Annotated in this window: 202 protein-coding genes and 4 tRNA genes (2 of these 206 running past the window's edge); 149 read left to right on the forward strand and 57 right to left on the reverse strand. The window is 62.9% G+C overall.

The genetic code is table 11. The features are described 5' to 3' along the window. The 11 genes from hisS to Q8L25_RS13460 all read left to right on the forward strand — a co-directional run. Positions 1-405, forward strand: the end of a protein-coding gene (gene hisS / locus Q8L25_RS13410) for a histidine--tRNA ligase (protein WP_308925295.1). Its footprint begins 957 nt before the window's first position; 405 of the gene's 1,362 nt are visible here — the last part of the coding sequence; its start codon lies beyond the left edge, outside the window; its stop codon occupies positions 403-405. Positions 406-474: 69 nt separating this feature from the next. Beyond that, positions 475-1,143: a tetratricopeptide repeat protein gene (locus Q8L25_RS13415; protein ID WP_308925296.1), complete on the forward strand. Its 669-nt coding sequence runs from the start codon at positions 475-477 to the stop codon at positions 1,141-1,143. Between the two features lie 39 nt (positions 1,144-1,182). Then, positions 1,183-2,328: an outer membrane protein assembly factor BamB gene (gene bamB, locus Q8L25_RS13420; RefSeq protein ID WP_308925297.1), complete on the forward strand. Its 1,146-nt coding sequence runs from the start codon at positions 1,183-1,185 to the stop codon at positions 2,326-2,328. A 5-nt stretch (positions 2,329-2,333) separates the two neighbouring features. After that, positions 2,334-3,680, forward strand: coding sequence for a ribosome biogenesis GTPase Der (gene der, locus Q8L25_RS13425; protein WP_034752028.1), 1,347 nt, complete (start codon positions 2,334-2,336; stop codon positions 3,678-3,680). 250 nt (positions 3,681-3,930) lie between these two features. Further along, positions 3,931-4,167, forward strand: a complete 237-nt coding sequence (gene hfq / locus Q8L25_RS13430; protein ID WP_008450615.1) for an RNA chaperone Hfq — start codon at positions 3,931-3,933, stop codon at positions 4,165-4,167. 108 nt (positions 4,168-4,275) lie between these two features. Beyond that, positions 4,276-5,508 carry a GTPase HflX gene (hflX, locus tag Q8L25_RS13435; RefSeq protein WP_308925298.1) on the forward strand — a complete coding sequence of 411 codons (1,233 nt, stop codon included), beginning with the start codon at positions 4,276-4,278 and terminating at the stop codon, positions 5,506-5,508. Positions 5,509-5,510: 2 nt separating this feature from the next. Continuing rightward, complete coding sequence (hflK, locus tag Q8L25_RS13440; protein ID WP_308925299.1) at positions 5,511-6,800, forward strand: FtsH protease activity modulator HflK; 1,290 nt, start codon at positions 5,511-5,513, stop codon at positions 6,798-6,800. Next, a complete protein-coding gene (gene hflC / locus Q8L25_RS13445) occupies positions 6,800-7,696 on the forward strand; it encodes a protease modulator HflC (protein WP_308925300.1) in 897 nt (298 codons plus the stop codon). Before hflK ends, hflC begins: the two co-directional genes overlap by 1 nt. A gap of 241 nt (positions 7,697-7,937) precedes the next feature. After that, positions 7,938-9,098, forward strand: a complete 1,161-nt coding sequence (locus tag Q8L25_RS13450; RefSeq protein WP_308925301.1) for an ATP phosphoribosyltransferase regulatory subunit — start codon at positions 7,938-7,940, stop codon at positions 9,096-9,098. A 3-nt stretch (positions 9,099-9,101) separates the two neighbouring features. Next, the gene (locus Q8L25_RS13455) at positions 9,102-10,415 is read left to right on the forward strand and encodes an adenylosuccinate synthase (protein ID WP_308925302.1); all 1,314 of its coding nucleotides are present in this window, start codon (positions 9,102-9,104) and stop codon (positions 10,413-10,415) included. Positions 10,416-10,479: 64 nt separating this feature from the next. Then, entirely contained in the window at positions 10,480-11,025 is a 546-nt protein-coding gene (locus Q8L25_RS13460) for a phosphoribosyltransferase family protein (protein ID WP_308925303.1), read from the forward strand. A gap of 50 nt (positions 11,026-11,075) precedes the next feature. On the opposite strand, the gene Q8L25_RS13465 is transcribed toward Q8L25_RS13460, so the two are convergent. After that, positions 11,076-12,595, reverse strand: a protein-coding gene (locus tag Q8L25_RS13465) for an ISNCY family transposase (protein WP_308925715.1) whose coding sequence is annotated in 2 segments (ribosomal slippage) — positions 11,076-11,704 and positions 11,704-12,595 — 1,521 coding nt in all. Because the reading frame shifts where the segments join, the coding sequence is not laid out codon by codon here. Between the two features lie 208 nt (positions 12,596-12,803). Here Q8L25_RS13465 and Q8L25_RS13470 point away from each other — a divergent pair. The 5 genes from Q8L25_RS13470 (at position 12,804) to Q8L25_RS13490 (ending at position 20,264) form a co-directional block, all read left to right on the forward strand. Then, positions 12,804-13,313, forward strand: a complete 510-nt coding sequence (locus Q8L25_RS13470) for a GNAT family N-acetyltransferase (RefSeq protein WP_308925304.1) — start codon at positions 12,804-12,806, stop codon at positions 13,311-13,313. Next, entirely contained in the window at positions 13,310-14,233 is a 924-nt protein-coding gene (locus Q8L25_RS13475; RefSeq protein WP_308925305.1) for a WD40 repeat domain-containing protein, read from the forward strand. The genes Q8L25_RS13470 and Q8L25_RS13475 overlap by 4 nt, the downstream gene beginning before the upstream one ends. 123 nt (positions 14,234-14,356) lie before the next feature. Then, the gene (locus tag Q8L25_RS13480) at positions 14,357-16,741 is read left to right on the forward strand and encodes a TerB N-terminal domain-containing protein (RefSeq protein ID WP_308925306.1); all 2,385 of its coding nucleotides are present in this window, start codon (positions 14,357-14,359) and stop codon (positions 16,739-16,741) included. After that, the gene (locus tag Q8L25_RS13485) at positions 16,738-18,039 is read left to right on the forward strand and encodes an ATP-binding protein (protein WP_374694270.1); all 1,302 of its coding nucleotides are present in this window, start codon (positions 16,738-16,740) and stop codon (positions 18,037-18,039) included. Before Q8L25_RS13480 ends, Q8L25_RS13485 begins: the two co-directional genes overlap by 4 nt. 2 nt (positions 18,040-18,041) lie before the next feature. Continuing rightward, positions 18,042-20,264 carry a DEAD/DEAH box helicase gene (locus Q8L25_RS13490; protein ID WP_308925307.1) on the forward strand — a complete coding sequence of 741 codons (2,223 nt, stop codon included), beginning with the start codon at positions 18,042-18,044 and terminating at the stop codon, positions 20,262-20,264. On the opposite strand, the gene Q8L25_RS13495 is transcribed toward Q8L25_RS13490, so the two are convergent. Beyond that, positions 20,261-20,962, reverse strand: coding sequence for a hypothetical protein (locus Q8L25_RS13495; protein WP_308925308.1), 702 nt, complete (start codon positions 20,960-20,962; stop codon positions 20,261-20,263). The genes Q8L25_RS13490 and Q8L25_RS13495 overlap by 4 nt on opposite strands. A 173-nt stretch (positions 20,963-21,135) precedes the next feature. Between Q8L25_RS13495 and Q8L25_RS13500 the strand changes: the two genes are divergently transcribed. Together Q8L25_RS13500 and Q8L25_RS13505 are read left to right on the forward strand one after the other, a co-directional pair. Further along, on the forward strand, positions 21,136-21,762 hold the full coding sequence (locus Q8L25_RS13500; protein WP_308925309.1) for a flavin reductase family protein: 627 nt from the start codon (positions 21,136-21,138) through the stop codon (positions 21,760-21,762). A 71-nt stretch (positions 21,763-21,833) separates the two neighbouring features. Then, the gene (locus Q8L25_RS13505) at positions 21,834-23,615 is read left to right on the forward strand and encodes an ATP-binding protein (protein WP_308925310.1); all 1,782 of its coding nucleotides are present in this window, start codon (positions 21,834-21,836) and stop codon (positions 23,613-23,615) included. On the opposite strand, the gene Q8L25_RS13510 is transcribed toward Q8L25_RS13505, so the two are convergent. From Q8L25_RS13510 to Q8L25_RS13520, 3 genes are all read right to left on the reverse strand, one after another. Further along, the gene (locus tag Q8L25_RS13510; protein WP_308925311.1) at positions 23,546-23,785 is read right to left on the reverse strand and encodes a hypothetical protein; all 240 of its coding nucleotides are present in this window, start codon (positions 23,783-23,785) and stop codon (positions 23,546-23,548) included. The genes Q8L25_RS13505 and Q8L25_RS13510 overlap by 70 nt on opposite strands. Before the next feature lie 66 nt (positions 23,786-23,851). Further along, complete coding sequence (locus Q8L25_RS13515) at positions 23,852-25,186, reverse strand: MFS transporter (RefSeq protein WP_308925312.1); 1,335 nt, start codon at positions 25,184-25,186, stop codon at positions 23,852-23,854. Between the two features lie 34 nt (positions 25,187-25,220). After that, complete coding sequence (locus Q8L25_RS13520; RefSeq protein WP_308925313.1) at positions 25,221-26,027, reverse strand: substrate-binding domain-containing protein; 807 nt, start codon at positions 26,025-26,027, stop codon at positions 25,221-25,223. Positions 26,028-26,108: 81 nt separating this feature from the next. On the opposite strand from Q8L25_RS13520, the gene Q8L25_RS13525 reads away from it, so the two are divergent. Further along, positions 26,109-27,023, forward strand: a complete 915-nt coding sequence (locus Q8L25_RS13525; protein WP_308925314.1) for a LysR family transcriptional regulator — start codon at positions 26,109-26,111, stop codon at positions 27,021-27,023. A gap of 13 nt (positions 27,024-27,036) precedes the next feature. On the opposite strand, the gene Q8L25_RS13530 is transcribed toward Q8L25_RS13525, so the two are convergent. Next, on the reverse strand, positions 27,037-27,849 hold the full coding sequence (locus Q8L25_RS13530) for a FadR/GntR family transcriptional regulator (protein WP_308925315.1): 813 nt from the start codon (positions 27,847-27,849) through the stop codon (positions 27,037-27,039). Between the two features lie 196 nt (positions 27,850-28,045). On the opposite strand from Q8L25_RS13530, the gene Q8L25_RS13535 reads away from it, so the two are divergent. From Q8L25_RS13535 to denD, 6 genes are read left to right on the forward strand one after another with little or no spacing between them, the layout of a single operon-like run. Beyond that, the gene (locus tag Q8L25_RS13535; protein ID WP_308925316.1) at positions 28,046-29,374 is read left to right on the forward strand and encodes an MFS transporter; all 1,329 of its coding nucleotides are present in this window, start codon (positions 28,046-28,048) and stop codon (positions 29,372-29,374) included. Between the two features lie 15 nt (positions 29,375-29,389). Continuing rightward, a complete protein-coding gene (gene ltnD / locus Q8L25_RS13540) occupies positions 29,390-30,298 on the forward strand; it encodes an L-threonate dehydrogenase (RefSeq protein ID WP_308925317.1) in 909 nt (302 codons plus the stop codon). A gap of 12 nt (positions 30,299-30,310) precedes the next feature. Next, complete coding sequence (otnK, locus tag Q8L25_RS13545; RefSeq protein ID WP_308925318.1) at positions 30,311-31,612, forward strand: 3-oxo-tetronate kinase; 1,302 nt, start codon at positions 30,311-30,313, stop codon at positions 31,610-31,612. Next, positions 31,609-32,253 (forward strand): 3-oxo-tetronate 4-phosphate decarboxylase, encoded by a 645-nt coding sequence (otnC, locus tag Q8L25_RS13550; protein WP_308925319.1) that lies wholly within the window; start codon positions 31,609-31,611, stop codon positions 32,251-32,253. The genes otnK and otnC overlap by 4 nt, the downstream gene beginning before the upstream one ends. Positions 32,254-32,270: 17 nt before the next feature. Next, positions 32,271-33,062 (forward strand): 2-oxo-tetronate isomerase, encoded by a 792-nt coding sequence (gene otnI / locus Q8L25_RS13555; protein WP_308925320.1) that lies wholly within the window; start codon positions 32,271-32,273, stop codon positions 33,060-33,062. Between the two features lie 2 nt (positions 33,063-33,064). Beyond that, complete coding sequence (gene denD / locus Q8L25_RS13560; RefSeq protein ID WP_308925321.1) at positions 33,065-34,036, forward strand: D-erythronate dehydrogenase; 972 nt, start codon at positions 33,065-33,067, stop codon at positions 34,034-34,036. Here denD and Q8L25_RS13565 read toward each other — a convergent pair. Beyond that, positions 34,033-34,881: a helix-turn-helix domain-containing protein gene (locus Q8L25_RS13565; RefSeq protein ID WP_308925322.1), complete on the reverse strand. Its 849-nt coding sequence runs from the start codon at positions 34,879-34,881 to the stop codon at positions 34,033-34,035. The two genes, denD and Q8L25_RS13565, sit on opposite strands and share 4 nt — an antisense overlap. Positions 34,882-35,044: 163 nt before the next feature. Here Q8L25_RS13565 and Q8L25_RS13570 point away from each other — a divergent pair, with 163 nt between their 5' ends. The 4 genes from Q8L25_RS13570 to Q8L25_RS13585 all read left to right on the forward strand — a co-directional run bounded on the left by Q8L25_RS13570 (position 35,045) and on the right by Q8L25_RS13585 (position 37,401). Continuing rightward, positions 35,045-35,449 (forward strand): DUF3224 domain-containing protein, encoded by a 405-nt coding sequence (locus tag Q8L25_RS13570; RefSeq protein WP_308925323.1) that lies wholly within the window; start codon positions 35,045-35,047, stop codon positions 35,447-35,449. A gap of 67 nt (positions 35,450-35,516) precedes the next feature. Then, positions 35,517-35,801, forward strand: a complete 285-nt coding sequence (locus Q8L25_RS13575) for an autorepressor SdpR family transcription factor (RefSeq protein ID WP_308925324.1) — start codon at positions 35,517-35,519, stop codon at positions 35,799-35,801. Beyond that, complete coding sequence (locus Q8L25_RS13580; RefSeq protein WP_308925325.1) at positions 35,798-36,457, forward strand: SdpI family protein; 660 nt, start codon at positions 35,798-35,800, stop codon at positions 36,455-36,457. Before Q8L25_RS13575 ends, Q8L25_RS13580 begins: the two co-directional genes overlap by 4 nt. After that, positions 36,454-37,401 (forward strand): alpha/beta fold hydrolase, encoded by a 948-nt coding sequence (locus Q8L25_RS13585; RefSeq protein ID WP_308925326.1) that lies wholly within the window; start codon positions 36,454-36,456, stop codon positions 37,399-37,401. Before Q8L25_RS13580 ends, Q8L25_RS13585 begins: the two co-directional genes overlap by 4 nt. A gap of 124 nt (positions 37,402-37,525) precedes the next feature. On the opposite strand, the gene uvrB is transcribed toward Q8L25_RS13585, so the two are convergent. Then, positions 37,526-39,613: an excinuclease ABC subunit UvrB gene (gene uvrB, locus Q8L25_RS13590; RefSeq protein WP_308925327.1), complete on the reverse strand. Its 2,088-nt coding sequence runs from the start codon at positions 39,611-39,613 to the stop codon at positions 37,526-37,528. A 119-nt stretch (positions 39,614-39,732) separates the two neighbouring features. On the opposite strand from uvrB, the gene Q8L25_RS13595 reads away from it, so the two are divergent. The 5 genes from Q8L25_RS13595 (at position 39,733) to Q8L25_RS13615 (ending at position 42,156) form a co-directional block, all read left to right on the forward strand. Continuing rightward, positions 39,733-40,947: an amino acid aminotransferase gene (locus Q8L25_RS13595; RefSeq protein ID WP_308925328.1), complete on the forward strand. Its 1,215-nt coding sequence runs from the start codon at positions 39,733-39,735 to the stop codon at positions 40,945-40,947. A gap of 130 nt (positions 40,948-41,077) precedes the next feature. Beyond that, positions 41,078-41,153: transfer RNA gene (locus tag Q8L25_RS13600), tRNA-Asn, on the forward strand. Between the two features lie 69 nt (positions 41,154-41,222). After that, a complete protein-coding gene (locus Q8L25_RS13605; RefSeq protein ID WP_308925329.1) occupies positions 41,223-41,618 on the forward strand; it encodes a hypothetical protein in 396 nt (131 codons plus the stop codon). 42 nt (positions 41,619-41,660) lie between these two features. Next, on the forward strand, positions 41,661-41,987 hold the full coding sequence (locus Q8L25_RS13610; protein ID WP_308925330.1) for a Dabb family protein: 327 nt from the start codon (positions 41,661-41,663) through the stop codon (positions 41,985-41,987). 93 nt (positions 41,988-42,080) lie between these two features. After that, a tRNA-Asn gene (locus Q8L25_RS13615) sits at positions 42,081-42,156 on the forward strand. 111 nt (positions 42,157-42,267) lie between these two features. Here the strand turns inward: Q8L25_RS13615 and Q8L25_RS13620 are convergent. The 4 genes from Q8L25_RS13620 to Q8L25_RS13635 form a co-directional block, all read right to left on the reverse strand. After that, complete coding sequence (locus Q8L25_RS13620; protein WP_308925331.1) at positions 42,268-43,308, reverse strand: PIN domain-containing protein; 1,041 nt, start codon at positions 43,306-43,308, stop codon at positions 42,268-42,270. 638 nt (positions 43,309-43,946) lie between these two features. Continuing rightward, positions 43,947-45,017, reverse strand: coding sequence for an AAA family ATPase (locus Q8L25_RS13625; RefSeq protein WP_308925332.1), 1,071 nt, complete (start codon positions 45,015-45,017; stop codon positions 43,947-43,949). Continuing rightward, complete coding sequence (locus tag Q8L25_RS13630) at positions 45,002-46,576, reverse strand: AAA family ATPase (protein WP_308925333.1); 1,575 nt, start codon at positions 46,574-46,576, stop codon at positions 45,002-45,004. Before Q8L25_RS13630 ends, Q8L25_RS13625 begins: the two co-directional genes overlap by 16 nt. A 120-nt stretch (positions 46,577-46,696) precedes the next feature. Next, positions 46,697-48,106 carry a DUF6035 family protein gene (locus Q8L25_RS13635; protein WP_308925334.1) on the reverse strand — a complete coding sequence of 470 codons (1,410 nt, stop codon included), beginning with the start codon at positions 48,104-48,106 and terminating at the stop codon, positions 46,697-46,699. A gap of 492 nt (positions 48,107-48,598) precedes the next feature. Here Q8L25_RS13635 and nhaA point away from each other — a divergent pair, with 492 nt between their 5' ends. From nhaA to Q8L25_RS13675, 8 genes are all read left to right on the forward strand, one after another. After that, positions 48,599-49,831: a Na+/H+ antiporter NhaA gene (nhaA, locus tag Q8L25_RS13640; protein WP_308925335.1), complete on the forward strand. Its 1,233-nt coding sequence runs from the start codon at positions 48,599-48,601 to the stop codon at positions 49,829-49,831. Positions 49,832-50,082: 251 nt separating this feature from the next. Further along, positions 50,083-50,382, forward strand: a complete 300-nt coding sequence (locus Q8L25_RS13645; RefSeq protein ID WP_308925336.1) for a hypothetical protein — start codon at positions 50,083-50,085, stop codon at positions 50,380-50,382. 223 nt (positions 50,383-50,605) lie between these two features. Beyond that, positions 50,606-51,253 carry a sugar dehydrogenase complex small subunit gene (locus Q8L25_RS13650; RefSeq protein ID WP_308925337.1) on the forward strand — a complete coding sequence of 216 codons (648 nt, stop codon included), beginning with the start codon at positions 50,606-50,608 and terminating at the stop codon, positions 51,251-51,253. After that, positions 51,250-52,908 (forward strand): GMC family oxidoreductase, encoded by a 1,659-nt coding sequence (locus Q8L25_RS13655; RefSeq protein WP_308925338.1) that lies wholly within the window; start codon positions 51,250-51,252, stop codon positions 52,906-52,908. Before Q8L25_RS13650 ends, Q8L25_RS13655 begins: the two co-directional genes overlap by 4 nt. Then, the gene (locus tag Q8L25_RS13660; protein WP_308925339.1) at positions 52,905-54,374 is read left to right on the forward strand and encodes a c-type cytochrome; all 1,470 of its coding nucleotides are present in this window, start codon (positions 52,905-52,907) and stop codon (positions 54,372-54,374) included. Before Q8L25_RS13655 ends, Q8L25_RS13660 begins: the two co-directional genes overlap by 4 nt. A gap of 128 nt (positions 54,375-54,502) precedes the next feature. Beyond that, positions 54,503-54,904, forward strand: coding sequence for a GtrA family protein (locus Q8L25_RS13665; protein WP_308925340.1), 402 nt, complete (start codon positions 54,503-54,505; stop codon positions 54,902-54,904). A 71-nt stretch (positions 54,905-54,975) separates the two neighbouring features. After that, positions 54,976-56,277, forward strand: a complete 1,302-nt coding sequence (locus Q8L25_RS13670; RefSeq protein ID WP_308925341.1) for an NCS2 family permease — start codon at positions 54,976-54,978, stop codon at positions 56,275-56,277. A 73-nt stretch (positions 56,278-56,350) separates the two neighbouring features. Then, positions 56,351-56,426: transfer RNA gene (locus Q8L25_RS13675), tRNA-Asn, on the forward strand. A gap of 51 nt (positions 56,427-56,477) precedes the next feature. On the opposite strand, the gene Q8L25_RS13680 is transcribed toward Q8L25_RS13675, so the two are convergent. Then, the gene (locus Q8L25_RS13680; RefSeq protein WP_308925342.1) at positions 56,478-57,467 is read right to left on the reverse strand and encodes an alpha/beta hydrolase; all 990 of its coding nucleotides are present in this window, start codon (positions 57,465-57,467) and stop codon (positions 56,478-56,480) included. Between the two features lie 68 nt (positions 57,468-57,535). Then, the gene (locus tag Q8L25_RS13685; protein ID WP_308925343.1) at positions 57,536-57,919 is read right to left on the reverse strand and encodes a hypothetical protein; all 384 of its coding nucleotides are present in this window, start codon (positions 57,917-57,919) and stop codon (positions 57,536-57,538) included. Between the two features lie 231 nt (positions 57,920-58,150). On the opposite strand from Q8L25_RS13685, the gene Q8L25_RS13690 reads away from it, so the two are divergent. Continuing rightward, the gene (locus tag Q8L25_RS13690) at positions 58,151-58,927 is read left to right on the forward strand and encodes an alpha/beta hydrolase (RefSeq protein ID WP_308925717.1); all 777 of its coding nucleotides are present in this window, start codon (positions 58,151-58,153) and stop codon (positions 58,925-58,927) included. Positions 58,928-58,940: 13 nt separating this feature from the next. Here Q8L25_RS13690 and Q8L25_RS13695 read toward each other — a convergent pair whose 3' ends face one another. Further along, a complete protein-coding gene (locus Q8L25_RS13695) occupies positions 58,941-59,606 on the reverse strand; it encodes a hypothetical protein (RefSeq protein WP_308925344.1) in 666 nt (221 codons plus the stop codon). A gap of 115 nt (positions 59,607-59,721) precedes the next feature. Here Q8L25_RS13695 and Q8L25_RS13700 point away from each other — a divergent pair, with 115 nt between their 5' ends. The 4 genes from Q8L25_RS13700 to Q8L25_RS13715 all read left to right on the forward strand — a co-directional run bounded on the left by Q8L25_RS13700 (position 59,722) and on the right by Q8L25_RS13715 (position 66,346). After that, positions 59,722-60,570, forward strand: coding sequence for a M15 family metallopeptidase (locus Q8L25_RS13700; RefSeq protein WP_308925345.1), 849 nt, complete (start codon positions 59,722-59,724; stop codon positions 60,568-60,570). A 219-nt stretch (positions 60,571-60,789) separates the two neighbouring features. After that, the gene (gene tssM / locus Q8L25_RS13705) at positions 60,790-64,560 is read left to right on the forward strand and encodes a type VI secretion system membrane subunit TssM (RefSeq protein ID WP_308925346.1); all 3,771 of its coding nucleotides are present in this window, start codon (positions 60,790-60,792) and stop codon (positions 64,558-64,560) included. Beyond that, entirely contained in the window at positions 64,557-65,546 is a 990-nt protein-coding gene (gene tagF, locus Q8L25_RS13710; protein WP_308925347.1) for a type VI secretion system-associated protein TagF, read from the forward strand. The genes tssM and tagF overlap by 4 nt, the downstream gene beginning before the upstream one ends. 20 nt (positions 65,547-65,566) lie before the next feature. Continuing rightward, the gene (locus tag Q8L25_RS13715; RefSeq protein ID WP_308925348.1) at positions 65,567-66,346 is read left to right on the forward strand and encodes an OmpA family protein; all 780 of its coding nucleotides are present in this window, start codon (positions 65,567-65,569) and stop codon (positions 66,344-66,346) included. A gap of 1 nt (position 66,347) precedes the next feature. On the opposite strand, the gene icmH is transcribed toward Q8L25_RS13715, so the two are convergent. The 3 genes from icmH to tssJ are packed head-to-tail and all read right to left on the reverse strand — an operon-like array spanning position 66,348 to position 69,117. Continuing rightward, positions 66,348-67,139 (reverse strand): type IVB secretion system protein IcmH/DotU, encoded by a 792-nt coding sequence (icmH, locus tag Q8L25_RS13720; protein WP_308925349.1) that lies wholly within the window; start codon positions 67,137-67,139, stop codon positions 66,348-66,350. Continuing rightward, positions 67,136-68,503: a type VI secretion system baseplate subunit TssK gene (tssK, locus tag Q8L25_RS13725; protein ID WP_308925350.1), complete on the reverse strand. Its 1,368-nt coding sequence runs from the start codon at positions 68,501-68,503 to the stop codon at positions 67,136-67,138. Before tssK ends, icmH begins: the two co-directional genes overlap by 4 nt. A 41-nt stretch (positions 68,504-68,544) precedes the next feature. Further along, positions 68,545-69,117 (reverse strand): type VI secretion system lipoprotein TssJ, encoded by a 573-nt coding sequence (tssJ, locus tag Q8L25_RS13730; protein WP_308925351.1) that lies wholly within the window; start codon positions 69,115-69,117, stop codon positions 68,545-68,547. Between the two features lie 289 nt (positions 69,118-69,406). Between tssJ and Q8L25_RS13735 the strand changes: the two genes are divergently transcribed. From Q8L25_RS13735 to Q8L25_RS13790, 12 genes are all read left to right on the forward strand, one after another. After that, positions 69,407-69,991: a tetratricopeptide repeat protein gene (locus tag Q8L25_RS13735; RefSeq protein ID WP_308925352.1), complete on the forward strand. Its 585-nt coding sequence runs from the start codon at positions 69,407-69,409 to the stop codon at positions 69,989-69,991. A 60-nt stretch (positions 69,992-70,051) separates the two neighbouring features. Continuing rightward, a complete protein-coding gene (tssB, locus tag Q8L25_RS13740; protein ID WP_308925353.1) occupies positions 70,052-70,561 on the forward strand; it encodes a type VI secretion system contractile sheath small subunit in 510 nt (169 codons plus the stop codon). A gap of 1 nt (position 70,562) precedes the next feature. Continuing rightward, positions 70,563-72,053, forward strand: coding sequence for a type VI secretion system contractile sheath large subunit (gene tssC, locus Q8L25_RS13745; RefSeq protein ID WP_308925354.1), 1,491 nt, complete (start codon positions 70,563-70,565; stop codon positions 72,051-72,053). A 32-nt stretch (positions 72,054-72,085) separates the two neighbouring features. Next, positions 72,086-72,577 (forward strand): type VI secretion system tube protein Hcp, encoded by a 492-nt coding sequence (locus tag Q8L25_RS13750; RefSeq protein ID WP_065310606.1) that lies wholly within the window; start codon positions 72,086-72,088, stop codon positions 72,575-72,577. Positions 72,578-72,648: 71 nt separating this feature from the next. After that, positions 72,649-73,140, forward strand: coding sequence for a type VI secretion system baseplate subunit TssE (gene tssE / locus Q8L25_RS13755; RefSeq protein WP_308925355.1), 492 nt, complete (start codon positions 72,649-72,651; stop codon positions 73,138-73,140). Beyond that, complete coding sequence (gene tssH / locus Q8L25_RS13760) at positions 73,137-75,776, forward strand: type VI secretion system ATPase TssH (protein WP_308925356.1); 2,640 nt, start codon at positions 73,137-73,139, stop codon at positions 75,774-75,776. Before tssE ends, tssH begins: the two co-directional genes overlap by 4 nt. 12 nt (positions 75,777-75,788) lie before the next feature. Then, a complete protein-coding gene (tssA, locus tag Q8L25_RS13765; protein WP_308925357.1) occupies positions 75,789-76,817 on the forward strand; it encodes a type VI secretion system protein TssA in 1,029 nt (342 codons plus the stop codon). A gap of 57 nt (positions 76,818-76,874) precedes the next feature. After that, the gene (locus tag Q8L25_RS13770) at positions 76,875-77,393 is read left to right on the forward strand and encodes a lipocalin family protein (protein WP_308925358.1); all 519 of its coding nucleotides are present in this window, start codon (positions 76,875-76,877) and stop codon (positions 77,391-77,393) included. 130 nt (positions 77,394-77,523) lie between these two features. Continuing rightward, the gene (locus Q8L25_RS13775; RefSeq protein ID WP_308925359.1) at positions 77,524-79,185 is read left to right on the forward strand and encodes a methyl-accepting chemotaxis protein; all 1,662 of its coding nucleotides are present in this window, start codon (positions 77,524-77,526) and stop codon (positions 79,183-79,185) included. A 56-nt stretch (positions 79,186-79,241) separates the two neighbouring features. Then, positions 79,242-79,889 carry a tRNA-uridine aminocarboxypropyltransferase gene (locus Q8L25_RS13780; protein WP_308925360.1) on the forward strand — a complete coding sequence of 216 codons (648 nt, stop codon included), beginning with the start codon at positions 79,242-79,244 and terminating at the stop codon, positions 79,887-79,889. Between the two features lie 123 nt (positions 79,890-80,012). Beyond that, positions 80,013-81,146, forward strand: coding sequence for a PA0069 family radical SAM protein (locus Q8L25_RS13785; RefSeq protein WP_308925718.1), 1,134 nt, complete (start codon positions 80,013-80,015; stop codon positions 81,144-81,146). 221 nt (positions 81,147-81,367) lie between these two features. Continuing rightward, positions 81,368-86,377, forward strand: a complete 5,010-nt coding sequence (locus tag Q8L25_RS13790; protein WP_308925361.1) for a diguanylate cyclase — start codon at positions 81,368-81,370, stop codon at positions 86,375-86,377. A 28-nt stretch (positions 86,378-86,405) separates the two neighbouring features. Here Q8L25_RS13790 and Q8L25_RS13795 read toward each other — a convergent pair whose 3' ends face one another. Further along, positions 86,406-87,296, reverse strand: coding sequence for a LysR family transcriptional regulator (locus Q8L25_RS13795; protein WP_308925362.1), 891 nt, complete (start codon positions 87,294-87,296; stop codon positions 86,406-86,408). 140 nt (positions 87,297-87,436) lie between these two features. On the opposite strand from Q8L25_RS13795, the gene Q8L25_RS13800 reads away from it, so the two are divergent. From Q8L25_RS13800 to Q8L25_RS13825, 6 genes are all read left to right on the forward strand, one after another. Then, entirely contained in the window at positions 87,437-88,321 is an 885-nt protein-coding gene (locus tag Q8L25_RS13800; protein ID WP_308925363.1) for an MBL fold metallo-hydrolase, read from the forward strand. 2 nt (positions 88,322-88,323) lie between these two features. After that, complete coding sequence (locus Q8L25_RS13805; protein WP_374694305.1) at positions 88,324-89,025, forward strand: DsbA family protein; 702 nt, start codon at positions 88,324-88,326, stop codon at positions 89,023-89,025. 115 nt (positions 89,026-89,140) lie between these two features. Then, a complete protein-coding gene (locus Q8L25_RS13810) occupies positions 89,141-90,202 on the forward strand; it encodes a porin (RefSeq protein ID WP_308925365.1) in 1,062 nt (353 codons plus the stop codon). A gap of 15 nt (positions 90,203-90,217) precedes the next feature. Next, positions 90,218-91,282, forward strand: a complete 1,065-nt coding sequence (locus Q8L25_RS13815) for an enolase C-terminal domain-like protein (protein WP_308925366.1) — start codon at positions 90,218-90,220, stop codon at positions 91,280-91,282. Between the two features lie 25 nt (positions 91,283-91,307). Then, entirely contained in the window at positions 91,308-92,132 is an 825-nt protein-coding gene (locus Q8L25_RS13820; protein WP_308925367.1) for an alpha/beta hydrolase, read from the forward strand. 323 nt (positions 92,133-92,455) lie between these two features. Further along, on the forward strand, positions 92,456-93,415 hold the full coding sequence (locus Q8L25_RS13825) for an IS110 family transposase (RefSeq protein ID WP_308921843.1): 960 nt from the start codon (positions 92,456-92,458) through the stop codon (positions 93,413-93,415). 22 nt (positions 93,416-93,437) lie between these two features. Here Q8L25_RS13825 and Q8L25_RS13830 read toward each other — a convergent pair whose 3' ends face one another. The 11 genes from Q8L25_RS13830 to Q8L25_RS13880 all read right to left on the reverse strand — a co-directional run bounded on the left by Q8L25_RS13830 (position 93,438) and on the right by Q8L25_RS13880 (position 103,959). Then, positions 93,438-94,214, reverse strand: a complete 777-nt coding sequence (locus Q8L25_RS13830) for an enoyl-CoA hydratase/isomerase family protein (RefSeq protein WP_308925719.1) — start codon at positions 94,212-94,214, stop codon at positions 93,438-93,440. Positions 94,215-94,238: 24 nt separating this feature from the next. Continuing rightward, complete coding sequence (locus Q8L25_RS13835; protein ID WP_308925368.1) at positions 94,239-95,126, reverse strand: amidohydrolase family protein; 888 nt, start codon at positions 95,124-95,126, stop codon at positions 94,239-94,241. Further along, positions 95,123-95,728 carry a carboxymuconolactone decarboxylase family protein gene (locus Q8L25_RS13840; RefSeq protein WP_308925369.1) on the reverse strand — a complete coding sequence of 202 codons (606 nt, stop codon included), beginning with the start codon at positions 95,726-95,728 and terminating at the stop codon, positions 95,123-95,125. The genes Q8L25_RS13835 and Q8L25_RS13840 overlap by 4 nt, the downstream gene beginning before the upstream one ends. 30 nt (positions 95,729-95,758) lie before the next feature. Further along, entirely contained in the window at positions 95,759-96,979 is a 1,221-nt protein-coding gene (locus Q8L25_RS13845; protein WP_308925370.1) for a CaiB/BaiF CoA-transferase family protein, read from the reverse strand. 55 nt (positions 96,980-97,034) lie between these two features. Continuing rightward, the gene (locus tag Q8L25_RS13850) at positions 97,035-97,655 is read right to left on the reverse strand and encodes a glutathione S-transferase N-terminal domain-containing protein (protein WP_308925371.1); all 621 of its coding nucleotides are present in this window, start codon (positions 97,653-97,655) and stop codon (positions 97,035-97,037) included. A 40-nt stretch (positions 97,656-97,695) separates the two neighbouring features. Beyond that, positions 97,696-98,460, reverse strand: coding sequence for a GntR family transcriptional regulator (locus Q8L25_RS13855; RefSeq protein ID WP_308925372.1), 765 nt, complete (start codon positions 98,458-98,460; stop codon positions 97,696-97,698). 91 nt (positions 98,461-98,551) lie between these two features. After that, entirely contained in the window at positions 98,552-99,328 is a 777-nt protein-coding gene (locus tag Q8L25_RS13860; RefSeq protein WP_308925373.1) for an enoyl-CoA hydratase-related protein, read from the reverse strand. After that, positions 99,325-100,851, reverse strand: coding sequence for a 3-hydroxyacyl-CoA dehydrogenase (locus Q8L25_RS13865; RefSeq protein ID WP_308925374.1), 1,527 nt, complete (start codon positions 100,849-100,851; stop codon positions 99,325-99,327). The genes Q8L25_RS13860 and Q8L25_RS13865 overlap by 4 nt, the downstream gene beginning before the upstream one ends. Before the next feature lie 25 nt (positions 100,852-100,876). Further along, a complete protein-coding gene (locus Q8L25_RS13870) occupies positions 100,877-102,235 on the reverse strand; it encodes an MFS transporter (RefSeq protein ID WP_308925375.1) in 1,359 nt (452 codons plus the stop codon). 151 nt (positions 102,236-102,386) lie between these two features. Beyond that, complete coding sequence (locus Q8L25_RS13875; RefSeq protein ID WP_308925720.1) at positions 102,387-102,959, reverse strand: gamma-glutamylcyclotransferase; 573 nt, start codon at positions 102,957-102,959, stop codon at positions 102,387-102,389. A 67-nt stretch (positions 102,960-103,026) separates the two neighbouring features. Beyond that, positions 103,027-103,959 (reverse strand): LysR family transcriptional regulator, encoded by a 933-nt coding sequence (locus Q8L25_RS13880; protein ID WP_308925376.1) that lies wholly within the window; start codon positions 103,957-103,959, stop codon positions 103,027-103,029. 92 nt (positions 103,960-104,051) lie between these two features. Between Q8L25_RS13880 and Q8L25_RS13885 the strand changes: the two genes are divergently transcribed. Both Q8L25_RS13885 and maiA read left to right on the forward strand, forming a co-directional pair. Continuing rightward, positions 104,052-105,086, forward strand: a complete 1,035-nt coding sequence (locus Q8L25_RS13885) for a fumarylacetoacetate hydrolase family protein (protein ID WP_308925377.1) — start codon at positions 104,052-104,054, stop codon at positions 105,084-105,086. 14 nt (positions 105,087-105,100) lie between these two features. Further along, a complete protein-coding gene (gene maiA / locus Q8L25_RS13890; RefSeq protein ID WP_308925378.1) occupies positions 105,101-105,748 on the forward strand; it encodes a maleylacetoacetate isomerase in 648 nt (215 codons plus the stop codon). On the opposite strand, the gene Q8L25_RS13895 is transcribed toward maiA, so the two are convergent. Then, entirely contained in the window at positions 105,749-107,491 is a 1,743-nt protein-coding gene (locus Q8L25_RS13895) for a GGDEF domain-containing protein (RefSeq protein WP_308925379.1), read from the reverse strand. Between the two features lie 262 nt (positions 107,492-107,753). Between Q8L25_RS13895 and Q8L25_RS13900 the strand changes: the two genes are divergently transcribed. The 11 genes from Q8L25_RS13900 to Q8L25_RS13950 all read left to right on the forward strand — a co-directional run bounded on the left by Q8L25_RS13900 (position 107,754) and on the right by Q8L25_RS13950 (position 116,175). Then, complete coding sequence (locus Q8L25_RS13900; protein ID WP_308925380.1) at positions 107,754-108,305, forward strand: NADAR family protein; 552 nt, start codon at positions 107,754-107,756, stop codon at positions 108,303-108,305. A gap of 365 nt (positions 108,306-108,670) precedes the next feature. Then, on the forward strand, positions 108,671-109,147 hold the full coding sequence (iscR, locus tag Q8L25_RS13905; RefSeq protein ID WP_308925381.1) for a Fe-S cluster assembly transcriptional regulator IscR: 477 nt from the start codon (positions 108,671-108,673) through the stop codon (positions 109,145-109,147). 41 nt (positions 109,148-109,188) lie between these two features. Beyond that, entirely contained in the window at positions 109,189-110,445 is a 1,257-nt protein-coding gene (locus Q8L25_RS13910) for an IscS subfamily cysteine desulfurase (protein ID WP_374694271.1), read from the forward strand. 57 nt (positions 110,446-110,502) lie between these two features. Beyond that, complete coding sequence (gene iscU / locus Q8L25_RS13915; protein ID WP_038493869.1) at positions 110,503-110,892, forward strand: Fe-S cluster assembly scaffold IscU; 390 nt, start codon at positions 110,503-110,505, stop codon at positions 110,890-110,892. A 53-nt stretch (positions 110,893-110,945) separates the two neighbouring features. Next, a complete protein-coding gene (gene iscA, locus Q8L25_RS13920) occupies positions 110,946-111,266 on the forward strand; it encodes an iron-sulfur cluster assembly protein IscA (protein ID WP_308925382.1) in 321 nt (106 codons plus the stop codon). Positions 111,267-111,334: 68 nt separating this feature from the next. Continuing rightward, positions 111,335-111,850, forward strand: a complete 516-nt coding sequence (hscB, locus tag Q8L25_RS13925; RefSeq protein ID WP_308925383.1) for a Fe-S protein assembly co-chaperone HscB — start codon at positions 111,335-111,337, stop codon at positions 111,848-111,850. 83 nt (positions 111,851-111,933) lie between these two features. Next, positions 111,934-113,814 carry a Fe-S protein assembly chaperone HscA gene (gene hscA / locus Q8L25_RS13930; RefSeq protein WP_308925384.1) on the forward strand — a complete coding sequence of 627 codons (1,881 nt, stop codon included), beginning with the start codon at positions 111,934-111,936 and terminating at the stop codon, positions 113,812-113,814. 61 nt (positions 113,815-113,875) lie between these two features. Next, the gene (fdx, locus tag Q8L25_RS13935; protein WP_034750070.1) at positions 113,876-114,217 is read left to right on the forward strand and encodes an ISC system 2Fe-2S type ferredoxin; all 342 of its coding nucleotides are present in this window, start codon (positions 113,876-113,878) and stop codon (positions 114,215-114,217) included. Beyond that, a complete protein-coding gene (gene iscX, locus Q8L25_RS13940) occupies positions 114,218-114,412 on the forward strand; it encodes a Fe-S cluster assembly protein IscX (protein WP_308925385.1) in 195 nt (64 codons plus the stop codon). Beyond that, complete coding sequence (locus Q8L25_RS13945; protein ID WP_308925386.1) at positions 114,399-115,325, forward strand: SAM-dependent methyltransferase; 927 nt, start codon at positions 114,399-114,401, stop codon at positions 115,323-115,325. Before iscX ends, Q8L25_RS13945 begins: the two co-directional genes overlap by 14 nt. Positions 115,326-115,416: 91 nt before the next feature. Continuing rightward, the gene (locus tag Q8L25_RS13950) at positions 115,417-116,175 is read left to right on the forward strand and encodes an rRNA pseudouridine synthase (protein ID WP_308925387.1); all 759 of its coding nucleotides are present in this window, start codon (positions 115,417-115,419) and stop codon (positions 116,173-116,175) included. A 127-nt stretch (positions 116,176-116,302) separates the two neighbouring features. Here Q8L25_RS13950 and Q8L25_RS13955 read toward each other — a convergent pair whose 3' ends face one another. From Q8L25_RS13955 to Q8L25_RS13975, 5 genes are all read right to left on the reverse strand, one after another. Continuing rightward, a complete protein-coding gene (locus Q8L25_RS13955) occupies positions 116,303-116,740 on the reverse strand; it encodes a group III truncated hemoglobin (RefSeq protein WP_308925388.1) in 438 nt (145 codons plus the stop codon). A gap of 69 nt (positions 116,741-116,809) precedes the next feature. Then, positions 116,810-117,340: an RDD family protein gene (locus Q8L25_RS13960; RefSeq protein WP_308925389.1), complete on the reverse strand. Its 531-nt coding sequence runs from the start codon at positions 117,338-117,340 to the stop codon at positions 116,810-116,812. Continuing rightward, positions 117,330-118,007, reverse strand: coding sequence for a DUF3106 domain-containing protein (locus Q8L25_RS13965; protein ID WP_308925390.1), 678 nt, complete (start codon positions 118,005-118,007; stop codon positions 117,330-117,332). The genes Q8L25_RS13960 and Q8L25_RS13965 overlap by 11 nt, the downstream gene beginning before the upstream one ends. Then, entirely contained in the window at positions 118,007-118,411 is a 405-nt protein-coding gene (locus Q8L25_RS13970; protein ID WP_308925391.1) for a DUF3619 family protein, read from the reverse strand. Before Q8L25_RS13970 ends, Q8L25_RS13965 begins: the two co-directional genes overlap by 1 nt. Beyond that, positions 118,408-118,977 (reverse strand): RNA polymerase sigma factor, encoded by a 570-nt coding sequence (locus tag Q8L25_RS13975; RefSeq protein WP_308925722.1) that lies wholly within the window; start codon positions 118,975-118,977, stop codon positions 118,408-118,410. The genes Q8L25_RS13970 and Q8L25_RS13975 overlap by 4 nt, the downstream gene beginning before the upstream one ends. A gap of 492 nt (positions 118,978-119,469) precedes the next feature. Here Q8L25_RS13975 and Q8L25_RS13980 point away from each other — a divergent pair, with 492 nt between their 5' ends. The 9 genes from Q8L25_RS13980 (at position 119,470) to pssA (ending at position 128,644) form a co-directional block, all read left to right on the forward strand. Next, a complete protein-coding gene (locus Q8L25_RS13980) occupies positions 119,470-121,221 on the forward strand; it encodes an acetolactate synthase 3 catalytic subunit (protein ID WP_308925392.1) in 1,752 nt (583 codons plus the stop codon). 2 nt (positions 121,222-121,223) lie between these two features. After that, positions 121,224-121,715, forward strand: coding sequence for an acetolactate synthase small subunit (ilvN, locus tag Q8L25_RS13985; protein WP_065310638.1), 492 nt, complete (start codon positions 121,224-121,226; stop codon positions 121,713-121,715). Positions 121,716-121,784: 69 nt separating this feature from the next. Continuing rightward, positions 121,785-122,801, forward strand: a complete 1,017-nt coding sequence (gene ilvC / locus Q8L25_RS13990) for a ketol-acid reductoisomerase (RefSeq protein ID WP_308925393.1) — start codon at positions 121,785-121,787, stop codon at positions 122,799-122,801. A gap of 294 nt (positions 122,802-123,095) precedes the next feature. Next, positions 123,096-123,917 carry an alpha/beta hydrolase gene (locus Q8L25_RS13995; RefSeq protein ID WP_308925723.1) on the forward strand — a complete coding sequence of 274 codons (822 nt, stop codon included), beginning with the start codon at positions 123,096-123,098 and terminating at the stop codon, positions 123,915-123,917. Positions 123,918-124,035: 118 nt separating this feature from the next. Then, the gene (locus Q8L25_RS14000; protein ID WP_308925394.1) at positions 124,036-124,452 is read left to right on the forward strand and encodes a hypothetical protein; all 417 of its coding nucleotides are present in this window, start codon (positions 124,036-124,038) and stop codon (positions 124,450-124,452) included. A gap of 178 nt (positions 124,453-124,630) precedes the next feature. Further along, a complete protein-coding gene (locus Q8L25_RS14005) occupies positions 124,631-125,866 on the forward strand; it encodes an MFS transporter (RefSeq protein ID WP_308925395.1) in 1,236 nt (411 codons plus the stop codon). Positions 125,867-126,025: 159 nt separating this feature from the next. Then, a complete protein-coding gene (locus tag Q8L25_RS14010; protein ID WP_308925396.1) occupies positions 126,026-126,775 on the forward strand; it encodes an SIMPL domain-containing protein in 750 nt (249 codons plus the stop codon). A gap of 120 nt (positions 126,776-126,895) precedes the next feature. Next, positions 126,896-127,648 (forward strand): SIMPL domain-containing protein, encoded by a 753-nt coding sequence (locus tag Q8L25_RS14015; protein WP_308925397.1) that lies wholly within the window; start codon positions 126,896-126,898, stop codon positions 127,646-127,648. Positions 127,649-127,792: 144 nt separating this feature from the next. Continuing rightward, the gene (gene pssA / locus Q8L25_RS14020; protein ID WP_308925398.1) at positions 127,793-128,644 is read left to right on the forward strand and encodes a CDP-diacylglycerol--serine O-phosphatidyltransferase; all 852 of its coding nucleotides are present in this window, start codon (positions 127,793-127,795) and stop codon (positions 128,642-128,644) included. 45 nt (positions 128,645-128,689) lie between these two features. Here the strand turns inward: pssA and bamE are convergent, their stop codons facing one another. Further along, positions 128,690-129,196: an outer membrane protein assembly factor BamE gene (gene bamE / locus Q8L25_RS14025; RefSeq protein WP_308925399.1), complete on the reverse strand. Its 507-nt coding sequence runs from the start codon at positions 129,194-129,196 to the stop codon at positions 128,690-128,692. A 182-nt stretch (positions 129,197-129,378) separates the two neighbouring features. Here bamE and rpsO point away from each other — a divergent pair, with 182 nt between their 5' ends. The 32 genes from rpsO to Q8L25_RS14185 all read left to right on the forward strand — a co-directional run bounded on the left by rpsO (position 129,379) and on the right by Q8L25_RS14185 (position 158,864). Next, positions 129,379-129,648 (forward strand): 30S ribosomal protein S15, encoded by a 270-nt coding sequence (gene rpsO, locus Q8L25_RS14030; protein WP_010399743.1) that lies wholly within the window; start codon positions 129,379-129,381, stop codon positions 129,646-129,648. Between the two features lie 223 nt (positions 129,649-129,871). After that, a complete protein-coding gene (gene pnp, locus Q8L25_RS14035) occupies positions 129,872-131,986 on the forward strand; it encodes a polyribonucleotide nucleotidyltransferase (protein ID WP_308925400.1) in 2,115 nt (704 codons plus the stop codon). Between the two features lie 160 nt (positions 131,987-132,146). Further along, positions 132,147-132,689, forward strand: coding sequence for a hypothetical protein (locus tag Q8L25_RS14040; RefSeq protein ID WP_308925401.1), 543 nt, complete (start codon positions 132,147-132,149; stop codon positions 132,687-132,689). 9 nt (positions 132,690-132,698) lie between these two features. Beyond that, positions 132,699-133,004: a hypothetical protein gene (locus tag Q8L25_RS14045; RefSeq protein ID WP_308925402.1), complete on the forward strand. Its 306-nt coding sequence runs from the start codon at positions 132,699-132,701 to the stop codon at positions 133,002-133,004. A gap of 124 nt (positions 133,005-133,128) precedes the next feature. Then, positions 133,129-135,084 carry a methyl-accepting chemotaxis protein gene (locus Q8L25_RS14050; protein ID WP_308925403.1) on the forward strand — a complete coding sequence of 652 codons (1,956 nt, stop codon included), beginning with the start codon at positions 133,129-133,131 and terminating at the stop codon, positions 135,082-135,084. 144 nt (positions 135,085-135,228) lie between these two features. Beyond that, a complete protein-coding gene (locus Q8L25_RS14055; protein WP_308925404.1) occupies positions 135,229-135,429 on the forward strand; it encodes a hypothetical protein in 201 nt (66 codons plus the stop codon). 77 nt (positions 135,430-135,506) lie between these two features. Beyond that, positions 135,507-136,268 (forward strand): GIN domain-containing protein, encoded by a 762-nt coding sequence (locus Q8L25_RS14060; protein ID WP_308925405.1) that lies wholly within the window; start codon positions 135,507-135,509, stop codon positions 136,266-136,268. A gap of 66 nt (positions 136,269-136,334) precedes the next feature. Beyond that, on the forward strand, positions 136,335-136,943 hold the full coding sequence (locus tag Q8L25_RS14065) for a tetratricopeptide repeat protein (protein WP_308925406.1): 609 nt from the start codon (positions 136,335-136,337) through the stop codon (positions 136,941-136,943). A gap of 61 nt (positions 136,944-137,004) precedes the next feature. After that, on the forward strand, positions 137,005-137,985 hold the full coding sequence (locus Q8L25_RS14070; RefSeq protein ID WP_308925407.1) for an NAD(P)H-quinone oxidoreductase: 981 nt from the start codon (positions 137,005-137,007) through the stop codon (positions 137,983-137,985). 72 nt (positions 137,986-138,057) lie between these two features. Further along, on the forward strand, positions 138,058-138,807 hold the full coding sequence (gene tpiA / locus Q8L25_RS14075; RefSeq protein WP_308925408.1) for a triose-phosphate isomerase: 750 nt from the start codon (positions 138,058-138,060) through the stop codon (positions 138,805-138,807). Between the two features lie 28 nt (positions 138,808-138,835). Then, complete coding sequence (gene secG, locus Q8L25_RS14080) at positions 138,836-139,267, forward strand: preprotein translocase subunit SecG (protein WP_308925409.1); 432 nt, start codon at positions 138,836-138,838, stop codon at positions 139,265-139,267. A 181-nt stretch (positions 139,268-139,448) separates the two neighbouring features. Beyond that, positions 139,449-139,533: transfer RNA gene (locus Q8L25_RS14085), tRNA-Leu, on the forward strand. A gap of 178 nt (positions 139,534-139,711) precedes the next feature. Continuing rightward, the gene (locus tag Q8L25_RS14090) at positions 139,712-140,071 is read left to right on the forward strand and encodes an NADH-quinone oxidoreductase subunit A (RefSeq protein ID WP_065310653.1); all 360 of its coding nucleotides are present in this window, start codon (positions 139,712-139,714) and stop codon (positions 140,069-140,071) included. 3 nt (positions 140,072-140,074) lie between these two features. Continuing rightward, on the forward strand, positions 140,075-140,551 hold the full coding sequence (locus Q8L25_RS14095; RefSeq protein ID WP_010399733.1) for an NADH-quinone oxidoreductase subunit B family protein: 477 nt from the start codon (positions 140,075-140,077) through the stop codon (positions 140,549-140,551). Positions 140,552-140,568: 17 nt separating this feature from the next. Further along, a complete protein-coding gene (locus Q8L25_RS14100; RefSeq protein ID WP_308925410.1) occupies positions 140,569-141,162 on the forward strand; it encodes an NADH-quinone oxidoreductase subunit C in 594 nt (197 codons plus the stop codon). Further along, positions 141,162-142,415, forward strand: a complete 1,254-nt coding sequence (locus Q8L25_RS14105; protein ID WP_065310655.1) for an NADH-quinone oxidoreductase subunit D — start codon at positions 141,162-141,164, stop codon at positions 142,413-142,415. The genes Q8L25_RS14100 and Q8L25_RS14105 overlap by 1 nt, the downstream gene beginning before the upstream one ends. 12 nt (positions 142,416-142,427) lie before the next feature. After that, entirely contained in the window at positions 142,428-142,907 is a 480-nt protein-coding gene (gene nuoE / locus Q8L25_RS14110) for an NADH-quinone oxidoreductase subunit NuoE (protein WP_308925411.1), read from the forward strand. Beyond that, positions 142,904-144,199 (forward strand): NADH-quinone oxidoreductase subunit NuoF, encoded by a 1,296-nt coding sequence (nuoF, locus tag Q8L25_RS14115; protein ID WP_308925412.1) that lies wholly within the window; start codon positions 142,904-142,906, stop codon positions 144,197-144,199. The genes nuoE and nuoF overlap by 4 nt, the downstream gene beginning before the upstream one ends. A 22-nt stretch (positions 144,200-144,221) precedes the next feature. Beyond that, positions 144,222-146,555 (forward strand): NADH-quinone oxidoreductase subunit NuoG, encoded by a 2,334-nt coding sequence (gene nuoG / locus Q8L25_RS14120; protein ID WP_308925413.1) that lies wholly within the window; start codon positions 144,222-144,224, stop codon positions 146,553-146,555. After that, complete coding sequence (gene nuoH, locus Q8L25_RS14125; protein WP_308925414.1) at positions 146,555-147,637, forward strand: NADH-quinone oxidoreductase subunit NuoH; 1,083 nt, start codon at positions 146,555-146,557, stop codon at positions 147,635-147,637. The genes nuoG and nuoH overlap by 1 nt, the downstream gene beginning before the upstream one ends. 14 nt (positions 147,638-147,651) lie before the next feature. Next, positions 147,652-148,140, forward strand: coding sequence for an NADH-quinone oxidoreductase subunit NuoI (nuoI, locus tag Q8L25_RS14130; protein WP_065310660.1), 489 nt, complete (start codon positions 147,652-147,654; stop codon positions 148,138-148,140). A gap of 65 nt (positions 148,141-148,205) precedes the next feature. Continuing rightward, on the forward strand, positions 148,206-148,835 hold the full coding sequence (locus tag Q8L25_RS14135) for an NADH-quinone oxidoreductase subunit J (protein WP_308925415.1): 630 nt from the start codon (positions 148,206-148,208) through the stop codon (positions 148,833-148,835). Further along, positions 148,832-149,140 (forward strand): NADH-quinone oxidoreductase subunit NuoK, encoded by a 309-nt coding sequence (gene nuoK, locus Q8L25_RS14140; protein ID WP_065310662.1) that lies wholly within the window; start codon positions 148,832-148,834, stop codon positions 149,138-149,140. Before Q8L25_RS14135 ends, nuoK begins: the two co-directional genes overlap by 4 nt. A gap of 46 nt (positions 149,141-149,186) precedes the next feature. Further along, complete coding sequence (gene nuoL / locus Q8L25_RS14145; RefSeq protein WP_308925416.1) at positions 149,187-151,286, forward strand: NADH-quinone oxidoreductase subunit L; 2,100 nt, start codon at positions 149,187-149,189, stop codon at positions 151,284-151,286. Positions 151,287-151,315: 29 nt separating this feature from the next. Then, the gene (locus Q8L25_RS14150) at positions 151,316-152,818 is read left to right on the forward strand and encodes an NADH-quinone oxidoreductase subunit M (protein WP_308925417.1); all 1,503 of its coding nucleotides are present in this window, start codon (positions 151,316-151,318) and stop codon (positions 152,816-152,818) included. 16 nt (positions 152,819-152,834) lie between these two features. Next, complete coding sequence (nuoN, locus tag Q8L25_RS14155) at positions 152,835-154,337, forward strand: NADH-quinone oxidoreductase subunit NuoN (RefSeq protein ID WP_308925418.1); 1,503 nt, start codon at positions 152,835-152,837, stop codon at positions 154,335-154,337. 1 nt (position 154,338) lies between these two features. Continuing rightward, a complete protein-coding gene (locus tag Q8L25_RS14160; protein ID WP_308925419.1) occupies positions 154,339-154,665 on the forward strand; it encodes a DUF2818 family protein in 327 nt (108 codons plus the stop codon). A 57-nt stretch (positions 154,666-154,722) separates the two neighbouring features. Further along, on the forward strand, positions 154,723-155,280 hold the full coding sequence (locus Q8L25_RS14165; RefSeq protein WP_308925420.1) for an NUDIX hydrolase: 558 nt from the start codon (positions 154,723-154,725) through the stop codon (positions 155,278-155,280). Between the two features lie 8 nt (positions 155,281-155,288). Further along, positions 155,289-155,996, forward strand: a complete 708-nt coding sequence (locus tag Q8L25_RS14170) for a hypothetical protein (protein ID WP_308925421.1) — start codon at positions 155,289-155,291, stop codon at positions 155,994-155,996. Positions 155,997-156,007: 11 nt separating this feature from the next. After that, positions 156,008-156,709 (forward strand): 2-C-methyl-D-erythritol 4-phosphate cytidylyltransferase, encoded by a 702-nt coding sequence (ispD, locus tag Q8L25_RS14175; RefSeq protein ID WP_308925422.1) that lies wholly within the window; start codon positions 156,008-156,010, stop codon positions 156,707-156,709. 20 nt (positions 156,710-156,729) lie between these two features. Next, complete coding sequence (gene ispF / locus Q8L25_RS14180; protein WP_308925423.1) at positions 156,730-157,233, forward strand: 2-C-methyl-D-erythritol 2,4-cyclodiphosphate synthase; 504 nt, start codon at positions 156,730-156,732, stop codon at positions 157,231-157,233. Between the two features lie 83 nt (positions 157,234-157,316). Then, the gene (locus Q8L25_RS14185; RefSeq protein WP_308925424.1) at positions 157,317-158,864 is read left to right on the forward strand and encodes a Fic family protein; all 1,548 of its coding nucleotides are present in this window, start codon (positions 157,317-157,319) and stop codon (positions 158,862-158,864) included. Between the two features lie 31 nt (positions 158,865-158,895). Here the strand turns inward: Q8L25_RS14185 and Q8L25_RS14190 are convergent, their stop codons facing one another. Genes Q8L25_RS14190 through Q8L25_RS14210 form a run of 5 tightly spaced genes read right to left on the reverse strand, consistent with a single transcriptional unit; the run spans position 158,896 to position 166,704 of the window. Further along, positions 158,896-160,287 carry an ATP-binding protein gene (locus tag Q8L25_RS14190; protein ID WP_308925425.1) on the reverse strand — a complete coding sequence of 464 codons (1,392 nt, stop codon included), beginning with the start codon at positions 160,285-160,287 and terminating at the stop codon, positions 158,896-158,898. Then, a complete protein-coding gene (locus Q8L25_RS14195; protein WP_308925426.1) occupies positions 160,280-160,960 on the reverse strand; it encodes a response regulator transcription factor in 681 nt (226 codons plus the stop codon). The genes Q8L25_RS14190 and Q8L25_RS14195 overlap by 8 nt, the downstream gene beginning before the upstream one ends. A gap of 17 nt (positions 160,961-160,977) precedes the next feature. After that, positions 160,978-162,405: an efflux transporter outer membrane subunit gene (locus Q8L25_RS14200; RefSeq protein ID WP_308925427.1), complete on the reverse strand. Its 1,428-nt coding sequence runs from the start codon at positions 162,403-162,405 to the stop codon at positions 160,978-160,980. Then, entirely contained in the window at positions 162,405-165,542 is a 3,138-nt protein-coding gene (locus tag Q8L25_RS14205; protein WP_308925428.1) for an efflux RND transporter permease subunit, read from the reverse strand. Before Q8L25_RS14205 ends, Q8L25_RS14200 begins: the two co-directional genes overlap by 1 nt. A gap of 10 nt (positions 165,543-165,552) precedes the next feature. Then, the gene (locus Q8L25_RS14210) at positions 165,553-166,704 is read right to left on the reverse strand and encodes an efflux RND transporter periplasmic adaptor subunit (RefSeq protein ID WP_308925429.1); all 1,152 of its coding nucleotides are present in this window, start codon (positions 166,702-166,704) and stop codon (positions 165,553-165,555) included. 168 nt (positions 166,705-166,872) lie between these two features. Between Q8L25_RS14210 and Q8L25_RS14215 the strand changes: the two genes are divergently transcribed. Together Q8L25_RS14215 and Q8L25_RS14220 are read left to right on the forward strand one after the other, a co-directional pair. Continuing rightward, on the forward strand, positions 166,873-168,042 hold the full coding sequence (locus Q8L25_RS14215) for a PQQ-dependent sugar dehydrogenase (RefSeq protein WP_308925430.1): 1,170 nt from the start codon (positions 166,873-166,875) through the stop codon (positions 168,040-168,042). A 59-nt stretch (positions 168,043-168,101) separates the two neighbouring features. Next, complete coding sequence (locus tag Q8L25_RS14220) at positions 168,102-168,404, forward strand: hypothetical protein (RefSeq protein ID WP_308925431.1); 303 nt, start codon at positions 168,102-168,104, stop codon at positions 168,402-168,404. A 12-nt stretch (positions 168,405-168,416) separates the two neighbouring features. On the opposite strand, the gene Q8L25_RS14225 is transcribed toward Q8L25_RS14220, so the two are convergent. Continuing rightward, positions 168,417-168,755: an MmcQ/YjbR family DNA-binding protein gene (locus tag Q8L25_RS14225; protein ID WP_308925432.1), complete on the reverse strand. Its 339-nt coding sequence runs from the start codon at positions 168,753-168,755 to the stop codon at positions 168,417-168,419. A gap of 506 nt (positions 168,756-169,261) precedes the next feature. Here Q8L25_RS14225 and Q8L25_RS14230 point away from each other — a divergent pair. Continuing rightward, positions 169,262-169,933: a CCXG family PEP-CTERM protein gene (locus tag Q8L25_RS14230; RefSeq protein WP_308925433.1), complete on the forward strand. Its 672-nt coding sequence runs from the start codon at positions 169,262-169,264 to the stop codon at positions 169,931-169,933. A gap of 73 nt (positions 169,934-170,006) precedes the next feature. Here Q8L25_RS14230 and Q8L25_RS14235 read toward each other — a convergent pair whose 3' ends face one another. The 6 genes from Q8L25_RS14235 to Q8L25_RS14260 form a co-directional block, all read right to left on the reverse strand. Further along, positions 170,007-170,990, reverse strand: coding sequence for an FHA domain-containing protein (locus Q8L25_RS14235; RefSeq protein WP_308925434.1), 984 nt, complete (start codon positions 170,988-170,990; stop codon positions 170,007-170,009). Further along, on the reverse strand, positions 170,987-172,399 hold the full coding sequence (locus tag Q8L25_RS14240; RefSeq protein WP_308925435.1) for a serine protease: 1,413 nt from the start codon (positions 172,397-172,399) through the stop codon (positions 170,987-170,989). The genes Q8L25_RS14235 and Q8L25_RS14240 overlap by 4 nt, the downstream gene beginning before the upstream one ends. Before the next feature lie 68 nt (positions 172,400-172,467). Beyond that, positions 172,468-173,121 (reverse strand): GTP cyclohydrolase II, encoded by a 654-nt coding sequence (ribA, locus tag Q8L25_RS14245; protein ID WP_374694306.1) that lies wholly within the window; start codon positions 173,119-173,121, stop codon positions 172,468-172,470. Positions 173,122-173,297: 176 nt separating this feature from the next. Continuing rightward, complete coding sequence (locus Q8L25_RS14250) at positions 173,298-175,538, reverse strand: PhoX family phosphatase (RefSeq protein WP_308925437.1); 2,241 nt, start codon at positions 175,536-175,538, stop codon at positions 173,298-173,300. A gap of 120 nt (positions 175,539-175,658) precedes the next feature. After that, positions 175,659-176,045 carry a DoxX family protein gene (locus Q8L25_RS14255; protein WP_308925438.1) on the reverse strand — a complete coding sequence of 129 codons (387 nt, stop codon included), beginning with the start codon at positions 176,043-176,045 and terminating at the stop codon, positions 175,659-175,661. Positions 176,046-176,290: 245 nt separating this feature from the next. Further along, entirely contained in the window at positions 176,291-176,992 is a 702-nt protein-coding gene (locus Q8L25_RS14260) for a pirin family protein (RefSeq protein ID WP_308925439.1), read from the reverse strand. A 174-nt stretch (positions 176,993-177,166) separates the two neighbouring features. On the opposite strand from Q8L25_RS14260, the gene Q8L25_RS14265 reads away from it, so the two are divergent. Together Q8L25_RS14265 and Q8L25_RS14270 are read left to right on the forward strand one after the other, a co-directional pair. Beyond that, a complete protein-coding gene (locus Q8L25_RS14265; RefSeq protein WP_308925440.1) occupies positions 177,167-178,105 on the forward strand; it encodes a LysR substrate-binding domain-containing protein in 939 nt (312 codons plus the stop codon). Between the two features lie 188 nt (positions 178,106-178,293). Then, positions 178,294-180,450, forward strand: a complete 2,157-nt coding sequence (locus tag Q8L25_RS14270; protein WP_308925441.1) for an EAL domain-containing protein — start codon at positions 178,294-178,296, stop codon at positions 180,448-180,450. A gap of 8 nt (positions 180,451-180,458) precedes the next feature. On the opposite strand, the gene Q8L25_RS14275 is transcribed toward Q8L25_RS14270, so the two are convergent. Beyond that, positions 180,459-181,010, reverse strand: a complete 552-nt coding sequence (locus Q8L25_RS14275; protein WP_308925442.1) for a DUF4256 domain-containing protein — start codon at positions 181,008-181,010, stop codon at positions 180,459-180,461. A 26-nt stretch (positions 181,011-181,036) separates the two neighbouring features. Next, positions 181,037-181,957 (reverse strand): LysR family transcriptional regulator, encoded by a 921-nt coding sequence (locus tag Q8L25_RS14280; RefSeq protein ID WP_308925443.1) that lies wholly within the window; start codon positions 181,955-181,957, stop codon positions 181,037-181,039. A gap of 87 nt (positions 181,958-182,044) precedes the next feature. Here Q8L25_RS14280 and Q8L25_RS14285 point away from each other — a divergent pair, with 87 nt between their 5' ends. After that, complete coding sequence (locus Q8L25_RS14285; protein ID WP_308925444.1) at positions 182,045-183,265, forward strand: MFS transporter; 1,221 nt, start codon at positions 182,045-182,047, stop codon at positions 183,263-183,265. A 4-nt stretch (positions 183,266-183,269) separates the two neighbouring features. Here the strand turns inward: Q8L25_RS14285 and Q8L25_RS14290 are convergent, their stop codons facing one another. The 3 genes from Q8L25_RS14290 to Q8L25_RS14300 all read right to left on the reverse strand — a co-directional run bounded on the left by Q8L25_RS14290 (position 183,270) and on the right by Q8L25_RS14300 (position 187,275). Beyond that, positions 183,270-185,711, reverse strand: coding sequence for a TonB-dependent siderophore receptor (locus Q8L25_RS14290; protein WP_308925445.1), 2,442 nt, complete (start codon positions 185,709-185,711; stop codon positions 183,270-183,272). A 79-nt stretch (positions 185,712-185,790) separates the two neighbouring features. Further along, positions 185,791-186,768, reverse strand: coding sequence for a FecR domain-containing protein (locus Q8L25_RS14295; protein ID WP_308925446.1), 978 nt, complete (start codon positions 186,766-186,768; stop codon positions 185,791-185,793). After that, positions 186,769-187,275, reverse strand: a complete 507-nt coding sequence (locus Q8L25_RS14300; protein ID WP_308925447.1) for a sigma-70 family RNA polymerase sigma factor — start codon at positions 187,273-187,275, stop codon at positions 186,769-186,771. Positions 187,276-187,398: 123 nt separating this feature from the next. On the opposite strand from Q8L25_RS14300, the gene Q8L25_RS14305 reads away from it, so the two are divergent. Continuing rightward, positions 187,399-187,782, forward strand: a complete 384-nt coding sequence (locus Q8L25_RS14305) for a glutaredoxin domain-containing protein (RefSeq protein ID WP_308925448.1) — start codon at positions 187,399-187,401, stop codon at positions 187,780-187,782. A gap of 92 nt (positions 187,783-187,874) precedes the next feature. Next, entirely contained in the window at positions 187,875-188,615 is a 741-nt protein-coding gene (locus Q8L25_RS14310) for a hypothetical protein (RefSeq protein WP_308925449.1), read from the forward strand. On the opposite strand, the gene Q8L25_RS14315 is transcribed toward Q8L25_RS14310, so the two are convergent. Beyond that, on the reverse strand, positions 188,612-188,845 hold the full coding sequence (locus Q8L25_RS14315) for a DUF3820 family protein (protein WP_308925450.1): 234 nt from the start codon (positions 188,843-188,845) through the stop codon (positions 188,612-188,614). The two genes, Q8L25_RS14310 and Q8L25_RS14315, sit on opposite strands and share 4 nt — an antisense overlap. Before the next feature lie 132 nt (positions 188,846-188,977). Between Q8L25_RS14315 and Q8L25_RS14320 the strand changes: the two genes are divergently transcribed. From Q8L25_RS14320 to Q8L25_RS14410, 19 genes are all read left to right on the forward strand, one after another. Then, positions 188,978-190,186 carry an MFS transporter gene (locus Q8L25_RS14320; protein WP_308925724.1) on the forward strand — a complete coding sequence of 403 codons (1,209 nt, stop codon included), beginning with the start codon at positions 188,978-188,980 and terminating at the stop codon, positions 190,184-190,186. Positions 190,187-190,339: 153 nt separating this feature from the next. Then, positions 190,340-192,340, forward strand: coding sequence for an alkaline phosphatase PhoX (locus Q8L25_RS14325; protein WP_308925451.1), 2,001 nt, complete (start codon positions 190,340-190,342; stop codon positions 192,338-192,340). Between the two features lie 202 nt (positions 192,341-192,542). Next, on the forward strand, positions 192,543-194,285 hold the full coding sequence (locus tag Q8L25_RS14330) for a S8 family serine peptidase (protein ID WP_308925452.1): 1,743 nt from the start codon (positions 192,543-192,545) through the stop codon (positions 194,283-194,285). A 3-nt stretch (positions 194,286-194,288) separates the two neighbouring features. Beyond that, positions 194,289-194,570 (forward strand): hypothetical protein, encoded by a 282-nt coding sequence (locus Q8L25_RS14335; RefSeq protein ID WP_308925453.1) that lies wholly within the window; start codon positions 194,289-194,291, stop codon positions 194,568-194,570. Between the two features lie 141 nt (positions 194,571-194,711). After that, on the forward strand, positions 194,712-196,190 hold the full coding sequence (locus Q8L25_RS14340) for a sodium:solute symporter (RefSeq protein WP_308925454.1): 1,479 nt from the start codon (positions 194,712-194,714) through the stop codon (positions 196,188-196,190). A gap of 55 nt (positions 196,191-196,245) precedes the next feature. Next, on the forward strand, positions 196,246-198,120 hold the full coding sequence (gene sppA / locus Q8L25_RS14345) for a signal peptide peptidase SppA (protein WP_308925455.1): 1,875 nt from the start codon (positions 196,246-196,248) through the stop codon (positions 198,118-198,120). A 571-nt stretch (positions 198,121-198,691) separates the two neighbouring features. Further along, on the forward strand, positions 198,692-200,071 hold the full coding sequence (locus Q8L25_RS14350) for an efflux RND transporter periplasmic adaptor subunit (protein ID WP_374694272.1): 1,380 nt from the start codon (positions 198,692-198,694) through the stop codon (positions 200,069-200,071). Continuing rightward, on the forward strand, positions 200,068-203,208 hold the full coding sequence (locus Q8L25_RS14355; RefSeq protein WP_308925457.1) for an efflux RND transporter permease subunit: 3,141 nt from the start codon (positions 200,068-200,070) through the stop codon (positions 203,206-203,208). Before Q8L25_RS14350 ends, Q8L25_RS14355 begins: the two co-directional genes overlap by 4 nt. Next, positions 203,205-206,441, forward strand: coding sequence for an efflux RND transporter permease subunit (locus Q8L25_RS14360; protein WP_308925458.1), 3,237 nt, complete (start codon positions 203,205-203,207; stop codon positions 206,439-206,441). The genes Q8L25_RS14355 and Q8L25_RS14360 overlap by 4 nt, the downstream gene beginning before the upstream one ends. Then, positions 206,438-207,868, forward strand: a complete 1,431-nt coding sequence (locus Q8L25_RS14365; RefSeq protein WP_308925459.1) for an efflux transporter outer membrane subunit — start codon at positions 206,438-206,440, stop codon at positions 207,866-207,868. The genes Q8L25_RS14360 and Q8L25_RS14365 overlap by 4 nt, the downstream gene beginning before the upstream one ends. A gap of 126 nt (positions 207,869-207,994) precedes the next feature. After that, the gene (locus tag Q8L25_RS14370) at positions 207,995-210,544 is read left to right on the forward strand and encodes a chemotaxis protein CheB (protein WP_308925460.1); all 2,550 of its coding nucleotides are present in this window, start codon (positions 207,995-207,997) and stop codon (positions 210,542-210,544) included. Then, complete coding sequence (locus Q8L25_RS14375; protein ID WP_308925461.1) at positions 210,541-212,712, forward strand: PAS domain S-box protein; 2,172 nt, start codon at positions 210,541-210,543, stop codon at positions 212,710-212,712. The genes Q8L25_RS14370 and Q8L25_RS14375 overlap by 4 nt, the downstream gene beginning before the upstream one ends. 100 nt (positions 212,713-212,812) lie before the next feature. Continuing rightward, positions 212,813-214,969, forward strand: coding sequence for a S46 family peptidase (locus tag Q8L25_RS14380; RefSeq protein ID WP_374694273.1), 2,157 nt, complete (start codon positions 212,813-212,815; stop codon positions 214,967-214,969). 141 nt (positions 214,970-215,110) lie between these two features. Further along, entirely contained in the window at positions 215,111-217,882 is a 2,772-nt protein-coding gene (locus Q8L25_RS14385) for a type VI secretion system tip protein TssI/VgrG (RefSeq protein ID WP_308925462.1), read from the forward strand. Between the two features lie 26 nt (positions 217,883-217,908). Then, a complete protein-coding gene (locus tag Q8L25_RS14390; RefSeq protein WP_308925463.1) occupies positions 217,909-219,963 on the forward strand; it encodes a phospholipase D-like domain-containing protein in 2,055 nt (684 codons plus the stop codon). A 2-nt stretch (positions 219,964-219,965) separates the two neighbouring features. Beyond that, a complete protein-coding gene (locus tag Q8L25_RS14395; protein WP_308925464.1) occupies positions 219,966-221,561 on the forward strand; it encodes a tetratricopeptide repeat protein in 1,596 nt (531 codons plus the stop codon). Between the two features lie 193 nt (positions 221,562-221,754). After that, positions 221,755-223,809 carry a phospholipase D-like domain-containing protein gene (locus Q8L25_RS14400; RefSeq protein ID WP_308925465.1) on the forward strand — a complete coding sequence of 685 codons (2,055 nt, stop codon included), beginning with the start codon at positions 221,755-221,757 and terminating at the stop codon, positions 223,807-223,809. 2 nt (positions 223,810-223,811) lie between these two features. Then, complete coding sequence (locus Q8L25_RS14405; RefSeq protein WP_308925466.1) at positions 223,812-225,404, forward strand: tetratricopeptide repeat protein; 1,593 nt, start codon at positions 223,812-223,814, stop codon at positions 225,402-225,404. Between the two features lie 27 nt (positions 225,405-225,431). Next, positions 225,432-226,997, forward strand: coding sequence for a tetratricopeptide repeat protein (locus Q8L25_RS14410; protein WP_308925467.1), 1,566 nt, complete (start codon positions 225,432-225,434; stop codon positions 226,995-226,997). 63 nt (positions 226,998-227,060) lie between these two features. Here the strand turns inward: Q8L25_RS14410 and Q8L25_RS14415 are convergent, their stop codons facing one another. Further along, the gene (locus Q8L25_RS14415) at positions 227,061-227,507 is read right to left on the reverse strand and encodes a hypothetical protein (protein ID WP_308925468.1); all 447 of its coding nucleotides are present in this window, start codon (positions 227,505-227,507) and stop codon (positions 227,061-227,063) included. Next, a complete protein-coding gene (locus Q8L25_RS14420; RefSeq protein ID WP_308925469.1) occupies positions 227,504-228,130 on the reverse strand; it encodes a TetR/AcrR family transcriptional regulator in 627 nt (208 codons plus the stop codon). Before Q8L25_RS14420 ends, Q8L25_RS14415 begins: the two co-directional genes overlap by 4 nt. 72 nt (positions 228,131-228,202) lie before the next feature. Here Q8L25_RS14420 and Q8L25_RS14425 point away from each other — a divergent pair, with 72 nt between their 5' ends. The 3 genes from Q8L25_RS14425 to Q8L25_RS14435 form a co-directional block, all read left to right on the forward strand. After that, on the forward strand, positions 228,203-228,721 hold the full coding sequence (locus tag Q8L25_RS14425; RefSeq protein ID WP_308925470.1) for a DUF2867 domain-containing protein: 519 nt from the start codon (positions 228,203-228,205) through the stop codon (positions 228,719-228,721). Between the two features lie 91 nt (positions 228,722-228,812). Then, complete coding sequence (pnuC, locus tag Q8L25_RS14430) at positions 228,813-229,424, forward strand: nicotinamide riboside transporter PnuC (protein ID WP_308925471.1); 612 nt, start codon at positions 228,813-228,815, stop codon at positions 229,422-229,424. Then, on the forward strand, positions 229,421-229,618 hold the start of the coding sequence (locus tag Q8L25_RS14435) for an ATP-binding protein (protein WP_308925472.1). The gene runs 336 nt beyond the window's last position; 198 of the gene's 534 nt are visible here — the first part of the coding sequence; it begins with the start codon at positions 229,421-229,423; the stop codon falls past the right edge of the window. The genes pnuC and Q8L25_RS14435 overlap by 4 nt, the downstream gene beginning before the upstream one ends.

Genomic DNA, 229,618 nt, shown 5'->3' on the forward strand with positions numbered 1-229,618 from the left:
CTGATGAAAGACGCGGCCGAACCGGAAGCCCCGGCCCAATGCGACGTCTACCTGGTGCACCAGGGCGAACAGGCGGGCCTGCAGGCCTTCGTGCTGGCCGAGCGCATCCGTGACGCCGGCCTGGACGTGGTGCTGCACTGCGCGGCCAGCAATGGCGGCGGCAGCTTCAAGACGCAGATGAAAAAGGCCGACGCCAGCGGCGCGGCGTTTGCCGTGATCCTCGGCGACGATGAAGTCGCCAACCATGTGGCCACCGTCAAAGCGCTGCGCGACGCCGAAGGCGCGGCGCAGCAGAACACGGTGCCGTTCGACGATGTCGTCGACTACGTGGTCGACCAGATCATCGGCGACCACGATTGCGGTCATGACCACGGCCCTGGCGGCCATGTGCATCACCATCATTGAACCACGTTGCCACAGCGATGTGGCAACATGGCGTACCCCTCGATCCACTACTCATTACACTGACGACTCATGGCATACGATCACGAAGAGCAAGAACAACTGGCATCCCTCTCGGCATGGTGGAAGCGCTATGGCAACCTGACCTCCTGGGTCCTGATCGTGGCGCTGGCCGGCTACAGCGGCTGGGCCGGCTGGCAGTACTACCAGCGTACCCAGGCCGCGCAGGCGGGCCAGCTGTACGATGAGCTGCAAGGCGCCATCGCCGCCAAGGACGCCGCCAAGATCCAACGTGCGGCCGGCGACATGCAGTCGCGCTTCGGTGGCACGGCGTACGCACAGATGAGCGGCCTGGCCGCGGCCAAGGCGGCCTTCGACGCGAATGATCTGAAAACCGCCAAGGCCCAGCTGCAATGGGTGGCCGAGCACGGCAGCGAGGAGTACAAGGTGATCGCCAAGCTGCGCCTGGCTGGCGTGCTGCTCGATGAAAAAGCCTACGACGACGCCCTGAAAGCCTTGTCGGGCGCCAGCGTGCCGCAATTTGCCGGCGCCGTGGCCGACCGCAAGGGCGATATCCTGGTCGCGCAGAACAAGCTGGCCGATGCGCGCACCGCCTACCTGGCCGCGTTCACCGCGACCGATAAAAACAACCCTGGCCGCCAGCTGATCCAGGTGAAACTGGAAGCGATCGGCGGCAGCGTGCCGGAAGAGAAGGCCAAGGCCGCGCCAGCGGCTGCCTGATAGTCCTTACAAGTACAAGAAAAAGGTTGGATAACATTTATGCGTCTCACTGAAAAGCTGGTAGCGGCAAGCCTGTTGGTCTTGATGGCGGGTTGCTCGTCATGGAATCCGTTTGCCAAGAAAGATCCGAAAACCGAGCCGGCCAAGCTGGTCGAGTTAAAATCGAGCATGGCCGTGCGCGAAGCATGGAAGTATTCGATCGGCAAGTCGGGCGTGTATGCGTTCACTCCGGCCCTGTCCGGCGGCAGCCTGTACGTGGTCAACGCCGATGGCGCGCTGGCGCGCCTCGATGCGGCCACCGGCCGTGAAGCCTGGCGCATCAAGGCCGGCACCGACATCACCTCCAGCCCCGGCACCGACGGCAACGTGGTGGCGGTCGGCGGCGTCAAGGGCGTGATCCTGGCGTTTGACGCGAATGGCAAGGAACTGTGGAAAGCCCAGGCGTCGAGCGAAGTGCTGACGGCGCCGGTGGTCGGCGAAGGCATGGTGGTGGTGCGCAGCGTCGACAACCGCATCCTCGGTTTCGATGCCAGGACCGGCGAACGCAAGTGGGTGGTGCAGCGCACGACGCCGGCCCTGACCCTGCGCAATGCGCCGGGCATGGTGCTCGGCGGCACGAACGTGTATGTCGCCCAGCCGGGCGGCAAGCTGGTGGCGCTGACGGCGGCCACCGGCGTGGTGCGCTGGGAAACCGTGGTCAGCGAACCGCGCGGCGCCACCGAACTGGAACGCGTCTCCGACATCGCCGGCACGCCGGTGGTGTTCGAAGGCGAAGTGTGCACCGTCACGTACCAGGGCAAGGCCGGTTGTTTCGACGCCGCCACGGGCGTGCCGCGCTGGACCAAGCCGGTCTCGTCCGATGTGGGCGTGGCGGTCGACCAGCGTTTCGTGTTTACCGCCGATGACCAGGGCACCGTGCTGGCATTCGCCCGCGAAGGCGGGCAGGGCGCGTGGAAGAACGAGGCGCTGGCGCGCCGCCGCCTGTCCACGCCCGCATCGTATGGCCGCAGCGTGGCCATCGGCGACTATCAAGGTTACATCCACTTCCTGTCACGGGAAGATGGCGCATTAATAGGTCGGGTCAGCACCGACGGCAGCCCGATCGTCTCGGTGCCGCTCGTTGCAGGTTCGAATTTGATTTTTCAAACCCAATCAGGGACAGTGACCGCTCTCGCGGTCGAGTAATACAAATGAAGCCGGTAATTGCACTAGTAGGTCGACCCAATGTTGGGAAATCGACTTTATTCAATCGTCTGACCCGCTCGCGCGATGCGCTGGTGGCGGATTTGCCTGGGTTGACGCGCGATCGTCACTATGGCGAAGGCCGTGTCGGCGAACGTCCCTTCCTGGTCATCGATACGGGTGGTTTCGAACCCGTCGCCAAGGAAGGCATCATGCACCAGATGGCACTGCAGACCAAGCAGGCCGTGGCCGAGGCCGACGTGGTGGTGTTCATCGTCGACGGCCGCCAGGGCCTGACGCCGCATGACAAGACCATCGTCGACTTCCTGCGCAAGAGCGGTCGCCCGGTCCTGTTGGTGGTCAACAAGAGCGAAGGCATGCGCTATACGGCCGTGGTGTCCGAGTTCTATGAACTGGGCATGGGCGATCCGTATGCGATCTCGTCCGCGCACGGCGACGGCGTCAACGACCTGGTCGAAGTGATGCTGGACCTGGCGTTCGCACAGCGTCCGGATGAGCCGGAAGAGCTGGAAAAAACCGACCGCGGCATCAAGATCGCCCTGGTCGGCCGTCCGAACGTGGGCAAGTCGACCCTCATCAACACCCTGCTGGGCGAAGAGCGCGTGATCGCCTTCGACATGCCGGGCACGACGCGCGACTCGATCGAGATTCCGTTCGAACGCGACGGCCAGCAATACACGCTGATCGACACGGCCGGCATCCGCCGCCGCGGCAAGGTGTTCGAAGCGATCGAGAAATTCTCGGTGGTGAAAACGCTGCAGTCGATTTCGGAAGCCAACGTGGTGGTGCTGATGCTCGACGCACAGCAGGATATCTCGGAACAGGACGCGCACATCGCCGGCTTTATCCTGGAATCGGGCCGTGCGCTGGTGGTGGCCGTCAACAAGTGGGACGGCCTGCAATCGCACGAGCGCGACGAGATCAAGATCGATATCGACCGCAAGCTCGATTTCCTGTCGTTCGCGCAGATGCATTTCATTTCGGCGCTGAAGGGCACCAACATCGGTCCGCTGATGAAGTCGCTCAACGCGGCGTATGCGGCCGCCATGTGCGACCTGTCGACACCGAAGCTGACGCGGGCCCTGATCGAAGCGGTGGAGAAGCAGGAACCGCGCCGCAAGGGTTCGATCCGTCCGAAGCTGCGCTACGCCCACCAGGGCGGCATGAACCCGCCGGTGATCGTGATCCACGGTAATGCGCTCGACGCCGTGGGCGACCCGTACAAACGCTATCTGGAAAAGCATTTCCGCGATACCTTTGCGCTGGTCGGCACGCCATTGCGGATCGAACTGCGTACCGGTAAAAATCCGTTTGCACGCACGCCGAGCAAATAAATCCGGCGTAACATTAAGCGTTAATTAAGGCGCCGCGGTAATAATGCGGCGCCAGCAGAAAATAATATTGCCATTCATGGGTATTAACGCCAGAATAATAAAGTGTTAATGCGCCATGCGCGACAGCGATCGCGAAAACAGGTTACAGTAGCTGTGACGCATCTTTCTCTGTGAGAGAGGTGTGAGAGCACTTGAAATCAAGCGAGTCGCCTCCAATTCTTACACAACAACATAAACAAACGGAGCTGTTATGAGCAACAAAGGGCAACTGTTACAAGACCCATTCCTCAATGCATTACGCAAAGAGCATGTTCCTGTCTCGATCTACCTGGTCAATGGCATTAAATTGCAGGGCCATATCGAATCGTTCGATCAATATGTCGTATTGCTGCGCAATACGGTGACACAGATGGTGTACAAGCATGCCATCTCGACAGTGGTGCCGGCCCGTGCCGTCAATCTCAATATTGAATCCGAAGCGGAGTAAAGCGTTGAGCTTGACGGCCCCGCGCCTTTCACCTTCCATCGCCTGCGTCCGTGCCAGCGGCGTTGATGCATCCGCATCGGCGCTCGCGACAACCTGTCTGTTGCCATCATGCGCGCGGCACTAGTCGGAGTTGACTTCGGTCACAGCGACTTTGCCGCCAGCATGGAGGAACTGATGCTGTTGTCGCGCTCGGCTGGCGCCGACCCGATTTCCACCATCACGGCCAAGCGTTCCAGTCCCGATTCCGCCTATTTTGTCGGCAGCGGCAAGGCGGACGAGATCGGTGACGCCGTCGTCAACGATGGCCTGGAAATCGTCATCTTCAACCATGCCCTCTCGCCCGCACAGCAGCGCAATCTGGAAAAGCGCCTGAATGTGCGCGTGCTCGACCGTACCAGCCTGATCCTCGACATCTTTGCGCAACGCGCGCAAAGCCACGAGGGCAAGCTGCAGGTCGAGCTGGCCCAGCTGCAGCATCTGGCCACGCGCCTGATCCGCGGCTGGACTCACCTTGAACGGCAAAAGGGCGGTATCGGCCTGCGCGGCCCCGGCGAGACGCAGCTCGAGACCGACCGCCGCCTGATCGGCGACAGGGTCAAGGCGCTGCGCGCACGGCTGGAAAAACTGCACAAGCAACGCGAAACGCAACGCCGCGCGCGTGGCCGCAATCACACGTTTTCAGTCTCGCTGGTCGGCTATACCAATGCCGGCAAGTCGACCCTGTTCAACGCCGTAACCAAGGCCGGCGTGTATGTGGCCGACCAGCTGTTCGCCACGCTCGACACCACCTCGCGCCGGGTCTATCTCGGCCAGGAAGTGGGCAATGTGGTGATCTCGGACACGGTGGGTTTCGTGCGCGAATTGCCGCACCAGCTGGTGGCGGCGTTTCGCGCCACGCTGGAAGAAACCATCCATGCCGATCTGCTGCTGCACGTCGTCGACGCTTCGTCGCCGGTGCGCATGGAGCAGATCGAGCAGGTCAACCTGGTCTTGCAAGAGATCGGCGCCGATCATATTCCGCAAATTCTGGTGTGGAACAAGATCGACGCGGCCGGGCTGGAGCCTTCGGTGGAGCGCGATGAAAATGGCACGCTCAGCCGCGTATTCGTCAGCGCGCACAAGGGCAGCGGGCTGGACCTGTTGCGCGAGGCCATCGTCGAGATGGCCAAGAGCGCGCCGCGTTCGGCCCACCTCTATCAGTACGATGCAGCACAGGACGGCCTGCCGATCGGCGAAGCAGACGATCAGCAGGACTTGCATGATGGCGCCGCCCCGGACCAGCCAGAAGAAGCTGGCCAGGACGATGGTATTTCCACCCACTCCAAAGTCGGAACACGATAGTTATGCTTGTCTCCCTACTCAAAAAAACAGGCTTGAAGTTGTCCCTGAATGACCCCCGCTGGGGCAACAACAAGGACGACGGCAAGAAAGCCCAAGAAGGCAAAAAGCCCGGCGAAGGTCCACCGGATCTCGATCAGCTGTGGCGCGATTTCAATCAGCGCCTGAATGCCTTCTTCGGCCAGAAGAACCGTCCCGACAACGGCGGCAATAACGGCAACAACAACGGGGGCGGCAATGGTCCGCGTCCGGACATGAAGGGCGCCGGCATTACCGCCGGCGTGGTCGGCGTGATCGCCGTCTTCATCTGGCTGGCCAGCGGCGCCTTTATCGTGCAAGAGGGCCAGAACGGCGTCGTCATGACGTTCGGCAAGGTAGCGCGCACCACCCCGGCCGGTTTCAACTGGCGCTGGCCGTATCCGTTCCAGACCGACGAAACCGTCAACGTGTCGCAGGTGCGCACGGTCGAAGTCGGCTACCGCCAGTCGCTGCGCAACAAGCAGGCCACCGAATCGCTGATGCTGACCGACGATGAAAACATCATCGACATCCAGTTCGCCGTGCAATATACGCTGAAAAGCCCGGTCGACTGGCTGTTCCAGAACCGCGACCAGGAAGACACCTTGCGCCAGGTCGCCGAAACGGCGATCCGCGAAGTGGTGGGTCGCAGCAAGATGGACTTCGTCCTGTATGAAGGCCGTGAAAAAGTGGCCTACGAAACCCAGGCGCTGATGCAGCAGATCGTCGACCGCTACAAGCTGGGCGCATTGATCACCAACGTGACCATGCAGGCGGTGCAGCCGCCGGAGCAGGTGCAAGCCGCGTTTGACGATGCGGTGAAAGCGGGCCAGGACCGAGAACGCCAGAAGAACGAAGGCCAGGCTTACGCCAATGACGTGATTCCGAAAGCGCGGGGCGCCGCCTTCCGCCTGATGGAAGAAGCCGAAGCGTACAGCGCCATGGTGACCGAGAACGCCGCCGGTAACGCCTCGCGCTTCAAGCAGGTGCTGGTCGAATACCAGAAAGCACCGGCCGTGACGCGCGACCGCATGTACCTGGAAACCATGCAGCAAGTGTTCAGCAGCGCCAGCAAGGTCATGGTTGACGCGAAAAGCGGCAGCAACCTGCTGTACCTGCCGCTCGACAAGCTGATCGCCCAGACGGCCGCGACCGACGCCAGCGCCGCTGCCGCGCGTGCCGCCGCCCCTGCCACCACCACTGTTTTGCCACAGGACGCCATGCCGACAGTCGAAGTCAATACGCGCCGCTCTTCGCGTGAACGGGAGAGCCGCTAATGAACCGTATCGTAGCCGCCCTGATCGCTGGCTTTATCGCGATCATGCTCCTCTCCTCGACCGTGTTCGTGGTCGACCAGCGCAAGCACGCAGTCGTTTTCGCCCTTGGTGAAGTCAAGGAAGTGATCAGTGAACCTGGCTTGTACTTCAAGCTGCCGCCGCCGTTCCAGAACGTGCTGTACCTGGACAAGCGCATCCTGACGCTGGACACGCCTGAGCCGGAACGCTTCATCACGGCCGAGAAGAAAAACATTCTTGTCGACGCCTACGTGAAGTGGCGCATTGCCGATCCGCGCCTGTATTTCCGCAGCTTCGGCGGCGATGAAAATCCGGCCCGCAACCGCATGTCGCAAATCGTCAAGGCGGCCCTGAACGATGAAATCACCAAGCGCACCGTGCGCGAAGTGATCTCGGGCCAGCGCGGCAAGGTGATGGAGGCGATCCTGGCCAAGGTCTCTGCCGAAGCGAAAACGATCGGGGTCGACATCATCGACGTGCGTTTGAAACGCGTCGACTACGTCGAGCAGATCAACAACTCGGTGTACGAACGGATGAAGTCCGAGCGCGTGCGCGTGGCCAATGAGCTGCGTTCCACCGGTTCGGCCGATTCCGAGAAGATCCGTGCCGACGCCGACAAGCAGCGTACCGTGATCCTGGCCGAAGCCTACCGTGAAGCCGAGAAGCTGCGCGGCGAGGGCGACGCCAAGGCGTCGCAGATCTACGCCGAAGCGTTTGGCCGCAATCCGGAGTTCTACAAGTTCTACCGCAGCCTGGAAGCCTACCGCGCCACGTTCAAGGACAAGGGCGACGTGATGGTGGTCGATTCGAGTTCGGAGTTCTTCAAATACTTTAAGGGCAATGGCTCGGCCGGTTCGGCCGGCGCCGCCAAAAAGTAATCCAAGGGCAGTACTTCAGGCGGGGCCGGCAGCGATGCCGGCCCCGCTTTTTTATGGCCGCGATGCTCATGCGGGCCGGTGAAAAGCGCTGTTTTTTTGCCTTGAGTTATCGCCGTGGCGACAACTTATCCCTAAAGCCATACTTTTTCGCGTAAAATATCAGGTTCGGCCTCTTGCCTGGCGCGCCCGCCGCTGCCTCGCCTGATGCATTTTTCAACTTTCTTCCGTATCTCGCTCCCTCATGCCGAATTGGCTTTTGCCCGAAAATATTGCCGATGTGTTGCCGTCGGAAGCGCGCAAGATCGAAGAGCTGCGCCGCCTCATGCTGGATAATTTCCGTCTGTACGGATATGAACTGGTGATGCCGCCGCTGCTCGAATATCTGGAGTCGCTGATGACCGGCGCCGGCAAGGATACCGATCTGCGTACCTTCAAGCTGGTGGACCAGCTGTCGGGCCGCATGCTCGGCCTGCGCGCCGACATGACCACGCAAGTGGCCCGTATCGACGCCCACCTGCTCAACCGTGCCACCGTCACCCGCCTGTGCTATGCCGGCAGCGTGCTGCATACCCGTCCGTCGGGCTTGCATGCTACCCGTGAGCCGCTGCAGATCGGCGCCGAAATCTATGGCCATGCCGGCCTGGAAGCGGACGCCGAAATCCAGGAACTGGCGCTCGCGTCGCTGGCACTGGCCGGCTTTGACAGCGTGCGCCTCGATCTGTCGCACGTCGGCCTGTTGCGCGCTATTATTGCGCAGGATGACGCGGCCGGCCGCGACGAAGCCGCCCTCTACAGCCTGCTGCGCGCCAAGGATGCGCCAGGCCTGCGCGCCCTGACGGCCGCCTACGATGCGGTCACGCGCGACGCGCTGCTGGCCTTGCCGAACCTGTACGGCGACATCGATGTGCTGGCGCGCGCGCGCGAGGTGCTGCCGCCATTGCCGGGCGTGCTCAAGGCGCTGGCCGAACTGGCCGCGCTGGCGGGCTCCGCCCTTGGCCGCGCCGAAGTGGCGATCGACCTGGCCGACCTGCGCGGCTACCAATATGAAAGCGGCGCGATGTTTGCGCTGTATGTACCTGGCTTGCCGAACGCGGTTGCGCGCGGCGGCCGTTATGACCACGTCGGCGAAGCGTTCGGCCGGGCTCGTCCCGCGACCGGCTTCTCGCTCGATTTGCGCGAACTGGCGCGCCTGTTGCCGACCGCGGAGCGCAAGCATTCGATCCGCGCGCCGTGGGGCAGCGCGCCAGAATTGAAGGAAAAAATCGCCGAGTTGCGCAAGGCGGGCGAGGTCGTGATCCAGAGTTTGCCGGGTCACAGTAATGAACAAGACGAGTTCGAGTGCGATCGCGTGCTGGTACTTGCCGATAATGGTAGTAGCTGGATTCTTAAAAACTTAGGTTGAGTGATGTCAAAGAAAATTATGGCAAAGAACGTCGTTGTCATCGGCACCCAATGGGGCGATGAAGGTAAAGGCAAGATCGTCGATTGGTTGACCGATCACGCCCAGGGTGTGGTGCGCTTCCAGGGCGGCCACAATGCAGGCCACACGCTGGTCATCGGCGGCGTGAAAACCGCGCTGCAACTGATCCCTTCGGGCATCATGCGTCCAGGCGTGGCCTGCTACATCGGTAACGGTGTGGTGGTGTCGGTGCCGGACGTGCTGCGCGAAATCGACAAGCTCGAAGCGATCGGCGTCGAAGTCGCCTCGCGCCTGAAAGTGTCGGACGCGGCGCCCGTGATCCTGCCTTACCACACCGCGATCGACCTGGCGCGTGAAGCCAAGCGTGGCGATGCGAAGATCGGCACCACCGGCAAGGGCATCGGCCCGGCCTACGAAGACAAGGTTGCACGCCGCGCGATCCGCATCGCCGACCTGCTGAACGAGAAGCGCTTTGCCGAGAAACTGGCCGAGAACCTCGATTACCATAACTTCGTGCTGGAAAACTACCTGAAGGCGCCGAAAGTCGACTATCAGAAGACCCTCGACGACGCGCTGGCCTACGTGCCGCGCCTGCGTCCGATGGTGACCGACGTGTCGAGCGCGCTGTACGCGGCGCACAAGGCCGGCGCCAACCTGCTGTTCGAAGGCGCTCAGGGTTCGCTGCTCGACGTCGACCACGGCACCTACCCGTTCGTCACCTCGTCGAACTGCGTGGCCGGCAATGCCGCCGCCGGTTCGGGTGTCGGTCCCGGCATGCTGCATTACATCATGGGCATCACCAAGGCCTACACCACGCGCGTCGGCTCCGGCCCATTCCCGTCGGAACTGCCGACCGATGCCGGCGTCGGTCACCACCTGGCGCAAGTGGGCCATGAATTCGGCACCGTGACGGGCCGTGCCCGCCGCTGCGGCTGGTTCGACGCCGCCTTGCTGCGCCGCTCGGTGCAGATCAACGGCGTGTCGGGCATGTGCCTGACCAAGCTGGACGTGCTGGACGGTATCGAAACGCTGAAGCTGTGCACCGGCTACACCATCGATGGCGTGTCGGTCGACATCTTCCCGTCGGGCGCCGAAGAAGCGGCCCGCTGCGTGCCGGTGTACGAAGAGATGCCAGGCTGGACCGAAAGCACGGTCGGCGCGAAATCGCTGGCGGCCCTGCCGGCGACTGCGCGCGCTTACATCAAGCGCATCGAAGAGCTGGTCGGCGTGCCGGTGGACATGGTTTCGACCGGTCCGGATCGCGAAGAAACGATCGTCCTGCGCCACCCGTTCGAATAAACGCGTAGCACCCCAATCCGCCGCAAGGCGGATTTTTTCAAGCAAAGCATAAAGACAGAACATCATGACTACGCCACAAAGCAATGACCAGCACCTGTGGGTGAACTGGGAAGAATACCACCGCCTGATCGAGCGCCTGGCGCTCAAGGTCCATGAATCGGGCTGGAAGTTTGACCAGGTGCTGTGCCTGGCCCGCGGCGGCGTGCGCCCCGGCGACGTGTTCTCGCGCATCTTCGACCTGCCGCTGGCGATCCTGTCGACCAGTTCCTACCGCGAAGACAAGGGCACGACCCAGGGCGACCTCGATATCGCCAAGTACATGACGATGACCAAGGGCCCGCTGGCCGGCCGCATCCTGCTGGTCGATGATTTGGCCGATTCGGGCGTCACGCTCGACAAGGTCACGCGCCACCTGAAAGACAATTTCCCGGGCGTGACCGAAGTCAAATCGGCCGTGATCTGGCTGAAAGGCTGCTCCGTCGTGCGTCCCGACTACTTCCTGGAAGAGCTGCCGCACAACCCATGGATCCATCAGCCGTTCGAAGACTACGACGGCCTGCGCCCGCACCAGCTGGCGGCATGGATCAAGAAAGGCGAAACGGGCAAGTAATTCCCTTTCGTGTAGCTTAAAAAAAGACGATCGTGTATCGTCTTTTTTTTCTAGGTCAGCACATTTAGCTCATCGCACAGTTTCTCCAGTCCCGCCAGATAGTGGGCGGGATCCTTGCGGAAACGATGGCGCTGGCAGCGCGCCTGGCGACGCCGCTCCAGGTCGGCGCGCGTCGCGCGCCATCGGTCTTGCGGTACGGCGGCGAGCATGTCGCGCGTCACCGTGCCGGTCCGGGTAAACAGCGCTGCCGGCATGCGCACACTGCCACTGAGCACCAAAGAAGGCGAAGCGACCTTGCGACCGCTGGCGCGCCGCTCGTGGTAGCGCAGACTGCCGAAGGCCTGCTCCAGCGCATTGTTCGTGCGGGGCAGTCCGGCAATGCGGTAACAATGGAACACATCGCCGCCGTAACTGGCGCTCACCTTGACGAAGTGCGACAGGGCCTTGCGCAAGGTGTCGGGCAGGTCGGGGCACTCCGTGGCGCTGTCCATTTGCGCGAGCCAGTCCCGATAACGCGCCATCAGCGCATCCGCCGATAGCCCCTCGTCATTGCGCAGGATCGCGCTCGCGCCCTGCACCCAGGCCGCGCCTTGCGCCACCTGCGGCCACCATCGTGCGGTACTGCTCAGGGCGCGCCCGAGCATGCCGGCCAGGCGGTTCACTTCTGTGGGCGCCCCCTTTTTTGCGCGGCGCGCCGCGCGCTGGCATGGATGCCGGAGAGCTGTTCGTGCAAGCGCAAGCCACCAAAGACCAGCGGTGCGCGCGCGTCATCGGTCAGCGCGCTGCGCACCGCCGCGCAGTATCCCAGGGAGACTTCGCCGGTCGGCCCGGGCCGTTGTTCGGCAACGCGTTCCAGCGGGCGCACACCACGCACCAGTTTCTTGAGTTCTTTCTTGGCATGCCGGTCCGCCTCCCACAAGGGACGCGCCGCTTCCTTCAAGTAGTGAAATTGGCACAGCTGATGCGGTACCCCGGGCAGGGCGGCGGCGACCGCCTGGCGGATACTGTGCTGGCCGTCGGACACGACCGCCACCACGGGCACCGGCAGGGCGGCCGTCACGTCGGCCAGCAGGCATTGCAGCTCGGCACGCGCCGATGACAGCAGGCTGCGCGCGCACAGCACTTGCCCGGACAGCGTGTCGCGTACCACCCACAAGACCTCATGGCCGACATCGGGCTGCAGGCCGTCAATGGCAAGGATCGCGCGTCCCTGGGCAGCCAGTTGCGTGGCGCGTTCGGGCAAGGTATCGAGTGCCAGGCTGAGCAGAATATCGTACTGCGTCAGCAGGTTCGAGACGCTGCGTTCGGCCAGGTCGACACCTTCCTGGCGCAACTGCTGGAAGATCTCGGGACAAGAGCGATGTTCGCGATAACGCAACTGCCCCACGCGCAGCACCACATCGAAGCTGAATTCCTGCTTGGGTAACGCCCAGCGGCCTTCTTCCTCGGGATGGCAGACCTGATGGAAGCGCGGGCATTGGGTATTCTCGCAGCGGCGGATTTGCAAGCGCAGCTGGATCAGCCCATGCATCGTCACCAGCTTGCGGGTCTTGGTATATGTCGTCGGCATGCGCTGTGCGCATGCCGCGCAGTCGGCGCATTGAAGTGCCAGCGTGTACTGACACTCGGCTTCGCCACGAATAGGACGTCCTGACATGATCGCTCTCCTTGAGGAAGATTCCCATGCGACCTTGGACAGCAACGCGCTTCAATAGTGCCCGCGGGAGAGGTAAGCAGAATGTGCCGCCCTAGTTTTTTTTCGCCTGAAGGAATTGCGCATGACCATCCTGCATACGGCGCGGCTGCGCCTCGAACCCGTCACCGAGCAGCATTACGAGGCCATGCACGCTATGAACTCGGATGTTGAAGTGATGACTTACCTCAATGCCGGCCAGCCCGAGACGGAAGAACACACGCGCGCCGCCGTTGCCCGCATCATGGGGCGCTGGAGCGAGTGGGGCTATTCCTGGTGGGCCTTGATGCGCAAGGACGATGACGTGATGGTCGTTCTGGCCTGTTTGCAGCACATCGCCGGCGACAAGGCGCAGCCGCACGAAATCGGCTGGCGCCTGGCGCGCGCGGGATGGGGCAAGGGGTACGCCAGCGAGGCGGCCGCCGCCATCGTCGACCATGCCTTCAAGGTGGTTGGCGCACCGTTTGTGGTCGCCGTGGCCCACCCCGATAATGCTGCCTCGATCAAGGTCATGACAAGGCTGGGCATGCGCTACACGGGCATGGAAAAACATTACGACCTCGATTGCGTCGTGTATCGCCTGGATCGCCCATGAAGGTAAAACCGTTGAACCTGGGCTGCGCCTACAGCGTGCGGTTTTCGCCCGACGGCACGCGCCTGGCCGTGCTCGGCCACGACCTGATCCTGTGGGACGTGGCGGCGCGCCAGAAGCTGTGGCGCGGCAAGCCGGTGCCCCATTGTTCGGCCATGGCGTTTTCGCCCGACGGCAGCCGGCTGGCCGTGAAAAGCACCACCGGCCTGATGGCGGTGGTCGACGCCGCGTCCGGCGACGTGATCGTCAACTTCCGCAACAAGAAGGACGGCGAAGGCAGCGGCCCGGCCTGGTCGCCGTGCGGACAATACCTCGCCGACGGCGGCTGGAACGGCCGCCTGCAGGTACGGGAAGCGGCTACCGGCGAGGTCGTCTTCGCGCACGAGCATCGCGGCGAAATGCTGCGCGGCGTGAGCGCCATCGACGGCGGCCAGCGCCTGCTGGTCCTGCACGGCGTGAAATCGGTGGAAGAAGGGCAGGCGCAGCCGCCCGATTATGTCACCGTATGGGAATGGCCCCTGCAGGCCGGCGCCGGCCGCACCGTGCTGTCGCTGGCTGGCCTGAGCTCGATTGCCGCTTCGACCGATGGCCGCTACCTGGCGGCGCTGCACCGCGTTGACGGCCTCGAACAGCTGTCGGTGTTTGCGCTGGCCGATGGCCGGCAGTTGGCCAGCACGCCCGCCGGGCAGGGCGGCGGCACCGGCAATACGCTGTGCTGGTCACCCGACGGCGATACGGTAGGGCGCATCGGCAAGGGCAAGCTGGAGTTTTATGGCTGGCCCGGACTGGCACTGCGGCAGGAGCTGGCTTTCATCTATCCGTGTGCGCTGGCGTTCTTGCCGGGTACGCCATTGGTGGCCATAGGCTCGTGGGAAAAAGGGGCGCTGATGGAGTTGACGCTCAATGCGGCAGCGGTGCCGTGAGCTGCATACTGCGCCAGCCTAGCATATTGATTGCTGTCATGAAGTTGCCGAACTCATGTTAGCATTTGGAAATAACAATTAGGTAATTCCAGAAACTCGCGATTGGATACGGGGAGCCGGTTGATGCATTTTCGACAGCACGGCTTGCTCTTTTATTTGGCGTTGGTGGCTGGCATTGTTGTCGTCTTCCTGATGCTGTTCTTCGGAAGACTGGCAGGGCTGATTTCAGTGTGTGCCGGCATACTGTATGTTTATCTGCGATATCGGATTCGTCGGGCCAGCGAGCATGGCGCTTTATTTGAGCAAGATGAAGTGTTGAAAACAATCAGTGCGACATGCGCGGCATCTGGCACGGCAGGCGTGCTGGAAGAAACAACCACTAACGAGAGCAAGGCGACATCGATGGTGCAATACAGTTCAGATGACGCGCGTTCTTCTTCCGAGGCTGCCGGCTTTCGCATTCCCCCGCCACCTGCCGAGCCAATCATGGCGCGCTGGTTTGCACGCAATGATGCGGTCACCGTTGCCGGTTTATCGATTCCTTCAGGCATGGTTTACGTCGGAGAACGCTTGCCAGGACAATATGGCACGCCGGATCCCTGCCTGATCGATCCCCTGAAAACGGTCGATCTGCTTGCTGATTACAACGAGGCGCATACCCACAATGACTGGCCCAATTATTCCGACGTGTCACCGCGCGCTCGCGGTGCCTATTTGAAATGGCTGGCTGACGGACGTAGTGGACCGGAGGCCGATATCGCGAATATCTGGCTGTTTTTCTTTGGCCTGGAACGCCGGGTTCTGCTTGACTACAAGTTCGACAAGGCACTTGCTTCGGAGTTGCCGCAGATTGCAAAAGAATTGCTGCGTCTGTTAAAACATTATGGGAAAAAATCGTCGTTATTTCACAGGCAATGTAGCGACTTTCTGGAAATAGTCAACCTGTTACAGGCGCCGCCGCAGTTGTATCTGCAAGCGATGCCGGAATTTCCTGCCGGCGCCGTGATGCCCATGTATCTGCGTCTCGCCATCGGTCAAGCCGTGGCCGACCAGCAGCCGATTCCGGTACAGCTGGCCTGGGCCTGGGTGCAGCACGAGCCGTCCATCATGCTGCGTACGGCAGCCATCCGTTGCCCTGAACAATTCCACGCGCTCTTTCTGAAGACGTATGTTGCCAAGCATGGCGACCGTATCAAGATACGGCCGACGGCAACCAGGCTGAAATGCGTGTATATGCCAGCGTCTTATGCCATGCGAGGCACCGAGGGGATTGTTGTCGAGACAGGCGATGTTCCTGATGTGCGCACCATGGATGGCCCCGTCAATTTCCTGCAAAAAGTCGTCGATGCTTGCGCAGCCGAACTCGACGCTTATAGCCGTTTTGTCGGGCGTTTTCCCGAACAACGCCATGCGCTGGAAGCGCTGGTGCATTTGCCGCTGGCCATCTGGCCGCCATCGGCAATGCAAGCTCTGCATGATATCAGGACGGCATTGGCCGATGGTGCCATGGCGTTGCCGTTGGCGTCGCTGGCCAGCCGTTTTAATGCGCAAGCGGTGCTCAGCAGCGAGATAGTGAACACACTGGTAAATGCCCTGGCCTCGGTGCAAGTGGCAACCGAACCCGAGCTGTCGACGACGGGCAAGCATGGTGGGGACCAGGTCGTGGCGCTGTTCCTGATGCCCGTCGCCCACCCCGATAAAGGCGCGCCGGTGGAAGACCCGGTTGCCACGCTGGCGCTGGAACTGCTGATCATGCAGGCGCAGCTCAACGACGTGTTCAGCGATGAAAAACTGGTGGTGCTCGACGCGCAGATAGCCTCCTGGACGCAACTGCCAACGTTGCAACAGCGCAGGCTGATGGCGCGTGCGCGATTGCTGCGGCAAGAACCGCTGCTGCCTACTGCGATGCGGCGCAAGGTGGCGGCCGCTGGAGAGGCGGCGCGCGAAGCGTGCGCCGCGTTCATCGTGCGCATCGCCGGCACTGCCGCCCATATGCCGCGTGCCGAGGTAGCCGTGCTGGAGCGGCTGTATGCCTTTCTCGATGTCGACAGTAAAAAACTGTATGTTGCCTTGCACGGCAGCGCAATGGCACCGGCAACAAATCACGCTACCGTATGCGACCGCCCCCCTGCCGGCGTGGTCACGCTCGATATCGCGCGTATAGCCCAATTACACAGCGATAACGAAAAACTGGCCGTTTTGCTAGGTAATATTTTCGTCGATGACCCCGTGCCCGAGCCTGCGGCAATCGTGCCTGCCAGTACGCCTGCGTCAGGCGGCGTGCCCGGGCTCGATGCGGCGCACACGGCATTCATGCGCCAGCTCCTGGCCCGTTCGTCCTGGCCGCGCAGCGAGCTGGAAGCGCTGGCGCGCAGCCTGGACATGATGCTCGACGGTGCGCTGGAACATCTCAATGAAGCCTGCCTCGACGCCTACGACTGCCTTTGTTCGGAAGGCAACGACCCGATTGACATCAATCCCGACATCCACGAAAGAATCGCGCCATGAGTTTGCCACCTATCCGCCCCAGGGACCGCGATGCCGTCCTCCAGTCCTTGCGTGCCGGTGTGGTGCCACGCGTCGGGCAGCACTTGATACAGGTGGGCCGCAAGCATGAGATAGAAACACTGGTGGCCGATCTGGACCGGCTTGTCGACGGTGGCTCGGCGATCCGTTTCGTGATCGGGGAGTATGGTTCCGGCAAGACGTTTTTCCTGAACCTGATACGCGCCGTGGCGATGGAAAAGAAACTGGTCACTGCCAATGCCGACCTGAATCCGGACCGGCGCCTGCATGCCACGGGTGGGCAGGCGCGCTCGCTGTATGCCGAATTGATGCGCAACCTGTCCACACGCACCAAGCCGGATGGCGGCGCGATGACGGGCATCGTCGAGAAATTTGTCTCGACGGCGAAAACCGAAGCGGCGGCGCAGGGCGTGGCGACCGAAACGGTGATACGCCAGAAGCTTGAACACCTGACGGAGATGGTCAATGGCTTTGATTTTGCCGATGTGATTGCCGCGTATTACCAAGGTTTTGAGACGGGCAATGAACAATTGAAGGCCGACGCCATCCGCTGGCTGCGCGGCGAATTCAATACCAAGACCGAAGCGCGCCAGGCGCTGGGCGTGCGGGCCATCGTCGACGATGCCTCGTTCTACGACCAGCTCAAGCTGTTTGCGCGCTTCGTGCGCCTGGCGGGCTTTACGGGCTTTGTCGTCTGTCTCGATGAACTGGTCAATTTGTACAAGCTGGCCAATACCGCCGCGCGCAATGCCAACTACGAGCAAATCCTGCGCATCCTGAATGACACCTTGCAGGGCAATACCGAAGGACTCGGTTTTATCCTGGGTGGCACGCCTGAGTTTTTGCAAGATCCGCGCCGTGGCCTGTTCAGCTATCCCGCATTGCAAAGCCGCCTGGCGGAAAATACCTTTGCCACGGCGGGCCTGGTCGATTACAGCGGCCCGGTGCTGCGCCTGGCCAGCCTGACCCCCGAAGATTTTTATGTCTTGCTGCAAAAAGTGCGCAACGTCCATGCATATGGCGTGGCCGAGAAATTCGCCCTGCCTGACGAAGCGATTCACGCCTTCATGGAGCATTGCGCAAGGCGCGTCGGCGAGGCCTATTTCAGGACGCCGCGTACCACCATCACGTCCTTTGTCGGCTTGCTGGCGGTACTGGAGCAAAATCCGTCGGCACGCTGGCAAGCGTTGCTGGAGCAGGTCGATGTGTTTGCCGATACCGGCGGCGCAGCCGACGCCCAGCTGGAAGCGGACGAAGATTTCGCCGGCTTCCGGATCTGACCGTGTCCGCCGGCGAACAGCGCGCATCGACCGCATTCAGCTTGCTGGACGTACGCATCCAGCGCTGGATATGGACAGAAAAATGGAGCGTCTTGCGCGACGCGCAGGAGCGGGCGATTCCGGCGCTGATCGGCTGCGACCGCGATGTGCTGATTGCCGCCGCTACTGCCGCCGGCAAGACCGAGGCCGCTTTCTTTCCCATCCTGACGCATTTGCTGGCCAATACCCGGGACACCGGCCTGTGCATCTATATCAGTCCGATCAAGGCCCTGATCAATGACCAGTTCATGCGCCTGGAACGGCTGTGCGAACAGCTGGAGATTCCCGTCTGGCCCTGGCATGGCGATATTTCATCGTCGTCAAAAAACCGCTTTTTCAAGCAATCCTCGGGCGTGGTGCTGATTACGCCGGAATCGCTCGAAGCGATGCTGTGCAATCGCGGCTTCCAGGTGCCGCAGTTGTTTGCCAGGCTGCGCTATATCGTGGTTGACGAGCTGCATGCCTTTATCGGTAGCGAGCGCGGCAAGCAGCTGCAGTCGCTGATGCAGCGCATGGAACTGGCGGTGGGGCGCAAGGTGGTGCGGGTCGGCCTGTCCGCGACCTTGGGTGATCTTGGCATGGCGGCCGAATTCTTGCGCCTGCGCGGTGGTGGCGCGGTCGAGACCATCAATTCGAATGCCGATCCTGTGCGTCTGCAGCTTGAAATCAAGGGCTATGTGGAGCCCGCACATTTGCCGGCAGAGCAGCAGGATGCTGCCGCCGTCACGACCAGTTCCATCGTCCGTCATTTGTTCGACACCTTGCGCGGTTCGAACAACCTGGTCTTTCCGAATACCCGCGGGCTGGTCGAGGAATACGCCCATGCTCTGGGCCGGCTGTGCGAGCAGCAGCATATCGCCAACGAATTCTGGCCGCATCACGGCAACCTGTCGCGTGACATACGGGAAGAAACCGAAGCGGCGCTCAAGAACAAGGCTAGCCATGCGACCGCCATTTGCACCAATACGCTGGAATTGGGCATCGATATCGGCGCCGTCAAAAGCATTGCCCAGATCGGCTCTCCGCCATCGGTGGCCAGCATGCGCCAGCGCCTGGGTCGTTCCGGGCGACGCCCCGGCGAACCGGCCATCTTGCGCGGCTATGTCACGGAACAGGCGTTGATGAAGGATTCCACCCTCGATGTGCAGTTGCGTACAGGGCTGTTTACGTTCGCTGCGATGGTCAGCCTGCTGGAAGACAAGTGGGTCGAACCGCCGCAGACGGATGGCTTGCACTTTTCAACCCTGATCCAGCAACTGCTGTCCCTGATTGCCCAGCGTGGCGGCGTACAGGCTGGTGACGCCTATCGTACGCTGTGTGTGCAAGGTCCCTTTCCCGCCTTGGACAAAGCTGATTTTCTCGATATGTTGCGCCATATGGGCAAGCTCGAACTGATACAGCAGGACGCATCCGGTGTGCTGCTGCATGGGGCAAAAGGCGAGCGCATCGTCAATCACTATTCTTTTTATGCCGCGTTTGCGGCGGAAGAAGAATATCGCGTGGTCTGCGATAGCCGCGTGCTGGGTTCCCTGCCGGTGTCGAGCAGCGTATCGATCGGTGACTACATCGTGTTTGCAGGAAAAACCTGGCGTGTCGAGACAATCGACGACGACGGTAAAACCATTTTGGTCAGCAAGACATCGATCGGCAAGGCGCCGGTGTTTACCGGCGGCAAAGGGCACCGGCATGCCAAGATCAGGGAACGCATGCGCGACCTGTACCGTGGCACCGCGGTGCCGCATTTTCTCGATGCCGCTGCCGTTCTCTTGCTGCAGGAGGGGCGCGACAGCTATGCGCGTTGTCGCCTGGATCAACGTGTGATGCTGAGCATGGGAAGCAATATCTATCTGCTGACCTGGCTAGGCGACAAACAGAACGAAGCGCTGGCCGCAGTGCTGCGCAAGGCCGGCTTGAGCGTCTCGGTATCGGGACCTGCGATCGAGATTTTCGCCAAGGAGACCGGCCAGCAGAGGATCGCGCAATGTCTGCGGGCGTTTGCCAGCCAGCCGCCGCCTGACGCGCAGAAACTGCTGGCGGGCGCCTTCAATCTGCGCAGGGAAAAATGGGACTGGGCGCTGCCCGAGCACTTGCTGAAAAAATCCTATGCCAGCTTGCAGATGGATGTGGCCGGAGCGCATGCCTGGGCGCAGCAATATGCGGCCACCCCGCAGGAGCATGACGCTTAAAACCTGATCGGACAGGGCGCCGCCCTGCCTTCGCCAAAACTGGCATGGCCGGACCTGGCGCTGAGGTTCAGCGACATGCTGCCCTTGTCGGGCAGGTAGATGCAGTATTCGCCGGCCGCCGTGATGACGCGGTAGATGCGCTTGGGGTCGTTCGGTGCGCTCCACAGCTCGATGCGGGCCGCCTCATGCCATTTTGGCTTGACCGCCGCATGCGCTTCCGCGAAGCCTTTCGCCAGGCGCGTCTGCGGCGTATCGGCCGGCGCGACGAACTCCTGCGGATGTTCGGCGCGCAGCTGGCGGTCGATGGCGCCGGCCGCTTGCCGGGCCTGCTCTGCCAGGGTAAGGGTACTGGCCCTGGGTGCCGCCGGCGCCGCTTCGGCTGGCAGGGCGTCGTCTTGCGGTGTGGGGGCGGGTGCGGCCTTGGGTGCAGATGGCGTGATGGCAGGATCGGCACGGAACACCGGCAGGGGCGGCGGCGCAGGCTCGGACTTGGGTTCAGCAGGCGCAACAGATTCTCTCGTTGGCGGCAGTGGCGGCATCAGCTGCAGCCAGATGCGTCCGTCGTGTTCCACGCGCTGGTGTACTGGCCGCGTGACCGCCCAGAACAGCGCCAGGTGCAAGACGGCCAGGGCGGCGATGGTCCGGCTCTGACGGCGCCGCTGGAAAACAAAGTGATCTTGCGCAGTGACGGTGCTCATCTGTTTCATGTTTCCCAGAAGTAAGGTGCCACCAGTATGCAAATTTGCAACAACGCTGTAAACCGCTTTCGCACAGTGTGCGTATGGCGCCACCCGAGGTAGCGCCATACGCGCCCGGGCGGTGATTTTGTTAAGCTGTCGTTCCGGCCCCCATTACACACGACAGGAATTGCATGACCGACGATCGCCATTTTTACGAACCTGCGCAGGGCCACGGCCTGCCGCACGATCCCTTCAACGCCATCGTCGGGCCGCGTCCCATCGGCTGGATCGCCACGCGCAGCAATGCCGGCGTGCTCAACCTGGCGCCCTACAGCTTTTTCAATGCCTTCAATTACACGCCGCCGCTGATCGGCTTTGCCAGTATCGGCCGCAAGGACACCTTGCGCAATATCGAGGAAAACGGCGAGTTCGTGTGGAACCTGGCCACGCGGCCGCTGGCCGAGGCGATGAACGCCAGCTGTGCGGCGGCGCCGCCGGAAGTGGACGAATTCGCGCTGGCCGGCCTGACGCCGCTTGCCTCGCGCATCGTCAATGTGCCGCGCGTGCTGGAGAGTCCGGTGTCGTTCGAATGCCGACGCACGCAGATCATCGAACTGCAGGGCCTCAATGGCGACGGTGTCGGCAGCTGGCTGGTGCTGGGCGAGGTGGTGGGCGTGCATATCGCGCGCCATCTGCTCGTCGATGGCGTGTACGACACGGCGGCGGCCGCACCGATCTTGCGCGGTGGCGGTCCGGCCGATTATTTTGAAGTCAGGGCGGACAGCCTGTTCCGGATGCGCCGGCCCGGCTATCCCTGAGGCTTGAATGGCGCGCCGCAGCAGCCGCTATAATCGAGGCTGGCACCATTTACTGGTGCGAAAGGAAAAATATGTTGAACAGTAGCGTCGTCTATCGTGAGGCACCGGATTTGCGCGGTTCGGAGCAGGCGCTGGAATTGCGCGTGGCCGAACTGAGCCAGCAGCTGGTCCTGGCCGAGGCGCAAAAGCGGGAACTGGAAGCGGAGCTGTTCGATGCGCGTTTGCTGCATGGCGTCAGCGCCATGCTGATCGATGAGGACAGCGTCGGCGAACTGTACCAGCATCTGGTGGAGGCCGCCACGGTCATCATGCGTTCCGATTTCGGCAGCATGCAGCGCTACGATCCCTTGCGTGGCGAACTGCAGATGATCGCCAATGTCGGTCTCAAGGAGGAAGCGGTCGCCTTCTGGCAGTGGGTCTATCCGGGACGGGCCACCACCTGCGGCAGGGCGCTCGACCTGGGCCAGCGGGTGATCGTGCCGGACTTCGAAGACTGCGACTTCATCGCCGGCAGCGACGACCTGGCCGCGTTTCGCAAGGCGGGTGTACGCTCGGCCCAATCGACGCCGCTGTTGACGCGCGATGGCCGGCTGGTCGGCATGATCACCACCCACTGGACGCATTGCCACCAGCCGCCGGAGCGCGACCTGCGCCTGCTCGACATCGTGGCGCGCCAGGCCGCCGACCTTATCGAACGCAATACCTCGGCCGAGGCCCTGCGCAACCATGCCAGCCGGCTGGTCGAGGCCGACCGCTACAAGAATGAATTCCTGGCGACGCTGGCGCATGAGCTGCGCAACCCGCTGGCGCCGATCCAGACCGGCTTGTCCATCCTCCGGATCGGCAAGCCCGAGCAGGCGCCGCGCATCCTGACGATGATGGAGCGCCAGCTGGGCCACATGGTGCGCATCATCGATGACCTGCTCGACGTTTCGCGCATCAGCCGCGGCATGGTCACGCTCAAGCGCGCGCGCATCGCGCTCGACGCTGTCATCCATAGCGCCATCGATACCAGCCGCCCCCTGATCGATGCCGCCCGTCATCAGTTCACGGTCACCGTTCCCGAGCAGGCCGTGTGGCTCGATGCCGACCTGACGCGCCTGGCCCAGATCGTCAGCAATCTTCTCAACAATGCGGCCAAATATACGCCGCCTGGCGGCAGGATCGCGCTGGCGGTGGAAACCGTTGGCCGGGAAGTGCTGATCCATGTACGCGATACGGGCATCGGCATTCCGGCGGCCATGTTGTCCGGCATTTTCGAGCTGTTTACCCAGGTCGATTCCGGCATGGAGCGTTCGCAAGGCGGGCTGGGCGTCGGTCTGGCCCTGGCAAAACAGCTGGCCGAAATGCATGACGGCAGCATCGAGGTGGCCAGCCCGGGCGAGGGTGGCGGTGCGGTATTTACCGTGCGCCTGCCGATGCTCGCCGAGATGGCGCCGGATGCGGCCGGCGATGGCGCACACGCCACGCTGATGCCGGCGCGCGCCCTGCGCATCCTGGTGGTCGACGACAATGCGGATGCGGCGCACATGCTGGCGTTGCTGCTCGATCAACTGGGCCATGCCAGCAGCGTGGTGCTGGAAGCGCCAAAGGCCGTCGCGGCCGCGCTGGCATTCCAGCCCGACCTGGTATTTCTCGATCTCGGCATGCCCCATCTGAACGGTTTTGATCTGGCGCGCGACTTGCGGGCGCACCCTGCCTTGAACCAGGCATGCCTGGTGGCGCTGAGCGGCTGGGGCACGGAAGACGACCGCGCGCGCAGCCGGCATGCCGGCATGGCGCATCACCTGACCAAGCCGGTGATGCTGGACGAAGTGACGGCACTGCTGACGCAGGTGGCGCAAGCGGCCTGAGGGCCGGAAATGGCCAGCGGCCGCGCCGGCAGCTGGCTGGTGTCGGGCGTGTTGAACATCCCGGTGCCGCCGTTGATGACCCTGATATACAGGTCGTCGCCCATCTCCTCGGGGAAATGGAAACGGTTGCGCGCCACGCCTTCCGGCACCGATTTGTCCGGCAAGACCATCAGAGGGCCATTTTCTTGGCCCCCGCCAAAAAAAGACGGGGAGCGGGTGTTGCCGGATGCGGTGCATCAGGCCGCGGCCGGATGGCGTTCCTTGACGATGCCGCGATAGATCAGCCACGTGGCCAGCAGGCTGATGGCGCCGGCGCCGGCCATCCAGTAGCCTGGCGCCGCCTTGTCGCCGGTGCCCTCGATCAGCAAGGTCGACACCAGCGGTGTCAGGCCGCCGAACAGCGCGGTGGCCAGGCTGTAGGCCAGCGAGAAACCGGTGGTGCGCACGCTGGCCGGGATGATTTCCGTCAGCGCGACGATGGTGGCGCCGTTGTAGCTGCCATAGAGAAAAGACAGCCACAACTCGACCATCAGCATATGGTCGAAGCTGGGATGGTTGACCAGCCAGGACAGGGACGGATACGCCGTCAGCATGGTCAGCGCGGCGCATGCCGCCATGATCGGCCAGCGTCCGATGCGGTCGGATAGCGCGCCCATCACCGGCAGCCAGATGAAGTTTGACAGGCCGATGCACAGCGTGACGAGCAGGCTGTCTTCGGTGCTCAGTTTGAGCACGCTCTTGCCGAAGGTCGGCGTGTAGACGGTGATCAGGTAGAAGGCCACCGTCGTCAGCACGATCAGCATCGCGCCGGTGACCACCAGCGGCCAGTTCAGGCTGATGGTCTTGATCATTTGCCGGAAGGTCGGATGCGACTTGCGCGCCAGGTAGGCCTCGGTCTCCTGCAGCGAGCTGCGGATGTAGAACACCACCGGGATGATCGAGCAGCCGATGAAGAACGGGATGCGCCAGCCCCAGTCCGCGATGAAGGCAGGGCTCAGGGTCTGGTTCAGGAAATAGCCCAGCGCGGCCGAGAAGATCACGGCCACCTGCTGGCTGGCCGATTGCCAGCTGACGTAAAAACCCTTGTTGCCGGGTGTCGCCATCTCGGACAGATACACCGATACGCCGCCCAGCTCGACGCCAGCCGAGAAGCCTTGCAGCAAACGCCCGGTCAGCACCAGCAACGGCGCCAGCAGGCCGATGGTGGCGTAAGCTGGCACGAAGGCGATCAGCGCCGTGCCGGAAGCCATGATGGCCAGGGTCAGCACCAGGCCCTTGCGCCGGCCGATACGGTCGATATAGCTGCCGAGCAGGATGGCGCCCAGCGGGCGCATGAAAAAGCCCGCGCCGAAGGTGGCGAAGGTCATCATGAGCCCGGCGAATTCGCTGGTGGCGGGGAAGAACGCCCTGGAAATATACGTCGCGTAAAAGCCGAACAGGAAAAAATCGTACATTTCGATGAAGTTTCCGCTCGTCACGCGGATGACGGTGCCGATGCGCGAGGGCGCGCGCAGCGGTTCTTGCGGCGCGACCGACGCGATGTCGGGTGTGGCGGTCGATGGAATGGCCATGGTTTACCTGATGATCAATGATGAAGGGAGGTGGTTAGTGCGTGCTTGCGCTGCGTGCCGCCGCTGCCGGCAGCAGGCCGGTGGCCTCGATTGCGCCGGCGTTGGCCGGCGCGGCGAGGAAGCGCAGCAGGGCGCGTCCGGCTTCCGGCTGCCTGGCGTCACGCACCAGCGCGGCTGAAAACTCGGTCATCAGCTGCACCTCCGCCGGCAGCAGTCCGACGATATCGATGCCTGCGACCGGCATCAGTTCGCTGCGCTGCTGGCAGCCGAAATCGGCCTGGCCGTGGGCGATGATCTCGCCGACCGGGGTGGCGGGAATTTTCGCGGCCTTGCCCTGCATCTGCTGCGTGATCTCCAGCTTGTGCATCAGCTGCTGCTCGATGTATTCGCCGCTGGCGCTGTCCGAATAAGCCACCTTGTTTGCCTGCAGGAAGGCGCTGCGCAGGCCCTCGGTGGTGCTGATGTCGGGCATGGGCGCGCCGTGGCGCACCGCGCAGGCAATCGGCGAGTTCGCCAGCACCACCTTGCTGCCGGGCACCAGGCGGCCTTCCCGCATCAGCTTGTCGAGCGCATCGCCGACCATGATGACGACGTCGATCTGTTCGCCACGCGCCAGCCGCGCGGGAATGGCATGGTTGGTGGTGCCCATCGACGGCCCCCATTCGGACAGCAGATGGTCGCCGCTGGCGCGCTCGTAGGCGGGCGCCAGGTTTTTGTAGGCCTGGGCGAAACCGCCCGAGCTGACCACGCGGATCTCGGCGGCGTGCGCCGCGCCGGTGGCCAGCAGCATCAGGCCGGCCAGCATGGGTGCGGAGCGCCGCACCAGCTTATGTTGAAACATCTTGTCTCCTCCGATGATGAATGGCCCATCATCGTTGAAGTGGCATAATTTGATAATTGCAATTTTTCCAGGGATTAATGCATGCAGCGCATCAATTACGATCTCCACGATCTGCAGGCCTTTGTCGCCGTGGCCGAGCGCAACAGCTTTCGCCAGGCCGCCACCGATCTGTTCATCTCGCAGCCGGCGCTCAGCCGCCGGATTGAAAAACTGGAAGATGCGCTGGGGGTCAGGCTGTTCGAACGCACCACCCGGCGCGTGCAGCTGACCAATATCGGGCAGGTATTCCTGGTGAACGTGCGCGATGCGCTCAATGGCCTCGAAGACGCCGTGCTGGGGGTGGCCGACCTGGCCGCGCACCGCACCGGCACCGTGACATTCGCCTGCGTGCCGTCGGCCGTGTGGCATTTCTTGCCCGACGTGCTCAAGCGCTTCAGCACGCAGTTTCCGAAAATTCGCGTGCGCGTGCATGACGAAAGCGCGCAGGACGTGCTCAACCTCGTGCTGGCCGGCGAGGCGGATTTCGGCATCTGTTTTACGGGCGCCGAAAACCCGGAAATCCATTTCCAGCCCATCTATGTCGAGAGCTATGTGCTGGCGATGCGGCACGATCATCCGCTGGCCAAACGCAAGAAGCTGAGCTGGAAGGATACCGTCAATGAACGCTATATCGCGGTGGCCAAGTCAAGCGGCAACCGCAGCGTGCTCGATGCCGCGCTGTCCGGCGTGGAAAAACATCCGTGGATCTCGTGCGAGATCAACCACGTGTCAGGCGTGCTGGCGCTGGTGGAGTCGGGCCTGGGCGTGGCGGCGGTGCCCGCGCTGTCGATCCTGCCGGAACGGCAAAGCATGGTGGTCGGCGTGCCGTTGGTCAACCCTGCCGTGAAACGCACGCTGGGCCTGATCAGCAAGCACCAGCACGCGATGCCGCCGGCGTCACGCACCTTGTTCGACATGCTGGCGGCGAGCATCGCCAGGCAAAAGCGGCCGGTGTAGGTCGTGCCTGCGCTTATTTTTGCATGATGGGATCGCGCCCCAGCGTGCGCGCCAGCGCGCCGCCGTCGCCGCGCCAGAATTCGCGGTCGGCCAGGCGCACCCGTTCGGCCGCGTGCTGCATGTGTTCCATCGCCGCCTGGCGCGCCGCCTGCGGGTCGCCGGCGGCGATCGCCTGGACGATCTTTTCATGTTCGCAGCGCACTTCGACCGAAAAATCGGCGCGCCGCGCTTCGTTGGCGCGCGTTACCTTCACGGCCGAGCGGATCGGGTCGGCGAACATGGCGACGAATTTCGGCCAGTAGGGGTTGCCCGTCGCCTCGGCGATGCACAGGTGCAGCCGCACATCTTCCTCGACGCCATCGACGCCATGGGCCACGGCTTCCTCGATGCGCCGCAGCGCGTGTTCGATCTCGGCCAGCTGGCCCGGCGTGCGGCGCACGGCGGCCAGCGCGGCGATTTCCGCTTCCAGGCCCTGGCGCACTTCGATCAGGTTCAGCAGCGATTGCACCGACTGTTCCGTCAATGCATCGCCGCGCTCGCCGCCCTTGATGGCATCCTGCACGCAGACAAAGGTGCCGCTGCCCTTGCGCGTGGCCACCACGCCGTCCACCTGCAGCAGGGCGATCGCTTCGCGCAGCACCGTGCGGCTGACGCCGAAATGGCTGGCCATCGCCTGCTCCGACGGCAGGCGCGTGCCGCCCGCCAGGCCGTCGTTCTGGATCTGCTGGCGCAGCCGTGCCGCCACCCGCGCACCCAGGGTGCCGGCGGCAAAGCTGCCGGCGGCCGGTTCGGGGGCGGGCAGGGTAAAACTGAACGAGCGGTCCATCGGAGTGTCCTTGTGCTGGCGGTAAAAAATCGGGCGGGCTTGAAAGTGCTTGCTGACATTATATGAAATATACAGCTTGACACACATAAAACACACACATAACATACAGCCATACAAATTATAGACAACTTGCCAGCCACCTCCGGTGGTCTAAAAAAAACCAGGCAAGGTCGCTTATCTCAATCAGGAGACACGCATGGAACTATCCCAAGCACAGCCGGGTTTGCCGGCTGGCGCCGCCGCAGCGCAAAAATCCATTGATGACGCCGTGTACCGCAAGGTCACCTGGCGCATCATTCCCTTCCTGATGGTCTGCTACATCGTCGCTTACCTCGACCGCGTGAACGTGGGCTTCGCCAAGCTGCAGATGCTGGCCGACCTGCAATTTTCCGAAACCGTGTATGGCCTGGGCGCCGGGGTGTTCTTCCTCGGCTATTTCCTGTTCGAGGTGCCCAGCAATGTGATGCTGCACAAGATAGGCGCGCGCGTCTGGATCGCCCGCATCATGATCACCTGGGCCATCATTTCCGGCGCCTTCATGTTCGTCACCACGCCGACCATGTTCTACATCATGCGCTTCCTGCTGGGCGTGGCCGAGGCGGGCTTCTTCCCCGGCATCATTCTGTATCTGACCTACTGGTATCCCTCCGAGCGCCGCGCACGCATGGTGTGCACCTTCATGGCGGCCATTCCCATCGCCGGCCTGATCGGCGGACCACTGTCCGGCTGGATCATGGAAACCTTTGCCGGCGTGTATGGCTATGCCGGCTGGCAATGGATGTTCGTGCTCGAAGCGATCCCCGCCGTGATCATGGGCGTGGCCGTGCTGCTGTACCTGGACAACAGCATCCGCTCGGCGAAATGGCTGACGGAAGACGAAAAAGTCATCCTCGAACAGCGCATCGAGACGGAAGCGAAGGGCAAGGTGTCGCATCCGTCGATCCGCGCCATGTTTGCCGATCCACGCATCTGGCTGATGGCCCTGATCTATTTCTGCTGCGTGATGGGCCAGTACTCGCTGACCTTCTGGCTGCCCAGCCTGATCAAGGCGGCCGGTGTGACGGGCGTGCTCAATATCGGCCTGTTCACGGCGATTCCGTATTCGGTGGCGGTGGCCTCGATGATCTTGCTGGGTCGCAGCTCGGACAAATACCGCGAACGCCGCTGGCACATGGCGATCCCGCTGGTCGTGGGCGCCGCCGCCATCGTCTGCAGCGCACTGGCCGGCGCCGACAACACGGGCTGGGCGATCTTCTTCCTGACGATTGCCGCCGGCGGCATCCTGGCCGCCTCGCCGATGTTCTGGAGCCTGCCAACCGCTTTCCTCGGCGGCGTCTCGGCCGCGGCCGGCATCGCCGCCATCAACTCGGTGGGCAACCTGGCCGGCTTTGCCGCACCCTACATGATCGGTTCGATCAAGGACCTGACGCAGTCGACCGATATCGCCATCTACCTGCTGGCCGGCATCCTGGTGATCGGCGCGATCATCATCATGCGGGTGCCGGCCAAGCTGGTGAACAAATAAATACTGGAGCAGACAATGAGCGCAACAATCGAAAAAGTAGGGATCATCGGCCTGGGCGCGATGGGCATGGGCATGGCGCAATCGCTGCTGCGCGCCGGCTTCGAAGTGCATGCCTGCGACGTGCGGCCCGACACCGTGCAGAAGCTGGTCGATGCGGGCGCCCATGCGGCGGCCTCGCCGGCCGCGCTGGCGGCGCAGGTACAGGCGCTGCTGATCGTGGTGGTCAATGCGCAGCAGACCGAAAGCGTGCTGTTTGGCGAGCACGGCGCGGCCAGCCAGCTGGCGCCGGGCAGCGTGGTGATCGCCTGCGCCACGGTGGCGCCGGAATTTGCCGAAGCGCTGGGCACGCGGCTGGCGGCGATGGGCTTGCGCCTGATCGACGCGCCGATTTCCGGTGGCGCGGCCAAGGCGGCCAGCGGCGAGATGTCGGTGATGGCGGCCGGCGCGCCCGACGCCTTCGACGCCTGCGCCGGCATTTTCGATGCCATCTGCGCCAAGCTGTACCGCCTCGGCGAACAGTCGGGGCAGGGTTCGAAAGTCAAGATGATCAACCAGTTGCTGGCCGGCGTGCATATCGCCGCCGCCGCCGAAGCGATGGCGCTGGGCCTGCGCGCCGGCTGCGATCCGGATGCGCTGTATGAAGTCATCTCGAACAGCGCCGGCAGTTCCTGGATGTTCCAGAACCGCGTGCCGCATATACTGAAGGGCGACTACACGCCCTTGTCAAGCGTGAATATCTTCGTGAAAGACCTGGGCATCGTGCTGGACTACGCGAAAAAAAGCGTGTTCCCGCTGCCGCTGTCGGCCACCGCGCACCAGATGTTCATGCAGGCCTCGGCCGCCGGCCATGGTGGCGAGGACGACTCGGCCGTGATCAAGCTGTTCCCCGGCATTACCTTGCCGGTGAAAGCATCGACGAATTAAGGAAAGAGAACCATGACTGTATTACTGGGATGTATCGCCGACGATTTCACGGGTGGCACCGACCTGGCCGGCATGCTGGTCAAGGCCGGCATGCGCACGGTGCAGCTGATCGGTGTGCCGAAAGGCCCGCCACCCGGCGACGTGGACGCCGTGGTGATCGCGCTCAAGTCGCGCACCAATGCGCCCGAGGAAGCGGTGGCCGAATCGCTGGCGGCCTTGCGCTGGCTGCAGCAGGCCGGTTGCAAGCAGTTCTATTTTAAATATTGCTCCACATTCGATTCGACCGCGCGCGGTAATATCGGCCCGGTGGCCGAGGCGCTGATGCAGGCGCTCGATACCGACTTCACGATCGCCTGCCCGGCGTTTCCCGCCAATGGCCGCACCATCTACAAGGGCAATCTGTTTGTCGGCGACGTGCCGCTGGCGGAATCGGGCATGCGCGACCACCCCCTGACGCCGATGACGGACTCGAACCTGGTGCGCGTGCTGCAGCAGCAGGTGCAAGCCAAGGTGGGCCTGGCGGACTTTGCCGTGGTGGAAAAGGGCGCCGCCGCCATCGCCCAGCGCTTTGCGGAGCTGCGCGGCCAGGGTTGCCGCTTTGCCGTGGTCGATGCGGTGTCGAACCGCGACCTGGAAGCCATCGGCGCGGCCTGCCTCGATTTGAAACTGATCACGGGCGGCTCCGGCATCGCGCTGGGACTGCCGCAGAATTTCCGCCAGCGCGGCCAGCTGGCGGCGCTGGCCAGCGGCCAGGCCGGCCAGCTGGCGCCGCCGTCGGGCTTTCGCGCCGTGATCTCCGGCAGCTGCTCGGTGGCCACGCAGCAGCAGGTGGCGCACTTGCGCGAACAGGCGCCGGCGTTCCATGTCGATCCCTTGCAGCTGGCGGCCGGCGGCGACGTCGTCGACAGCATGGTGGAGGCGGCTTTGGAATGGGCCGGCGCGCACCTGGCGCAAGGGCCGGTCCTGATCTATGCCACCGCCACGCCGGACGCCGTGCGCGCGGTGCAGGCGCAGCTGGGCGTGGCGCGGGCCGGCGCGCTGGTCGAGGAGGCGCTGGCGGCCATCGCCCAGGGCCTGGTGCGCCTGGGAGTGGGCCAGCTGATCGTCGCCGGCGGCGAAACCTCGGGCGCGGTGGTCAAGGCCCTGTGCGTGGCGGGCCTGCGCATCGGCCCCGAAATCGACCCTGGCGTGCCGTGGACGCAAGCCTTGCCGGCATCGGGCGAGACCGATGGCGCACCGCTGGCGCTGGCGCTCAAGTCGGGCAATTTCGGCAGCGTCGATTTCTTTACCAAGGCCTGGGACGTGCTGGCATGAGCGGCACCGAATCGCGCCAGCGCGAACAGATCGCCGAGTTCGGCAAGTCGCTGTACGAGCGTGGCCTGACGGCCGGCAGCAGCGGCAACCTCAGCGTGCGCCTGGACGACGGCTGGCTGCTGACGCCCACCAACGCCAGCCTGGGCCGGCTCGATCCGGCCCAGCTGTCCAAGCTGGACTGGAATGGCAACCTGATCAGCGGCGCGCCGCCGTCGAAAGAAGCATTCTTGCACCGCGCCATGTATGAGCAGCGCGGCGGTGCCGGCGCCATCGTGCACCTGCATTCGACCCATTCGGCGGCGGTGTCCTGCATGTGCGGCCTGAACCACGACGATTGCATTCCGCCGCTGACGCCGTATTTTGTGATGAAGGTGGGACGCTTGCCGCTGGTGCCGTACCACCGCCCCGGCGACCCGGCGCTGGCCGGTGCCATCGGCGCCATGGCGCGCAAGCATAGCGCCGTGCTGCTGGCCAATCACGGCCCGGTGGTGTCCGGCACGAACCTGGAGGCGGCCGTGTACGCGGCCGAGGAACTGGAAGAGACGGCCAAGCTGTTTTTGCTGCTGCGCGATGTGCCGACCCGCCCGCTGGACGCGGAACAGATCGCCGACCTGAAGCACACATTCAAACTCGATATCTAAGATTCAAGGAGACACGCATGCCCCGTTTTGCCGCCAATCTCAGCATGATGTTCAATGAAGTGCCGTTCCCGCAGCGCTTTGCCGCTGCGGCGCAAGCCGGCTTCCAGGGCGTCGAATTCCTGTTCCCGTATGACCATGCGCCGCAGGAAGTGGCCGGCTGGCTACGCGACAACAGCCTGCAGAACGTGCTGTTCAATCTGCCGCCAGGCGACTGGGTGGCGGGTGAACGCGGCATCGCTTCGCTGCCGGGCCGCGAGGAAGAGTTCCGCGCGGGCGTGGCGCGCGCCATCGAGTATGCGCTGGCGCTGGGCACCCCGCGCGTGCACATGATGGCGGGACTGGTGCCGGCTGGCGCCGACCTGGCGCTGCACCGCGCCACCTACCTGGCCAATCTGCAATACGCCGCCAAGGCCGTCGGCGAGCATGGCATCGAACTGCTGATCGAGCCGATCAACGGGCGCGACATGCCCGGCTATTTCCTCGTGACGCAGGCCCAAGGCCATGCGCTGCGCGTGGAATCGGGCGCACCGAACGTCAAGGTGCAGATGGATTTTTATCACACGCAGATCGTCGAAGGCGATATCGCCATGACGTTCAGACAGAACTTTGACGGCATCGGCCATGTGCAGATCGCCAGCGTGCCGGCACGCAATGAACCGGACGACGGCGAAGTCAATTACCCGTATCTGTACAGCCTGCTCGACGAGCTGGGCTACCAGGGCTGGATCGGTTGCGAATACCGTCCGCGCGGGCGCACCGAGGATGGCCTCGGCTGGCTTGCGGCCTATCACAATAAACAAGGAGCATGAACATGAAAGTACTCGTTACCGGCGGCGCCGGTTTTCTCGGCCAGCGCCTGGCGCGCCAGTTGCTGGACCAGGGCCGGCTGACCGACAGCGCGGGCCAGTTGCAGACCATCACCGAGCTGGTGCTGGTCGACGTGGTGCCTGCCCATGATTTCGGTGATGCGCGCGTCAAAGTCGTCACCGGCGATATCGCCGATGGCGTGCTGATGCGCGCCACCATCGATGCGGACACCGCCTCGATCTTCCACATGGCCGCCATCGTCAGCGGCCAGGCCGAGGCCGATTTCGAGCTGGGCATGCGCATCAACCTGGACGCGTCGCGCCTGCTGCTCGATATCTGCCGCGAACTGGGGCATAAACCGAAGGTGGTGTTTACCAGCTCGGTGGCCGTGTACGGCGGCCAGTTGCCGGAGGTGGTGCAGGACAATACCGCCTTGAGTCCGCAATCGTCGTACGGCACGCAAAAAGCCATCGGCGAACTGCTGCTCAACGACTACAGCCGCCGTGGCTTCGTCGACGGCCGCGTGCTGCGCCTGCCGACCATCAGCGTGCGTCCGGGCAAGCCGAACAAGGCCGCGTCTTCGTTTGCCAGCGGCATCATCCGCGAACCCTTGAATGGCGAAGCGTCCGTCTGTCCGGTCGGCACCGACCTGCGGCTGTGGCTGCTGTCGCCGCGCGGCGCCATCGCCTCCTTGATCGCCGGCCATGAACTGGCGGGCGAGGCCTTCGGCGCCAGCCGCACCGTCAACCTGCCCGGCCTGTCGGTCAGCGTGGGCCAGATGATCGCGGCGCTCGAAGAGGTTGCCGGCAGCGAAGTGACAGCCCGCATCAGCCATGCGCCCGACGCCGCGGTCGAGCGCATCGTCAGGAGCTGGCCCGGCGCCTGGGATACCAAGCGTGCCGAAGCGCTGGGCTTGAGCGCCGATGCGGATTTCTCCAGCATCATTCGCGCCCATGTCGAGGACATGCAAGCCTAGTCCTGGCCATCCCCGGGCAGTTGCGCGCGGCGATAGTCGAGCGGCGTGCAGCCCACCAGCGCCGTGAATTTTCCGCTGAAATGGGCCTGGTCAAAAAAGCCCAGTTCCTGCGCCAGGCTGGCCAGGTCGGGCGCATCGGGTTGCGCCAGGCGCCAGATCGCTTCCTGCAGGCGGTAGCGCTGGATGACCCATTTTGGCGGCACCCCCACATAATCGGCGAACAGGCGCTGCAGCCGGCGCTCGCCGATCGCCATGTGTTCACACAGTTGCGCCACGCTGACCGGACCGTTGGGCGCGGCGGCTGCAGCGGTCAGGTGGCGCGCCAGCAAGGCGGCGTCATCGATTTCCGGCAACACCGCCAGCAACATGGATTGTGCCTGCGCCACCATGGCGCCGTCATCGATCTGCCGCAAGACCAATGCTTCCGCCTGGCTGGCCGGCATGCCCAGCAGCGCATCGGCGGCGATCGTCCCGTCGGTGAACGAGGACAGCGGCTGGGCGATGAACGGGCGCAGGCCGCCTGGCGCAAACCGCACACCCAGTACCTTGCCGGCGCCTGCCAAAGGGCGGTCGAAAGCGCCGCGCACCACGCCGTGGATGGCGGTGCGGCCCGCGTCGAACACCAGATGCGCATTCGGATACGGCAGCACGCGCTGGGTTTCCGGCGCGCGGTCCCGCAGATCCCATGCCACTATCCAGAAATATTCCACAAACGGCGCCAGCGCGGCGGCGGGCGGATACGTTGCCAGCCGTATCCGGCGTGCCGTGGCGCGTGGGTCAACGATGCCCTTGGGCACATGCTTGATCTCTGTCAGTACATTCGCGGCGTTGTCGGCTTTATCCAATATTGTTCTCTCGCCTGGCGTTACGCTGGTGTTTTCGTCTTGATGGAAGGAAACCATGCCACCGCACAGCGCAGTTCGCCCAATGCTGGGCTTGTTGTTTGCCGCATATTGTCAATCGGCGGCGCCCGCTTTCGCGGCACCGCTCATGGAAGGAGATCATCGCATGAGTACCCATGTTTCGGGAAGTTTCAACATCACCATGACGCCGGCCACCACGCCGCAACGCTCGGGGCGCACCACGCTGGGCAGGATGCTGCTCGACAAGGTCTACAAGGGCGACCTGGCCGCCACCGCCAGCGGCGAGATGCTCAGCGCCGTCACCGACACCAAGGGCGCGGCCGGCTATGTCGCGATCGAGTCCATCACGGGCGTGCTGCAGGGCCGGCAGGGCAGTTTCGTGGTGCGGCATGCGGGCACCATGGCCGACGGCAAACAGGAACTGTCGATCGTGATCGTGCCCCATTCCGGCACCGGCCAGCTGGAGGGTATCAGCGGCACGATGGGTATCCGCATCGAGGGCGGGCAGCATTTCTACGATCTCGATTACCGGTTGCCGGGGGCTCGATAAGGTGCTTGACGGCAGCAGCGATCGTCACTATATTTAGATAATTATCTAATTAGATGTTTATCTTAATATGAATGCCACCAACAGCGCCTTCAAGGCCATTGCCGACCCCGCGCGGCGCGAAATCCTGCGGCTGCTGCGGGCCGGCGAGATGACGGCCGGCGAGCTGGCTGGCCACTTCGACATGAGCAAACCCACCATGTCGCACCATTTTGCGGTGCTGTTCGACGCCGACCTGATCACGCGCCGGCGCGAAGGCCAGACCATCTGGTATGGCCTCAATACCACCGTGCTGCAGGATGTGCTGGCCTGGATGCTGGACCTGACCGATCTTGACCACAAGGAGAGCAAATGATGAAAGCGCGCTTTATCGCACTGAGCCTGTTGTTGATTGCGGCCGTCAGCGCCGCCATCGTGCATGCCTGGCCGCAGTTGCCGGAAGTGGTGGCGGTACACTGGAACTGGCGCGGCGAGGCCGACAGTTACGCGCCGCGCGCGGTGCTGTGGTTGCTGGGGCCGGGGCTGATGGCCGTCATCATGCTGCTGGCCTTGCTGCTGCCGCCGCTGTCACCACGCCAGCATGAGGTGGAACCGTTCGAAGCGACCTACTATTACAACTTCGGCGTCGGGCTGGTGCTGCTGGCGTATGTGCAAGGCCTGGTGCTGGCCAGCGCTGTCGGCATGGCGGTGCCGATCGACCGCGCGGTGCCGGCCGGGCTGTTCGTGATGCTGATATTGGCCGGCAATCCCATGGGCAAGGTACGGCGCAATTTTTACCTGGGCATCCGCACGCCGTGGACCTTGTCCAGCGAGCGCGTCTGGTACGCCACGCACCGCTTTGCGGCCAGGCTGATGGTCGGCAGCGGGCTGCTGGGGTTTTGCATGCTGGCGGCGGGCGTGCCCGGCTGGCTGCTGCTGGTGCCGGCGATTGCCTGGGCGCCGGTGGCCGTGCTGTACTCGCTGCTGCGGTACAAGCGGCTCGATATGCACTCACAAGGGGACGCGCAATGATGCGATGGATATGCGGTGTGCTGGTCATGCTGCTGGCCTTGCCGGCGCACGCTGCCGCTGGCGAGCAGGAAGTGATCCTGGCAGTGCAGGGCGGCGTGCTGCATGGCACTTTGTCGCTGCCGGCGGTGGAGGGCAGGGGGCCGGTGGTGCTGCTGCATGCCGGTTCCGGCCCGACCGACCGCGATGGCAACAGCGCCGCGCTGCCGGGCCGCAATGATTCCTTGCGCATGGTGGCCGATGCGCTGGCGCGCGCCGGCATCGCGACGCTGCGCTACGACAAGCGCGGCGTCGGCGCCAGCGCGCTGCCTGGCGTGCGCGAGGCCGATTTGCGGTTGGACCACTATATCGATGACGCCACCGCATGGCTGCGGCAGCTGCGCGCCGATCCGCGCTTTTCACGCATCGTGATGGCCGGCCATAGCGAAGGCGCCCAGATTGCGGCAGTCGCCTGCGAAAAGGCGCCTGCTGACGCCTGCATCCTGATTGCCGGTGCAGGCAGCGGGGTGGACGATATCCTGCGCACGCAGTTGAAGCCGCGCCTGCCGGCCGAGCTGTATGCGCAGAACGAGCGCATCTTGCTGGCGCTCAAACGGGGCGAGCAGGTAGAAGACGTGCCGCCAGCCTTGCTGGCGCTATACCGGCCGTCGGTGCAGCCGTATTTGATTTCGTCGCTGAAGGTCGACCCGCGCGCGGCCGTGGCCGCCTTGCGCATGCCGGTCTTGATGGTGCAGGGGACAACCGATCTGCAGGTGTCGGTGGCCGATGCCCAGGCCTTGTCGGCTGCCGCGCCGAAGGCGAAGCTGGTGATCGTGCCGGGCATGAATCATGTGCTGAAGCTGGCCGGTGGCGACCTGGCGCAGCAACTGCCGTCCTACGGCGATCCGGAGTTGCCGCTGGCGCCCGCCCTGGTCGACGCCGTGACGGCATTCGTTCAGGGGCATTGAGGGGGAGCGGGGGCGGTAGGTCGGATTAGCGCGCAAGCGCGTAATCCGACATCATGGTTGGCGCCGGCGATGGACTCGGATTACGCGGCGTTGCCGCTAATCCGACCTACGCATCCGATAACAGTTACTTGCCCAGGATCGACGTCACGTTGTCGGTTCCCGGTGCGCCGAACAGCTGCTGCTTGAGGATATGCAACTGGTCGCGCACCTGCGCCGCTTTTTCGAACTCCAGGTTCTTGGCGTGGTCGACCATCAGTTTTTCCAGGCGCTTGATTTCCTTGCTGACCTGTTTCTCGCTCATCGCTTCGAACTTGGCCGTTTCCTGCGCCACCTGCAGGTTTTCGCGTGCTTCCTGCGGGCTGTAGACGCCGTCGATCATTTCGCGGATCGATTTTTTGACGCCGATCGGAATGATGTTGTTGGCCGTATTGAACGCGATCTGCTTGGCGCGGCGCCGTTCCGTCTCGTCGATGGCGCGGCGCATGGAATCGGTGATGCGGTCGCCGTACAGGATCGCGGTGCCGTTCAGGTTGCGCGCGGCGCGGCCGATGGTCTGGATCAGGCTGCGTTCGGACCGCAAGAAACCTTCCTTGTCCGCATCGAGAATGGCGACCAGCGACACTTCCGGCAAGTCCAGCCCTTCACGCAGCAAGTTGATGCCGACCAGCACGTCAAACGTGCCCAGGCGCAGGTCGCGCAAAATCTCCACACGTTCCACGGTTTCGATATCGCTGTGCAGGTAGCGCACCTTGATGCCATGGTCGCTCAAATACTCCGTCAGCTGCTCGGACATGCGCTTGGTCAGGGTGGTGACCAGCACGCGTTCGTCCTTCTTGATGCGCTCGACGATTTCCGACATCAGGTCGTCGACCTGGCTGCTGGCCGGGCGCACGATGATCTGCGGATCGACCAGGCCGGTCGGGCGCACCACCTGTTCCACCACCTGGTCGGAATGCTGTTTCTCGTACTCGGCCGGCGTGGCCGAGACGAAGATCGTCTGCCGCATCTTCTGTTCGAATTCCTCGAATTTCAAGGGCCGGTTGTCAAGCGCGGACGGCAGGCGGAAGCCGTAGTCGACCAGGTTGGTCTTGCGCGAACGGTCGCCGTTGTACATGGCGCTGAGCTGGCCCGTCAGCACGTGCGACTCGTCGAGGAACATGATGGCGTCGGGCGGCAGATAGTCGACCAGGGTCGGCGGCGGCTCGCCCGGCAGCGCGCCGGACAGATGGCGCGAGTAGTTCTCGATGCCCTTGGTAAAGCCGATCTCGGCCATCATTTCCAGATCAAAACGCGTGCGCTGCTCCAGACGCTGCTCTTCGATCAGCTTGTTTTCCTTGCGGAAAAATTCAAGGCGGTCGCGCAGCTCGTCCTTGATGGTTTCGACGGCGCGCAGCACGGTCGAACGCGGCGTCACATAGTGCGAACCCGGATACACCGTAAAGCGCGGAATCTTCTGCCGCACGCGGCCCGTCAGCGGGTCGAACAGCTGGATCGATTCGATCTCGTCGTCGAACATTTCCAGGCGCACGGCCAGCTCGGCGTGCTCGGCCGGAAAGATGTCGATGGTGTCGCCGCGCACGCGGAAAGTGCCGCGGCCAAAGTCCACTTCGTTGCGCGTGTATTGCATCTGGATCAGGCGCGCGATCACGTCGCGCTGGCTGACTTTATCCTTCACGCGCAAGGTGAGAATCATCTGGTGGTATTCGTTCGGATTACCGATACCGTAGATGGCCGACACCGTGGCGACGATCACCACGTCGCGCCGTTCCATCAGCGACTTGGTGCACGACAGGCGCATCTGCTCGATATGCTCGTTGATCGAGGAATCTTTCTCGATGAACAGGTCGCGCTGCGGCACATACGCTTCAGGCTGGTAGTAATCGTAGTAGCTGACGAAGTACTCGACCGCGTTCTGCGGAAAGAAGTCGCGGAACTCGCTGTACAACTGCGCGGCCAGGGTCTTGTTCGGCGCAAAGATGATGGCCGGCCGGCCCATGCGCGCGATCACGTTGGCCATCGTGTAGGTCTTGCCCGAACCCGTCACGCCGAGCAGGGTCTGGAAGGCCAGGCCGTCATTAATGCCTTCTGATAATTGCTCGATCGCGGTCGGCTGGTCGCCGGCCGGCAGGAACGGTTGATGCAGCTTGAAGGGCGAATCGGGGAAGGTAACGACTGTCGGTTCGGTGTCGTTGACGTTGGATAAATCGGGCATGTGAATCAGACCTTTGTTAGAATAGACCTCTGCTGGCGGCCCCGAAGCAGTATTAACGTTATTTGGGCGCTGTCAACAACTCCGCTGTGAACCTGCTTCCAATCGAATCCAATCTTATCATGACGAACCCAACTGTTTCTGCCAGTCTGTTTAGCGCCATCGAGATGGCCCCACGTGACCCGATCCTGGGTATCACCGAAGCATTTAACGCGGACCAGAATCCCGCTAAAATCAATCTCGGCGTCGGCGTTTATTATGACGACAACGGCAAAGTGCCTCTGTTAGCTTGCGTACGCAAAGCTGAAGCGATCCTGATCGAACAGGCCGCGCCACGCACCTACCTGCCGATCGAAGGCCTCGCGGCTTACGATAAAGCTGTACAAGAACTGGTATTTGGGGCTGATAGTGCCGTGATTCAAGAGCGCCGCGCGATTACCGTGCAAGCCATCGGCGGCACCGGCGCACTGAAGATCGGCGCAGACTTCCTGCAGCGTTTCGCACCCGGTGCCCAGGTCTATATCAGTGACCCGAGCTGGGAAAATCACCGCGCGCTGTTCGAAAGCGCCGGCTTCGTAGTCAACAACTACACCTATTATGACGCCGCCACCCATGGCGTCGATTTTGAAGGCATGCTGGCCAGCCTGAATAACATGCCGGCCGGCTCCATCGTGCTGCTGCACGCCTGCTGCCACAACCCGACTGGCGCCGACCTGACTGTCGCCCAGTGGGACCAGATCATTTCCGTAGTGACCACGCGCGGCCTGGTGCCGTTCCTCGACATGGCCTACCAGGGCTTCGCCAACGGCATCGCCGAAGACGGCGCCGTGGTGCAGCGCTTTGCCGACGCCGGCGGCCCGCTGCTGGTATCGAACTCGTTCTCGAAGTCGTTCTCGCTGTATGGCGAGCGCGTCGGCGCCCTGAGCGTGGTCGCCTCCAGCGCCGAAGAAGCGACGCGTTTGCTGTCGCAACTGAAACGCGTGGTGCGCACCAACTACTCGAACCCGCCAGTGCACGGCGGCAAGGTCGTCGCCACCGTGCTGTCGACCCCGGAACTGCGCCAGCTGTGGGAAGAAGAGCTGGCCGGCATGCGCGTGCGCATCCGCGAAATGCGCAACGCCTTCGTTGAAAAACTGAAGGAAAAAGCGCCAGGCCACGACTTCGAATTCGTGCGCCAGCAAATCGGCATGTTCTCGTATTCCGGCCTGACCAAAGAGCAAGTGGCATCGCTGCGCGAGCAGTCGATCTACGCCGTCGACACCGGTCGTATCTGCGTGGCAGCATTGAATTCGCGCAATATCGACATCGTTATTGACGCGATTGCCAAAGTGCTTTAAGATCTTGCTTCTTCGGCGCTGCTTGCAAGAGTGGCGCCGAAGGCAGTAGAAAGTCGGTAGTAACGTAGCAAGTTGAGTGTTAAACGAGACTTGCAAATGCGAAATGAACGACATATAATATTGCCTCTTTTCCCTGATAGCTCAGTTGGTAGAGCGACGGACTGTTAATCCGCAGGTCCCTGGTTCGAGTCCAGGTCGGGGAGCCAGAATTTGAAAGCCACGTTGAAAAACGTGGCTTTTTTCATTTCAGCGCCACTTTCCGCCGGAGCACGCCCATGCCAGACCAGATCGATCCCGCTTCCCCTGACTTGCCGTTCCAGGCCCGCGTCGCCCCCTGGGTCGCCGCCTGCTTCGGCGAGCAACTGGCCAACGACCCGGCCGAGCGCAACCATCGCTTCCTGGAGGAGTCGCTGGAACTGGCCCAGGCCTGCGGCGCCACGGCCGCCGAGGCGCACCGCATCGTCGACTATGTATTTGGCCGCGACACCGGCGAGAAAGCGCAGGAAATCGGCGGCGTGATGGTCACCCTGGCGGCCCTGTGCCAGGCGCAGGGCCTGGACATGCACGAGGCCGGCGAGCGCGAACTGGCGCTGGTCTGGGAAAAGATCGCCGCCATCCGCGCCAAGCGCGCCGGCAAGCCATCTTTTGCGCCTTGCCACCCGCTTTCCTGATTTGCGCTATCCTTTCCAGACGTTACCAGAAGGATAGCCACCATGACCTGCACCGCCGCCTTGCGCCATATTGTCCTGTGCGAATTCAACAGCGACATCACGCCCGCCAAACACGCCGAGCTTGTGTATGAATTTTCCCTGCTCAAGGAAAGCGTGCCCGGCGTATTGCAATTCGAATGGGGCGAGAACGTCAGTCCGGAAGGGCTCGACGACGGCTTTACCGACTGCTTCACCCTGACCTTCGACGGCGCCGCCGCGCGCGACGTCTACCTGACCCATCCCGCCCACCTGGCCTTCGTCGAACTGCTCAAGCCCTGGCTGGCGCGGGTGCTGGTATTCGACTACTTTCCGCAGGAAGTGCCCGGTTGATTTGTCTATGAAAAGCAGGGTGGGGCGCCGCTAAAATTTTTCCAGCCGGAATCTGGACAGCTGAAAAACCGGCGTATATAATACGGCCTCACTTCCCTGATAGCTCAGTTGGTAGAGCGACGGACTGTTAATCCGCAGGTCCCTGGTTCGAGTCCAGGTCGGGGAGCCAGAATACAAGCGGCCCCGCGAGAAATCGCGGGGCCGCTTTCGTTCGTTTATTTCCCAGATATTCCCCACTTGGGGAATATTTCATGCGGGAACGGCTTTGAAAGACGTGCACCTATGTGTATAACTGGTCCCACTCGTCCCCTAAGGCCCATCTGAGCGCAGATAGTTTACCGTTTATCATTCCCCATTCGAAATCGGTCCAAGGGCCGTAATTGCCTTTGCCAAGTTGTCGTTCCGCCTTCTTTGCGGACTTCAGCGCCCCCGCCCAAATGTCTTCGATGGTATGGGCTTGCCCGCTGAGCTTCTCGGTTTCCCATTCTTCCCGACTGACGATCTTGTGCTTTCCTTTTGCGATCTTCCAAGCCAGGTTCTTGTGCCGGTTGTACCAAACCTGGGTTGTAAGCCGATCCATCGCGCCAAGCATCTCGCTAAGGCTCCTCGGTTCCTCGATCCATTCCTGTTCCAGCATCGCGTAGGTAACAGTCAGAGGATCGACTCGACGCAGACATTCGGCCAAGTTGATGAAGTACATCGACTTGATCTTCGAGAAGAAACCCGCGAAGTCTGGATGCGGCAGCTTCTGGTTACCATTGACGATGCTGAAATCCTGCTTGTTGTGCGTGACGAAGGCGAACCTGCGTCCTAGTCCGCCCATTGTGCGCACGCATTCAAAATAGGTCTCTATTAGTATGGCATCCGCCATGGAGTTCTTGCCCTCGTGGTGAAAAGGTGCCTTCCGATTCAGAGCGCGGTCGGCGGCCATAATTTTTGTCTCGTTTCCAGTTTCGATGATTGCAGCATTGCTAAGTATTTGCTCTATTCTTGTAAGGGTACCTTCCGCTGCGCCGCCGAGCACCGGAATGCGGTGGTTCATGTCGGACAGATAGCCGAGGATCTTATCTTTTTGCTTGTTGTCGTTCTCAGCCCGACGAATTGCATCCTTGACCTGGTCAAAGTGTGACGCAAGGCTCTTCGCGCTCGATTTTGCAACGCGATTGCGGTTCTTCTGAAATTCAGTGACGACTATCCTGGGCACTATGAGGGTTATGCGTCCGTTGGCCACAAGGTCGACAAGAGCGTCGAGTAAGGATGTTTGTTTCGGGTCCGCAGCGAGGTCTAACCATACGCTGGTGTCGATGAGTATGTTGAACATGTGGGACTGGCTCTCGTTCTGGAAAGGATTCTTCAGACTGCGATAGTTACATCGGGCAAGCTTATGGGCAATTCGCGCTAACGCAAGTTTAAGCCGATATTCCCCATATCCAGACATCGATGTCGAGCTACGACGGAATCATCGGTGTTAACAAACAGCGATTTAAAACTGATATTGCGTGCGGCAGCCATCACTTAGCGCCAGATCGAGGCAGTGATGCCGATGTTCCCGAGGATATTTACTAAAGGCCTGTGTGCATGAGGTACGACTGGACAGGACAGCCCGTGCTCGTGGAAATGGTTTCGTGATCTCCTGTCGCCGAGAGCGTAGAGACGCCGCAGCCTGCCGGCGAATGCTATGCCCGCCGACCGAACCGCGCCGCAAGATACTCAAGCCTGGAAAGGCGGCGTTCAAGTCAAGCGTGGCTCCGGTCGGGGCCATAGTCCACCGATTCCAGCCGGTGGCGTCGCCTCTTTCCTTGTAGTCGATTTCCTTGACCGAGATGATTATGAATTGGTCACCGTACCCTATCAGGGAATCGCAAAGCTCCTTGTCTTTCTTTTCGAACTGGTTTGGATGGCTCCAGAGTCTGAGGAAGGCATGTTTACACAGCCACGCGACGAGTCTTTCGGACTGGGTTACGTCTGCGCCCATTCTGAACTCCTGTTAGGTATTGGCGTCTTGTACTGCTTGAGAAGCGCCCCTGGAACGAGGTAAAGGTGCCGGTTGGCACGGGTGCAGGCGGCGTAGAGCTTGTTTCTGGTGCTTGCCGGGAGCGTGGTCAAATTACCTTTTTTGTATGCCTTCGAGACGTTGTCAGGCAGGACGACGCACACGTCTTTGAAATGGTCCAGCCCTTTCGATCCGCCCCAGTTGAGCGAATGGCATTCGTACTTGCTGCTCTCGCTGTAGAAGAGCTTCACGGTCGCGCCGTCGGCGAAGAGCTCGTCGGCTCGCGCCTGTTCGCACACCATCTCTACGAGCGCTTCATGATCGCCGTGCGCTTCCATCTCGATGCCGAGCTGGGCCTTTACGAAACCGCATACTGCGGGCGCACAGCGGTGGCTCTTGACCAGCGATTTGTCGTCAATGGCAATCCCTAGCTCTCGGAAGCGGTCACGGTACCTCGCGTAGTCATCGTGGAGCGATTTGTTTGTCGCCCCGTCTCTGCTGGTGTCGAAGGTGTGCTGGTAGAAGTCCCCGACCAGAAGCACGTCCACGCCCGACGCGGAGGCGACTGCGGAAAGGAAGTTGAAGTCGTGCCCGGCGAAGTCCTGCACTTCGTCAACCATGAGCGAGTCGAAGTACTTGTCCACGCGGGCCACGATGTCGGGAATGGCGTTCCGCTTCTCCAGAAACAGGGCCAGCCTGCCGTAGTACATGCGCCGCGCGCCATCGACGTAGTAATTGTCGGAGTCCCGGGAGAACTTCAGCGTCCGCGCAGGAGGAGCGTCCCAGTTGAATCCCCTTGTCTTCATCGCCATGGCGAAGAGCGGTCGGTAGCAGAACGAGTTCAGGAACGAAAAATACGTCGCGAGCCTTATGTTGTGCGGGACGTAGCCGAATTTCTGCATCACCCTGGAACGCAGGTTGGCTAGGTTGTTGTCAGTGAAGGTCAGGATCAGGTGATTGCGGTCCAGAGACAGGCTCTCGATGAGCAGCCGCGTCTTTCCGGACCCCGCGACGGCGAATACTACGCTTTTACCCATGCGATGGCCTCTTGAATGTAGGGCGGGGTAGCGAGGGCTGCTTCCTTTTTTTCGAGGAGTTCGAAGGCCGCGTCGGCCTTGTTTTTCAGCATGTAGTCCTGCACCGGGAGGGTCTTCCGGCCGGGGCCAAAGAGCTCGTCGCACGCGACCGAGTTGTCTGCGTACATGCAGATCTCGAAGGTACTGCGCGCGTTCGCGGGGTCGGCGAACACCTTGACGTGGGCGAGGCCAGCGAAATCCGAATAGCTGTCGACGCAGTTCTTCTGGTGGTCGCCGTCGTTGTCGCGGATGACCGCCGTCCTGATCTCCAACGCCTTGGCCAGCTCAAGATAACGCTTGAAGCTCGTGCCTCCTACCGATATCACATGCACGTCGTCCTGTTCGGGAGTGCGCCCGGCTGCGGCCTTCCTGTAGAAGGCTTCCATGAGGATGAATTCCGCGTCGCCTTCGACGAGGATGACCTTCTTCGACAGGATGAATTCGAGGACGTTGTTGTCGGGCGCCTTCATGAAGAAGTCGGCCGTGCCCGCCGACAGGCCGTTCAGCACGAGGGGGACTCCGGAACTGCTGTTCAGCATGACCACTTTCCGCAGGTCCAGGCGCGTGCAGATAAGGCTGCTGTGGGTCGCCACGAAGACCTGCTTCGTCTTCGATTCACGGATGCTCTGTATGAGCTTCTTGGTGTTCAGGTGGCTCAAGTGGTTCTCGGGTTCCTCAAGGAGGATCGCGTCAAGCGCGTGGGTTCCCGCGTTCTTCTTGAGGGCGAATTCGGTCTTGATAAGGCACTGCTTCCCCTTGCCCTTGTGCTCGATGGGTATGTCGCCCTCTGTGATGACCAGGTCCGTCTCGAGGTTAGACTTCGCATTGTTGCGCACGGTGAACTTGTAGTCGCTGAGGGTGTCGTTGAGTTCCGCCAGGACGTCGGTCCTGAATTGCGTCTTGTGCTTCCGGTACTCATTCTGGAACTTGTATTTCTGGGGCGCGCTGGCATGGGCGCTGTACATGGAGTTGGTGTACTCCCTTGTGGCGTATTCGTGGTTGATCTGGGAACTGTCGATCATCAGGTGCCTGACGTGTTTCGAGTAGCCGGAATAAGGCTGGTCAGCGAAGGTTGCGAACCTGACTGCGTAGTACTCGAATGGGAAGTTTTCGCCGGGCTGCGCGAGGATGTCGACAATCTCCTTTCCGAATTCGTCCATGGGTGCGCAGACCATTCGCAGGCCGTCGCATTCCTTGCCTGCCGAGTTGTTCTTCCCGTTGAGATCGTGGTTGCCTTGGTCGCTGAGGTATATTTCCACGAACATTGTGGGCAGCCTGCCGATGGATCTTGCGCCTCCCGAAAAGAATTTGGCGATACTGTTGATGTTGAGGAGGCTCTCGATTCCTGCCGAGTCCACTTTGCTTCGGCTTCCGCCCAAAGCCAAGTCGATGGCCGTCAGTATCGAGCTCTTTCCGGCTTCGTTGTCGCCGATCAGGATATTCATTTCCTTGTCGAAGTCCACTTCGAACCGCTCGAATTTCTTGAAGTTGGACAGCCGGATCTTTTCAATTGTTTTCATGGCATGGTTTGGTTAACGTGGGCACGGCTTTCGTTTTCGCGCGGCACTGCGGACAGATTACAGGGTAGCGCGCGTCGCGTTCAAGCTCTTGATGTTGCATTGCGCGTGGATCTGGTGGGCCTACGATAGGCTCCCCAGTTCCGGGAAAAGGAACTTCACCAACGCACCGCATTTTTCGTGCGGGACGAACGGCAAGGGATCGTTCACGTAGTCCTTCCGGGCAGCGCTAAGCTTGCTCGCGAACTTTCGGTTGGCATCCTGCTGGTCGAGCAGGCCGGATTTGTCAAACGCCTTGATTGCGCGCATGAACCACTGCAGGTCGCGCCTGTGGCTGCTTATGATCCCGTGGGCGACTGCGATCAGCGTTCCCCTCCGGTCACAGATTGCGCGACCGTGCTTCGCGCAGTAAAGGACTTTCAGCGTCGTGAAGTAGTCCCATATATACGGGGTCGCCTCGACGTCGAGGGCTTGCAGGCGCTTATGGAAAACCTTCCATCTTTCGGAGGCTTCGTCCTCCTTGTCGAGCGGGCCTTCGGCCAGCCACCAGTTCTCGATGTCGGTACGAAGCGCGTCTCCGGCGGAGCGTGGCTCCAGCGCGCGCCTCGCCCCGTCGAAATCGAACCAGAACGCGCGCTGCGTCTCCGGCTGCAAGGTGAGAGTGTGGAAGGGCAGGAGCCTTCGGTGGAGTCCGGAAAGCCCGCCACCCTCAATCGGCTGCACCCAAACGCACTCGACAAGGAACTCCTTCGCTTCGATGGAAGCCTCGACCGTCTTCTGGTTGACGACGAAGGCGTTCAGGTTGTTGCTGAAGAATATGTCGTCTTCCGTCAGACGACGATAATCCTGCTCGAATTCGGCGAATATCCAGAACAAGAGCGCGCCTTCCGCCTGGTAGAAGATTCGCCTGGCGGCTATCACCGAGAGCGGAGTGGTCGAGAGTTGGATCTCGAAGGCGACGCGAATGCCCCCGTACTGTGCCGTGATGTCCGGCTTCCGCCACTGCGACGGGAGGGCGCCTTTCCAGCGGGTCTCCTGGCGGATCTCGTTGAAGCGGCCGTCGAGGGTAAGGCACTGCGTTATCCAGTCCTTCATACGCAAGTGAAGTTTGCTTTCCTTGGCGCCGTTGTACTTCCTTGCGTTGATCTCGTCCTGGTTCAAGTCGCCTGACGTGTTTGCCGGGCAGCTTCCGTCTTGTTCCCGGTGCTTGAAAAAGAAGCGCCGGGTGTTGCGGCTGGAGCATATGTGCACGGCAACCCCGCAGATGGAGCACCGGTACAGCGGGTCGGTTTGCAGGTTCATCCTCACCCGCATGCGGAGGTCCATCAGGTCCTTGATGTCCCTCCCCAAGACCTCTCGAACCGACCGGTGTTGCCCGGTTTCCGTGCACATCACTCCCCGGATTTCCGGATCGTTGACCGCGAGCCATTCGTTCTCGCTGGGCTGTTCCTGTTTGCGCCTCGGGTGCGCGCGCAGTTCGCGGTCGGCTGCGGGATCAAAAGGGGAAAATCCCGGATTTCCGATTTGGCTCATTGGCTTCATTGGGTGCGGCGTCTTGCTTTCTGGTGAAGTATCATTGCTGCCGCTCTTGTCGTTCCGGCACCGGACAACTGGGGCTGATGGCGTCTCATACAGTACTAGCGACCAAGTTCCCTTCTTGAACCGAATGCCTTTTTTGAAGTACGCGGGGGCTTTTGCACGTTTCGCTGCCACATCAATTTTGCCACTGTCGAGCTGATATTGCTAATGGTATAATGACGACAGGGTGATCATGCAAACAAGCATGACAGGACATGCGCTGGTCGGGCCGCCACGCACCACACTTGTGTCCGCTGCCCATGCCCTTGTTCCCTCTTGCATTTCCCCGCTATCTTCTTCGACACGCGCGCCGCCATGCTGCGCCTTTGGCCGTTCCGTTTCTGGTAGACACCTCCTGACGCGCCGCTGTCACGAGCATTCCACACGCCCTCCATCACCACCAGACAATGGCGCCCCCATCCACCAGGACAGGGGGCCGAACACACCATGCGCATCGAAAAAAAACTCTCCAGCACCTTCAATGAATTCATGCAGTCGGGAAAAGCAGGCGGCATTATCCTGATCCTTTGCACCATCGTGTCGCTGGCGCTGGCCAACTCGGCGCTGGGTGCGGACTATCTGGGATTCTGGCACCGCTACGTTGCCGGCCTGAGCATCGAACACTGGGTCAATGACGCGCTGATGGCGATCTTCTTCCTGCTGATCGGCCTGGAACTCAAGCGCGAGCTGTACAACGGTGAATTGTCCGACCTGCGCCGTGCGATGCTGCCCATCCTGGCGGCGGCCGGCGGCATTGCCGTGCCGGCGCTGATACACCTGGCGTTCAACGGTGGCACGCCCACCCAGGCCGGCATCGGTATTCCGATGGCCACCGACATCGCCTTCGCCCTCGGCGTACTGAGCCTGCTCGGCAAGCGGGTGCCGGTGTCGCTTAAAGTCTTTCTGGCGGCGCTGGCCGTGATGGACGACCTTGGCGCCATCATTGTCATTGCCGTGTTTTATACGACCCAGCTATCCTTCGCATACCTGTTCGCGGCGCTGGGCGTGTTCGCGGCGCTGTTCCTGGTGCAGCGCGTGCTGCGCGTGATGGCGCTGTGGCCCTACCTGCTGGGCGGTTCGCTGATGTGGCTTTTCATGCTGCTGTCCGGCGTGCACGCGACGATTGCCGGCGTGCTGCTGGCCTTTGCCATTCCGGATTCGGCTATCGAGGACGATGCCGCTTCACCTTCGCAGCGGCTCGAACATGTGTTGCACAAGCCGGTAGCCTTTTTGATCCTGCCGATCTTTGCGCTGGCCAATACCGGCATCGTGATCTGCACCGGCTGGGCGACAGAGCTGCTGACCAGCAACAGTCTTGGCATCCTGCTGGGGCTGGGCATCGGCAAGCCGGTGGGCATCTTCCTGTTCACGTTTGCTGCGGTGGCACTCGGCGTGTGCCGCCTGCCGCTGGACCTGGCCTGCCGCCATGTGCTGGGCGCGGGTTTGCTCGGCGGTATCGGCTTCACGATGTCGATCTTTATGACCAATCTTGCCTTCGTGGGCCAAGCCGAGGTCATCAACGCATCGAAGATGGCGATCTTGCTGGCCTCGCTTGTCGCCGGGCTGGCCGGATTTGTCTGGCTGAATCTCATGGGTGCACCACAGGTGTCGGATCCCGATCCTGAGACCATGGATTTCGATGACGAAGCGGCGTCGTCCGATATACCATCCGCGCACTAGGCTATCGCTCGCCCAGCTTCGCTTGGGCCGAATCCCGGCAAGCATCCCCGGAGAACAGGCACTAGCGGGCTATGGCTTCCAGTTCAGTGGGAGCCGCAGCATAATGTGAGCTGTTACACAAGCGACCAGCTGATCAACAAGCTGTTGAACCAGTACGCCCGCTTCCGCCATGTGCGAAGGCTTGCTTGACCGCAAATAAAGGATGGATATGTGTCATACTGGCAACGCCAACACCGACGATTGCCACCGCCATGAAAAACCTCCGCCTTGCCCTCGCGCTCGCCTTGCTGGCCTGCGCTTCCACCGTATGGAGCCAGGGGCAGGCGGCACTGTCGAGCGCGCAGGTCAAGCAGCGCATTATTGCCGACTCGATCGCCGCCTATCCGGGCCGCTGCCCCTGTCCCTACAATGCCGCCAAGAACGGCAGCGCCTGCGGCGGGCGCAGCGCGTGGAGCCGGCAGGGCGGCTATGCTCCCATCTGTTATGAGCGCGAAATCAGCAGCGAGATGGTGACGAAATGGCGGCAGGAGCAGCGTGTGGCTGGCGCATGACCCGCTTGATATAAATCCCGATTCAAGCCTCTTTACAGCGACACGCTGTTGTTTCCACTCGTCTGCGTTTCAGCCTGCTTGCTGCTTTGCCATTGTTCACGTAGTAATACTACATTAGCGAACAATTTATTTTTGTAGGATAATAACGAAGCGCATTGTATTTGCCCAAATGCGATTCAACGCAAGTATCCAAGTCAACACAACAATAAATTGCGGGAGTTCCATGCAAGATTCCATCCCCTCCATCCCCTCCGATGTTGCTCCGCCGCGCATCACGCGCCGCCATGCCCTGATCGGGCTGGCTGCCTTGCTGGCGCAGGCCGGTTTCTGGAGCAATCCTTTGTCGGCCGCCATGCCGTCCGGCGCGGCTGCTCCAAGCCCTGCGCCTGGCAGCATGCTGTTCTATACCTTGTCGCAGGCGATTACCGGCCACCAGGATTTGCGCGCGGAAACGGCGGCGCGCATCGAGCAGGCCATGCGCACTAATGTGCCGGGCTTTGCCGAACACTTGCCCGCATTGGGCGCGCTGGTCAAAACCGGCCAGCCGGCGAAAGACTTGCTGGCGGCGGCTACCGCCACCGATGCCAGCCTGCGCGAACTGGCGCTGGCCATCGTGGCCGCCTGGTACACGGGCACGGTGGCCGGCAATGCCGCGCAGGGCACGAAATCCATCGTGGTCGCCTATGCCGAAGCGCTGATGTACCGCACCGTGGCCGATGGGCAGGTGGTGCCGACGTATTGCAACTATGGTCCGCTGTGGTGGCTCAAGGCGCCGCCGCCCGTGCTGGTGTCCGCTCCCGTCGCACCGAAACCGGCGCCTGCACCGGCCACCACCGGCACTCCCGAACCGAAAGGCAAGCAAGCACAATGAAATCCCCCGAATTCAAGAGTAATGGCGACGTGGTCGCCGATGTCGTGATCGTCGGTTCCGGCGTGGTCGGCGCGATGATGGCCGACCAGTTGGCCGCGCAAGGTCACTCCGTGATCATGCTGGAGGCGGGCCTGCGCATCGAGCGCGGCCAGGCGGTGGAGAATTGGCGCAACATGCCGTTCGAGAACCGTGTCGGTTCCGACTTCCAGGGCCTGTATCCGCAAGCGGAAAATGCCCCGGCGCCGCTGTATTTTCCAAAGAATAATTATGTGGAATTGTCCGGCCCCAGCGGCAGCAGTTTCCAGCAGGGCTATTTGCGCACGGTCGGTGGCACCACCTGGCACTGGGCGGCGTCGTGCTGGCGCCATCTGCCGTCGGACATGCGCATGAAAAGCGATTATGGCGTAGGGCGTGACTGGGCCATTTCCTATGATGAGCTGGAACCGTATTATTGCCGCGCCGAGCAGGAAATGGGCGTGGCCGGCCCCAACGATCCGGCGCTGCAGTCACCCAGCGAGCGCAGCAAGCCTTATCCGATGGACATGGTGCCGTGGGGTCATGGCGACAAGCGCTTTGCCGAGGTGGTCAATCCGCACGGCTACCGCTCCGTGCCGATTCCGCAGGGCCGTTCGACGCGCCCGTGGCAGGGCCGTCCCACCTGCTGCGGCAATAACAATTGCCAGCCGATCTGCCCGATCGGCGCCATGTACAACGGCATCCACCATGTGCAGCGCGCCGAATTGAAAGGCGCGGGCGTGCTGGCCGAGGCTGTGGTGTACCGCATCGATACCGACCAGAACAACCGCGTGACAGCCGTGCACTGGTATGACGCCAAAAAGCAGTCGCACAGGGCGACCGGCAAGGCCTTCGTGATCGCCGCCAATGGCATCGAGACGCCGCGCCTGCTGTTGCTGGCGGCCAATCAAAACAATCCGAACGGCATCGCCAACAGTTCCGACCAGGTGGGCCGCAACATGATGGACCATTCCGGTTTCCACTGTACTTTCCTTGCCAATGAACCGATCTGGACCGGCCGTGGCCCGGCGCAGAGCAGCTGCCTCGTCGGGCCGCGCGACGGCGCCTTCCGCGCGCAGTATTCGGCCAACAAGATGATCCTCAATAACATCACGCGCGTCGGTCCGGCCACCCAGCAGTCGCTGAAGCTGGGCCTGGTCGGCAAGGACCTGGACGACGAGATCCGCCGCCGCGCCGCGTTTGGCGTCGACCTGTCGATCAGCCTGGAACCCTTGCCGGAAGCGCATAACCGCCTGACCTTGAGCAAGACGCGCAAAGACCCGCTGGGCCTGGCTTGCCCGGATATTTACTATGACGTGGGCGACTATGTGCGCAACGGCGCCAAGGCCGCGCATGCGCAGCTGGAACATATCGGCAAGCTGTTCGGCGCGGTGGAGTTCAATATCACCAGCAGCCTGAACGCGAATAACCACATCATGGGCGGCGTGATCATGGGCAGCAACCGCCTCGATTCAGTCGTGGACGGCAACTGCCGCGCCCACGACCATGCGAATCTGTGGCTGCCCGGTGGCGGCGCGATGCCGTCGGCCAGCGTGGTCAACACGACCCTCAGCATGGCCGCGCTCGGTTTGCGCGCGGCCGACGATATTGCCCGTACCCTGGCGCGGGAGGCCGCATGATGCGCCGTGTATTGAGCGCCACGGCAGTTTTGCTGGTGGCCATGAGCTCGGTCCTGGCCGCGCCGCCCGTGACCCTGACGCCGGACCGTCCCGCCGTGCCGGCTGCCACATCCGCCTCGTCCGGCCAGGATGCGCGCCTGGAGCGGGGCCGCTACCTGGCGATTGCCGCCGACTGCATGGCCTGCCATACGGCCGCCAGCGGCAAGCCATATGCCGGCGGTTACGCCATCGACTCGCCGCTGGGCACGATCTATGCGACCAATATCACGCCATCGACAAAAGGCGGTATCGGCCATTACACGGAGGCCGACTTTGCGCGCGCGCTGCGCCAGGGCGTGCGCGCCGACGGCAGCCATTTGTATCCGGCCATGCCGTACACCAGCTATGCGCTGCTGTCGGACGCCGATGTGGGTGACCTGTATCACTATTTCATGCACGCCGTAGCACCTGTCGACGAGCCGGCGCGCCAGACCAAGTTGCCGTTTCCCTTCAATGTGCGGCTGTCGATGCTGGGCTGGAATGCCTTGTTCCTCGACGACAAACGCTTCGTGCCCGATGCGGGCAAGAGCGCGCAGATCAACCGGGGCGCCTACCTGGCCGAAGGGCTGGCCCACTGCAGCGCCTGCCATACGCCGCGCAATATGCTGATGGCCGAAGTGGGCAGCCAGCAACTGGCCGGCGCCAACCTGGGGTCGTGGCATGCACCGAACATCACCTCTGACGCCATCAGCGGCATCGGTGGCTGGAGCGATGCGGAACTTGCCGCTTACCTGAAAACCGGCCACGTGGAAGGCAAGGGGCAGGCGGCCGGCGGCATGGCCGAGGCGATCCAGAACAGCCTGCAGTTCTTGCGCGACGACGATGTGGCGGCCATCGTGGCGTATTTGCGCACCGTGCCGCCCGTGCGCGCGGCCGGCCAGCAGAAGCCCGCCTACCGCTATGGCGGCGCCGTCAGCGAGGAAGCAGGCTTGCGCGGCACGGCCAGCTCCACCGAGCACCATTCGCTGAACAGTGGCAAGGTGTTGTTCAGCGGCTATTGCGCCAGTTGCCACTCGGCCAGCGGCGCCGGCAGCACGGGCCAGGCGTATCCGGCGCTGTTCAACAATACGGCGACCGGTGCGGCCACGCCGGCCAACCTGGTGTCGGCGATTTTGTTTGGCGTCGAGCGCAAGATCGGCAAGGAAGGCGAAGAGGTGGAAGCGTTCATGCCGCGTTTCGACCAGCGTTCTTACGTGCAAGCCTTGACCGACGAGCAGGTCGCCTCGATCGCCAATTATGTGCTGAAGCAATATGGCAACCCGGCTGTGTCGGTCACGCCAGCCTATGTGGCGCAGGCGCGCCGCGGTGGCGAAACGCCGCTGCTGGCCCGCTTGCCGCACTTTATCGTGCCGGCCGGCGTGGCTGCCTTGCTGGCGCTGATAGCCTTGCTGGTCTGGCGCCGCAGCCGTCGTCAGAGCAAGGATTGAGCGCCAGCTTTTGAGTCTTTGCCATAACTTGCAGTAAAATGCAGGATGAAAAATGGTTACGAGCAATCGTAGCCATTTTTTGTTCTTGCCTGCCCGGCCGCTCATTATTGTTCCAGGTGAAATCAACCATGTCGCATTCCCTGCATCACCAGTTCCTGCGCTTTGCCGCCGTCGGCGCTTCCGGCACGCTTGTGCAGTATGCCGTGCTGTGGACCGGCGTCACAGTCTTTGGCGTCGACGCCGCCGCCGCGGCTTCCGGACTGGGCTATATCCTGGGCTCGGTCGTCAACTATATGCTCAATTATTTTTTCACCTTCAAGAGCGACAAGGGCCATGGCGAGGCGGCCGCCAAGTACTTCAGCTTGCTGGCCGTCGGCTGGTGCATCAATACCGGCCTGATGTGGTTTTTCGTGCATGAGCAGGGCTGGCATGTCTGGCTGGCGCAGGTACTGGCGACCGGCATCGGCCTGGTATGGAATTTTGCCGGCAGCCGCTGGTGGGCCTTCAAGCCGGCCGGCACGGCGAAGTAAAAGCAATACAAAAACAAGATGCGCGCTGGCCACAAGCACGCGCACGTTTCGACCAACTCAAGGGGTTACTCATGCAGTTCCTGGAACGCTATTTCAAACTGAAGGACAACGGCACCAATGTGCGCACCGAGCTGCTGGCCGGCCTGACCACATTTTTGACGATGGCCTACATTATTTTCGTCAATCCCAGCATCCTCGGCGATGCCGGCATGCCCAAGGATGCCGTGTTTGTCGCCACCTGCCTGGCGGCCGCCATCGGCACCCTGATCATGGGCCTGTACGCGAACTACCCGATCGCGCTGGCGCCGGGCATGGGCCTGAACGCGTATTTCTCGTACACGGTGGTGAAGGGCATGGGCATGAGCTGGGAAGTGGCGCTGGGCGCCGTCTTCATTTCCGGCTGCCTGTTTATCCTGGTCAGCCTGTTCAAGGTACGCGAGCTGATCATCAACAGCATCCCGCCCGCGCTGCGCACGGCCATCACGGTCGGCATCGGCCTGTTCCTGGCGATTATTTCGCTGAAAAGCGCCGGTGTGGTGGTGTCGAATCCGGCCACCATTATCGCCTTGGGCGATTTGCACCAGCCGGCGCCCATCCTGGCCATCATCGGCTTTTTCATTATCGTCGCGCTCGATCGCCTGAAAGTGCCGGGCGCCATCCTGATCGGCATCCTGGTGATCACCGTGTCGAGCTTTTTCTTTGGCGGCAACCAGTTCAACGGCATCGTCTCGGCGCCGCCGGCGCTGGAGCCGACCCTGTTCAAGCTCGATATCATGGGCGCGCTGTCGATCGGCATCGTCAATGTGGTGCTGGTGTTTTTCCTGGTTGAATTGTTCGACGCCACCGGCACCCTGATGGGCGTGGCCAACCGCGCCGGCCTGCTGAAGGATGGCAAGATGGAGCGCATGAACAAGGCGCTGCTGGCCGACAGCACGGCGATCGCCGCCGGCGCCTTTCTCGGCACCTCGAGCACCACGGCCTTTGTCGAAAGCGCGGCCGGCGTGCAAGCCGGTGGCCGCACGGGCCTGACGGCTGTCGCCGTCGCGCTGCTGTTCCTGGGCAGCCTGTTCTTTGCGCCGCTGGCCCATACCGTGCCGCCATACGCCACCGCGCCGGCGCTGCTGTATGTCGCCTGCCTGATGCTGCGCGAACTGACCTTCATCGACTGGGACGACAGCACCGAGAGTATCCCGGCGGCCATCACCGCGCTGATGATGCCGTTCACCTATTCGGTCGCCAGCGGCGTGGCTTTTGGTTTCATTACCTATGCGGTATTGAAACTGCTGACGGGCAAGGGCAAGCAGGTGTCGGTGGTGGCTTATATCATCGCCGCCATCTTCCTGTTCAAGTTCATTTACCTTGGCGCAGAATAGGATCGGGATTTTTGATGCCGTGCAGATTGCTTCTGGACACAGGAAAAATCGGCGTATATAATACGGCCTCACTTCCCTGATAGCTCAGTTGGTAGAGCGACGGACTGTTAATCCGCAGGTCCCTGGTTCGAGTCCAGGTCGGGGAGCCAGAACAAGCAGCAAAGTAAAAAGCCCGGGCTTCACAGCCTGGGCTTTTTGCGTTACAGGGTGCTGATAATGGTTTGCTGCAGCTTTTCGGGCTCATCCTTGTGTATCTGATGCCCGGAGCGTTCAAACAGGAACAGGTTTTTCTTCGGCGCCTGCAATTCATTAAAATAGGCTTGGGTAATGCTGGCCGAGGTCTGGATATCGTTTTTGCCGACGAAAAAATAGACCGGGCATTCCGCTTTCCGCAAGCTGTCGCGCAGGTCGATCGTCATCACCTTGGTCCAGACCGGTGACCAGGTTTTTGTCCATTCCAAAAACATCTTCTTGAAATCGTCACTGACTGCATAGTCCATGCCGTCTTTGTAGAACAGCCATTTCCTGATGTAAAACAGGTTGTCGTCGCTGGTGAAGGCGGTATCGACTTTGGCCAATTCGCCACTGGCGACGGGGTTATCCTTGAAATGGCGTTTCAAGGTGTCGAGCAATTCGCGTTCGCTGGCCAGCTGGCTGACGACAGGGTTGACGGCGAAATAGGCGTGCAGCAGTTCCGGGTGCTGTTTGACGACATGGAATCCCAGCACATTGCCCCAGGAACTGCCCAACAAATAAATTTTCTGCTGCTTGAATTCTTTTCTCAGCAGGTTGACGACTTGCAGCGTGTCGTCTTGCATCTGCTCCACCGATGGCGGCACGGGTGAGGGATTGAGTTGCAAGGTCTTGCCCGCGTCTCGTTGATCCCATTGCACGATCGTAAACCTGGTTTTCAGGAGTTGGGTAAACGCATCCGCATTCCGTATCATCGAGCTGCCTGGCCCGCCCGATAAAAACAGCAGCACGGGTTTGCCGGTATCGTCGGTTTTGATGTCGATGAACTGTTTGATGCCACCGATCTCGGGCGTCAGCGACTTTTCCATGTGCACGGCTTGCGCCTGGCATGCGGCAAACGGCAACAGGGCCGACACGAACAAGGCTGTGAGGTGTTTTCTTATCATGATGTCGAGTCTAGCATCTTGCCTATTGGGAATATACGCGGATTGTTTCATGCAGCAACAGCGGATAAAAAAGGCCACGTGCTGCACGTGGCCCTGTCGTTCACGCGGTTACCTGGGCATCAGGGGTCGACCAGCACGTCGAAGCGAATATTGAGCGGGCTGTTCCAGGAAATGTCGACCCAGGCGCGGAAGCCGCCGTCATACGGGGCGATGTTGTACACCGCCATGCGGGCCGCGCCGATAAAACGGCTCTGGGCATTCGCGCCGTACTCGCTGATATTGAGGAAGACGCGGGAATTGGCACGCACGCTCGCTTGCGTGAAATTGACGTTGGGGTGGACGCCATTGGCGCGCCAGATATAGTAGGTGGTGAACGAGGCGCCGCTGAGGTTTGCCGTTGCCTCCTGGTCGCCTGCATCTTGTGCGGTTTGCCCTTCCTGCGGCATGTCCGTGGTCTCTGGCTGCAGATTGCTGCCGGTACGATTTTGTTCTTGTATATCCATGATGGTCTCCTGGTTGATGAGTTGGACTCCGTGCCAGTCTGCTGTCGAGTGGCGAGGTTCATTCTAGGCGTGCGCTGCCGGGGCGGCACCGTGAGGACGTCAGCACGTTTGCGTTGCCACAAACCTGTCGCAGATGCATTTTCCTGCCAGCTATTTTTACGGCGATGGCGGGCGTGCCGGGTGCGCCGATGGCACAATGCAGGGATCTTGTTCATCGTGATGCGCCTGCCCATGCCGATATTGACACTCCGTCCTGACCACGAACTGTATTACGAATTGATCGACGGCGACCCGGCGCGGCCGGTGCTGGTCTTCCTGCACGAGGGCCTGGGTTCCTGTGCCATGTGGAGGGATTTTCCCGCCCGGTTATGCCAGGCCACCGGCTGCCGCGGCTTGCTGTATGACCGGCTCGGCTATGGCTTGTCGTCGCCGCTGAAGGCGCCGCGCCGGCTGCATTATCTGCACGACTACGCGCTGCGCGAATTGCCGGCGGTGCTAGATCGCCTGATCCCGCAGCAGGAGCATATCGTGATCGGCCATTCGGACGGCGGCAGCATCGCCTTGATCCATGCCTCGCAGCAGCCGGCACACTTGCGCGGCATTATTACCGAAGCGGCCCATGTGTTTGTCGAAGCGGTGACGCTGGCCGGCATCCGCACCGCCAATGCCGCCTTTGACGCCGGCAAACTGCGGGCGCTGGCGAAGTACCATGGCGACAAGACGCAGACCATATTCAAGGCCTGGTCGGATACCTGGCTCAGCCATGGATTTCAATTCTGGAATATCGAATACCTGCTGGCGTCGATCACTTGCCCGGCGCTGGTGATGCAGGGCAGCGCGGACCAGTACGGCAGCGCGGCCCAGGTCGACGCCATCGTCGCGAAAGCCTTGCATGCGGTGCCGGCGATGATCGAACAATGCGGCCATACGCCGCACCAGGAGCAGCCGCAGGCCGTGCTCGAACTGATGCGGGTTTTCCTGGAAGGACGCATCGCCGCCGCACGCTGAGTCAATCTCAAGCTCAGTGGCAGGCCGGGTCGCTGTCCCAGCGGCCGGCGCAGATGCGCGCGCGGCACAGCATGCCTTCGATCAAGCCCAGTTGCCGGCAGCGCTGCAGCAGGCTGGCGGTTTCTTCTTCATCCTTGCGCAGCACCACGTCGCGCGGTGGCTCCGCTCGTTGTCCATGGGCGACGATGGCCGCCAGCAAGGTCACGTCGCTGTCGCCGGCCGCGGCGTCCGGCCTGGGCTTGACGGGCGTCGCGCGCGCGGCCGCCTGGCGGCCTGGCGCATGCTGCTTGTGCTGCGCCGCAGCCGCAGCCGGTGGCGCCGGTTCGGCGGCAGGCGCTTCATTGATGATGGTGGCGGCCGCCGGAGCGGGCGCGGGCATTTCCGCAGGCGACGGCCCGGGGGCGGGCGCCGCGCTGCGCTGCACGGTCAGTGGCGCCGGCGCCGCCAGCATCGCCTCGTAGGCCAGCCAGGCCAGCAGCAGGAATGTGATCCCCAGCACGGCGCCGACGATGGCCAGCCAGCCGGGCCGCCACTGCAGTGCCGGCCGCGGTGCGGAAAACGGCGTGCTGCCGTATTCCAGCTGCGACAGGATACGGTGGCTGTCCGCCATGCCGGCGCGGGCCAGCAGGTCCGGGCCACCCTTGCGTCCATCGTTGCTTGTGCTTGTGCTTGTCGCCAAAATAGTACCTCCGACCTGATCGAATTCGATCTCATTTGATAAATGCCGCGCCCTGCCGGGACGCTCGCGCCTACGATTTGGCGATACCTGCTGGCAACCCTTGACGGAGTGTCCGATGCTGATCGCCCTGATCCTGATGTACTTCCTGCTTGCCTCGTTTGCCTGCTGGCTGCTGCTGTTTCCCTCGGGCCGCGCCATGCTGGTGCAGGCGATGGTCAACCTGGGCTGGCGCATGCATGGCCGCGCCCGCAAGCTGAACCAGGGCGGCGGCGCGCAGTGGCGGCAGCTGCAACAGCTTAGCCACCGTTCCGGCCATGGCGTGGCGCGCGGCTGGCGGTGGCTGCTGCGCCATCGTTGGCTGTCGCTCGGTGGCGCCTTGCTGGTCGTGGTGCCGCCACTGCTGGCCTGGCTGGCCAGCGACCGCATCGCCTTGCGCGGCTATGCGGACCGGCAATATGTGATCAATGACCAGGTCAGCGACCTGCTCAAGGGCGAGCAGCTGGCGCCGCCGCCCGCCTTGCCGCCGCTGGTATTTACCACTGCCGAGGTGACGCAGCTGCGGCCGCTGCTGGGCGGCGCCAGCCGCAACTGGCAGTTGCTGGACCAGGACTTTGCGCAGCGCCTGCTGCTGGTGTTCAAGATCATGAAGGAGATGCATGGCTATGACATGGTGCTGCTGGAAGGCTACCGCAGTCCGGCGCGGCAAAACCAGCTGGCCGCCGCCGGGCCGAGCGTGACCAACGCGAAGGCGTTCCAAAGCTATCACCAGTACGGCCTGGCCGCCGATTGCGCATTCATGCATGAGGGAAAACTCATCATTTCCGAAAAAAATGCCTGGGCCATGCGTGGCTACCGTTTGTATGGCGTGACGGCCGAATCGGTGGGCCTGCATTGGGGCGGGCGCTGGACCATGATGGATTTCGGCCATGCGGAACTGCGCCAGCGCGGCGTGCTGGGGAACTGACGGCCAGGGCCTGCGCGCCAGCCATTCTAGCCCGGCGCCGCGACCGGTTTTTCTCAGGCGAACTCATGCTTGCGCAGCGTCAAGCATGGCGCGCCGGGTGGGTTGGCCCGGGCCGGAATACTTGTTGCAAGTCAACAAAGCACGGCTTTTTTACTGTCAGCATGGTTCGGTTCGCCCTTGCGGCGGCGCCCGTTTTGTCGGACTCAACCAGGACCCACCATGCTGCGACGAATCTGGAATTTCCTCACCGATAGCCGCCACCTGACCATTTTCGGCTTCGTGGCGCTGGCCCTGTTCCTTTACCTGGGCACCGAAGTGCTGGAACTGGCGCTGGTCTGGGCGCTGGTCTTGCTGCTGCTGGCCTTCGTGATCTGGCTGGCGCTGTGGCTGCTGCGCCGGCGCCGCGCGCGCCGCGACGCCCAGGCGCTGGGCCAGGCCATCCTCAACCAGGCCGAGATCGCCGCCGCCAATGCGGCCCAGGCCGCCACGCCGCGGGATGGCGAAGTCGATGCCGTGCGCACCGGGCTGCTGGCCGCCATCGAAACCATCAAGACTTCCAAGCTGGGCCGCAAGTCGGGCGCGGCGGCCCTGTATGAACTGCCGTGGTACATGATCATCGGCAACCCCGCCGCCGGCAAGAGCAGCGCGATCCTGCATTCCGGCCTGCAGTTTCCATTTGCCGATGGCAAGGTGGTGCAGGGCGTGGGCGGCACCCGCAATTGCGACTGGTTCTTTACCACCGACGGCATCGTGCTCGACACGGCCGGCCGTTATTCGGTGGTCGAGGAGCACCGTGGCGAGTGGTTCGGCTTTCTCGACCTGCTGAAAAAATACCGGCGCAAGGCGCCCATCAACGGCATCATCATCGCCGTCAGCATCGCCGAACTGGGGGGCGACCCGGATGTCGGCATGCAGCTGGCGCGCAGCCTGCGCAAGCGGGTGCAGGACGTGATCGAACGCCTGGAAGTGTTCGCGCCGCTGTACATCGTGTTTACCAAGGCCGATCTGATCGCCGGCTTCACCGAGTTCTTTCTGGATGCGGAACGCAGCGAGCGCGAGCGGGCCTGGGGCGCCACCATGCCCTACCAGCGCAAGCTGCCGACGCCGGAATTGCTGGCGTTCTTCGACCAGAGTTTCGACGAGCTGCACGCCGGCCTGACGGAACTGAGCCTGGCCAATATGGCGCACCGCCAGCGCAAGACCATGCCGCCCGGGGTGTTTACGTTCCCGCTCGAATTTGCCGCCATCAAGCCGTCGCTGCGGGCCTTTATCGCCACCCTGTTCGAGGAAAATCCGTTCCAGTTCCAGCCCGTGTTTCGCGGCTTTTATCTGACCAGCGCGCTGCAGGAAGGCGTGCCTGTCAGCGCTTCCTCGCAGCAGGTGGCGCAACGCTTCGATCTCACCTACGCGCCGCCGCCGGTGGCCGCCGGCCAGCGCCAGCATGGCTACTTCCTGCTCGACCTGTTTCGCAAGGTGATCTTTGCCGACAAATACCTGGTCTCCAACTACGCCAGCCGGCACCGGCTGCGCTTCAAGTACGCGGTGTTTTTCACGGCCACCGTGCTGCTGGGCGCCTGCCTGGGCGGCTGGAGCTGGTCTTACCTGGGCAACCGCCAGCTGGTGGCCAATGTCGAGGCGGACATGAACAAGGTGCTGCGCCTGCAGGAGCAGCGGCTCGACCTGCAATCGCGCCTGGAAGCGCTGGAGATCCTGCAGGACCGCATCGAGCAGCTGGACGCGTACCGGCATCACAGCCCGTGGTCGCTGCGCCTGGGGTTGTACCAGGGCGAACTGCTGGAACGCAAGCTGCGCGAAGAGTATTTCGCCGGCGCCCGTCACGTCATGCTCGAACCGGTGACGGCCGGCCTGGAAGGCCTGCTGGCCGAGATGAACGCCAATGCCGGGCAGCTGCAGCCGGCCTCGCGTGCGCCGCAATCGCCCGCAGCCGTGCCGGGCGGCCAACCCTACCAGGCGGCCAGCGCCACCAATGTCGAAGACGCCTACAACGCGCTGAAAACCTATCTGATGCTGGCCGATAAAAGCCATGCCGAAAGCAGTCATTTGAACGATCAGATGGCGCGCTTCTGGCGCGGCTGGCTGGAAAACAATCGTGGCGCCATGCCGCGCGAGCAGATGATACGCAGCGCGGAAAGGCTGCTGACGTTTTACCTGGCGCAGGTGGGCGATCCGTCGTGGCCGCGCATCGAGCAGAAGCTGGCGCTGGTCGACCAGGCGCGCGAAAACCTGCGCCGCGTGGTGCGCGGCATGCCGGCGCGCGAGCGCGTGTATGCGGACGTCAAGGCACGCGCCTCGACCCGCTTTCCCGGCGTGACGGTGGCGCGCATCGTCGGCGAGGCGGACCAGGGCCTGCTGCTGGGCAGCCACGCCGTCTCGGGCGCCTACACGCGCCAGGCCTGGGAAAAATTCGTCGAAGGCGCTTTCCGCGAGGCCGCCAACCGCGAGCTGCAAAGCGCCGACTGGGTGCTGAAAAGCGCCTCCACCGACGACCTGACCCTGGAAGGCAGCCCGGAACAGATCGAGAAAAACCTGGTGGAACTGTACAAGGCCGATTACGCGCGCGAATGGCAAAAGTTCGTGCAGGGCGTGGCGGTGGCCGACCTGAAAGGCTTCGATGGCGCGGTGCAGGCGATGAACCGGCTGGGCGACCCGCAATCGTCGCCGATCGCCAAGCTCCTGAACACGATTTACGAGGAAACCTCGTGGGACAATCCGGCCCTGCAGAACGCCCAGCTGCGCCAGGCCGAGCGCGGGATCATCGCCTGGCTGAAGGACACTTTCCTGCGCCGCGCGCCGTCGCAGCTCACCTCCAACCCGGGCCTGAACGCGCAGATCGATCCGGCCCGGCTCGACAAACCGATGGGGCCGATCGGGCGCGAGTTTGCCGGCGTCGGCAAGCTGGTGGCGGCGAAAGAGAAGGATGCCTCCCTGATGCGTTCCTACCTGGAAGCGCTGTCGAAATTGCGCAGCCGGTTGAATCAGCTGAAGAACCAGGGCGACGCCGGCCCCGGCGCCAAGCAGTTCATGCAGCAGACGCTCGAAGGCAGCGGCTCCGAACTGGCCGACGCCCTGAAACTGGTCGACGAGCAGATGCTGACCGGCATGAGCGACGCGCAGAAGCAGGCGATCCGGCCTATCCTGGTGCGCCCGTTGATGCAGACCTTTGCGGTGATCGTGGCGCCGGCCGAACTGGAAGTGAACAAGACCTGGTCGGCCCAGGTGTACGAGCCTTTCCAGCGCTCGCTGGCGAACAAATATCCGTTTGCCCCAAATGCACGCATCGAAGCCAGCCACCTTGAGATCGGCCAGTTCTTCGGCCCCGAAGGCCTGGTGGCCAAATTCGTCACTACCGCGATGGGGCCGCTGGTGGTAAGGCGCGGCGACGTGCTGGCGCCGCGCACCTGGGCCGACATGGGCATCAGCCTGTCGCCGCAGATGGTGGCCCGTTTTCCCGGCTGGATCGCGCCGCTCGGCGCGGGCGGCGCGGCGGCCACCTCCGGCGCGGCGCAGACCGTGTTCCAGATCCTGCCGTCGCCGGCGCCCGGCACGCTGGAATACACGGTGGAGATCGACGGCCAGCAGCTACGCTACCGCAATACGCCGGCCCAGTGGACCAATATGGTGCATCCGGGCCCGCAAGGTGGTTCGGGCGCGAAGATCACCGCCATCACCTTTGACGGGCGCACGGTGGAGCTGTTCAACGAACCGGGGCAGTTCGGCCTGAAGCGCATGATCGACGCCGCCGCCAAGAAGCGCAAGGACGCCGGCGTCTTCGAATTGCGCTGGACGCGCGGCGAGGTGGCGGTGGCGGTCGACCTGAAAATTACCAGCAGCCCGGAAACCACGGCCGCCGCCGCGGGCGGAACTGCGGCGGCGGTACAGGAGCAGGGCTTTCGCGGCATGCAACTGCCGGAAACCATCGTTGGCGTGGCGGGAACCTCGCCGGTGGCCCTGGCGGGAGCGGCGCCATGACGGCCGCGCCGCAGGCCGTGCGCCTCGCTTATTTTGGCAAGCTGCCCGCGCGCGGCGACTTCGTCAAGGCTTGCGACAATCACGCGCTGGTGCAGCTGCTCGACGACTGGCTGGCGCAGGTGATGAGCGCACTGACGATGGAGCCGCGCTGGAAGCTCAATTACGACGCGCTTGCGCCGCTGCGCTTCGCCTTTGTCGGCACGCGCAGCCGGCGCGCCATCGCCGGGCGCCTGGAGGCCAGTTGCGATGTGTCGCAGCGCCGCTTTCCCTTCATGGCCATGAGCGCGATCGAGGTGCCGGACGCCGGCGCCTTTGTCGGCTGCAGCCCTTTGGTGCTGTCGCCGCTGTGGCAGCGCCTCGACAGCCTGTGCGCGGGCATGCTGTCGCAGGCCGATCCGGCACCGGCGCTGCTGGCGCTGGCCGGCGAGGTGGTGCAGGTCGACCCGGGCGATCCTGGCCATGCGGCGCGGCTGTCAAGCTTCCTGCAAGCGCAGACCTTGCACTCGCTGCAAACGATGCTCGCCTCGCCCACCTTTCCCGTCACGGTGCGCGAACTGCTGCTGGGCCTGGGCATGCTGCTGCAGCCGGTGCGGCAAAGCGGGCATGGCAGGAGCATACGTCTGGAAAAAAACCTGGTGCTGCCGCTGCCGGCCGATGAAGGGCTGCGCGAACTGGTGGCCAGCTTCTGGCTGCACTTGATCCTGCCCTTCCTGCAGCCGCTGGACTTTGAACTGGCGCTGTTCTTTGCCCACCTGGGCGAAGCGCCGGTGCTGCTGGTCGGTTTTTGCGGCGCCGATCCGCATGCGCTGCGCGCGCTGATCGACCCGCAGGCGGCGGGCGAACGCTTGATCGTGCTCGACCAGCTGGATTGGGTCGAAGACGCCCTGGCGCCGGCGCCGGCGCTGCGCCATTTGTCCGCCTGCCTGCAGCAGGAGCAGCTGTCGCTGCGCTCGGCCTGCGCGATGTTTGACGATACCTTTGCTTGAACTTTGCTTGAAGGATGGCGATGAAACCACTGACCTTGTTCCTGCCGCTGGCGGCAATTTTCAACGTCCATGCGCAAACCCAGGCGCCGGCGCCCGCCTCGCCGCAGCCTGGCCAGATCCTGGTGACCGGCACCGTGGCCGACGAAGCGTCCAAGGCAGCCGTGCTGGCGCGCTTGCGTGAATTGTATGGCGCCGAGCGCGTGGTCGACCAGGTGGCGGTGGGCGCCGTGGCGGTGCCGGCCAACTGGAACGCGCATGTGCAAAAACTGCTGACGCCGAATCTGAAACTGATCACGCGCGGCCAGCTCAGCATTGACGGCAGCATTGTCAGCGTGCGCGGCGAAGTGGCCAACGAAGCGCAGCGCCAGCAGATCGCCAGCGAGATCGCCACCAGCCTCAATCCTACCTACACCGTCAACAATGGCTTGCGCATCGCCGCTGCCGAGCAGGGCGTGCTCGATGCGGCGCTCGACAAGCGCATCATCGAGTTCGACAGCGGCCAGGCCAGCATCACGCCTGCCGGCCTGGCCATTCTCGACGAGATGGCGGCCGCCATGCAAAAGCTCAAGGGACGCAAGGTGGAGGTGATTGGCCATACGGACAATACCGGCCTGCGCGCCAGCAATGTGTCGCTCAGCCAGGCGCGCGCCGAAGCCGTGCGCAACTACCTGGCCAGCAAGGGCATCGCGCCGGACACCGTGCTGACCTCGGGCCAGGGTCCGGACCGCCCGGTGGCCAGCAATACGACGGTCGATGGCCGTGCCAGGAACCGGCGCATCGAGTTTCGCATCGCCGAGTAAATCAGGGCAAGGTAATCGTCAAATGGGCTGGCCGTGGCGCCAGCTTGACCAGGTCGGCATAGGCCGCCAGCGTGGTTTGCGTATTGCGCGTCAGGTGGGCGCGCAGGCCCAGGTAGGCGCACAGGGCCAGCAGCGCGAAGATGCTGGTCAGGGCCCACAGCGGCACGTCGCTGTGGCGCTTGTTGACCACCTGGTCGGGGCGCTCGGCGCGCGGCGCGAAGCCACGGCTCTTGCCCTTGATATGGGCGATCTCGTCGCCCAGGCGGGCCGTCAGGTAGCTGAGTTTTTCGCCGCCGTCGATCGCATATTTTCCCTGGAAGCCCAGGAGCAGGCACATGTGGAAGACCTGCAGCGCCTGCACCCGCATGGCGCCCTTGCCGCGCAGTGCGTCGAGGCGGTCGAAGAAATGCTCGCCGGCCAGCTGGTCGCCAAAGATCAGCAGTTGCAGCGGGCGCCGTTCCCAGGGCTTGCGGATATCGAACGGCGAAGCGAGGATGATCTCATCGACGGCGGCGCAGAACGCGTACTTTGCCGCTTCGATATCGTCGTCATCGGCGCGCATCTTTTTCGCCTCGCGCGTGTAGTCGGCCAAAAAGGTGTTGATGCGTTCCGTGAAGCCCTGTTCGTCGCCGGGCGAGCCGCCATTCCTCAGCAGGAACAACATGTAGAAGCCTTCATGCATCAGGTCGAGCAGGGCGCTGCCGGCGTTGACGTTGGATGGGGCCGGTCCGGGACCGGGACCGCGTGGGCCCAGCAGCGAGGGCGCCGAGCGCCGTTCGATGAGCTGGCTCATGCCGTCACCGCGATCAGTTCGAGTTGCAGCTCGCGTATGCCGCTCGGCACATACACCGAGATCGACTGCGCCTTGAGCATGTGCTCGTACAAGCCGCCGCGGCTGTCAAGCGCAAAATAATACGTGTCGGGCCGCACGGGAATGGCCGCCGGCACTTGCGGCGCATGCGACAGTTTCACGCCCGGCATGGCCGTCAGCACGCATTTTTCCACGTCGTCGGGTGCGCCCACTTTCACGCGCAGCGGCACGATCTCGACCAGTTCGATGGCCGGCATGGCGGCGCGGATCGCCAGGTACAAGGTGGTGTGCTGGTCGACCTTGCCGGAGTCGAGCTTGCCCAGGTAGTAGGACGGTTTGCTTTCCGCCAGGGCGATGGAAAAGTATTTCGACGAGATGACGGTGTCGAGCAGTTCGCGGATGATGGCGTCGATGGCCGCAAAGCAGGCGCCCGGCTGCGCATGGTCGTAGACGGGCAGGCTGGCCAGCGTATGGTGGCGCGCATAGCTGAGCAGGCCGCCGGCCAGCGACAGCAGCGCCTCGTACAGGCGTTCCGGGTGCAGCGCCGGGTGGCGCGCATAGTGCATCAGGGCGGCGGCGGCCGTGCTGGCCGTATGCAGCAGCCAGAACGACGATACATCGCCGGAGCGGAACTCGATCACGTTGCGGCTCGGTTCGCGATGGTGGCCGTGCAGCACCGCCACCTTGGCCTGCAAGGCGTCGAGCAGGTGTTCGAGCAGGTCCTGCAGGCGCGGCGCGCCGCCGATCGACAGGCTGGGCGCCATGAATGAGGGCACCGGCTCGAAGCCGCCCGTCACCGTGCGGCGCAGCGCGATCAGCGGCAGGCAGTCGTAGGAGCCGCGCGCTTCGCTGTCGGGGATCAGGCGTACGGTCTTTTTCAGGTAGGCCACGTCGGCCACGCTGGCGCCCGTAAACAGGTCGGGCGTGGCGCGCATGGCGTGCGTGTAGCGGGTGTCGGGCGCCGCGCCGGGGCTGCTGGCCTGCGCGGTATAGTTCAGGCCTTCGCGGTTCAGCACGGGCAGGGCGGCATGGTACGTCACTTCCTGCAGCGCGGCCGGCAGCGCGGCCAGGTCGACCGGCGGCGGCAGGCTGTCGCCGCCGCTGCCGTCGCCGGCCGCATCAAAAATTTCGCCGTCGCGAAAGATCGCCGACAGCGCCCGCAGGCGCAGGGTGCCGGTCTTCAGCGCATCGAGATCCCACTGCATGTGCGCCACGCCCCAGGCATATGGATGCAGCGCGCTGGCGGTCTGGTGCAGCCGCGTTTCATGATATTGATCCTGGCGCTGGAAGTGCTGCGGCCGCAAGAACTGGCCCTCTCCCCACAGGACTTTCGCTGCCATGGCCATGCCGTTCTCCTTGTGTCGGTGATGTGAGTGTGTTGACGAGCCTATTCGCAGCGCGCGCCCGCCAGGCCCGCCTGCGCGCCGACGCTCAATGCGCAGGCATGCAGACCGATGGTGACGCCATCGCGCTCGGCGTCGGGCGCGGCAAAGGTGGCGCGCCAGCGCTGGGCGGCGGGTGCGCGAAACAGCGCCACCACGCCGATAAAGGCCGCGTCGCGGCCGACCTTTTCCTGTATCTCGTAGCGCTGGCCCGGCACCAGCAGCACTTCCTGCACTTCCAGCAGGTCGCTGCCCAGCAGCGCCTTTTCCCTGGCCGCGTCCAGGAAGCTGTCGTACGGCGCCTGCTCGAAGGCGGCGCTCTGGCGCAGCTTGTAGATGCGCGCCACCAGCGCCAGCGGCCGGCCTTGCGGATCGGTGTTCAGGCGCTGGCCGGCATGCAGGCGGATGCTGACATTGCGCGGCGGCTTTTGCGCCTCCGGCACTTCGGGCGCCGGCTTGGCCAGGCCCGCCATCTGCAGCGCCGCATTGGCCAGGCCGCCGATGGCACCGCCCGCGCAGCCGGACAGCGGTAGCAGCAGGAAGCAGGCAGCGCAGCGCAGCGGCAGGGAAGGGCACATGGCTGGTCTCTTAAAAAGTAAACGTACGGAAATAAAGTGCTGCCGCTATTTAAACGCATGGCACGGATGGCCGTTTGCGCTGGCACAAACACGATACCTGAGGGTTGAAATGCCTGTGCCAGATCAGTGTTTATTGGCGTTGATGGCACGGCTGAGTGGAACTTATTCTTTGCTGATCAAGCGCAAGCTGGCAAAAAATAGCGCGATCAATAATGGCCTCCACATGGCGTCGCCCTCTTTCCTAGTGGCAGCGTCCTTTACGTGAAGGAAACTCAAGATGAAGTCACGCATGCTTCCGCCCCGCCTGGCCTGCCTGGCCGGCGCCCTCCTGCTGGCCGCCTGCACCACCGCGCCACCGCCCGCCCCCAAGCCGGCGCCGGCACCGACCCTGGCGCAAGTGCTGTCCGAGGCCGACGTGGCCGCGCGCGCCGGCCAGTACGACAAGGCCTACACCTTGCTGGAAAAAGGCGGCAGCGCCTACCCGGCCGACAAGGCGCCATGGCTGCAGATGGCGCAGATGAAATTCGATCGCGGCCAGTACGGTGACGCCATCAGCCATGCGCTCGAAGCGCTCGAGCGCGACCCCGATGACAAAGTCGCCAACAGCATCGTCGCCGTCAGCGGGCTGCGCTTGTCCGGCAAGGCGCTGGCCGACCTGTCGCGGCAAAACAACCTGAATGGCTCGCTGCGTTCGGAAGCGCAGGAACTGGCCAAGCTGCTGCGCGCCAGCATCGGCGAAGACGTGCTGGTGCCGCCGGCCAAGCGCCCGGCGGCCGGTGCCAAGCGCGCGGCGGCATCGTCCGCGCCGGCGCCGGCACCCGCACCGGCGCCCGCGGCAAAAGGCGGCGCCGACCCGTTCAGCGGCCTGAAGTAAGCAGGATTTTTATCGGGCGCCCTGGCGGCGCCTTCCCATCGACTTTGCGAAGGAAACCCCATGGCCAAGCCTGACAGTGTCCAGAAGCGGCTGCAGCAGGTACGTGCGCCGCGCGTGCAGATGACGTATGACGTGGAGATCGGCGACACGATAGAAAACAAGGAGCTGCCCTTCGTGGTCGGCGTGCTGGGCGACTTCGGCGGCGATTCCGAGGTCGAGAAACGGCGCCTGAAAGACCGCAAGTTCGTCGGCATCGACATGGACAACTTCGACGAAGTGCTGGGCAGCGTCGAGCCGGTGGCGCGCTTCCAGGTACAGAACCGCCTGAGCGAGGAAGGCGGCACCTTTCCGGTCGACCTGCGCTTTCGCGCCATGAGCGATTTTCGTCCCGAGTCGGTGGTGCGGCAGGTCGAGCCGCTGCGCCGCCTGCTCGAAGCGCGCACCAAGCTGGCCGACCTGCGCAACAAACTGGCCGGCAACGACAAGCTGGAAGACCTGTTGACGGAAGTGCTGAACAACACCGACAGCCTGGCCGCCCTGCAACCGCAACGCGCGATCAAGGAGGATTGAGATGAATGCACAGGCAGAAATCCAGGCCTCGCCGGCCTTTGCGGCGGGGGCATCGAGCGACCTGCTGGACCAGATCGTCGAACAGAGCCGGGTCGCCAAGTCCGACGCCGAACATGCGCGCGCACGCGACCTGATCGCCGAACTGGTGGGGCAGGTACTCGACGGCACAATGCTGATGTCGGCCAGCCTGTCGGCCACCCTGGACGCGCGGGTGGCGCAGATCGACCAGCTGATTTCGGCCCAGCTGAGCGAAGTGATGCACTCGCCGGCCTTCCAGCAGCTGGAACAAAGCTGGACCGGCCTGCACTACCTGGTCGGCAATTCCGAGACGGGAACGCGGCTGCAGATCCGCATGTTCAACGCCACCAAGCGCGAGCTGGTGAAGGATTTCCAGTCGGCGCTGGAGTTCGACCAGAGCAGCATGTTCAAGAAGATCTACGAAGAAGAATTCGGCACCTTCGGCGGCGCGCCGTTCGCCGCCCTGCTGGGCGACTACGCCATCTCGCGCCAGCCCGAAGACATGTATTTCATCGAGCAGATGTCGCATATCGCCGCCGCCGCCCATGCACCGTTTATCGCCTCGGCCGCGCCGGAACTGTTTGGCCTGGAAACCTATGGCGACCTGGGCAAGCCGCGCGACCTGGCCAAGGTGTTCGACACCATCGAGTACGCCAAATGGAAGGCCTTCCGCGAGTCCGAAGATTCGCGTTACGTGGGCCTGACCTTGCCGCGCTTCCTGGGCCGCCTGCCGTTCAATCCGGTCGATGGCACCACCGTCGAAGGCTTCAACTTTGTCGAGGAAGTCGACGGCAGCGACCATCAGAAATACCTGTGGTGTAACGCCGCCTACGCGTTCGGCAGCAAGCTCACGCGCGCCTTTTCCGACTTCGGCTGGTGCGCGGCGATCCGCGGCGTGGAAGGCGGCGGCCTGGTCGACGACCTGCCGACCCACACCTTCAAGACCGACGAGGGCGACGTGGCCCTGAAATGCCCGGCCGAAGTGGCGATCACCGACCGGCGCGAAAAGGAGTTGTCGGACCTCGGCTTCATCTCGCTGGTGCATTGCAAGAACACGGCGTATGCCGCCTTCTTCGGCGCCCAGTCGACGCAGAAAAGCCGCAAGTACAACAGCGAGGCGGCCAACGCCAATGCGCTGCTGTCGTCGCAGCTGCAATACATCTTTGCCGTTTCGCGCATCGCCCACTACATGAAGGCCATGATGCGCGACAAGATCGGCAGTTTTTCCGCCGCCTCCAATGTCGAGGATTTCCTGAACCGCTGGCTGATGACCTACGTGCTGCTCGACGATAACGCCAGCCAGGAACAGAAGGCCCAGTTCCCGCTGCGCGAAGCGTCGGTGCAGGTGCACGAAGTGCCGGGTCGGCCCGGCGTGTACCGCGCCGTATCGTTTTTGCGGCCCCATTTTCAGCTCGACGAGCTGTCCGTTTCGCTCCGACTGGTCGCGGAGTTGCCGAAGTCGACCAATTCCTGATTCATCCATTTGTTCAACCAGAGGAGCACACCATGGCAATCGATGTATATCTGCAGATAGACGGTATCAAGGGCGAATCGACCGATGACAAGCACAAGGACTGGATCGAGTGCAAATCGGTCAGCTGGAGCGTGGAGCAGCCCAAGTCGGCCACCGCCTCGACCGGCGGCGGCCACACGGCCGAACGCTGCGAGCACAAGGACATCGTCATCTCCAAGCTGGCCGATCTGTCCTCGCCGGTGCTGCTGCAGACCTGCTCGGCCGGCAAGACCATCCCGAAAGCGCGCTTCGAATTCATGCGTGCCGATGGCCAGGGCGAGCGTGTCAAGTACTTTGAAATCGAGATCGAGAACGTGCTGATCGGCGCCGTCACGCCCAACGTGGAAGAAGGCGACATCCTGGGCGAACACGTGGGCTTCAAGTTCTCGAAAGTGAAGTGGAAATACACGCAACAAAAAGTCACCGGCGGCGCCGGCGGCAATACCTCGGGCGGCTGGGACCTGGCCGCCAACCGCGTGGTGTGATGGCGCGGCGTTGAGCCATTGCGCGGCAGGCGCCAGTGCGGCGCCTGCCGCGTCTTTTTCAAGGAGGCCGCATGTCATCTCCATTCAACGCAGCAGCCGGTTTCGTGCCGGGATTGTTCGACCGCCTGATGGGCGAGGGCGCCGCCGGCGGCAATCTGGCGCGGCTGTCGGTGGAACAGTTGAAGGACGCGGTGGCGCGCGACCTCGAAGAACTGCTCAACACGCGCGTGGCCTTGCCGGCCGGCGCGCTCGATGGATTCCCCGAATGCGCCGCCTCCATCGTCAACTACGGCCTGATCGACTTCGCCGGCATGTGCTTGTCGAGCAGCGACGACCGCGCCCGCATCTGCGCCGCCCTGACCGCCGCCATCGAACGCCACGAGCCGCGCTTGCGCCATGTGCGCGCGCGCCTGGAGCGCGAGGCCGGCTCCATCAACCGCGTCAGCTTTGTCATCAGCGCCACCCTGGCCGTGGCGCAGGCCAGTGAACCCGTCAATTTCGACGCCGTGCTGCAGCCATCGTCGCTGCGCTATTCGATCAACCGCAAGGGAGCCGCCGCATGAGCAACAACCTCAAGACCTTGATCGCCAAACTCAATGACACGGCGCGCACGGCCGCCACCCGCGCCGCCAGTATCTGCATGGGGCTGGGCCAGTACGAAGTCGATATCGAACACCTGTTCCTGGCCTTGCTGGAACAGGAGCGCAGCGATGTCGCCGTGGCCGCGCGCCGCAGCGATATCAGCATCACGGCGCTGGAAACGGATCTGCGCCGCGAGATCGGCAGCTTCAAGACCGGCAGCGCGCGCACGCCCGTGTTTTCGCGCCATTTGCCGCTGCTGTTCGAACATGCGTGGCTGATCGCTTCGCTCGGTGCGGCGCAACCGGCGGCGATCCGCAGCCGGCACCTGCTGCTGGCGCTGCTGACCGAGCCGGAACTGTCGCAACTGGCCTATCGCGGCTCCAAGTTGTTTGCGCGCTTCAGCGTCGAGCAGCTGAAACACCATCCCGACAAACTGACGGCCGGATCAACGGAAGAGATCATCGCATCGTCACCGCAGAGCGAGGCGCCAGGCGACGCCGTCGCCACCCTGGCCAGCCAGACGCCGGCGCTAGACCAGTTCACCACCGACCTGACGCAGCTGGCGCGGGACGGCAAGCTCGATCCGGTGATCGGGCGCGAAAACGAGATCCGCCAGGCGGTCGACATCCTGCTGCGCCGGCGCCAGAACAATCCGATTCTTACCGGCGAGGCAGGCGTCGGCAAGACCGCCGTGGTGGAAGGTCTGGCCCTGCGCATCGCCGCCGGCGACGTGCCCGAGGTGCTGCAGGGCGCCCACATCCATGCGCTGGACATGGGCCTGCTGCAGGCCGGCGCCAGCGTCAAGGGCGAGTTTGAAAGCCGGCTGAAAAACGTCATCGATGAAGTCGGCAAAAGCGTCCATCCCATCATCCTGTTTATCGACGAGGCGCACACCATGATCGGCGCCGGCGGCCAGGCGGGCCAGAACGATGCGGCCAACCTGCTCAAGCCAGCGCTGGCGCGCGGCGCCCTGCGCACCATCGCCGCCACCACCTGGAGCGAGTATAAAAAATATTTTGAAAAGGATGCGGCCCTGGCACGGCGTTTCCAGGTGGTGAAAGTGGAGGAGCCCAGCGAGGAGATTGCCTGTGCCATGCTGCGCGCGATGGCGCCGCTGATGGAGCGCCATTTCAATATCCGCGTGCGCGACGAAGCGATTGTCGATGCCGTGCGCCTGTCGCACCGCTATATCAGCGGGCGCCAGCTGCCCGACAAGGCCGTCAGCGTGCTCGATACGGCCTGCGCCCAGGTCGCGCTGGGGCAAAGCGCCACGCCGGCGCAGCTGGAAAGCGCCAGCCGCCAGCTCGAGCGCATCGCCGTTGAAATCGCCGCCCTCGAGCGCGAACAGGCCGGCGGCGAACACACTGGCCAGGCGGCCACCGCGCGGTTGCGGCAACTGCAGGGCGACGCCGAACAGGGCCGGCAGACCATCGCCGCCCTGGCGCAGCGCTGGCAGGCGGAAAAAACGCTGGTGGCGCAGATCACCGCATTGCGCGCCGGCCTGCAGCGCGAGCGCCCCGGCGAAGAGGGCGCTAGCGCCTTGCTGGCGCTGAAGCATGAACTGGCGGCGCTGCAAGGCGAGGCCCCCCTGGCGCCACTGGAAGTCGATGCACAGGTGGTGGCCGGCATCGTCGCCGGCTGGACCGGCATCCCGCTCGGCAAAATGGTCAAAGACGAGATCCGCACCGTATTGAGCCTGGACGCGGCCCTGCGCGAACGGGTGCTGGGCCAGGATCATGTCATCGATGCGGTGGCGCAGCGGGTGCGCACGGCGCGCGCCAATCTCGATGATCCGAACAAGCCGCAGGCGGTGTTCTTGTTTACCGGTCCGTCCGGCACCGGCAAGACCGAAACGGCGCTGGCGCTGGCCGACTTGCTGTATGGCGGCGAGCGCAAACTGATTACCTTGAACATGAGCGAATACCAGGAAGCGCACAGCGTGGCCGGCCTGAAAGGCGCGCCGCCGGGTTACATCGGCTACGGCGAGGGCGGTGTGCTGACCGAGGCCGTGCGGCGCCAGCCCTACAGCGTGGTGCTGCTGGACGAAGCGGAAAAAGCCCATCCCGACGTGCTCGAACTGTTCTTCCAGGTGTTCGACAAGGGCGTGCTCGATGATGCGGAAGGGCGCGAAATCGATTTTCGCAACACCATCATTATCGCCACCTCGAACCTGGGCTCGGGCGCCATGATGGCCGCCTGCCTGAACCAGCCCGAGGGCAGCCTGCCGACGCCCGAAGCGCTGGAGGAACTGGTGCGCCCGCAACTGGTAAAACACTTCAAGCCGGCCTTTTTGGGACGCCTGAAGGTGCTGCCGTTCTACCCCTTGAACGACGCCGTGCTGGCCGAGATCATCGGGCTTAAACTGGCGCGCATCGGCCAGCGCATCGCGCTCAACCACCAGGCCCGCTTCAGTCATGACGAGGCGCTGGTCGAAGCGGTGCTGGCGCGCTGCACCGAAGTCGATTCGGGCGCGCGCAATGTCGACCAGATACTCAATGGCAGCGTGCTGCCCGAGATCGCCGTGGCGGTGCTGGCGCGCATGGCCGACGCGCTGCCGCTGTCCAGCATCCACGTGGGCGCCGATGCCCACGGCCAGTTCACCTATACCATCCACTGAGGGGAGCGCACCATGTTCAACCTGGACCAACTGCTGCAGCCGGTCAGCCCGATCAAGCCCTGCGGCGAGGACCTCACCTTCAGCCAGGAACTCGACGCGATTGCCCGCGCGCGCCAGCACGACGACCCCAGCCTGGACCAGGGCGAGTGGGTGGTGGCATTGAAGGAAGCCGACTGGCCCTTCGTCGCCACCCGCTGCGAGCAGTTGATCGCCTCGCACAGCAAGGACTTGCGGGTGGCCGTCTGGCTGGCCGAGGCGCACGCCAAGACGCGCCATTTTCGCGGCCTGGGCGACGGCTTTGCGCTGTTGGCGGGCCTGTGCGAGCGCTATTGGGATGGCCTGTATCCGCCGATCGAGGGCGGCGACCCGGAACAGCGCATCGGCAACCTGTTCTGGCTGTTGACGCGCACGCCGCAACTGGTGCGCGAGGTGCCGCTGACCGATGGCGCCGACGGCCGGTTCTCCTTGCAGGACTTCGATGCGGCGCGCCAGCGCGCGGCGGCCAGTGCGCAAACGCCGGACCAGGGCTGGGGCGATGTGCGCCAGGAAGAGGGCGCGACGCTGGCGCAGATGGAAGCGGCGCGGCAGAAAAACGCACGCCAGTTCAGCGACGCCCTGCTGGCCGACGCGCAGTACTGCATGCAGTCGCTGCTGGCGCTGGAACGTTGCGTCGACGCGCGTTTCGGCATCGATGGCCCGAGCTTTCGCGCCGCCCGCGAGGCGCTGGAAAACGCCATCCATTTCATCGCGCCCATGCCGCTGGGCGCCGAACTGGTGGCGGCGCTGCCCGGTGCGCCGGCGGCGCATGGCGTCGGCAATGTCGGCGCCATCGTGCAGCGCCAGCAGGCGCTGGCCCAGCTGCGCCAGGTGGCCGATTTTTTCCGCCGCACCGAGCCGCATAGCCCGGTGGCCTACCTGGCCGACAAGGCGGCCAGCTGGGGCGAGATGCCGCTGCACCTGTGGCTGCGCGCCGTCGTCAAGGATCAGGGTACCCTGGCACAGCTCGACGAGATGCTGGGCAGCGATGGCACGGCAGGATAAGCGCGCTGCCGCCGTGGCACGCTACAATCGGCCTCACCCATCTGTCCGGAGTACACCATGAAAAAACTGCTGTTGCCGCTGCTGTTCACTGCATTGCTGGCCGGCTGCGTCGGCCGTCCCGACAATATTGTTCCGGTAAGCAATTTCAATACCACCAAATACCTGGGCAAATGGTATGAAATCGCCCGCCTCGACCATTCCTTCGAACGGGGCCTGAGCCATGTGACGGCCGATTACAGCCTGCGCCAGGACGGCGGCCTGAAAGTGGTCAATCGCGGCTACAAGGAGGCGGACGCCATCTGGAAAGAATCCGAAGGCAAGGCATATTTTGTCGACAAGAAGGACGAAGGCTTTCTGAAAGTGTCGTTTTTCGGCCCCTTCTATGGCTCCTACATCGTCTTCGACCTGGACCAGCAGGACTACAGCTATTCGATGATCAGCGGTCCCGACAAATCGTATTTCTGGCTGCTGTCGCGCACGCCCACCATGGATGCGGCCTTGCAGAAGCGCCTGATTGATAAAGCGCAAACGCTCGGTTTTGATACCACGAAGCTGATTATCGTGAAGCAGAACTGAGCCACGTTTGACGTTGTTGCTTTTTTGAATCTTCGTCCTTGCAATACCCATCTGATACGCTCACAATCAGCATCAGAACGCGCCGCGCCTGCGGACTACGCGTCGACTTTTTCAGATAGGGGACTGCATCATGAAAAACCTCAAGATCGGCGTACGTCTCGGTGGAGGTTTTGCCGCGGTACTGGCGTTGCTTACCACCCTCACCGTGGTCGGCATCGTGCAGATGCAACATGCCAGCAAACAGACCGATGAACTGGTCAATGTCAAGGTGCGCAACGAGCGCCTGATCGGTGAATGGGCCAAGGTCATCGAAGTCAACGCGGCGCGCACGGCGGCGGCCTGGAAGGTCAGCGACCCCGAACACCAGAAGCAATTCGAAAAGGAAATGGCGGCCTCGTCCGCACGTGCCACGGAGATCCAGGACGCGATCGGCAAGAGCCAGCTGAACGCCCAGGAACAATCGCTGTACCAGGACGTGCTCGCCACCCGCAAGGCCTACACGGAAGTGCGCAAGAATGTGTTCAAGGCCAAGAATGCGGGCGACCTGGAACTGGGCAAGCGTTTGTATGAAGGCGAGATGGCCGCCAAGCGCGATATTTACCTGGCTTCGCTGGATAAACTGGCCAAGCTGGAAGCGCAGCTGCTCGACGTGACGGCCGGCGAGATCCGCGCCGGCTACGAAAACGGCCGCTTGCTGCTGGCCTCGCTGGGCGTGGCGGCCATCCTGCTGGGCATCGCCTGCGCCTACTGGATCACGCGCTCGATCACGCGGCCCATCACGCGCGCCGTGGAAGTGGCGCAAGCCGTGTCGACGGGCGACCTGACCAGCGATATCGTGGTCGACAGCACGGACGAAACCGGGCAATTGATGCACGCGCTGAAAGACATGAACGACAAGCTGGTCAGCATCGTCGGCCAGGTGCGCGCCAGCACCGATTCCATCGGCACCGCGTCGAGCGAAATTGCGGCCGGTAACCTCGATCTGTCCTCGCGTACCGAACAGCAGGCCAGCTCGCTCGAAGAAACCGCCTCGTCGATGGAAGAACTGACCTCGACCGTGAAACTCAATGCCGACAACGCGCGCAGCGCCAACCAGTTGGCGATCGACGCCTCGCAGATCGCCAGCCGCGGCGGCGCGGTGGTGTCGGAAGTGGTCAGCACCATGGGCTCGATCAACGATTCCTCGCGCAAGATTGTCGACATCATCAGCGTGATCGATGCGATTGCTTTCCAGACCAATATCCTGGCCCTGAATGCGGCCGTCGAGGCGGCGCGCGCGGGCGAGCAGGGCCGGGGCTTTGCCGTGGTGGCCAGCGAGGTGCGCAACCTGGCCCAGCGTTCCAGCCAGGCCGCCAGGGAAATCAAGGGGCTGATCGACGACTCCGTGCAAAAAGTCGAGGCCGGTTCGCAACTGGTGGACAAGGCCGGCCGCACCATGGATGAAATCGTGCAGAGCATCAGCCATGTGACGCAGATCATGAACCAGATCACCGACGCCAGCGAAGAGCAGCGCGCCGGCATCGAACAGGTCAACCAGGCCATCGGCCAGATGGACCAGGTGACCCAGCAAAACGCGGCGCTGGTGGAAGAAGCGGCGGCCGCCGCCGAATCGATGCAGGAACAGGCGTCGCGCCTGACCGACGTGGTGGGCCTGTTCAAGCTCGACGCCAGGCAGGTGACGCGCGCGGTGGCCGCCGCACCCGTGACGACACGCCGTCCGCTTGCCGTCGCGGCCCCCGGCAAGCCACGCAAGGCAGTGGCGGCCACTGCCGGCGACTGGGAAGAGTTTTAAGCGCCAGCAAGGGTGGGGCGCTACAATCGCGGTCCTGATGCATAGACCGCCCCGCCATGATGTTAACCGTTGATCCCGTTTCCTCCCGACGCGAACGCTGCGTCACCTGTTTGCGCGCGCAGTCCGGCTGCATCTGCCAGTGGGTGCGGCCGCTGCCGCACCAGGTCGAGATATTGCTGCTGCAGCATCCGCTGGAAGTGCACAACGCCAAGGGCAGCGCGCGCCTGTTGCACCTGAGCCTGCCCAACAGCAGACTGGTCGCCGGCGAAGCGTTTGCTGCCGGGGAACTGGACGCGCTGCTGGCCGGCAAGCATAACGTCCTGCTGTATCCCGATACGCCAGGCGACCGCTCGCTGGGCATCGCGCCACCGCCGCCGCTCGCTGCCTCGCTGCTGCTCGACCCGGCCGGCTTGCGGCTGGTGGTGCTGGACGCCACCTGGCGCAAGAGCCGCAAGATGCTGTACCTCAATCCCGCCCTGCAGCGCCTGCCACGTTTGCCGCTGCGCGACACGCCGCCATCCCACTATCTGATCCGCAAGGCGCATGCGCCGGACCAGTTGTCGACCCTGGAAGCGACTTGCTACGCGCTGATGCAGCTCGAAGAGGAGGCCGCCCGTTTTGCACCGCTGATCACCGCATTTGACGGCTTTGTCGCTCAACAGTTGAGCTATATCACGGCATTTGATGCAAAAGGCATGAAATAAGCGAGTGACCACTCTTGATCTTGCCTTGATAGCGGCATAGTATACTGTACGTATATACAGTTGATGGGGCCGTTCATGAAAGCAATCTTCCCGGAACATGAAGACAGTTTTGCCGGCCAGGTGATGCTGCCGCCGCAATCGCTCAAGGCGCGCAAGGGGCGCGGCGCCGTCTCCAACCTGCAGGGCCGCTACGAGGTGCACGGGCGCGAGGGCTTCGATGATGGCTGGAGCGCACCCGTCGAAGAAGGCGAGGAGGCCGCCAGCCCCTGGAAAACCCAGGTCAGCGACGAGCAGGCGCGCACCATTCTGTCGCGCAACACGTCGCCCGACCTGCCGTTCGGCGTCTCGCTCAACCCGTATCGCGGCTGCGAGCACGGCTGCATCTACTGCTTCGCGCGCCCCACGCACAGCTACCTGGGCCTGTCGCCGGGCCTCGATTTCGAAAGCCGCATCTTTGCCAAGGTCAACGCACCCGAACTGCTGCGGCGCGAACTGGCCAAGCCGTCGTATGTCGCCGAACCGATCGCGCTGGGCGTCAACACCGACGCCTACCAGCCCTGCGAGCGCGAACGGCAGCTGACGCGGCGCGTGCTGGAAGTGCTGCACGAATGCGACCATCCTGTAGGCCTGATCACCAAGTCGTCGCTGATCGAGCGCGATATCGATCTGCTGGCGCCGATGGCGGCCAGGCGCCTGGCGTCGGTGGCGATCACCCTCACCACGCTGGACCCGGCCATTTCGCGCACGCTGGAGCCGCGCGCGGCCGCCCCGGCGCGGCGCCTGCGCACCATCCGCACCCTGACCGACGCCGGCATTCCCGTCGGCGTCAGCATCGCCCCCATTATCCCGTTCGTGACCGAACCGGAAATCGAACAGTTATTGGAAGCGGTGCGCGACGCCGGCGCCATCAACGCCCATTACGTGGTGCTGCGCCTGCCGTGGGAAGTCAATCCGCTGTTCCAGCAATGGCTGGAAGCGCATTTCCCCGAGCGCGCCCAGCGCGTGATGAACCGCGTGCGCGAAATGCGTGGCGGCAAGGATTACGACAGCAGCTTCGGCGCGCGCATGCATGGCGAAGGCGTGTGGGCCGACCTGATACGCCAGCGCTTCGAGAAAGCCGTGCACCGCCTGGGCCTGCACGGCAAGGGCGGCCGCTTCAAGCAGCTCGACAGCACCCGGTTTCGCCGTCCGCTGGTGGTGCCGCCGTTGGGGCTCAAGACAAAAGGTGGCAATGTGGGGCAGCTGGATTTGTTTTGAATGCGTGTTTTGAGTACGGCCTGACCCTTGCATGCGTCGCTGCAAGCTGTCGTTCTTCCCCCTTCCTGCCGGTCGACAGGCGCGCCAGCGGCACCCCGCACAGGGCCTGGCGATTGATTACCACCAATACTTCCTGCTGATATAATACTTTTAATCAAGTTATAGACGAACTTCGCGCCCCCGGTGCTCACGCCATTGTCCCCGCACCGCAAGCCCAGCCCATGAGCTCCCTTTTCGACCACGAGATCATCGAACAGCTCCATAGCGGGCCGCGTTCGCTGGTCTGGCGTGCCAGGGCGTTTGACGGCACGGCGCTGATCGTCAAGGTGCCGAATCAGCAGTTTCCATCGTTTCAGCAAGTGGCGAACTTCAAGCGCGAGTATGCCAGCGCGCGCCTGTGCCGCCATCCGGGCGTCGTGCAGCCGCTGGCGCTGCAGCAGCATGGCGGTCGCTGGACCATGATCCAGGAAGACACGGGCGGCCAGGCGCTTGACCAGGTGCTGCGCGCGCAGCTGGCGGCACGCCAGGCGCCGTCGCAGAGCGCGCTGGCGCTGGACGATTTCTTCGATATCGCGCTGCAATTGTGCGCGGCGGTCGAGGCGGTTCATCGGCAGGGCATGATGCACAAGGACATCAATCCGGCCAACCTGGTCTGGAATGGCGATACGCGCGTGCTGCAGCTGATTGATTTCGGCGTGGCCTGCCAGCTGGCGTCCGAGCAGCAGGGCGCCGCTACTACGCGGCATCTGGAAGGCACGCTGCGCTACATGGCGCCGGAACAGACCGGGCGCATGAACCGGCGGGTCGATCAGCGCGCCGATTTCTACGCGCTCGGCATCACTTTTTACGAACTGCTGGCCGGCCAGGTGCCGTTCGATGCCAGCGACGAGATGGAGCTGGTGCATTGCCATCTTGCGCGCAGTCCGGACTGGTCGCATCCGGCGCTGGCCAGCCTGCCAGGCCAGTTGCTGCCCATCCTCCAGCGCCTGCTGGAAAAGAATCCCGAGCAGCGCTACCAGAGCCTGCAAGGCTTGCGCAGCGACCTTGCCGCATGCCGCGCGCCGCTGCAGGACCAGCCACGCCAGCTGTCGTTTCATGACGCCCGCTTCCGTGTGCCATCAACCTTGCACGGACGCGACGACGCCGTCGCCAGCTTGCTGGCGGCGCTGGAACGCAGCGCCGGCGGCGCGTGCGAGATGCTGCTGGTGGCTGGCGAGTCAGGCATCGGCAAGTCGGCGCTGGTGCAGGAAGTGCAGCAGTCCATCAGCGCCAGGAGCGGCTATTTTTTGTCCGGCAAACTGGACCTGCTGCAACGCGACGTGCCGTATGCCGCCCTGGTCCAGGCCTTCCAGGCGCTGGTGCACCAGCTGCTGGGGCAGTCTGCGGAAACGCTGCGCCAGTGGGCCGGCAAACTGCACGAGGCCCTGGGCAGCGGCCTGGGCGCGATGGTCGAACTGATGCCCCAGTTGGCCTTGATCGTCGGCCCCGTCGACGCGGTGCCGGCCGCCACGCCGTCTCAGGTCCAGTTGCGCCTGGACCGCCTGTTTCCCCGCTTCGTCGACGTGTTCGCCTCCGCGGGGCAGCCGCTGGTGCTGTTTCTCGACGACCTGCAATGGGCCGATGCGGCCACCTTGAGGATGCTCGAACTGCTGATGGTGTCCCGCGACAAGAGCCGCATGCTGATCATCGGCGCCTACCGCAACAACGAAGTGGGCGCCGCTCATCCCCTCAGTGCGCTGCGCAACAAGCTGCTGGGCCGCGGCGCACGCGTGACAACGCTGGCGCTGCGCGCCTTGACCGAGCCGCAGGTAGCGCAGATGGTCTCGGCCACCGTGCGCGTGGCGGTGCCCGGCTGCGCCGCGCTGACCCGCATTTGCTACCGCAAGACCGCCGGCAATCCCTTTTTTCTCAAGCAGTTCCTCGGTGCGCTCCATGATGACGGTCATCTGCGCTACCGGGCGGCGGAAGATTGCTGGGACTGGGACCTGGCGGCGATCGAGCAGGCCAGGTATACCGACAACGTGGTCGAGGCGCTGCTGGCGAAAATCCGCCGCCTGCCCGCAGCGACGCAGCAGCTGCTGCAGCTGGCGGCGTCGAGCGGCAACCGCTTCACCCTGGACACGCTGGCGCTGGCCATGCGGCGCACGTCCTTGCACGCGCAGCAGGATATGGCGCCGGCGCTCGTTGCCGGCCTGGTCCAGCCGCTCGCTGGCGATGATGGCGGCCGCTACCAGTTCCTGCATGACCGGGTGCAGCAGGCGGCCTATCTGGCGGCGGATGCGGATGGGCGCGCGGCCAACCATCTGCTGCTCGGCCGCTTGCTGCTGGCGCAGGCCGGCGAGCAACAGCAGGACGGCCAGCTGTTTGAAATCGTCGAGCAGCTCAACGCCGGCCGTGCGCTGATCGACGACGCCGGCGAAAGAGTGCGACTGGCGGCGCTGAACCTGCGCGCGGGCGAGAAAGCCCGGCGTTCGGCCGCCTTCCAGGCCACGCTGGAACACATGCGCATCGGTCTGGCGCTGCTGCCAGGCGAGGCCTGGCACGGTGACGACGTTCTGTGGCTCGACCTGCAGCTGGGCGCGGCGGAAGCGAGCTATCTGTGTGGCCAGTTCGATGCCGCCGAAGCGATCCATGAGCTGGTGCGCGCCCGCACCCTGGCGCCGCTATTGCAGGTGCGCCGCATCGCGATCCAGGCGCACCAGTATCAATTGCAGGGCCGCCTGCTGGAAGCCATCGCCGTGCAGCGCGAGGCGCTGGCGCTGCTGGGCATGGACATTGCGCACGATGTGGCGCAGATGAAGGCGCGCTTCGACGCGATTCGCGTCGAGATCGGGCAACTGCCTGGCGCCTGTGCGCCGCACACCTTGCTGGCGGCCGGCGACATGCTGGATCCGGCCGACGTGGCCGCGATGCAGATGATGCATGGCCTGTGGATGGCCAGCTATTACGCCGGTCAACAGGATCTCAGTGCGCTGATGGTGGTGTCGATGACACGGCTGTCGATGCAGCGTGGCAGCAGCGATTTCAGCGCCGTCGCCTATGTCGGCTACGCCATGATGATTGCGCTGTACGAGGGCGATGCGGCGCGCGGCCATGATTTCGGCGCCATGGCCTTGTCGCTGGCCAGGCGCCGCGCCAATCTGCAGGCGCGTACCCAGACGGGCCTGATGTTCGCCGCGCTGTCCAGCCACTGGACGCAGCCGCTGCGCAGTTCCGATGCCCTGTACGAAGAAGCCCTGGGCTGGGCGCTGGAAATCGGCGACTTCGTCCAGGTCGGGGTGGTGGCGTCCGTGCGCGCCACCGAGCGGCTGATCCTGGGCGACCACTTGCCGCACCTGATGCTCGATATCGAGCAGGACATGGCCCTGATGCGCGCCAACGGCCAGCAGGCGATGGCCGATTGCTGCGTCGCCGGCGCCGTTGCACCGATCAGGTGCCTGATGGGGCTGTCACCGCGCCACGACAGCTACGACGATGCGGGCTTCAGCGAGGCCGGTTTCCTGGAACAATATGGCGACTCGAAACTGTACCGTGCCTATTTTTTGCAAGGGAAGATACGCAACGCCTACCTGTTCGACAGTGGCGATGCCGAGCCGCTGGCCGCGCAACTGGGCAGCGTCACCGGCATCATGCGCGGCCAGGCCAAGGTGGTCGAGTCCAGTTTCTATGCCGCGCTGATCTGGCTGCGTGCCCTGCGGCGCGATCCCGCACGCGTTGATGCGGCCGACCTGCTGGCGCTGATCGACACGCTGCTGCACAGTCTTGCCGCGTGGGCCGGGCAGGGCTCGGACACCAGCATCGCCAGGCATCTGCTGGTGCAGGCCGAGATGGCGCGCTACCGCAACGAACTGCAGCTTGCCACGCGCCGCTACCAGCAGGCGATCGACGCCGCCGGCCTGGCCGGTCATGTGAACATGCAAGCGCTGGCCAACGAGCTTTGCGGCGAATGCTGGCTGGAGCAGGAGCAGCCGCGCGTGGCCGCCGTCTTCATGATGGACGCCATCGCCCATTACGGCCAGTGGGGTGCCGAGGGCAAGGTGACGCAACTGCGCGCGCGCCACGCCGCGCCGCTGTCGAGGGCGCAGGCCCGCCATGCGCAAGGGCAGGCGCAGGCCGGTGCGCGCATGCAGGGCGGCTCCGCGCTCGACATGGTGTCGCTGCTGAAAGCGGCCACCATCCTGTCGAACGAAGTCGGCCTGCGCAACGTGCTGACACGCCTGATTGCCATCGTCTGCGAAAACGCCGGCGCACAGGTGGCGCGCCTGCTGCTGCTGTCCGATGGCGCCTACCATGTCGAGGCCGAGATTGACGGCGATGCCATCACCGTGCTGCAATCGCGCCAGCTCGACCTCGATGCGGCCGGCGACCCGCAGTTCCCGCTGTCGCTGCTGCGCTACGTCATCCGCACTGGCATCGAAGTGATCGAAGACGGCGTTACGGGCATGTCGCGCTTTGCCGCCGACCCTTACGTGCGGCAGCATGCGCGCGCCGTGATGTGCCTGCCGATCCGGCACGGCGGCCAGATCGATGGCATCCTGTACTTCGAGAACCGGCTGACCGATGCCTCTTTCACGCATGAACGCGTCACCTTTTTGCGCATGCTGGGCGCCCAGGCGATGATCTCGATCGCCAGCGCCAGGCTGCATGACAGCCTGGAACGGCGCGTTGCCGAACGTACCGAACAGCTGGAGGACGCCAACCGCAAGCTGGCGACCTTGTCGATCACCGATGGCCTGACCGGCCTGGCGAACCGGCGCCATTTCGACGACGTGCTGCGCAGCGAACATGCGCGCTCGATGCGCACCGGCCAGCCGCTGTCGGTCATCATGCTCGATGTCGATTATTTCAAGCGCTACAACGACCGCTACGGGCATCAGGCCGGTGACGCATGCCTGATCCGCGTGGCGCAGGCGCTTGCCGGCCGCATGCGGCGCACAAGCGACCTGACGGCGCGCTACGGCGGCGAAGAGTTTTCGATCGTGCTGCCTGACACGGACGCGCAAGAGGCGTGGCATATCGGCGAAGCGCTGCGCAGCGCCATTGAGACGCTCGGCATCGTCCACGCCGGTGCGGATGCGGGACAGGTGACGATCAGCGTGGGCATCGCGGTCCAGCCGGCGCCGTGCGCCCTTGATCCCGACGCGCTGTTGCGCCTGGCCGACGCCGCGCTGTATGGCGCCAAGGACGCCGGGCGCAACTGCGTGGTGGTGCGGGAACTGTCGCCCACCTGAGCCAGCCGCGATCCCTGCCGTTATCGGTTCACGTCTCGTGCGCCGCAAACCACTCGCCCAGGAAGGCGAGCATGGTGCGGCTGATCGCCCTCGGGTGGGCGCGCGACATATAGATCGCGTGGATGCCCATCGAGTGGGGCTGGTAGCCGGGCAGCAAGGCCACCAGTTGCCCGCTGGCGAGCAGCGGCGCGGCGGAAAACACGGGTTGCAGCGAAATGCCGGCGCCTTCCGCGGCCGCCTGCAGCAGCACCACCGATTCATTCGCGCTCAGGCTGCCGCTGACGGGCACGCTGACGGTGGCGCCCGCATGCTCGAAATGCCACAGGCTTTTGCCGAAATAGGTATAGGTGAGGCAGTCGTGGGTGGCCAGGTCCGCGGCCTGCCGTGGCGTGCCGTGCTCGCGCAGGTAGGCGGGCGAGGCGCACACCACCGAGTGGCAGATGCCCAGCGGGCGCGCGATCACGCCGGGATCGAGCTGGTTGGTGATGCGGATCGCCAGGTCGATTCTTTCCTCGACCAGGTTGACGGCGCGGTTGTCGATGCGCAGGTCGACCGCCGCCTGCCGGTGGCGTTTCAGGTAGGCGGCGATCGCCGCCGCCAGGGTGGCCTGCGCCAGCGACTGCGAATAGGCGATGCGCAGGATGCCGGTCGGCTCATCATCGCCGGTGTCGCCCACGCCGGGCATCTTGTCGGCCAGCGACAGCAGTTCCTGGCAGCGCAGCAAGGTGATGTCGCCGGCGGCCGTCAGGTTGATGCGGCGCGTGGTGCGGTGAAACAGGCGCGCGCCGGCCCAGCTTTCCATTTCCGCCAGGTAGCGGGTGACCATGGCGCGCGACATGTCGAGCAGTTCGGCGGCGCCGCTCAGGCTGCCGCATTCGGCGATGGTGACGAACACTTTCGCGGCGACGATGCGGTCCATCGGGCACGTCCTTTCAGTTATGACTTGCGCGATTCACGCAACAATCCATTGCATTCTAAGCGATTTATCGAACAGACCGAGACGGCTACCATGCTGTTGTCGCCTGCTATCCGGGCCTGAACTGTTCGAAGGAAACCACCATGCACCGCCGCCACCTGATCGCCACCCTGTTCGCCGTTGGCCTGTCCACCTTGTTGCCGGCCGCGCACGCCGCCACGCCACTGCGGCTGCAAGTCTACAATCCGGGCGAGCAGGCGATCTTCCCTGTCAGCTCGGTGATCGTCAGCGGAGAACGCGAGGCGATCCTGGTCGACGCCCAGTTCCAGCACAACGATGCGCTGGCGCTGGTCAAGCAGATCCAGGACAGCGGCAAGACCTTGCGCGCCGTGTATATCAGCCACAGCGATCCCGATTACTACTTTGGCCTGGACGTGATCCATGCGGCCTATCCGTCGGCAAAAATTGTCGCCACGCCGCAGACGGTGGCCGCCATCAAGGCCAATATGGACGCCAAGCTGGCCTATTGGGCGCCGATCATGAAAGACAATGCGCCACGCGCGCTGGTGCTGCCGCAAGTGCTGCACGCGGACCACCTTGCGCTGGAAGGCAAGCGCATCGAGATCAAGGGGCTGAAAGGCGCCAGCCCCGAGCGCAGCTATCTGTGGATACCGTCGCTGAAAACCGTCGCCGGCGGCGTCGTCATCAGCAATGGCATCCACGTCTGGGTGGCCGACACGCAAACACCGCAGTCGCGCGCCAACTGGCTGGCCACGCTGGACCAGATCGCGGCATTGAAGCCGCAAGCCATCGTGCCCGGCCACTACCTCGGCGCGGCGCCCAAGGGCCAGGCCGCGCTGGACTACACGCGCAACTATCTGCAGGCGTTCGAAACGGCGGCTCTCGAAGCGAAGGATTCGGCCGCGCTGGTCAAGGCCATGCAAGCCCAGTTCCCACAGGCCGGCGAGAGCGCCTCGCTGGAACTGGGCGCGAAAGTCATCAAGGGGGAAATGACATGGCCGCAGTAAGCCTGCCGGTGCTGCATTACGTCTACGACCCGCTGTGCGGCTGGTGCTACGGCGCCGCGCCCTTGCTGCACGCCGCGCAGGCGATTGAAGGCCTGGCCATCGCGCTGCACGGTGGCGGCATGATGAGCGGCGCCAACCGCCAGAGCGTGAACGACAATCTGCGCCGCCACGTGATGGCGCATGACCGGCGCATCGCACAGGCGAGCGGCCAGCCGTTCGGGCGGGCGTATTTCGACGGCTTGCTGCGCGACACCGGCGCCGTGTTCGATTCGACCCCGCCGACCACCGCCATCCTGGCCGCGCAGGAGATCGCCGGCCTGGGCCTGGCAATGCTGCACCTGATCCAGCACGCCCATTATGTGCTGGGCCAGCGCGTCGCCGATGCTGGCGTGCTGGCACGACTGGCGCAGCAGCTGGGCCTCGACGCCGCCCTGTACGCCGCGGCGTCCGCACGGCTGGCCGGCGCCGCCACCGAACAGCATGTCGCGCACAGCCGCGCCTTGCTGGCACGCCTGGGCGGGCAGGGCTTTCCCACCTTGGCGCTCGACCACGGCGACGGCCGCATGATGCATCTCGACCTGGGCAACTGGCTGGGCCGCCACGAAGCGTGGGCCGATTATCTGCGCCGGCAGCTGTCCGCGCAAACGGCGCCCGGCCAGATGGGTGGCGGCGCCGCTTGCGCCCCGGCGGGCTGCGCCGTGTAGCAACCGCTGTTGTTTTCCGTTCCCCCGATATCGCTTGACAGTGCCATGCATGCCGTCTAAAGTCCCATTAAATCAATAGGTCAGCTAATTGACCTTTATAACAATGGAGACGTAGATGAAACAACATATCCTGGCCCTGGCCATCCTGTCGGCCTGCTCGAGCATGGCCGCCGCGCAATCGTCGGTCACCATGTACGGCATGGTCGACATGGGCGTGGTGCGCGAAGCGGGCGGGGCGGCCGGTTCCGTCACCAAGCTCACCAGCGGCGTGGAAAACGGGTCGCGCATCGGCTTTCGCGGCACCGAGGACCTCGGTGGCGGCAATTCTGCCATCTTCCTGCTCGAATCGGGCTTCCAGGCCGATACCGGCGCGCTGGGGCAGGGCGGCCTGCTGTTCGGCCGCCAGGCGTATGTCGGCCTGGCCGGCAACTGGGGCACCCTGACCCTGGGCCGCCAGTACGCACCGAACTACACCACCATGACCACCGTCGGCGACCCCTTCGTGGCGGGCCTGGCCGGCGTGTTTTCCAGCGTGTTTGCCAATTCCGGCGCGCGCATGAACAATGCCGTCAAATACGTCTCGCCCAAATTCAATGGCCTGAGCGGCGAAGTGGTATATGGCGCCGGCGAAGTGGCAGGCAGCAATTCCGCCTCCAGCGTGGCCGGCGCGGCACTGGCCTACAGCGCGGGCGCCTTCAACATGCGCGTCGGCTACCACCACCGCGACAACGACACGGCCACCCTGAAAAACCAGAGCGCGGCGCGCAATACCCTGCTGGCCATGAATTACGACTGGAAAATCGTCAAGGGCTTTTTCGCCTATGGCATCAACAAGGGCCTGAACAGCTCGCAGCTGGCCAACCCGAATGCCTACGGCCTGGCGGTGGCGGCGCGCCCCAGCACCGACAGCCGCGACCTGCTGGTCGGCGTCACGGTTCCTGTGGGGCCGGGACGGGTGATCGCCTCGTATATCCACAAGGATGACCGCACGGCCTTCAACCAGGACGCCTCGCAGTACGCAATCGGCTACAGTTACCTGCTGTCGAAACGCACCGACCTGTACGCGGCCTACGGCAAGATCAGCAACGAGAACGGCGCTTCCTACACCGTCAATTCGGCCATCGACACGGGTTCCGGCAACCGTGCCTTCAACCTTGGCATGCGCCATCTGTTTTGAGTCAAGAGAGCTGCCATGACAATTGTTTCCGCCACCCTGCGCCCCTGCGTGCAGCCTTTGGCCGACCCCACCTGGAAATTCGCCCGCGCCACAGTGCCCCAGCTCGATGGCTGGGTGCTGGTGCTGGAGGATGACAATGGTGTGCGGGGCCTGGGCTATGCCCACGCCATCCCCGCCATTACCGGTTCGGGCGACACCGTGCGCGCCGCGCTGGAGTTCCTGCTGCCACAGTTGATCGGTCGCGATCCGGCCGCGCTGCGCCAGATCATGCTCGATATCGACGCGCGCCTGGCGTTCTCCAATTCCGCCAAGGCGGCGCTCGACATGGCGCTGCACGACTTGCTGGCGCGCCGTTTGAACGTGCCGCTGCATGTGCTGCTGGGCGGCGCGGTACGCACCAGCGTGGTCCAGGCGCGCATCCTGGCCATCAAGCCGCCACTCGAGATGGCGGCCAACGCGGCAAGGCTGGCCGAACAGGGCTACCGCCAACTGAAACTCAAGTTGAGTGGCGACAGCGCGCTCGACGTGGCGCGCGTGGCCGAAGTGCGCGCCGCCGTTGGCGCCGGCGTGATCCTGACCCTGGACCCGAACCAGTCGTACGGCGTCAAGCAGATGATGTCCGCGTTTGCAAAAATGGAAACGCACGATATCGCGCTGATCGAGCAGCCCTTGCAGGCGTCCGACCGGGCCGGCATGAAGCTGTTGACCGACACCTTGCCAGTGGCGATCGAGGCCGATGAAAGCGCCGTGACGGTGGCCGACGTGCTGGCGCTGGTCAGCGGGCGCATGGTCGACGTGATCAATTTAAAGGTGACCAAGCTGGGCGGCCTGCGCAACTTCCTGGCGGCCGTGCAGATCTGCGAAACGGGCAATGTCGCCTACCGCGTCGGCGCCACTTTCGGCCCGGCGCTGTTGCAATCGGTGGCGCTGCAGGCGGCGTCCTGCGTCGCCAGCCTGCCATATGGCTGCGAACTGGCCGAGCACCTGCACTTGCGCGACGATCCGTTTACGCCACTGCCTGTTATTGAAGGCGAAATGAGCTTGCCATCGGGCGCAGGCTGCGGGGTGGACTATGTCTAGAAACATGCTGATAAAAGGGATGATCATGCTGACCATCGGTGCTGCTTCAGCAGCCCAGGCGGAGCGCAGCCGCGTGCTGCTGCAGGACGGTCAAACGCGGATCGACGTGATCGTGGACGGCAAGGCAGACGGCGAGGGCGACGCCATTGTGTTGCTGCCCTCGTCGCAGCGCGGCAGCGATGATCTCGACGCGGTGGCCGAACAGCTGGCGGCACGCGGCATGCGCGTGCTGCGTCCGCAGCCGCGCGGCTTTGGCGCCAGCCGGGGCGAGATGAAAGACCTCACCTTGCACGTGCTGGCGCAGGACGTCGCCGCCACCATCCGCCAGCTCGGCGCCGGCCGTGCCATCGTGGCCGGCCACGCCTACGGCCATTATATGGCGCGCGTGGCGGACCTCGACCATCCGCAACTGGTGCGCGGCGTGGTGATGCTGGCCTCGGCCAGCGCCAATGCCGACGCCACCTTGCCCAAGGCGCTGGACGTCGCCGCCGACAGTGCCCAGCCCGAAGCATTGCGCCTCGATGCCCTGCGCCGTGCCTTTTTCGCCACCGGCAACGATCCGCGTCCGTGGCTGGAAGGCTGGCAGCCGGAACTGGCGGCGCTGTACCGCAAGGCCGCCAAGACCCCCGCACGCTCGACCTGGTGGCCGGTCAGCCATGCGCCCGTGCTCGACCTGCAGGGCGAAGACGATCCTTGGCGTCCGCGCGCCAGCGCCATGGAAGTGAAGGAGGCGCTGAAGGAAAAGGCGACGGTGGTGGTGATCCCGCACGCCAGCCATGCGCTGCCGGTGGAGCAGCCGAAGGCGGTGGCCAAGGCGATAGTCGATTGGGCGGCCAGCATTCCTCGGTAGGTCGGATTAGGCGCGAAGCGCCGTAATCCGACAACATCAATGGCGCCAACAATGGTGTCGGATTACGCGCAGCGCGCTAATCCGACCTTGTATTATTCCTCTCATGCGGTTGGTGGTGTTGCGAACAACATCGGCCGCTGTCAAAATTCTTGGTAGGCATATCAAGACCGGGTAACTGGATGCCGTATCCGCCCTTAGGCTCAAAGCCAGCGATGTAGATCTCGCACCAGTTACCCACCCTCCATGTCAAGATCGGACAGTATCTTTGGCACCGGCACGCCGGTAGCCCGCATTCACAAGGTAGATCGCAAGAGGACCACAGCATGTTTAATTTAGGAATCGACGTTGCCAAGGCCAAGCTGGACTGCGCACTGCGCCTGCCCAATGGCAAGCACCGTAACAAGGTAGTAGAGAACAATCACAAAGGATTTGCTGCACTGAGCGAATGGCTGCTCAAGCATGATGCCGGCAACCCGAGAGTATGTATGGAAGCGACTGGCACTTACTGGGAAGGGGTTGCCGAATATCTGGCCGGACTTGGCATGGTGGTCAGTGTCATCAATCCGGCACAGATGAAGGCCTTTGGCGCCTCGCGCATGGTACGCACCAAGACCGACAAGGTCGACGCGCAGTTGATTGCCGACTTTGCCCATGAGCGCCAACCGCAGCCGTGGACAGCGCCGTCGCCCGCCGCGCAGGCACTGCGCGCCTTGGTGCTGCGCCTCGAAGCGGTGCAAGCGATGCGGTTGCAGGAAACGAATCGGCTCGACGTCGCGCGAGAAGCGGTACGCCAGGGTATCGAGGATCACATTGCCTGGCTCGACAAAGAAATCAAGGAACTCATTCGCGCCATCAAGCGCCATATCGACGATGATCCGGATTTACGCGATAAGCGCGAGCTGCTCGACAGCATCCCTGGTCTGGGTGAGCGCACGATACCAGTGTTGCTGTCGTACTATGCCGATACCGAGCGCTTCGACAACGCCAAGCAAGCCGTGGCGTTTGCGGGACTCGACCCGCGCCAGCACGAGTCAGGATCGAGCGTACGTGGCAAGCCACGCATGTCGAAGATTGGTCACAGTTTCCTGCGAAAGGCGCTGTACATGCCAGCCATGGTGACCGTATACAGGACACCATGGGGTCAGCGCTTTGGCCAGCGGCTCAGCGCTGCCGGCAAGGCACCGAAACTGATCATCGGCGCCATGATGCGCAAGCTGGTGCACGTGGCATTCGGCGTGCTCAGGTCGGGAAAAATATTTGATCCAACCTTGCACAACGCTTGACGGGGATAACAGTATCTACTTTTCACCTTCCCTGAAACACCGGCGCGCGCTTTTCCCTGAACGCCGCCTGCGCCTCTTTCGCGTCTTCCGTCAGCCCGATCGCCGCCGTCATGTCCTGCTCATAGCGGTAGCCATCGCGCAAGCTCATGTCTTCGATCACATTCATCGTGTGCTTGCCCATGCGCGTCGAGACGGGGCTCTTGGCGGCGATGGTGGCGGCCAGCGCCAGGGCGGCCGGCAGCAGTTCTTCCGGCGTGGTGCATTCCTCGATGATGCCCAGGCGGTACAGTTCTTCGCCGCCGACGCGATAGCCCGTCAAGGCCATGCGGCGCAGCCGCGAGTGGCTGAACAGCCGCATCGCGTGGCGGCAGCCGCCCAGCAGGCCCACGTCCACTTCCGGCAAGCCCAATGAGGCCTTGGTGGAGGCGATCAAAATATCCGATGAGGCGACCATCGCCAGGCCCGAGCCGAGCGCCGCGCCATTGATGGCGGCGATCACGGGTTTGGTGCATTCGCGGATCGCGTGAAAGCATTCGCGCGTGCGGCGCGAGTGGGCCATCAGGTCGCCCGGATGCTTGATATTTTCCGCGCGGCCTTTCAAATCCGCGCCGGCGCAAAACACCTTGCCGGCGCCGGTCAGCACCACGGCGCGGATCTCGGGCGTTTCCGAGATGATGTCGAGCGCCTGCGTCAGCTCATCGTTCAGGATGCGCGTGAGGGCGTTGACCGGCGGGCTGTCCAGGGTCAGCACGGCCACATGGCCGTCGATGCGCACGTTCAGCTGCGTGTAGTTATCCATGTTGTACATGTCAGTTTCCTTGGTTTAGGTGTCGAAGCCGTACAGCGCGGCCGGATTGTCGACCAGGATGGTGTTGCGCGTGGCCGCATCGGGTACCCATTCATGGAACAGGTCGAGCAGCTGGCCGGCGTCCGGCGACTGCTCGCCCATGCGCACGTAAGGCCAGTCCGAGCCCCACAGCAATCGCTGCGGATTGGCCGCCACCAGGGCGTCGTGGAATGGTTTCAGATCCAGGTAATCGGGCGCCTGTTTCGAGACGCGGCACACTGACAGCTTGATCCAGACAGCGCCATCTTGCAGCGCCTTGAGCACGTATTGAAACGCCGGATCATCGACGCCGCGCTCGGTCTTCAGGCAGGCCATATGGTCGAGCACCAGCGGCACGCCGGTGGCCAGCAGCGGCGGCAGCAAGCGTGCGTAATCGTCGAGCGGCGCCCACAGCTGCGCATGCAGGCCGATGGCTTTCATCTGCGGCGCCATCGCCAGCAGCTGGTCGGCGCCGACGCTGCCGATATAGGGCTGGCCCTGCGGGTCGCGCACTTCCACGAAGCGCAGGCCGCGGATGCCGCCGTCGTAAAGCTGCTGCAAATGCTCGCGCGTGGCATCGCTGCCCGCCACGCCGATGCCGCGCACCCGGCCGCCGCTGGCGGCAATCGCATCGAGCATCGGCTTTGCGTCATTGCCATATGGCGCAGGCTGCACCAGCACGCCGCGCGCGGCGCCCAGCATATCGAGCATGGCCAGGTGCAGGGAGCTTGGCGCCAGCGGCGGCGCGTAGCTCGATGGATGGGCCAGCGGGAACCGGTCGTAGGGGCCGAAGACGTGGGCGTGCGTGTCGCAGGCGCCTGGCGGCAAAGGCTGGCGCGGGGCAGCTGGCATGCGTGGTGTCACGGTGTCGAATGGTGTGCTCATGCCTGCGCCTCCGGCAGCTCCGTCAGCACGCCATCTTCGTTGCCACTCACGGGGTGCAAGGGCAGCGGCGTATCGATGTCGGGCAGTGGAATATGGTGGGCGTTCAAGGTCATCGCCACCATCGAGTAGTAGCCGATAATGGCCGTCAGTTCCACCGTCCCCGCTTCGCCGAACAGCGCCAGCACTTCCTGGTAGGCCGCTTCGCCGACTACGCCGCGCTGCAGCAGCTGGCGCGCGTATTCATACACGGCGCCATCCTTGATATCGTCGAAGCGCGGAGATGCTGCCACCAGCAGCGCGTCGATAATGGCTTGCGGCAGGCCGGCGTCCTGCGCGGCGGCGGCGTGGATATGCCATTCGAGCTGGCTGTTCCAGCGCCGCGCGGCGACCAGGATCGCCAGCTCGCTGGCGCGCGGCGAGATGCTGGTGCCAAAGCGCAGCAGGGCGCCCATTTTCTGCCATCGATCTGCCAGCTCAGGGTTGTGCAGGGCGGCGCGCAGCGGCCCGACCAGGCGCGCGCGCGGGCCCTGGATAATGTCCTGGTAGACCCGCAGCTGTTCTGCGTTCATGGTCTCCGGGGTAGGGAAGGAAATGCGTGTCATAACTCTTGATCCTTGTGTTGGCCTGCGACGTCAGATTACGCCGTCGTTTTTCCATTGCGCGATGCGCTGCCCGTCAAACCCGAGTTCGGCCAGCACTTCGTCCGTGTGCTCGCCCAGCAGCGGCGCGGCGCGCTCGAACACCAGTTCGGCCTGGGTAAAGCGCATCGGGCTGCGGATCTGCGGCACGGTGCCGGCGGTCGGGTGCGGCAGGTCGATGCGCATCTTGCGGTGTTTCACTTGTTCGTCTTCCAGCACCTGGGCGATGGTGTTGATCGGGCTGCACGGCACGCCCGCTGCGTCGAGCAGGGCGACCCACTCTTGCATCGGTTTTTGCAGGAACAGTTCGGCCATCTGCGGCAGCAGGGTGGCCTGGTTGCGCACACGCGCGCCGTTGCTGGCGTAGCGTTCGTCGCTGACCCATGGTTCGCAGCCGGCCACCTGGCAGAACTTGGCGAACTGCGAGTCATTGCCGACCACCAGCACGATATGGCCGTCGGCGCACGCAAACACGTCTTGCGGCTGGATATTCGGATGCTTGTTGCCGGTGCGCCTAGGCGTCTTGCCCGACACCAGGTAGTTCATGCCCTGGTTGGCGATCGAGCCGACCATCACGTCGAGCATGCCGATGTCGATATAGTCGCCCAGGCCCGATTCGCTGCGGCGCGCCAGCGCGGCCAGCACGGCCACCGAGGTGTACATGCCGGTCATCAGGTCGACGATGGGCACGCCCACTTTTTGCGGGCCGCCGCCGGGCAGGTCGTCGCGCTCGCCCGTCACGCTCATCAGGCCGCCCATGGCCTGGATCATGAAGTCGTAGGCGGCGTTGTCGGCCTTCGGTCCATCCTGGCCAAAGCCGGTGACGGAGCAGTAGATCAGGCGCGGGTTGATTTCTTTCAGGCTGGCGTAATCGAGGCCGAACTTGGCCAGCGTGCCCACCTTGTAGTTTTCCAGCAGGATGTCCGATTGCAGCGCCAGCGCGCGCACGATCTGCTGGCCTTCGCTGGTATTCAAGTCGACCGTGACGGAGCGCTTGCCGCGGTTGGCGGACAGGTAGTAGCCCGATTCGCGTGTCTCGTTGCCGTCCTGGTCTTTCAGGAACGGCGGACCCCAGCTGCGCGTGTCGTCGCCGACTTTCGGCCGTTCGACCTTGATCACGTCGGCGCCGAGATCGGCCAGGACCTGGCCCGACCACGGGCCGGCCAGGATGCGGCTCAGATCGAGCACTTTGATATGGGATAGTGGACCAGCCATGGAAAACTCCTGTATTGGGGGAAAAGCGGCGGGCGTCGCCGCCCGGCCGTTGAAATCAGGTTTGCGCGTCGTCGGGCGCGGTGGCGATCACCGCCGGGCGCTGTTCAAACTGCGCGTGCCAGGCGGCCAGCAGGGGGCGCGTGGCACGCCAGCCCAGGTCCGGAAAACGGTAGTCGATATACGACAGCATGCAGCCCACGCTGACGTGGCCGATATCGAAACCGTCCTGCGCCAGGGCGTCGGCTTCCTGCTCCAGGCGGTCGAGCGAGCCATTGATTTTCAGCGAGAACGCGGCCAGCCACTCGGGCAGCTGCTGCGCGGCGGTTTTCATGCGTTCCTGGCGCCACAGCAGCAGCACCGCCAGCATGCCGTCGGCCAGCGCCTGGCGGCGCAGCGCCAGCCAGCGCGTGGGCCCAAGCGGCGGGAAGAATGGCGCGCCGTCGTGCAGGCCGTCCAGGTATTCGCAGATGACGGGGGAGTCGTACAGGGGCTGGCCGTCGTCGAGCACCAGCGTGGGGATCTGGCTCAAGGGATTGTCAGCCAGGATGGCGGGGTTCGGCGTGGCCATGGCGGCCACCGAGCGCACATAATTCACGCGCGCTTCGAGGCCGGTTTCCTTGAGCAGGACGGTGACCTTGCGGACAAACGGCGATCTTGGGGACCAGTGAAGTTTCATGCCATTCCTTTTCAGTGTAGAAAAGCGATGGCCGCAACCATCACTTCAGTTTAATGTCGAGGCGCACCACGTCGCCCCGGTAAATTCCTTGTCCGACAAATACCAGGCAGCCGTCGCGGTCGACCGCCGAGCGGGCCACGTGCGCCACCGGCGCGTTCAGCGGCAGCTGCAGCAGCGCGGCCAGGTCCGGATCGGCCGAACCCAGGGTCAGCGTCTGGTGCGCCTCGGCGATTTCCAGCCCCGGCAACTCGCGCAGGATGCGCATCGAGGTCTTGGTCTCGAACGACTCCGGCGCGATGCGCTCGCACAGGCGCTCGTCGATATACACGTCGCCCAGGTAATACGGTTTGCCGTTGCGCCAGTGGCGCCGCCGCCAGTGCTGGTAGAACGGCGCCATGCTGCCGACCATCGGATCGGGCGGCGCCGGCGCCAGCCGCTCGCGCTGCGTCAGAATCTCGATCGTCACGCCATCGGGTGCGATCAGCTGGCCCGACCAGTCCGACGCCACTTCGCACCAGAACTGTTCCTGCGGCTTGCCGATCACGAACGTGCCCTTGGCGCGGTAGCGGGCGATCAGCTTTTCTGCTTCCAGCAAATCGAGCGCCTGACGCACCGTGGCGCGGGCCACCTGGCACTCGGCCGCCAGTTCATCGACGGTCGGTATCTGCTGTCCTACCTGCCACTGTCCCGACTCCACGCGGCGCCGGAACAGGCTGGCCAGCTGCACGTAGCGCGATGCCGCGCTGCGGCTGAAATCGATGGCGCCGGCTGCGCTGCCGGTGCCGGGTAATGGGGCTGCTTTCATCAAATTCTCTCAAAGGGGATAGCACAATGTTGTTATTATGACCCAATCAGTTGATGAACCAGCTTTTTGACTTTTATGGGCGCCTTGCCGCTTACATCCCCTGGAACTGCGGCGCGCGTTTTTCCAGGAAGGCGCGCATGCCTTCCTGCTGGTCCTCGGTGTCGAACAGCAGCTGGAAAGCCTTGCGTTCGAGCAGCAATGCGCTTTCCAAAGGCGCGTCCTGGCCCTGCTGCACCACTTCGCGGATCGCGCGCACGGCCAGTGGCGGCATGGCGGCTATCGTCGCGCCCAAGACAAGCGCGCGGCTCAATGCCTCGCCGTCCGGGCACAGTTCCGACACCATCCCGCACGCAAACGCCTGCGTGGCGGTCACCGCTTCACCGGTCAGCATCATGCGCAGCGCCTGGTATTTGCCGATGGTGCGCAGCAGCCGCTGCGTGCCGCCGGCGCCGGGCATGATGCCGACGCGGATTTCCGGCTGGCCGAAACGCGCGCCCTCGGCGGCCACGATCAGGTCGCAGGCCAGCGCCAGTTCGCATCCTCCCCCCAGCGCATAGCCTTCGACGGCCGCGATCAGCGGTTTGCTGCTGTGGCGCAGGGTGGTAAACACCTGGTCGGTGGCGTTCAGGGTATGGCTGGTGGGCGTCATGTCCAGCATCTCGTCGATATCGGTGCCGGCGACAAAATAGCTGCCGGCGCCGGTCAGCACGATCACCTTGATGCTGTCGTCCGCGCCCAGTTCCCGCACGAACCCGGTCAGCAGGCGTTTGACTTCCAGGTTCAGCGCATTGCGGCGCGCGGGACGATCGATCGTGATAACGGCCACGCCAGGCGCCGCGATCGAAAAGCTGACGGGTGGCTGGTTCATTGCGCGTGCTCCCGGTAAAACGGCTGGCCGGTCAGCGCGCGGCGCGCCAGCAAGGGCGAACTGCGGTAGCGTTCTTCGCCATAGGTGGCCGCCAGGTTGGCCAGCACGCGCTGGATCACGGCGGGGCCGATCGCGTCGGCCCAGGCCAGCGGCCCGCGCGGATAATTGACGCCATTGACCATTGCCAGGTCCGTGTCCTGTACGCTGGCGATGCCCTGCTGGACCACCTCGGCCGCTTCATTGGCCAGCATGGCGACCGTGCGCATCACCACCATGCCGGGTGCGTCGTCGATCACGATGACCTGCTTGCCCAGCGCCTGGAAAAATCCCGTGACGGCAGCCAGCGCACCAACTTGGGCCTGGTCGGCGCATGCGAGGGCGATGGTAGTGGCTTTTGCGTAATCGAGCGCCAGGTCGAACAGCACCGATACTTCGGCGTCGGCAGCGTGACGCGCGGTGGCGCTGTGGCCATCGCTCAAGGCGACACCCACGCCGGCAATGCGCAGCACGCCCTTGCCGGCGGCATAGCTGACATCGATGCCGGCCGCCTGCGCCAGCGCGGCCAGCGGCGCCGCCACGCCAAGGTCGCCCTCGACCACGATGGAAGCCGGCGCTGCTTCAGGGGCGGCAAATGGCACCACAGGGTTGGCTGCATCGGCGCCATACTGGTAAAAGCCGCTGCCGGTTTTCTTGCCCAGCCAGCCCGCGTCGACCAGCTCTTTTTGCAGCAGGGACGGCGTGTAGCGCGCGTCGCTGTACAGGGCGTCGTAGACCGAGCGGGTGACGGCGTAATTGACGTCGTGGCCGATCAGGTCCATCAGCTCGAAGGCGCCCATGCGAAAGCCGCCGCTGCCGCGCAGGATGGCGTCAATCGCCGCCACGCCGGCCGCGCGTTCGGTCAGCAGGCGCAGCGCTTCGCCATAAAACGGACGGGCCACGCGGTTGACGATAAAACCCGGCGTCGAGGCGCAGCGTACCGGCACCTTGCCCCAGGCCAGCGCGGTGGCGAACAGGGTGTCGGCCACGGCTTGGGCCGTGACCTTGCCACTGACAATTTCCACCAGCGGCAGCACCGGTGCGGGGTTGAAGAAGTGCAGGCCGGCCACCTGTTGCGGGCGCTGCAGCCGGGCCGCAATCGCGGTGACCGACAGCGACGAGGTATTGCTGGCGATGATGGCGTTCGGCGCCAGCAGCGCCTCGACCTCGGCCAGTACCTTGGCCTTGATATCGATGTTTTCCACGATCGCTTCGATCACCAGCGCCGCTTTCGACAAGTCCGCCAGGTGGGCGCCGCGCTGCAGGCGGCCCAGGCGGTCGAGGCGGGTGGCCTCGTCGATCTTGCCCCTGGCCTGCAGGCGCTGGTAGGCGTCGGCGATCGAGGCGATGCCGCGGTCGAGCGCGGCAGGCGCCGCGTCGTGCAGCACCACATGGTGGCCGGCGTTCAGCGCCACCTGGACGATGCCGCTGCCCATGGCGCCGGCGCCGATCACGCCGATCAAATCAGTTGCTTGTAATGCGCTCATATCTTCTTCGCTTGATGGTGATGAATTATTTCGCGGCAGCGGGCTTGAGCAGCGCTTCCGGCTTCACGCCGATCAGCAGGGTCACGGCGCCGAACAGCATCAGGGCGGCAAAGTAGTACTGGCCCATCGCCAGGCTGCCCGTGGTGGACGACAGCCAGCCCACCAGCATCGGGCTGAACACGCTGCCCAGGCCCGCAAAGGTGCTGAGCAACGCGATGCCGCCGGCGGCCGCCTTGCCGCTCAGGAAGGACGATGGCAGGGTCCAGAATGGTCCCGTCAGGCCCAAGGTCCCTGCCGTGGCCAGGGTCAGCATCAGCAGCGACAGCGGCACGTTGCCCTGTACCGAAGGCAGGCTGGCCCAGCCGATGGCGGCGCAGAAGGCAGGGATGGCCACGTGCCAGCGGCGTTCGCCGGTGCGGTCGGAATGGCGGGCGTTCAGGTACTGCACGATCAGCGCGATCAGGAACGGAATCACGGACAGAATACCGATGGTCATCACGTTGTCGATGCCGGACTTGCGGATGATGGTCGGCAGCCAGAAAAACACGCCGCCGGTGCTGACCAGCACTGCGATGCCCATGCCGGACAGCCAGTACAGTTTCGGATCGCGGATGGCGTCCATGTAGGAGTGTTCACTGCCGTTTTTCTTGACGCTGACGCTTTTCGCCAGGTCTTCCGTGATGATGTTTTTCTGCGCCGGCGTCAGCCATTTTGCCGAGGCGGGACCGTCCTGCAGGTAGAAGTACGCCACCAGGCCCAGGGCGCAGGCCGGCAAACCTTCGACGATGAACATCCACTGCCAGCCCTTCATGCCGGCCACGCCTTCGAAGGTGTGCATCAGCCAGCCCGACAGCGGGCCACCGAGCATGCCGGCCAGCGGAATCGAGGCGGTGAACAGCGCATTGAAACGCGCGCGGCGGTTCAGCGGCACCCAGTAGGTAAGATACAGCAGCATGCCGGGGAACATGCCCGCTTCGGCCGCGCCCAGCAGGAAGCGCATTACATAGAAGTGGGTGGAGGTTTGCATGAAGGCCATGCCGGCCGAGAACAGGCCCCACAGCACCATGATGCGCAGCAGCGTCTGGCGCACGCCGTTCTTGTGCAGGACCATGTTGCTGGGGACTTCAAACAGGATATAGCCGACATAGAAAATGCCGGCGCCGATGCCGTAGATGGCGTCGTTGAAACCGAGGTCGGTGACGAAATGCAGTTTGGCGAAACCGATATTGGCGCGGTCGATAAAGGCCACGATATAGCACAACATCAGGAAAGGCATGATGCGCCACAAGACCTTGCGGTAGACCGCATTGGCCTCCAGGTCGCGCGCGCTGGTATCGGACACCGGATGCGCGTGCGCGTTCCGGACTGTATCGGCTGTAGTCATTGGTATCTCCAGGGTCTGGTTTTTATTTTTATCATGATGGGGGCGGCCTTGAAAACAAGTTCGTCGGCACGCCGGCAAAAACGCTGAAAGTATTATAGGTCAGTTTTATGACCTTTATGCGGAAAATTTTTGACGTGATGGTTTTTTGCACTCAGCTTGTCTGCGCCAGCTCCGCCAGGTGCTGTTCGATGGCAAACACATGAGGATCAACTTTGCCCAGTTCGCGCAGCGCGCTGGCCAGGTGCAGCAGGTAGTCGCTGTTCGGGCCGCTGGGGCCGCTTGACCTGGCGATCTGGCGCGCGATGTCCAGTTCCGGTGCGGCGCCCAGAAAGGCCGCGTTTTCCTCGTTGGCGATATACACCAGGCCTTCCGTGCTGCTGCCGTCGTCAAAGGTGATGGCGGTGGCCAGGCGCAAATAGCCGTTCTTTTCGCGGTGGTCGAGGTGGGCGAACACTTCCGGCGTGATCAGATAGGCCATGCCGTCGCAGATGGCGCCCGCCTGCGGCACGATGGTGGCCACGCGGCCGGGCGCCAGCGGCGTGCCGCGATGATCGTGCGAGCCCTGCCAGAAACGCCGGGTCCAGCCGGCGATGCTGGCAGGGCGCCGTTCGATAAACGGAAAGTCGGCCTTGTAGATCAGCGAGCCATAGCCGAACAGCCAAACTTCGCTGTGGCCGTCGAAGTGCTTCATGCGCCGGTTGATGGCGATGGTGGCGGCGTCGATCTCCGACAGGTCAGGCGCGGCGGGGGAGGGCTGTGTCATGGAATCAAATGCAATCAATGAACGGCGATTATACCGGCGCCGCCGGCGCGCCGCTGCCGACGTTCCATTCGTGCGTCTCGACGAACTTGAACAGAAAGGCCATGAAGCTTTCGGCCGCCGGCGACAGTGAGCGGCCGGTTTTCGTGTACACGAAAAAGCGCCGCGTCAGTTCCGGCTCGTGCAGGGTGCGCATCTGCAGCCGGTACAGTTTCACCATCGGTTCCGCATACGGCAAACAGGCCGTGACGCCCAGGTTGGCGCTGACCATGGCCAGCGCGGTGGTCATGAAGGTCACTTCGTTATACGGGTTCAGCGACAGCTCGCGAAACGCGCCGTGCATGTCGCGCAGCAGCCGTTCGGTGAACTGGCCCTGCAGCGAAATAAAGGGATAATCGGCGACGTCGGCCCAGGTCACTTTTTCCTTGTGCCGCAGCGGGTGCTGTTCGGGAAACACCAGCACGAATGGCATTTCGAACAGCACTTGCGCGGCGATTTCCGCCGTCGGATCGCGCTCGGGGCCGATGCCGAAATCGACTTCGCCGCTGAACACGCGGCCCGATACGTTCTCCACCGGGCAGTCGACCAGGCGCAGCTGCACGTCCGGGTGGGCCTGGCGGTAGGCGGCGATCACTTCGGGCAGCAGGGTGCACGACATCATCTGCGGCGCGGCGATGCGCACCATGCCGGTTTTCAATGCCTTGCGCTGGGCGATGCCCGCCATGGCGCCGTCGAGGTCCTCGATCATCTTTTCAAACAGCGGATACAGTTCGCGGCCGATTTCGGACAACTGCGTCTTGCGCGTGCTGCGCTCGACCACGCGCACCCCCAATATGCTTTCCAGTTCCTTGATCAGGCCGCTCAGGGCCGACTGGGTGACGTGCAGGTATTCGGCGGCCAGGGTAAAACTGCCGGTCTTGGCAAGGGCGACAAGGGCGCGCATCTGGCGCAGGCTGGGACTCATGAGATAATCCGATAAATCGAGAGATAAATATTGTTTGCATGATAGACCCAAGAAGATTCTAATGGTGAAAAACCTCGCACAAGGACACCATCATGAAACTCGCCACCCTCAAGAACGCCAGCCGTGACGGCGCGCTGGTCCTCGTCAGCCGCGACCTGCGCCAGTACCTGCCGGTGCCCGCCATCGCCGCTACCCTGCAAGCGGCGCTCGACGACTGGAACAGCATCGCGCCACAGCTCGAAGTTGCCTACGCCACCCTGAACGCCGGCCAGGCGCAAGACGCGCAGCCGTTCGACGCGGCCCTGTGCCATTCGCCGCTGCCGCGCGCCTACCAGTGGGCCGACGGCTCGGCGTATATCAATCACGTCGAGCTGGTGCGCAAGGCGCGCAATGCCGACGTTCCCGCCTCGTTCTATACCGATCCGCTGATGTACCAGGGCGGTTCGGACAGTTTCATCGGCCCGCGCGATCCCATCTTTGCATTGTCGGAAGAATGGGGCATCGATCTGGAAGCGGAAGTGGCGGTGGTGACTGGCGATGTGGCGATGGGCGCCAGCGTGGAAGACGCGGCGCAGGCAATTCGCCTGGTGATGCTGGTCAACGACGTCTCGCTGCGCAACCTGATCCCCGGCGAACTGGCGAAAGGCTTCGGCTTCTTCCAGTCGAAAGCGGCCAGCGCGTTTTCTCCGGTCGCCGTCACGCCGGACGAACTGGGCACCGACTGGCTGGATACCAAACTGCACCTGCCGTTGCTGGTGGAACTGAATGGCCAGCCCTTCGGCAAACCGAATGCGGGCGAGGACATGACCTTCAATTTCGCCCAGCTGGTGGCGCATGCGGCGAAGACGCGCGAACTGGCCGCCGGCACCATCGTCGGCTCGGGCACGGTATCGAACAAGCAGGGCAATCTGTTCGGTTCCAGCATCGACAACGGCGGCGTGGGCTACTGCTGCCTGGCCGAAGTGCGCATGTATGAAACCATCGAACACGGCGCGCCGAAAACGGGCTTCCTGAAATTTGGCGACACCGTGAAGATCGAGATGCGCGATGGCGCCGGCGCCAGCATCTTCGGCAGCATCGAGCAGGGCGTCGCGCCGTATGCCGGTAGCACCCGCGGCCGCAACTGAAAGGAACCGCTGCCATGAAGCTGTACACCTATTTTCGCAGCTCGGCCGCCTACCGCGTGCGCATCGCCCTGAATCTCAAGGGCGTGGAGTACCAGGCGGTGCCCGTGCACCTGCTGCGCAGCGGGGGCGAGCAACTGGCCGACGCCTATCGCCAGGTCAATCCGTCGGCGCTGGTGCCCACGCTGGAAGACGATAACGGCGTGGTGATCGGCCAGTCGCTGGCGATCCTCGAATACCTGGAGGAGACGCGTCCCAAGCCGCCGTTGCTGCCCGGCGACGCGGCCGGCCGCGCCCACGTGCGTGCGCTGGCCTTGACCCTGGTGGCCGACACCCACCCGCTGGGCAACCTGCGCGTGCTCAAATATATCAAAGGGGAACTGGGGCAGAGCGAAGAAGCCAAGCTGGCCTGGCAGCAGCACTGGCTGCGCGAAGGACTGCTCACGTTCGACGCGATGCTGGCCCGCGCCGGCAGCACGGGCCCATACTGCCATGGCGATACGCCGACCCTGGCCGACTGCTGCCTGGTGCCGCACCTGTTCAGCGCGCGGCGCTTCGAGGTCGACCTGGCACCGTTTCCGGCGCTGGTGCGCATCGATGCCGCGTGCGCGCAGCTGCCTGCGTTCCAGCTCGCGCATCCGTCGCGCCAGCCCGACGCGGAATAGTCAGGTCCACTCGACCCGGTTACGCCCCGCGTGCTTGGCGCGGTACAGGGCCTGGTCGGCGCGGATCAGCAGATCGGTCAGGCTGTCCGGGCCCAGCCGGGTGGTGGCGTCGAGCGGCAGGTCGGAGGTGGCGCCGATGCTGATCGTCAGGCGCGCTGTCTGGCCGTCGCCGCAATCGACCTCCATGCCCTCGATGGCCGCGCGCAGCCGCTCGGCCGCCTCCAGCGCCACCTGCAGCGAGGTTTCCGGCATCAGCAGCACGAACTCCTCGCCGCCGAAACGGGCCGCCGTATCCATGCCGCGCGTCATGCTGCGCAGCACCTGGGCCACGGCGACGATGGCGCGGTCGCCGGCGTCGTGGCCGTAATGGTCGTTGATGCGCTTGAAGTGGTCGATATCGATCATCAGCAGCGACAGGGCATGGCCAAAGCGCTGGCCGCGTTCGATTTCCTCGGCAATGCGCAAGGTCATCTTGCGGCGGTTGCCCAGTTCCGTCAGCGGATCGGTGGTGGCCTGCTGCTCCAGTTTCGAGTTGGCCACCAGCAGTTCCAAGGTGCGCCGCAAGACCCGTTCTTCGAGCTTGTTGCGCTCTTCATTGAGAATCGCCAGGGTGGCGCGCCGGCCGCGCAGCGCCAGTACCAGCGCCGCGATCAGTGCCGCCTGCAAGGCCAGCAGCGACAGGCCGGCGATGATTTGCGTGTGGTACAAGGTCCACAGTCCCTGCGGCTGGTTCAGGATGCGCGAGCCGGCCGGCAGGTTGCGCAGGCCGAAGCGCTGCACCGCGCCATCGTCGAAAATGGTCGCCTGCATGCCATCCGGATCGGGCGCGCGGCCCTGCAGGATGCGGGCGATGGTGCGCCCCACCTTGTCGGCGCTGATCACATGGCCGCCCGCCACGCCGGGCAGTATCAACGATTCCACGCTGGTAAAGATCGGCACGGCGCTGCGCGCCGCCAGGTCGCGCGCGACATCGGGCGGCGTCACCCTGGTGCCCTGCATGTCGCGGTAGACGGGCAGCAGGTACAGCGCGCTGCCGGCGCCCAGCGTTTCGGTGCGGTGGCGCAGTTCGTCGAGCGTCAGCTTGTCCCAGTAGTCGAACACGATGCGCCCCTGGTAGCGGGCGGCCGCCGCGCGGAAGGCGGCGATCCAGTCGCGCCCGCGCGCGGTGGTGTCGCCGACCACGGCGATATGGCGCAGTTCGGGCGTTACCTGGGCGATCACGGCCAGCGCGCGCGGGAAATCATGGATCACGTCAAGATTGATGCCATCGCCGGGCTCCCAGCCCTGGCGGCCCTGGTTGACATAAAAGCGCGGTACGCCGGGGAACAGGTTCGGATGTTCGCTGAGGAAACGCGCCGCCAGGTAGTTTTCCGTGATGATGGCGTCGAGCCGCACATTTGCGTACTTGGTGCGCAGATGGGTGTCCAGGCCGGCCACCGCTTGGCGTTCGCCGACGCGTATCGAGTCGAGGCGCTCTTCGAACATGCCGGGCGTACTGTTCCAGTTCGGCGTGGCCAGTTCGGCGTTCATGCCGCGGCGTATCAGGGTCTGCCACAGCGACGAGGCGTCGCTGCCCAGCGAATACAGCACCAGCACCTGGCGCGGCTTCGGTCGCGCAAACTGGCTTTGCGTTTCGGCCGCCAGGCCCTGCGCCTGCGCGCACGGCGTCAGCGCCCAGCACAGCCACAGCAGCAAGGCCATGCGGCAGCGGTGGACGGCGAGGAGGGAAGTCGGGCTGGGCATGGGTGTCGTGGCGCAATGCGGCTGGTAGATTGAAGTCCGCCTGGTTGATTGTCTCCTTGGAAGCGGAGTCTAGCATTCTTGGCTTGCCAGCGGACATTAAAGGTACATATTTTGTCAAGTTGATTGCATTATTGACATGATTGGAGGCGCAGATAACTTTGGGTATTCTGCAAGCTTTGTGACGGCTTCAGTTACAATTTCGCTTTTATCTTGCGCGGTCACAAGCGCCAGCCGGGACCTGCCTGGCAGAAGTTCGAGGAGTATGCAAATCAATAACGTTGAAGAATTGAAGGCCTGGATCGCCGCCGGCGGCGTGCCCGATTATCTGCACTTCTGGGGCCATACGCCGGCCCAGGCGCAACTGGCCGACAAGAGCTGCCTGAGCCAGTGGTTTCCGTCGCCGTTCAGCCTGGCCGGCGTGCGCTATGCCACGGCCGAGCATTACATGATGGCGCAAAAGGCCGCCCTGTTCGGCGATACCAAGGTGCAGGCGCGCATCGTGGCGGCCGAGCGGCCGTCGGAAGTGAAAAAGCTGGGCCGCGAAGTGGCCAATTTCGACGCCAGGGCGTGGGAAGCGGCGCGCGCCGGCATTGTCTTCGACGGCAACTACGCCAAGTTTTCGCAAAAGCCCGCGCTGCGCAAGTTTTTGCTGGCCACCGGCGAGCGCATCATCGTCGAGGCCAGCCCGGTCGACCGCATCTGGGGCGTGGGCCTGGCGTCGGACAATGCGCGCATCCTCGACCCGGCGACTTGGGACGGCCTGAATCTGCTGGGGTTCGAGTTGATGAAGGTGCGGGCCGCTCTGCGCGGCTAAGTAATTCTCAGGAAATTATTGTGAAGTTATGACGAACAGAACCGGATGCTATGCAAGGCGGCCGCTGCGACGCAGTGCGAGCACTGCTAGCAGTGGGCAACGCCGCAGAGCGCCGGTTATGGAAGTCAGAAATCACAAGAATTTATTGGGCGTTACTTAGGTCTACGGTCAGCTGTTGTTTTCCTGCCGGCCGCAACGCCTGTTGCGGCCGGCACGGCCCTGTCCATCCCCTGGAAATGAGGGGCTCTCTGACAAACCTCTGCGGATTTGTTATACTTGACTAAATCATTCAACTACTCAGGGTTTGAGGAGTTGAAAAGCCGCAATATTTTAACCCAGTTATTGAATAGTCGAACCGAGGATGTATGCGTCTGACCACAAAAGGCCGTTTTGCCGTGACCGCGATGATCGATCTTGCCCTGCGCCAGGGCAAGGGACCGGTCACGCTGTCGGGCATCAGCCAGCGCCAGTCGATTTCCCTGTCCTACCTGGAGCAGCTGTTCGGCAAGCTGCGCCGCCATGAGATCGTCGAATCGATCCGTGGCCCGGGCGGCGGCTACAGCCTGGCGCGCCGCGCCGACAAGGTGACGGTGGCCGATATCATCATCGCCGTCGACGAGCCGCTGGACGCCACCCAGTGCGGCGGCAAGGAGCATTGCCACGGCGCCGACGCGGCCACCGGCGCGCGCTGCATGACGCACGAGCTGTGGTCCACGCTGAATGAAAAAATGGTCGACTACCTGGATTCTGTGTCGCTGCAGGACCTGGTCGACCAGCAGAGACAAAAGAACGCCGAGCAAAGCGTGATGGTGATGCACCGTAATCACGCCACCCTCGGATAAGAATACCAAAAATACTAGTTGCTGATCGCATGGAGTTATTGATGAACGCCCCAGAAAAAAACGCAGGCCAGGTGCACTTTGAAACGGCACCGCATTTCCCGATCTACATGGATTATTCGGCCACCACGCCGATCGATCCACGCGTCGCCGACAAGATGATTCCCTACCTGCGCGAGCAGTTCGGCAATCCGGCCTCGCGCAGCCACATGTATGGCTGGACCGCGGAAAAAGCCGTGGAAGAAGCACGCGGCCACGTCGCCGCACTGGTCAATGCCGACCCACGCGAAATCATCTGGACCTCGGGCGCCACGGAAAGCAACAACCTGGCCATCAAGGGCGCGGCGCAGTTCTACAAGACCAAAGGCAAGCACATCATCACCGTCAAGACCGAGCACAAATCGGTCCTCGACACGGTTCGCGAACTGGAACGCATCGGCTTCGAAGCGACCTACCTGGAGCCGCAGGACAACGGTCTGATCACGGTCGAGCAGCTGGCCGCCGCCGTGCGTCCGGACACCATCCTGGTCTCCGTCATGCTGGTCAATAACGAAATCGGCGTGATCCAGCCGATCGACGAAATCGGCGTGTTCTGCCGCTCGAAAGGCATCATCTTCCATTGCGACGCCGCGCAAGCGACGGGCAAGGTGGTGATCGACCTGCAGAAGACCAAGGTCGACCTGATGACCTTCACGGCCCATAAAACCTATGGCCCGAAAGGCGTGGGCGCCCTGTACGTATGCCGCAAGCCGCGCGTGCGCCTGGAAGCGCAGATGCACGGTGGCGGCCATGAGCGCGGCCTGCGTTCGGGCACCTTGCCGACCCACCAGATCGTCGGCATGGGCGAATCGTTCCGCATCGCCAAGGAAGAAATGGATGTCGAAATCGGCCGCATCAAGGCCTTGCGCGACCGCCTGGCCACCGGCCTGCAGGAAATCGAAGAAGTCTATATCAACGGCGACATGGATCACCGTGTGCCGCACAACCTGAACGTCAGCTTCAACTACGTCGAAGGCGAGTCGCTGATCATGGCGATCAAGGATATCGCCGTGTCGTCCGGTTCGGCCTGCACCTCGGCCAGCCTGGAACCATCGTACGTGCTGCGCGCCCTGGGCCGCAGCGACGAACTGGCGCACAGCTCGATCCGTTTCACCATCGGCCGTTTCTCGACCGAAGCCGACATCGACTTCGCCGTCAACCTGCTGAAATCGAAAGTGCACAAGCTGCGCGAACTGTCGCCGCTGTGGGACATGTTCAAGGATGGCATCGATATCAATTCGATTCAGTGGGCCGCACATTAATCACCGCAGCATCGCGGCCCCAACCGGGGCCGGCAAGAATATTTAAGGAGCATCAAAATGGCTTACTCGGACAAAGTACTCGATCATTACGAAAATCCACGCAACGTGGGCGCCTTCGACAAGGGCGATGAAACCATCGGCACCGGCATGGTGGGCGCGCCTGCCTGCGGCGACGTGATGAAACTGCAGATCAAGGTCGGCGCCGATGGCCTGATCGAAGATGCGAAATTCAAGACCTATGGCTGCGGTTCGGCCATCGCCTCGAGCTCGCTGGTGACCGAATGGGTGAAAGGCAAGACCCTGGACCAGGCGCTGTCGATCAAGAACACGCAGATCGCCGAAGAACTGGCCTTGCCACCGGTGAAAATCCACTGCTCGATCCTGGCGGAAGACGCCATCAAGGCGGCGGTACTGGACTACAAGACCCGTCACCCAGCGGCAGCTTAAATACGTTGGCATCCCGCCCGCGCCGTCAAGGCCGGGCGGCTGCGGAGACCCAGATGATTACACTGACCGAAAAAGCGGCAAAGCACATCACCCGTTATATCGAGCGTCGCGGCAAGGGCATGGGCCTGCGCTTTGGCGTGCGCACCACCGGCTGCTCGGGCCTGGCCTACAAGCTCGAATATGTCGATGAAGTGGCGGAAGAAGACAGCGTGTTCGAATCGCACGGCGTGAAAGTGTTTGTCGATCCGAAAAGCCTGCCGTATATCGACGGCACGGAACTCGATTTCGCGCGCGAAGGCCTGAACGAAGGCTTCAAGTTCCACAATCCGAACGAAAAAGACGCCTGCGGCTGCGGCGAGAGTTTCCGCATCTAAGAAGCAAGCATGATCCCCGGTCGGTGCGCTGTACTCATCGATTGAGGTACAGCGACCACCGACACACTATGCAAAACCACTTCGAATTATTCCAGTTGCCGCCGCAGTTCGCACTCGACCAGGCAGCGCTCGACAGCGCCTACCGCGACGTGCAGGGCAAGGTTCATCCCGACCGTTTCATCAACGCCAGCAGCGCCGAAAAGCGCGTGGCGATGCAGTGGGCCACGCGCGCCAACGAAGCCTACCAGACCCTGAAAAGCCCGCAGAAGCGCGCCCAATACCTGTGCGAACTCAATGGCGTCGACCTGCAGACGGAGTCCAACACGGCCATGCCGGTCAGCTTTCTGATGCAGCAGATGGAGTGGCGCGAGGAACTCGGCGAGGCGCGCGCCGGCAAGGACGCCGATGCGCTCGACGCGCTCGACCGCCAGCTGCGCGGCGAACGCAAGACCTTGCTGGCCCAGGTCGGCGCGCAGCTCGATGCGGGCGACTATGTGAACGCCGCGCAAAGCGTGCGCGCGCTGATGTTCCTCGATAAATTCGGCGAAGAAGTGCGTTTTGCCTTCGAGGCAATCGAAGCCTGAACAGCGTGAGTTTTGCGCGCGCTTTATAATGCGCGCTACAGTTTCTGCGGCACCACGCAATCCATCATCGAGGCACGAATACCATGGCACTTCTGCAAATTTCCGAACCAGGCATGTCGACCGCGCCGCACCAGCACCGGCTGGCCGTCGGCATCGACCTGGGCACCACCAATTCCCTGGTCGCCACCGTGCGCAACAGCATTCCTGAAGTGCTGAACGACGAAGACGGTCACGCGCTGCTGCCGTCCGTGGTGCGCTACCTGCCGAACGGCCACGCCAATATCGGCTACAAGGCCATGGCCGCGCAGACCACCGATCCGAAGAACACCATCGTCTCCGTCAAGCGCTTCATGGGCCGCGGCCTGGCTGACATCGCCTATGCGGAAAACCTGCCCTACGATTTCCAGGACACGCCTGGCATGGTGCAGCTGAAAACCGTGGCCGGCGTGAAAAGCCCGGTCGAGATCTCGGCGCAGATCCTGGCCACCCTGCGCCAGCGCGCGGAAGATTCGCTCGGCGACGACCTGGTCGGCGCCGTGATCACCGTCCCGGCCTACTTCGACGACGCCCAGCGCCAGGCTACCAAGGATGCGGCCCAGCTGGCCGGCATCAATGTGCTGCGCCTGCTGAGCGAGCCAACCGCCGCCGCCATCGCGTATGGCCTCGACAGCGCCTCCGAAGGCGTATACGCCGTGTATGACCTCGGTGGCGGCACCTTCGACATCTCGATCCTGAAACTCTCCAAGGGCGTGTTCGAAGTGCTGTCCACCGGCGGCGATTCGGCCCTCGGCGGCGACGACTTCGACCGCCGCCTGTTCTGCTGGATCAGCGAGCAGGCCAAGCTGGCGCCGCTGTCGGACGAAGACACGGCGATCCTGATGGTCAAGGCGCGCGAGGTCAAGGAACTGCTGTCGACCAAGGCCGAAACGAGCATCGATGCGGTGCTGAACTCGGGCGAGGAAGTCCACCTGCGCATCACGGCCGCCGACTTTACCGCCATGACGCAGCATCTGGTGGCCAAGACCATGAACGCCATCAAGAAGGCCTTGCGCGACGCGAACGTGGATGCCGACGACGTCGACGGCGTGGTGATGGTCGGTGGCGCCACGCGCATGCCGCATGTGCAGCGCGCCGTCAGTGAATTCTTCCATACGATTCCGCACGCCAATATCGACCCGGACAAAGTGGTGGCGCTGGGCGCCGCCATCCAGGCCAATCTGCTGGCCGGCAACCGCGCCGCCGGCGACGACTGGCTGCTGCTGGACGTGATCCCGCTGTCGCTGGGCATCGAGACCATGGGCGGCCTGGTGGAAAAAATCATCCCGCGCAATTCGACGATTCCGTGCGCTCGGGCCCAGGAATTCACGACATTTAAAGATGGCCAGACGGCGCTGGCGGTGCACGTGCTGCAGGGCGAGCGCGAACTGGTCAGCGACTGCCGTTCGCTGGCGCGGTTCGAGCTGCGCGGCATTCCGCCCATGGTGGCGGGCGCCGCGCGCATCCGCATCACCTACCAGGTCGACGCGGACGGCTTGCTGTCGGTGTCGGCGCGCGAACTGCGCTCCGGCGTGGAAGCATCGATCAGCGTCAAGCCGGCGTATGGCCTGGCCGACGACGAGATCGCGCGCATGCTGCAGGATTCCTACACCTCGGCCGACGTCGACATGGTGGCGCGCGCGCTGCGCGAAGAGCAGGTGGAAGCCGAACGCATCGTGCTGGCCACGCAATCGGCCCTGGACGAAGACGGAGGCCTGCTGGACGAGGCCGAACGCGTCACGGTCGATGGCCTGATCGCGCAGGTGCGCACGGCGATTGCGGACTCGCAGGCGGGCACGGTCGACCACCAGACCCTGAAGCGCGTGATCGAGGCATTGGCTGACGGAACCGAAGACTTCGCCGCGCGCCGCATGGACCGCAGCGTGCGCACGGCGCTTACGGGCAAATCGCTCGACCAGGTCGCGTAAAAAATTGAATCGCGCGGCCGTATGCGCCGCGCCCTGAATGACAGACTGAAAGAAGAAAACCATGCCACAAATCGTTATCCTGCCGCACGCCAAACTTTGCCCGGACGGCGCCGTGATCGAAGCTCCTGCCGGCAAGTCCATCTGCGACATCCTGCTGGAAAACGATATCGATATCGAGCACGCCTGCGAGAAATCGTGCGCCTGCACCACCTGCCACGTGCTGGTGCGCGAAGGGATCGAGTCGCTGAACGAAGCGACCGAACTGGAAGAGGACATGCTGGACAAGGCCTGGGGCCTGGAAGCCGTGTCGCGCCTGTCGTGCCAGTCCATCGTGGCCGAGGCCGACCTCGTCGTCGAGATCCCGAAATACACCATCAACCAGGTCAGCGAAGGTAGCCACTAAATGAAATGGTCCGACATCACGGCGATCGCCGAGGCGTTGTACGACACGCATCCGGACGTCGATCCCCTGACCGTGCGCTTCACCGACCTGCATAACTGGGTGGTGGAACTGGACGGCTTTGACGATGACCACACGCGCGGCGGCGAAAAAGTGCTCGAAGCGATACAGATGGCGTGGATCGATGAAGCGCGCTAAGGGCGCGGCGCAAGCCGCCAGGGGCGCTGACGCCCCCGCCGTGTCGAAGGATGTGATCACGGCCGCCAGCAATATGCCCGAGATCAAGGACGGCCAGTCGATCGCGCTGCTGCAGGAGCTGCATATTCTCACGCGCGACGGCAAGATGAACCAGGACAGCCGCCGCAAGCTCAAGCAGGTGTATCACCTGACGCAGTTCATCGAGCCGCTGCTGCGCGAAGTGCAGCTGGACCACCCTGGCGTCTCGCTGGTCGACCATGGCGCCGGCAAGTCGTATCTCGGCTTTATCCTGTACGACCTGTTCTTCAAGAACGGAAACGACGGCTCGCATATCTACGGCATCGAAACGCGCGAGGAACTGGTGCAGCGTTCGCAGGAACTGGCGAGCAAGTTCAAGTTCCCCGGCATGTCGTTTTTGCCGCTGTCGGTGGCCGAGTCGACCGAGTCGAGCCTGCTGCCGAAGCAGATCGATATCGTCACGGCCCTGCATGCCTGCAATACCGCCACCGATGACGCGATTCACTTCGCCTTGAAGAAGAAGGCGAAATTCATGGTGCTGGTGCCGTGCTGCCAGGCCGAAGTGGCGTCCGTGTTGAAGAAGAACAAGGGCAAGACCCTGGGCAAGAACGTGCTGACGGAGCTGTGGCGCCACCCGCTGCACACGCGCGAATTCGGCAGCCAGATCACTAACGTGCTGCGCTGTTTGCAGCTCGAAGCGCACGGCTACCAGGTCAGCGTGACGGAGCTGGTGGGCTGGGAGCATTCGATGAAAAACGAGCTGATCATCGCCAGCTACAAAAACCTGCCGCGCCAGCGTCCGACCGAACGGCTGCAGGAAGTGCTGCAGACGCTGGGCCTGGAAGAGATGGGGCATCGTTTCTTTGCCGAGGAATTGGCCAAGGCGACGGCGTAAGGTCCTGCACATCGCGAGACAATCGGCAAAAGGGGAGGAGCGGGTCGGTTACAATACCGGCTTCTCCTCCCCTTTGCTTTTTGCGCCTCACATGACCACACCAATCGATATGCCCACCGTCCGCCTGGCCAAGCGCCTGGCCGAAGACTTGCCCTGTTCGCGCCGCGAGGCCGAACTGTATATCGAGGGCGGCTGGGTCACGGTCGATGGCGAGCTGGTCGAAGAGGCCGGCGCGCGCGTGGCCGACAAGCAGGAAGTGGTGCTGTTGCCGAACGCCACCCTGGACGAAATGCCGCCCGTGACCATCCTGCTGCACAAGCCGGCCGGGATCAATGGCGGCGTCGGCAGCGACGGCAAGCCTGCCCTGAGCTGCCTGCGTCCCGAAGAAATCTTTACGCCCGATAACGTCGCCCCCAGCTCCATTACGCGTTTTCTGAAGCGCCATCTGATCGGCCTGACGGTCACCAATCCGCTGGAAACCATGGCCTCGGGCCTGCTGGTGTTCACCCAGGATTTCCGCGTCGCCCGCAAACTGGTCGACGAAGCGAAAACGGTGGAGCAGGAATTCATCGTCGAAGTAGCGGGCCAGATCGCCGAGGGTGGCCTGGCGCTGCTCAATCACGGCCTGCCGTTCAATGGCAAGCCGCTGCCGCCGATGAAGGTCAGCTGGCAGAATGAAACCAGGCTGCGTTTTGCGCTGAAAAACGTGCAGCCGGGCCAGCTGGCCCATATGTGCCGCATGGTGGGCCTGGAGGTGGTGGCCATCAAGCGCCTGCGTATCGGCCGCATCTCGATGGGCGCCATGCCCGCAAGCCAGTGGCGCTACCTGCAGGGCTACGAACGATTCTAAGGACGCCTGAGCAAACCTACTGCGCGTCGCGCTTTGCGGCCTGCGATGCTCACCGTGCTCAAGCACGGTTGCGCTTCTTAGCCACAAATCACTGCCGCTCGCTACGGTTTTCTCAGGCGTCGTGACGTTAGTGATTTTCTTGTAAGTGCCGCAGTTCTGCGGCATGGCTTTCCGCAAAGCTTTTCCAGAGCCGCTCGGCGATGCGCAGGGCGATGGCGTCGGCCTTTTCCTGCAAGGCCGGATTGCCCATGCTTTCGGTGGTGGCGAAGAACAGGGTCAGCCAGCGGCGGAACATGCACGGCGTCAGGTTTTCCATCTGTGCGTGCTGCGCCAGCGGCTTGCCGTGGTAGCGCATGGTGCCGCGCAGCAGGCCTGACCAGAAGTCGACCAGGGTCGCCAGGTGCTCGTCCCAATTCTTGACTTCACGGCCGAATACGGGCCCGAGCATGGCGTCTTCGCGGGCGGCCGCATAAAAGGTGTGGACGAGTCGCGCGACTTCTTCTTCGGTACAGATTTCCGTGCGCGATGTGAGGATATGAACGTGGGGTGGGGGAGCGGTTTTCATGGCATGCCATGATGGCAGAGCCGCCCCCTGTGCTTCAATGACGCAGGTCAAGCGGCTGCAAATTGCGGCTCAGGCGGCAACCTTTTTGCTCTTCTTGGCGGGCGCAGGCAGCTGCACGATCTGCGTGCCCAGCAGCTTGTCGTGCAGAAACTGGCCGTTGCCGGTAAATAGCGCCGTGCTTGACCAGGCCAGCATGCCGATGCCGATCGCCGACAGGGCCTGCCAGTGCTGCAAGTCCAGCACATACGACACCAGGATGCCGGGCAGCAGCCACATCCACGCCAGCACATAGCGGCATGCGGCCAGGCGCAGCGGCACGTGGGCCTGGCCGGGCAGCACCACCTTCAGGCGCCAGGTCTTCATGGCCAGGGTTTGCCCCTCGCGGCTCCATTGGTGAATGAAATAGGCGCCCATCACCAAGAAGGCCAGGCATTGGCGCATGTGTTCGGTGAGCGGCGTATGCGCACCCTGCACGGCCAGTTCAAAGATCAAAAAGGGCAGGAACAGCACGGCCAGCGCCAGCAAGGACTCATACACGATGGAAATCAGGCGCCGCTTGATGGTGGGCACGGTGGTCGATGCAACGGTGTTATCTGGCATAGTCGGGCAATGAGCTGGGGGTGGCAGGCGTTACCACGGGCGCTGCCGGGATCGTGACCGGGACGGCAGGGGCGGGCACAGGTACGGTGGGCACCGGCGGCACCGTGATCACGGCGGGCGGGCGTATGTCCGGCCTGGCGACCGGGACTTTTTTCGGCACGGCTTCGGCCGCCAGTTTTTTCTTTTGTTCTTCCGGCAATTGCTGGTATTGCTCCCACTGCGCCGACTTCTGGCCCGGATCGATCTTCTTGGCGCGCGCATAGTTCTCGCGCACCGTGCGGCGCTGTTCGGGCGTTAGCTTGATCCAGTCGCGCATGCGTTCGTGCACGCGCGCCTGCTCGTCCGGTTTCATCGAGGCAAAACGGTTCGCGATATCGAGCCACTTCTGCTTGCGCGGCGCATCGAGCTTGTTCCACTCGCCGGCCAGCGGCTGCAGGGCCGCTTGCTGGGCCCGCGACAGGCTGGCCCACTGCGATTTGCCGGCATTTTTCACCGGCACGGCTGGCGCGGCGGGCTTGAGCGCCGGGACTGCCTTGGCGGCGGGAGCGGCCGGTGGTGCATCCTGGTTGGCGTACACCCAGGAGGCGCCCGCCAGCGCGCAGGCGCCCAGCACGACGCCGCCGGCCATCCAGCTTTTGCGTACCTTGCTTGCGGTGGCGTCGGCCATTATTGCTCGCGTTTCGTCAGGTAGGCATTGAAGCCATGGTCCATATAGGCCGACAGCGGCAGTTCGTCCGACAGCACGGCGGCGTCGAGTTCGGCCAGTTCGGCGATCTGCTGCTCCTGCTCGAACTGGTAGATGCCGGCGCCGCCGGCCACCAGCAGCAACAGCGGAACGATCACGCTCATGCGGCTCAGCCACGACAGCGGCTCGGCAAACAGGTGGGTAGCGATGCCGGCGAGCACGTTCTGGCGTGCCGCCACGCGCGCGGGCGCGTCGGCCTTCTTGCGCGCCATGGCCGCCTTGCGCGCGGCCGCCAGGCGGTCGGTGGTCGAGGCCGGCAGGTCGTCGAGCTTTTCGTTCAGCGCATGCCGCACTTTGTAGGCGAAATTGAGGTCGTCGGTATTCATAGTTGTATTCCCTTGGCTTTCAGCGATTCGGCGAGCGTGTGGGTAGCTCTTGAGCAATGTGTTTTCACGCTGCCTTCCGAGCAGCCCATCGCCAGCGCCGTTTCAGCCACGTCCATATCCTGCCAATAACGCATGAGGAAGGCTTCGCGTTGACGCGCGGGCAGTTTTTGTACCTCTTCATCAATCAAATCAAGGATCTGCGCGCGTTCGACCTGGTCGGCCGACGATTCGGCGGCGTTGGATCCCTGCTCCGATTGATAGGTGTCGAGTATATCAAAGTCCTCATGCTCGTCACCCGATGGTTTCATGCCCGAAAACAGGCTGACCCAGGTGTTGCGCACCTTTTCGCGGCGGAAGTAATCGAGGATGGTCGTTTGCAGGATGCGCTGGAACAGCATCGGCAGTTCGGCCGCCGGTTTGTCGCCGTATTTTTCGGCCAGCTTGATCATCGCGTCCTGCACGATGTCGAGCGCGGATTCTTCCTTGCGTACGGCATAGGCGGCCTGCTTGAAAGCGCGCCGCTCCACATGTTCGAGAAAATCGGATAGTTCTTTGTCTGTTGCCATGCGGTAAGGAGCGAGCCGGTGGCTGCGTGGGCTGTGGGCGGGAGGTGGCCTGCATTGTGCAAACTGAGCGCATGCTAGCAAAAAATGTGCAATTCCGCATGATTTTTGCACCTTGAGCGCGCAAAAAGCCGGTTTGGAATACATTTTCCTTGACCATCATGGTGCGACGCGATAACGTATGGGACGCTTTGAACACCCCAAAGCTCTATGGTCAAGTTGCAACTGGCACACAACGCCACCAGCGACAAGACGCGCTTTCATTTGTAGGCAGTTTGTTCTAACCCGCGCCACAAGCGCGAGCGGTTCGTACAGTCGCCACAGAAACTCCGGCCAAACGAGTTGCGTTAAGCGTTGTTTTGCAAGGTATCTATGGGTGCCCGAAGAAATTGCGTGACCGCATGAAAAGGGAAGCAGGAAGACTGTAGCGTCAGGCGTACCTCGTCAGGAAAGAACATCCGATCAATCTCCAATGGACCTTGAAAGGAATGTTTCATGAATACCGAAGCAAGAGGATCTGCCTCGGGACCGGCCATCGGTCCCATTACCGGCGCGGAAATCGTCGTGCGCTGTCTGGCTGAAGAAGGCGTCGAGCACGTCTTTGGTTACCCGGGCGGAGCCGTACTGTATATCTACGACGCCATCTTCCAGCAAAACAAATTCCAGCATATCCTGGTACGCCATGAGCAGGCCGCCGTGCACGCCGCCGACGCCTATTCGCGCAGCTCCAACAAAGTCGGTGTGGCCATTGTCACGTCCGGCCCAGGAGTCACCAATGCCGTGACCGGTCTGTCGACCGCTTACATGGACTCCATCCCGATGGTCGTCATTTCCGGCCAGGTGCCGAGCCATGCGATCGGCCAGGATGCCTTCCAGGAATGCGACACCGTGGGCATCACCCGCCCCGTCGTCAAGCACAACTTCCTCGTCAAGGACGTGAAAGACCTGGCTGCGACGATCAAGAAAGCGTTCTTTATTGCCCGCACCGGCCGTCCCGGTCCCGTGCTGGTCGATATCCCCAAGGATATCAGCATGCACAAGTGCAATTTCGACTATCCGAAGGAAGTCGAGATGCGCTCCTACCGTCCGGTTGACAAGGGCCATTCGGGCCAGATCCGCAAGGCCGTGCAGCTGCTGCTGCAAGCCGAACGTCCGATGATCTACACGGGCGGCGGCGTGATCCTGGCGCATGCGGCCCCCGAGCTGAACAAGCTGGTCGACCGCCTTGGTTTCCCGTGCACCAACACCTTGATGGGTTTGGGCGGCTACCGCGCCTCGAGCGAACAGTTTGTCGGCATGCCCGGCATGCACGGCACCTACGAAGCGAACATGGCGATGCAGAACTGCGACGTGCTGATCGCCATCGGCGCCCGTTTCGATGACCGCGTGATCGGCAACCCGAAACACTTCGCCTCGCATCCGCGCAAGATCATTCACGTCGACATCGATCCATCGTCGATCTCGAAGCGCGTGAAAGTCGATATTCCCATCGTCGGCAACGTCAAGGATGTGCTGATCGAGTTCCTGGCGCAACTGGACGCGGCCGAAGCGAAACCAAACGTCAATGCATTGAGCAACTGGTGGAAGCAGATCGCCGAATGGCGTGGCCGCGACTGCCTGAAGTATCCGAGCTCGGACCTGGTCATCAAGCCGCAATCGGTGGTGGAAAAAGTATTCCAGATCACCAAGGGCGATGCCTTCATCACGTCCGACGTGGGCCAGCACCAGATGTGGGCCGCGCAATACTACCGCTTCGACAAGCCGCGCCGCTGGATCAATTCCGGTGGCCTGGGCACCATGGGGGTCGGCTTGCCGTACGCCATGGGCGTGCAGATGGCCAATCCGGACGCGACGGTTGCCTGCATCACCGGCGAAGGTTCGATCCAGATGTGCATCCAGGAGCTCGCCACGTGCAAGCAGTATCACCTGACGCCGAAAATCATCATGCTCAACAACCGTTTCCTCGGCATGGTGCGCCAGTGGCAGGAAATCGATTACGGCTCGCGCTATTCCGAGTCCTACATGGATTCGCTGCCCGACTTTGAAAAGCTGGCCGAGGCCTATGGCCACGTCGGTATGAAAATTGAAAAACCGGGCGACGTCGACGGCGCCCTGAAAGAGGCGTTCGGCATGAAAGACAGGCTGGTATTCATGAACTTTATTACCGACCAGTCCGAAAACGTGTGGCCGATGGTGAAAGCCGGCAAAGGCTTGTCCGAAATGATGCTCGGCTCGGAGGACCTGTAACCATGCGCCATATTATTTCTGTCTTGCTGGAAAACGAAGCCGGTGCCCTGTCGCGCGTGGTGGGCCTGTTCTCTGCCCGCGGCTATAACATCGAAACCCTGACCGTGGCGCCGACCGAAGATGCAACCCTGTCGCGCATGACCATCGTCACCAGCGGTTCGGACGACATCATCGAGCAGATCACCAAGCACCTGAACCGTCTCATTGAAGTGGTGAAGGTGGTGGACCTGACCGAAGGCCAGCATATCGAACGCGAGTTGATGCTGATCAAGGTGCGCGCCGTGGGCAAGGAACGCGAAGAAATGAAGCGCACCGCCGATATCTTCCGCGGCCGCATCATCGACGTGACCGAAAAGACCTACACGATCGAGCTGACGGGCAACAAGGTCAAGCTCGACGCGTTCATCGATTCGATCGACCGCGCCTCGATCCTGGAAACCGTCCGCACGGGCGGTTCGGGCATCGGCCGCGGCGAACGCATCCTCAAAGTATAAAAAAACGCAGCACGCGGCTCTGGCCGCACTCCCATACAACGCAGTTACTTAAAATATATAGGAAATACCATGAAAGTTTTTTACGACAAAGACGCCGACCTGTCCCTGATCAAAGGTAAAAACGTTGCCATCATCGGCTACGGTTCGCAAGGCCATGCCCACGCACAAAACCTGAACGATTCGGGCGTCAACGTCACCGTCGGCCTGCGCAAGGGCGGCGCTTCGTGGAACAAGGTCGAGCAAGCCGGCCTGAAAGTAGCGGAAGTCAATGATGCCGTGAAAGCGGCCGACGTCATCATGATCTTGCTGCCGGACGAAAACATCGCCCAGGTCTACAACGAAAACATCGCCCCGTTCGCCAAGGAAGGCGCGGTACTGGCCTTCGCCCACGGCTTCAACGTGCATTACGGCCAAGTCGTGCCGCGCGCCGACCTGGACGTGATCATGATCGCCCCGAAAGCGCCAGGCCACACCGTGCGCGCCACCTACACCCAGGGTGGCGGCGTGCCGCACCTGATCGCCGTGTACCAGGACAAATCGGGCGTGGCCCGCGATATCGCCCTGTCGTACGCTTCGGCCAACGGCGGCGGCCGTGCCGGCATCATCGAAACGAACTTCCGCGAAGAAACCGAAACCGATCTGTTCGGTGAGCAGGCAGTGCTGTGCGGCGGCGCCGTGGAACTGATCAAGGCCGGTTTCGAAACCCTGACCGAAGCGGGTTACGCTCCGGAAATGGCCTACTTCGAGTGCCTGCACGAACTGAAACTGATCGTCGACCTGATCTATGAAGGCGGCATCGCCAACATGAACTACTCGATCTCGAACAACGCCGAATACGGTGAATACGTGACCGGCCCGAAAGTCGTTACCTCGGCCACCAAGGACGCCATGCGCCAGTGCCTGAAAGACATCCAGACCGGCGAATACGCGAAGAGCTTCATCCTGGAAAACAAGGCCGGCGCACCGACCCTGATCTCGCGCCGCCGTTTGACGTCCGAGCACCAGATCGAAGAAGTCGGCGCCAAGCTGCGCGCCATGATGCCTTGGATCGCGAAAAACAAGATGGTCGACCAGTCGAAGAACTAAGCAGTTTTTTGCATGACGAAGCCGGCGCAAGCCGGCTTTTTTCATGGCCGCCTTTGGTACATTGATATACTTTCATTCTGTTGTAAATGATGCACGACGCTGGCGCCCGCCGGTGTTACTCTGAGCGATGCCGGTTTCCGGCCATATCTTGATCAGGAGGCACACGTGCACACGATAGCCCTGGCTACGCTCCCAACTCGTTTGTTGGGCCTGTTTCTGACCACCGTTCTGACATTCTTTCCCTTCACCAGCACCCAGGCGGCGGTTCCTGCCTATCCCGCAAGCTTCAAGACCATGACGATCGCCACCGCCGATGGCACGCTGCATGTACGCGTGGGCGGTTCCGGCCCGGCCGTGTTGCTGATACACGGCTTTGGCGATACCGGCGACATGTGGGCGCCGCTGGCGGCCGCATTGGCAGCGGAACATACCGTGGTGGCACCCGACCTGCGCGGCATGGGGCTGTCCTCGCGCCCGGCGGGCGGTTACGACAAGCGTACCCAGGCTGCCGACATGCGGGCCGTGCTCGACAAGCTGGGCATAGCTCATGCCGACGTGGTCGGACACGATATCGGCACCATGGTGGCCTACGCTTATGCGGCCCGCTACCCCGACCAGACCGACCGGCTGGTGGTGATGGATGCACCGGTGCCCGGCATTCCGCCGTGGGAACAGATCGTGCGCAGTCCGCAGCTGTGGCATTTCTCGTTTGGCGGCCCCGACGCCGAGCGCCTGGTGGCCGGGCGCGAGCGCATCTATCTGGACCGTTTCTGGAATGAATTTGCCGGCACGCCGTCCAAAATAGACGAGGAAACGCGGCGCCATTATGCGAAGCTGTATGCGCGCAAGGGCGCGATGCATGCGGCCTTCGCGCAGTTCCTGGCCATACCGCAAGACGCCGAAGACAATCTGCGCTCGATGGCCACCAAACTGACCATGCCGGTGCTGGCGATCGGCGGCGCCAAGTCCTTCGGCGCCAACGAAGCCGTCGTCATGCGCAATGCGGCCGTGAACGTGACGGAACTGGTGGTACCCGACGCCGGCCACTGGCTGATGGAAGAGCAGCCGGTGGTGACGGTGGACGCCATCAAGGCCTTCCTCAAACGCGATAAATAAAGGCCGTGTTCATGCCGCATGCGGTGCATCGGCCAACATCCGGTAGTATCCGTGTCTTCATAGTCGTTGAAGCGCCGGTTGAACCATGCTTGTTTATTCAAAAGTTATCGTTGGAAATTTGAACTCGCTCAAGCGCCCGGTCGCGGTTGCCATCAGTTGCTGGTTCCTGATGCTGGGATCGCTGTCATCGCTGGCCTCGGCTTACCTGGGCCGCAACGATCCCGTGATGATGGCGTGGATGGCGCGCGGCCCGGTTCCAGCCGAGGCGCAATATGCGATCCTGCTCGGTGGCCTGGGCATCACGCTGGCAACCGCGGTGGCCATGCTGCAAGGGCATCGTGGCGCGCGCACGGTGTACGTGGCGTGGAGCGTGATCGATATCGCCGTCAGCCTGGCCACCGTGCCCGTCAAGACCGGCGTCCTGCCTGGTGCAATCACGTTTGCCGTCATCTGCGCGTTCCTGTTCAGTCCGAAATCAAATGCCTGGTTTTCGCCGCGCAAGGCGGCCAATGATGCGAGCATGACGGCCGCTTGAGCCCGGATGTTTTTCGTGTGCACGCTTTTGGTGCGTTTGCGCTACAATTCCGCCCTTCCTTTGCCGTTGCGCCCGCAACGGCATCTGTTTCGGTTTCTGCCGACCGCAACGCGCATTACCGCTAGATAATAGCACGCCAGGCTTTTGCAACATCGCCTGCGCAACCCGAGGTACCCACATGACTGACCGTTTGACCGCCACAGTGCCTGTTCCAGGCCCTGCCGCTATCGCCATTTCCCGACGCTTTCCGCTGGCCGCTTTATTGGCGCTGGCGATGACCAGCTTTATCGCCATCCTGGCCGAAACCTTGCCCGCCGGCTTGTTGCCGCAGATTTCACAGGGTCTCGGCATTTCCGAAGTGATGACGGGCCAGCTGGTGACCGTGTTTGCGATCGGCTCGATCCTGACCGCGATCCCCCTGACCGCCATGACCAGCGGCTGGCGCCGCCGCAAGGTACTGCTGCTGGCCGTCGGCGGCTTCCTGGTATTCAATACCATCACCGCGCTGGCGCCCAATTACATGGTGGCGCTGGCCTCGCGCTTCCTGGCCGGCATGGCCGCCGGGCTGGCCTGGGGCCTGATGGCCGGCTATGCGCGGCGCATGGTCGGCGTGGCGCAGCAGGGCAGGGCGATGGCGGTCGCCATGATAGGCACGCCGCTGGCCTTGTCGCTGGGCGTGCCGCTCGGGACCCTGATGGGTGGCGTGCTGGGCTGGCGCAGCATCTTTGGCGTCATGTCCGGCTTGGCGATTATCCTGGTGGCGTGGATACTGGTGGCCGTGCCCGATTATCCGGGCCAGAAGCACGGCGAACGCCTGAGCATCCGCCAGGTGTTCATCACACCGGGCGTGCGGCCCATCCTGGCGGTGATCGTGGCATGGATGCTGGCGCATAACATTCTCTACACCTATATCGCGCCGTTCCTGGCGCCCTCGGGCTTGCGCGCGCGGATCGACCTGGTGCTGCTGGTGTATGGCGTCGGTTCCCTGGCCGGCATCTGGCTGATCAGCCGCCTGATCGACCGCTGGCTGCGCAAACTGGTGCTGGGCAGTATCGCCGCGTTTGCCTTGATCGCCATTGCGCTGGGCCTGGGCATGGACAGCCCTTTGGTGATCTATCTCGGCATGGCGGTCTGGGGCGTGACCTTTGGCGGCGCCGGCACCTTGCTGCAAACGGCCTCGGCTGACGCTGCTGGCGACGGCATGGACGTGGCGCAATCGATGGTGGCCACCATCTGGAACGTGGCGATTGCCGGTGGCGGCGTGGTCGGTGGCGTGCTGCTCGACGGCTACGGCGTGGCGGCGTTTCCCTGGACCGTGCTGGCCTTGCTGCTGGTCGCCTTGGGCATCGCGTGGTGCGCGCGCAGCAGTTTCAAGCCGGGCCGGCGCACGGGCGGCGTGGTTGCTAGGCATTAAATGTGTCCGGATGTGAGCGAACAGGGCAAAGTGTGACGATTTGTTAATTTGCGCCACAGCAAACTTCTGGCCGTTAGAATCAGGTCAGTCTGACCAATTCAATAAGCGGCAGGGCGTACAACGACCCTGTCTGCATTCAACCACCGAGGAGTCGTATCCATGATCAAATCCGTACTGGTTGCCGCCGCAGCCACCGTTGCTCTTTCCGCGCAAGCGCAAACCTTGCCGACCACCGGCACCCTGGTGGTCGTGCCCGCCTTTGGCGAAGTCAAGCATGCCAATGACCAGGTGGTCGCCACCCTGGCCATCGAAGAACAGGACAAGGACAAGGCCGCGGCTGCGTCGCGCGTGAACCAGAAAATGAACAAGGGCGTCGCCATCGTCAAGCAGGCCGACCCGTCGGCCGTGCTGAAATCGTATGGCTATTACACCTACCCCGTGTATCCGGAAGACCGTCCGCTGCCGGCTGGCGCCGTCGCCAAGCCGCGAGTGCCGACGGCCTGGCGCGTGGGCCAGTACCTGGAAGTGACCACCGCCAACCTGGCCAGCCTGCCGAAAACCGTTTCGGCGGCCCAGGGCGTGCTGACCCTGAACGGCCTGAACTTCGGCCTGAAGCCGGAAACCATCCGCCTGCTGGACGACCAGCGCATCGCCGCCACCTATAAAAACCTGAACGAGCGCATCGCCTCGATCGCGCGCGCCATGGGCCGCAATGTATCGGACGCCGTGCTCGACACGGTGGACTTCGAAGGTTCGGGCAATTACGCTGGCGAAAGCCGCGCCGCCGCCCCCGCGCCGATGATGATGCGCAGCAAGATGGCCGACGATGGCCAGGTTGCCGAGCCCAGCTTCGAGCCGGGCGAGACCACCCTGGACATGCGCCTGGTGGGCAAGGTCAAGTTCAAATAAATTTGGTGTGGCGATATTTGCGACAAAGTAAATATTTCCGCGCTAGAATGACTTACCAAAAAATCATGGGGCTATGCGGCCCCATGATTGTTTTTATCGCCACCCTTTGAAAGGCTAGTCATGACTGTTTTGCAATCGATGCTGTTCGTTACTGCCCTCGCCACCGCTGCGACTTCCCAGGCGCAAGGCCTGCCGACTGTCGGCACGCTGGTGGTGATACCTGCCAGTGGCGAAGTGATTCATGCGAATGACCAGGTTACCGTCATGCTGGCCATCGAAGAGCAGGACGCGGACAAGGCGGCAGCCGCCTCGCGCGTCAACCAGAAGATGAACCAGGGCGTGGCCATCGTGAAAAAGGCCGACCCGCAGGCCGTGCTGAAAACCCAGGGCTACTACACCTATGCCGTGTATCCCGAAGTGGTGCCCTTGCCGGCCGGCAGCGTGGCCAAGCCGCGCGTGCCGACCAGTTGGCGCGTGGGACAATTCCTGCAGGTAAAGACGATGAACCTGGCCGCCTTGCCGAAAACCGTGTCGGCGGCGCAAGCCGTACTGACCCTGAACCGCCTGAACTTCAGCCTGTCGTCCGATACCGTACGAAAAATGGATAATGAACGCATCGTGGCCACCTATAAAAACCTCAACGAGCGCGTAGCGGCGATTGCCGGCGCCATGGGGCGCAGCGTCAATGACGCCGTGATCGACACGCTCGACTTCGAAGGCGCGGGCTACATCCAGGGCAATTATGCCCCGCCGGCCCCGCCCGCACCCTTGCGCGCGATAAAGAACGAGGCCACTCAGGTCGCCGAGCCTAATTTCGAACCCGGCGAGACGGCCATCAACCTGCGCGTGGTGGCCAAGGTCAGGTTCAAATAACAGGCCTGCCATGCGGGACTGATGGCGGTGCCACGCTTTTCTTTGGCCTTGTCTCCTCTATAATGGCGTTACCGGCGCGCGCAGGCAGCAGGGCGCGCGCCTGTCAGTTCCGATTACCCTGTAGCACACAAGAAATGGATCAACATGGCAAACTTCCCCCGTCGTCGAGGCAAGAACGGCAACCCGGCAACGCCCAAGGCATCGCGCTTCAGTAAATTCGTGCGGCTGCCGGCGGCCGATGCGGCAGGCAAGAAAACCTTGCGGCGCCGTGGCATTTACCTGTTGCCGAATGCCTTCACGACGGCGGCCCTGTTCTGCGGTTTCTACGCCATCGTGATGGCCATGAACCAGAAATTCGAACATGCGGCCTGGGCCATCTTTATCGCCATGATCCTCGACGGCCTCGACGGTCGCATCGCGCGCCTGACCAATACCCAGAGCGAATTCGGCGCCCAGTACGACAGCCTGTCCGACATGGTGTCGTTCGGCGCCGCGCCGGCGCTGGTGATCTATGAATGGTCGCTGCGCGGCATGGGCAAGCTGGGCTGGCTGGCCGCCTTCGTGTATTGCGCCGGCGCCGCGCTGCGGCTGGCGCGCTTCAACACGAATATCGCGGTGGTCGACAAGCGCTTCTTCCAGGGCTTGCCCAGCCCGGCGGCGGCAGCCATGGTGGCCGGCTTTATCCTGATGATGAACGACCTGCAGTTTGCCGGCAACCAATTGGCCTGGGTCTCGTGGGCGATCGCCCTGTTTGCCGGCCTGACCATGGTCACCAATGTGCCGTTCTACAGCTTCAAGGACGTCAACTTCCGCAAGTCGGTGCCGTTTATCGTCGTGTTCCTGCTGGCATTGTTCTTCGCGCTGATCTCGATCGACCCGCCGAAAGTACTGTTCCCGATCTTTGTCGCGTATGGCCTGTCCGGCTACGCCGTGTTCTTCTGGCGCATGGCCAAGGGCAAGCCGGTCAGCATCGTGCAGACCGATCACGAGCATTGATGTTGCCAGGGCCAGACTTGCCGCTCTGGTCCTGGCATTTTCCCGTCACCAGAAAAACCGCCGTTCTTCCTTGTCCGGGTCCGGCCCGTTCATCATCTGGCGCACGATGCCGGCCTGGTCGAAATGCACGTGCATCATCGAATCCCACACGCCTGATTCCTTGTAGCGGTAGGACCAGACGTACAGTTTCGGCAGCGCCAGGTAGGAGGTTTCCGTCGGCCGGCCCAGCAGGTGCAGCACGTCCTGCCGGGTCGACATCCCGATCCTGACCTTGGCAAAGCCTTGTGTGTCGAGTACCTGCTCGAACGACATCAAACGCTGGTCGGGACCGAAGCGGGCCATGTAGGTGACCTGGCCGTAGGGACCGTGCGCATATTCCAGTTCCGGGCCTTCGGGCAACTGGTAGACATTGGTCGGCGCACCGAGCCGCGCTTCGATGGCGGCGCGGGTGTCGCCCGGCTGCGGTGGCGGACCGCCCATGTTGGCGCAGGCGGCCAGCAGCAGAGGGAGCAGAGGCAGCAGAAGCGTTGCTATTTTGAATGCTTTTTTCATGGCGTGACTCCCGAAAGACAGGAAAATCCTATCATGCACCGAGAAAAGAGCGCACGACTGGATACAGGCAGGCATTTTTCCGATATACTTGCGCGTCTGGTTTGAGCTCAAGCCAGTTTTTTTAATCGTAGTTCACGGTGGATAGGGTTCAGACTCTGTGCACCGCATGTGAAAGGTTTATCATGACAGTAGAGAACATCAACAAAGCCGCTATCATCGCGGACAACGCACGTGGTCAAAATGACACCGGCTCCCCTGAAGTGCAAGTTGCACTGCTGACCGCTCGTATCAACGAACTGAACGGCCACTTCAAAGCCCACTCGAAAGATCACCACTCCCGCCGCGGCCTGATCATGATGGTCAACCGTCGCAAGAGCCTGTTGTCCTACCTGAAGGCCAAAGACGCTACCCGTTATCGCGACCTGATCGCTAAACTTGGTCTGCGCAAGTAATTTTTGCCGTACAAGGTTTATACAGAAATGCCTGCGCCAGTTCGCTGTCGCGGGCATTTTGTCATTTGAAATTCCGAATTTATTCCCGTAGATACAGTATTCTATGCGGATGACCATGTTTTAAAAGCAAAATAGCAAAGGCGGCAAGTGTGACTCCGCCGCCTGTGGTGAGGTGAACGACAGCCCCTGAAAATCTGTCGGCAAATAGAAAAGGGATACCCCAATGTTTAATAAAGTTACGAAAACCTTCCAGTACGGTCAACATCAAGTGACCCTGGAAACCGGCGAGATCGCACGTCAGGCATCCGGCGCAGTGCTGGTGTCGATCGAAGATACCGTCGTGCTGGCAACCGTGGTGGCACGCAAAGATGCCAAGCCAGGCCAGGATTTCTTCCCTTTGACAGTAGATTATGTTGAAAAAACTTACGCTGCCGGTAAAATTCCGGGCGGTTTTTTCAAGCGTGAAGGCCGTCCTTCCGAAAAAGAAACCCTGACGTCGCGTCTGATCGACCGTCCTATCCGTCCTTTGTTCCCTGAAGGCTACCTGAATGAAGTGCAAGTCATCATTCACGTGCTGTCGGTCAATCCTGAAATCGATCCGGACATCGCCGCCATGATCGGCGCATCGGCCGCTTTGTGCGTGTCGGGCGTGCCATTCAACGGCCCGATCGGCGCCGCGCGCGTCGGTTACGCCAATGGCCAGTACATCCTGAACCCGACCGTCCAGCAGCTGAAAACCTCGGAAATGGACCTGGTTGTCGCCGGTACCGAAACGGCCGTGCTGATGGTCGAATCGGAAGCGAAGCAGCTGTCCGAAGAAATCATGCTGGGCGCCGTGGTGTTTGGCCATGACCAGATGAAAGTCGTCATCGACGCGATCCACGACCTGGTGCGTGACGGCGGCAAGCCGGAAGTCGAATGGGCGCCTGCGCCGAAAAACGAAGCGCTGATCGCGCGCGTGGCCCATTTCGCCAACGCCAAGATCAATGATGCGTATCAAACCAAGGACAAGCAGGAACGTACGGCCAAGCTGAAATCGGCCACCTCCGAAGTGATCGCCGACCTGTCGGCCGAAGCGGCTGCCAACGGCGGCGCGGCTATCGACAGCGCTGAAGTGAACAACATCCTGTTCGACATCGAAGCGAAAATCGTCCGCACCCAGATCCTGGACGGCGAGCCACGCATCGACGGCCGCGACACGCGCACCGTGCGTCCGATCTCGATCCGCACCAGCGTGCTGCCACGCACCCACGGTTCGGCCCTGTTTACGCGCGGCGAAACCCAGGCGCTGGTCGTGGCAACTTTGGGCACCGCCCGCGACAGCCAGAAGATCGATGCGCTGATGGGCGAGTTCACCGATTCGTTCATGCTGCATTACAACATGCCTCCGTTCGCCACCGGCGAAACGGGCCGTGTCGGTACCCCGAAACGCCGCGAAATCGGCCACGGCCGCCTGGCCAAGCGCGCGCTGATCGCCGCCCTGCCAGCCGCCGAAGAGTTCAGCTACTCGGTGCGCCTGGTGTCGGAAATCACCGAATCGAACGGTTCCTCGTCGATGGCTTCCGTGTGCGGCGGCTGCCTGGCGCTGATGGACGCCGGCGTGCCGATGAAAGAACATGTGGCCGGTATCGCCATGGGCCTGATCAAGGAAGGCGGCAAGTTTGCCGTGCTGTCCGACATCCTGGGCGACGAAGATCACCTGGGCGACATGGACTTCAAGGTAGCCGGTACCCGCAACGGTATCACCGCGCTGCAGATGGACATCAAGATCATGGGCATCACCAAGGAAATCATGCAAGTGGCGCTGGCGCAAGCCAAGGAAGGCCGCGAGCACATCCTGGGCGAAATGCAAAAAGCCATGCCGCACGTGAAAACCGAACTGTCCGATTTCGCACCGCGCCTGATCACCATCAAGATCAACCCGGAAAAAATCCGTGACGTGATCGGCAAGGGCGGCGCCGTGATTCGCGCGCTGACCGAAGAAACGGGCACCCAGATCGACATCAGCGACGAAGGCGTGGTCACCATCGCTTCCGTCGACGCTGCCGCCGGCCAGGAAGCCAAGCGCCGCATCGAAGAGCTGACCGCCTCGGTCGAAGTGGGCAAGACCTACGAAGGCACCGTGCTGAAACTGCTGGACTTCGGCGCCATCGTGCAAGTCATGCCAGGCAAGGACGGCCTGCTGCACATCTCGCAGATCGCCAACGAGCGCGTCAACGCCGTCGCCGACTACCTGAAAGAAGGCCAGCTGGTACGCGTCAAAGTACTGGAAACGGACGACCGCGGCCGTCTGAAGCTGTCGATGAAAGCGGCCGAAGGCGAAGCGCCAGCCGCCTAATCAGGCACTGCCGGATTCAGTCCGGCAAGTATTAGAAAACCGCCAGCGCGCAAGCCTGGCGGTTTTTTTACGTCGGTTGATACAGCGCAGGATGCCCGCGCTGCCTCCTTGTAGATTCGTACGGTTCGTTGCCATTCGATACCATCAAGGAGATTGCGCCATGCTGAAACAATTGTTGCTGACAGCGGCGATGCTGCTCGCCGTCCTTCCCGTCACCCGGGCCCGGACCGGGGCCAGTCCTGACGCGCTGCCGATTCCCATTGCGCCACCTTCGGTCATCATGTCCGGCGAAGACATGGCGGCCCTGCGCCTGGTGCATGCGCGCGCCATCGAGCAGCCGGCGTCCGGTGCCGCCTTGCCGGCCGCGACGCCGATGGCCTTGCCTTTGCTCAAGATCGTGCCGCACGGGCAAAGCGTGTCTCCGTATTCACCTTATTTCACGACCGGCCAGCAGTTGCAGAATGGCAGTGGCGACTGCGGCACCTTGGCCGACTGCTTCGGGCTGCCGCTCAAGAGCGAAGCGCCGCTGTATGATGTCTATCAGGTGACGCCGCATGGCCCGGTGACCGTCTTCGTCAGCCCGGTGGCGCCGACCGAAGAGCTGGGCGGGCTGGTGCGGCGCAAGGGTGGCGCCTTGCAGTATCTGCTGCCCAACCGGAAATTGTGGTCCGCCCCGGTGCTGGTCGGCACCATTACCAACTGAGGAGGCAATATGGACCAACAACTATTACAGGCGCGCGCGGTGGAGCTGGAACAGCTGCTGGCACGTCTGGCGCCCGGTGAGGCGGAGGCGGCGGACCTGTACAGTGCGCTGCGGCCGTTGCTGGCGCAGGCCATGGCAGGCACGCTGAGCATGCCGCTGGCATGGGGCCATATCCCTGGCGCGCGGCTATTTACGGAAGGCAGCCTGCGCCGCCTGCCCGAGCTGGAACAGGCCTATGCGCGTTTTCGCATCGAAGCGACCGGCGGCGAGTCGCCGGCCCTGCGCAAGCTGCGCGGCGATATGGAATCACGCTGATCCTCTGCATTTGAATATCATTTGTTGTTTCCAGGTAATTGAGAGTTAGTATTTCTTGACGACAAAATAGTAATCGCTGACGATGGCGCATCCCTTCGATTTTCCTTTTTTATTGGATGCCCCAATGTTGTCCTCCCTCAAGGCCCGGTTGATCGCCATTGCCGTTTCCATCGTCGTGCTGGCCATGCTGGCCGTCGCCATCGCCAACTTCTTTACCACCCGCAGCAGTACCCTGGCCGCGCTCGATACACAGATGCAGCAGCTGTCGCACAGCCATGCGCAAGCGATTGCCGAATGGTTGCGTTCGAAACAGGCGGTGGTGGCGTCGATGAAAATCGGCGCCCAGCAGGAAGATCCGCTGCCATCCCTGAAAGCGGCCGAGCAGGCCGGCATCTTCGACATGGCGTATGTCGGTTTTGCCGACAAGCATGCGGTGTTTTCGCAGGAGCGCAAGCGCGCCGCCGACTATGACCCGACGGCGCGCCCCTGGTACAAGCAGGCGCTGGCAACCGGCGGACCGATCATCACGACGCCATATATCGGCGCCAGCACGGGCAAGCTGGTGGTGACCTTTGCCGAACCGCTGGGCGACAAGGGTAATCCCGCCGGCGTGCTGGCGGCTGACGTGATGATGGATGTCGTCGTGAAAAACGTCGCCTCGATCAAGCCCACACCGTCCAGCTATGCCTTCCTGGTCGATGGCGGCGGCAAGATCATCGCCCACCCGGATGACAAGCTGACCTTGAAGCCATTGTCCGAACTCGACGGCAAGCTGACCTCGCAGGCGCTGGCCGAGATTGAAAAGAGTGGCGACAGCGAGACCATCCGCCTGGGCGAGCGCGAAGGCATCTTGCATGTGAGTAAAGTGCCGGGCAGTGACTGGCTGCTGGCCACCGTGCTCGACCGTGCGGAAGCGACGCATGCCCTGACCTCGATGCTGCGCGCCTCGGCCCTGACCGCCTTGCTGGTGCTGGTGCTGGCCGCCACCGTGCTGAGCGCCCTGGTGGCACGCGCCTTGCGCCGCCTGGGCCTGGTGCGCGATGCGCTGAACGCGATCGCCACCGGCGACGGCGACCTGACCAGCCGACTCGATGCCACTGGCACGGACGAGCTGGCGCAGATCGCCAAGGCCTTCAACTTGTTCGTGGAAAAGATTGCCACCGTGCTGGTGCAGATCCGCAGCATCAGCGCCCTGGTGCGCAGCGAGTCGGCCGATATCGCTGCCGGCAATGCCGACCTGTCGTCGCGCACGGAAGCGCAGGCGGGCGCGCTGGAGCAAACCGCCAGCTCGATGGACGAGTTGACTTCCACCGTGAAACAGAATGCGGAAAACGCGCATGCGGCCAATGAGCTGGCCGTGTCCGCCTCGCAAGTGGCGGCCAAGGGAGGTGTAGTGGTGCAGCAGGTGGTGGGCACCATGGCCGGCATCCAGGAAAGCTCGCGCAAGATCGTCGACATCATCGGCGTGATCGACGGCATCGCCTTCCAGACGAATATCCTGGCGCTGAACGCGGCCGTCGAGGCGGCGCGCGCCGGCGAACAGGGCAGGGGCTTTGCGGTGGTGGCGTCGGAAGTGCGCAACCTGGCGCAGCGTTCGAGCCAGGCCGCGAAAGAAATCAAGGAACTGATCGGCGACTCGGTGGAAAAAGTGGGCGCCGGTGGCCGCCTCGTCGATGAAGCGGGCCAGACCATGGGCCAGGTAGTGGCGTCGGTGCAGCAACTGGCCACCATCATGAGCGAGATCACGGTCGCCAGCCGCGAACAGAGCGCCGGCATCGGCGAGATCAATACGGCCGTCACGCACATGGACACCATGACGCAGCAAAATGCCGCGCTGGTCGAGCAGGCCGCGGCCGCCGCCGAAAGCCTGCAGGAGCAGGCGGTGGACCTGGCGCAGGCGGTCGGCATGTTCCGCCTCGGCGATACGGTAGCAGACAGTGCGCCGGCCAGGCCGGTGAAAGCGCGCCCGGCGGCTGCCGTTGCCGCGCCGCGTGCCCAGGCCAGGGCCCTGCCTGCCGTCCGCGCGACAAAGCTGGTCAAGGCGTCGAAGCCTGCCGCCGACGAGTGGGAAGAGTTCTGATGTAGATCGACTGTTTGCGCGCTCATCGGCGATTTTGTCCGGCCATGCCGCCAAAATTGCAGTTCGTCGCAATCGGCGTGTCTGGCGCAAGCGGTATGGCTATAGTGCTCACATACCGCAGCCAGACACCCCGAGGAGAACAACATGAACGTCGCCAAACACATGGAAGCCATCGTCATCACCGCCGCCGTCCTGCTCGGCGCCAGCTGCTACGCGCCGGCGCCCGCCGTGCAAGTGGCCAGCTCCAGCTACCAGGGCGTGGCCATCGCCAAAACGCCTGACGCGCATATCGTGCAGGTCAAGGCCAAGCGCCTCACGGCTATTGAAAAAGCCTTCTTCGCATAAGTGATTGCCAGCAATATTAGCCGCTGCTAGAGTGGCCGCTTGCCGTCGCACATAAAAACAAGATATCGAGGAATACAATGAAAAAAACCCTGCACTTTGCGCTGGCCTTCCTGGCCACTTTCGGCCTGCTGCGCGGCGTGTCCGCCGAAACGCGCCTGCTGGAAATGCGCACGGTCGACGCGCGCGTGGTGCGCGTCAAGCTCGACGGCGTGATGGAAGTGCGCATCCGCCAGGGCAATGTGGCGTCGCTGAGCATCACGGCCGACAAGCGCTATATCGCCGACGTCAGCACGGCGCAAAGCGGCGACACCTTGCATATCGAAACGGAAGTGCGCGGCTTCAAGCTGAACCCCGGTTCGATCCGCGCCGACCTGGTCTTGCCCAATCTGCGCGAAGTGAGCTCGGAAGGCTTCGGCAGCACCGACGTGTCCGGTTTTACGGGCGATGAGCTGACCCTGTCGCTGGAAGGGGCGGGCAGCGTGAAAGTGGTAGGCGACTACCGCAAATTGAGCGCCACCCTGGGCGGCGTGGGCAGCATGCAGCTGTGGATCGGCAATAACGACAAGGCCGAACTCGACCTGCAGGGAGCCGGTTCGGTGGTGCTGGGCGGCCGTGGCCGCGTGCTCAAGGCGTCGCTGGGCGGCCTGGGCAGCCTGAATGCGCAACAATTCGAAGCCGATGCGGTCAATCTGGATTTGAGTGGCCTGGGCAACGCCATCGTCAATGCCCGCAGCAATGCCAAGCTGAACCTCAGTGGGCTCGGCTCGGTAATGGTATATGGCAAGCCTGCCAACCGCGATGTCAGCGTCGACGGCCTTGGCAAAGTCAGCTGGAAATAAGGGAGTTCCCGGGTGTCCCGCCGTCGTGCGAGATAATAAAAAGCAGTCAGACCACATCCCATTCCGATGAAAAAACTGATCATTACACTATGCATGCTGTTGGCGATACAGTTGCCGGCCAAGGCCGGCTTCAGCGAAGGTGCCAGCGCCTACAACAACAAGAATTATGCGCTGGCCTACAAGGAAATTCTACCGTTGGCCACCTCCGGCAACGCCGATGCCCAGCACCTGCTGGGCTTGATGTACTACATGGGGCGCGGCTTGCCTCAGGATTACAAGCAAGCCATGTTCTGGCACCGCAAGGCGGCCGAGCAAGGCAAGGCCGATGCGCAATATGTGGTGGGCGCCATGTATTACACGGGCAACGCCGTGCTGCAGGACCACAAGCAGGCCGTCAGCTGGTTTCGCAAGGCGGCCGAGCAGAACCATGCCGAAGCGCAGCAGGTGCTGGGCCTGATGTACCGTTATCACATGGGCGGGGTGCAGCAGGATAATGTGATCGCCTACATGCTGTGGAACCTGGCCGCCGCCAACGGCTCCTCGAATGCGGCCGACCAGCGCGCCGCCGTGGTGCGCAAGATGACGCACGAGCAGGTGGAGGAAGGGCAGGCCTTGTCGGCCAGGTGGAAGCCCGGCACGCCACTGCCGCGCAGCTCGAAAACGGGAGCCGAGTAGGCGTCTGCAAGGCGCGCAGGCTTGGCGTACAATCGCACTTTCCCTTTGAAAGTGCCTTGCCATGCGCGCCATTGAAATCAGTCAGCCCGGTCCCTCCGATGTCCTGCAAATCGCCGAACGGCCCCGGCCGGCATGGAAGGCGGGTGAGCTGCTGATCAAGGTGCACGCGGCCGGCATCAACCGTCCCGACGTGCTGCAGCGCCTGGGCAAGTATGCGCCGCCGCCCGGCGCTTCCGACCTGCCCGGCCTGGAAGTGGCGGGCGAACTGGTCGATGGCGATTTCGAGGGCACCGGTTTCAAGGTGGGCGACCTGGTCTGTGCGCTGGTGCAGGGCGGCGGCTATGCCGAATATTGCGCCGCGCCCGCCGGCCAGTGCCTGCCGCTGCCGACAGGCTTGACGGCGCTCGAAGGCGCGTCCTTGCCGGAAAACTTCTTTACCGTCTGGAGCAATGTGTTCGACCGCTGCGCGCTGTCGGGCAGCGATACCTTGCTGGTGCAGGGCGGCAGCTCGGGCATCGGCGTGGCGGCGATCCAGCTGGCCAGCGCGCTCGGCCACCGCGTGTTCGCCACCGCCGGCAGCGATGAAAAAGCGCGCGCCTGCGAGGCGCTGGGCGCCGAGCGCGGCATCAATTACCGCACCGAAGATTTCGTCGCCGTCGTCAAGGAACTGACCGGCGGGCGCGGTGTCGACGTGATCCTCGACATGGTCGGCGGCGACTACCTGCCGCGCGAGATCGCCTGCCTGGCCGACGACGGCCGCATCGGCCTGATCGCGGTGCAGGGCGGCACCAAGGCCGAGCTGGACCTGGGTACCTTGCTGCGCCGCCGCCTGACGGTGACGGGCTCGACCCTGCGGCCCCGTTCGGTGGCGTTCAAGGCGGCGATTGCGCGGCATTTGCGCGAGACGGTCTGGCCGCTGATCGAGGCCGGCAAGATCAAGCCCGTGATCTATAAAACCTTCCCTTTGGATAAGGCCGGCGAGGCGCATGCGCTGATGGAAGCGAGCACCCACATCGGCAAGATCATGTTGCAAGTTGCTTGAAAGCAGCAGCTAGCGGTTTGACCGCCAACAGAGGTAGCGTTAGAATGACGGGTTATTAAAATTTAGGCTACTATGCGTCGCAAACTCGTCGTCGGAAATTGGAAAATGAACGGCAGTCGCACCTCGAACGCGGTGTTATTGTCTGAAATAGTCGCAGGCCTGGACGCCGATGGCGCCGCCAGCGCCGTCTGTGTGCCCGCGCCTTACCTGGCGCAGTGCCAGGCGCAATTGACAGGTTCAAGCCTGGCCTGGGGCGCGCAGGATGTTTCCGCGCAAGCCAGCGGCGCCTACACGGGCGAAATCTCGACCGCGATGCTGCAGGACTTCGCCAGCAGCTACGTGATCCTGGGGCACTCCGAGCGGCGCGCCTACCATGGCGAAACCGACGCGCAAGTGGCGGCCAAGACGGTTGCGGCGCTGGCGGCGGGCATCACGCCCATCGTCTGCATCGGCGAGCATCTCGACGAGCGCGAAGCAGGGCAGACCGACGCGGTGGTGGCCAAGCAGCTGAATGTGGTGCTGGCGGCCATCAGCGAGACCGACGTGGCGAAACTGGTGCTGGCTTACGAGCCGGTCTGGGCCATCGGTACGGGCAAGACGGCCACGCCGCAAATGGCGCAGGAAGTGCACCAGGTATTGCGCGGCCATCTGGCGGCAAAGAATGCGGTAGCGGCCGCCGGCGTGCAGATCCTGTACGGCGGCAGCATGAAGCCGGAGAACGCGAAAGAATTGATGGCAATGCCGGATATCGATGGCGGTCTGATCGGTGGGGCGGCATTGAAGGCGGCGGATTTCCTGGCGATTATTCACGCCGCTGATTGAATTACTTTAAACTAAGAATGGAATTGCAATGAACATGATGTTCAATCTGGTAGTCGTGGTACAGGTAGTGTCCGCTTTGTCGATTATTGCGCTGGTATTGCTGCAGCATGGCAAGGGCGCCGACATGGGCGCCGCCTTCGGTTCCGGCGCGTCCGGCAGCCTGTTCGGTGCGACGGGTTCGTCGAACTTCATGTCGAAGTCGACCGGCGTGGCCGCCGCCATTTTCTTCGGCGCCACGCTGGCGCTGTCGCTGATGGCCAACCAGCGCGCCACCACGGTGGGCGGCGGCGTGATGGACAAGGTCGTCAAGCCGGTGCCAGTGACCGGCGCCGGCGCCATTCCTGGTGCCGCTCCGGCCGCGCCAGTGGCGCCAGCGACGGGCGTGCCAGCGGCAACCCTGCCGGCTGCGCCAGCGGCCGCACCGGCTGCCGAAACCCCGGCAAACACGATTCCGAAGTAATTCGGAACGCTTGTCGAGAGTAATTCTCATTACGGGCAGATTATTGCTCAATGTTTTGGCAGCACGGTAGGAAAACGCAGTTCAGAGGCATTAGCTGTAAAAATTTATCGTTTTTAATCTGTATTTAATGCATTTGTGCATTAACTTTGGCAGCAAAGCAGAGTAGAATACGGGCCTTACCGCCGACGTGGTGAAATTGGTAGACACGCTATCTTGAGGGGGTAGTGGCGAAAGCTGTACGAGTTCGAGTCTCGTCGTCGGCACCAGAAATCAGAAGCCAGCAACGGCGCACGAGCCATGGCTCGTTCAAAGTTGCTGGCTTTTTTTACGAGGATGTGTCGTTCGATCCTGATCGTAGCCCTGATTGGGATCGTGCGTTAGATACGCCGCAAATCACCGCGGCGTCCTCATTTAACCGATCGTTCAATATAAGCTCATCAAATCGTGAACCTCGAAAATTACTTCCCCGTCCTGCTGTTTATTCTTGTCGGCCTCGGTGTCGGCATCGCGCCCCAGGTCCTGGGCCGCATCCTGGGCCCTCACCGGCCTGACGCAGCAAAACTCTCCCCGTACGAATGTGGTTTTGAGGCATTCGAAGACGCGCGCATGAAATTTGATGTGCGCTACTATCTGGTTGCAATCCTGTTTATTTTGTTCGATCTGGAAACGGCATTCTTTTTCCCGTGGGGCGTGGCAATGCGCGACCTGGGCTGGGCCGGTTTCGTCACGATGATGGTGTTTATCGCCGAATTCGCGGTCGGATTTTGGTACATTTGGAAGAAAGGTGCCCTTGACTGGGAATAAGCCATGGCTATTGAAGGCGTATTAAGCGAAGGTTTCATCACCACCTCGGCCGACAAGCTGATCAACTGGGCGCGTACCGGGTCGATGTTCCCGATGACGTTCGGTCTGGCCTGCTGTGCGGTCGAAATGATGCACGTGGGCGCAGCCCGCTACGACATGGACCGCTTCGGCGTCGTGTTCCGTCCATCGCCGCGTCAGTCCGACGTGATGATCGTTGCAGGCACGTTGTGCAACAAGATGGCGCCGGCACTGCGCAAGGTCTACGACCAGATGGCCGAGCCGCGCTGGGTCATCTCGATGGGTTCCTGCGCCAATGGCGGCGGGTACTACCATTATTCGTATTCCGTGGTGCGCGGTTGCGACCGCATCGTTCCCGTTGACGTGTATGTGCCTGGCTGCCCTCCGACAGCCGAAGCGCTGCTGTACGGCATCATGCAACTGCAGAACAAGATCAAGCGTACCAGCACGATCGCACGCTAACCGGGCCGCTTCAGATTATGACAACACATTTAGAAGTACTGCAAAACGCCCTCGGCACTGCCCTGGGCGAACGCGTTAGCACGACTGTTGCGCTGGGCGAAGTCACCCTGGTCGTCAAGGCCGAGGACTACCTGGCCGTGATGCAGACCTTGCGCGACGATCCGACCCTGCATTTCGAGCAGATGCTCGACTTGTGCGGCGTCGACTACCTGACCTATGGCGACGGCGCCTGGACCGGCCTGCGCTATGCGGCCGTGTCGCATTTGCTGTCCGTCAAGCACAACTGGCGCGTGCGCGTGCGCGTGTTCGCGCCCGACGACGACATGCCGCTGCTGCCGTCGGTGGTGAACATCTGGCGTTCGGTCAACTGGTATGAGCGCGAAGCGTTCGACCTGCTGGGCATCCTGTTCGAAGGCCATAACGACTTGCGCCGCATCCTGACTGACTACGGTTTCATCGGCCATCCGTTCCGCAAGGACTTCCCGGTCTCCGGCTATGTCGAGATGCGCTACGACCCGGAACAGAAACGCGTGATTTACCAGCCCGTGACGATCGAGCCGCGGGAAAACGTGCCGCGCGTGATCCGCGAAGAACATTACGGGATGAAATAATGGCTGAGATTAAGAATTACACCCTGAACTTTGGGCCGCAGCACCCGGCCGCGCACGGCGTGCTGCGCCTGGTGCTCGAGCTCGATGGCGAAGTCATCCAGCGTGCCGACCCCCATATCGGCCTGCTGCACCGCGCTACCGAGAAACTGGCCGAACAGAAGACCTATCTGCAATCGGTGCCGTACATGGACCGTCTCGACTATGTGTCGATGATGTGCAATGAACACGCCTATGTGATGGCGATCGAAAAGCTGCTGGGCCTGGAAGTGCCATTGCGCGCGCAGTACATCCGCGTGATGTTCGACGAGATCACCCGCGTGCTGAACCACCTGATGTGGCTGGGCGCGCACGCGCTCGACGTCGGCGCGATGGGCCCGTTCCTGTACTGCTTCCGCGACCGCGAAGACCTGTTCGACTGCTACGAGGCGGTATCGGGCGCGCGCATGCATGCGGCCTACTACCGTCCGGGCGGCGTCTATCGCGACCTGCCGGACGCGATGCCGCAGCACAAGGCCTCGATCATCCGCAACGCCAAGGCGATTGCCAAGCTGAACGAAAACCGCCAGGGCTCCTTGCTGGACTTCATCGAAGACTTCACGCGCCGTTTCCCGACCTATGTCGACGAATACGAAACCTTGCTGACCGACAACCGTATCTGGAAACAGCGTACCGTCGGCATCGGCGTGGTGTCGCCGGAAGATGCGCTGGCCATGGGCTTTACCGGCGCCATGCTGCGCGGCTCGGGCGTGCAGTGGGACTTGCGCAAGCAGCAGCCGTACGAAGTGTACGACCTGATGGACTTCGACATTCCTGTCGGCACCAACGGCGATTGCTACGACCGCTACCTGGTGCGCGTGGAAGAGCTGCGCCAGTCGAACCGCATCATCAAGCAGTGCGTCGAGTGGCTGCGCAACAATCCGGGTCCTGTCATGACCAGCAACCGCAAGGTGGCGCCTCCGGGCCGGGTCGACATGAAGACCAACATGGAATCGTTGATTCACCACTTCAAGCTGTTTACCGAAGGATTCCACGTGCCGCCGGGCGAAGCCTACAGCGCGGTCGAACATCCGAAAGGCGAGTTCGGCATTTACCTGGTATCCGATGGCGCCAACAAGCCGTACCGCATGAAGCTGCGGGCACCCGATTATGCGCACTTGCAGTCGCTCGACGAAATGGCGCGTGGACACATGATTGCCGACGCCGTGACCATCATCGGTACGCAAGACATCGTGTTCGGCAGTATTGACCGCTAAGAGGCAAAAAGTATGTTGTTATCAGAGCAATGCTATAAAAAAATTGATCGCGAGCTGGCCAAGTACCCGGCCGACCAGCGTCAGTCGGCCGTGATGGCCGCGCTGGCCCACGCCCAGGATGAACTGGGCTGGCTGGCGCCGGAAACCATGAAGGAACTGGCCGACTACATCCGCATGCCGGCGATTGCCGTGCAGGAAGTGGCGACGTTCTACAATATGTACAACGTGAAACCGGTCGGCAAGCACAAGATCACCGTGTGCACCAACCTGCCATGCGCCCTGTCGGGCGGCGTGCGCGCTGCGGAATACCTGAAGCAGAAGCTGGGCATCGATTTCCGCGAAACCACCCCGGACGGCCAGTTCACGCTGGTCGAAGGCGAGTGCATGGGCGCTTGCGGCGATGCGCCTGTCCTGCTGGTCAGTAATAAAACCATGTGCAGCTGGATGTCGAACGAGAAGATCGACGCCATGCTGGAGGAACTCAAGAAATGACGTCACTCCACAACCGCCATATCGATCCATTGATCCTGAAGGATCTGGATGGCAAGAACTGGCATTTGCAAGACTATGTGAACCGCGGTGGCTATTCGGCCCTGCGCCGCATCCTGGAAGAGAAGATCACGCCGGAACAGATCATCGCCGACCTCAAGGCCTCGTCCTTGCGCGGCCGTGGCGGCGCGGGTTTCCCTACCGGCCTGAAGTGGAGCTTCATGCCGCGCCAGTTCCCGGGACAGAAATACCTCGTCTGCAATACAGATGAAGGCGAACCGGGCACTTTCAAGGACCGCGACATCATTCGTTACAATCCCCATGCCCTGATCGAAGGCATGGCCATCGGCGCTTACGCGATGGGCATCACCGTGGGCTACAACTACATCCACGGCGAGATCTTCCAGGAATACCTGCGTTTCGAAGAAGCGCTGGAAGAGGCGCGCGCCGCCGGTTTCCTGGGCGACAAGATCATGGGCAGCGAATTCTCGTTCCAGTTGCATGCGCACCATGGTTATGGCGCCTACATCTGCGGCGAAGAAACCGCGCTGCTGGAGTCCTTGGAAGGCAAGAAAGGCCAGCCGCGCTTCAAGCCGCCTTTCCCGGCCTCGTTTGGCCTGTACGGCAAGCCGACCACCATCAACAACACGGAAACCTTTGCGGCCGTGCCGTTCGTGCTGAACATCGGTCCGGAGAAATACCTGGCGATGGGCAAGCCGAACAACGGCGGCTCGAAGATCTTCTCGATCTCGGGTGACGTGGAATTGCCGGGCAACTACGAAGTGCCGCTCGGCACGCCGTTTGCCAAACTGCTGGAACTGGCAGGCGGCATGCGTGGTGGCAAGAAGATCAAGGCCGTGATTCCTGGCGGCTCGTCCGCGCCGGTGATCCGCGGCGACATCATGATGCAGACCGACCTGGACTACGACTCGATCGCGAAAGCCGGTTCGATGTTGGGTTCGGGCGCCGTCATCGTGATGGACGAAACACGCTGCATGGTCAAGGCGCTGGAACGCCTGTCCTACTTCTACTTTGAGGAATCGTGCGGCCAGTGTACGCCTTGCCGTGAAGGCACAGGCTGGATGTACCGCATGGTGCATCGCATCGAGCAGGGGCAGGGTCGTCCAGACGACCTGGACATGCTCAACTCGATCGCCGACAACATCCAGGGCCGCACCATTTGCGCGCTGGGCGATGCGGCTGCCATGCCGGTACGGGCCTTCATCAAGCAATTCCGTGAAGAATTTGAATATCATGTCGAGCACAAGCATTGCTTAGTGCCCGCTTACATCTAAGCTGCGTCAGGTAACGATCACCATGGTTGAAATCGAAATAGACGGCAAAAAAGTCGAAGTCCCTGCTGGTAGCATGGTGATGGACGCCGCCAACAAATTGGGAACCTACATTCCGCACTTCTGCTATCACAAGAAATTGTCGATCGCAGCGAACTGCCGCATGTGCCTGGTCGAAGTGGAAAAGGCGCCCAAGCCTTTGCCCGCTTGTGCGACCCCGGTCAGCGCCGGCATGATCGTGCGCTCCGCCAGCGACAAGGCTGTGCAGGCGCAGAAGTCCGTGATGGAATTCCTGTTGATTAACCACCCGCTCGATTGCCCTATCTGCGATCAGGGCGGCGAATGCCAGTTGCAGGATCTGGCAGTCGGCTACGGCAAGAGCGAATCGCGCTACCAGGAAGACAAGCGCGTCGTGAAACCGAAGGAAGCCGGCCCGCTGGTCTCGATGCAAGAGATGGCGCGCTGCATCCAGTGCACCCGCTGCGTACGCTTTGGCCAGGAAGTGGCCGGCGTGATGGAGCTGGGCATGATCGGCCGCGGCGAACACTCGGAAATCGTGTCCTTCGTGGGCCAGACGGTCGACTCCGAACTGTCGGGCAACATGATCGACCTGTGCCCGGTGGGTGCCTTGACCTCGAAGCCGTTCCGCTACAGCGCCCGTACCTGGGAACTGTCGCGCCGCAAATCGGTCAGCCCGCATGACGGCCTGGGCGCCAACCTGATCGTGCAAGTGAAAGCTGGCAAGGTCAAGCGCGTGCTGCCGCTGGAAAACGACGCCGTCAACGAATGCTGGATCTCGGACAAGGACCGTTTCTCGTATGAAGCGCTGGACAGTGCCGAACGCCTGACCTCGCCGATGCTGAAACAGGGCAACGAGTGGAAAGAAGTCGATTGGCAAACCGCGCTGGAATACGTGGCGCACGGCCTGAAAAACATCAAGCACGAACATGGCGCCGACGCCATCGCCGCGCTGGCCACGCCGCACTCGACCGTGGAAGAACTGGTCTTGCTGCAAAAAGTCGTCCACGGTCTCGGTTCCGAGCACGTCGACTTCCGCCTGCGCCAGCTTGACTTCGCGCTCGACGCGAGTGTGAAACCTTGGCTGGGCATGCCGATCAACGACTTTGGCCAGATCAAGCGCGCCTTCGTCATCGGCTCCTTCCTGCGCAAGGACCATCCGCTGCTGGCCACCCGCCTGCGCGCCTCGGTCAAGAGCGGCGCCAAGCTGTCGATCCTGCACGCTTCCGACGATGATCAGCTGATCACCATCGCCAACAAGATGATCGTTGCGCCGAGCGACTGGCTGGCCGCCTTGTCGGAAGTGGTGGTTGCCGTGGCAAAAGCCAAGGACATCGCCGCTCCTGCCGGTTTCGACGCCGTCAACGCGTCGGACGTGGCCGTCAATATCGCCGCCAGCCTGATGGCCGGCGACCATGGCGCCATCCTGCTGGGCAATGCGGCAACGCAACACCCGCAAGCGTCGCAACTGCATGCTGCCGCGCAATGGATCGCCGAACAGACGGGCGCCACCCTGGGTTACCTGACGGAAGCGGCCAACACGGTCGGCGCTCACTTGGTCGCCAAGCCGCGCACCAATGTGCAAGCCGCGTTTGCCGTACCGAAAAAAGCCTACGTGCTGCTGCACGCCGAGCCAGAATTAGATGCCGCCAATCCACAGGCGGCCCGCGCCGCCCTGGACGGCGCCGACATGGTCGTGGCCATGTCCGCCTTCAAGCACGGCATGGATTACGCCGATGTCTTGCTGCCGATCGCACCGTTCGCCGAAACCTCGGGCACCTTCGTGAACTGCGAAGGCCGCGCGCAAAGTTTCAATGGCACCGTGAAACCGCTGGCGGAAACCCGTCCGGCCTGGAAAGTGCTGCGCGTCCTGGGCAATATCCTCGGCCTGCCAGGTTTCGACTACGACACCTCGGAAGCGATCCGCGACGAAGCGTTTGGCGCCGGCGTGACCGACCTGTCGGCACAGCTGAACAATATCGCCAAGAACGCCCCGGAAGCGGCCGCTTACGCACCGGCCTCGCCTGCGCTGCAACGCATCGCCGACGTGCCGATCTATTTCGCCGACGCACTGGTACGCCGCTCCGAGCCTTTGCTGCGCACGGTCGACGGCGCCACGCCGCAAGCCCATTTGTCGCCAGCACTGGCCGCCAAGCTGGGCATCAAGGCCGGCGACAAGGTCAAGGTCGCGCAGGGCGCGGGCAGCGCCATCCTGGTGGCGGCCATCCATGCCGGCCTGCCAGCCAATGTGGTGAAAGTGTCGGCGGCGCATGCCTCGACCGCTCGCCTGGGCGGCATGTTCGGTGACATCACAGTTGAAACAGCAGAGGGGAACATCTGATGGCGCTGCCTGAATTTGTAAACGTCATCAATGCCGGCGGTCAAGATTTGCTGGGTGCGACCTGGCCGTTTTTCTGGACCCTGATCAAGATCCTGTGCGTGCTGCTGCCGCTGATGGGCCTGGTTGCTTACGCCACCCTGTGGGAGCGCAAGCTGATCGGCTGGATCCAGATCCGCGTCGGTCCGAACCGCGTGGGGCCATTGGGCCTGCTGCAGCCGATCGCCGATGCGCTCAAACTCTTGTTCAAAGAGATCATCATCCCGTCCAAGGCCGCCAAGGGCCTGTTCGTGATCGGTCCGATCATGACCATCATGCCGGCCTTGGCCGCCTGGTCGGTGGTGCCGTTCGGCCCGGAAGCGGTGCTGGCCAATGTCAACGCCGGCCTGCTGTTGCTGCTGGCGATCACTTCGATGGAAGTCTACGGCATCATCATCGCCGGCTGGGCCTCGAACTCGAAGTACTCGTTCATGGGCGCCATGCGCGCCTCGGCACAGATGATCTCGTATGAAATCCCGATGGGTTTCGTGATGGTGATCGTGCTGATGGTGTCGGGCAGCCTGAACTTCATCGACATCGTCGGCGGCCAGCAGATCGGCTACTTCGCTGAAAAAGGCGTGAATTTCCTGTCGTGGAACTGGCTGCCGCTGCTGCCGATGTTCGTCATCTACCTGGTGTCGGGCTTGGCTGAAGCCAACCGCCACCCGTTCGACGTGGTCGAAGGCGAGTCGGAAATCGTGGCCGGCCACATGGTCGAGTATTCGGGCATGGCCTACGCCATGTTCATGCTGGCCGAATACGCCAACATGATCCTGATCGGCGCGCTGGCGTCGATCATGTTCCTGGGCGGCTGGTCCGCACCGTTTGCCTTCCTCGAATTCTGGGGCGGTTTCGGCGGCTTCTTCTGGCTGTTTGCAAAAACCTTCTTCATCGTGTCGCTGTTCGTCTGGGTGCGTGGTACTTTCCCCCGCTACCGTTATGACCAGATCATGCGCCTCGGTTGGAAAGTGTTTATCCCGTTGACGCTGGTCTACCTGGTCTTCGTCGCTGCCTGGATGCAGACATCCTGGAATATTTGGAAGTAAGAGAGTGCATACGAATGGATAAGGTAAAAGATTTTTTCAGCAGCCTCCTGTTAGGCGAGCTGATCAAGGGCATGGCGCTGACTGGCAAGTACATGTTTTCGCGCAAGATCACGGTGCAATTCCCGGAAGAGAAGACACCGATCTCGCCGCGTTTCCGTGGCTTGCACGCGCTGCGCCGCTACCCGAACGGCGAGGAACGTTGCATCGCCTGCAAACTGTGCGAAGCGGTTTGCCCGGCGATGGCCATCACGATCGAATCGGAGCAGCGTGACGACGGTTCGCGCCGTACCACGCGCTACGATATCGATTTGACCAAGTGCATCTTCTGCGGTTTCTGCGAAGAGTCCTGCCCGGTCGATTCGATCGTCGAAACGCACGTGCTGGAATACCACGGCGAGAAACGCGGCGATTTGTATTACACGAAAGAGATGTTGCTGGCCGTGGGCGATCGTTATGAAAACGAAATCGCCGCCGCACGCGCCGCCGACGCACCTTATCGCTGATGGATGCGCCGTAGCCCCTGGCTGCGGCGCGCCCCTCGTTCATCTGTACGTCTATTGGGTTTTTTATGGACTTTAAAACAATTTTGTTTTACGCCTTTTCGCTGATCTTGATCCTGGCAGCGACGCGCGTCATCACGGCCCGTAATCCGGTCCACGCAGTACTGTTCCTGGTGCTGTCCTTCTTTTCCGCGGCAGGCATCTGGATGCTGCTGCAAGCTGAATTCCTGGCCATCGTGCTGGTGTTGGTGTATGTCGGCGCCGTGATGGTGCTGTTCCTGTTCGTGGTCATGATGCTCGATATCAATATCGACCGCATGCGCGAAGGATTCTGGGGCTATCTGCCTTTGTCCGTGACGGTGGGCGTGATCATCGTGCTGGAAATGGCCGCCGTGCTGTGGCATGGTTTCCGCAACTTCTCGCCGAGCATCGCACCGGCCAACATCAACCTGGGCGGCACCAAGGAATTGGGCCTGCTGATCTACACCCAGTATGTGTTTGCCTTTGAAATCGCCGCTGTGGTGCTGCTGGTGGCCATCGTTGCCGCGGTTGCACTGACGTTGCGCAAGCGCAAGGACACCAAGCATTTTGCTCCTGGCGATGCCGTACGCGTCAAGCGTAACGACCGCCTGAAGATCATCAAGATGGATCCGGTCGTCGAGCGTCCTGCGGCGCCGGAAGTTAAGGAGACACCATGACACTTACGCTCACACACTTTTTGGTCCTGGGCGCGATCCTGTTCGCAATCTCGATCGTCGGTATTTTCCTGAACCGCAAGAACATCATCGTATTGCTGATGGCAATCGAATTGATGCTGCTGGCGGTGAACATGAACTTCATCGCGTTTTCCCATTTCCTGGGTGACGCGGCCGGTCAGATCTTCGTTTTCTTCATCCTGACGGTTGCCGCCGCTGAGTCGGCTATCGGTCTGGCTATTCTGGTGGTGATGTTCCGTAATCTGGATACCATCAACGTCGAAGACCTGGACAGCCTCAAAGGCTGATGTTTTTCAGACTCGATCTCTCGAATAATAACGATTAAGGTTCATCATGGCGGGGCAACTCCTCAACCCTAACCTCCTTCTTGCCGTACCGCTGGCGCCGCTGGCCGGTGCCGCGATTGCAGGTTTGCTTGGCACCCAGTTCCTGGGTAATTTGGTCGGTCGCAAGACGTCGCATACCGCGACGATCCTGGGCGTACTGATCGCGTTCATCCTGTCCGTGCAGACGCTGCTGGCAGTGATGGACGGCGCGACATTCAATGGCACGATCTATAACTGGATGACGATCGGCACCCTGAAGATGGAAGTCGGCTTCCAGATCGATTCGCTGTCGGCGATGATGATGTGCGTGGTCACCTTTGTCTCGCTGATGGTGCACATCTACACGATCGGCTACATGAAGGACGACGAAGGCTACAACCGCTTCTTCGCCTACATCTCGCTGTTCACCTTCTCGATGCTGATGCTGGTCATGGCCAACAACTTCCTGCAACTGTTCTTCGGTTGGGAAGCCGTGGGCCTGGTCTCGTATCTGCTGATCGGTTTCTGGTACCAGCGTCCGACCGCCATCGTGGCCAACATGAAAGCGTTCCTGGTCAACCGCGTGGGCGACTTCGGCTTTATCCTGGGCATCGGCCTGCTGCTGGCCTACGCCGGCACCATGAACTACCAGGAAGTATTCGCCAAGAAAGACGAACTGGCTTTGTTGAGCCTGCCGGGTACCGACTGGGCCCTGCTGACGGTTGCCTGCATCTGCCTGTTCATCGGCGCGATGGGCAAGTCGGCGCAGTTCCCGCTGCACGTGTGGCTGCCTGACTCGATGGAAGGTCCTACCCCGATCTCGGCACTGATCCACGCCGCGACGATGGTGACGGCCGGTATCTTCATGGTCTCGCGCATGTCGCCGCTGTTCGAATTGTCCGACACGGCCTTGTCCTTCATCTTGGTGATCGGTTCCATCACGGCGCTGTTCATGGGTTTCCTGGGCATCATCCAGAACGACATCAAGCGCGTGGTTGCTTACTCGACCCTGTCGCAGCTCGGCTACATGACCGTCGCGCTCGGCTCGTCGGCCTACTCGGTGGCCGTGTTCCATCTGATGACCCACGCATTCTTCAAGGCACTGCTGTTCCTGGGCGCCGGTTCCGTCATCATCGGCATGCACCATGACCAGGACATTCGCAACATGGGTGGCCTGCGCAAATACATGCCGATCACCTGGATCACCTCGCTGGTCGGTTCGCTGGCCCTGATCGGTACGCCGCTGTTCTCCGGTTTCTACTCGAAAGACAGCATTATCGAAGCGGTCGAAGCGACCCATATCTGGGGTGCTGGCTTTGCCCAGTTCGCCGTGCTGGCTGGCGTGTTCGTCACCGCCTTCTACTCGTTCCGCATGTATTTCCTGGTCTTCCACGGCAAGGAACGTTTCGGCCAGGCGCATGCGCACGGTCACGATGATCACCATGCACCGAAGGCTGCCCACGGCGCCCACGGTGACGCGCATGACGACCATCATGAAGAGGAAGAAGACGACCACGCCCACCACGGCCTGGCGCCTGGCCAGAAACCGCATGAATCGCCATTCGTGGTCTGGTTCCCGCTGGTGATGCTGGCGATTCCTTCGCTGATGATCGGTTACTTCACCATCGGCCCGATGCTGCATGGCGACTTCTTCAAGGGCGTGATCTTTGTCGGCGAAAACCATCCTGCGATGGAAGAGTTGTCGCATGAGTTCCACGGTGCGATGGCGATGGCCATCCACGGCCTGTCGACGGCGCCGTTCTGGCTGGCCCTGTCCGGCGTGGTGGCGGCTTACTACTGCTACATGATCAACCCGCGCGTACCGGCCTGGTTCTTCGCCAAGTTCCACGCGATCCACACCCTGCTGGACAACAAGTACTACATGGACAAGTTCAATGAAGTCGTGTTTGCCGGCGGCGCCCGCGTGTTGGGCAATGGCCTGTGGAACTTCGGTGACAAGAAGCTCATCGACGGTCTGCTGGTCAATGGCAGCGCCAAGCTGGTGGGCTGGATCTCGTCGCTGTCGCGTGGTTTGCAGACGGGTTACATCTACCACTACGCGTTCGTGATGATCCTCGGCGTGCTCGGCGCCCTGATCTATTTCCTGCCATTCTGGCCCGCTAAGTAAGCTGACCTGATAAAAGAATACTGAGAACCATGATGCAGTCTACGATTTCTACACTACCTCCTTACCTGAGTCTGTCGATCTGGGTGCCGATCATTTGCGGCGTCCTGGTCCTGGCTCTCGGCCGTGACAGCAAAGCGGGTTTTACCCGCTGGCTGTCGCTGGCTGGCGCGGTGCTCAGCATGCTGTGCACCTTGCCGCTGATCCAGCATTTCGACAATGCCGCGCACGGCATGCAGTTTGTCGAAAAAGCGCCCTGGATTGAAACTTTCAATATCTGGTATTCGCTCGGTATCGACGGCCTGTCGCTGTGGTTCGTGCCGCTGACCGCCTTCATCACCGTGATCGTCGTGATCTCGGCCTGGGAAGTGATCGAGAAGCGCATCGCCCAGTACATGGGTTCGTTCCTGATCCTGTCGGGCCTGATGATCGGCGTGTTCTGCGCGCTGGACGGCTTGCTGTTCTACTTCTTCTTTGAAGCAACCCTGATCCCGATGTTCATCATTATCGGTATCTGGGGTGGTTCAAACCGCGTGTACGCCTCGTTCAAGTTCTTCCTGTACACCTTCTTCGGTTCGCTGCTGACCCTGGTCGCCATCATCTACCTGCGCAATGCCTCGGGCACCTTCGACATCCTGGCCTGGCATCAGTTCAAGCTGACATTGAACCAGCAGATCTTCATCTTCCTGGCCTTCCTGATGGCGTTTGCGGTGAAAGTGCCGATGTTCCCGGTCCACACCTGGTTGCCGGACGTCCATGTCGAAGCGCCTACCGGCGGTTCGGCCGTGCTGGCCGCCATCATGCTGAAACTGGGCGCCTACGGCTTCCTGCGTTTTTCGCTGCCGATCACGCCGGACGCCAGCCACTATCTGTCGGGTTTCATGATCGCGCTGTCGCTGATCGCCGTGATCTACATCGGCCTGGTCGCCCTGGTGCAAACCGACATGAAAAAACTGGTCGCCTACTCGTCGATCGCCCACATGGGTTTCGTCACACTGGGCTTCTTCATGTTCAACGACATCTCGGTGCAGGGCGGTATCGTGCAGATGATTTCGCACGGCTTTATCTCGGGCGCCATGTTCCTGTGCATCGGCGTGCTGTATGACCGCATGCATACCCGCAACATCGCCGACTACGGCGGCGTCGTGAACCGCATGCCGAAATTTGCCGCCTTCTTCGTGCTGTTCTCGATGGCCAACTGCGGCTTGCCGGCGACCTCCGGTTTCGTCGGCGAGTTCATGGTCATCCTGGGCGCGGTCCAGTTCAACTTCTGGATCGGCTTGCTGGCTGCGACGGCGCTGATCTGGGGCGCGGCATACTCGCTGTGGATGGCCAAGCGCGTGGTGTTCGGCAAGATCAAGAACAAGCATGTGGCCGAACTGACCGACGTCAACAAGCGTGAATTCTTCATGCTTGCCGTGCTGGCCATCGCCGTGCTCGTGATGGGTCTGTACCCAGCGCCGTTCACCGACACGATGCAGACCTCGGTGACCGATCTGCTCGCCCATGTCAAAGTCGGCAAGCTGCTGCCTTAATTAGAAGATCCATAACATGACTAATGCACCTAACCTGGTACCGCTGTACGCGGAAATCTTTCTGCTGATTGCCACGTCGGCGATCCTGCTGATCGATATGTTCTTGCCTGCGGCGAAGCGTTCGATCACCTATGCGCTGTCGCTGCTGACCCTGGCCGGCTGCGCCTTGCTGACCGTGGGCGACTTCAACGCCGGCACCACCGTCTACACGTTCCACAATATGTTCGTGTCGGACCCGATGTCGCAGTTGCTGAAACTGTTCTCGTATGGCGCCGTCGCCATGACCCTGATCTACTCGCGCAGCTATGCCACCGACCGCACCATGCTGTCGGGTAACCTGGGCGGCGAGTTCTACGTGCTGGCCCTGTTCGCACTGCTGGGCCAGATGATCATGATCTCGGCCAACAGCTTCCTGATCATCTACCTGGGTCTGGAACTGATGTCGCTGTCGCTGTACGCACTGATCGCCTTGCGCCGTGATAACGCCAAGGCCACCGAAGCGGCCATGAAATACTTCATCCTGGGCGCGCTGGCCTCCGGCTTCATGTTGTACGGCATCTCGATGCTGTACGGCGCGACCGGCACGCTGGACCTGGGCGCCGTGCGCGCCGCGCTGGAAGCGCGCACCGCCAATGAAACCATCATGGTCTTCGGCCTGGTGTTCCTGGTTGCCGGCCTGGCCTTCAAACTGGGTGTCGTGCCATTCCACATGTGGGTACCGGACGTCTATCAGGGTTCGCCAACGGCCGTGACCCTGCTGCTGGGCGCGGCGCCAAAACTGGCCGCGTTCGCCATCTGCCTGCGCTTGCTGGCCGAAGGCCTGCTGCCGATGGCACGCGACTGGCAACAGATGCTGATGATCCTGGCCGTGATGTCGCTGGCGATCGGCAACTTCACCGCCATCGCCCAGACCAACCTGAAGCGCATGCTGGCGTACTCGACGATCGCACAGATGGGCTTCGTGCTGCTGGGCCTGCTGTCGGGCACGGTTGCCGGTCCGGAGAACACCCTGAACGCCGCCGGTGCGGCCACCGCCTATGGCGCGGCCATGTACTACGTGGTGACCTATGTGTTCACCACCCTGGGTACCTTCGGCGTGATCATGCTGCTGGCCCGCAACGGTTTCGAAGCGGAAGAACTGGCCGACTTCAAGGGCCTGGGCAAACGCAGCCCAATCTTCGCACTGGTGATGACCGCCTTCATGTTCTCGCTGGCCGGCGTGCCGCCACTGGTCGGTTTCATGGCCAAGTACTCGGTGCTGGCCGCCGTGCTGGGCACGGGCCAGATCTGGCTGACCATCGTTGCCGTGCTGTTCTCGCTGGTCGGTGCCTTCTACTACCTGCGCGTGGTGAAAATGATGTGGTTCGACGAGCCGATCGACACCAACGCCCTGGTGGTGCATGGCGACATGCGCCTGGTGCTGGCCGCTAATGGCGCGCTGGTGCTGATCATGGGCGTGCTGCCAAACAGCATCCTGGTCGCTTGCGCGACGGCGATCAGCAAAACGCTGGCGTCGTAAGATGGACGCCACGGTATCGAGCTGGCTGGTGATCGCCATGGGTATCCTGGCGGCCAACCTGCCGTTCTTCAACGACAAGCTGTTTGCCGCCGTGCCCTTGAAGCACGCGGCGCCAGCCGATGGCAAAAGCTGGCGCAAGCCGCTGGCGCTGCGCCTGCTGGAGATGGTGGTGTTGTACTTCATCGTCGGCAGCGTGGCCTTCATGCTCGAAGCGCGCCTGGGTAATGCGTTCCCGCAAACCTGGGAGTTTTATGCCATCACCGGCTGCCTGTTCCTGGTGCTGGCCTTCCCCGGCTTCGTGGCGCGCTACCTGCGCAAACGCCGCTAGCAACACACTCCGAAAGCGGCGCCTCTGGCGCCGTTTTTTATTGAATAAAAGGACATCATGGACCAGCATCTGACTGAAACAAAAGTGGACGGCGAGACCGTTTTTACGGGCGGCTTTTTGCAGGTGCAGCGCGACCGCGTCAGCCTGCCTGACGGCAAGATCGCCGACCGCGAATATATCCTGCACCCGGGCGCCGTGGTGATCCTGCCGCTGCTGGACGACGGCACGGTGCTGATGGAGCGCCAGTTCCGCTACCCGCTGAACCAGGTGTTTATCGAATTCCCAGCCGGTAAGATCGATGCGGGCGAAGCGCACCTGGCCTGCGCCCGGCGCGAACTGCTGGAAGAGACCGGCTATACGGCCAGCGACTGGCAATTCGTCACGACCATTCATAACGCCATCGCCTATTCGGACGAGCACCTGGAACTGTTCCTGGCGCGCGGCCTGGTGGCCGGCGAGCGCCAGCTCGACGAAGGTGAATTCCTGGAAACGTTTACGGCCACCGTGCCGCAATTGCTGGACTGGGTGCGCGACGGCACGATTACCGACGTGAAAACCGTGATCGGCATCTTCTGGCTCGATAAAATCACCAGCGGCGCCTGGCAGCCGGCCTGAGGTCAGGCATGCGCGGCGCCGTCTTCCTGAGCCTGGCCCTGGCTTCCGGCAGCGTGCTGGCGCAGGCGCCGGCGCCGGCGCGCACGCCATTCCAGGTGCGCTGCGAAGACACCATCAGCAAGACCGTGTCCGTGCTGACGGCGCAGCAGAATGGTTATTCCATCGACACCCATCTGCCGTACCGGGCGCTGACCGCCATGAAGGGCGTGGCGCGCAGCAATGCCTTCGTGCTGGGCCTGACCAAGACCGATTCGCAGGTGAAAATCGCGCTGGCCGGCCCCATGCTGTTCGATCCCGCCAGCGGCTACGAATGCGTGGCGCCGCAGATCGGCGTCAGCCTGACGTATGCCCCCGTGATCATCTATATCGGCCGCGAATTTCCGCCCGGTACCTGCGCGTATGATGAGATACTCAAGCACGAGCTGCGGCACATGAAAACCTATATGGACCATCTGCCGCGCGTGGAAAAGACCGTGCGCGCCGCGCTGGCCAGGCGGTTCGAGGCGCGGCCCCTGTATGCGCCGCGCGGCACCGCCAAGGCGGCGCTGGCGCGCGAGATCGACACGGGCTGGCTGCCGTATATCAAGGCGGAAATGCGCAAGGTGGAAACCCTGCAGGCGGCCATCGATTCGCCGCAGGAATATGCGCGCCTCGGCAAGGCCTGCAATGGCGAAATCCAGACCATATTGGCCGGCAAGGCGCCGGCCCGCAAGTAAAGAAGGCAGCAATGACAGAGCAACTCAATACCACCCGCCATATCGCGCTGATCCCCGCCGCCGGCGTGGGCGCGCGCATGGAAGCAAACAGCCCCAAGCAATACCTGAACATCGCCGGCAAGCCCATGCTGCGCCACGCGCTCGACGCCTTTTTGGCCAGTCCGCTGATCGCCCACACCTATGTGGTGGTCAGTGCCGACGACGGCTGGATCGACGAAGTGATTCCCGAACACGGCGTGACGGTATTGCGCTGCGGCGGCGCTACCCGCATGGACAGCATACTGAACGGCCTGCACGCCCTGCAAGACGTGCTGCAGGGCATTGATCAGATACTGGTGCACGACGCGGCCCGGCCCGGCCTGACGCCAGCGCTGATCGCAAAGCTGATCGATGAAGTGGGCGATCATCCGGCCGGCGGCTTGCTGGCCTTGCCGGTGGTCGACACCGTCAAGCGTGCAGGGCAGGGCGGTGTCGTGGCCGCGACCGTGCCGCGCGACGGCCTGTGGCTGGCGCAGACGCCGCAGATGTTTTCCTATGCGCTGCTGCACCGCGCGCTGTCGGAAGCACCCGACCCGCAAGCAATTACCGACGACGCTTCCGCCGTCGAAGCGCTGGGCCTGTCGCCGAAACTGGTCGAAGGCCATCCGCGCAACCTGAAAGTGACCCTGCCGCGCGATATACAGACGGCCGAGATGTATCTCGCCTATCCTTGAACCCCGAACAGAAAGACCGCATGACGACCACCACCACTCCCGTTTTACCGTTCCGCATCGGCCAGGGCTATGACTGCCACGCGCTGGTGGAAAACCGCGACCTGATCATCGGCGGCGTGAATATCCCGCACCACCTGGGCCTGCTGGGTCACTCCGACGCCGACGTGCTGCTGCACGCGATCACCGACGCCATTTTTGGTGCGGCGGCCCTGGGCGATATCGGCCGCCATTTCCCCGACACCGACGCGCAATTCAAGGGCGCCGACTCGCGCACCCTGCTGCGCGAAGCCGCCGCGCGCGTGCGTGCCGCCGGCTATGTGATCGGCAATATCGACGCCACCATCATCGCCCAGCGCCCGAAAATGGCGCCCCATATCGGCGCCATGTGCGCCAACGTGGCCGAGGATTTGGGCGTGACGGTGGGCCAGGTCAATATCAAGGCCAAGACCAATGAAAAGCTGGGCTACCTGGGGCGCGAGGAGGGGATTGCGGCGGAGGCGGTGGCGTTGTTGCTGCGGGCATGAGGTATTAATGGAAAAACCATTTTTTAAGCGTTTTTTTAATGCTGTATGCATTTATAATTAAAAAAAACGAGTTTTAATCAAAAATGAGTAATTTTCTTGGTTATAAATGGCTGGCTGAGCACCTTGACATTGTTGCGGTGCAGCCATTTGCCGTCGAAAGTCAACTGGGACGCAGTCGTCGTACGCATGTCGCAGAAGAATTGCGTCAGGAAACCTATCCTGCCAGTGCGCAGCTGCAACCCACCATTGCCGCCCATCTTACTTTCGCCTTCAAGCACGAAATAGTCAACCTTGAATTCCTGTTCCGACTTTTCAAGCGCGTAGACGCCGCCGTCTTCGAGCAGTGGATACGTAATGAGCCCACCGGCGGCTATGCGCGGCGGACCGGGTTTTTCTATGAATGGATGACAGGCCTGAAGCTCGACGTGCCGGATACGCCTGCCGGAAACTATGTCGATGCGCTCGATCCCGATACCTATCTTGTCGCGACGCGCGCGCTGAATGTGCCTAGGTGGCGAATACGCGATAACCTGCCGGGAACCCCACAATTTTGCCCGATTGTCATCCGTACCGGGGCTATCAGGCGCATGGAATCCTACGATTGCCCCGCTGCCTTGCATGCACTGGAGGTCGAGTTTGGTTCGGACATCCTGCTGCGCAGCGCTGTATGGCTGACCATCAAAGAGTCGCGGGCTTCCTTCCTGATCGAGCACGAAGAACGCAAAGTAGAGCGTGTGCAGCGATTTGCTGCCGTGATGGAAAGCCGCTGCGGCAAAGATCCGCAGCCGCTTTCTGTTGAAACGCTCAGTTCTTTGCAAGCGGAGATTCTGGGAGCCGCCACGCGCTATGGCATCCGGCAGTCGCCGGTCTTCGTCGGGCATAGCGTCAACTACCTCGACAAGGTTGATTACATTGCGCCGCATTGGGAGCAAACACAGCCTTTGTTGCAGGGTTTGCAGGATACACTTGTTAAAACGCAGACCGCGTCACCGCTTATCCGAGCAGCCATCGCCTCGTTTGGCTTCGTGTTCATTCATCCGATGAGCGATGGAAATGGGCGTATTTCAAGATTTCTGGTCAATGACATCTTGCGTCGCGACGGCGCCGTAACAGAGCCTTTCATCTTGCCGATATCGGCGACGATCACCAATAGTACTGCTGAGCGTGCTGGCTATGACAGAGCCCTTGAGCGCTTCTCCCGCCCACTCATGCGGCACTATGCTGACAAGTACCGTTTTGGCGCAATGACAAGCCATGCGGATGGTGTAGAAAGCACGCTGCATTTCGATGCTTATGACGATGCTGAGCCGGTGTGGCGGTTTCCTGATTTGACTGGTCAAGCCGAATACCTGGGACACGTGATCCAGGCGACTATCGAACTGGAAATGACGCGTGAGGCGATATTTCTTCGTGACATAGAGCGCGCACGGGCCGATGTAAAAGAGTATCTGGAAGGCCCGAATACGGACATTGATCACATTATCCGTTCGGTACGCGAAAATCGGTGGAGTGTTTCCAATAAACTGAAAAAGACTTTTCCTCAACTGCAAGATGGGGAACTGGCCGAGTCTATCGTCAGTGCGATTCGCAATGTATTCGATCCGCAACACGGTCCTGCAACGGACGACTAGCCTTGCGAAATGGCTAGCAGCTTGAACTGGCTCAAATTGCCGACCTTGGCACCGCCAAACACAACACCACCCGCAATCCAGGATCATTGTCTTCCAGTCGCAGAATGCCGCCATGCAGGCGCGCCACGGCGCATACCAGCGCCAGCCCCAGCCCGACGCCTGGCGTGCCGCGACTGGTGTCGCTGCGATAAAAACGCTCGACCACGCGCGCGCGTTCGCTTTCCGGCACGCCGGGGCCGTTGTCGGCCACCGTCAGTTCGATATCGAGCTCGCCGCAGCGGCGCGCGCCGATCGCGATATGGCCGTGGGCCGGTGCACATTTCAAGGCGTTTTCCACCAGGTTGCCCAGCGCTTGCGCCAGCAGCAGCGGGTCGCCCACGGTTTGCAGCATGCCCTGTGGCAGGAAAGTCAGGCTGACGTCGTTCAGTTCCGCCACCGGCAAGTAAAACTCCGTCACTTCCGCCGCCAGCTTCGCCAGGTCGACCGGCACGAAGCCGCCGCGGCGCGTGCCGCTGTCGATTTCGGCCAGGCGCAGCAGGGCGTTGAAAATCGCCATCACGCGGTCGACGTCGTTGATGGCGGCGTCGATCTCGGCATAGGTGTCGGCTTCCGGCGGGCGCGTGACGGACAATTCCTCGAGCCGGGCGCGCAGTTCCGACAGCGGCGTGCGCAGGTCGTGGGCGATGGCGTTCGACACGTCCTGCACGCTGTGCACCAGGTGCTCGATCTGGTCCAGCATGCCGTTCACGGTGTGGGTCAGCCTTTCCAGTTCGTCGCCCTGGTGCGGTGTCGGCAGGCGCTGCGTGAGCTTGCCGGCAATAATGGCGGCGGTGGTCTGGCTGATGCTGTCGACCTTGCGCAGCAGCACGCGGCGGATCAGCAGGGCGCCCAGCACCGCCACCAGCAGCACGGCGCAAGCGCAGCCGAGCAGGCCGCGCACGAACAGTTTTTCCAGTTTTTCAAAGCGATTCAGGTTGCTGGCCAGCAGCAGCCGGTAGCCGCCCGGCAGCACCGTGTGGGTCAGCTCGACCCGGCGTTCGATGCCATCGACCAGCAAGGTCGCCGAGCAGGGGCTGGTATGGCTGGGGGCGCCGGTTGGCCAGGCGTCAAGGTTGCCGGCCAGCTTGACGCCGTTCGGCGCCATGAACAGCATGAGCCGGCCCACGCCCTGGTAGGTGCCGCTGGTCTGCGCCTCGATCGCCACCGACAGCGCGCCCGGGCCATTGCTGGCAAACAGTTTCGACAGGCGTTCGGTATCGGTTTGCAACAATTCCGTGCGCACCTCTTCCACATTGGTTTTCCAGGTGTACCACAGCGGGCCGGCGAACATCGCCAGCACCAGCAGGCTGACGGCCACGTAGCCGGTGGCGATGGTGCGCGCCGAAAAGGCGGGCACGCGCAGCAGGGAAAACCGCTCAGGCATGGTCGCTCAGCATGTAGCCGGCGCTGCGCACCGTGCGCAGCAACTGGGTAGGAAAACCAGCGTCGATCTTCTGGCGCAGCTTGCTGATATGCACGTCGATCACATTGGTCTGCGGATCGAAATGGTAGTCCCACACGTTTTCCAGCAACATGGTGCGCGTGACGATCTGGTTGGCATGGCGCAGCAGATATTCCAGCAGCTTGAATTCGCGCGGCTGCAAGGTCAGCTGCTTGCCGTCGCGCATCACCTTGTGGGTCAGCAGGTCGATCGACAGGCCGCCCAGCGCCAGGCTGGTCTCCACGCTTTTTTCCTGCGAGCGGCGCAGCAGGGCATCCAATCTCGCCAGCAACTCGCCAAACGCGAACGGCTTGATCAGGTAATCGTCGCCGCCGCTTTTCAGGCCACGGATGCGCTCGTCGACGCCATCGAGGGCGCTCAAAATCAGGATCGGCACCCGGTTGCCGCTCTTGCGCAAGGTTTCGACGATGGCCAGGCCATCGATGCCGCCCGGCAGCATGCGGTCCATGATGATGGCGTCATAGGTGGCGCTGACGGCGTGGTACATGCCGTCGCGGCCGTTGTCGGCATGGTCGACCGTGTGTCCGGCCTCGCCCAGTCCCTTGATGACGAAGCGCGATACGCGCTCGTTGTCTTCCACTAATAATAATTTCACTGCCAGCCTCGTCTCGATCAGGTCGCGCCGTGTTCGCGCCAGCCGCCACCGAGCGCACGGTACAGTTCCAGCAGGCTGTTCCAGCGATTCAGGCGCGCCGCGACCAGGGCGATCTGCGCATTGTACAGGTCGGTCTTTGCGTTCAGCACGCTCAGGTAATCGTCGACGCCGTTGTCGTAGCGCAGTTCGGCCAGGGCCAGGCGGCGCTGCTGGGTATCGCTGTAGGCCTGCCGCGCCGCCAGTTCCGCTTCATAGGTGCCGCGCGCCGCCAGGCCGTCGGCCACTTCGCGAAACGCCACCTGCACGCTTTGTTGGTATTGCGTGACGCCAATATCTTTCGCGATGCGCGCCGCATTGAGATTGGCCTGGTTGGCGCCGCCGTCGAACAGGGGCAGCAGCAATTGCGGCGCGAACGACCAGGCGCCCGAGCCGGCGTTGAACAGATTGCCCAGGCTGGAGCTGGCGGTGCCGGCGGTGGCCGTCAAGGCGATGCGCGGAAAGAAGGCGGCACGCGCCACGCTGACGCGGGCGTTTTCTGCGCGCAACAACGCCTCGGCCTGCTGCACGTCAGGGCGGCGCAACAGCAGGTCCGACGGCAGGCCGGCCGGGATCTCGGCCATCAAGGCCAGGTCGCGCAGCGGTACCGGCGCGGCCAAGTCGGCCGGCAACTGCTGGCCCAGCAGCAGCACCAGCGCATTTTTCGCCTGTGCCTGCTGGCGTATCAAGGCCGCCTGGTTGGCCTGCGCCTGCTGCACCACGCCTTGCGCCAGGGTGGCATCGAGCTCCGATCCGGTGCCCGTGTCGTAGCGCAATTTGGCGATACGGTACGATTCGCGCGCCGCGGCCTCGGTATCGTTGCTGACCGCCAGCTGTTCACCGAGGGCCAGCATCGACAGGTATTGCTCGCTGACCTGGGCGACGAGCACGATCTGCGCCGCCTGGCGCGCGTGGCTGGTCGCCAGGTATTGTGCGCGCGCCACATCGTCAAGCGCATTCAGGCGGCCGAAGAAATCGAGCTCCCACGAGGCCGACAGGCCCGCGCTGCGGTTGTAGCTGACGCCACGGTTGCGATTCACGTCATCGGTACTGGCCGAATTGTTCTTGCTGTTGCTGCCGGCAACGGACAGATCGACTTGCGGCACCTTGGCCGCTTGCTGCAGCTGCAGCTGGGCCCGTGCCTGCTCGACCCGCAGCATGGCCACGCGCAAGTCGCGGTTATTGTCGAGCGCGATGCGCACCAGGCGGCGCAGGCTGGCGTCGCCCAGGAATTCCGCCCAGCCGGTGTCGAACGCCGACACGGTCGCGCCCGGTTTGTCGGCCGCATAGGCCGGGCCGGTGGGGTAGGCGGCTGGCGCCGCGTCGGGGCGCTGATACGGTTCCTGCAGCGCGCAGCCGGCCAGGGCCAGGGCGCCGGCGGCAGCGAAAAAGGTTTTCAGATAAGTCATCAGTGCGCTCCTTCTACCGCGGCGGCCGGCGTGACGGCGGGCTGTTTCACCTTGCCCGCCACCAGCACGTAAAACAGCGGGATCATGTAAGTGGCCAGGAACGTGGCGCTCAGCATGCCGCCGATCACGCCGATGCCCAGCGCCTTCTGGCTGGCCGCGCCGGCGCCGGACGCCAGCGCCAGTGGCAGCACGCCCAGCACGAACGCCATCGAGGTCATGATGATGGGACGCAGCCGCAGCTTGGCTGCTTCCATGGCGGCGGCCAGCGGTGTCGCGCCATGCTGCTGCAACTCGCGCGCAAATTCCACGATCAGGATCGCGTTCTTGGCCGACAGGCCGATGGTGGTCAAGAGCCCCACCTGGAAGTACACGTCATTCGACATGCCGAACAGGCTGGCCGCTCCCAGCGCCCCAAGGATGCCGATCGGCACCACCAGGATCACCGACACCGGCACCGACCAGCTTTCATACAGCGCGGCCAGGCTCAAAAATACCACCAGGATCGACAGCGCATACAGCAGCGGCGCCTGCGCACCGGCTTTCGATTCCTGCAAGGAGATGCCGCTCCATTCGTAGCCTATGCCTTGCGGCAATTGCTGCGCCAGCCGCTCCATGGCGGCCATGGCCTGGCCCGTGCTCTTGCCGGCTGCCGGCTTGCCGAGAATTTCAGCCGCTTCCACGCCGTTGTAGCGCTGCATGGCGGGCGCACCCCAGGCCCATTCGGCGCTGGCAAAGGCCGAAAACGGCACCATCTCGCCCTGCTTGTTACGCACGTGCAGCAGCTTGATATCGTCCGGGTTCATGCGGAACGGCGCGTCGGCCTGCACGTAGACGCGCTTGATGCGGTTGTCGGTGTCGAAGAAATTGTTGATGTATTTCGAACCCCAGGCGGTGGAAAAAGTCTGGTCGACTTCGCTCAGCGAGACGCCCAGCGCGGCCGCCTTTTCATGGTCGATATTGATTTTATAGGTCGGATTGTCGGCCTGTCCCGTAAACCGCACCTGCATCAGGTCCGGGTCCTGGCGGGCCAGGTCCAGCAACTGGTCGCGCGCCTTGGCCAGCGCCGCGTGGCCCAGGTTGCCCCGGTCCTGCAGCTGGAACGAAAAGCCCGAGGCCGAACCGAGGCCACGGATAGGCGGCGGTTCGATCGGCGTGATCAGTGCGCCCTGGTAGGAGCCATAGCGGGCGGCAATGCGCGCGCCCAGCGCCGAGACGGCCAGATTGGCATCCTTGCGCTCGCCCCAAGGTTTCAGGCGCACGAACAGGCGGCCCAGGTTCTGCCCGCGGCCGTTCGAATTGGCGCCGTTGATCATCATGGTGGCGTCGACCATGGCCGCCTCGTCCTTCAGCAAGTAGCTGCTGATCTCATCGAGCACGGCACCGGTGCGCTCCAGCGTGCTGCCGGCGGGCGTTTGCACCTGCACGAACATATAGCCCTGGTCTTCGTTCGGCAGGAAGCCGCCCGGCAGGCGCATGAACAGCCACAGCACCACGCCGATCAGCGCCGCGTAGACCAACAGCCAGCGGCCACGGTTGCGCACGATGCCCGCCACGCTGCCCAGGTAGCCGTCGCGGCGCGCGTCAAACGCGCGGTTGAACCAGCCAAAGAAACCTTTTTTATCGGCATGGCCCGGATCGGGACGCTTCAGGACCATCGCGCACAGCGCCGGCGTCAGCGTCAGCGCCACGAACACCGACAGCAGCATCGAGGCCACCACCGTCAGGGAAAACTCGCGGTAGATGGCGCCCACCGTGCCGCTGGAAAACGCCACCGGCACGAACACGGCGCACAGCACCAGCGCCACGCCGATCAGCGCGCTGCTGATCTGGCCCATGGCTTTTTGCGTCGCCTCGAACGGCTCCAGGCCGTCTTCATGCATCACGCGTTCGACGTTTTCCACCACCACGATGGCGTCATCGACGAGCAAACCGATGGCCAGCACCAGGCCAAACATCGACAGGGTATTGATGGTAAAGCCCATCGCCGACATCACGCCGAAGGTGCCCAGCAGCACCACCGGCACCGTGATCGACGGAATCAAGGTGGCGCGCACATTCTGCAGGAACAGATACATCACGAGGAAGACCAGGATGATGCCTTCGATCAGGGTTTTCACCACCTCATGGATCGATACTTCGATAAACGGCGTCACGTCATTCGGATACACCACGCGCAGGCCGCGCGGAAAGTAGGGCGCCAGTTCGATCAGGCGCGCACGCACGGCTTCGGCCGTGGCCAGCGCATTGGCGCCCGGCGCCAGCTGGATGCCCAGGCCCGAGGCGCTCTTGCCGTTGTAGCGCACGTCGACGTTGTAGTTTTCAGGCCCCAGCGCGATGCGCGCCACGTCGGCCAGGCGCACGCGGGCACCATCGGGCAAGACTTTCAGCAGGATGCGGCCGAACTGCTCGGGCGTGCGCAGCAAGGTCGCCTGGGTAATCGTGGCGCTCAGCATCTGGCCCGGCACCGACGGCGAGCCGCCAAGCTGGCCGCCCGAGATCTGCACGTTCTGCGTCTGGATCGCCTGGTTCACGTCCAGCGGCGTCAGCGCATAGCCGGTCAGCTTTACCGGGTCGAGCCAGATGCGCATCGCGTACTGCGTGCCGAACAGATTCATGCTGCCCACGCCGGGAATGCGGCTCAGCGGGTCCTGGATATTCGACGCCACATAGTTCGAGATATCGAACTTGCTCATGCTGTTGTCGTCCGACACGAAGCCGGCCACCATCAGGAAGTCGCTGGTCGATTTCGTCACGCGCAGGCCCGACTGCTGCACTTCGGCCGGCAGGCGCGAGGTGGCGGACTGCAATTTGTTTTGCACCTGCACCTGGGCAATGTCCGGGTCGGTGCCCGGCGCAAACGTCAATGTCGTCGTCGACTGGCCCGTGTCGTCGCTGGTCGACGACATGTACAGCAGGTTGTCGATCGCGCTCATCTGCTGTTCGATGACCTGGATCACGGTATTTTGCAGGGTTTCGGCCGAGGCGCCGGGGAAGGTGGCGGCGATCTGCACCACCGGTGGCGAGACGGGCGGGAATTGTTCGACCGGCAGCTTGAAGACGGCGATGCCGCCGGCCAGCATGATGATCAGCGACAGGACGATGGCGAAAATCGGGCGGCGGATAAAGAAATGGGACATGCGGCGGTCCTCAGTTCTGTGCCACGGCGGGGGCCGGGGACGCTGCCAGCACCTTGACGGCGCTGCCGGGCTTGAGCTTCTGGATGCCGCTGACGATCACGCGCTCGCCGTCCTTCAGGCCGCTCTCCACCAGCCACTGGCCGCGCAAGAGGGTCGTGGCGACCACCGTGCGCTGCTGCGCCTTGCCGGTGGCGTCCACCAGCATCACCGTCGCCTCGCCTTGCGGGTTGCGCGTGATGGCCGGTGCCGGCACCAGCATGGCGCCTTCGCGCACGCCCTGTTTCACTTCGGCGCGCACGAACATGCCCGGCAGCAGCAAGTGTTGCGGATTCGGGAAACGCGCGCGCAGGGTGACCGAGCCGGTGGCCTGGTTCACCGTCACGCCGGAAAACTCCAGCGTGCCCTGCTCGCCATAGCTGCTGCCGTCTTCCAGTTTCAATGTCACGCTGGCCTGCTCCTTGCCGCCGCTCTTCAGGCTGCCATCCGTCAACTGGCGGCGTAGCGCCAGGCCTTCGGCGCTGGACTGCTGCAAGTCGACATACATGGGGTCGATCTGCTGCACCGTGGTCAGCAAGGTGGCGGCGCCGCCCTGCACATAGGCGCCTTGCGTCACTTGCGACACGCTCGAGCGCCCGGCGATCGGCGCCGTCACATTGGTATAGGCCAGGTTGATGCCGGCGCTGGTGACTGCGGCTTTTGCGGCGGCCACGTCGGCGGCCGCCTGCAGTTGCGCGGCCAGCGCGTTGTCGTAGGCCTGCTTGCTGACGGCATTGCCCTTGATCAGCACCTGGTAGCGTTCCAGCTGCGCGTTGTTGCTGACCAGATTGGCCTGCGCACGCTGCAGCTGCGCCTCGGCGCTGGCCAGCGCGGCGCGGTAGGGCGCGGCGTCGATCTGGTACAGCGCCTGGCCGGCGCGCACGTCGGCGCCTTCCGTGAAGCTGCGTTTCAGGACCACGCCATCGACGCGGGCGCGCACTTCGGCGATCAGGAACGGTGCCGTACGGCCAGGCAATTCGACGCTGAGCGGCACGGCGCCATGGCGCACCGTCAGCACGGACACCTCCGGCGTGGTGCTGGCGGCCGGTTTGGGCGCGGGGCTGCAGGCAGCCAGGGTCAACAGGCAAAGGGGAGCGAGAGGGCGTAGACGGGACAAGGAGGGCATGGCGCAATTCCAGAAGTCGGACAAGAACAAGGAGGTTTGTTGCACTGCACTATGCCTGCGTGCCGCTTACGCCAGCCTTTGCGGAACATTAAATTTTTTTAATGTTGGTTTATGCTGGCACGACTAGGCTGTACGCTTGCCATTCATGTCACGATCCAGGAGAAAACCATGCCTCATTTACGTTCCCTACGCGCCACGGCGATTGCCGCCGCCATGCTGGCCTTGAGCTTGCCCGCCCACGCCGAACTGGCCGCCACCGGCGAGCCGCCGGCCGCGAAACAGGCTTGGCGTGCCGTGACGGTGGCCGAGGGCGTGCGCCAGCCCTGGGGCATCGCCTGGCTCGGCGACGGCCGCGCGCTGGTCACCAGCAAGGAGGGGAGCTTGCATATCCTGAACGGCCAGAAATTCGACGAGGTGGCGCTGGAAGGCATGCCCAAGGTATTCACGGGCGGGCAGGGCGGCCTGCTCGATATCGTGCTGCACCCGCAAGATGCGGCGAAACCGAATCCGCGCGTCTACATGACGGTGGCGACCGGCACCAACGAGGCGAATCGCACGACCCTGGTGCAGGGTGTGTTCGATGGCAAGAAGGTGACGGGGATCAAGACCTTGTTCAAGGTCTCCACCGACAAGAGTGGTGGCCAGCATTTTGGCTCGCGCCTGCTGTGGCTGCCGGACGGCACTTTGCTGATGAGCGTGGCCGATGGCGGCAATCCGCCGCTGCGCATAGGTGACCGGCTGGCGCGCGAGCAGGCGCAAAACCCGGCCACCCACCTGGGATCCATCCTGCGCCTGACCGACGAAGGCAAGCCGGCGCCCGGCAATCCGCTGGCGGCCAAGGGGGCCTTGCCGGAAATCTGGTCGATGGGGCACCGCAATATCCAGGGCCTGGCGCGCGATCCGGTCTCGGGCCGCATCTGGGCTACCGAACACGGCCCTTATGGTGGCGACGAGCTGAACCTGGTGGTGGCCGGCGGCAACTACGGCTGGCCGCTGCAGGGCTATGGCGCCGACTACAAAACCCATGAACCGGTGGGCAAGCATGAAGTGGCCGGCATGATCAACCCGAGCGTGGCCTGGGTGCCGTCACCGGCGCCCTCGGGCCTGGCCGTGTATTCGGGCGACAAGATTCCCGCCTGGCGCGGCAGCGTCTTCAGCGGCGGCCTGGCGGCCAAGGATATCCGCCGCGTGGCGCTCGACGCTGCTGGCAAAGTGACGGGCCAGGACCGCCTGGCGATTGGCGAACGCGTGCGTGACGTGAAGCAGGGGCCGGACGGTTATCTGTATGCGCTGACGGACGAGAGCAACGGCAAGCTGCTGCGCATCGTGGCGCAATAAACCAGCGAGCAAGGCGCTGTCTGCTTTAAGATGGCGCCTTTGTTCAGGAAGAGTGAGTCATGGCCCGTGATACCTATGCCTACCGGCAGGTCGCCGTCGAATCGCGCGAGATTCAAGGCAAGCTGGAAATCCGCCCGGTGCCGGGGCAGGCGTTCTCGCCCGAGCTGGCCGTGCAATGCTCGCGCCGCCTGCTTGACCTGCGGCGCTACCCGCTGGGCAGCCGTTTTTTATTGTTCGCCAAACTGACCGACCGCCTCGGCGGCACGCCGTATCTGTATGCCTGGCATGGCGACGCCGACGTGCTGATGACGCCGGCCGAAGTCACGAAATTTCTCGGCGAATTCAGGCGCGGGCGCATCTGACGCCGCATGACGTCAGGAACTGGCCGAAATGGTTTTCGCCAGGTCGCTCGGCGCCTTGCGCCGCCAGGCCGCCGTCAGGGCCGCCGCCAGCATGTCCAGTTCGGCGTCCGCCAGGCGCACCGTGATGCCGGCCAGCCGTTCTCCCCACAGCAGTTTTTCGCAGCCGGTCGGCGAGATGACGGTGGCGATATGCGCCGCTTCCGCATCGAGCAGCACATTGATGTGCTCATCGTCGGGCAGGGTGGCGAAGATCTTCCCGCCGACGCGAAACGCGGGCCGGTCGTGGTGCTCTTCCTCGGTGGTATCGGGAAATGACAATGCCAGATAGCGTAGTTCTTCCAGGTCGACCATTTCCTCTTTCTCCCTCAACGGACAGACAGTAATGTATGTGTGCATTTTGCCATGGTGCTTCGCCGCGTGGGGCCGGCATGCGTGAAAAGAATGCGGCGCCATGCGACAGCTGCCGCGCCGTTTGTGGCGTCGGCGCGACACCGCGGTCGCATCGCCAACCGCGCACAGGTACGCCGCAAGCCGCATTTTTCCTCGCAGCACCGAATTTTATTGATTGTAAGAATGGCATCTCTGATGGTAAAAAGAAAAATTCTTTGCATTTGAGAATTTTCAGCTAGAATAGCGTCATTGTCTTGCCTGACCCGTCTATCGTTTTGATCCTGTTCCGGAAACCCGACCCTTTTCCAGGACGCTTGTGGCGCAATCGCGCTGCCGCAAGTCCGCCACCCGCGCGGGGTTCATGCCACCGGCCGCTCATCCCTGCAGTTTGCAGCGCACCGCCGACACGCCTCAATGCAGCGTGAATTCAGCTGAAGCGCTCCCATGCCTTTATTACTGGATCCATCATGAAAAACTTGCCTAAATTTGCCTTGTCCCTGATCGCCGTTGGTGTGTTTGCCCACGCGAACGCCAGCACCATTACCGTTTCCACCGGCTATTCCACCGCCGGCGCGCAAAAAAGCGCCGATGCCTACAAGACCGTGGTCGATGCCGCCGTTGCCAAGCCGACCGTGGGCTATGGCAGCAAGACTGTCGCCAGCTACAACGCCCTCGACAACAGCAGCCTGTTCGGCAGCTCGACCAATATCGCGTTTCGTTCGACCATCGATTTCGGCGTGACCGCCGCCCAGGCCGGCAGCTGGAGCTTTCGCACCGGCGTCGATTTTTCGCAAGGCGGCGCCTTGTTCCTGGACGGCGTGGCGCTCGACGTCGGCACCAACGACATGTGGTGGAACGGCAGCTACACCAACAGCAATGGTTTCCTGAACGGCAGCAGCACCCTGGCCGCCGGTAACCACACCTTGAGCATCTACGGCCTGGAAAGCTGCTGCGACGGCTTCCAGCAAGCCCAGTTCAAGGCGGGCAACAGCAGCTACACCAGCTTCAGTTCCACCGACGGCCTGGCCTCGGTCTCGGCCGTGCCGGAACCGTCGACCTACGCCATGCTGCTGATTGGCCTGGGCTTGCTGGCCTTTACCGGCCGCCGCAGTACGCAGGCGGTCAAGTTCCAGGCATAAACAGACTGGACCGCATTAAAAAAGCCCGCTGGCGCATTACCGCGCCAGCGGGCTTTTTATTGGTGCGCAGCGTTTATTCGCCGCTGTCGTCCTCGCTGTCTTCATCGCCGCTGCCACCCTTGCCGCGTTCCGCATCGACGCCTTTTTGCAGCGCCTGCGCATCCTTGAACAGGGCGTCGGTGGTATGGTCGGGACTGAGGCGCAGCACCGGCGGATACAGCACCGACATATACAGTTCGTCGGACAGACGGCCATTGATTTGCAGATTGCTCAGGAGAATCATGGTCGAGCCAAGAATCGCCAGCACCGCGCCCACCAGCGCGAAGCGGCGCGGGTGCTGGGGCTTGATGGTCCACAGGTGGAAGAAGATCATGGCGCAGACGATGACGATGAACAGATGGCGTCCGTAGCGCGTCAGCGATTCGAGCGACAGCGCATAGGCGGCCATGGTGCTGGCCAGTTCCCATACTTCCATCGCCACCAGGCCGCAGCCGATGATGAACACATGGCGCCCGAAACGGGCCGTCTGGCCGAACAGGCGGTTGGCCACCGCCCAGATCGACGCCCACACCAGGCCGCCGGCCATCGCATAGGCGATGATCATCAGATAGGAAATCGGCTCGAACTTTTCCGCGTCGCCGAGCCAGTTGCTGAAAGCGGCCGAGGCGGCGATCATGGCCAGGCCCGCCACGGCCGGGCGCAATCCCTCCCAGCCATGCATGGTGGTGTCGCTGCGCTCGGGCGCCACCGGCTGGTCGGCGCCGCGCACGCGCAGCCGCGTGTGGCCCAGGCGCACCACGGTGTCGCCTTGCAGGGCCAGGGCCTGCTGGCGCCGGCCCTGGTGGATCACGCCGTTATGGCTGCCCAGGTCGCGCAGCAGCAGGCCGCCTTCGCCGTCGTCTTCGACGATGGCGTGCTCGGGCGCCGTATGCGCGTCGTCGAGGATGAAGTCGTTGTCGTAGCCTCGGCCGATGCGGATCGGCAAGGACTCCACCCGCTGGCGCTGCTGCACCTCGCCATTGGCGGCCAGGATCTCGATGTAGTAGGGCGCTCTCATGGCTTGCCCGCCAGCTTGGCTGACGGTGTGCGCGACAGCGCTTCGAGGAAGGTGCGCGTCACGCGCAGGCCATTGGCATACGACACGCCGCGCGCGTCGATGCGGCTTTGCAGATTCATCAGTGGCTCATCGGTGCTGGCGGCCAGCAGGGCAAAATCATACAGGCCGGGAAATTTTCGGTAGGCGCGCACGCACACCAGGGCGCGCAGCGGCAGGCTGGCGTTCCTGACGAACTGCTCGGTACAGTGCGGACCGGTCAGGTGGGCGCTCTTGTAGTTGCCGAAGCTTTCGTTCTTGAACGAGGCGCTGGCCAGCTCGGCAAAGCGCAGTGCGCCCAGCTCGCTGCTGCGCAGGAACTCGTGGCGCATCGACACCTGCCCCGTTTGCAGGGCGCCGGAAATGAAAATGGCCGATTCCATCGCGCAACTGGTATTGTCGATGGTATAAGGCTTGTCGGCTTTGACGTTAGAGCGGCCCCAGCAGCGCATCTGTTCCGATTCGCGCACCGGCACCCGATACGGCCCCATGGCTTTCAGGCTCAACGGCGTTGCCAGCAGGCGCGCCAGCATGGCGTCCTGGTGCGCCAGCAATTGCGTGGTGACCACCGGCTTGAAATCCTTCGGCGGCTTGACCAGGCGCGCCGCCTGCTCCAGCAACTGCTGGGCGTAGCGGGCCGGCACCAGGAAGCTGACCAGTTCGCCGTCCAGGCGTTTCGATACATTGATGCCGGCCACGTCGCCGCTGGCCGTCACGCTGGGCCCGCCGCTCATGCCGGAATTGATCGGGCCCGTAAACATCAGCTGGTCGTAAAAGCTGCGCGTGACGACGCCGTTGTAGGCGCCTTCGGAAATCGCAAAGCCCAGGTCGAGCGGATTGCCCATCGAATACAGGTACTGGCCTTGCGTCAGGGTGGCCAGCTGCGCCGGCATCTGGAAAAATCCGGTGCCGTGGCGGTTGACACGAATCACGGCCAGGTCGTGCAGCACGTCGACCGCCAGCAATTCCACGTTGCCGCGCTGGCCGGCCGTGTCCACCCATTCGCCGACATAGGTGTCCGGGTCGAGCGCGAATTGCGACACCACGTGGTAGTTGGTGACCACCAGGTCGCCCGTGCCGATCAAGAAGCCCGAGCCGACCGACGACTGCGTGCGGCCGTTTTTCAGCAGCACCCGTACTTGCAATATATCGGCGCGGGCGGCCGTGTACAGCTTTTGCGCGGCCGAGGACGGCGGCGGCAGGGCGGCATGTTCGGTGGCGGCGGGCGCGGCCGTGGCGGGCGGCGGTTTGGCGGGGGAGGCTGGCGCCGCAGTGGCGGACGCAGGAGCGGCGGGAGCCGGCGCGGGGGCGGCGTGCGTGCCGGCGGCGGCAGACAAGCCGGCCAGCAACAAGGCAGTGTTAAGTAATTTCATGCATCCTTGGGGCGTGAAGAAAGCAGGTGGCGCACCAGGCGCCGCGCGCCCGGCCCGCGTGGCAAAGCTTACAGGGCGCCGTCTTCCAGCGCCGGCGCTTCGACCGGTGTCATCATGTGGCCCAGCTTGCTTTCCTTGGTGTTCAGGTAATGCTGGTTGAAGGCGTTGCGGTTGACCAGCAGCGGCACCCGTTCTGCCACCGTCACGCCCAGCGCTTCCATCGCCGCAATCTTGCGCGGATTATTGGTCATCAGGCGCAGGCTGTGGATGCCGAACTGCGCGAACATCGGTTTGCACAAGGTGTAATTGCGCGCATCGGCCTTGAAGCCCAGCTGTTCATTGGCCTGCACCGTGTCGGCGCCCGCTTCCTGCAGGCGGTAGGCGCGGATCTTGTTGATCAGGCCGATGCCGCGTCCTTCCTGGCGCAAATACAGCAAAATGCCGCGGCCTTCCTCGGCGATGCGTTTCAGCGCGCCTTCCAGTTGCGCGCCGCAGTCGCAGCGCTGCGAAAACAGCACGTCGCCGGTCAGGCATTCGGAATGCACGCGCGCCAGCACCGGGGCGCCGTCGCCGACATTGCCCAGCACCATGGCCAGGTGTTCCTTGCCGGTCGCGTGTTCGACAAAGGCGTGCAGCGTGAACTGGGCCCACGGCGTCGGCAGTGCACAGGAAGTCGTGTAATCCAATTCGCCTGTCGCCAGGAGGTCCGCGCCGCTTTGCATGGTTGTGCTCATATAAGTAAGTGTCAAAAATAAAAGGCGCGCGGCACCACTCCGGTGCCGGCGCGCCTTGCCATCATACCAAAAAGCAGGAAAACGGTTTCCGCTGCTGCTATTTGGTTGATGCAATGCCTGGTGATAGGCCTGTACTTAAGGACACTTCACTGTTTTGCAAGGCATCAGCTGCCGATGCGTCCGCCATCGTTCTTGGTGATCACGATGGTGGCCGAACGCGGACGCTTGCCGGCGCCGTAGCCGGCGTTCGACGGCCACTGGCTGGTGTACTTGGTCGGGTCGCCGATATTGGCCACCGACGTCGTCTCGCCCGGATGCTGGATATTGATGAACATGGTCTTGCCATCGGGCGTTTCGCTGATGCCGGTGATTTCCGAACCGACCGGCCCCACCAGGAAGCGCTTGAGCGTGTCGGCGGTGGGCTTCTTGCCGATAAAGGTGTCGACCGCCAGGGTGCCGCCGGCCGCCGTGGCATAGTTCAGCGTGCTCTTCGCGCCGTCGCCGACCTTGCCGGGGATGGCCGCCAGCATCATGCAGTTGGTGACATCGGTGTAAGCGCCATCGTCGGTCTGGATCCAGCAGATGCCGGTGTACGGGCTGAAGGCCAGGCCATCCGGGCTCGAGAAATCCTGGTCGGCCGTCAGGCTGGACAGGTTGATCTTGCTGGCGTCGGCGCCGCTTTCGGCGCCGAACAGGTAGACGTCCCAGGTAAAGGCGGTGGCCGCGGCCGCGCCGGTGCCTTCCTTGAAGCGGATGATATGGCCGTTCGGGTTGCCGTTTTGCGCCGTCGCGCCCTTCATGTCGGTGTAGGCGCGCGGGTTGGCGCTGTCCGGTGCCAGCTGCGACGAGCCGCTCGGATTGACGGTGCGGTTCGAATTGTTGGTCAGCGTGTAGTAGATCTCGCCGTTGGCCGGGTTGACCGAGCACCATTCCGGGCGATCCATTTTGGTCGCGCCGACGGCATCGGCCGCCAGGCGGGCGTTGACCAGCACATCGGCCAGGTCGGCAAACTTGTACCCGCTGTAGGCCTGGATCAGCGCGTTCGACATGGCCAACTCGATCCACTGGCCGCTGCCGTCGGCGGCCAGCTTGGCCACGTACAGCTTGCCCGAATCGAGGTATTTGTCGCCGGTGGCGATGCGGTCCGCCGGCGTCGCATCGGCGGCGGCCCAGACGGCGGTGGTGACGAATTTATAGATGTATTCGTTGCGCGAATCGTCGCCCATGTAGACGGCCAGCTGCTGGCCCACGGTCGGCACGCTGAACGCGGCGCTTTCGTGCGCGTAGCGGCCCAGCGCGGTGCGCTTGCGGATCACTTTGGTCTTGTCGTACGGGTCCATCTCGACGATATAGCCCATGCCGTTCAGTTCGTTGCGGTAGTCGTCGCTGCCGTTGCTCGAGGCGCCGATCTTGCTCAGGTTCCAGCGCGCGTACTTGTCATCGCTGCCGCCGGTTTCCCAGCCGTGACGCGAGGCGCCGCCCTGGCTGCGGCCGTAGCGGTTCAGCGAAGCGACCGATTTGTCATTGCCGCGCGCGGCATTGTCGGTGGCCGAGCGGGTGAAGTAGCCGGCCCAGTTTTCTTCGCCGGTCAGGTAGCTGCCCCATGGCGACTTGCCGGTGCCGCAGTTGTTGATGGTGCCGCGCGTCCTGGTGCCGGTCGGCGAGAATTTCGTCACCAGCAGGGCATTGCCGCGTACCGGGCCGGAGATGTCGATCTCGGTCAGCGGCGTGACGCGGCGGTTGAAGGCGGAATCGTTGACGGTGGCCCAGGTGCTGCCGGTTTTTTTCACCTCCACCACGCTCAGGCCGTGCACGGCCACTTCCTTGTCGACTTCGGCCGCAGGGCGCGGCAGCGAGGTGGTGCCGCCATTGACGTGCAGGAAGTGCGACGACAGTTTTTCGTCGGTGGTCGCTTCGTGGTTCATCGCCAGGACGCCCCGTTCGGCGCCGGAGGCCAGCGGCGCGCCGGCGGCGGACAGGCCATAGTATTCCATGCCGTCATGGTGGTCGCCGGCGCGGTTGTCGAAATCGGTATCGCTGCCGTCGTTCTTGTAGGCCGGGGTGGCGCTGCGCAGCGAGTCGCCCAGCGCGTACAGCGCGGTGGCGGTATAACCGGCCGGTACCGAGACCACGTCGGCCAGGCTTTTTGGCACGGCGGTAAAGGCCAGCAGTTTTTCCGCTGGCGGCGTCGGCGTGACGGCGACCGGGTCGCTATCGCCACCACAGGCGGACAGACCCATGGAGCCCATGACGGCGGTGGCCGCCGTGACGGCGCTGCCGCGCAGCCAGTTGCGGCGGCTCAGGCGCGCATTCAGGATGCTGTTGAAATGGTTGTCGTGGGACGCGTTGCTGTCAATGTCGTTCAGATCGGCGGCGCTGATGGCCAGATCGTTGGGCTTGTTCATGGGCTGCGGTGTCCTGTGGTTGTGTGATGTAAATGGCAACCGGATGATAGTCATTTCATGTGACAGGCTTGTGTCAGCTGGATGACAGTCTGATGACAGGCGAAGCAGCCCAGGCCGTACTTATTTCACTTTGGCAAAGCCGCGTTCCACCAGTAACAGCATGCCGCCAAAGATGGACAGGTTTTTCAGGAAATTGGTCAATTGATCCTGGTAGTGGGCGGCGTCGGCGGCCCAGAATGCGTGGAAGACGAGTGTGGTCGGGATCAGGAACAGGGCCAGCGCCAGGGCTGCCCAGCGCGACTGCCAGCCGGTAATCAGCAGCAGGCCGCCGCCCACTTCCAGCGCGATCACGCCGGCCAGCAGCACGCTGGCGAACGGCAGGCCCATGCTGCTCATGTAGCCGGCGACACCGGCATAGCCGCCGATTTTCAGCAGGCCGGAGACAAAGAAGAGCACGCCGAGCGCGGCGCGGCCAGCAGGGTACAGCAGGGCGGTAGTGTTTTTCATGATGAGATCCAGGTTCTTGTTATTGTTGAGGTGGCTGGCTGTAGCGGGCCAGTTGGCGCGCTACAGCCGGTTCAATGGCATCGCTTAGAGCCTATCCCAGTAGTGAGCGTCTTCTGCTTGCAGCTCATCAGGAGCGCGGACAAGGCGCGAGGAGGCCGCATGGCGAGCCATGCAACGACGAGCAACGCAGTCCCCGCTTCTGAGGGGCGCCAGCAGGGGGCGTATTCATCTACTGGGATAGGCTCTTAGTAGGGCAGGTCGAACAGCAAAACTTCGGCATCTTCGGCATTTGCCAGCGTTACTTTGGCTTCCTGCGTCAGTTTCAGCGCATCGCCGGCTTTCAAGGGTGTGCCGTTGACCACCAGGCTGCCGCGGATCAGGTGCACATACGCGGTGCGGCCTTCGTCCAGGGCATGTTCCAGCGCATCGCCTTCTTTCATGATGCTGGCGTAGATCGAGGCGTTCTGGTGGATCAGCACCGAACCCTGGCGCCCGTCGCTGGAAGCAACCAGGCGCAGCTTGCCCTGTTTGCTTTCCGGTGCGAAGTGTTTCTCTTCGTAGCTGGGGGCGATGCCCGTCACGTTCGGCTGGATCCAGATCTGCAGGAAGTGCAGGCCATCCGTTTGCGAATGGTTGAACTCGCTGTGACGCACACCGCTGCCGGCGCTCATGCGCTGTACATCGCCGTAGTGCAGGACCGAGCCGGTACCCATGCTGTCTTTATGCTCGAGCGCGCCGTCCAGCACATACGAGATGATTTCCATGTCGCGGTGACCGTGGGTACCGAAACCCTGGCCCGGCGTGACCCTGTCTTCATTGATCACCAGCAATGGACCAAAACCCATGTGTTTCGGATCGTGGTAGCTGCCGAAAGAAAAGCTGTGGTGGGAATTGAGCCAGCCGTGGTTTGCGGCGCCGCGTTCTTCGCTATGACGGATTTGTAACATGGTGAGACTCCATTTCTTCGTAGGTTAATGTGCGATAATTTCGAAGGACCGTTGCCCGCCTTTGTGTTCCTTGCCGGGCTGACTTCGTCTTTCGTGATGCGATGAAGAGAGTATAGGCCCGTCATACGAGAAAGAAAAACGGAAAAATTACCGCTCTATGATCGAAAAAATCGAATGCTAAGACTCAGCCTGGAAGCCCTGCAAATTGTCGACGCCATCGACCGCCGCGGCTCGTTCTCGTCGGCCGGCAAGGAACTGCACAAAGTGCCGTCGACCATCTCGTATACGGTGGCGAAACTCGAAGACGACCTGGGCGTGCAGGTGTTCCAGCGCAACGGCCCGAAAGTGATGCTGACGGCGGCCGGCCAGGAATTGCTGAAGGAGGGGCGCTATCTGCTGAAGGCCGCGCAGGACCTGGAACACCGCGTGCGGCGGGTGGCCTCGGGCTGGGAAACGGAACTGGCGATCGGCCTCGATTCGGTGTTTTCCGCGCTGGCGCTGGCCGGCGACATCACCGCCTTTTATAACGTGGCGCAGCAGACGCGCTTGCGGCTGGTGCAGGAAACCTTGTCCGGTACCTGGGAAGCGCTGCTGGAACGCCGCGTCGACCTGCTGGTCGGTGCGCCCGGCGACGGCCCGCCCGGCGGCGGCTATATCGCCCAGCCGCTGGGCATGCTGGACTTCGTGTTTGCCGTCGCCCCCACGCACCCGCTGGCGGCGATCGATCGGCCGCTGACGCGCGGCGACCTGCAGCATCACCGCGCCGTGGTGGTGGCCGATTCGGCGCGCCAGCTGGCGCCGCGCACGGTGGGCTTGCTGCTGGGGCAAGATGCCTTGACCGTGCCCGGCATGCAGGTAAAATTCGATTATCAGGTGCTGGGCCTGGGCTTCGGCTTCCTGCCGGGACCGTGCGCGCGCGCCGCCATCGCGCGCGGCCTGCTGGTGGAAAAAACGGTGGAAGAGCCGAAGCCGGCCGAGACCTTTTACCTGGCCTGGCGCGTGGGCGAGGACGGCGCCGCCCTGCGCTGGTGGATGGCGCGCATGCGCGAGCCGGAACTGTTCGCCCGCCTGACCCGCTACCTGCCCGGCGAACCGTCCCTGCCATCGGCTTGAGCGAGGGCAGGGGCGCGCCGCTTTCATTCTGTGGGGCTGCAAAATGTTGACATAGGCCAACAATTTCAGGTTACTATATTCGCAGCATTTTGCGCCAAACTCCAAGCCCGATCACGGGATTTTGATGATGACATTCCCTGTAGCGCCCACTTTATGCCTTCCCCCGTTTGCTGTCGCGCGGAGGCGCCGTGCTTGAGGCCAGGGTCGCGCAGTGTTTGCGCCTGAGCCATGAAGCGCAGCAGCAGGGCGGCCCGCAACTGGCCGCCACCCTGGCGCAGTTGCAGGGCGAACTGGAGCAATTGCGTGGCGTCAGCCGGCCCGTGCTGCGCCTGGCGCCGGCCGACGCCTTGCTGGAAATCGACCTCGACGGTTATTTGATCGGCTGGAACCATGGCGCCGACCAGATGTTCGGCTATGCCGAGTTCGAAGCGCTGGGCCAGCACATCCTGTTCCTGTATCCGCCCGACGACATGCAGACCAGCCCGGTGGAACTGCTGCCGGCGCAGGCCGAAGTGGCGGTCGATGTGTTGCGCCGCAAGAAGTCGGGCGTGCTGACCTGGCTGCGCATGCAGCGCCACGCCATCCTCGACCAGTCCGGCAAGACCTGCGGCATGGCCGTGCGGCTGTCAATGCTGGCCGAACCGCTGCCCGATATCGACAAGGTGAAATTGCACGCGCGCATCATCGAAGACAGCGAGCAGGGCGTGCTGATCACCGACGCCGACGAGCGCATCGTTTCCGTCAACAGTTCCTTCAGCCGCATCACCGGTTACTCGCCGGCCGAAGCGATTGGCCGCACGCCGGACCTGCTGCGCTCGGGCGTGCACGACGCCGAGTTCCGCGCCAAGGTGCGCGCCGCCATGCGCGGCCACGGTTCCTGGCGCGGCGAAATCATCGGCCGGCGCAAGAATGGCGAACTGTTTCCGCAAGCGGTGACGATCAGCGTGGTGCGCAATGAATTCGGCGACATCAGTCATGTGTTTTCCCTGTTTTCCGATATCTCGGTGCACAAGGATGCCGAGGCGCGCATGCAGCGCATGGCCAATTACGACGGCCTGACCGGCTTGCCCAACCGCTGCCTGCTGAACCAGCTGGTGGTGCAGGGCCTGGCCGAAGCGAAGCGCCAGGAAACCCATGGCGCGCTGATGGTGATCGACATCAGCCGCATCGGTTCGATCAGCGACACCCTGGGCCACGAAGTAGGCGACCAGCTGGTGATCGCCATCGGCGAACTGTTCCGTGGCGCGCTGCGCGACGCCGATATCCTGGCGCGTGTCGACAACAGCAAGTTCGTCGTGGCGCTATTGCATATCGAAAAGCGCGAACACGCGGCGAATGTGGCGCAAAAGCTGCTGAACCTGCTCGAAGCGCCGATCCGCATCGACAGCCACGCCTTGTACGTGGGCGCCAGCATCGGCATTACGGTCTACCCGGAAGATGGCATGGAAGCGCCGGCCCTGTTCCGCTTTGCCGACGTGGCCGTGGCAAAAGCGGCGCAGACCATCGAGCCGACCTTTTTGTTTTACCGCGAAGACATGAATCGCCGCGCCAAGGAGCATTTGCGCCTGGAAAGCGAAATGCGCCTCGCCCTGGGCGACCAGGAACTGGAACTGCATTACCAGCCGAAAGTGAGCTTGAGCAGTGGCCAGATCGTCGGCGCGGAAGCCTTGCTGCGCTGGAAGCATCCGCTGCGCGGCATGGTCTCGCCCGGCGTCTTCATTCCGGTCGCCGAAGAAACCAGTTTGATACTGGAACTGGGCACCTGGGTGCTTGATGAAGCCTGCCGCCAGATCCGCGAATGGGAAGACCGCGGCCTGCATATGCCGGTGATCGCCGTCAACCTGTCGGCGCGCCAGTTCGACGCCCACTTGCCGGCAAGGGTGGCGGCCGTGCTGGAACGCTACCAGGTACGGCCCGACCAGATCATGCTGGAAATTACCGAAAGCCTCTTGATGCGCGGCGCCGACAAGGTGATCGAGATCATGAACGAGCTGGTGGCCATGGGCCTGGCGCTGGCGCTGGACGACTTCGGCACCGGCTATTCCAGCCTGGCGTATTTGAAAAAGTTCCCGATCAGCACCCTGAAAATCGACCGCGCTTTCGTGATCGGCCTGCCCTACGAGGAAAACGACTGCGCCATCGCGCGCGCCATCGTCACCATGGCGCAGCAGCTGCGCCAGGAAATCGTCGCCGAAGGCGTGGAAACGCCGGAACAGATGCGTTTCCTGCGCAGCCTGGGGTGCGACCAGTTGCAGGGTTATCTGTTCAGCCCGGCGGTGACGGCGGGCGAGTTCGAAATCATGCTCGATGAAGGCAAGCATTTGCACCTGGAAGAGGTGATGTAGCCTTGCCGCTATATTCGCAGCACGCCGCGAAAGCCGCGCGCCGCATAGTAGGATTCGGCGCCGTTGTGATACACGAACACCTGGCCGTAGCGGCGGTCGCCAAACAGCGCGCCGCCCAGTGTTCTCACGCTGTCCGGCGTGGCTATCCAGCTGGATGTTTTCCGGTCGAATTCGCCCAGCTGCTGCAGTTGACGGTATTCATCCTCCGTCAGCAGGGTCACGCCCATCTTGCTGGCCGCCCCGATGGCGCTGCCGGCCGGCTTGTTGTCCTTGCGCGCCTGCCATGCGGCCTGGTCGAAGCACAGGCTGCGCCGGCCTGCAGGGCTTTCGGCGCAGCAATCGCAAAACGCCAGCCTGTGCGTGTCGCCGTCAACGGTGCCCCCGTCAAAAGTGACAATGTCCGGTTCGCCGCCAGTGTCCTCCATTGCCTGCAGCGCCTGCAGATGCGCCGGCGCCGCTTCCAGCCTGGCGAGAACCAGCTCCCAGGCCAGGCCAGGGTGGCGCTGCCTATTGTTGCTGAAGCGGGTGTGCAAGATGCTGATCAGCTCGCTGGTATTCATCGGTATGCTCCCGGTGGTGGGCAAGGTCAAGCCAGTTTGACCTTTTCCAGCAGGTAGTCAAGCATCACGCGCACGCGCGCCGGCACTTGCTGGCCCGGCCCGACAAAGACGGCGTGGACGATTTCACTATCGCCCGGATTGAACGCTTCCAGCACCGGCACCAGCAATCCCCGGTCGATATCGGGCTGCACATGCAGCCGTGAAAAACGCCCCAGGCCCATGCCGGCCAGCACCAGCTGGCGCATGCTGTCGCCATCGCTGATTTGCGTATTGCCTTGCGGCGTGACTTGCAGCGTGCCGCCCGCGCCATCAAGAAAAGGCCAGGTTTCGTTCTGGCAGCGAAAATTGAAAGCCAGCAGATTGTGCTGGTCCAGGTCCGCCAGCGTGCGCGGCGTGCCGTGGCGCTCCAGGTAGCCGGGCGAGGCCACCACCACCATCGTATCTTCCCCGAGTTTGCGCGCCACCAGGTTCGATTCCTTCAGCTTGCCGGTGCGGATGGCGATATCGGTGCGGTCTTCCAGCAGGTCGACCACGGCGTCGCTGACCACCACGTCGAGCACGATGTCGGGATAGCGCCGGGCAAATTCGGGCAGGATGGGCAGCAGGTGGCGCACGCCGAACGGGACAAAACAATTGATGCGCAAGCGCCCGCGCGGCGCGGCGCCTTGCGCCGCCTCGCGCTCGGCGCCGTCGATATCGTCGAGGATGCGCTTGCTTTGCGCATAAAACGCGTCGCCTTCGGGCGTGGTGTGCAGCTGGCGCGTGCTGCGCTGGAGCAAGCGCGCACCGAGCCGCGCTTCCAGGCGATTGACCAGCTTGCTGACAGCCGATGGCGTCAGCGCCAGCTTGCACGCCGCCGCCGTGAAGCTACCCGCTTCCACCACCGTGACAAACACGGCCATTTCAAACGAGCGATTGATATCGTGCCTGGCCATTGCTGAATCCATTTCACAGGTGTTTCGATTATAGAAGTCTATATCAAAAGTACTGCGGGCTCTACACTGAAGGTCTTGAATTGATCGCCGGAGAATCGCATGAGCACTACCGTTGTCACTACCAAAATGCCGCCCGGCGTGCTGTCGCTGGCCGTCGGTGCCTTTGCCATCGGGGTCACCGAATTTATTGTCGTTGGCATCCTGCCGGCGATTGCCAGGGACTTGCATATCTCCATCGAATCGGCCGGCTCGCTGGTCAGTCTGTATGCGCTGGCGCTGGCCATCGGCACGCCGCTGCTGGTGATCGGCCTGTCGCGCCTGCCGCGCAAGCTGGCCTTGCTGGGGCTGATGACAGTATTTTTGGCCGGCAATTTGCTGGCGGCGCTGTCGCATACCTTCGAACTGTTACTGGTGGGCCGGGTCATCACCGCCGTCGCGCACGGTACTTTTTTTGCCATCGGCGCCACGGTGGCGGCCAACCTGGTGCCGAAGGCCCAGGCGGGCAGAGCGATCTCCGTGATGTTTGCCGGCCTGACCCTGGCCATGGTGATCGGCGTGCCGCTCGGCAGTTTCCTGGGCAACCTGATGGGTTGGCGCCTGCCCTTCTTTGCCGTGGCGGCGTTGGCCGCGCTGGGCCTGGCCGCGATGGCGCGCTGGCTGCCGGCGGGCCTGGCCCGAGGGGCGGGCGGCAAGGCGGCCACGCAACTGGCGGCGCTCGGCAGCGGCCCCATCCTGACCATGATGGCGGTCACCGTGTTCGGTTTCGGCGGCAGCTTTGCCGCGTTTACGTTCATTACGCCGATATTGACCGACATCACCGGCTTTTCCGCCACCATGGCCAGCGCCTTGCTGATCGTGTTCGGCGCCGCCACGTTTGCCGGCAACCTGGGTGGCGGCTATCTGACCAGCCATGTCGGCTGGCAAAAAGCGCTGCGCCTGATGCTGTTGCTGCTGGCCGCCACGCAAGTGGGCGTGGCGCTGGCGATCGGCTCGCAGTGGATGATGGTGGTGATGCTGTTTGTCTGGGGCGTGTTTGCGTTTGGGTTGTCGCCGGCGCTGCAGGCCGGCATGCTGGCCACGGCCGAGCGTCATACGCCGAAGGCCGTCGATTTCGCTTCCGGCCTGAATATCTCGGCCTTCAACCTGGGCATCTCTTTGGGTTCGATGCTGGGTGCGCTGATGGTGTCGCGCCAGCTGATGGCGTCGTCGCCGTGGGCGGGCGTCGCCGCATCGCTGCTGGCGCTGCTGCCGCTGGCCTGGCTGGCACGCCGCCGCCGCCCGGCAGCCGAGGAGACCAGGGCGGCGGTTTGCGAGCGCTGAGGGCTTACAGGTCGAACTGCGCTGACAGCAGCAAGGTGCGCGCCGCCGCCGCCGTGCTGACGGTCAGCAAGGTGCTGCTCGACAGCCAGTAGTTCCTGTTGAACAGGTTCTCCACGCTGGCGCGCAAGGCCACCGGCTTGCCCATGATGGTGGTGCGGTAGCGGGCACCGGCATCGACCCGGGTCCACGACGGCATGTCCAGCGTATTGGCCACATCATAAGGCGTGGCGGCGGTGTGGATGGCGCGCGCATTGACGCTCAGGCCATGTACGCCCGGCACGTCCCAGTCGGCGCCCAGGTTGAGCGTGTACTTGGGCACGCCGATCGCGTCCTTGCCCTGGTTGACCGCGCCGGCCGAGCGTTTCAGCGTGGCGTCGTAGATGGTGGCGCTGGCCATCAGGCGCAGGTTGCGCACGGCTTCGCCGACGGCGGACAATTCCAGGCCGCGGTTGCGCTGGGTGCCGTCCATGCTGTAGATATTGGTGGCCTGGTCGGTGATGGCGTTCGGCCGGTCGATCTGGAACACCGACACGCCCGTCATGACCTGCTTGTGTTCCATCTTGACGCCCAGTTCATACTGTTTCGACTTGAACGGCGCGAACACCTCGCCCGCATTGGCGGTGGTGGCCGGCGCCGACGAGCCGCGCGTCAGGCCCGAGGTAAAGTTGCCGTACAAGGAAACATTTGGCAGCGGACGCACCACCACGCCGGCGATCGGCGAGACGGCGCTTTCGCTGTACGAGCTGGTGACCGCGCCGGCCGCGCTGAAGTTCTGGGCTTGCACCTTTTGCTGGTGCAGGCCGCCCGTCAGCATGACGCGGCCGTCGGCGAAGGACACGGTGTCCGTCAGCGACATGCTGGTCAGCTGGGTTTCGGAGGTCTTGGTCGGCGACAGGCGTTCGCCGGTGACCTGGTACACGGGCACCGGCGCGTAGATATTCGAATCGAGCTTGGTGCTGGCGGGCGCCGCCAGATAAAAGCTGCCCGCTTCCTGTTCCAGGCGCGAGGCCGTCAGGGTCAGCACGTGTTGCACGCCCAGCGTGTTGAAGCGTGCGCGGGCGCCCACTTCGCCGGTCTTGCTGCGCGATGCCGCGTCGTACCAGGCGCTGCTGATGCGCAGGTTGCCCAGTTCATCCATGCCATCGCCGCTGCGCGCCGACGGAAAATCCTGTTCGCTGGCGCCGTAATGGTAGCCGGCCGCGGCGTACAGCATGATCTGCGGCGACAGGTCGTATTCCAGGCGCGAGGCGATGGTGGCGTCGCGCAGCGCCAGGTCGGCGCCGGCATACACGGCGCGGTGGCCGGAAGGCGCTTGTGGCAGGCGGGTGATGCCCGACCGGAAGCCGGTCTGCGCGCGGAAGTTGTCGGTGTCTTCGCGCTGGGCATAGCTGTCCACCGACCAGCGCACGGCGTCGGAACGGTAGTCCAGCGCCAGCGCCACCAGGCCGAACTCCTGCTTGCCGCCGTCGATATTGGTGTCGCCCTTGCGGTAGGCGCCGTTGAAGCGCACGCCCCAGGCGTTGTCCGGGCCGAAGCGGCGGCCCACGTCCAGGTGGCCGCCCAGCAGGGCCGCGCTTTCATAGGTGGCGGTCAGGCTGGTGATGGGCTCGTCCCTGGCGCGCTTGGTGACGACATTGATATTGCCGCCGATGCTGCCATTCGGGCTGATGCCGTACATCAGGGTACCCGGACCCTTGAGCACTTCGACGCGCTCCATGAAGGCGGTCGGCATGCGGTTCGACGACGTGAGGCCGTACAGGCCGTTCAGGCCCACGTCGCCGCTGGTGACATTGAAGCCGCGGATCTGGAAGTCTTCGCTGAAGCCGCCGGTCGAGGTCATGGTGCGCACCGATGCCTCGTTGACGACCACGTCGGCCAGGGTGCGGGCCTGCTGGTCTTCGAGGATGCGGGCGGTGTAATTGGTGGTGCTGAACGGCGTGTCCATCACGTCGGCAAAGCCCAGCACGCCCAGGCCGCCGGCGCGCGCCAGGCGGCCGCCGGCCAGGTCGTTGCCGCTCCTGGCGCCGGTGATCAGCACGCGGTCGATGGACGAGGTATCGGCGGTGCTGGTGACCACCAGTTCCGGCATGGCGCCGGCCTGGGTGGCGATCGCCTTGCGCAGCGCATAGGCGCCGTTCGGCTGGGCCACGGCTTCCAGCCCGCTACCTTCGAGCAGGGCCGCCAGGCCCTGCTGGGCGGTGTAGTCGCCTTTCAGGCCGCTGCTGGTCTTGCCTGCGGTCAGCTTGCCGTCGATGGCCAGCAGGATGCCGGTGCTGCTGGCGAAGCGGTTCAGCGCGCCGTCCAGCGTGCCCGCGGCGATCTCGACATGGCGCCGGGCTTCCGCCGGCGACTGGGCCAGCGTGGCGCCGGCGCCCATCGACAATGCGGCCAGCAAAACGGCCTGGGCCATGCGGCGCAGGGGGAACGGTGACATTGGGTGCGACATGAAGGTGATCCTTTTCAGTTCAAGATGGGGGTGATACCTGATATCCCGTATGAAAAGAAAAAAGTGCTACCGCTTTTGCCTATTTTTTTTCGACGGGCTGCACCGTCACCCAGTAACGGGTCCGGTAACGCACCTGTACCGGCAGCGCCTGCACCAGGGCAGCCAGCACTTTGTCGGTGTCGCCCAGCGGGTAGATGCCCGATACCAGCTGGTTGGCCACGGCCGGATCGCAATCGATCACGCCGTGCCGATGGCGGGCCAGCTCGGCCAGGAAATCCTGCAGGCGCATCTGCTCGGCTTCCAGTTCGCCGGCCAGCCAGGCCGGATCAAGGGGTGGCAGCGGCTGGGGTGGCTCGGCCTGCCGTGCGCTCAGGCGCAGCTGGCTGCCGGCCGCCAGCCGCCGCAGCGACGCCGGCTGCAGGCGTGGCCGTACTTCCACCACGCCCTCGTAGACTTGCACCTGCGTATGTTCGCCATGCTGGTAGACCAGGAAACGCGTGCCCAGCGCGCGCGCCGTGCCGTGCGCCGTGTGGACCACGAAAGGGCGGTAGGGCCGGCCATGATCCTTGCCGGTGGTAATCATGATCTCGCCGCGGTGCAGGTCGATGCGGCGCTGGCCGGCATCGAAGCGCACGTCCAGCGCGGTGGCCGTGTTCATGGCGATGCGGCTGCCGTCGGCCAGCACGATGTCGCGCCGTTCGCCGGTGGCGGTGCTGTATTGCGCCGTCATCGCCTGCCAGCTTTCGGTCTCGCGCACGGCCTGCAACGCCGCGCCGCCGCCGCACAGCAGCGCCAGGCCGCGCAGTACGGCGCGCCGGCTGTTGCGCCGGGACGCGGCGCGCAGCACCGGGCCGGCGGTTCCGGCCGGCACGCTGCGCAGGCGCTGCTGCATCTGCTGCACCGCCTGCCAGGCCTGCTCATGCGCGGCCGACGCCTGGCGCCAGCGGCTCAACGCCTGCTGTTCTTCGTGGGTCGCTTCGCCGGACCACATCGTCACCAGCCAGGAAAGCGCCTGCTGATGCAGTTCGGACGGCACGTTGTCGGTGGCGCCGTTCAATCAGGCGGCCATCACGGCAAAGCAGGCCTGCGCCGCCTGCAGCATGTATTTGCGCACCGAGGCGACCGACACGTCCAGCTGCTGCGCGATGGCGCTGTAGGTCAGGCCGTCGAACTGCGACAGCAGGAACGCCTCGCGCACCCGCACCGGCAGGCGGTCCAGGGCGGCGTCGAGCCGGCACAGGGTTTCAAGCGTGATGGCGCGCTCTTCCAGCGACGGCAACTGGGCCGGCGGCAGGTGCCGCAGCGCTTCCATGTAAGCATGTTCGAGGCGGCGACGACGGTACAGGTCCACCACCAGGTGCTTGGCGATGCGCACCAGGTAGGCGCGAGACTGTTCGGCCTGCTCTGGCACGCGGCCCGTGACCAGCACGCGCACATAGGTATCCTGGGCCACGTCGGCGGCGTCGAAGGCGTTGCCCAGCTTGCCGCGCAACCACCCCACCAGCCAGCCGTGGTTCTGGCTGACCATGTCGGTGAGAAGATCGGAGGCCGTGCCTGCTGTCATGGAAAATAGCTGATTGAGAATTATTCTCATTATTGTAGCAAACTCCACCGTGCCGCGCTACTGCCGGGCAGCACAGGCTACAATGCGCGATCCGCACGCAACGTGCCTCCCCACAGGACTTCCATGACCCGCGCCATTCTCGACGAAACCCAGATCCATCCCGCCGCCCGTGCCTCGATCGGCGGCAAGCATGGCGATATCGTGCGCGAAGTGCAGGCGGCGATTGCCGCGCATCAGGTGGTGGTGGTCGGCATGGCGCTCAATCCGTTTCCGCGCAAGGCGCGCAAGATCCTCGACGTGCTCGGCACGCCCTACCAGTATCTGCAATACGGCAGCTACCTGAACCAGTGGCACCGCCGCAACGCGCTCAAGATGTGGAGCGGCTGGCCGACTTTTCCGATGGTGTTCGTGAATGGCGTGCTGGTCGGCGGCGCCAGCGAGTTGCAGGCGCTGGTCGCATCCGGCGAATTGTCGGCCATGCTGGCAAAAAAAGTGCGCCAGTTTTAAGCCGCCGCACGGCGAGTGATAATGCGAGAGATTTGCCCGCCGCCCTATTGCTTATAGTGAAGCTTTTCATGCCGTAAGGCGAAAGGCGAGCGATGGCGAATGACGAGGGCGTGCAAGGCAGGACGGGCAAGGGACTGATGGCGGCGTGCGCGCTGCTGTGCGTGGCGGCTGTGGCGCTGGCGGCCAGCTGGCAGGCCGGCGCGCTGGCCTTCCAGGCCAATTTTACGGCGCTGGTGCCGGGCATCTTCGGCTCGATGTTGCTGGTGGCCCTGTTTGTCGAGCGCATGATCGAAGTGTTCGTCTCGCTGTGGGCGCCGCCCGAAGTGGCGGCGCACCAGCAGGCCATCACCTGGTGGCAGGCCCAGCGCGGCCGCCTGAAGCGCCGCGTCAGCGATTTATTGGCCGAACTCAATGGCACGCCTGGCCCGCTGGACGACCGCAAGACCGCCATCGGCACGGCGCTGGACGATGCGCGCCAGCAAATCGAGCAGGCCGACCTGAACGTCGACGCCGAGGAAAAAGCCCTGCTGCCCTACACCGTGGCGACCATCAAGGCCACCACCTGGGTCGGCCTGGCGCTGGGCATGATCACCTCGGCCGTGGGCTTCCGTTTCCTGTCGCAGATCATGGTGCTGACGCCGATTTCGGCGCCCGGCCTGCCGCTGTCGGTGCAGGATCAATACAGCGCCTTTATCGCCGTCGACGTGGTGCTGACAGGCGCCGTGCTGGCCGGCGGCAGCAAACTGGTGCATCAGATCTTCGGCGTCTACGAGGCCTATACGACGGCGCTGTCCAAGGCGGCGCAGGCGAAAAGCGTGGCGTCTTCCAGCTAGTCCTGTTGGCGTTTCCAGCTTGGCGGCCTGAGCGGATCGAGCAGGCCGCGCAGGTCGTTGTGATCGAGCTCGTACATCAGCGCAATCAAACTGCCCAGTTCGCCCGAGGGGAAACCCTCGCGCGCGAACCAGCCCAGGTAATGGCCGGGCAGGTCGGCCAGCAGCCGTCCCTGATACTTCCCATATGGCATTTCGCGCGTCAGCAGCAGCGCCAGTTTGTCTGAATTCATGCGGCCATTCTAGCAGATCGCCGCATTGTTGAGATTGGCGCAAGTATCTTCTGCTCAATGAGGTATTTTTCGAAACAAAGAAAACTCCGATACTGCGTGCTATCAACTTTATCGGAGTGTTCCATGTTCAATATCCCCATTGCCCTGCTGGCGCTGACCATCAGCGCCTTTGCCATCGGCACCACCGAGTTTGTCATTGTCGGGCTGCTGCCCACCATCGCGCAGGACCTGGGCGTGAACCTGCCGTCGGCTGGTTTGCTGGTCAGCCTGTACGCGCTGGGCGTGGCCATCGGCGCGCCGGTGCTCACCGCCCTGACCGGCAAGGTGCCGCGCAAGACCTTGCTCTTGACCCTGATGGTGCTGTTCACCCTCGGCAACTTGCTGGCCTGGAAGGCGCCCGGCTATGAAACCCTGGTGATCGCCCGCATCCTGACGGGCCTGGCGCACGGCGTGTTCTTCTCGATCGGCTCGACCATCGCCACCTCGCTGGTGCCGAAGGAAAAAGCCGCCAGTGCGATCGCCATCATGTTTACGGGACTGACCGTGGCGCTGGTGACCGGCGTGCCGCTGGGTACCTTTATCGGCCAGCATTTCGGCTGGCGCGAAACCTTCCTGGCCGTTTCCGCGCTGGGCCTGGTCGCCTTTGTCGGCAGCCTGCTGTATGTGCCGTCGACCATCGCGCACAGCAAACCGGCATCCCTGCTGCAACAGGTGCAAGTGCTGGGCCAGCCGCGCCTGCTGCTGGTGTACGCCATGACGGCGGTCGGCTACGGCGGCTCGTTCATCGCCTTCACTTACCTGGCGCCCATCCTGCAGCAAGTGTCCGGCCTGGGCGCGAACGCCGTCGGCCTGGTGATGCTGGTGTACGGCGTGTCGGTCGCGTTCGGCAATATCTGGGGCGGCAAGCTGGCCGACCAGCGCGGCCCGGTCGCCGCATTGAAATTGATCTTTTTGCTGCTCGCCGCGGTATTGCTGCTGCTGACCTTTACCGCGCCGCATCCGGTGCTGGTGGTCATCACCGTGCTGCTGTGGGGCGCCGTCGCCTTCGGTAACGTGGCTGGCCTGCAAGTGTACGTGGTGCGGCAAGCGGAACACTTCACGCCGCGCGCCGTCGATGTCGCCTCGGGCCTGAATATCGCCGCCTTCAACCTGGGCATCGCCGGCGGCGCATGGGGTGGCGGCCTGATCGTCGAACACCTGGGCCTGGTCCATACCGGCTGGATTGGCGCGCTGGTGGTGCTGGGGGCGTTCGGCCTGACGGCGCTGAGCGGACGGCTCGATCGCAAGAATCCGATACCGGTACGTGTCGGCGAAAAGTCGATTCATGCGGCCGGCCATTGAGGCCATAGCGTACGGCTGCCGTTTTTTCCGTGTCCGGCTTGATGATCATGCCGTTGTCAGGTCATCAAGCTGAAATATTTGTCCTCTATGATCCGACCTCGTCTTCACGCTGGTCTGTCCCACGATATTTATTTATAACGGAAGAAACAAAAAATGTCGAATTACGCTCCTGAGTCCACCCGCCGCCGCCTGTTGCAACTGTTCGCCGGTGCCCCCATGCTGCCGCTTGCCGGCCTGACCGGTGTCAGCGCCTTGCTGTCCGGCTGCGGCGGCAGCTCGGATAACGACCTGCCTCCGGTGACCACGCCAGTCACGCCCACCGCGACGTTTACCACGGCCGAATTCACCGGCATGGCCGCACCAGCCGCCAGTTCGCCTGCCGCACTGGCCACCACCACCGTCGGCTCCAAGCTCAAGGTCAATTTCAGCGATGGCAGCAGCAACAGCTATAACCTGGCGTACCAGCCATTCTTCCTGACCGGTGACCGCGTGCCGGATGGCAAGGGCGGCACCGTGATCGCGGGCGGCTATGTCGACATCAAGAACCAGCCCATCATCGACAGTTCGGTGGCAGGCAGGGAGCGCCAGTTCTTCTCGGACTCGCCGGACGGCAGCTCGATGCTGACGGTGGCCAACCCTACCGTGACCGGCATCAAGGGCAAGCCGGTGTTTGCCGTGGTGCAGTTTGAATACAACTCGCTGAACCAGGCCGGCGCGTCCACCTACGGCACCTTGCCGTCGCCGATCGCCGTGCTGACCCTGGACCAGGACCAGACCACCGGCAAGCTGTCGATGGTGAAATACCACAATGTCGATACCTCGTCCGTCAAGGGCCTGTGGATCACCTGCGGCGCCAGCCTGTCACCATGGAACACCCACCTGTCGAGCGAAGAGTACGAGCCCGATGCCTTCGACCAGGGCCTGGGTGGCCAGACCCTGGCCGTGCTCAAGGAGTTCAGCAAGAACGTCTTCGGCAACACCGCCACCGCCAATCCGTACGACTACGGCCACCTGCCAGAGGTTTCCGTGAATCCGGACGGCACCGGCAGCATCAAGAAGCACTACTGCCTGGGCCGCTACTCGCGCGAACTGGTGCAGGTCATGCCCGACCAGCGCACCATCCTGGGCGGCGATGATTACACCAATGGCGGCCTGTTCATGTTCGTGGCCGACAAGGCCGCCGACCTGGCGGCAGGCGGCACCCTGTACGTCGCCAAATACACGACGCAGCTGACCGAGACCACCACCGGCAAGCTGCAATGGGTCAAGCTGGGCCGTGGCACGCACGCCGAGATCAAGGCGCTGGTCGACGGCGGCATCAAGGCCACCGACATCATGGATTCGACCCTGACCGATCCGAACGACACCAGCTACACGAAGATCGTGCTGAACAAGAAAACCGCCTGGGTCCGCGTCAAGGCCGGCCAGGAAAAAGCCGCCGCCTTCCTGGAAACCCACCGCTACGCAGCCCTCAAGGGCGGCAGCATGGCTTTCACCAAGAACGAAGGCACGACGGTCAACGCCAAGGACAAGATCGCCTATTCGGCCTACGCCAATATCCAGGACTCGATGGTCGAGGGCGGTTCGGGCTACGTGGCCGGCCACAACGTCAAGTTCAAGAAACTGGTGGCGGGCGGCGTCGTGTCGCACAAGCTGGCCGGTGGCCAGAAGGATGACACCGGCGCGGCCATCGACAGCGAATGGGTACCGAGCGAGTCGACCGTGCTGCTGGCAGGCGAAGACATCGCCGGCGACGCCCTGGGCAACACCGCCAATCCGGACAAGATCGCCAGCCCCGACAACCTGAAGTTCTCGGAAAAACTGCGCACCCTGTTTATCGGCGAAGACAGCGGCAACCACCTGAACAACTTCCTGTGGGGCTACAACGTCGACACCAAGAAACTGGAACGCCTGCTGTCGTGCCCGGCCGGCGCGGAATCGACCGGCCTGCACGCGGTCGACGAAATCAATGGCTGGACCTACGTGATGAGCAACTTCCAGCACCCGGGCGACGAGTGGAACCGCTTCCCGACCTTGCCATCGGCGCTGAAGGACCAGATCAACATCATGATCAACACCAACTACAACAACAAGTTCAGTGGCGCGGTCGGCTACCTGACGGCGGAGTTGTCGCAGGTGAAACTGTCGAAATAAGCTGCCGCATCTGATGCCGGCGTGAACCGGCAGGCAAGTAAAAAAGCGCCCGTCTTCGCAAGGAGACGGGCGCTTTGCTGTATGCACGCCGCTGGCTTTTTTGTCGCGGCGGCTCAGGTTGGCGATCTTTGTTTGGATTTTTGAAACTTTATCGGGTCCTGGCGGTCAAATTACTGTTGATGTTTTGGTTTGACTGACAGCAATGGCATATAAAAACAATGCTGCCTTTGGCGGCAACTGCAAGATGTCGGCAAGCATGGCCGCCCTGGTGGCGTCCGGTGAACCGAGCTCTGCCTTGAGAGCGCGGTTGGGGCCAGCGGCAGGCAAAAAAAGTGGCGTTTCTGTATTGAGTTATCACGTCTTTGTCCGCTGCAGCACGACCGAAGCAACATCGATTGCCAGCATACCGTTGGCAAAAGGCAGGGGCGAGGTAATGACGGCAATTGTGCCGTCCGCGAGCCTGTCGGACTTTATCGCTGATGAGCGGGTAACGCGGGTATCGGCACCCAAGCGTCTGTGGCCACTGATGGACATTGCATCGCCATTGATCGGTGTGCCGCAATTTGCAGACAAGTACAAGGTGTCAGGAAAAGGCGTCATTATTGGCATCGTCGATACCGGCATGGATATCAGCCATGAAGCCTTTGCGGGGCGGGTGTTGAAGATATGGGATCAGGAAATCGCGGGGCCGGGACCAGGAACAGGCTTCAGCAAGCTTGGAACGATACTGACCGGTGAGGCCATGGCGGCCAGCAAAGACGTGCATGGACATGGCACGCATGTCGCCGGCATCGCAGGCGGTGCCGGATCAATCTACGGCGGCATCGCGCCAGAGACGTGCTACCTGATCGTCAAGACCAACTTCCAGACCAGCGCCGTCGTGGAAGGGGTGCGCTGGATATTCAGCGAGGCAGAAAAACTCGGCCGTGCCTGCGTGGTCAACCTGAGTCTGGGTGGACACTTTGGCAGCCATGATGGCGAGGACGACACCAGTATCGGCATCAGCGACGAATGCAGGGAGGGGCGCCTGGTGGTTGCGTCTGCCGGCAATGAGGGCCGCGCGCCGATACATGCCCGTAAAGAGGTCGGGGCAGGGCCGCCGACACGGTTTGAGCTGGCAGTGAAACCCGGCACGTCTCCTGCGGGGGCGCCGCCATTGATACTGAATGGCTGGTATGGCGGTGCGGCCAGGTGTGAAACAAGGTTGCACAGTCCCACTGGCAAAAAAACGTCATGGCAAGGATTGATCGGCAAGGACCCAGCCGCAAAATCTTACTATCTTGGAAATGACAAGGTCGTCATTTCCACGCCGGACGCACTGGCGCCCAATGGTGACAGGCAGTTTTTGATGGAAATCTTTGGCGATGCTGATGCGATCCAGGAAGGAACATGGGTGCTGGAAGTACGGCTGAAATCGGGCAAGGCGAGCGCTGTTGATGTATGGCTGGTGCTCGATCCGGAGGGGCCTGGTGCGGCGGAATTCATGGCGCCGGTCCGTGATACCTTGATCGGCGCGCCGGGAGCGGCGCATGAAGCGGTGACCGTTGCTTCCTACACCAGTCGCAATCAATGGAATGACCTGTCCGGAGCATCCGTGTCGGTCGGATTGGCGCTGCATTCGGTGTCTGAATTCAGCAGCCCCGGACCGCTGCGCGGTGGCAGGTTGAAACCTGACGTCACCGCGCCAGGAGCGATGATTGCTTCCTGCTCCTCATCTGACTCATCGGTAGACCCCAACGATCTTGTTGCAGGAAACTATAGAATGATGGCGGGCACCAGCATGGCGGCACCGGTGGTGACCGGGTTGCTGGCCTTGTTTTTGGAAAGCCATCCAAAAGCAACACCGAGCGTGGCAAAAGAGTGGCTTAAAAAAAATTCGTGCGTGCCGCATGCCGACTCCGGGACGCATGATATAAAGTGGGGCTATGGCCTAGTCAAGGTGTAAATCATGAACATTGCAAAGTTTGATGCCGCTCTGAACTCGCGGTTGGTTCAGCAGCGCGATCAGGAGGTCAATGTTTCCGTGCGCTTACGTTCCCAACTGACGCCTGAGGAAGTGACGCGGCTGCAAGCGATGGGGCTGGATGATGCGGATACAAGACGGCGAGTGCTGTTTGGCACCTTGTCGCCCAAGTCCTTGGCCTTGTTGGCAACGCTGGACAAGGTCGCACAATTGTCCCTGGTGCAGCAGATGACACCTCATTTAGTTCACGGAAAGATCGGCATCTAGCGTCCCGAGCTTATCTCGGAGGCATGGCTGGCAGGACGGTGCGTGTGATATTGCCGCGCCATGTACTGGCTTGGCCGCAATTTCTTCCAGCGCGCGGCTTTCCTGTATATTTGCGCCCCTGTCCGTTTTGCTTGCGCCCTCATGTCCCCCGCCATCCTGTTTTCCGTCGTCCTCGCCTATTTCCTGATCCTGCTGGCCGTCGCTTGGCGCACCTCGCGCCATGCCACCAATGACAGCTTTTTTATCGGTAACAAGGACAGCAACTGGATGCTGGTCGCGTTCGGCATGGTGGGCACGACGCTCACGGGCGTGACGTTTATCAGCGTGCCGGGTGCGGTGGGGCGCGACGGTTTTGGCTATGTGCAGCTGATGATCGGCTATGTGCTGGGCTACCTGGCCATCACGTTTATTCTGCTGCCGCTGTATTACCGGCTGCAACTGACGTCGATTTACCGCTACCTGGAGCTGCGGCTGGGGCGGCGCTCCTACCAGAGCGGGGCGGCGTTTTTTATCCTGTCGCGGCTGCTGGGGGCGACGGCGAGGCTGTATCTGGTGGTCAATATCCTGCAGACGACCATCCTCGACAGCCTGGGCGTGCCGTTCTGGGCCACCGCCTCGGTGGTGCTGCTGCTGATTCTGCTGTACACCTACGAGGGTGGCGTGAAAACCATCGTCTGGACCGATACCTTGCAGACGGCCTGCATGCTGGCCGGCCTGGTGATCTGCAGCGTGTTTTTGCTGCGCGAGATGGATCTTTCCGTGATCGACAGCCTCGAGCGCATGCGCGCGCAGGGGCTGGCGCGCATGTTCACGCTGGACCCGGACAGCCCGGCCTATGTGTGGAAGCATATCGTGGCCGGCATGTTCATCACGATCGCGATGACGGGCATGGACCAGGAGATGATGCAGAAGAATATCTCGGTGCGCACCCTGCGTGATTCTCAGAAAAACATGCTGAGCCTGACGGTGGTGCTGACCGGCGTGCTGCTGCTGTTTTTGTTCCTCGGTGGCCTGCTGCATTTGTATGCGCCTTTGGCGGGCGTGACGGCGACCGGAGATAAACTGTTTCCGGCCGTGGTGCTGGGGCATTTCCCGGCGGTTGTGCAGCTGATCTTTTTCATCGCCCTGATTTCCGCCCTGTTCCCCAGCGTCGACGGCGCGCTGACGGCGCTGACCTCGACTTTTTGCATCGATATCCTGGGCCTGCAGCGCAGGAGCGATTTGCATCCTGCCACGCAGATGCGCTGGCGCCGCCGCGTGCACCTGGGGTTTGCCGCGCTGTTCCTGCTCCTGATCATGGCGTTCAAGTGGATGGACAGCCCCAGCATGATAGTCGTGATCCTGAAACTGGCCAGCTATACCTATGGGCCGCTGCTGGGACTGTTCGCATTTGGCCTGCTCAGCCGGCGCGGCGTGCGCGACCGCTGGGTGCCGGTGGTGGCGGTGGCCGGGCCGCTGTTGTGCGCGCTGGTCGAGCAGGAGCAGGCGCTGCTGTTCGCGCATTACCGCATCGGCCTGGAACTGCTGATATTGAACGGTGGACTGGTGCTGGCCGGGCTGTTTTTGATCTCCACGCCGGCGCAAAAGGGTGGGGTGCAGTTGCCAAAACAAGACTATTGATGTGGTTTTAAGTTATATTGATTTTTTCAGCTCACCCTCTACGGAGCATCAATCAATGTCACTCAATCCGTTTCCTCCGCTGCGCCGCGGTTTCGGCGCCTTCTGGCGTGCGCTCGACGCCACGCGCCGCGCCGTGTTCAACCTGATTTTCCTGCTGATCGTGATTGCCATCCTGATCGGCATCTTTGGCGGCGGCGCCAAGCCGCTGCAGGAAAAGACCACCCTGGTGCTGGACCTGCAAGGTCCACTGGTGGAAGAGGCGCCGGGCGGCGTGCGCGAAGCGGTGCTGGCCAATGTCAGCGGCGACGTCAAGAAAACCGTGCAGCTGCGCGATGTGCTGGCCGTGCTGGACTCCGCCGCCAAGGACAAGAATGTCGGCGCCATGGTGTTGCTGCTCGATGACCTGGAAGGTGGTGGCCTGGCCTCCCTGCGCGAAGTGGCGGCCGGCATCGAGCGCTTCCGCGCCAGCGGCAAGAAGGTCACGGCCTGGGGTTCGAGCTACAACCAGCGCCAGTACCTGCTGGCCTCGAAAGCCGACGAGGTGTTCGTGCACCCGATGGGCGGCGTGCTGCTGGAAGGCTTTGGCCGCTACCGCAATTACTACCGCGATGCGCTCGACAAGGTCGGCGTCACGGTCAACCTGCTGAAAGTCGGCACCTACAAAAGCTTTGCCGAACCGTTTATCGCCAACGGCCCGTCGGAAGCGGCGGCCGAAGCGGACCGTTACCTGAACAACGGCCTGTGGACCACCTACACCACCGACGTGGAAAAAGCCCGCAAGCTGCCGGCCGGCGCCATCATGGCGGCGATCGACAACCTGCCGCAGCTGCTGGAAGCGACCGGCGGCGATATCGCCAAGGCCTCCCTGAATGCCAAGCTGGTCGACGGCCTGAAAACGCGCGATGAAATCCGCCAGCTGATGATGACGCGCGGCGCGAAAGACGCGGACGGCAACAACTTCCGCCAGGTCGGCTACAGCGACTACCTGGCCCGCTTGCATCCGGCGCTGGTCGGCGACGCCGTCGGCGTGGTGATCGCCTCCGGTGAAATCGGCGACGGCGTGGCGCCGGCCGGTGCTATCGGCGGCCTGTCCACCTCGCGGTTGATCCGCCAGGCGCGCGAAGACAAGGCCATCAAGGCGGTGGTGCTGCGCATCGATTCGCCCGGTGGCAGCGCCTTCGGTTCGGAACTGATCCGCCGCGAACTGGAACTGACGCGCGCCGCCGGCAAGCCGGTGGTGGTGTCGATGGGCAACGTGGCCGCCTCGGGCGGCTACTGGATCAGCACCTCGTCCGATGAAGTGATCGCCGACGCGGCCACCATCACCGGTTCGATCGGCGTGTTCGCCATCCTGCCGACGGCGGAAAAAGTCATCGACAAGCTGGGCATCCACACGGCCGGCGCGCCGACCACCTGGCTGGCCGACGCCGGTAATCCGCTGCGCCCGCTCGACCCGCGTTTCGCGCAAGTGATACAGGGCTCGATCAACCATGTGTACGGCGACTTCATCAGCATCGCCGCCAAGGCGCGCAAGACCACGCCCGAGAAAATCAACGAAGTGGCGCAGGGCCGCGTGTGGACCGGCCTGCAGGCGAAAGACCGCAACCTGGTCGACCGCATCGGCAGCTACCGCGATGCGCTGGCCTCGGCCGCCAAGCGCGCCAACCTGGGCGCCGACTACCGGGTGGCGTATATCGAGCGTGAAACGTCGACCGTCGACCGCGTGATCGGCATGTTCGGCGCCAAGGCGATGGCCTCGCTGGGCCTGGGCGAACACGTGAAACTGGGCCTGGCCGCCACCGGCCTGCCGCCACAAGCGGCGCTTGGTATTGCCAGTGACCTCAGTTGGTTGTCTTCCATCACGCGTGAACAGAAGCCGTTTATGGCTTTGACGCACTGCTTGTGCACTGATCCGATGGGCGGGAAGTAGATTGATTAAGAACTGCGGGCCGGAGACGCGAACTTCGGATCCGCTTGGCCCGAGAGCCTGGGATTGCGTCTTGAGCACTGGCATAGTTTGCCGATGTGCTCATGAAGCGGAAAAGCCCGTGATGACGCTACGAAGTTAGGGCGACAGATTTGGATGTTGACATTCGCTTTACCCCTCAAGCCGGCTTTGTCCGGCTTGTTTTTATTGTGGGGCTGTAAAGGCAAGTAAAGGCCGCCGGAGATTTGTAGCGAGTTTGTATCTGGCTTCCCGCCACCGGCGCCCTTGCGCTCCCCCCTGCAAGCCTGATGCCGCCGTGCGCGGCGTCGCGGCGCACCCTCTATTTCCATGTGCAATTGTTTCAGACAGAAATGAAACAGTTACATGACTATGCTAGAGTCCTCGCTCGATGGAGAACGATGTTTTTTCAGCTGATTTTCAGCTCTTGATTCCCCGTTAATCTTGTAAAAAATACCCGAAAAACGGGCGCCTTGCCAGAGTGAACCGACTCGGTGGGCGCCCAACAGCTACGCCGTGCCAGCGGCTCATAAAAGGATAAGCGATGGATTCGCAGATGACACCCCCACCAGTACGGCGCAGCCGCCGCTCCAAGATCGTCGGTACCGTGATTGCCCTGGCCGTGATGGCCGCCCTCGGCGGCGGCGCATGGTATCTGACGCACTCGGGCGCCAGCGCGCAAGGCGGCGCCGGCGCCATGGGGCCCGGCGGTCCTGGCGGCCCTGGTGGTCCCGGCGGTGCGCGCCGCGGCGGTCCGTCGACCACGGTGGGCGTGGCCACGGCGGTGAAATCCGATCTGCCGGTGGTGCTCGATGCGCTCGGCACGGTGACTGCGGCCTCGACCGTGACGGTGCGCCCGCAGGTGTCGGGCATCCTGAAGGAACTCAAGTTCAAGGAAGGCGCGATGGTCAAGGCCGGCCAGGTGGTGGCGCTGATCGACCCGGCGCAGTTCGAGATGGCGCTGATGCAGGCGTCCGGCCAGCGCCAGCGCGATGAAGCGCAGCTGGAAAACGCGCGCCTGACCCTGAAGCGCTACCAGACCCTGCTGGGCCAGGATTCGATCGCGCGCCAGGACGTCGACACGCAGGCCGCGCTGGTCAAGCAACTGGAAGGCACCGTGATGACCGACCGCGCCGCCGAAGGCACGGCGCGCCTGAACCTCGGCTACACCAAGGTGGTCTCGCCGATCAGCGGCCGGGCCGGCCTGAAGGTGGTCGATATCGGCAACCTGGTCAGCACCAGCGACGCCGGCGGCGTGGTGGTGATTACCCAGCTGTCGCCGATCGACGTGCAGTTCTCGATCCCGCAAGACAAGGTGCAGACCATCCAGGAACGCCAGGCGCAGAACGTCGCGCTGCCGGCGCTGGCGTTGGACCGCACGCGCAGCATCACGCTGGACAAGGGCAGCCTGACGGCGCTCGACAACCAGGTCGACGTGCAGACCGGCACCGTGCGCGCCAAGGCCCGCTATGCCAACGACAAGATGGCGCTGTTCCCCAGCCAGTTCGTCAATGTGCGCCTGGAGATGGGCAATATCACGGGCGCCGTGCTGGTGCCCGTCACGGCCCTGCGCCACAGTAATAACGGCGACTTTGTCTACGTGCTGAAAGATGACAAGACCGTCACCGTACGCATGGTCACGCGCGGCCAGGCCACCACCGATATGGTGGAGATCCGCGCCGGCCTGGAAGCGGGCGAGAAGGTGATCACGGAAGGCGCCGACCGCCTGAAGGAAGGCGCGAAAGTCACCCTGGCCGGCGACAAGCCTGCCGCTGCTGGTCAGGGCCAGGGCGCGCGCGGCGCGAACGGTGAACACCGCCAGCGCCGCCAGCACACTGACGGTGCCGCGCCGGCCGGCGCACCGGCCGCGTCGGCGCCTGCGGCATCGGCTCCGGCCGCGCCTGCCGCCGCGCCAGCGAAGGGTGCGGCGCAATGAGTCCATCGACCCCGTTCATCAAGCGGCCGGTTGCCACCGCGCTGCTGATGCTGGCCATCGTGCTGGCCGGGATGGTGGGCTTCAAGTTCCTGCCGCTGGCGGCCTTGCCGCAGGTTGATTTCCCGACCATTCAGGTGCAAACGCTGTATCCGGGCGCCAGCCCCGAAGTCATGGGCCAGACCGTCACCGCGCCGCTGGAGCGCCAGTTCGGCCAGATGGCCGGCCTGCAGCGCATGAGTTCGACCAGCGCGGCCGGCGTCTCCATCATCACCCTGCAATTCACCCTGGGCCAGACCCTGGACGTGGCCGAGCAGGAAGTGCAGGCGGCGATCAATGCCGGCGGCTCCCTGCTGCCGACCGACCTGCCGGCGCCGCCCGTCTACGCCAAGGTCAATCCGGCCGACGCGCCGGTGCTGACACTGGCGATCACGTCCGACACCATGCCGCTGACGCAGGTGCAAAATATCGTCAACACGCGCCTGGCGCTGAAGATCAGCCAGGTCAATGGCGTCGGCCTGGTCTCGCTGTCGGGCGGCCAGCGGCCTGCCGTGCGCATCCAGGGCGACACCAAGCTGCTGGCCTCCTATGGCCTGGGCCTGGACAGCCTGCGCACCGCGATCGCGGCCGCCAACGTCAACAGCGCCAAGGGCAGTTTCGACGGCCCCACGCGTTCGTTCACCATCAATGCCAACGATCAACTGGTGACGGCCGAAGACTACAAGCGCCTGATCATCACCTATAAAAACGGCGCGCCGGTGCGCCTGCTCGATGTCGCCACGGTGGTCGACAGCGCCGAGAACACGCGCCTGGGCGCCTGGGCCGGCAAGCAGCCGGCGATTATCCTGAACGTGCAGCGCCAGCCCGGCGCCAACGTGATCAAGACGGTCGACGCCATCAAGGCGCTCTTGCCCGAGCTGCAAACGAGCTTGCCGGCGGCCATGAAGCTCGATGTGCTGAGCGACCGCACGACGGGCATCCGCGCCTCGGTGGAACACGTGGAGCTGGAACTGCTCGCTTCCGTGCTGCTGGTGGTGCTGGTGATCTTCGCCTTTTTGCACAGCCTGCGCGCCACCGTGATCGCCAGCCTGTCGGTGCCGATCTCCCTGATCGGCGCCTGCGGCGTGATGTATTTGCTCGGCTACAGCCTGAACAACCTGTCATTGATGGCCTTGACGATCGCCACCGGCTTTGTGGTCGATGACGCCATCGTCATGATCGAGAATATCGCCCGCTATATCGAAGAGGGCGAAACGCCGATGGCCGCCGCCCTGAAAGGTGCGTCGCAGATCGGCTTTACCATCATTTCGCTGACGGTTTCGCTGATCGCCGTGCTGATCCCGCTGCTGTTCATGGGCGACGTGGTGGGGCGCCTGTTCCGCGAGTTCGCCATGACCTTGGCGATTACCATCCTGATTTCCGCCGTGGTGTCGCTGACCCTGGTGCCGATGATGTCGGCGCGCTGGCTGAAAAGCCACGCCGACGAAAAGATCGGCGCCACCGGCCAGCGCATCCAGGCTTTTCTGGACCGCGTGATCGTGCGCTACGACCATGCGCTGGTGTGGGTGCTGAAGCGCCAGGGATTGACCTTGCTGGTGGCGCTGGCGACCTTGATCCTGACGGTGATCCTGTACATGACGATCCCGAAAGGCCTGTTCCCGACCCAGGACACGGGCCAGCTGCAGGCGCGCATCGAAACCTCGCAAGCCGTCTCGTATGAACGCATGGCCAGCCTGCAGCAGGCGGCCGCCAGCGCCATCCTGGAAGACCCGGACGTGGAAACCTTGAGTTCCCTGGTCGGCGTCGACGCGGCCAACAACACCATGCTGCACACCGGCAGCATGCTGATCAACCTGAAGCGCTCGCGCAGCGACCATCAGGACGACATCATGGACCGCCTGCGCAACCGCGTGGCCCAGGTGGCCGGCGTGACGCTGTATCTGCAGCCGACGCAGGACCTGACCATCGATGCCGAATCGGGCCCGACGCAGTACCGCGTGTCGCTCGAAGGCGCCAACACGGCCATCGTCACCGAGTGGGCCACAAAATTGGCGGCGCGCATGCGTGAAAAAACGCAGCTGCGCAATGTCACCACGGACGCCGGCGCCACCGGTGCGGCCGTCAACGTGGCGATCGACCGCGACAGCGCGGCGCGCATGTCGGTCACCACCGCCACCGTCGACGACGCGCTGTACAACGCCTTTGGCCAGCGCATCATCTCGACGATTTTTACCGAGACGAACCAGTACCGCGTGATTCTCGAAGCGCAGCCGGGCATCGTCACCACGCCGGCCGACCTGGGAGACCTGCAGGTGCGCACCGGTTCCGGCAAGTCGACGCCCTTGTCGGCGTTTGCCACCATCACCGAAAAGCAGTCGCCGCTGCAGATCACGCACGTGGCGCAATACCCGGCCACCACCCTCGGTTTCGATACCACCAAGGGCGTGGCGCTGGGCAGCGCGGTCGATGCGATCCGCGAGGCCGCGCACGACATCGCCTTGCCCGCTTCCGTGACGATGACTTTCCTGGGAGCGGCCGGCGCGTATGAAAATTCGCTGTCGAACCAGTTGTGGCTGATCCTGGCGGCCGTGGTGTGCGTATATATCGTGCTCGGCGTGCTGTACGAAAGCTATATCCACCCGCTGACGATTTTGTCGACCCTGCCGTCGGCCGGCGTCGGCGCGCTGCTGGCGCTGATGCTGTCCGGCCAGGACCTGGGCGTGATCGGCATTATCGGCATCATCCTGCTGATCGGCATCGTCAAGAAGAACGCCATCATGATGATCGACTTCGCCATCGAAGCGGAACGCGACCAGGGCAAGAGCCCGCAGGAAGCGATCCACCAGGCGGCCTTGCTGCGCTTCCGGCCTATCCTGATGACGACCCTGGCGGCGCTGTTCGCGGCCGTGCCGCTGATGCTGGGCTGGGGCGAGGGCGCCGAACTGCGCCGTCCGCTGGGCCTGGCCATTTTCGGCGGCCTGATCGTCAGCCAGGTGCTGACCTTGTTCACCACGCCGGTGATCTACCTGGGCTTTGACCGCCTGGGCCGCCGCTTTGGCGGCAAGCCGAAAGAGGGCGAAAAGGGGACCGTAAGCCTCGACAAGCCGGGCGGCCATCCGCCGGCGGGGAGCGCGGCGTGAATCTGTCCGAACCCTTCGTCAAGCGGCCCATCGCCACGGTGCTGCTGACCATCGGCATCGCGCTGGCGGGCATCGGCGCGTTCTTCGTGCTGCCCGTCTCGCCGCTGCCGCAGGTCGACTACCCGACCATTTCGGTCAGCGCCAGCCTGCCCGGCGCCAGCCCCTCCACCATGGCGTCGTCGGTCGCCACGCCGCTGGAGCGGCGCCTGGGCGTGATCTCGGGCGTCAACGAGATGACCTCGTCGTCGAGCACCGGCTCGGCGCGCATCAACCTGCAATTCGACCTGAACCGCAAGATCGACGCGGCCGCGCGCGAAGTGCAGGCGGCGATCGCCGCTTCGCGCGTCGACCTGCCGGCCACCTTGCGCAGCAACCCGACCTACCGCAAGGCCAATCCGTCCGACGCGCCGGTGATCATCCTGGCGCTCACTTCCAAGACGCGCACGCCAGGCCAGATCTACGATGCCGTCTCGAACCTGGTGCAGCAGAAGGTGGCGCAGGTCAAGGGCGTGGGCGACGTGGAACTGGGCGGCGGTTCGCTGCCGGCCGTGCGCGTGGAACTGCTGCCGCACCAGCTGAACCAGTACGCCGTGTCGATGGAAGACGTGCGCGCCGCGATCCAGGCCAGCAACGCGAACCGCCCGAAAGGCGCGATCTCGGGTGACGAGCGGCGCCTGCAGATTTATTCGGGCGCCAGCACGGCCTCCGGCGGGCGCAGCGCTGCCGACTACCGCAGCCTGGTGGTGGCCTGGCGCGACGGCGCCGCCATCCGCCTGGACGACGTGGCCGAAGTGGTCGACGGCGTCGAGAACAACAATACCCTGGGCCTGTTCAATGGCGACCCGGCCGTGATCGTGCTGATCACGCGCCAGCCCGGCGCCAACGTGATCGCCACCGTCGACGGCGTGCGCGCGCTGCTGCCGCAATTGCAGGCGCAGCTGCCCGGCGACATCAAGCTGCAGGTGGCCTCCGACAGCACCAATTCGATCCGCTCGTCCCTGCACGAGATCGAGTTCACCCTGATTCTGTCCATCGTGCTGGTGGTGTTGGTGGTCAGCGCCTTTTTGCGCAGCGTGCGCGCCACCATCATCCCGGCGGTGGCCACGATCGTGTCGCTGCTGGGCACCTTCGGCGTGATGTACATGCTGGGTTTTTCCTTGAACAACCTGTCGCTGATGGCGTTGACGGTGGCCACCGGCTTTGTCGTCGATGACGCCATCGTGGTACTGGAAAACACCCAGCGCCATATCGAGGCCGGCATGGACCGCTTCAAGGCGGCCCTGCTCGGTGCGCGCGAAGTGGGTTTTACGGTATTGTCGATCAGCCTGTCGCTGGTGGCGGTGTTCATTCCGCTGCTGTTCATGGGCGGCCAGGTGGGGCGCCTGTTCCGCGAGTTTGCCGTCACCCTGTCGGCCGCCGTGATGATTTCGCTGGTCATTTCGCTGACCACCACGCCGATGATGTGCGCCTGGCTGCTGAAAAGCGGCGAGCAGCATAAAAAGCCGGGCGCCATCGCGCGCTGGTTCGAACGCGGCTTCGACAAGCTGCTCAAGGGCTATGAGCACTGCCTGGACTGGGCTTTGTCCAGCGCCGCGCTGGTGATGACGATCCTGGTCTTCGTGGTCGGCCTGAACGTGTACCTGTTCGCGGCCGCGCCCAAGGGCTTTTTCCCGCAGCAGGACACGGGCCAGATCAATGGCGGCATGCGCGCCGACCAGAGCATCTCGTTCCAGGCCATGCAGGGCAAGCTGCGCCAGCTGGTCGATATCATCAAGGCCGATCCGGCCGTGGCCACGGTGGTGGGCTTCACGGGTGGCGGCAGGGCAGGGGGCGGCTTCATGTTCATCGACCTGAAGCCCGCTTCCCAGCGCACCGACAAGGGGCAGGCCGTGATCGCGCGCCTGCGGCCGCAGCTGGCCAAGGTGACCGGCATTTCGCTGTTCCTCAATCCGGTGCAGGATTTGCGCATGGGCGGGCGTTCCAGCAACTCGACCTACCAGTACACCCTGATCAGCGACAACCAGGCCGACCTGAAAAAATGGGCGGCAAAACTGGCCGACCAGATGAAATCGCAGCCGGCCCTGATCGACGTCGATACCGACCAGGCGGAAAATGGCGTGGAAACCTTTGTCAGCATCGACAAGGACCGCGCCACCGAACTGGGGGTGCAGGTGCGCGACATCGACAACGCGCTGTACAACAGCTTCGGCCAGCGCCAGGTGGCGACCATCTACGATGAGCTGAACCAGTACCACGTGATCATGGAGGTGGCGCCCCGTTATGCGCAAAGCCCGGAAGCGCTGCGCTCGGTGTATGTGCCGGCCTCGAACGCGGCCGCGACCACCACCACCACGTCCGCCGTCACGTCGGCGGTGACCGCCACCACCTCGAACACCACGGCCGCGCGCGATCCGTCGAGCGGCACGGCGCTGTCGACGACTTTGGCGACCATGGTGCCGCTGTCGTCGTTCAGCAGCTTTGCCGAAAGCTCGACGGCGACCTCGATCAACCACCAGGGCGGTGAACTGGCCACCACCGTGTCGTTCAACCTGGCCGACGGCTATACGCTCAGCGACGGCCAGGCGGGAGTCGCGCAGGCCGAGTCGGAAATCGGCATGCCGGTCAATGTGCGCGGCAGCTTCCAGGGTTCGGCCAAGAGCGCCCAGGACAGCAACAAGGAGCAGCCGCTCCTGATCCTGGCGGCCATCGTGGTGATCTACATCGTGCTGGGCATTCTGTACGAAAGCCTGATCCATCCGATCACGGTGCTGTCGACCCTGCCTTCGGCCGGCGTCGGCGCGGTGCTGGCGCTGCTGATGTTCCGCATGGAGTTTTCCATCATCGCCCTGATCGGCGTGTTTTTATTGATCGGCATCGTCAAGAAAAATGCTATATTGATCATCGACTTCGCACTTGAAGCGGAACGTTCGCGGGGCTTGAGCGCGCTGGAGGCGGTGCGCGAGGCTTGCCTGCTGCGTTTCCGCCCCATCCTGATGACGACGCTGGCGGCGGCCCTGGGCGCCTTGCCGCTGGCGATCGGCTTCGGCGAGGGGTCCGAGCTACGCCAGCCCTTGGGGGTCGCCATTATCGGCGGCCTGATTGCCAGCCAGTTGTTGACACTGCTGACCACCCCGGTGGTCTACATCCTGCTCGACAAACTGCGCACGCGCAGCGCCGACGAGCAGCAATTGAGCCGCATTCCTGGGCCAGATAACCCGAGCACACAATCATGAGTCAAGTAAAACACCGTACGTCCCCCGTTCCCGCACGCCTGCAGCGCCATGTGCTGGCTTTGGCCGCCTTCGCGCTGCTGGCCGGCTGCGCCGTCAGCCCCGTGTATGAAGTACCAGCGACGCCCGCGCCGGTGGCGTTCAAGGAAGCCGCCGGCTGGCAGCCGGCCGCGCCGGCCGATACCCTCGAGCGAGGTCCCTGGTGGACCCTGTTCGGCGACACGCAATTGAACCAGCTGGCCGACAGCATCGAAGTGTCGAACCAGAACGTGGCCGCCGCCATCGCCTCGTACGAGCAGGCGCGCGCGCTGGTGCGCGAACAGCGCGCCTCGCTGTTCCCGACCGTGAACCTGACCGGTAGCGGCACGCGTTCCGGCGGCGGCGGCGAGCAGCAGACCAGCAACAACTACCGCGCGGCGCTGGGCGCCTCGTGGGAACCCGATATCTGGGGCCGCCTGCGCGCCGGCGTGACCGGCGCCGACGCCAGCGCGCAGGCATCCGCGGCCGACCTGGCTGCGGCGCGCCTGTCGGCGCAGGGCGAGCTGGCCACCAATTATTTTTCGCTGCGCCAGAGCGACGCGCAGATCGCGCTGCTGACCTCCACCCTCGAAGGCTACCAGCGCGTGCTCGACATCACGCGCAACCGTTTCAGTTCCGGCATCGCGGCGAAATCGGACCTGCTGCAGGCGCAGACGCAGCTTGCCAATGCGCGGATCGACCTGTCCAGCCAGGTGCGCGCGCGGGCCCAGCTCGAACATGCGATCGCCATTTTGCTGGGCCGCGCGCCGTCCGACTTCACGCTGGCGGTGGCGCCATGGACCATCACGGTACCCGAGGTGCCCGTCGGCGTGCCGTCGACCTTGCTGCAGCGCCGGCCCGATATCGCCGCCGCCGAACGCCGCGTGGCGCTGGCCAACGAGCAGATCGGCATCGCCCGTTCCGCGTATTACCCCAGCCTGAACCTGACGGGGTCGTACGGCTCCGGCGCCAGCAAGGTAGGCGACCTGTTCAACGCCTCGTCCAGCCTGTGGTCGCTGGGCGTGTCGGCCGCGCAAACCGTGTTCAATGCGGGTGCCACCACCGCCAGCGTGGATGCGGCCAAGGCCGGCCATGAAGCCGCCGTGGCGCGCTACCGCCAGACCGTGCTTGCCGCTTTCGGCACGGTCGAAGACCAGTTGTCGGCCACGCGCGCGCTGGCCGAGCAGATCGATTTGCGCCGCCAGGCGTCCAGCGCCGCCGATGAAGTGGAACAGCAGATGCTGAACCGCTACAACGCGGGCCAGGTCGGCTACACCGACGTGGTGACGGCCCAGGTCACGGCCTTGTCGGCGCGGCGCCAGCTGGTGCAGGCGCAGGCCGACCGGCAGACCACGGCGGTGGCGCTGATCCAGGCGCTGGGCGGTGGCTGGCAGGCCCAGGCACCACAGTAGGCGGCGCGGCCACCGGCGCGCCGCTGGCCGTGGCGCCAGTGCCACCTTTCCAAGTGAATGTGGGTGATAGAATGCAAGATTATTAATTGCCGGCCGTGGCATGTCGTGGCGGGTCTCTTGCAGACGATGATAACCAGCAAACGCAGTAAAGCCAGCTCCGACAGTCTGCCCACCGTGCCCGAAGCGTCCGTCATCAGCTTTCCCGTGGTGGCCATCGGCGCCTCGGCCGGTGGACTCGATCCCATCGTCGCTTTCCTGGCCCAAGTGCCGCAGGAAAGCGGCATCGCCTATGTCGTGATCCAGCATCTCGATCCCACGCAGAAAGCCATGCTGCCCGAACTGCTGCAGCGCGCCACCAGCATCCCCGTCTCCGAAATCACGCACCAGATGCAATTGCGGCCGAATCATATCTATGTGATCCCCTCGAATGCCGACCTGGGCTTGTCCAAGGGCCGCTTCATGCTGCGCGAACCGCAGCAGCCGCGTGGCCACCGCCTGCCGATCGACATGTTTTTTGACGAGCTGGCGTCCGAGCTCGGTGAATTGGCCGTCGGCGTGGTGTTTTCCGGCATGGGCGGCGACGGCACGCGCGGCATGCAGGCGATCAAGCGGGCTGGTGGCCTGACCCTGGCCCAGCATCCCGATACGGCCAAGTTCGACATGATGCCGCAAAGCGCGATCGCGGCCGAGGTGGTGGACCTGATCGACTATCCGGAAAAGATGCCGGAAAAGATCATCAACTATCTGTTTCGCAGCAGTTTTTTGAGCTTGCCCGGACGCGAGCCGAACGGGCGCAATTCGCTGCATGAAATCGTCACCCTGCTGTCCGAGCACACCGGCAACAGCTTTACCGATTACAAGATCAATACCGTGCTGCGGCGCATCGAACGGCGCATGAGCTTGTACCAGATCACGTCGATGGAAGCCTATGTGCCGTATTTGCGCGACAATCCGGCGGAAATCGATTTATTATTCAAGGAACTGTTGATCGGCGTAACGAGCTTTTTCCGCGACCAGAAGGTGTGGGAATACCTGAAGATGGTGGCCTTGCCGCAATTGCTGGCTGCCAACCCTGACGGACGCGCCTTCAAGGCCTGGATTCCGGCCTGCTCGACGGGCGAGGAGGCGTATTCGCTGGCGATGGTGTTCCATGAGGTGGTGGCCGACATCAATCCGCCATCGAAGTACAGCCTGCAAATTTTTGCCACCGATTTATCGGCCGAGCGCATGGAACGGTTTTTCCTGGCCGACAAGAACGATTACTGTATCAAAAAAGAGATCCGTAACATGATCATCTTTGCCCAGCAAAACATCATTTCGGATCCACCGTTCACCAAGCTCGATATTCTATGCTGCCGCAACCTGCTGATCTATCTGAATGCCAAGCTGCAACAGCGCTTGATCCCGCTGTTTCACTATGCCTTGAACCGCGACGGCCTGTTGCTGCTGGGCAGCGCGGATACGCCTGGCCACTTCTCCGAGCTGTTCGCCCCCCTGACCACGTCGACCCGGCTGTACCGCCGCCTCGACAACCTGGCGCGCCAGCGCCTGCCGACGTACTTCCCGACCAAGGTGTCGTTGGCCTCCCCCCCTACCATCAGCGACACGAGAGAAGCCAGCATGCCCGGAAAGATACAAGCCCATGTGGAGCAGTTATTGCTTCAGAAATATTCGCCGGCGGCCGCGTTGCTGAACCAGGACGGCGATATCCTGTACATCAATGGCCGCACGGGCGCCTTTCTGGAGCCGGCGGCCGGCAAGGCCAACTGGAATATCCACGCCATGGCGCGCGATGGCTTGCGTTATGAATTGCCGGGCCTGATCAAGCAGGCGCTGCAAAGCGAAGGCGTGGTGCGCCTGAAGGGGCTGGTGGTCAGGGACCATGCCGGCCAGTCGCTGGGCGTGGACCTGACGGCCGAAGCGCTGAGCCAGCCCGAACCGCTCAGTGGCATGGTGTTCCTGACCTTTTCCAGCGTGCCGCTGGTGGCCGAAGCGCGTCGCGGCAGGTCGCCCAATCCCAAGGTACTGGAACTGGAGCAGCAGCTGGCGCAGGCGCGCAATGAAATCCAGGCGGTGCGCGACGAAATGCAGACTTCGCGCGAGGAACTGAAATCGGCCAACGAGGAACTGCAGTCGACCAATGAAGAACTGCAATCGACCAACGAGGAACTGACCACCTCGAAGGAAGAGATGCAGTCGCTCAACGAAGAGCTGTACACGGTCAACGCCGAGCTGCAGTCCAAGGTGGATGATTTGTCGCTGGTCAACAGCGACATGAAGAACTTGCTCAACAGCACAGACATCGCCACCATCTTCCTCGACAGCGCCTTGCGCATCCGCCGCTTCACGGCGCCGGCCACGCAAATCTACAAGCTGATCCAGACCGACTTGCGCCGTCCGCTCAGCGATATCGTCAACGACCTCGACTATCCCGGCCTGGAGACCGATGCGCTGGAAGTGATACGCAGCCTGGTGTTTTCCGAACGCCAGGTGCCGACCAAGACGGGGCGCTGGTACAACGTGCGCATCATGCCTTACCGCACGGTGGAAAACGTGATCGATGGCGTGGTGGTGACTTTTATTAACATTACCGAATCGAAATTGCTGGAAGCCCAGCTGCGCCAGATACAGTCCGGTAGCGTGGCCGACAGGGAGCCTGGCGGGAGCACGCCGTGACCAAGGCGGGCAAGGTCGGCAAGGCCGGCAAGGTGAGTAACGCCGATCCGTTCAGCGTGCGGGTGCGCGAACAGGCCGAGCAACTGGCGGCGCAAGCGCCACCGTTGCCCTTGTCGCTGTCGAACGAAGAGATGCTGCGCCAGTTGCACGAATTGCAGGTCAGCCAGATCGAACTGCAGATGCAGAACGCGGCCCTGGCCGAGCTGGAGCAGCTGCGCAGCGAGTCCGAAGACAGCCGCGACCGTTATGCGCAGCTCTACGAGGAGGCGCCGGTCAGCTATTTTTCGCTCAACCGCGATGGCGTGATCACGCGCGCGAACCTGGCGGCCAGCAATTTGCTGCGGCGCGACAAGGAGCAGTTGCTGAAGCGGCGCTTCGAACAATTCATCGCTCCCGAAGCCCAGGGCGCTTTTCGCCACTTTCTCGATATCGTCTTCTACAGTGGCGCACGCCAGGTGCTCGAAGCGCCGCTGTTCCAGCGCGAGTGCCAGCGCGAGTGCCAGCGCGAGGGCGGCGCCATGGCCCCGGCCGGCCTGGTGCGCATCGAAGCGAACCTCGATGCGGACAGCGCCAGCGTGCGCATGCTGGTGACCGATCTGGGCGACGAACTGGCGCGCGAATCGGCGCTGCGGCGCGCCTTTGTCATCCTCGATACCATCCGCGAAGGGGTGATGGTGACCGACAGCGGCAACCGCATCATTTCCGTCAATCCCGCGTTCACCACGATTACCGGCTACCTGGCCGAGGAAGCCATCGGGCGCGATCCGTCCTTCCTCGGCGCCGGTACGCACACACCGCAGTTTTATGCCGGCATGTGGTCGAGCCTGCGCCAGGAAGGCAACTGGTATGGCGAACTGGTCAACCGCCGCAAGAACGGCGAGCGTTTCGTCGAGTCGCTGTCGATCACGCCGATGCGCGCCCAGGACGGCGCCACCACCCATTTCGTCGGCGTTTTTTCGGATATCACCGAGCGCAAGCTGGCCGAAGCCTCGCTGCGTGAACTGCACCGCGAACTTGACCAGCGCGTGGTCGACCGCACGGCCGAATTGCTGCGCGCCAACCAGCACTTGCAGCAGGAAGTGCACCAGCGCGAACTGGCGCAGCAAGCCTTGCGCGACGCCGAACGTTTTTTCCATGCCACCATCGATTCGCTGTCCGACCGGGTGCTGGTGCTGGACCAGGACGGTGGCCTGGTGCATGCCAACCAGGCGTGCATGCAATTTGCCGGCCATCCGCCAGGCGAGCTGCCCTACCTGCGTTTTTGCGAGACGGACCCGCGCTGGCAGCGTGGTGCCGGACGCGAGCTGGCCGCCGGCATCCAGTCGGTGATCGCCGGCCTGGCCGACGCCTACGTGCTCGAATATGAATTCATTACCGAGACCGGTGGGCACTGGTCGCTGGCCAAGGTCAGCCGTTTCCGCGGCGAGGGCCCGCTGCGCGTGGTGGTGGCGCATACCGACATCACGGAACGCAAGCTGATGAATGGCGCGTTGCGCCAGTCGCATGCGCAGCTGCGCCAGCTGGCGCTGCACCTGGAAACGGCCAAGGAGGACGAGCGCAAGCGCATTTCGCGCGATATCCACGATGAGCTGGGGCAAAACCTGCTGGCGCTGCGCATCGATATTTCCATGCTCAGCGCACGCACGCAACATTCGCATCCGCGCCTGCATGGCCGGGTGGCGTCCGTGCTGGGCAATATCGATACGACCATCAAGAGCGTGCGCGGCATCATGAACGAATTGCGGCCGATGGCGCTGGACCTGGGGCTGCAGGCGGCCATCGAATGGCAGGTGGGGGATTTCCGCAAGCGCAGCGGCATCGCCTGCCAACTGCACATCCGCGACGAAGCGCTGTTTTCCGCCATCGGCAGCCAGGTCGAGATCGCGCTGTTTCGCATCGTGCAGGAGGCGCTCAGCAACGTCATGCGCCACGCCCATGCCAGCGCGGTCGAGCTGGAATTCCATTCGGACGCGCGCGCCGTGTATGTGAGCATCAGCGACAACGGCGTCGGTATTACCTCCCAGCAGCAGCGCAAGAAGCAGTGTTTCGGCCTGATCGGCATCCGCGAACGGGTGCGCGCGCTCGACGGCCAGGTCGAGATCGGCGCGCCGCCGTCGGGCAGCGGCTGCCGCCTGTGGCTGCAAGTGCCGCTGCGCGTGCCCGCATAGGGTGGTGTGCGTGATACAGAAAGTACCGTGAAGTAATTTTTGCCGACTTATGCCCTCCGGACAGGCTATACTTTCGCCTGCTTTTTATGGAGGGCATACCTTGTTCAAGACTATCGTGTTACCAGTCGCCCTGATGGGCGCGTTCGCCGGCGTACAAGCCGACGAAGGGCAGTGGCAACCACACCAACTGCCGCAGCTGAAAGCCGAACTCAAACGTGTCGGCATAGCGATCCCCGCTGAAAAGCTGGCCGACCTGAGCAAGCATCCGATGAGCGCCATCGTCTCGCTGGGCGGCTGTTCGGCCGCCTTTGTATCGAACGCCGGCCTGGTGGTGACGAATCACCATTGCGCGTATGGCGCGGTGCAGCGCAATTCGACCCCCGAACACAATTACATCACCGACGGCTTCCTGGCCAAGACCCGCGCGGCCGAGCTGCCGGGCGGCCCGAACAGCCTGGTGTATGTCACCGACAAGGTGGAAAACGTCAGCGACCGCGTGCTGAAAGGCCTGACGGCCACCATGACGGGCCGCGAACGCCACGAAGCGGTGGAAAAACGGGTCAAGGACCTGATCGCCGAATGCGAGACCGACAAGATGTACCGCTGCTCGGTGCCGGCCTTCCATCGCGGCCTCGAGTACTACCGCATCCGCCAGATGATGATACGCGACGTGCGCCTGGTGTACGCGCCGTCGGACAAGATCGGCAACTTCGGCGGCGACGTCGACAACTACGAATGGCCGCGCCACACGGGCGACTATTCCTTCCTGCGCGCCTATGTCGGCAAGGACGGCCGCCCGGCCGATCCGTCGCCGGACAACGTGCCCTACCAGTCGAAGGACTTCCTGGTGGTATCGGCCGAAGGCATCAAGAATGGCGATGGCATCCTGCTGGCCGGCTACCCCGGACGCACCAGCCGCTACAAGCTGCCATCGGAAATCCGCTATGCGCGCGACTCGGCCTTCCCGCTCAAGGTCGGCGAACTGCAGGCGGACCTCGCCGTGATGGCCGACGCCACCAAGGGTGACGCCGCCGCCGCCGTGCGCTACGCCAGCGTGGTGAAAAGCATCAACAACGTGCTGAAGAAAACCCAGGGCCTGCTCGACGGTTTCGCGCGCAAGGACATCGCCGCCATCAAGGACGTGCAAGATGCCGAGTTCCGCGCCTGGTACGCGAAGCAGCCGAACGTGTCGACCACCCTGCTGGCCGAACTGGACGCCGCGATTGCCAGCGACATGGCGCTCAGCGACGAAGAGTTCGCCTGGTCGGTGGCCACCAACAGCGACCTGCTGAAAAGCGCGCGTTCGCTCTACCGCTACGCGCAGGAAAGCAAGAAGCCGGACGCCGAGCGCGAATCGGGCTACCAGCAGCGCGACCTGGCCTTCATCAAGGCCCGCCTGGCGCGCCTGGAGCAATCCTACGTCAACAAGGTCGACCAGGCGCGTTTTGAAGCGGGCCTGAAGCGCTACGCCGCGCTGGCCGCGAAGAGCCATCCGCAAGGCCTGGACGCGTTGCTGCCGGCGCCAAACGCGGTTGCCGCGCTGTACACGAAGACGCAGCTGGCCGACACCGCCAAGCGCCTGGCCTGGCTGGAAAAAGACCAGGCTGCCTTGGAACAGTCCGACGACGCCTTCGTGCAACTGGCCATCAAGCTGCAACCGGTCGCCGCCGCGCTGGAAGAGCGCCGCAAGGAAATCGACGGCAACCTGGAACGCGTGATTCCGCAGTACATGCAAGCCGTGATCGCTTGGAAACAGTCGCAAGGCAAGCCGGTCTACCCGGACGCCAACTCGACCCTGCGCGTCACCTACGGCACCGTCTCGCCGTATTCGCCGCGCGACGGCCTCAGCAAGGGACCGTTCACGACTGTCGAAGGCATCGTTGAAAAAGTCACCGGCAAGGCGCCGTTCGAGGCACCGCAAGGCCTGCTCGACGCCGTCAAGGAAAAACGCTACGGCCAGTTCCGCGATCCGGTGCTGGGCACCGTGCCGGTCAACTTCCTGACCAGCGCCGACACCACCGGCGGCAACTCCGGCTCGGCCGTGATGAACAAGCGTGGCGAACTGATCGGCCTGAATTTCGATTCGACCTATGAATCGATCACCAAGGACTGGTACTTCGACACGGCGATCACGCGCGCGATCCACCTCGATATCCGCTACATGCTGTGGGTGATGAAGGAAGTCGACCATGCGGATAATCTGCTGGCCGAAATGACGATCAAGTATCCGAAGCCAGTGAAGACAGCGAAGAAATAAGCTGTCCAGCTGATCTCAAAGCCGCATCCGCCTCCGGGCCGATGCGGCTTTTTTGCGTCTAGGCAACTAGCTTGAGTTCCATCAATATGCCGGCGTTCGCCATGGTTAGCATGACCTGAGGAGAAAATCCGAAGGAGGCAGATGGATGATGGCAGGCTGGCAGCCGATCTGGCGCGCCTTTTCGCAGCAGGCAGGCGAGTCCAGGACAGCCGCTTGCTGCGCATGGATTTTCCGCGCGATGATGGTCCGCCCGATACCGCGCTGCTGGTCAACAGCTTGCGGGCGCACGAGGAAATGTCGCGCGACTTCCGGTTCGACGCCGAACTGCTGTCCGACAATCTCCATGTGCCCTTGAGCGCGATGATGGGACGCATGGTCACGATTTCGATGGTGCGCGATGACGGCAGCTTGCGTCATTTTAATGGCTATGTCGGCGAATTTCGCCTGTTGCGCAGCGATGGCGGTTTCGCGTTCTACCAGATGGTGCTGCAACCCTGGCTGGCGTTTTCCAGGCTGCGCATGGACAACGTCTCGTTCCACGGACGCACGGTCATCGAGATCAGCGAAACGACCTTCGATCATTATGTGCAGCGCGACTGGCAAAATCGGCTGCATGAGGACAAAGCGGTATTAACTTGTGCCAACCAGCATAACGAAACCGATTACAACCATCTGCACCGGCGCTGGGAAAACCAGGGACTCCATTATTGGTATGAACATCGCGCCGACGGTCATGCGCTCTGTCTGGGCGACAATACCTGGCTGACCGACAGCATCGACCGCTGCGACCGCCATGAAGGCGACGCCGACGAGATGGTATTTCGCAGCGGCGCGGGGTCGCTGGAGTGCGACGGCATACGCGATTGGCAGGCGATACGCAAGATCGCTTCAGGCGTGCTCACGCTGGCCAGCTTCAACTACAAGCAGCCTTATGCCAGCCGCGTCAGCGGCCATGCGCTGCACCAGCAGGGCGATGTGTTTGCCCATGAACTGTATCAGGACACCGGCTATGGCTATGCCGACGTGGACGACGGCGAAGCGCTGGCGCAACGCCGCCTGGAAGAACATAACTGTCGGGCGCAATACTTCGAAGCCGGCGGCAATCACCGCTGCGCCCAGGCCGGGCGCAGTTTCACGCTGGGCGGCCACTTCAGCGGCACGCAATCCCTGCCGGCCAGAGGTGAAGCGGCGCTCCCGGACATCCGCTCGCGCGAATACCTGATCCTGTCGGTCGACCATGTCGCCAGCAACAATTACCAGGCAGGGACGGGCGCGAAGTCGCATTATGAAAACCGTTTCAGCTGCATCCGCAAGAGCATCCGCTGGTATCCGGGGCGGTGGTTCAACAGCACGCCTTGTGCGTTGCCCGGCGTACAGACCGCGATTGTCACCGGACCGGCAGGCGAAACCATCCATACCGACGCGCTGGGCCGGGTAAAGGTGCAATTCCACTGGGACCGGCTGGGCAAGTTCGACGCGGGCAGTTCGCCATGGATCAGGGTCATGACGCCTTGGGCGGGCCAGGCGTTCGGCCAGATCGCGTTGCCGCGCATCGGCCAGGAAGTGCTGATCCAGTTTCTCGACGGCAATATCGACCGTCCCGTCATTGTCGGCGCGGTGTACAACGGCCACCATGCGCCGCCGTGGAATTTGCCGGGGCAGCGCATGCTGGGCGGCTGGCGCAGCGCCGAACTGATGCCTGGCGGCGGCTACGGCGCGCGCGGCAACCAGTTGGTGTTTGATGACACGCACCAGCGCATCCAGGCGCAACTGGGCAGCGACCATCAGCACAGCCAGTTGTCGCTCGGCTGCATCAGCCGCATCGAAGACACCAGCGGGCGCAAGGATGGTCGTGGCGAGGGCTGGGAACTGGCGTCGGACGCCTGGGGCGTGGCGCGCGCCGGCCGCGGCATGTTGCTGACCACCGAAGCGCGCCCTGGCGCCGCCTCGCATATCAAGAGCATGGATGAAACCTTGCGCCGGCTGGCCGAGGCTGCCGAGCGGCACAAGGCGCTGGCCGCCCTGGCGCAGCATCATGGCGCGCAGGAAAGCGCCGCCCAGCAGGGCGCCGTCGCCGATGTGCTGACAGCCCAGCATGCCGAGATCAAGGGCGCCGGCGGTGGCGCAGACGGGTTTCCGGAATTATCACAGCCGCATCTGGTGCTGGCCAGTCCGGCCGGTATCGAAACGACGACCGCGCAATCGACCCATATCGCCAGCGCCGCGCATACCGCGCTGACGACCGGGCGCGACCTGTCGATGGCGGCCGGCGGCGGCCTGTTCGCCAGCATCGGTGCGGCGCTGCGCCTGTTCGTTCACAAGGCCGGCATGAAGCTGATCGCCGCAGCTGGCCCGGTGCAGATCGCGGCGCAAACCGATGCGGTCGAAATCGTCGCCAACAAGGTGCTGGAACTGATCAGCCAGGCCGACTGGGTGAATATTCGCGGCCGCAAAGGCGTGCGCCTGCATGGCGCCGATTGCATGCTTGAAATTAGCGACAAGGTACAGTTTTTTACGCCGTCGCCGACGCTGTTTCATGGAAACCTGGAAACGCTGGCGCCCAAAAACCGGCCGCAGCCGGAACCCGAGCCAGCCGTCGCACCGGTCGAAGGGCAGTTGCAGCATACGATCCAGGCCCAGGCGGAGGGCGGGCTATACGCGCTGGTGCCGTACACCTTGTACAAGGGGGACGCCGAAGTCGAACGTGGCCTGACCGATGAATTCGGCCGCATCCGGATCGCGCACCAGGACGGCACGCCGCGCTACCGCGTGGTCCTGGGCAACGGCGAAGAGTTCGTATTGCAGGCCAGCGCATGCTTCGATGCCGGCGCGGCGGCGGATGGCGAACAGAAGCTGTCGAACCGCGGTTTGCGCGCGCTGGACGATACCAGCGACGGCCGCTCGTTTCAATGATCACCTTGCACTGACGGGAGCATGCCATGCCGGAATCGACCAGCCGCATCGAAACCACCCACATCGACGAGGTCGGCCGGACTGCGGCCAGTTCGCTCCAGTGGCTGCTGGAAAACCGCAACCTGAAGGGCAAGGCCAGCCACCCGATTACGCATAACAACAAGCTGACGCTGTTCATTTGCGGACAGGAAGCGTTCGCCGACATCGCCGGCGAGATCGCCAAGGCTGAAAAGTCCATCGACCTGTGCTGCTGGGGCTTCGATCCGGGCATGGAACTGGTGCGCGGCAACAGCACCACCTGGCCGCGTGGCGACACGTTTGGCGACTTGCTGATCGACGCCGCACGGCGTCATATCAGGGTGCGCCTGTTGATCTGGCATGACCTGCTCGGTTCACCGATGGTGCACAATATGCCGGGCTATTCGCATGGCACCTCGCCGTGGAAAAACAGTGGCCAGCGCTTTGATGACATCAGCGCAAAAGGCAGCCTGGCGATGTTGCAGGACGCGGTCGCCAGGAAAGAGCGGTTCAGCGGCGGTTACAGGGGCGACAGGATCCCGCCTGAGGATATCCCGATGCTGGCGCGTGAAGAATATTGCTACAGCTGGTATGTGGCCGCTTTCAAAGGCCTGTTTGGGGGCCTGGAGATACGTTTGCGGCACGGCGACAGCGGCGCGATCAGCAAGAGTATCGCGACCGAAATCAACCAGCCGCGCGGCCTGACGATGGGGGAAATCGAGAAACCCGGCATGCAATACCTGGGCACGCATCATCAAAAGCCGGTCCTGATCGATTTCGACCATCAGGAGGGAGCCAAGGCCGTCGGCTATGTGATGGGCCTGAATTCGGTAACTGATTATTGGGATACGACAGCCCATCTGCTCGACGACACGCGCCGCGAACAGGGCGGCGTCAACGAGCGGCGCGAGTGCTTGCAAGGACTGACCACGGACGGCGGGTTTGCCACGCTGAAACCGTATCAGGATTACGCCTGCCGCATCGACGGCGGCCGTGCGCTGATCGCGCTCTACAACAATTTCGTGAAGGCATGGGATCGCGCGGCCGGCGACCGCACGCATGCGGCCGCCAATGCCAGCGTGAGCCGGGAGTTGCCACAAGGCAGCCCACCGGCGCGGCTATTGCGCAAGGCCGGGCAGGATGACTCCACCGTGCAGATCGTCCTGACCCAGCCCGAGGAGCAGGACAGGACCATCAAGGAAATCTATTTTCGCGCGGTGACCCAGGCCAGCCTGGCGGCCGGCTACCTGTATGTGGAAAACCAGTATTTCCAATATGAGGATTGGGCCCAACATTTGCTGGCCGAGCGCAAGAAGGTGGTCGCCGCCTGGAAGGCCGGCAGTGTCAAGGCGGGCAAGAGTCTTGAAGATATGCCGGTCATGCATGTGTTTATCGTTATTCCGGTACCGGAACGGGCGCAGATGGTGCCGCGCACCCACGACACGCTCGCTGCGCTGGGACAGCACGATGGCATGACCGGGCAAAACAAGATGATCGATGGCTACAACAAGCAGCCGAAAACCCGGCATGTCAGAAGCGGATTCGGCATCACCAACGAGGTTGAAGTCAAGCTGCCCGACGTGGTGCGGCATTCCAACGGCATCAACAAACCCGGCGCGATGACGCTCGAAAGCGAATTCGGGCTGAAGGTGTCGGTGGCCATGCTCAATGTCAGCGCGTTCGACAAGGACCGCTGGCGCTACCGTGAAATCTATATCCATTCCAAATTGATGCTGGTCGACGATGCCTTCATGACGCTGGGCAGCGCCAACCTGAACCAGCGCAGCATGGCCGTCGACAGCGAAATCAATATCGCCACCGACGATTACCGCGTGGCCCGGGACTTGCGCAAGCGGGTGTGGCGCATGCATAGCGGGGGGCTGGTCGATGGCGGGGGCGGGACGAAGGTGGAGATTGTATTGGCATTTGAAAATTGGACAAAACTTATGATGGAAAACCGCAAGAAAAAATTCAACAAATCCGAAACTGCAATTTTCAAGAAAATGACTGGTTTCCTGCTGCCACTGGAAGACAAACGTAGCTCCACCATACGTCTGGGTTGATTATGAGTAAAAAAAATGCCGTCTTTTTTCGCCTGCCGTTTTTTGTGCTGGCAGTTCTTCTCTTTATTTCTTTAATTGCCTGCAAAATGCCTAACGACAAAGTCTTGCCACGCAACCAAAGCCTGCCCCTTTTCAATCCGCATGTTTCGGATTTCGTTTGTGAAATCGAGGCAAGCAAGGTTCCTCCCATTGATGCCCAAGCCGAGGACTGGTTTCTCGCAGCACGCGCCTTGGAAGATCCAGAAATTTTCGTGGAAGACCGCGATTACAAAAAAATCGTCGATCTGACGCGTCAGGCGGCGGAGCGCTTGCACTGGAAGGCGATGCTCAATCTGGCCAGCCTGTATGTGGAAGGGCGCGATCCCTCTTACGGTAATGAAGAGGCGGTTCAACTGGTGGAAAAGGCAATGCTGCTGGGCATACCGGCGGCCTATGACCGGATGGGAACGTATTATGCTAACAGCACCGGAGTAAAAGGCGATATCACCCGAGCTTATGCTTTCTGGCAAAAAGCAGCACAGATGGGGAATCCACAGGCGATGGGTTTTCTCGGCGAAAAATTGACAGCTGGAGAGGATCATCCAGGTATTGATATGTGGGGCAACATTCCTGTAGCGACCAAAATGCTGGAATGTGCGGTTGCCCAAGGTTATGGACCAGCGGCATACGATTTATATTATTTATATGCTGCTCCGAGAACTGCAGATGGCACAATAATTGGCGATCATCGGACGCCAGAAACAAAAGACCGCGCACTAAAAATTTTACATGAAGGTGTTCGCCTGGGCTGCGCGCAGTGCGCACGCGACCTTTCGATAGAGTTTAGCAATCCTTTTAATTTGTCCGATATGTTAGTGCCGTTCATTGACAAAGCCCGCGGTGAACGTTATGCAGTACTTAATCGTGCCCTCGGTTTCAACCCCAATCGCCGCTTTCCGAACCTCGATAAAATCCTGCCATTGCCACCGGCCGATCTACCGCCGTGGGATGGTCAACGCAAAAGCCTGCTCGACGCGGCCATGGGCGTCAGCCCGCCGCCCGCCATCCCGCAGCCAAGCGCCGCGTCGCTTTCAACAGAGCCGTATTTCTTGGCCGCCGACTATGCGCTGCGGCCTACCGGCCTGCACAGCGACGCGCCGAGCGCGCCATTTTCCACATACTGGCAACCCGCCCCAGGCCAGTGCTTGACGGAACCGGCCCGGCTGTTCCGTAAAGGCGAAGAGTTCCGCCATTTCAGCGTGATCGATGCCGATGGCAAGAGCCGTTATGGCGGCGTGACGTGGGAACAGTACCTGACGATACGGCACAACCATGGCGCCGTGGAGCCGCGCGCGGTGCACGGCCTGCTGTGCCAGGTGGCGCGGCCCGAACCGTGGTTGAGCTGCAATTGCGGCCAAGCGTGTCCGGCCAGTGGCGTCTGGCAACCGTGGGTTTCGGCCGGCCATCCTTTGCAGGCGATCGTCAACCAATACTGGCGCCAGGTTTGGTTGACCCAGGGCGCGCCGTTCCCGCGACCGCGCCGCGACTGGCTGCTCGATTTGCCGGACGACGACGTGACATGGCATTTGATGGATGCATCCATTGCAGATCCCGTCTAACCGCCGGCTTCGCGCACGGCCGCGTGGTCTTGGGCAATGGCGAGGAGTTCGCATTGCAGGCCAGCGCATGCTTCGATGCCGGCGCGGCGGCGGATGGCGAACAGAAGCTGTCGAACCGCGGTTTGCGCGCGCTCGACGCTACCTGCGACGGCAGGTCGATTCAATGATCACCTTGCACTGACGGGAGAATGCCATGCCGGAATCGACCAGCCGCATCGAAACCACCCATATCGACGAAGTCGGCCGAACTGCGGCCAGTTCGCTCCAGTGGCTGCTGGAAAACCGCAACCTGAAGGGCAAGGCCAGCCACCCGATTACGCATAACAACAAGCTGACGCTGTTCATTTGTGGGCAGGAAGCGTTCGCCGACATCGCCGGCGAAATCGCCAGGGCTGAAAAGTCCATCGACCTGTGCTGCTGGGGTTTCGATCCGGGCATGGAACTGGTGCGCGGCAACAGCGGCACCTGGCCGCGTGGCGACACGTTTGGCGACCTGCTGATCGACGCCACACGGCGTCATATCAGGGTGCGTCTGTTGATCTGGCATGACCTGCTAGGTTCACCGATGGTGCACAATATGCCGGGCCATTCGCATGGCACCTCGCCGTGGAAAAACAGTGGCCAGCGCTTTGATGATATCAGCGCAAAAAGCAGCCTGGCGATGTTGCAGGACGCGGTCGCCAGGAAAGAGAGGTTCAGCGGCGGTTACAGGGGCGATAGGGTACGGCCCGAGGATATCCCGATGCTGGCGCGTGAAGAATATTGCTACAGCTGGTATGCGGCCGCGTTCAAGGGCCTGTTTGGGGGCTTGGAGATTCGCTTGCGTCACGGCGACAGCGGCGCGATCAGCAAGAGTATCGCGACCGAAATCAACCAGCCGCGTGGCCTGACGATGGGAGAAATCGAGAAGCCCGGCATGCAATACCTGGGCACGCATCATCAAAAGCCGGTCCTGATCGATTTTGACCACCAAGAGGGGGCCAAGGCCGTCGGCTATGTGATGGGCCTGAATTCGGTGACCGATTATTGGGACACGACGGCTCATCTGCTCGACGATACGCGGCGCGAACAGGGCGGCACCAATGAGCAGCGCGAGTGTTTGCAAGGAATGGCCGCGGACGGTGGGTTTGCCACGCTGAAACCCTACCAGGATTATGCCTGCCGCATCGACGGCGGCCGTGCACTGATCGCGCTCTACAACAATTTCGTGAAGGCCTGGGATCGCGCGGCCGGCGATCGCACGCATGCGGCCGCCAATGCCAGCGTGAGCCGGGAGTTGCCACAAGGCAGCCCACCGGCGCGGCTGTTGCGCAAGGCCGGGCAGGATGACTCCACCGTGCAGATCGTCCTGACCCAGCCCGAGGAGCAGGACAGGACCATCAAGGAAATCTATTTTCGCGCGGTGACCCAGGCCAGCCTGGCGGCCGGCTACCTGTATGTGGAAAACCAGTATTTCCAATATGAGGATTGGGCCCAACATTTGCTGGCCGAGCGCAAGAAGGTGGTCGCCGCCTGGAAGGCCGGCAGTGTCAAGGCGGGCAAGAGTCTTGAAGATATGCCGGTCATGCATGTGTTCATCGTCATTCCGGTGCCCGAGCGCGCGCAGATGGTGCCGCGCACCCACGACACGCTGGCGGCGCTCGGGCAGCACGATGGCATGACGGGGCAAAACAAGATGATCGATGACTATAACAAGCAGCCGACAACCCGTAGTGTCAGAAGCGGATTCGGCATCACCAACGAGGTTGAAGTCAAGCTGCCCGACGTGGTGCGGCATTCCAACGGCATCAACAAACCCGGCGCGATGACGCTCGAAAGCGAATTCGGGCTGAAGGTCTCGGTTGCCATGCTCAATGTCAGCGCGTTCGACAAGGACCGCTGGCGCTACCGTGAAATCTATATCCATTCCAAATTGATGCTGGTCGACGATGCCTTCATGACGCTGGGCAGCGCCAACCTGAACCAGCGCAGCATGGCCGTCGACAGCGAAATCAATATCGCCACCGACGATTACCGCGTGGCCCGGGACTTGCGCAAGCGGGTGTGGCGCATGCTTAGCGGGGGACTGGTCGATGGTGGGGGAGGGACGAAGGTGGAGATTATCACCGCCTTCAAAGATTGGAATAACTTGATGCAAAGTAATCGCAAGAAAAAATTTGATAAATCTGGGAATGCAATTTTGAAAAAAATGAGAGGCTTTGTGCTACCGCTCGAAGACAAACGCAGTTCAACAATACGTTTGGGGTAAGCATGAAAAGTCATCAAAAATCTTTTTTTTATCTGCCATTTTTTAGCTTGGCAGTTCTCCTAAGCATCTCTTTAATCGCCTGCAAAATGCCAAACGACAAAGTCTTGCCGCGCAACCAAAGCTTGCCCCTCTTCAATCCGCATGTCGCAGATTTTATCTGTGAAATCGAGGCAAGCAAGGTGCCGCCAATCGATGCGCAAGCGGAGGACTGGTTTCTAGAAGCGCGCGCCATGGAAGATCCTGAAATCGCCGTGGAAGACCGCGATTACAAAAAAATCGTCGATTTGACGCGTCAAGCGGCGGAGCGATTGCACTGGAAGGCGATGCTCAACCTGGCCAGCCTGTATGTGGAAGGGCGCGATCCGTTATACGGTAATGAAGAGGCAGTGCAACTGGTGGAAAAGGCGATGCGGCTCGGCATACCGGCCGCATATGACAGGATGGGGACATATTATGCGAACAGCACCGGCGTTGACGGCGACATCACTCGCGCTTATGCTTTCTGGCAAAAGGCTGCGCAGATGGGAAACCCTCAAGCGCTGGGCTTTTTAGGCGAGAAATTGACGGCTGGAGAGGATCATCCAAGTATCGGAATGTGGGGCAACATTCCTATGGCGACCAAAATGCTCGAGTGTGCGCTTGCACAAGGGTATGGCCAAGCCGCATTTGATTTGCATTATTTGTATGTGGTTTTAAGATCATCTGATGGCACCGCAAATGGGGACAGTACCCCTGAAACAAAAGCGCGCGCCCTAAAGGTACTGCATGAAGGTGTCAAATTCGGTTGTGAAAATTGCGCTAACGCATTGCAAATAGAATTTGACCATCCCTTTGATTTAGCCAATATGTTTACTCCGTACATCGATAAGGCTCGAGGCTTACGATATGGAATGTTAGGTGATGCCCTCGGTTTCAACCCCAATCGTCGCTTCCCGAACCTCGATAAAATCCTGCCATTGCCACCAGCCGATCTGCCGCCTTGGGATGGTCAACGCAAAAGCTTGCTTGACGCGGCCATGGGCGTCAGCCCGCCGCCCGCCATCCCGCAGCCAAGCGCCGCGTCGCTTTCAACAGAGCCGTATTTCTTGGCCGCCGACTATGCGCTGCGGCCTACCGGGCTGCACAGCGACGCGCCGAGCGCGCCATTTTCCGCGTACTGGCTACCCGCCCCAGGGCAGGGCTTGACGCAGCCGGCCAGGCTGCTGCGCAAAGGCGAAGAATTCCGCCATTTCGATGTGCCTGATGCCGCCGGCAAGACCCGTTATGGCGGCGTGACGTGGGAACAGTACCTGACGATACGGCACAACCATGGTGCCGTGGAACCGCGCGCGGTGCACGGCCTGCTGTGCCAGGTGGCACGCCCCGAGCCATTGTTGAGCTGTTCTTGCGCACAAGCCTGTCCGGTCAGCGGCGTCTGGCAACCGTGGGTTTCGGCCGACCATCCGCTGCAGGCCATCGTCAACCAGTACTGGCGCCAGGCCTGGTTGCACCAGGGCGCACCGTTTCCGCGACCGCGCCGCGACTGGCTGCTCGATTTGCCGGACGACGACGTGACCTGGCATTTGATGGATGTATCCAGCACCGATATTGGATAAGGCAACGCTGCGGCGACGGAGAGCGCAATGAGTTGGAATCAATGTGGAAGGGCTTTATCGAGAGGATGCTTCGTGTCAGCTATCTTGTCGGTATGCTGCGTTTCTTTGTTCGCCTGCAAAATGCAAAATGAACCAAAAGATGTCTTGCCGCGCAATCAAAGCCTGCCGCTCTTCAATCCCCATGTCGCGGCTTTTAGCTGTGAAATCGAGGCAAGCAAGGTGCCCCCCATTGACGCGCAAGCCGAGGACTGGTTCCTCGAAGCACGCGCCTTGGAAGATCCAGAAATTTTCGTGGAAGACCGCGATTACAAAAAAATCGTTGATCTGACGCGTCAGGCGGCGGAGCGCTTGCACTGGAAGGCGATGCTCAACCTGGCCAGCCTGTATGTGGAAGGGCGCGACCCCTTATACGGTGATGAAGCGGCGGTTCAACTGGTGGAAAAGGCCATGCAGTTGGGCATACCGGCGGCATATGACCGGATGGGAACCTATTATGCGAACGGCACAGGCGTGACAGGCGACACCACCCGCGCTTATGCCTTCTGGCAAAAGGCTGCTGTCATGGGTAATCCACAGGCGATGGCCTTTTTAGGAGAAAAATTAAGAGCGGGAACGGACGGTGTTATTCCTGGATATTGGGCAAATATTCCTGTAGCCATAAAAATGATGGCATGTGCGCTTTCTCAGGGATATGGGCCTGCTGCGTTTAATTTGCATTATTTGTATGCAATACCCAGAGCTGCGAATGGCGATGAGATTGGTGATCGAACACCCACAACCAAACAGCGTGCTCTGAATGTATTGCATGAGGGAGTCAAGTTTGGCTGCGCAGAGTGTGCGAGCGCATTGGCAATTGAATTTGGTTCTCCTTTTGATCTTGCCGATATGCTGGCACCATATGTGGACAAAGCGCGCGGCGAACGTTATGCAGTACTTAATCGTGCCCTCGGTTTCAACCCCAATCGCCGCTTTCCAAACCTCGATAAAATCTTGCCATTGCCACCGGCCGATCTGCCGCCTTGGGATGGTCAACGAAAGAGCTTGCTTGACGCGGCCATGGGCATCAGCCCGCCGCCCGCCATCCCGCAGCCAAGCGCCGCCTCGCTTTCAACAGAGCCGTATTTCCTGGCCGCCGACTATGCGCTGCGGCCTTCCGGCTTGCACAGCGACGCGCCGAGCGCGCCGTTTTCCGCATACTGGCAACCCGCCCCAGGGCAGGGCTTGACGCAGCCGGCCAGGCTGCTGCGCAAAGGCGAAGAATTCCGCCATTTCGATGTGCTGGATGCCGCCGGCAATACCCGTTATGGCGGCGTGACATGGGAACAGTGCCTGACGATACGGCACAACCATGGCGCCGTGGAACCGCGCGCCGCGCGCGGCTTGCTGCGCCAGGTGGCGCGGCCAGAACCGTTGTTGAGCTGTTCTTGCGCGCAAGCATGCCCGGTCAGCGGCGTCTGGCAACCGTGGGTAGCGGCCGACCATCCGTTGCAGGCGATCGTCAATCAATACTGGCGCCAGGTCTGGTTGCACCAGGGCGCGCCGTTCCCGCGACCGCGCCGCGACTGGCTGCTGGATTTGCCGATGACGACGTGACATGGCATTTGATGGATGCCACATGAGAACGCCTCGTGTAGCCAATCTTTTTGTCAGGCAAGTTCAGTACACCATCAAAGTGCCGTCGGCCAGTCGCCCGCAGGGCCAGTAACCGTCGCGGTAGAGTTGCAGCGCATCGCACCAGAAGCCTTGCCGCTGTGCCAGCATTTCAAGGCTGGCCATGCGCACGCAATACAGGGCCGCGCCGATGGCCGCAGGCGTGTAGTCGTGCGCGCCCACACTGATCAGGCGTTCCGGCACCGAACGCAGGGAATGCAGCGCCAGCTTGTAGTTCGCCATCGTCTCCTGCAGATAAGGAATGCCTGCCTGTTTCAGCATCGTCAGCAGCACTTCGCCATGGATAGGATCGCGCTGGTCGCGCGAGGTAGGCAGCCACGCCATGCGGGCGCTGTTCCAGGCGTGCAGGCCGGGCAGGGCGATCTGGCCTGCCCGGGCTTGAAAGGTGCCAAGCGCGCTGAACCACGCAATAGTATCGAGCGCCTCCATCATGGCTGGCGCTCCTGCTGCAGCAACGCCTCCACCGGCAACTGGAAAAAGCGCGGCACCAGCGCCGGCGACAGTTCCTTGCCGCCATCGATCATGTCCAGGCGGCCGCTGAGCAGCAGCATCACGTAACCATGGCCCAGCGACCAGCCGGCGCTGGCGGCGGCGCGTTCCCAGCGCGAGTCGACGCCGGCTTCGCGCACGGCCGCGCCGGCTGTTTGCAGCACATAGGCAAAGCAGGCGTGCGCCGCTTCCAGCAGGACCGGGAACTGGCGCACGTCCTGGTGCTCGAACATCAGCCGGTAGTGGGCCGGCGCATTCAATGCAAATTCGATGTATTGCTGCCCCAGCAGCTGAAAGCGCTCGGCCGCCGGCAGGCTGCCTTCCGGCGGCAATTCCTGGTCCCATTTGCGGCGCAGCGCGGCAAAGCCGGCGGCGGCCACCTCGGCCAGCAGCGCTTCCTTGCTGGCAAAGTGGCGGTAGACGGCGGCGATCGACACGCCCACCGCGCGCGCCAGTTCGCGCAGCGAGATCGCCGCATCGCTCTGCTGCGCCAGCTGGGCGATGGTGGCCGCGATCAAGCTCTCGCGCAGGTTGCCATGATGGTAGTTGCTGCTGGCTGTGGTCATAAGTTATCGCTGTTTACATTAAATTATTTATGTGTATCATAGCCATGTTATCACCGAAAACATGAGGCCGCTATGCAAGCAATCACACTCAAGGCGCGCAAGACAGGCTTGCCGCCGCAAGCGGCGATCGCGCCGCTGTATCCGGGCAGCGACCTGGCCGACGCGTATGTTGTTGCCTTGCCGAACGCGCAAGCGGCCGGCATGGACATGGAAAGCCTGGCCAAGGCGCTGTTTGGCAGCCAGCCGGGGTGGGCGCAGAAGCTGATGGTGCTGCGCGACGCCATCGTGGCGCGCTTCGGCATCAAGACGGCCGCGCAGCTGACGAATGGCGGCGGCGGGCGGGTCGGCATCTTCCGCATCTACGCCGTGACCGCCAACGAGATTATTGTCGGCGAGGATGACAGCCACCTGGACTTCCGCCTGTCGATGCTGCGCAGCCCGCATGGCGGCGCGCATGGCAGCCTGACCCTGGCCAGCGCCGTGCACTGCCATAACTGGCTGGGGCGGGTCTACATTATGGTGATACGGCCGTTCCACAAGCTGATCGTACGGTACACTTTGAGCCGGGCGGCACGCAGCGGTTTCCAATAAGTCCGCCTGGAATAGGGGGACTCGGGGTGGGGATTCTTGCTTATTCAAGCCTGGTATTGCATACTGCACCACCAGCCTCATCCCCATTCTCATGAACGATACGCTTCTCCTGCTGGGTTTTGCCACCACGCCGCTCGAACTGATTTCCTTTGTCCTGGCACTGACAACCGTCGCACTGAACATTCGGCAGAACCACTGGGCCTGGCTGTTTGCGATCATCTCCTCGGCCGCCTACGGTTTCGTGTTTTTCGAGTCGCGCCTGTATGGCGACATGGCGCTGCAACTGCTGTTTATCGCCATCTCCGCCTGGGGCTGGTATCAATGGCTGCATCCGACAAGCGGCGCGCCCGCCTTGCCCGTCACCTGGCTCACGCCACGCGGCTGGCTGGGCAGCTGCTGCGCCTGGCTGATCGGTTTCCTGCTGATTTCCTGGCTGCTGACGTCCACCGACACCGATGTGCCGCATGCGGACGGCTTCCTGACGGCCGGCAGCCTGCTGGGTCAGCTGCTGCTGTCGCGCAAGAAAATCGAAAACTGGATCGTCTGGATCGTGGTTGATATCCTGTATGTGGGCCTGTACGTCTACAAGGACCTGACCTTGACGGCGATTTTGTATGCCGTGTTCGTGGTGATGGCCACCATCGGCCTGCTGGCCTGGAAAAAGGCGGCGCCGGCCGCGCCCGACGCGATGGTCCTCAAATGACGCGTGCGCTGTTGCGGGTCGCCATACTGGGTGCCGAGTCGTCGGGAAAGTCCACGCTGGCGGCCGCCTTGGCCGAACGCCACGGCACCGTGTGGGTGCCGGAATATTTGCGTGAATTTGTCGAAACGCGGGGCAGGGTGCCGGTGGCTGGCGATCAATTTTTCATTGCCGGCACACAGGTCGCGCGCGAACGC

The sequence above is a fragment of the Janthinobacterium sp. J1-1 genome (assembly GCF_030944405.1).
GTDB lineage: Bacteria > Pseudomonadota > Gammaproteobacteria > Burkholderiales > Burkholderiaceae_D > Janthinobacterium.

Coding starts and splice junctions, on each gene's coding strand:
- Q8L25_RS13780 (WP_308925360.1), top strand. CDS start 79,242: ATGATGTTAACCGTTGATCCCGTTTCCTCCCGACGCGAACGCTGCGTC.
- Q8L25_RS13660 (WP_308925339.1), top strand. CDS start 52,905: ATGATGCGCCGTGTATTGAGCGCCACGGCAGTTTTGCTGGTGGCCATG.
- Q8L25_RS13800 (WP_308925363.1), top strand. CDS start 87,437: ATGCACCGCCGCCACCTGATCGCCACCCTGTTCGCCGTTGGCCTGTCC.
- Q8L25_RS13895 (WP_308925379.1), bottom strand. CDS start 107,491: ATGCCCAGCCCGACTTCCCTCCTCGCCGTCCACCGCTGCCGCATGGCC.
- Q8L25_RS14055 (WP_308925404.1), top strand. CDS start 135,229: ATGAACGTCGCCAAACACATGGAAGCCATCGTCATCACCGCCGCCGTC.
- Q8L25_RS14395 (WP_308925464.1), top strand. CDS start 219,966: ATGAGTAAAAAAAATGCCGTCTTTTTTCGCCTGCCGTTTTTTGTGCTG.
- Q8L25_RS13945 (WP_308925386.1), top strand. CDS start 114,399: ATGAAGCGCGCTAAGGGCGCGGCGCAAGCCGCCAGGGGCGCTGACGCC.
- Q8L25_RS14165 (WP_308925420.1), top strand. CDS start 154,723: ATGGACCAGCATCTGACTGAAACAAAAGTGGACGGCGAGACCGTTTTT.
- Q8L25_RS14400 (WP_308925465.1), top strand. CDS start 221,755: ATGCCGGAATCGACCAGCCGCATCGAAACCACCCATATCGACGAAGTC.
- Q8L25_RS13500 (WP_308925309.1), top strand. CDS start 21,136: ATGACCGACGATCGCCATTTTTACGAACCTGCGCAGGGCCACGGCCTG.
- tssM (WP_308925346.1), top strand. CDS start 60,790: ATGCTGCGACGAATCTGGAATTTCCTCACCGATAGCCGCCACCTGACC.
- Q8L25_RS13845 (WP_308925370.1), bottom strand. CDS start 96,979: ATGGCTGGTCCACTATCCCATATCAAAGTGCTCGATCTGAGCCGCATC.
- Q8L25_RS13625 (WP_308925332.1), bottom strand. CDS start 45,017: ATGGGTAAAAGCGTAGTATTCGCCGTCGCGGGGTCCGGAAAGACGCGG.
- sppA (WP_308925455.1), top strand. CDS start 196,246: ATGTCACTCAATCCGTTTCCTCCGCTGCGCCGCGGTTTCGGCGCCTTC.
- Q8L25_RS13630 (WP_308925333.1), bottom strand. CDS start 46,576: ATGAAAACAATTGAAAAGATCCGGCTGTCCAACTTCAAGAAATTCGAG.
- Q8L25_RS13520 (WP_308925313.1), bottom strand. CDS start 26,027: ATGTTTCAACATAAGCTGGTGCGGCGCTCCGCACCCATGCTGGCCGGC.
- Q8L25_RS13530 (WP_308925315.1), bottom strand. CDS start 27,849: ATGGACCGCTCGTTCAGTTTTACCCTGCCCGCCCCCGAACCGGCCGCC.
- Q8L25_RS14290 (WP_308925445.1), bottom strand. CDS start 185,711: ATGTCGCACCCAATGTCACCGTTCCCCCTGCGCCGCATGGCCCAGGCC.
- Q8L25_RS13535 (WP_308925316.1), top strand. CDS start 28,046: ATGGAACTATCCCAAGCACAGCCGGGTTTGCCGGCTGGCGCCGCCGCA.
- nuoG (WP_308925413.1), top strand. CDS start 144,222: ATGGTTGAAATCGAAATAGACGGCAAAAAAGTCGAAGTCCCTGCTGGT.
- Q8L25_RS14265 (WP_308925440.1), top strand. CDS start 177,167: ATGCTAAGACTCAGCCTGGAAGCCCTGCAAATTGTCGACGCCATCGAC.
- Q8L25_RS13785 (WP_308925718.1), top strand. CDS start 80,013: ATGCTGCCGCCGCAATCGCTCAAGGCGCGCAAGGGGCGCGGCGCCGTC.
- Q8L25_RS13775 (WP_308925359.1), top strand. CDS start 77,524: ATGAAAAACCTCAAGATCGGCGTACGTCTCGGTGGAGGTTTTGCCGCG.
- Q8L25_RS14310 (WP_308925449.1), top strand. CDS start 187,875: ATGGCGAATGACGAGGGCGTGCAAGGCAGGACGGGCAAGGGACTGATG.
- Q8L25_RS13750 (WP_065310606.1), top strand. CDS start 72,086: ATGGCAATCGATGTATATCTGCAGATAGACGGTATCAAGGGCGAATCG.
- Q8L25_RS13515 (WP_308925312.1), bottom strand. CDS start 25,186: ATGGCCATTCCATCGACCGCCACACCCGACATCGCGTCGGTCGCGCCG.
- Q8L25_RS14100 (WP_308925410.1), top strand. CDS start 140,569: ATGACAACACATTTAGAAGTACTGCAAAACGCCCTCGGCACTGCCCTG.
- tssJ (WP_308925351.1), bottom strand. CDS start 69,117: ATGTGCCCTTCCCTGCCGCTGCGCTGCGCTGCCTGCTTCCTGCTGCTA.
- Q8L25_RS13965 (WP_308925390.1), bottom strand. CDS start 118,007: ATGGCCGACGCCACCGCAAGCAAGGTACGCAAAAGCTGGATGGCCGGC.
- Q8L25_RS14065 (WP_308925406.1), top strand. CDS start 136,335: ATGAAAAAACTGATCATTACACTATGCATGCTGTTGGCGATACAGTTG.
- Q8L25_RS13570 (WP_308925323.1), top strand. CDS start 35,045: ATGAGTACCCATGTTTCGGGAAGTTTCAACATCACCATGACGCCGGCC.
- Q8L25_RS14135 (WP_308925415.1), top strand. CDS start 148,206: ATGGACTTTAAAACAATTTTGTTTTACGCCTTTTCGCTGATCTTGATC.
- pssA (WP_308925398.1), top strand. CDS start 127,793: ATGGCAAACTTCCCCCGTCGTCGAGGCAAGAACGGCAACCCGGCAACG.
- Q8L25_RS13700 (WP_308925345.1), top strand. CDS start 59,722: ATGCTGATCGCCCTGATCCTGATGTACTTCCTGCTTGCCTCGTTTGCC.
- Q8L25_RS14215 (WP_308925430.1), top strand. CDS start 166,873: ATGCCTCATTTACGTTCCCTACGCGCCACGGCGATTGCCGCCGCCATG.
- tssA (WP_308925357.1), top strand. CDS start 75,789: ATGTTCAACCTGGACCAACTGCTGCAGCCGGTCAGCCCGATCAAGCCC.
- nuoE (WP_308925411.1), top strand. CDS start 142,428: ATGTTGTTATCAGAGCAATGCTATAAAAAAATTGATCGCGAGCTGGCC.
- secG (WP_308925409.1), top strand. CDS start 138,836: ATGAACATGATGTTCAATCTGGTAGTCGTGGTACAGGTAGTGTCCGCT.
- nuoL (WP_308925416.1), top strand. CDS start 149,187: ATGGCGGGGCAACTCCTCAACCCTAACCTCCTTCTTGCCGTACCGCTG.
- Q8L25_RS14415 (WP_308925468.1), bottom strand. CDS start 227,507: ATGATGGAGGCGCTCGATACTATTGCGTGGTTCAGCGCGCTTGGCACC.
- Q8L25_RS13790 (WP_308925361.1), top strand. CDS start 81,368: ATGAGCTCCCTTTTCGACCACGAGATCATCGAACAGCTCCATAGCGGG.
- Q8L25_RS13475 (WP_308925305.1), top strand. CDS start 13,310: ATGAAGGTAAAACCGTTGAACCTGGGCTGCGCCTACAGCGTGCGGTTT.
- tpiA (WP_308925408.1), top strand. CDS start 138,058: ATGCGTCGCAAACTCGTCGTCGGAAATTGGAAAATGAACGGCAGTCGC.
- Q8L25_RS14225 (WP_308925432.1), bottom strand. CDS start 168,755: ATGGTCGACCTGGAAGAACTACGCTATCTGGCATTGTCATTTCCCGAT.
- Q8L25_RS13620 (WP_308925331.1), bottom strand. CDS start 43,308: ATGTTCAACATACTCATCGACACCAGCGTATGGTTAGACCTCGCTGCG.
- Q8L25_RS14405 (WP_308925466.1), top strand. CDS start 223,812: ATGAAAAGTCATCAAAAATCTTTTTTTTATCTGCCATTTTTTAGCTTG.
- Q8L25_RS13595 (WP_308925328.1), top strand. CDS start 39,733: ATGACGAACCCAACTGTTTCTGCCAGTCTGTTTAGCGCCATCGAGATG.
- nuoI (WP_065310660.1), top strand. CDS start 147,652: ATGGATAAGGTAAAAGATTTTTTCAGCAGCCTCCTGTTAGGCGAGCTG.
- Q8L25_RS13450 (WP_308925301.1), top strand. CDS start 7,938: ATGCCGAATTGGCTTTTGCCCGAAAATATTGCCGATGTGTTGCCGTCG.
- Q8L25_RS13995 (WP_308925723.1), top strand. CDS start 123,096: ATGACGATCGCCACCGCCGATGGCACGCTGCATGTACGCGTGGGCGGT.
- nhaA (WP_308925335.1), top strand. CDS start 48,599: ATGCGCATCGAAAAAAAACTCTCCAGCACCTTCAATGAATTCATGCAG.
- Q8L25_RS13960 (WP_308925389.1), bottom strand. CDS start 117,340: ATGCCAGATAACACCGTTGCATCGACCACCGTGCCCACCATCAAGCGG.
- Q8L25_RS13885 (WP_308925377.1), top strand. CDS start 104,052: ATGAAACTCGCCACCCTCAAGAACGCCAGCCGTGACGGCGCGCTGGTC.
- Q8L25_RS13955 (WP_308925388.1), bottom strand. CDS start 116,740: ATGAAAACCGCTCCCCCACCCCACGTTCATATCCTCACATCGCGCACG.
- nuoN (WP_308925418.1), top strand. CDS start 152,835: ATGACTAATGCACCTAACCTGGTACCGCTGTACGCGGAAATCTTTCTG.
- Q8L25_RS13810 (WP_308925365.1), top strand. CDS start 89,141: ATGAAACAACATATCCTGGCCCTGGCCATCCTGTCGGCCTGCTCGAGC.
- Q8L25_RS13635 (WP_308925334.1), bottom strand. CDS start 48,106: ATGAGCCAAATCGGAAATCCGGGATTTTCCCCTTTTGATCCCGCAGCC.
- nuoK (WP_065310662.1), top strand. CDS start 148,832: ATGACACTTACGCTCACACACTTTTTGGTCCTGGGCGCGATCCTGTTC.
- Q8L25_RS13900 (WP_308925380.1), top strand. CDS start 107,754: ATGCAAATCAATAACGTTGAAGAATTGAAGGCCTGGATCGCCGCCGGC.
- hflX (WP_308925298.1), top strand. CDS start 4,276: ATGCGCGCGGCACTAGTCGGAGTTGACTTCGGTCACAGCGACTTTGCC.
- Q8L25_RS14220 (WP_308925431.1), top strand. CDS start 168,102: ATGGCCCGTGATACCTATGCCTACCGGCAGGTCGCCGTCGAATCGCGC.
- maiA (WP_308925378.1), top strand. CDS start 105,101: ATGAAGCTGTACACCTATTTTCGCAGCTCGGCCGCCTACCGCGTGCGC.
- bamE (WP_308925399.1), bottom strand. CDS start 129,196: ATGAAAAAAGCATTCAAAATAGCAACGCTTCTGCTGCCTCTGCTCCCT.
- Q8L25_RS13485 (WP_374694270.1), top strand. CDS start 16,738: ATGAGTTTGCCACCTATCCGCCCCAGGGACCGCGATGCCGTCCTCCAG.
- Q8L25_RS14280 (WP_308925443.1), bottom strand. CDS start 181,957: ATGGATTCAGCAATGGCCAGGCACGATATCAATCGCTCGTTTGAAATG.
- Q8L25_RS13690 (WP_308925717.1), top strand. CDS start 58,151: ATGCCGATATTGACACTCCGTCCTGACCACGAACTGTATTACGAATTG.
- Q8L25_RS13870 (WP_308925375.1), bottom strand. CDS start 102,235: ATGACTACAGCCGATACAGTCCGGAACGCGCACGCGCATCCGGTGTCC.
- hfq (WP_008450615.1), top strand. CDS start 3,931: ATGAGCAACAAAGGGCAACTGTTACAAGACCCATTCCTCAATGCATTA.
- Q8L25_RS14040 (WP_308925401.1), top strand. CDS start 132,147: ATGCTGAAACAATTGTTGCTGACAGCGGCGATGCTGCTCGCCGTCCTT.
- Q8L25_RS14390 (WP_308925463.1), top strand. CDS start 217,909: ATGCCGGAATCGACCAGCCGCATCGAAACCACCCACATCGACGAGGTC.
- Q8L25_RS13680 (WP_308925342.1), bottom strand. CDS start 57,467: ATGAAACAATCCGCGTATATTCCCAATAGGCAAGATGCTAGACTCGAC.
- uvrB (WP_308925327.1), bottom strand. CDS start 39,613: ATGCCCGATTTATCCAACGTCAACGACACCGAACCGACAGTCGTTACC.
- Q8L25_RS13685 (WP_308925343.1), bottom strand. CDS start 57,919: ATGGATATACAAGAACAAAATCGTACCGGCAGCAATCTGCAGCCAGAG.
- tssE (WP_308925355.1), top strand. CDS start 72,649: ATGTCATCTCCATTCAACGCAGCAGCCGGTTTCGTGCCGGGATTGTTC.
- Q8L25_RS13835 (WP_308925368.1), bottom strand. CDS start 95,126: ATGAGCACACCATTCGACACCGTGACACCACGCATGCCAGCTGCCCCG.
- Q8L25_RS14170 (WP_308925421.1), top strand. CDS start 155,289: ATGCGCGGCGCCGTCTTCCTGAGCCTGGCCCTGGCTTCCGGCAGCGTG.
- bamB (WP_308925297.1), top strand. CDS start 1,183: ATGCGTCTCACTGAAAAGCTGGTAGCGGCAAGCCTGTTGGTCTTGATG.
- hflK (WP_308925299.1), top strand. CDS start 5,511: ATGCTTGTCTCCCTACTCAAAAAAACAGGCTTGAAGTTGTCCCTGAAT.
- iscA (WP_308925382.1), top strand. CDS start 110,946: ATGATTACACTGACCGAAAAAGCGGCAAAGCACATCACCCGTTATATC.
- Q8L25_RS13970 (WP_308925391.1), bottom strand. CDS start 118,411: ATGAATACCGACGACCTCAATTTCGCCTACAAAGTGCGGCATGCGCTG.
- hscB (WP_308925383.1), top strand. CDS start 111,335: ATGCAAAACCACTTCGAATTATTCCAGTTGCCGCCGCAGTTCGCACTC.
- Q8L25_RS14235 (WP_308925434.1), bottom strand. CDS start 170,990: ATGAGAGCGCCCTACTACATCGAGATCCTGGCCGCCAATGGCGAGGTG.
- Q8L25_RS13670 (WP_308925341.1), top strand. CDS start 54,976: ATGCAGTTCCTGGAACGCTATTTCAAACTGAAGGACAACGGCACCAAT.
- Q8L25_RS13820 (WP_308925367.1), top strand. CDS start 91,308: ATGCTGACCATCGGTGCTGCTTCAGCAGCCCAGGCGGAGCGCAGCCGC.
- Q8L25_RS14250 (WP_308925437.1), bottom strand. CDS start 175,538: ATGAACAAGCCCAACGATCTGGCCATCAGCGCCGCCGATCTGAACGAC.
- Q8L25_RS14305 (WP_308925448.1), top strand. CDS start 187,399: ATGACCCGCGCCATTCTCGACGAAACCCAGATCCATCCCGCCGCCCGT.
- Q8L25_RS13415 (WP_308925296.1), top strand. CDS start 475: ATGGCATACGATCACGAAGAGCAAGAACAACTGGCATCCCTCTCGGCA.
- tssH (WP_308925356.1), top strand. CDS start 73,137: ATGAGCAACAACCTCAAGACCTTGATCGCCAAACTCAATGACACGGCG.
- Q8L25_RS13795 (WP_308925362.1), bottom strand. CDS start 87,296: ATGGACCGCATCGTCGCCGCGAAAGTGTTCGTCACCATCGCCGAATGC.
- Q8L25_RS13855 (WP_308925372.1), bottom strand. CDS start 98,460: ATGAAAGCAGCCCCATTACCCGGCACCGGCAGCGCAGCCGGCGCCATC.
- otnK (WP_308925318.1), top strand. CDS start 30,311: ATGACTGTATTACTGGGATGTATCGCCGACGATTTCACGGGTGGCACC.
- tssC (WP_308925354.1), top strand. CDS start 70,563: ATGAATGCACAGGCAGAAATCCAGGCCTCGCCGGCCTTTGCGGCGGGG.
- Q8L25_RS14300 (WP_308925447.1), bottom strand. CDS start 187,275: ATGACAGCAGGCACGGCCTCCGATCTTCTCACCGACATGGTCAGCCAG.
- der (WP_034752028.1), top strand. CDS start 2,334: ATGAAGCCGGTAATTGCACTAGTAGGTCGACCCAATGTTGGGAAATCG.
- tssK (WP_308925350.1), bottom strand. CDS start 68,503: ATGGCCATGGCAGCGAAAGTCCTGTGGGGAGAGGGCCAGTTCTTGCGG.
- Q8L25_RS13830 (WP_308925719.1), bottom strand. CDS start 94,214: ATGGATAACTACACGCAGCTGAACGTGCGCATCGACGGCCATGTGGCC.
- Q8L25_RS14355 (WP_308925457.1), top strand. CDS start 200,068: ATGAGTCCATCGACCCCGTTCATCAAGCGGCCGGTTGCCACCGCGCTG.
- Q8L25_RS13815 (WP_308925366.1), top strand. CDS start 90,218: ATGACAATTGTTTCCGCCACCCTGCGCCCCTGCGTGCAGCCTTTGGCC.
- Q8L25_RS14210 (WP_308925429.1), bottom strand. CDS start 166,704: ATGCCCTCCTTGTCCCGTCTACGCCCTCTCGCTCCCCTTTGCCTGTTG.
- Q8L25_RS13655 (WP_308925338.1), top strand. CDS start 51,250: ATGAAATCCCCCGAATTCAAGAGTAATGGCGACGTGGTCGCCGATGTC.
- Q8L25_RS14105 (WP_065310655.1), top strand. CDS start 141,162: ATGGCTGAGATTAAGAATTACACCCTGAACTTTGGGCCGCAGCACCCG.
- Q8L25_RS14315 (WP_308925450.1), bottom strand. CDS start 188,845: ATGAATTCAGACAAACTGGCGCTGCTGCTGACGCGCGAAATGCCATAT.
- Q8L25_RS14410 (WP_308925467.1), top strand. CDS start 225,432: ATGAGTTGGAATCAATGTGGAAGGGCTTTATCGAGAGGATGCTTCGTG.
- ilvN (WP_065310638.1), top strand. CDS start 121,224: ATGCGCCATATTATTTCTGTCTTGCTGGAAAACGAAGCCGGTGCCCTG.
- Q8L25_RS14070 (WP_308925407.1), top strand. CDS start 137,005: ATGCGCGCCATTGAAATCAGTCAGCCCGGTCCCTCCGATGTCCTGCAA.
- Q8L25_RS13950 (WP_308925387.1), top strand. CDS start 115,417: ATGACCACACCAATCGATATGCCCACCGTCCGCCTGGCCAAGCGCCTG.
- Q8L25_RS13610 (WP_308925330.1), top strand. CDS start 41,661: ATGACCTGCACCGCCGCCTTGCGCCATATTGTCCTGTGCGAATTCAAC.
- Q8L25_RS14335 (WP_308925453.1), top strand. CDS start 194,289: ATGAACATTGCAAAGTTTGATGCCGCTCTGAACTCGCGGTTGGTTCAG.
- Q8L25_RS14365 (WP_308925459.1), top strand. CDS start 206,438: ATGAGTCAAGTAAAACACCGTACGTCCCCCGTTCCCGCACGCCTGCAG.
- hscA (WP_308925384.1), top strand. CDS start 111,934: ATGGCACTTCTGCAAATTTCCGAACCAGGCATGTCGACCGCGCCGCAC.
- Q8L25_RS14150 (WP_308925417.1), top strand. CDS start 151,316: ATGATGCAGTCTACGATTTCTACACTACCTCCTTACCTGAGTCTGTCG.
- Q8L25_RS14005 (WP_308925395.1), top strand. CDS start 124,631: ATGACTGACCGTTTGACCGCCACAGTGCCTGTTCCAGGCCCTGCCGCT.
- iscX (WP_308925385.1), top strand. CDS start 114,218: ATGAAATGGTCCGACATCACGGCGATCGCCGAGGCGTTGTACGACACG.
- Q8L25_RS13650 (WP_308925337.1), top strand. CDS start 50,606: ATGCAAGATTCCATCCCCTCCATCCCCTCCGATGTTGCTCCGCCGCGC.
- otnI (WP_308925320.1), top strand. CDS start 32,271: ATGCCCCGTTTTGCCGCCAATCTCAGCATGATGTTCAATGAAGTGCCG.
- Q8L25_RS13455 (WP_308925302.1), top strand. CDS start 9,102: ATGTCAAAGAAAATTATGGCAAAGAACGTCGTTGTCATCGGCACCCAA.
- Q8L25_RS13865 (WP_308925374.1), bottom strand. CDS start 100,851: ATGAGCGCATTACAAGCAACTGATTTGATCGGCGTGATCGGCGCCGGC.
- Q8L25_RS14185 (WP_308925424.1), top strand. CDS start 157,317: ATGAGTAATTTTCTTGGTTATAAATGGCTGGCTGAGCACCTTGACATT.
- tssB (WP_308925353.1), top strand. CDS start 70,052: ATGGCCAAGCCTGACAGTGTCCAGAAGCGGCTGCAGCAGGTACGTGCG.
- icmH (WP_308925349.1), bottom strand. CDS start 67,139: ATGAGCCAGCTCATCGAACGGCGCTCGGCGCCCTCGCTGCTGGGCCCA.
- Q8L25_RS13580 (WP_308925325.1), top strand. CDS start 35,798: ATGATGAAAGCGCGCTTTATCGCACTGAGCCTGTTGTTGATTGCGGCC.
- Q8L25_RS14385 (WP_308925462.1), top strand. CDS start 215,111: ATGGATGATGGCAGGCTGGCAGCCGATCTGGCGCGCCTTTTCGCAGCA.
- Q8L25_RS14200 (WP_308925427.1), bottom strand. CDS start 162,405: ATGACTTATCTGAAAACCTTTTTCGCTGCCGCCGGCGCCCTGGCCCTG.
- Q8L25_RS13715 (WP_308925348.1), top strand. CDS start 65,567: ATGAAACCACTGACCTTGTTCCTGCCGCTGGCGGCAATTTTCAACGTC.
- Q8L25_RS14325 (WP_308925451.1), top strand. CDS start 190,340: ATGTCGAATTACGCTCCTGAGTCCACCCGCCGCCGCCTGTTGCAACTG.
- ilvC (WP_308925393.1), top strand. CDS start 121,785: ATGAAAGTTTTTTACGACAAAGACGCCGACCTGTCCCTGATCAAAGGT.
- Q8L25_RS13860 (WP_308925373.1), bottom strand. CDS start 99,328: ATGAACCAGCCACCCGTCAGCTTTTCGATCGCGGCGCCTGGCGTGGCC.
- Q8L25_RS14340 (WP_308925454.1), top strand. CDS start 194,712: ATGTCCCCCGCCATCCTGTTTTCCGTCGTCCTCGCCTATTTCCTGATC.
- Q8L25_RS14045 (WP_308925402.1), top strand. CDS start 132,699: ATGGACCAACAACTATTACAGGCGCGCGCGGTGGAGCTGGAACAGCTG.
- Q8L25_RS14255 (WP_308925438.1), bottom strand. CDS start 176,045: ATGAAAAACACTACCGCCCTGCTGTACCCTGCTGGCCGCGCCGCGCTC.
- Q8L25_RS14190 (WP_308925425.1), bottom strand. CDS start 160,287: ATGCCTGAGCGGTTTTCCCTGCTGCGCGTGCCCGCCTTTTCGGCGCGC.
- Q8L25_RS13525 (WP_308925314.1), top strand. CDS start 26,109: ATGCAGCGCATCAATTACGATCTCCACGATCTGCAGGCCTTTGTCGCC.
- iscR (WP_308925381.1), top strand. CDS start 108,671: ATGCGTCTGACCACAAAAGGCCGTTTTGCCGTGACCGCGATGATCGAT.
- Q8L25_RS14015 (WP_308925397.1), top strand. CDS start 126,896: ATGACTGTTTTGCAATCGATGCTGTTCGTTACTGCCCTCGCCACCGCT.
- Q8L25_RS14010 (WP_308925396.1), top strand. CDS start 126,026: ATGATCAAATCCGTACTGGTTGCCGCCGCAGCCACCGTTGCTCTTTCC.
- fdx (WP_034750070.1), top strand. CDS start 113,876: ATGCCACAAATCGTTATCCTGCCGCACGCCAAACTTTGCCCGGACGGC.
- pnp (WP_308925400.1), top strand. CDS start 129,872: ATGTTTAATAAAGTTACGAAAACCTTCCAGTACGGTCAACATCAAGTG.
- ispD (WP_308925422.1), top strand. CDS start 156,008: ATGACAGAGCAACTCAATACCACCCGCCATATCGCGCTGATCCCCGCC.
- Q8L25_RS13825 (WP_308921843.1), top strand. CDS start 92,456: ATGTTTAATTTAGGAATCGACGTTGCCAAGGCCAAGCTGGACTGCGCA.
- Q8L25_RS13770 (WP_308925358.1), top strand. CDS start 76,875: ATGAAAAAACTGCTGTTGCCGCTGCTGTTCACTGCATTGCTGGCCGGC.
- Q8L25_RS14160 (WP_308925419.1), top strand. CDS start 154,339: ATGGACGCCACGGTATCGAGCTGGCTGGTGATCGCCATGGGTATCCTG.
- Q8L25_RS14050 (WP_308925403.1), top strand. CDS start 133,129: ATGTTGTCCTCCCTCAAGGCCCGGTTGATCGCCATTGCCGTTTCCATC.
- Q8L25_RS13510 (WP_308925311.1), bottom strand. CDS start 23,785: ATGGTCTTGCCGGACAAATCGGTGCCGGAAGGCGTGGCGCGCAACCGT.
- Q8L25_RS13980 (WP_308925392.1), top strand. CDS start 119,470: ATGAATACCGAAGCAAGAGGATCTGCCTCGGGACCGGCCATCGGTCCC.
- Q8L25_RS14205 (WP_308925428.1), bottom strand. CDS start 165,542: ATGTCCCATTTCTTTATCCGCCGCCCGATTTTCGCCATCGTCCTGTCG.
- ispF (WP_308925423.1), top strand. CDS start 156,730: ATGACGACCACCACCACTCCCGTTTTACCGTTCCGCATCGGCCAGGGC.
- rpsO (WP_010399743.1), top strand. CDS start 129,379: ATGACAGTAGAGAACATCAACAAAGCCGCTATCATCGCGGACAACGCA.
- Q8L25_RS14240 (WP_308925435.1), bottom strand. CDS start 172,399: ATGAAATTACTTAACACTGCCTTGTTGCTGGCCGGCTTGTCTGCCGCC.
- Q8L25_RS13645 (WP_308925336.1), top strand. CDS start 50,083: ATGAAAAACCTCCGCCTTGCCCTCGCGCTCGCCTTGCTGGCCTGCGCT.
- nuoF (WP_308925412.1), top strand. CDS start 142,904: ATGACGTCACTCCACAACCGCCATATCGATCCATTGATCCTGAAGGAT.
- Q8L25_RS14420 (WP_308925469.1), bottom strand. CDS start 228,130: ATGACCACAGCCAGCAGCAACTACCATCATGGCAACCTGCGCGAGAGC.
- Q8L25_RS13460 (WP_308925303.1), top strand. CDS start 10,480: ATGACTACGCCACAAAGCAATGACCAGCACCTGTGGGTGAACTGGGAA.
- Q8L25_RS14230 (WP_308925433.1), top strand. CDS start 169,262: ATGAAAAACTTGCCTAAATTTGCCTTGTCCCTGATCGCCGTTGGTGTG.
- Q8L25_RS13585 (WP_308925326.1), top strand. CDS start 36,454: ATGATGCGATGGATATGCGGTGTGCTGGTCATGCTGCTGGCCTTGCCG.
- Q8L25_RS14285 (WP_308925444.1), top strand. CDS start 182,045: ATGAGCACTACCGTTGTCACTACCAAAATGCCGCCCGGCGTGCTGTCG.
- tagF (WP_308925347.1), top strand. CDS start 64,557: ATGACGGCCGCGCCGCAGGCCGTGCGCCTCGCTTATTTTGGCAAGCTG.
- Q8L25_RS13470 (WP_308925304.1), top strand. CDS start 12,804: ATGACCATCCTGCATACGGCGCGGCTGCGCCTCGAACCCGTCACCGAG.
- Q8L25_RS14370 (WP_308925460.1), top strand. CDS start 207,995: ATGATAACCAGCAAACGCAGTAAAGCCAGCTCCGACAGTCTGCCCACC.
- Q8L25_RS13840 (WP_308925369.1), bottom strand. CDS start 95,728: ATGACACGCATTTCCTTCCCTACCCCGGAGACCATGAACGCAGAACAG.
- iscU (WP_038493869.1), top strand. CDS start 110,503: ATGGCTTACTCGGACAAAGTACTCGATCATTACGAAAATCCACGCAAC.
- otnC (WP_308925319.1), top strand. CDS start 31,609: ATGAGCGGCACCGAATCGCGCCAGCGCGAACAGATCGCCGAGTTCGGC.
- Q8L25_RS13575 (WP_308925324.1), top strand. CDS start 35,517: ATGAATGCCACCAACAGCGCCTTCAAGGCCATTGCCGACCCCGCGCGG.
- Q8L25_RS13480 (WP_308925306.1), top strand. CDS start 14,357: ATGCATTTTCGACAGCACGGCTTGCTCTTTTATTTGGCGTTGGTGGCT.
- Q8L25_RS13850 (WP_308925371.1), bottom strand. CDS start 97,655: ATGAAACTTCACTGGTCCCCAAGATCGCCGTTTGTCCGCAAGGTCACC.
- Q8L25_RS14425 (WP_308925470.1), top strand. CDS start 228,203: ATGCAAGCAATCACACTCAAGGCGCGCAAGACAGGCTTGCCGCCGCAA.
- Q8L25_RS14330 (WP_308925452.1), top strand. CDS start 192,543: ATGGCATATAAAAACAATGCTGCCTTTGGCGGCAACTGCAAGATGTCG.
- Q8L25_RS13495 (WP_308925308.1), bottom strand. CDS start 20,962: ATGAGCACCGTCACTGCGCAAGATCACTTTGTTTTCCAGCGGCGCCGT.
- Q8L25_RS13665 (WP_308925340.1), top strand. CDS start 54,503: ATGTCGCATTCCCTGCATCACCAGTTCCTGCGCTTTGCCGCCGTCGGC.
- ltnD (WP_308925317.1), top strand. CDS start 29,390: ATGAGCGCAACAATCGAAAAAGTAGGGATCATCGGCCTGGGCGCGATG.
- nuoH (WP_308925414.1), top strand. CDS start 146,555: ATGGCGCTGCCTGAATTTGTAAACGTCATCAATGCCGGCGGTCAAGAT.
- ribA (WP_374694306.1), bottom strand. CDS start 173,121: ATGCAAAGCGGCGCGGACCTCCTGGCGACAGGCGAATTGGATTACACG.
- Q8L25_RS13880 (WP_308925376.1), bottom strand. CDS start 103,959: ATGAGTCCCAGCCTGCGCCAGATGCGCGCCCTTGTCGCCCTTGCCAAG.
- Q8L25_RS14275 (WP_308925442.1), bottom strand. CDS start 181,010: ATGAATACCAGCGAGCTGATCAGCATCTTGCACACCCGCTTCAGCAAC.
- Q8L25_RS13605 (WP_308925329.1), top strand. CDS start 41,223: ATGCCAGACCAGATCGATCCCGCTTCCCCTGACTTGCCGTTCCAGGCC.
- denD (WP_308925321.1), top strand. CDS start 33,065: ATGAAAGTACTCGTTACCGGCGGCGCCGGTTTTCTCGGCCAGCGCCTG.
- Q8L25_RS13505 (WP_308925310.1), top strand. CDS start 21,834: ATGTTGAACAGTAGCGTCGTCTATCGTGAGGCACCGGATTTGCGCGGT.
- Q8L25_RS14060 (WP_308925405.1), top strand. CDS start 135,507: ATGAAAAAAACCCTGCACTTTGCGCTGGCCTTCCTGGCCACTTTCGGC.
- Q8L25_RS13735 (WP_308925352.1), top strand. CDS start 69,407: ATGCTTCCGCCCCGCCTGGCCTGCCTGGCCGGCGCCCTCCTGCTGGCC.
- Q8L25_RS13910 (WP_374694271.1), top strand. CDS start 109,189: ATGAACGCCCCAGAAAAAAACGCAGGCCAGGTGCACTTTGAAACGGCA.
- pnuC (WP_308925471.1), top strand. CDS start 228,813: ATGAACGATACGCTTCTCCTGCTGGGTTTTGCCACCACGCCGCTCGAA.
- hflC (WP_308925300.1), top strand. CDS start 6,800: ATGAACCGTATCGTAGCCGCCCTGATCGCTGGCTTTATCGCGATCATG.
- Q8L25_RS14095 (WP_010399733.1), top strand. CDS start 140,075: ATGGCTATTGAAGGCGTATTAAGCGAAGGTTTCATCACCACCTCGGCC.
- Q8L25_RS13975 (WP_308925722.1), bottom strand. CDS start 118,977: ATGGCAACAGACAAAGAACTATCCGATTTTCTCGAACATGTGGAGCGG.
- Q8L25_RS14260 (WP_308925439.1), bottom strand. CDS start 176,992: ATGTTACAAATCCGTCATAGCGAAGAACGCGGCGCCGCAAACCACGGC.
- Q8L25_RS14350 (WP_374694272.1), top strand. CDS start 198,692: ATGACACCCCCACCAGTACGGCGCAGCCGCCGCTCCAAGATCGTCGGT.